Source organism: Serratia sp. NFX21, assembly GCF_048517035.1.
Lineage (GTDB): Bacteria > Pseudomonadota > Gammaproteobacteria > Enterobacterales > Enterobacteriaceae > Serratia > Serratia quinivorans.
The window spans coordinates 3947515-4177339 of the sequence record NZ_CP183196.1 but is presented as its reverse complement, the minus strand read 5'-3'; the positions used below and the strand labels follow the sequence as shown (position 1 = coordinate 4177339).

Annotated in this window: 199 protein-coding genes and 10 tRNA genes (2 of these 209 running past the window's edge); 131 read left to right on the top strand and 78 right to left on the bottom strand. The window is 55.9% G+C overall.

The window, feature by feature from the left end; all coding sequences use genetic code 11:
- On the bottom strand, positions 1-628 hold the 5' portion of the coding sequence (fepG, locus tag ACNT1W_RS19565; protein ID WP_419246037.1) for an iron-enterobactin ABC transporter permease. It extends 398 nt beyond the left edge of the window; only the first 628 of its 1026 coding nucleotides appear in the window; its start codon is at positions 626-628; its stop codon lies beyond the left edge, outside the window.
- Positions 628-1701 (bottom strand): Fe(3+)-siderophore ABC transporter permease, encoded by a 1074-nt coding sequence (gene fepD, locus ACNT1W_RS19560; RefSeq protein ID WP_012146137.1) that lies wholly within the window; start codon positions 1699-1701, stop codon positions 628-630. The genes fepG and fepD overlap by 1 nt, the downstream gene beginning before the upstream one ends.
- A gap of 135 nt (positions 1702-1836) precedes the next feature.
- On the opposite strand from fepD, the gene entS reads away from it, so the two are divergent.
- Complete coding sequence (entS, locus tag ACNT1W_RS19555; protein ID WP_012146136.1) at positions 1837-3105, top strand: enterobactin transporter EntS; 1269 nt, start codon at positions 1837-1839, stop codon at positions 3103-3105.
- Here entS and fepB read toward each other — a convergent pair.
- The gene (gene fepB, locus ACNT1W_RS19550) at positions 3092-4051 is read right to left on the bottom strand and encodes a Fe2+-enterobactin ABC transporter substrate-binding protein (RefSeq protein WP_261277617.1); all 960 of its coding nucleotides are present in this window, start codon (positions 4049-4051) and stop codon (positions 3092-3094) included. The two genes, entS and fepB, sit on opposite strands and share 14 nt — an antisense overlap.
- A gap of 198 nt (positions 4052-4249) precedes the next feature.
- Between fepB and ACNT1W_RS19545 the strand changes: the two genes are divergently transcribed.
- Genes ACNT1W_RS19545 through dhbA form a run of 4 tightly spaced genes read left to right on the top strand, consistent with a single transcriptional unit; the run spans position 4250 to position 8711 of the window.
- Positions 4250-5458 carry an isochorismate synthase gene (locus ACNT1W_RS19545; RefSeq protein WP_419246036.1) on the top strand — a complete coding sequence of 403 codons (1209 nt, stop codon included), beginning with the start codon at positions 4250-4252 and terminating at the stop codon, positions 5456-5458.
- 8 nt (positions 5459-5466) lie between these two features.
- Positions 5467-7095, top strand: a complete 1629-nt coding sequence (locus ACNT1W_RS19540; RefSeq protein WP_419246035.1) for a (2,3-dihydroxybenzoyl)adenylate synthase — start codon at positions 5467-5469, stop codon at positions 7093-7095.
- 3 nt (positions 7096-7098) lie between these two features.
- Positions 7099-7953 carry an isochorismatase gene (locus tag ACNT1W_RS19535; RefSeq protein WP_012146132.1) on the top strand — a complete coding sequence of 285 codons (855 nt, stop codon included), beginning with the start codon at positions 7099-7101 and terminating at the stop codon, positions 7951-7953.
- Positions 7953-8711, top strand: coding sequence for a 2,3-dihydro-2,3-dihydroxybenzoate dehydrogenase (dhbA, locus tag ACNT1W_RS19530; protein WP_012146131.1), 759 nt, complete (start codon positions 7953-7955; stop codon positions 8709-8711). The genes ACNT1W_RS19535 and dhbA overlap by 1 nt, the downstream gene beginning before the upstream one ends.
- A gap of 267 nt (positions 8712-8978) precedes the next feature.
- On the opposite strand, the gene ACNT1W_RS19525 is transcribed toward dhbA, so the two are convergent.
- From ACNT1W_RS19525 to ACNT1W_RS19510, 4 genes are all read right to left on the bottom strand, one after another.
- A tRNA-Lys gene (locus tag ACNT1W_RS19525) sits at positions 8979-9054 on the bottom strand.
- Between the two features lie 7 nt (positions 9055-9061).
- A tRNA-Val gene (locus ACNT1W_RS19520) sits at positions 9062-9137 on the bottom strand.
- Positions 9138-9176: 39 nt separating this feature from the next.
- A tRNA-Val gene (locus ACNT1W_RS19515) sits at positions 9177-9252 on the bottom strand.
- Between the two features lie 40 nt (positions 9253-9292).
- A tRNA-Val gene (locus ACNT1W_RS19510) sits at positions 9293-9368 on the bottom strand.
- Between the two features lie 292 nt (positions 9369-9660).
- On the opposite strand from ACNT1W_RS19510, the gene gltX reads away from it, so the two are divergent.
- The 3 genes from gltX to ACNT1W_RS19495 all read left to right on the top strand — a co-directional run bounded on the left by gltX (position 9661) and on the right by ACNT1W_RS19495 (position 11542).
- Positions 9661-11070 (top strand): glutamate--tRNA ligase, encoded by a 1410-nt coding sequence (gene gltX, locus ACNT1W_RS19505; RefSeq protein WP_017893563.1) that lies wholly within the window; start codon positions 9661-9663, stop codon positions 11068-11070.
- 260 nt (positions 11071-11330) lie between these two features.
- A tRNA-Ala gene (locus tag ACNT1W_RS19500) sits at positions 11331-11406 on the top strand.
- A 60-nt stretch (positions 11407-11466) separates the two neighbouring features.
- A tRNA-Ala gene (locus ACNT1W_RS19495) sits at positions 11467-11542 on the top strand.
- Positions 11543-11686: 144 nt separating this feature from the next.
- Here the strand turns inward: ACNT1W_RS19495 and ACNT1W_RS19490 are convergent.
- Positions 11687-12874: a NupC/NupG family nucleoside CNT transporter gene (locus ACNT1W_RS19490; protein WP_012146129.1), complete on the bottom strand. Its 1188-nt coding sequence runs from the start codon at positions 12872-12874 to the stop codon at positions 11687-11689.
- A 378-nt stretch (positions 12875-13252) separates the two neighbouring features.
- Between ACNT1W_RS19490 and ACNT1W_RS19485 the strand changes: the two genes are divergently transcribed.
- Positions 13253-14485, top strand: a complete 1233-nt coding sequence (locus tag ACNT1W_RS19485; RefSeq protein WP_419246034.1) for an Nramp family divalent metal transporter — start codon at positions 13253-13255, stop codon at positions 14483-14485.
- A 221-nt stretch (positions 14486-14706) separates the two neighbouring features.
- Here the strand turns inward: ACNT1W_RS19485 and ACNT1W_RS19480 are convergent, their stop codons facing one another.
- Together ACNT1W_RS19480 and mgrA are read right to left on the bottom strand one after the other, a co-directional pair.
- Positions 14707-15108 (bottom strand): DUF2502 domain-containing protein, encoded by a 402-nt coding sequence (locus ACNT1W_RS19480; RefSeq protein WP_012146127.1) that lies wholly within the window; start codon positions 15106-15108, stop codon positions 14707-14709.
- Between the two features lie 230 nt (positions 15109-15338).
- Positions 15339-16328 (bottom strand): L-glyceraldehyde 3-phosphate reductase, encoded by a 990-nt coding sequence (mgrA, locus tag ACNT1W_RS19475; RefSeq protein ID WP_012146126.1) that lies wholly within the window; start codon positions 16326-16328, stop codon positions 15339-15341.
- A gap of 248 nt (positions 16329-16576) precedes the next feature.
- Between mgrA and ACNT1W_RS19470 the strand changes: the two genes are divergently transcribed.
- On the top strand, positions 16577-18238 hold the full coding sequence (locus tag ACNT1W_RS19470) for an alpha-keto acid decarboxylase family protein (RefSeq protein ID WP_419246033.1): 1662 nt from the start codon (positions 16577-16579) through the stop codon (positions 18236-18238).
- On the opposite strand, the gene ACNT1W_RS19465 is transcribed toward ACNT1W_RS19470, so the two are convergent.
- On the bottom strand, positions 18214-19104 hold the full coding sequence (locus ACNT1W_RS19465) for a LysR family transcriptional regulator (RefSeq protein ID WP_012146124.1): 891 nt from the start codon (positions 19102-19104) through the stop codon (positions 18214-18216). The genes ACNT1W_RS19470 and ACNT1W_RS19465 overlap by 25 nt on opposite strands.
- A gap of 99 nt (positions 19105-19203) precedes the next feature.
- Here ACNT1W_RS19465 and ACNT1W_RS19460 point away from each other — a divergent pair, with 99 nt between their 5' ends.
- Both ACNT1W_RS19460 and ACNT1W_RS19455 read left to right on the top strand, forming a co-directional pair.
- The gene (locus ACNT1W_RS19460; protein ID WP_012146123.1) at positions 19204-19656 is read left to right on the top strand and encodes a multidrug/biocide efflux PACE transporter; all 453 of its coding nucleotides are present in this window, start codon (positions 19204-19206) and stop codon (positions 19654-19656) included.
- A 66-nt stretch (positions 19657-19722) separates the two neighbouring features.
- A complete protein-coding gene (locus tag ACNT1W_RS19455) occupies positions 19723-20415 on the top strand; it encodes an aspartate/glutamate racemase family protein (RefSeq protein ID WP_017893559.1) in 693 nt (230 codons plus the stop codon).
- Here ACNT1W_RS19455 and ACNT1W_RS19450 read toward each other — a convergent pair.
- Positions 20412-21659, bottom strand: a complete 1248-nt coding sequence (locus ACNT1W_RS19450; RefSeq protein ID WP_012146121.1) for an ion channel protein — start codon at positions 21657-21659, stop codon at positions 20412-20414. The genes ACNT1W_RS19455 and ACNT1W_RS19450 overlap by 4 nt on opposite strands.
- A 340-nt stretch (positions 21660-21999) precedes the next feature.
- On the opposite strand from ACNT1W_RS19450, the gene glk reads away from it, so the two are divergent.
- Positions 22000-22965 carry a glucokinase gene (gene glk / locus ACNT1W_RS19445; RefSeq protein ID WP_112363913.1) on the top strand — a complete coding sequence of 322 codons (966 nt, stop codon included), beginning with the start codon at positions 22000-22002 and terminating at the stop codon, positions 22963-22965.
- Positions 22966-23028: 63 nt separating this feature from the next.
- Here the strand turns inward: glk and ACNT1W_RS19440 are convergent, their stop codons facing one another.
- The 4 genes from ACNT1W_RS19440 to ACNT1W_RS19425 all read right to left on the bottom strand — a co-directional run bounded on the left by ACNT1W_RS19440 (position 23029) and on the right by ACNT1W_RS19425 (position 28359).
- Positions 23029-24255, bottom strand: coding sequence for an OFA family MFS transporter (locus ACNT1W_RS19440; protein ID WP_017893556.1), 1227 nt, complete (start codon positions 24253-24255; stop codon positions 23029-23031).
- Positions 24256-24579: 324 nt separating this feature from the next.
- On the bottom strand, positions 24580-25314 hold the full coding sequence (locus ACNT1W_RS19435; RefSeq protein ID WP_261131571.1) for a LytR/AlgR family response regulator transcription factor: 735 nt from the start codon (positions 25312-25314) through the stop codon (positions 24580-24582).
- Entirely contained in the window at positions 25311-27002 is a 1692-nt protein-coding gene (locus tag ACNT1W_RS19430; protein WP_419246881.1) for a LytS/YhcK type 5TM receptor domain-containing protein, read from the bottom strand. Before ACNT1W_RS19430 ends, ACNT1W_RS19435 begins: the two co-directional genes overlap by 4 nt.
- A gap of 109 nt (positions 27003-27111) precedes the next feature.
- On the bottom strand, positions 27112-28359 hold the full coding sequence (locus ACNT1W_RS19425; protein ID WP_419246032.1) for a DUF1479 domain-containing protein: 1248 nt from the start codon (positions 28357-28359) through the stop codon (positions 27112-27114).
- 188 nt (positions 28360-28547) lie between these two features.
- Here ACNT1W_RS19425 and ACNT1W_RS19420 point away from each other — a divergent pair, with 188 nt between their 5' ends.
- Positions 28548-29087: a GNAT family N-acetyltransferase gene (locus ACNT1W_RS19420; RefSeq protein WP_115184134.1), complete on the top strand. Its 540-nt coding sequence runs from the start codon at positions 28548-28550 to the stop codon at positions 29085-29087.
- 121 nt (positions 29088-29208) lie between these two features.
- Complete coding sequence (gene alaC, locus ACNT1W_RS19415) at positions 29209-30444, top strand: alanine transaminase (protein WP_261131573.1); 1236 nt, start codon at positions 29209-29211, stop codon at positions 30442-30444.
- 234 nt (positions 30445-30678) lie between these two features.
- On the opposite strand, the gene ypdK is transcribed toward alaC, so the two are convergent.
- Positions 30679-30753 (bottom strand): membrane protein YpdK, encoded by a 75-nt coding sequence (gene ypdK / locus ACNT1W_RS19410; protein ID WP_112349011.1) that lies wholly within the window; start codon positions 30751-30753, stop codon positions 30679-30681.
- A 558-nt stretch (positions 30754-31311) separates the two neighbouring features.
- Positions 31312-31752, bottom strand: a complete 441-nt coding sequence (locus ACNT1W_RS19405; RefSeq protein WP_329910910.1) for a hypothetical protein — start codon at positions 31750-31752, stop codon at positions 31312-31314.
- A gap of 289 nt (positions 31753-32041) precedes the next feature.
- Here ACNT1W_RS19405 and mltB point away from each other — a divergent pair, with 289 nt between their 5' ends.
- Positions 32042-33127, top strand: coding sequence for a lytic murein transglycosylase B (gene mltB / locus ACNT1W_RS19400; RefSeq protein WP_026142471.1), 1086 nt, complete (start codon positions 32042-32044; stop codon positions 33125-33127).
- 56 nt (positions 33128-33183) lie between these two features.
- On the opposite strand, the gene ACNT1W_RS19395 is transcribed toward mltB, so the two are convergent.
- On the bottom strand, positions 33184-34335 hold the full coding sequence (locus ACNT1W_RS19395; RefSeq protein WP_419246031.1) for a porin: 1152 nt from the start codon (positions 34333-34335) through the stop codon (positions 33184-33186).
- Between the two features lie 422 nt (positions 34336-34757).
- Here ACNT1W_RS19395 and ACNT1W_RS19390 point away from each other — a divergent pair, with 422 nt between their 5' ends.
- Together ACNT1W_RS19390 and ACNT1W_RS19385 are read left to right on the top strand one after the other, a co-directional pair.
- Entirely contained in the window at positions 34758-35048 is a 291-nt protein-coding gene (locus ACNT1W_RS19390; protein ID WP_261131578.1) for a hypothetical protein, read from the top strand.
- A gap of 89 nt (positions 35049-35137) precedes the next feature.
- Positions 35138-36061 (top strand): DMT family transporter, encoded by a 924-nt coding sequence (locus ACNT1W_RS19385; protein WP_419246030.1) that lies wholly within the window; start codon positions 35138-35140, stop codon positions 36059-36061.
- Positions 36062-36398: 337 nt separating this feature from the next.
- On the opposite strand, the gene dsdC is transcribed toward ACNT1W_RS19385, so the two are convergent.
- The 4 genes from dsdC to ACNT1W_RS19365 all read right to left on the bottom strand — a co-directional run bounded on the left by dsdC (position 36399) and on the right by ACNT1W_RS19365 (position 39373).
- On the bottom strand, positions 36399-37328 hold the full coding sequence (gene dsdC, locus ACNT1W_RS19380; protein WP_017893544.1) for a DNA-binding transcriptional regulator DsdC: 930 nt from the start codon (positions 37326-37328) through the stop codon (positions 36399-36401).
- Positions 37329-37513: 185 nt separating this feature from the next.
- Entirely contained in the window at positions 37514-38053 is a 540-nt protein-coding gene (locus ACNT1W_RS19375) for a DUF2058 domain-containing protein (RefSeq protein ID WP_041419001.1), read from the bottom strand.
- 185 nt (positions 38054-38238) lie between these two features.
- Positions 38239-38313, bottom strand: a tRNA-Arg gene (locus ACNT1W_RS19370).
- A gap of 130 nt (positions 38314-38443) precedes the next feature.
- On the bottom strand, positions 38444-39373 hold the full coding sequence (locus ACNT1W_RS19365) for a formate/nitrite transporter family protein (RefSeq protein WP_419246029.1): 930 nt from the start codon (positions 39371-39373) through the stop codon (positions 38444-38446).
- A gap of 251 nt (positions 39374-39624) precedes the next feature.
- On the opposite strand from ACNT1W_RS19365, the gene ccmA reads away from it, so the two are divergent.
- The 10 genes from ccmA (at position 39625) to mlaA (ending at position 47486) form a co-directional block, all read left to right on the top strand.
- Complete coding sequence (ccmA, locus tag ACNT1W_RS19360) at positions 39625-40257, top strand: cytochrome c biogenesis heme-transporting ATPase CcmA (protein ID WP_419246880.1); 633 nt, start codon at positions 39625-39627, stop codon at positions 40255-40257.
- Positions 40257-40916, top strand: coding sequence for a heme exporter protein CcmB (gene ccmB, locus ACNT1W_RS19355; RefSeq protein ID WP_012146103.1), 660 nt, complete (start codon positions 40257-40259; stop codon positions 40914-40916). Before ccmA ends, ccmB begins: the two co-directional genes overlap by 1 nt.
- 118 nt (positions 40917-41034) lie before the next feature.
- Positions 41035-41772: a heme ABC transporter permease gene (locus tag ACNT1W_RS19350; RefSeq protein WP_012146102.1), complete on the top strand. Its 738-nt coding sequence runs from the start codon at positions 41035-41037 to the stop codon at positions 41770-41772.
- Positions 41769-42005, top strand: a complete 237-nt coding sequence (gene ccmD / locus ACNT1W_RS19345) for a heme exporter protein CcmD (protein ID WP_419246028.1) — start codon at positions 41769-41771, stop codon at positions 42003-42005. The genes ACNT1W_RS19350 and ccmD overlap by 4 nt, the downstream gene beginning before the upstream one ends.
- Positions 42002-42496: a cytochrome c maturation protein CcmE gene (gene ccmE / locus ACNT1W_RS19340; protein ID WP_419246027.1), complete on the top strand. Its 495-nt coding sequence runs from the start codon at positions 42002-42004 to the stop codon at positions 42494-42496. The genes ccmD and ccmE overlap by 4 nt, the downstream gene beginning before the upstream one ends.
- Positions 42493-44463, top strand: coding sequence for a heme lyase CcmF/NrfE family subunit (locus tag ACNT1W_RS19335; RefSeq protein WP_012146099.1), 1971 nt, complete (start codon positions 42493-42495; stop codon positions 44461-44463). The genes ccmE and ACNT1W_RS19335 overlap by 4 nt, the downstream gene beginning before the upstream one ends.
- Complete coding sequence (locus tag ACNT1W_RS19330) at positions 44460-45011, top strand: DsbE family thiol:disulfide interchange protein (protein WP_012146098.1); 552 nt, start codon at positions 44460-44462, stop codon at positions 45009-45011. The genes ACNT1W_RS19335 and ACNT1W_RS19330 overlap by 4 nt, the downstream gene beginning before the upstream one ends.
- Positions 45008-45481: a cytochrome c-type biogenesis protein gene (locus tag ACNT1W_RS19325; RefSeq protein ID WP_012146097.1), complete on the top strand. Its 474-nt coding sequence runs from the start codon at positions 45008-45010 to the stop codon at positions 45479-45481. Before ACNT1W_RS19330 ends, ACNT1W_RS19325 begins: the two co-directional genes overlap by 4 nt.
- Positions 45481-46692 (top strand): c-type cytochrome biogenesis protein CcmI, encoded by a 1212-nt coding sequence (gene ccmI, locus ACNT1W_RS19320; protein WP_012146096.1) that lies wholly within the window; start codon positions 45481-45483, stop codon positions 46690-46692. The genes ACNT1W_RS19325 and ccmI overlap by 1 nt, the downstream gene beginning before the upstream one ends.
- Positions 46693-46727: 35 nt before the next feature.
- Positions 46728-47486 carry a phospholipid-binding lipoprotein MlaA gene (gene mlaA / locus ACNT1W_RS19315; RefSeq protein WP_012146095.1) on the top strand — a complete coding sequence of 253 codons (759 nt, stop codon included), beginning with the start codon at positions 46728-46730 and terminating at the stop codon, positions 47484-47486.
- Positions 47487-47599: 113 nt separating this feature from the next.
- Here mlaA and fadL read toward each other — a convergent pair whose 3' ends face one another.
- Positions 47600-48922 (bottom strand): long-chain fatty acid transporter FadL, encoded by a 1323-nt coding sequence (fadL, locus tag ACNT1W_RS19310; RefSeq protein WP_115184143.1) that lies wholly within the window; start codon positions 48920-48922, stop codon positions 47600-47602.
- 405 nt (positions 48923-49327) lie between these two features.
- On the opposite strand from fadL, the gene ACNT1W_RS19305 reads away from it, so the two are divergent.
- The 4 genes from ACNT1W_RS19305 to sixA all read left to right on the top strand — a co-directional run bounded on the left by ACNT1W_RS19305 (position 49328) and on the right by sixA (position 54179).
- Entirely contained in the window at positions 49328-49624 is a 297-nt protein-coding gene (locus ACNT1W_RS19305) for a YfcZ/YiiS family protein (RefSeq protein WP_012146093.1), read from the top strand.
- Between the two features lie 191 nt (positions 49625-49815).
- A complete protein-coding gene (gene fadI, locus ACNT1W_RS19300) occupies positions 49816-51126 on the top strand; it encodes an acetyl-CoA C-acyltransferase FadI (RefSeq protein ID WP_419246026.1) in 1311 nt (436 codons plus the stop codon).
- Complete coding sequence (fadJ, locus tag ACNT1W_RS19295; protein WP_017893535.1) at positions 51126-53291, top strand: fatty acid oxidation complex subunit alpha FadJ; 2166 nt, start codon at positions 51126-51128, stop codon at positions 53289-53291. Before fadI ends, fadJ begins: the two co-directional genes overlap by 1 nt.
- Positions 53292-53696: 405 nt before the next feature.
- Positions 53697-54179 carry a phosphohistidine phosphatase SixA gene (sixA, locus tag ACNT1W_RS19290; RefSeq protein WP_012146090.1) on the top strand — a complete coding sequence of 161 codons (483 nt, stop codon included), beginning with the start codon at positions 53697-53699 and terminating at the stop codon, positions 54177-54179.
- 65 nt (positions 54180-54244) lie between these two features.
- Here the strand turns inward: sixA and smrB are convergent, their stop codons facing one another.
- Positions 54245-54775 carry an endonuclease SmrB gene (gene smrB, locus ACNT1W_RS19285; RefSeq protein WP_012146089.1) on the bottom strand — a complete coding sequence of 177 codons (531 nt, stop codon included), beginning with the start codon at positions 54773-54775 and terminating at the stop codon, positions 54245-54247.
- 170 nt (positions 54776-54945) lie between these two features.
- Between smrB and prmB the strand changes: the two genes are divergently transcribed.
- From prmB to ACNT1W_RS19255, 6 genes are all read left to right on the top strand, one after another.
- Positions 54946-55878, top strand: coding sequence for a 50S ribosomal protein L3 N(5)-glutamine methyltransferase (gene prmB / locus ACNT1W_RS19280; protein ID WP_037410747.1), 933 nt, complete (start codon positions 54946-54948; stop codon positions 55876-55878).
- Positions 55879-55940: 62 nt separating this feature from the next.
- The gene (gene aroC / locus ACNT1W_RS19275) at positions 55941-57026 is read left to right on the top strand and encodes a chorismate synthase (protein ID WP_012146087.1); all 1086 of its coding nucleotides are present in this window, start codon (positions 55941-55943) and stop codon (positions 57024-57026) included.
- Positions 57027-57031: 5 nt separating this feature from the next.
- Positions 57032-57859: a penicillin-insensitive murein endopeptidase gene (gene mepA, locus ACNT1W_RS19270; RefSeq protein ID WP_012146086.1), complete on the top strand. Its 828-nt coding sequence runs from the start codon at positions 57032-57034 to the stop codon at positions 57857-57859.
- Positions 57860-57862: 3 nt separating this feature from the next.
- Positions 57863-58663 (top strand): sulfite exporter TauE/SafE family protein, encoded by an 801-nt coding sequence (locus ACNT1W_RS19265; RefSeq protein WP_012146085.1) that lies wholly within the window; start codon positions 57863-57865, stop codon positions 58661-58663.
- Between the two features lie 64 nt (positions 58664-58727).
- Positions 58728-59285 (top strand): elongation factor P hydroxylase, encoded by a 558-nt coding sequence (locus tag ACNT1W_RS19260; protein WP_012146084.1) that lies wholly within the window; start codon positions 58728-58730, stop codon positions 59283-59285.
- 31 nt (positions 59286-59316) lie between these two features.
- Positions 59317-59598, top strand: coding sequence for a YfcL family protein (locus ACNT1W_RS19255; protein WP_012146083.1), 282 nt, complete (start codon positions 59317-59319; stop codon positions 59596-59598).
- 44 nt (positions 59599-59642) lie between these two features.
- Here ACNT1W_RS19255 and mnmC read toward each other — a convergent pair whose 3' ends face one another.
- Complete coding sequence (gene mnmC / locus ACNT1W_RS19250) at positions 59643-61664, bottom strand: bifunctional tRNA (5-methylaminomethyl-2-thiouridine)(34)-methyltransferase MnmD/FAD-dependent 5-carboxymethylaminomethyl-2-thiouridine(34) oxidoreductase MnmC (RefSeq protein WP_419246025.1); 2022 nt, start codon at positions 61662-61664, stop codon at positions 59643-59645.
- Between the two features lie 170 nt (positions 61665-61834).
- On the opposite strand from mnmC, the gene fabB reads away from it, so the two are divergent.
- The 7 genes from fabB (at position 61835) to ACNT1W_RS19215 (ending at position 70334) form a co-directional block, all read left to right on the top strand.
- Positions 61835-63049 carry a beta-ketoacyl-ACP synthase I gene (gene fabB / locus ACNT1W_RS19245; RefSeq protein WP_012146081.1) on the top strand — a complete coding sequence of 405 codons (1215 nt, stop codon included), beginning with the start codon at positions 61835-61837 and terminating at the stop codon, positions 63047-63049.
- A 210-nt stretch (positions 63050-63259) separates the two neighbouring features.
- Positions 63260-63481, top strand: coding sequence for a hypothetical protein (locus tag ACNT1W_RS19240; protein ID WP_004947462.1), 222 nt, complete (start codon positions 63260-63262; stop codon positions 63479-63481).
- Between the two features lie 204 nt (positions 63482-63685).
- On the top strand, positions 63686-64108 hold the full coding sequence (locus tag ACNT1W_RS19235; RefSeq protein WP_419246024.1) for a hypothetical protein: 423 nt from the start codon (positions 63686-63688) through the stop codon (positions 64106-64108).
- 68 nt (positions 64109-64176) lie between these two features.
- Positions 64177-64500 carry a copper-binding protein gene (locus ACNT1W_RS19230; protein WP_419246023.1) on the top strand — a complete coding sequence of 108 codons (324 nt, stop codon included), beginning with the start codon at positions 64177-64179 and terminating at the stop codon, positions 64498-64500.
- Between the two features lie 10 nt (positions 64501-64510).
- Positions 64511-65770, top strand: coding sequence for a TolC family protein (locus ACNT1W_RS19225; protein ID WP_419246022.1), 1260 nt, complete (start codon positions 64511-64513; stop codon positions 65768-65770).
- Complete coding sequence (locus ACNT1W_RS19220; RefSeq protein WP_419246021.1) at positions 65767-67218, top strand: efflux RND transporter periplasmic adaptor subunit; 1452 nt, start codon at positions 65767-65769, stop codon at positions 67216-67218. The genes ACNT1W_RS19225 and ACNT1W_RS19220 overlap by 4 nt, the downstream gene beginning before the upstream one ends.
- Positions 67215-70334 (top strand): efflux RND transporter permease subunit, encoded by a 3120-nt coding sequence (locus ACNT1W_RS19215; RefSeq protein ID WP_419246020.1) that lies wholly within the window; start codon positions 67215-67217, stop codon positions 70332-70334. Before ACNT1W_RS19220 ends, ACNT1W_RS19215 begins: the two co-directional genes overlap by 4 nt.
- 47 nt (positions 70335-70381) lie before the next feature.
- Here the strand turns inward: ACNT1W_RS19215 and apbE are convergent, their stop codons facing one another.
- Complete coding sequence (apbE, locus tag ACNT1W_RS19210) at positions 70382-71413, bottom strand: FAD:protein FMN transferase ApbE (RefSeq protein WP_112363892.1); 1032 nt, start codon at positions 71411-71413, stop codon at positions 70382-70384.
- Between the two features lie 157 nt (positions 71414-71570).
- Between apbE and ACNT1W_RS19205 the strand changes: the two genes are divergently transcribed.
- Positions 71571-72683 (top strand): SLC13 family permease, encoded by a 1113-nt coding sequence (locus ACNT1W_RS19205; protein WP_419246019.1) that lies wholly within the window; start codon positions 71571-71573, stop codon positions 72681-72683.
- A 45-nt stretch (positions 72684-72728) separates the two neighbouring features.
- On the opposite strand, the gene pepT is transcribed toward ACNT1W_RS19205, so the two are convergent.
- On the bottom strand, positions 72729-73961 hold the full coding sequence (gene pepT, locus ACNT1W_RS19200; RefSeq protein ID WP_218216848.1) for a peptidase T: 1233 nt from the start codon (positions 73959-73961) through the stop codon (positions 72729-72731).
- 214 nt (positions 73962-74175) lie between these two features.
- On the opposite strand from pepT, the gene ACNT1W_RS19195 reads away from it, so the two are divergent.
- A complete protein-coding gene (locus ACNT1W_RS19195; protein WP_012146072.1) occupies positions 74176-75072 on the top strand; it encodes an endonuclease/exonuclease/phosphatase family protein in 897 nt (298 codons plus the stop codon).
- Between the two features lie 25 nt (positions 75073-75097).
- Here the strand turns inward: ACNT1W_RS19195 and ACNT1W_RS19190 are convergent, their stop codons facing one another.
- Positions 75098-76531: a PLP-dependent aminotransferase family protein gene (locus ACNT1W_RS19190; RefSeq protein WP_419246018.1), complete on the bottom strand. Its 1434-nt coding sequence runs from the start codon at positions 76529-76531 to the stop codon at positions 75098-75100.
- A 93-nt stretch (positions 76532-76624) separates the two neighbouring features.
- Here ACNT1W_RS19190 and ACNT1W_RS19185 point away from each other — a divergent pair, with 93 nt between their 5' ends.
- Complete coding sequence (locus ACNT1W_RS19185; RefSeq protein WP_017893521.1) at positions 76625-77080, top strand: rhodanese-like domain-containing protein; 456 nt, start codon at positions 76625-76627, stop codon at positions 77078-77080.
- A gap of 4 nt (positions 77081-77084) precedes the next feature.
- Here the strand turns inward: ACNT1W_RS19185 and flk are convergent, their stop codons facing one another.
- Positions 77085-78113 carry a flagella biosynthesis regulator Flk gene (flk, locus tag ACNT1W_RS19180; RefSeq protein WP_419246017.1) on the bottom strand — a complete coding sequence of 343 codons (1029 nt, stop codon included), beginning with the start codon at positions 78111-78113 and terminating at the stop codon, positions 77085-77087.
- A gap of 178 nt (positions 78114-78291) precedes the next feature.
- Between flk and ACNT1W_RS19175 the strand changes: the two genes are divergently transcribed.
- From ACNT1W_RS19175 to ACNT1W_RS19160, 4 genes are read left to right on the top strand one after another with little or no spacing between them, the layout of a single operon-like run.
- On the top strand, positions 78292-78657 hold the full coding sequence (locus ACNT1W_RS19175) for a hypothetical protein (RefSeq protein ID WP_012146065.1): 366 nt from the start codon (positions 78292-78294) through the stop codon (positions 78655-78657).
- A gap of 49 nt (positions 78658-78706) precedes the next feature.
- Positions 78707-80743, top strand: coding sequence for a protein-disulfide reductase DsbD family protein (locus ACNT1W_RS19170; RefSeq protein ID WP_419246016.1), 2037 nt, complete (start codon positions 78707-78709; stop codon positions 80741-80743).
- Positions 80740-81456, top strand: coding sequence for a DsbA family protein (locus ACNT1W_RS19165; protein WP_012146063.1), 717 nt, complete (start codon positions 80740-80742; stop codon positions 81454-81456). Before ACNT1W_RS19170 ends, ACNT1W_RS19165 begins: the two co-directional genes overlap by 4 nt.
- Positions 81449-81949, top strand: coding sequence for a protein disulfide oxidoreductase (locus ACNT1W_RS19160; RefSeq protein WP_259190963.1), 501 nt, complete (start codon positions 81449-81451; stop codon positions 81947-81949). Before ACNT1W_RS19165 ends, ACNT1W_RS19160 begins: the two co-directional genes overlap by 8 nt.
- An 8-nt stretch (positions 81950-81957) precedes the next feature.
- Here ACNT1W_RS19160 and ACNT1W_RS19155 read toward each other — a convergent pair whose 3' ends face one another.
- Positions 81958-83415 (bottom strand): PLP-dependent aminotransferase family protein, encoded by a 1458-nt coding sequence (locus tag ACNT1W_RS19155; protein WP_419246015.1) that lies wholly within the window; start codon positions 83413-83415, stop codon positions 81958-81960.
- A 171-nt stretch (positions 83416-83586) separates the two neighbouring features.
- On the opposite strand from ACNT1W_RS19155, the gene ACNT1W_RS19150 reads away from it, so the two are divergent.
- Entirely contained in the window at positions 83587-84582 is a 996-nt protein-coding gene (locus ACNT1W_RS19150) for a DMT family transporter (RefSeq protein WP_012146060.1), read from the top strand.
- Between the two features lie 155 nt (positions 84583-84737).
- On the top strand, positions 84738-85367 hold the full coding sequence (locus ACNT1W_RS19145) for a CatB-related O-acetyltransferase (RefSeq protein WP_012146059.1): 630 nt from the start codon (positions 84738-84740) through the stop codon (positions 85365-85367).
- Positions 85368-85400: 33 nt separating this feature from the next.
- Here the strand turns inward: ACNT1W_RS19145 and ACNT1W_RS19140 are convergent, their stop codons facing one another.
- From ACNT1W_RS19140 to ACNT1W_RS19130, 3 genes are read right to left on the bottom strand one after another with little or no spacing between them, the layout of a single operon-like run.
- Positions 85401-86918, bottom strand: coding sequence for a tripartite tricarboxylate transporter permease (locus ACNT1W_RS19140; RefSeq protein WP_012146058.1), 1518 nt, complete (start codon positions 86916-86918; stop codon positions 85401-85403).
- Between the two features lie 11 nt (positions 86919-86929).
- A complete protein-coding gene (locus tag ACNT1W_RS19135) occupies positions 86930-87361 on the bottom strand; it encodes a tripartite tricarboxylate transporter TctB family protein (protein WP_419246014.1) in 432 nt (143 codons plus the stop codon).
- 12 nt (positions 87362-87373) lie between these two features.
- Complete coding sequence (locus tag ACNT1W_RS19130) at positions 87374-88354, bottom strand: Bug family tripartite tricarboxylate transporter substrate binding protein (RefSeq protein ID WP_012146056.1); 981 nt, start codon at positions 88352-88354, stop codon at positions 87374-87376.
- 299 nt (positions 88355-88653) lie between these two features.
- Between ACNT1W_RS19130 and ACNT1W_RS19125 the strand changes: the two genes are divergently transcribed.
- The 3 genes from ACNT1W_RS19125 (at position 88654) to ACNT1W_RS19115 (ending at position 91270) form a co-directional block, all read left to right on the top strand.
- Positions 88654-88974 (top strand): hypothetical protein, encoded by a 321-nt coding sequence (locus tag ACNT1W_RS19125; protein WP_012146055.1) that lies wholly within the window; start codon positions 88654-88656, stop codon positions 88972-88974.
- Positions 88975-89190: 216 nt separating this feature from the next.
- Positions 89191-89865: a transcriptional regulator TctD gene (gene tctD, locus ACNT1W_RS19120; RefSeq protein WP_419246013.1), complete on the top strand. Its 675-nt coding sequence runs from the start codon at positions 89191-89193 to the stop codon at positions 89863-89865.
- On the top strand, positions 89852-91270 hold the full coding sequence (locus ACNT1W_RS19115) for a sensor histidine kinase (RefSeq protein ID WP_012146053.1): 1419 nt from the start codon (positions 89852-89854) through the stop codon (positions 91268-91270). The genes tctD and ACNT1W_RS19115 overlap by 14 nt, the downstream gene beginning before the upstream one ends.
- Here the strand turns inward: ACNT1W_RS19115 and ACNT1W_RS19110 are convergent.
- Positions 91267-92169 carry a DMT family transporter gene (locus tag ACNT1W_RS19110; RefSeq protein ID WP_017893508.1) on the bottom strand — a complete coding sequence of 301 codons (903 nt, stop codon included), beginning with the start codon at positions 92167-92169 and terminating at the stop codon, positions 91267-91269. The two genes, ACNT1W_RS19115 and ACNT1W_RS19110, sit on opposite strands and share 4 nt — an antisense overlap.
- A 117-nt stretch (positions 92170-92286) precedes the next feature.
- On the opposite strand from ACNT1W_RS19110, the gene ACNT1W_RS19105 reads away from it, so the two are divergent.
- From ACNT1W_RS19105 to hisP, 15 genes are all read left to right on the top strand, one after another.
- Positions 92287-93060, top strand: a complete 774-nt coding sequence (locus ACNT1W_RS19105) for an AraC family transcriptional regulator (RefSeq protein WP_012146051.1) — start codon at positions 92287-92289, stop codon at positions 93058-93060.
- A gap of 53 nt (positions 93061-93113) precedes the next feature.
- Positions 93114-94235, top strand: coding sequence for a 4-phosphoerythronate dehydrogenase PdxB (gene pdxB / locus ACNT1W_RS19100; RefSeq protein ID WP_012146050.1), 1122 nt, complete (start codon positions 93114-93116; stop codon positions 94233-94235).
- A gap of 90 nt (positions 94236-94325) precedes the next feature.
- Positions 94326-95336 (top strand): aspartate-semialdehyde dehydrogenase, encoded by a 1011-nt coding sequence (locus tag ACNT1W_RS19095; protein WP_017893505.1) that lies wholly within the window; start codon positions 94326-94328, stop codon positions 95334-95336.
- Positions 95336-96157 carry a tRNA pseudouridine(38-40) synthase TruA gene (gene truA, locus ACNT1W_RS19090; protein WP_419246012.1) on the top strand — a complete coding sequence of 274 codons (822 nt, stop codon included), beginning with the start codon at positions 95336-95338 and terminating at the stop codon, positions 96155-96157. Before ACNT1W_RS19095 ends, truA begins: the two co-directional genes overlap by 1 nt.
- Positions 96158-96232: 75 nt before the next feature.
- Entirely contained in the window at positions 96233-96895 is a 663-nt protein-coding gene (locus ACNT1W_RS19085; protein WP_012146047.1) for a DedA family protein, read from the top strand.
- 230 nt (positions 96896-97125) lie between these two features.
- Positions 97126-98034 carry an acetyl-CoA carboxylase, carboxyltransferase subunit beta gene (accD, locus tag ACNT1W_RS19080; protein ID WP_012146046.1) on the top strand — a complete coding sequence of 303 codons (909 nt, stop codon included), beginning with the start codon at positions 97126-97128 and terminating at the stop codon, positions 98032-98034.
- A 152-nt stretch (positions 98035-98186) separates the two neighbouring features.
- Positions 98187-99449, top strand: a complete 1263-nt coding sequence (folC, locus tag ACNT1W_RS19075; RefSeq protein ID WP_012146045.1) for a bifunctional tetrahydrofolate synthase/dihydrofolate synthase — start codon at positions 98187-98189, stop codon at positions 99447-99449.
- Entirely contained in the window at positions 99450-100199 is a 750-nt protein-coding gene (dedD, locus tag ACNT1W_RS19070) for a cell division protein DedD (RefSeq protein ID WP_115184156.1), read from the top strand.
- Between the two features lie 232 nt (positions 100200-100431).
- Positions 100432-100932: a colicin V production protein gene (cvpA, locus tag ACNT1W_RS19065; RefSeq protein WP_012146043.1), complete on the top strand. Its 501-nt coding sequence runs from the start codon at positions 100432-100434 to the stop codon at positions 100930-100932.
- 21 nt (positions 100933-100953) lie between these two features.
- Positions 100954-102471: an amidophosphoribosyltransferase gene (gene purF / locus ACNT1W_RS19060; RefSeq protein ID WP_012146042.1), complete on the top strand. Its 1518-nt coding sequence runs from the start codon at positions 100954-100956 to the stop codon at positions 102469-102471.
- Between the two features lie 130 nt (positions 102472-102601).
- Entirely contained in the window at positions 102602-103174 is a 573-nt protein-coding gene (locus tag ACNT1W_RS19055) for a UbiX family flavin prenyltransferase (protein WP_419246011.1), read from the top strand.
- Between the two features lie 301 nt (positions 103175-103475).
- The gene (gene hisJ / locus ACNT1W_RS19050) at positions 103476-104258 is read left to right on the top strand and encodes a histidine ABC transporter substrate-binding protein HisJ (RefSeq protein WP_012146040.1); all 783 of its coding nucleotides are present in this window, start codon (positions 103476-103478) and stop codon (positions 104256-104258) included.
- Positions 104259-104343: 85 nt separating this feature from the next.
- Positions 104344-105030, top strand: coding sequence for a histidine ABC transporter permease HisQ (hisQ, locus tag ACNT1W_RS19045; RefSeq protein ID WP_012146039.1), 687 nt, complete (start codon positions 104344-104346; stop codon positions 105028-105030).
- Positions 105027-105731 carry an ABC transporter permease gene (locus tag ACNT1W_RS19040; protein ID WP_012146038.1) on the top strand — a complete coding sequence of 235 codons (705 nt, stop codon included), beginning with the start codon at positions 105027-105029 and terminating at the stop codon, positions 105729-105731. Before hisQ ends, ACNT1W_RS19040 begins: the two co-directional genes overlap by 4 nt.
- A gap of 18 nt (positions 105732-105749) precedes the next feature.
- Positions 105750-106523, top strand: a complete 774-nt coding sequence (hisP, locus tag ACNT1W_RS19035) for a histidine ABC transporter ATP-binding protein HisP (protein WP_012146037.1) — start codon at positions 105750-105752, stop codon at positions 106521-106523.
- A 41-nt stretch (positions 106524-106564) separates the two neighbouring features.
- Here the strand turns inward: hisP and ACNT1W_RS19030 are convergent, their stop codons facing one another.
- The 3 genes from ACNT1W_RS19030 to yfcG all read right to left on the bottom strand — a co-directional run bounded on the left by ACNT1W_RS19030 (position 106565) and on the right by yfcG (position 108612).
- The gene (locus ACNT1W_RS19030; protein WP_259190957.1) at positions 106565-107479 is read right to left on the bottom strand and encodes a TIGR01777 family oxidoreductase; all 915 of its coding nucleotides are present in this window, start codon (positions 107477-107479) and stop codon (positions 106565-106567) included.
- A gap of 27 nt (positions 107480-107506) precedes the next feature.
- On the bottom strand, positions 107507-107878 hold the full coding sequence (folX, locus tag ACNT1W_RS19025) for a dihydroneopterin triphosphate 2'-epimerase (protein WP_012146035.1): 372 nt from the start codon (positions 107876-107878) through the stop codon (positions 107507-107509).
- 104 nt (positions 107879-107982) lie between these two features.
- On the bottom strand, positions 107983-108612 hold the full coding sequence (yfcG, locus tag ACNT1W_RS19020) for a GSH-dependent disulfide bond oxidoreductase (protein WP_012146034.1): 630 nt from the start codon (positions 108610-108612) through the stop codon (positions 107983-107985).
- Between the two features lie 248 nt (positions 108613-108860).
- Here yfcG and yfcE point away from each other — a divergent pair, with 248 nt between their 5' ends.
- Together yfcE and yfcD are read left to right on the top strand one after the other, a co-directional pair.
- Positions 108861-109412 carry a phosphodiesterase gene (gene yfcE, locus ACNT1W_RS19015; protein WP_012146033.1) on the top strand — a complete coding sequence of 184 codons (552 nt, stop codon included), beginning with the start codon at positions 108861-108863 and terminating at the stop codon, positions 109410-109412.
- 90 nt (positions 109413-109502) lie between these two features.
- Positions 109503-110060 (top strand): NUDIX hydrolase YfcD, encoded by a 558-nt coding sequence (gene yfcD, locus ACNT1W_RS19010; RefSeq protein ID WP_012146032.1) that lies wholly within the window; start codon positions 109503-109505, stop codon positions 110058-110060.
- A gap of 67 nt (positions 110061-110127) precedes the next feature.
- Here yfcD and pta read toward each other — a convergent pair whose 3' ends face one another.
- The gene (gene pta, locus ACNT1W_RS19005) at positions 110128-112290 is read right to left on the bottom strand and encodes a phosphate acetyltransferase (RefSeq protein ID WP_026142463.1); all 2163 of its coding nucleotides are present in this window, start codon (positions 112288-112290) and stop codon (positions 110128-110130) included.
- A 74-nt stretch (positions 112291-112364) separates the two neighbouring features.
- Positions 112365-113567 carry an acetate kinase gene (gene ackA, locus ACNT1W_RS19000; RefSeq protein ID WP_012146030.1) on the bottom strand — a complete coding sequence of 401 codons (1203 nt, stop codon included), beginning with the start codon at positions 113565-113567 and terminating at the stop codon, positions 112365-112367.
- A 354-nt stretch (positions 113568-113921) separates the two neighbouring features.
- Between ackA and yfbV the strand changes: the two genes are divergently transcribed.
- The 4 genes from yfbV (at position 113922) to ACNT1W_RS18980 (ending at position 117623) form a co-directional block, all read left to right on the top strand.
- Positions 113922-114377, top strand: a complete 456-nt coding sequence (gene yfbV / locus ACNT1W_RS18995) for a terminus macrodomain insulation protein YfbV (RefSeq protein WP_012146029.1) — start codon at positions 113922-113924, stop codon at positions 114375-114377.
- 147 nt (positions 114378-114524) lie between these two features.
- The gene (locus tag ACNT1W_RS18990) at positions 114525-115019 is read left to right on the top strand and encodes a YfbU family protein (protein ID WP_017893495.1); all 495 of its coding nucleotides are present in this window, start codon (positions 114525-114527) and stop codon (positions 115017-115019) included.
- A gap of 16 nt (positions 115020-115035) precedes the next feature.
- The gene (locus ACNT1W_RS18985) at positions 115036-115692 is read left to right on the top strand and encodes a sugar phosphatase (RefSeq protein ID WP_012146027.1); all 657 of its coding nucleotides are present in this window, start codon (positions 115036-115038) and stop codon (positions 115690-115692) included.
- Positions 115693-115790: 98 nt separating this feature from the next.
- Complete coding sequence (locus ACNT1W_RS18980; protein ID WP_012146026.1) at positions 115791-117623, top strand: SLC13 family permease; 1833 nt, start codon at positions 115791-115793, stop codon at positions 117621-117623.
- Positions 117624-117653: 30 nt separating this feature from the next.
- Here ACNT1W_RS18980 and yfbR read toward each other — a convergent pair whose 3' ends face one another.
- Positions 117654-118253: a 5'-deoxynucleotidase gene (gene yfbR / locus ACNT1W_RS18975; RefSeq protein WP_017893493.1), complete on the bottom strand. Its 600-nt coding sequence runs from the start codon at positions 118251-118253 to the stop codon at positions 117654-117656.
- 126 nt (positions 118254-118379) lie between these two features.
- Complete coding sequence (locus ACNT1W_RS18970; RefSeq protein ID WP_099061610.1) at positions 118380-119594, bottom strand: pyridoxal phosphate-dependent aminotransferase; 1215 nt, start codon at positions 119592-119594, stop codon at positions 118380-118382.
- 863 nt (positions 119595-120457) lie between these two features.
- Between ACNT1W_RS18970 and lrhA the strand changes: the two genes are divergently transcribed.
- From lrhA to nuoN, 14 genes are all read left to right on the top strand, one after another.
- Positions 120458-121393 (top strand): transcriptional regulator LrhA, encoded by a 936-nt coding sequence (gene lrhA / locus ACNT1W_RS18965; protein WP_026142461.1) that lies wholly within the window; start codon positions 120458-120460, stop codon positions 121391-121393.
- A gap of 712 nt (positions 121394-122105) precedes the next feature.
- A complete protein-coding gene (locus ACNT1W_RS18960; protein ID WP_012146022.1) occupies positions 122106-122546 on the top strand; it encodes an NADH-quinone oxidoreductase subunit A in 441 nt (146 codons plus the stop codon).
- Between the two features lie 23 nt (positions 122547-122569).
- Positions 122570-123244, top strand: a complete 675-nt coding sequence (locus ACNT1W_RS18955) for a NuoB/complex I 20 kDa subunit family protein (RefSeq protein ID WP_012146021.1) — start codon at positions 122570-122572, stop codon at positions 123242-123244.
- Between the two features lie 95 nt (positions 123245-123339).
- Positions 123340-125136 (top strand): NADH-quinone oxidoreductase subunit C/D, encoded by a 1797-nt coding sequence (gene nuoC / locus ACNT1W_RS18950; protein ID WP_012146020.1) that lies wholly within the window; start codon positions 123340-123342, stop codon positions 125134-125136.
- A gap of 2 nt (positions 125137-125138) precedes the next feature.
- Positions 125139-125690, top strand: a complete 552-nt coding sequence (nuoE, locus tag ACNT1W_RS18945; RefSeq protein ID WP_012146019.1) for an NADH-quinone oxidoreductase subunit NuoE — start codon at positions 125139-125141, stop codon at positions 125688-125690.
- Positions 125687-127039: an NADH-quinone oxidoreductase subunit NuoF gene (nuoF, locus tag ACNT1W_RS18940; protein ID WP_012146018.1), complete on the top strand. Its 1353-nt coding sequence runs from the start codon at positions 125687-125689 to the stop codon at positions 127037-127039. Before nuoE ends, nuoF begins: the two co-directional genes overlap by 4 nt.
- A gap of 79 nt (positions 127040-127118) precedes the next feature.
- Positions 127119-129857, top strand: a complete 2739-nt coding sequence (nuoG, locus tag ACNT1W_RS18935) for an NADH-quinone oxidoreductase subunit NuoG (RefSeq protein ID WP_218216838.1) — start codon at positions 127119-127121, stop codon at positions 129855-129857.
- Positions 129854-130831: an NADH-quinone oxidoreductase subunit NuoH gene (gene nuoH, locus ACNT1W_RS18930; RefSeq protein WP_012146016.1), complete on the top strand. Its 978-nt coding sequence runs from the start codon at positions 129854-129856 to the stop codon at positions 130829-130831. Before nuoG ends, nuoH begins: the two co-directional genes overlap by 4 nt.
- 14 nt (positions 130832-130845) lie before the next feature.
- A complete protein-coding gene (nuoI, locus tag ACNT1W_RS18925) occupies positions 130846-131388 on the top strand; it encodes an NADH-quinone oxidoreductase subunit NuoI (RefSeq protein ID WP_004947256.1) in 543 nt (180 codons plus the stop codon).
- Between the two features lie 13 nt (positions 131389-131401).
- Positions 131402-131962 carry an NADH-quinone oxidoreductase subunit J gene (nuoJ, locus tag ACNT1W_RS18920; protein ID WP_012146015.1) on the top strand — a complete coding sequence of 187 codons (561 nt, stop codon included), beginning with the start codon at positions 131402-131404 and terminating at the stop codon, positions 131960-131962.
- Complete coding sequence (nuoK, locus tag ACNT1W_RS18915) at positions 131959-132261, top strand: NADH-quinone oxidoreductase subunit NuoK (protein WP_012146014.1); 303 nt, start codon at positions 131959-131961, stop codon at positions 132259-132261. The genes nuoJ and nuoK overlap by 4 nt, the downstream gene beginning before the upstream one ends.
- Complete coding sequence (nuoL, locus tag ACNT1W_RS18910) at positions 132258-134105, top strand: NADH-quinone oxidoreductase subunit L (RefSeq protein WP_012146013.1); 1848 nt, start codon at positions 132258-132260, stop codon at positions 134103-134105. The genes nuoK and nuoL overlap by 4 nt, the downstream gene beginning before the upstream one ends.
- A gap of 100 nt (positions 134106-134205) precedes the next feature.
- On the top strand, positions 134206-135735 hold the full coding sequence (gene nuoM / locus ACNT1W_RS18905; RefSeq protein WP_012146012.1) for an NADH-quinone oxidoreductase subunit M: 1530 nt from the start codon (positions 134206-134208) through the stop codon (positions 135733-135735).
- Between the two features lie 6 nt (positions 135736-135741).
- On the top strand, positions 135742-137199 hold the full coding sequence (gene nuoN / locus ACNT1W_RS18900) for an NADH-quinone oxidoreductase subunit NuoN (protein ID WP_012146011.1): 1458 nt from the start codon (positions 135742-135744) through the stop codon (positions 137197-137199).
- 79 nt (positions 137200-137278) lie between these two features.
- Here nuoN and ACNT1W_RS18895 read toward each other — a convergent pair whose 3' ends face one another.
- Positions 137279-138154: a LysR family transcriptional regulator gene (locus ACNT1W_RS18895; RefSeq protein WP_115184160.1), complete on the bottom strand. Its 876-nt coding sequence runs from the start codon at positions 138152-138154 to the stop codon at positions 137279-137281.
- Between the two features lie 336 nt (positions 138155-138490).
- Between ACNT1W_RS18895 and ACNT1W_RS18890 the strand changes: the two genes are divergently transcribed.
- The 5 genes from ACNT1W_RS18890 (at position 138491) to ACNT1W_RS18870 (ending at position 143948) form a co-directional block, all read left to right on the top strand.
- Positions 138491-140320, top strand: a complete 1830-nt coding sequence (locus ACNT1W_RS18890) for a thiamine pyrophosphate-binding protein (protein ID WP_115184161.1) — start codon at positions 138491-138493, stop codon at positions 140318-140320.
- A 90-nt stretch (positions 140321-140410) separates the two neighbouring features.
- Positions 140411-140836 carry a cupin domain-containing protein gene (locus ACNT1W_RS18885; RefSeq protein ID WP_012146008.1) on the top strand — a complete coding sequence of 142 codons (426 nt, stop codon included), beginning with the start codon at positions 140411-140413 and terminating at the stop codon, positions 140834-140836.
- A gap of 100 nt (positions 140837-140936) precedes the next feature.
- Complete coding sequence (locus tag ACNT1W_RS18880) at positions 140937-141800, top strand: DMT family transporter (RefSeq protein WP_419246010.1); 864 nt, start codon at positions 140937-140939, stop codon at positions 141798-141800.
- A gap of 148 nt (positions 141801-141948) precedes the next feature.
- Entirely contained in the window at positions 141949-143193 is a 1245-nt protein-coding gene (locus ACNT1W_RS18875) for an MFS transporter (RefSeq protein ID WP_419246009.1), read from the top strand.
- 260 nt (positions 143194-143453) lie between these two features.
- Positions 143454-143948 (top strand): DUF1097 domain-containing protein, encoded by a 495-nt coding sequence (locus ACNT1W_RS18870; protein WP_419246008.1) that lies wholly within the window; start codon positions 143454-143456, stop codon positions 143946-143948.
- 1 nt (position 143949) lies between these two features.
- On the opposite strand, the gene ACNT1W_RS18865 is transcribed toward ACNT1W_RS18870, so the two are convergent.
- Positions 143950-144933, bottom strand: a complete 984-nt coding sequence (locus tag ACNT1W_RS18865) for a substrate-binding domain-containing protein (protein WP_012146004.1) — start codon at positions 144931-144933, stop codon at positions 143950-143952.
- A gap of 270 nt (positions 144934-145203) precedes the next feature.
- Here ACNT1W_RS18865 and idnO point away from each other — a divergent pair, with 270 nt between their 5' ends.
- From idnO to elaB, 3 genes are all read left to right on the top strand, one after another.
- Positions 145204-145968 carry a gluconate 5-dehydrogenase gene (gene idnO / locus ACNT1W_RS18860; RefSeq protein WP_135345123.1) on the top strand — a complete coding sequence of 255 codons (765 nt, stop codon included), beginning with the start codon at positions 145204-145206 and terminating at the stop codon, positions 145966-145968.
- A gap of 23 nt (positions 145969-145991) precedes the next feature.
- Positions 145992-147023: an L-idonate 5-dehydrogenase gene (idnD, locus tag ACNT1W_RS18855; RefSeq protein ID WP_026142459.1), complete on the top strand. Its 1032-nt coding sequence runs from the start codon at positions 145992-145994 to the stop codon at positions 147021-147023.
- An 85-nt stretch (positions 147024-147108) separates the two neighbouring features.
- The gene (gene elaB / locus ACNT1W_RS18850) at positions 147109-147420 is read left to right on the top strand and encodes a stress response protein ElaB (RefSeq protein ID WP_012146001.1); all 312 of its coding nucleotides are present in this window, start codon (positions 147109-147111) and stop codon (positions 147418-147420) included.
- Between the two features lie 42 nt (positions 147421-147462).
- On the opposite strand, the gene ACNT1W_RS18845 is transcribed toward elaB, so the two are convergent.
- Positions 147463-156105 carry a GH36-type glycosyl hydrolase domain-containing protein gene (locus ACNT1W_RS18845; RefSeq protein ID WP_419246007.1) on the bottom strand — a complete coding sequence of 2881 codons (8643 nt, stop codon included), beginning with the start codon at positions 156103-156105 and terminating at the stop codon, positions 147463-147465.
- 286 nt (positions 156106-156391) lie between these two features.
- Between ACNT1W_RS18845 and menF the strand changes: the two genes are divergently transcribed.
- The 6 genes from menF (at position 156392) to menE (ending at position 163602) form a co-directional block, all read left to right on the top strand.
- Positions 156392-157684 (top strand): isochorismate synthase MenF, encoded by a 1293-nt coding sequence (menF, locus tag ACNT1W_RS18840; protein WP_419246006.1) that lies wholly within the window; start codon positions 156392-156394, stop codon positions 157682-157684.
- Positions 157685-157936: 252 nt separating this feature from the next.
- Positions 157937-159610, top strand: a complete 1674-nt coding sequence (gene menD / locus ACNT1W_RS18835; RefSeq protein ID WP_419246005.1) for a 2-succinyl-5-enolpyruvyl-6-hydroxy-3-cyclohexene-1-carboxylic-acid synthase — start codon at positions 157937-157939, stop codon at positions 159608-159610.
- On the top strand, positions 159607-160377 hold the full coding sequence (gene menH, locus ACNT1W_RS18830; protein ID WP_261277578.1) for a 2-succinyl-6-hydroxy-2,4-cyclohexadiene-1-carboxylate synthase: 771 nt from the start codon (positions 159607-159609) through the stop codon (positions 160375-160377). The genes menD and menH overlap by 4 nt, the downstream gene beginning before the upstream one ends.
- Before the next feature lie 11 nt (positions 160378-160388).
- On the top strand, positions 160389-161246 hold the full coding sequence (gene menB / locus ACNT1W_RS18825; RefSeq protein ID WP_012145996.1) for a 1,4-dihydroxy-2-naphthoyl-CoA synthase: 858 nt from the start codon (positions 160389-160391) through the stop codon (positions 161244-161246).
- Positions 161246-162229 carry an o-succinylbenzoate synthase gene (gene menC, locus ACNT1W_RS18820; protein ID WP_419246004.1) on the top strand — a complete coding sequence of 328 codons (984 nt, stop codon included), beginning with the start codon at positions 161246-161248 and terminating at the stop codon, positions 162227-162229. Before menB ends, menC begins: the two co-directional genes overlap by 1 nt.
- Positions 162217-163602: an o-succinylbenzoate--CoA ligase gene (gene menE / locus ACNT1W_RS18815; RefSeq protein WP_419246003.1), complete on the top strand. Its 1386-nt coding sequence runs from the start codon at positions 162217-162219 to the stop codon at positions 163600-163602. The genes menC and menE overlap by 13 nt, the downstream gene beginning before the upstream one ends.
- Before the next feature lie 38 nt (positions 163603-163640).
- On the opposite strand, the gene katA is transcribed toward menE, so the two are convergent.
- A complete protein-coding gene (gene katA, locus ACNT1W_RS18810; protein ID WP_112364082.1) occupies positions 163641-165077 on the bottom strand; it encodes a catalase KatA in 1437 nt (478 codons plus the stop codon).
- 327 nt (positions 165078-165404) lie between these two features.
- Here katA and ACNT1W_RS18805 point away from each other — a divergent pair, with 327 nt between their 5' ends.
- On the top strand, positions 165405-165947 hold the full coding sequence (locus ACNT1W_RS18805; protein ID WP_012145992.1) for a YfaZ family outer membrane protein: 543 nt from the start codon (positions 165405-165407) through the stop codon (positions 165945-165947).
- A 50-nt stretch (positions 165948-165997) separates the two neighbouring features.
- Here ACNT1W_RS18805 and tyrP read toward each other — a convergent pair whose 3' ends face one another.
- Positions 165998-167206: a tyrosine transporter TyrP gene (gene tyrP / locus ACNT1W_RS18800; protein ID WP_012145991.1), complete on the bottom strand. Its 1209-nt coding sequence runs from the start codon at positions 167204-167206 to the stop codon at positions 165998-166000.
- Positions 167207-167450: 244 nt separating this feature from the next.
- Between tyrP and ACNT1W_RS18795 the strand changes: the two genes are divergently transcribed.
- On the top strand, positions 167451-168647 hold the full coding sequence (locus ACNT1W_RS18795) for a nicotinamide mononucleotide deamidase-related protein YfaY (protein ID WP_218216827.1): 1197 nt from the start codon (positions 167451-167453) through the stop codon (positions 168645-168647).
- A 227-nt stretch (positions 168648-168874) separates the two neighbouring features.
- Entirely contained in the window at positions 168875-169027 is a 153-nt protein-coding gene (locus ACNT1W_RS18790; RefSeq protein WP_012145989.1) for a Hok/Gef family protein, read from the top strand.
- 60 nt (positions 169028-169087) lie between these two features.
- On the opposite strand, the gene yfaE is transcribed toward ACNT1W_RS18790, so the two are convergent.
- The 4 genes from yfaE to ubiG form a co-directional block, all read right to left on the bottom strand.
- Entirely contained in the window at positions 169088-169348 is a 261-nt protein-coding gene (yfaE, locus tag ACNT1W_RS18785) for a class I ribonucleotide reductase maintenance protein YfaE (protein ID WP_012145988.1), read from the bottom strand.
- Positions 169349-169351: 3 nt separating this feature from the next.
- Positions 169352-170482: a class Ia ribonucleoside-diphosphate reductase subunit beta gene (gene nrdB / locus ACNT1W_RS18780; protein WP_012145987.1), complete on the bottom strand. Its 1131-nt coding sequence runs from the start codon at positions 170480-170482 to the stop codon at positions 169352-169354.
- Positions 170483-170552: 70 nt separating this feature from the next.
- On the bottom strand, positions 170553-172841 hold the full coding sequence (gene nrdA / locus ACNT1W_RS18775; RefSeq protein ID WP_012145986.1) for a class 1a ribonucleoside-diphosphate reductase subunit alpha: 2289 nt from the start codon (positions 172839-172841) through the stop codon (positions 170553-170555).
- A gap of 437 nt (positions 172842-173278) precedes the next feature.
- Positions 173279-174004 carry a bifunctional 2-polyprenyl-6-hydroxyphenol methylase/3-demethylubiquinol 3-O-methyltransferase UbiG gene (ubiG, locus tag ACNT1W_RS18770; RefSeq protein WP_012145985.1) on the bottom strand — a complete coding sequence of 242 codons (726 nt, stop codon included), beginning with the start codon at positions 174002-174004 and terminating at the stop codon, positions 173279-173281.
- 212 nt (positions 174005-174216) lie between these two features.
- Between ubiG and gyrA the strand changes: the two genes are divergently transcribed.
- Positions 174217-176865, top strand: a complete 2649-nt coding sequence (gene gyrA / locus ACNT1W_RS18765) for a DNA topoisomerase (ATP-hydrolyzing) subunit A (protein WP_153859691.1) — start codon at positions 174217-174219, stop codon at positions 176863-176865.
- 163 nt (positions 176866-177028) lie between these two features.
- Positions 177029-179902 (top strand): two-component system sensor histidine kinase RcsC, encoded by a 2874-nt coding sequence (gene rcsC, locus ACNT1W_RS18760; protein WP_012145983.1) that lies wholly within the window; start codon positions 177029-177031, stop codon positions 179900-179902.
- A gap of 51 nt (positions 179903-179953) precedes the next feature.
- Here the strand turns inward: rcsC and rcsB are convergent, their stop codons facing one another.
- From rcsB to ACNT1W_RS18745, 3 genes are read right to left on the bottom strand one after another with little or no spacing between them, the layout of a single operon-like run.
- Entirely contained in the window at positions 179954-180604 is a 651-nt protein-coding gene (rcsB, locus tag ACNT1W_RS18755; protein ID WP_004947156.1) for a response regulator transcription factor RcsB, read from the bottom strand.
- The gene (rcsD, locus tag ACNT1W_RS18750) at positions 180597-183299 is read right to left on the bottom strand and encodes a phosphotransferase RcsD (RefSeq protein WP_012145982.1); all 2703 of its coding nucleotides are present in this window, start codon (positions 183297-183299) and stop codon (positions 180597-180599) included. The genes rcsB and rcsD overlap by 8 nt, the downstream gene beginning before the upstream one ends.
- A gap of 21 nt (positions 183300-183320) precedes the next feature.
- On the bottom strand, positions 183321-184475 hold the full coding sequence (locus ACNT1W_RS18745; RefSeq protein ID WP_115184173.1) for an MFS transporter: 1155 nt from the start codon (positions 184473-184475) through the stop codon (positions 183321-183323).
- Positions 184476-185306: 831 nt separating this feature from the next.
- Between ACNT1W_RS18745 and ACNT1W_RS18740 the strand changes: the two genes are divergently transcribed.
- Positions 185307-186419, top strand: coding sequence for a porin OmpC (locus ACNT1W_RS18740; protein WP_218216824.1), 1113 nt, complete (start codon positions 185307-185309; stop codon positions 186417-186419).
- Positions 186420-186698: 279 nt separating this feature from the next.
- Positions 186699-187115 (top strand): VOC family protein, encoded by a 417-nt coding sequence (locus ACNT1W_RS18735; RefSeq protein ID WP_017893463.1) that lies wholly within the window; start codon positions 186699-186701, stop codon positions 187113-187115.
- On the opposite strand, the gene ACNT1W_RS18730 is transcribed toward ACNT1W_RS18735, so the two are convergent.
- Positions 187109-187687 (bottom strand): TetR/AcrR family transcriptional regulator, encoded by a 579-nt coding sequence (locus ACNT1W_RS18730; RefSeq protein ID WP_419246002.1) that lies wholly within the window; start codon positions 187685-187687, stop codon positions 187109-187111. The two genes, ACNT1W_RS18735 and ACNT1W_RS18730, sit on opposite strands and share 7 nt — an antisense overlap.
- A 115-nt stretch (positions 187688-187802) precedes the next feature.
- Between ACNT1W_RS18730 and ACNT1W_RS18725 the strand changes: the two genes are divergently transcribed.
- On the top strand, positions 187803-188270 hold the full coding sequence (locus ACNT1W_RS18725) for a DUF1348 family protein (RefSeq protein ID WP_012145977.1): 468 nt from the start codon (positions 187803-187805) through the stop codon (positions 188268-188270).
- A gap of 6 nt (positions 188271-188276) precedes the next feature.
- Here ACNT1W_RS18725 and ACNT1W_RS18720 read toward each other — a convergent pair whose 3' ends face one another.
- Positions 188277-189206: a LysR family transcriptional regulator gene (locus ACNT1W_RS18720; RefSeq protein WP_419246001.1), complete on the bottom strand. Its 930-nt coding sequence runs from the start codon at positions 189204-189206 to the stop codon at positions 188277-188279.
- A 79-nt stretch (positions 189207-189285) separates the two neighbouring features.
- Between ACNT1W_RS18720 and blaSPR the strand changes: the two genes are divergently transcribed.
- From blaSPR to ACNT1W_RS18695, 5 genes are all read left to right on the top strand, one after another.
- Complete coding sequence (blaSPR, locus tag ACNT1W_RS18715; RefSeq protein ID WP_112364091.1) at positions 189286-190182, top strand: SPR family subclass B3 metallo-beta-lactamase; 897 nt, start codon at positions 189286-189288, stop codon at positions 190180-190182.
- 134 nt (positions 190183-190316) lie between these two features.
- Positions 190317-190646 carry an osmotically-inducible lipoprotein OsmE gene (gene osmE / locus ACNT1W_RS18710; protein WP_012145974.1) on the top strand — a complete coding sequence of 110 codons (330 nt, stop codon included), beginning with the start codon at positions 190317-190319 and terminating at the stop codon, positions 190644-190646.
- A gap of 156 nt (positions 190647-190802) precedes the next feature.
- A tRNA-Ser gene (locus ACNT1W_RS18705) sits at positions 190803-190890 on the top strand.
- A gap of 6 nt (positions 190891-190896) precedes the next feature.
- Positions 190897-190972: transfer RNA gene (locus tag ACNT1W_RS18700), tRNA-Thr, on the top strand.
- A gap of 158 nt (positions 190973-191130) precedes the next feature.
- The gene (locus ACNT1W_RS18695; protein ID WP_017893457.1) at positions 191131-191337 is read left to right on the top strand and encodes a DUF2767 family protein; all 207 of its coding nucleotides are present in this window, start codon (positions 191131-191133) and stop codon (positions 191335-191337) included.
- Positions 191338-191636: 299 nt separating this feature from the next.
- Here the strand turns inward: ACNT1W_RS18695 and ACNT1W_RS18690 are convergent.
- The 3 genes from ACNT1W_RS18690 to ACNT1W_RS18680 all read right to left on the bottom strand — a co-directional run bounded on the left by ACNT1W_RS18690 (position 191637) and on the right by ACNT1W_RS18680 (position 193810).
- Positions 191637-191713 (bottom strand) — tRNA-Pro (locus ACNT1W_RS18690).
- 78 nt (positions 191714-191791) lie between these two features.
- Complete coding sequence (yejM, locus tag ACNT1W_RS18685; RefSeq protein ID WP_259190884.1) at positions 191792-193573, bottom strand: LPS biosynthesis-modulating metalloenzyme YejM; 1782 nt, start codon at positions 193571-193573, stop codon at positions 191792-191794.
- Positions 193574-193582: 9 nt separating this feature from the next.
- Positions 193583-193810: a YejL family protein gene (locus tag ACNT1W_RS18680; RefSeq protein ID WP_017893455.1), complete on the bottom strand. Its 228-nt coding sequence runs from the start codon at positions 193808-193810 to the stop codon at positions 193583-193585.
- 293 nt (positions 193811-194103) lie between these two features.
- Here ACNT1W_RS18680 and yejK point away from each other — a divergent pair, with 293 nt between their 5' ends.
- A complete protein-coding gene (gene yejK, locus ACNT1W_RS18675) occupies positions 194104-195114 on the top strand; it encodes a nucleoid-associated protein YejK (RefSeq protein WP_419246000.1) in 1011 nt (336 codons plus the stop codon).
- Between the two features lie 84 nt (positions 195115-195198).
- On the opposite strand, the gene rplY is transcribed toward yejK, so the two are convergent.
- Positions 195199-195483 carry a 50S ribosomal protein L25 gene (rplY, locus tag ACNT1W_RS18670; RefSeq protein WP_012145970.1) on the bottom strand — a complete coding sequence of 95 codons (285 nt, stop codon included), beginning with the start codon at positions 195481-195483 and terminating at the stop codon, positions 195199-195201.
- A gap of 206 nt (positions 195484-195689) precedes the next feature.
- Positions 195690-197447, bottom strand: coding sequence for a DEAD/DEAH box helicase (locus ACNT1W_RS18665; protein WP_419245999.1), 1758 nt, complete (start codon positions 197445-197447; stop codon positions 195690-195692).
- A 309-nt stretch (positions 197448-197756) separates the two neighbouring features.
- On the opposite strand from ACNT1W_RS18665, the gene rsuA reads away from it, so the two are divergent.
- The 3 genes from rsuA to ACNT1W_RS18650 all read left to right on the top strand — a co-directional run bounded on the left by rsuA (position 197757) and on the right by ACNT1W_RS18650 (position 200670).
- Positions 197757-198470 carry a 16S rRNA pseudouridine(516) synthase RsuA gene (gene rsuA, locus ACNT1W_RS18660; RefSeq protein ID WP_017893452.1) on the top strand — a complete coding sequence of 238 codons (714 nt, stop codon included), beginning with the start codon at positions 197757-197759 and terminating at the stop codon, positions 198468-198470.
- A 39-nt stretch (positions 198471-198509) separates the two neighbouring features.
- Positions 198510-199718, top strand: a complete 1209-nt coding sequence (locus ACNT1W_RS18655) for a Bcr/CflA family multidrug efflux MFS transporter (RefSeq protein WP_129939562.1) — start codon at positions 198510-198512, stop codon at positions 199716-199718.
- A gap of 607 nt (positions 199719-200325) precedes the next feature.
- On the top strand, positions 200326-200670 hold the full coding sequence (locus ACNT1W_RS18650; protein WP_012145966.1) for a YejG family protein: 345 nt from the start codon (positions 200326-200328) through the stop codon (positions 200668-200670).
- A gap of 9 nt (positions 200671-200679) precedes the next feature.
- Here ACNT1W_RS18650 and yejF read toward each other — a convergent pair whose 3' ends face one another.
- The 8 genes from yejF to ACNT1W_RS18610 all read right to left on the bottom strand — a co-directional run bounded on the left by yejF (position 200680) and on the right by ACNT1W_RS18610 (position 210953).
- Positions 200680-202272 carry a microcin C ABC transporter ATP-binding protein YejF gene (yejF, locus tag ACNT1W_RS18645; RefSeq protein WP_129939563.1) on the bottom strand — a complete coding sequence of 531 codons (1593 nt, stop codon included), beginning with the start codon at positions 202270-202272 and terminating at the stop codon, positions 200680-200682.
- A 1-nt stretch (position 202273) separates the two neighbouring features.
- Positions 202274-203299: an ABC transporter permease gene (locus ACNT1W_RS18640; protein ID WP_419245998.1), complete on the bottom strand. Its 1026-nt coding sequence runs from the start codon at positions 203297-203299 to the stop codon at positions 202274-202276.
- The gene (locus tag ACNT1W_RS18635; protein WP_012145963.1) at positions 203296-204390 is read right to left on the bottom strand and encodes a microcin C ABC transporter permease YejB; all 1095 of its coding nucleotides are present in this window, start codon (positions 204388-204390) and stop codon (positions 203296-203298) included. Before ACNT1W_RS18635 ends, ACNT1W_RS18640 begins: the two co-directional genes overlap by 4 nt.
- 10 nt (positions 204391-204400) lie before the next feature.
- Positions 204401-206209, bottom strand: a complete 1809-nt coding sequence (locus ACNT1W_RS18630; protein ID WP_012145962.1) for an extracellular solute-binding protein — start codon at positions 206207-206209, stop codon at positions 204401-204403.
- 89 nt (positions 206210-206298) lie between these two features.
- Positions 206299-207885: a cyclic di-GMP phosphodiesterase gene (locus ACNT1W_RS18625; RefSeq protein ID WP_419245997.1), complete on the bottom strand. Its 1587-nt coding sequence runs from the start codon at positions 207883-207885 to the stop codon at positions 206299-206301.
- A gap of 347 nt (positions 207886-208232) precedes the next feature.
- Positions 208233-208808 (bottom strand): bifunctional murein DD-endopeptidase/murein LD-carboxypeptidase, encoded by a 576-nt coding sequence (mepS, locus tag ACNT1W_RS18620; RefSeq protein ID WP_012145960.1) that lies wholly within the window; start codon positions 208806-208808, stop codon positions 208233-208235.
- Positions 208809-209222: 414 nt separating this feature from the next.
- Positions 209223-209927, bottom strand: a complete 705-nt coding sequence (locus ACNT1W_RS18615; protein WP_419245996.1) for a phosphatase PAP2 family protein — start codon at positions 209925-209927, stop codon at positions 209223-209225.
- A gap of 51 nt (positions 209928-209978) precedes the next feature.
- The gene (locus ACNT1W_RS18610; protein WP_261131687.1) at positions 209979-210953 is read right to left on the bottom strand and encodes a CobW family GTP-binding protein; all 975 of its coding nucleotides are present in this window, start codon (positions 210951-210953) and stop codon (positions 209979-209981) included.
- Positions 210954-211269: 316 nt separating this feature from the next.
- On the opposite strand from ACNT1W_RS18610, the gene ACNT1W_RS18605 reads away from it, so the two are divergent.
- The gene (locus tag ACNT1W_RS18605; RefSeq protein ID WP_017893444.1) at positions 211270-211578 is read left to right on the top strand and encodes a type 1 fimbrial protein; all 309 of its coding nucleotides are present in this window, start codon (positions 211270-211272) and stop codon (positions 211576-211578) included.
- Positions 211579-211656: 78 nt separating this feature from the next.
- On the opposite strand, the gene ACNT1W_RS18600 is transcribed toward ACNT1W_RS18605, so the two are convergent.
- Positions 211657-213138 carry a mannitol dehydrogenase family protein gene (locus ACNT1W_RS18600; RefSeq protein WP_419245995.1) on the bottom strand — a complete coding sequence of 494 codons (1482 nt, stop codon included), beginning with the start codon at positions 213136-213138 and terminating at the stop codon, positions 211657-211659.
- Between the two features lie 337 nt (positions 213139-213475).
- On the opposite strand from ACNT1W_RS18600, the gene uxuA reads away from it, so the two are divergent.
- On the top strand, positions 213476-214666 hold the full coding sequence (uxuA, locus tag ACNT1W_RS18595) for a mannonate dehydratase (RefSeq protein WP_112364100.1): 1191 nt from the start codon (positions 213476-213478) through the stop codon (positions 214664-214666).
- A gap of 180 nt (positions 214667-214846) precedes the next feature.
- Here the strand turns inward: uxuA and yeiP are convergent, their stop codons facing one another.
- Complete coding sequence (gene yeiP, locus ACNT1W_RS18590) at positions 214847-215419, bottom strand: elongation factor P-like protein YeiP (RefSeq protein ID WP_012145953.1); 573 nt, start codon at positions 215417-215419, stop codon at positions 214847-214849.
- A 128-nt stretch (positions 215420-215547) separates the two neighbouring features.
- A complete protein-coding gene (mtr, locus tag ACNT1W_RS18585) occupies positions 215548-216792 on the bottom strand; it encodes a tryptophan permease (RefSeq protein WP_017893441.1) in 1245 nt (414 codons plus the stop codon).
- Between the two features lie 283 nt (positions 216793-217075).
- On the opposite strand from mtr, the gene ACNT1W_RS18580 reads away from it, so the two are divergent.
- Complete coding sequence (locus tag ACNT1W_RS18580) at positions 217076-217330, top strand: YkgJ family cysteine cluster protein (RefSeq protein ID WP_017893440.1); 255 nt, start codon at positions 217076-217078, stop codon at positions 217328-217330.
- 7 nt (positions 217331-217337) lie between these two features.
- Here ACNT1W_RS18580 and setB read toward each other — a convergent pair whose 3' ends face one another.
- The 4 genes from setB to ACNT1W_RS18560 all read right to left on the bottom strand — a co-directional run bounded on the left by setB (position 217338) and on the right by ACNT1W_RS18560 (position 223026).
- Positions 217338-218516, bottom strand: a complete 1179-nt coding sequence (gene setB, locus ACNT1W_RS18575; RefSeq protein ID WP_419245994.1) for a sugar efflux transporter SetB — start codon at positions 218514-218516, stop codon at positions 217338-217340.
- 176 nt (positions 218517-218692) lie between these two features.
- A complete protein-coding gene (torA, locus tag ACNT1W_RS18570) occupies positions 218693-221173 on the bottom strand; it encodes a trimethylamine-N-oxide reductase TorA (RefSeq protein WP_419245993.1) in 2481 nt (826 codons plus the stop codon).
- A gap of 12 nt (positions 221174-221185) precedes the next feature.
- Positions 221186-222346, bottom strand: a complete 1161-nt coding sequence (locus ACNT1W_RS18565; RefSeq protein ID WP_218216805.1) for a NapC/NirT family cytochrome c — start codon at positions 222344-222346, stop codon at positions 221186-221188.
- Between the two features lie 257 nt (positions 222347-222603).
- Positions 222604-223026, bottom strand: a complete 423-nt coding sequence (locus tag ACNT1W_RS18560) for a nucleotide triphosphate diphosphatase NUDT15 (protein ID WP_012145947.1) — start codon at positions 223024-223026, stop codon at positions 222604-222606.
- A 247-nt stretch (positions 223027-223273) separates the two neighbouring features.
- Here ACNT1W_RS18560 and fruB point away from each other — a divergent pair, with 247 nt between their 5' ends.
- The 5 genes from fruB to ACNT1W_RS18535 all read left to right on the top strand — a co-directional run bounded on the left by fruB (position 223274) and on the right by ACNT1W_RS18535 (position 227784).
- Positions 223274-224407 (top strand): fused PTS fructose transporter subunit IIA/HPr protein, encoded by a 1134-nt coding sequence (fruB, locus tag ACNT1W_RS18555; protein WP_017893436.1) that lies wholly within the window; start codon positions 223274-223276, stop codon positions 224405-224407.
- Positions 224404-225345 (top strand): 1-phosphofructokinase, encoded by a 942-nt coding sequence (gene fruK / locus ACNT1W_RS18550; RefSeq protein ID WP_012145945.1) that lies wholly within the window; start codon positions 224404-224406, stop codon positions 225343-225345. Before fruB ends, fruK begins: the two co-directional genes overlap by 4 nt.
- 11 nt (positions 225346-225356) lie before the next feature.
- Positions 225357-227042 (top strand): PTS fructose transporter subunit IIBC, encoded by a 1686-nt coding sequence (fruA, locus tag ACNT1W_RS18545; protein WP_115184220.1) that lies wholly within the window; start codon positions 225357-225359, stop codon positions 227040-227042.
- A gap of 126 nt (positions 227043-227168) precedes the next feature.
- Positions 227169-227504: a type II toxin-antitoxin system RelB/DinJ family antitoxin gene (locus ACNT1W_RS18540; protein ID WP_261413440.1), complete on the top strand. Its 336-nt coding sequence runs from the start codon at positions 227169-227171 to the stop codon at positions 227502-227504.
- 10 nt (positions 227505-227514) lie between these two features.
- Positions 227515-227784: a type II toxin-antitoxin system YafQ family toxin gene (locus tag ACNT1W_RS18535; RefSeq protein WP_261413441.1), complete on the top strand. Its 270-nt coding sequence runs from the start codon at positions 227515-227517 to the stop codon at positions 227782-227784.
- 77 nt (positions 227785-227861) lie between these two features.
- Here ACNT1W_RS18535 and nfo read toward each other — a convergent pair whose 3' ends face one another.
- Together nfo and ACNT1W_RS18525 are read right to left on the bottom strand one after the other, a co-directional pair.
- A complete protein-coding gene (gene nfo / locus ACNT1W_RS18530; RefSeq protein ID WP_012145943.1) occupies positions 227862-228701 on the bottom strand; it encodes a deoxyribonuclease IV in 840 nt (279 codons plus the stop codon).
- Between the two features lie 117 nt (positions 228702-228818).
- Positions 228819-229825 carry the 3' portion of a YeiH family putative sulfate export transporter gene (locus ACNT1W_RS18525; protein ID WP_012145942.1) on the bottom strand. The gene runs 82 nt beyond the window's last position, so 1007 of the gene's 1089 nt are visible here — the last part of the coding sequence; its start codon lies beyond the right edge, outside the window; the stop codon is at positions 228819-228821.

Sequence of the window (229825 nt, the reverse complement as noted above, 5' to 3'; positions counted from 1 at the left end):
CCAATACCGGCAGGCTTTTCGCCCAGTTGATGCCATTAAGTGAACCGGCGCTCCACAACCCGGCGGTCATGGCCGACTCCAGCGAGGCGCTGATAATAAGCCAGGTATTGCCGGCCACCAGCAGGGCGCGCACGGCGATGCCGACGATAATCAAACGGAATGACTCGACGCCGTTGCGCCATGCCAGCAGATAAATCAGCGCGGCGGTTAACAGGCCGCCGGCCAGCGCCCCGGCGGTAATGCCGATAACGCCACCGTTAAACAGCACTATGGCCACCAGCACGCCGCTGTAGGCACCGGTATTAAAGCCAATCACGTCCGGGCTGCCGAGCGGGTTGCGCAGTATCGACTGGAAAATGGCCCCGCTGAGGCCCAGTGCTGCCCCCAGTAACAGCGCCATCACCACGCGTGGCAAACGCCACTGGGTGACGATCACCGCCAGATTGGCCGGGCCTTCGCCGCGCAAGGCGTCGATCACCTGGGTAGCCGTCAGTGACAAGGCACCTGAAGCCAGAGCGTAAATCGCCAGTGCCAAAGCAGCCAACAGCAGCAGCAGGGCGGTTAGCGTCGGGCGCGACAGGGCGCGCATTTTGTGAATGGTCATCAGACGGGCCGCGGACGTCGACATTAGCGCTGCCTCCTGAACATATGACGTTGTCGCACCAGCATGATCAGCAGTGGGGCGCCAATCAGGGCGGTGACGATGGACACACGCAGTTCACCGGCCACCAGGAAGCGGCCGATCAAATCGGCGCTCAACAGCAGGATAGGGGTCAGTACCAGCGTCCATGGCAGCATCCAATGCAGTTCGGAACCGCCCAGCCGCCGGGCGATGTGCGGCATCATCAGGCCGACAAAGGCTATCGGGCCGACGGCCGCGGTAGCCCCGCCGCACAGCAGAGTAATCGCCAGCAGGCCCAGCAACTGAGTACGAACAATGCCGGTACCCAGCGCGGTAGCCAATTCATTACCCATGCTCAGGCTGTTCAGCGACTTGCTCATCCACAGCGTAATCAGCGTGCCCAACAGGATCGGCAGGGCGACGGTGCGCACCACCTGCATATTTTGAATATCCAGCGAACCGGCCTGCCAAAAACGGAGCTGGTCGAAAACCAGTGGATTCAACAGGGAAATCCCAGAGGTCATGCCTTCCAGCACCGCCGCCAGCGCGACACCGGCCAGCGTCAGACGCACCGGGTTGAGGCTGCTGCCACCCAGAGCGCCAATCAGCGCGACCAGCAGTGCGGCGAACATCGCACCGGCAAAGGCGAACCACAGATATTGGCTGACGTCGACGGCACCAAAGAAAGTGATCCCCAGCACCACGGCAAAGCCTGCACCGGCGTTAACCCCGAGAATACCCGGATCGGCCAGCGGGTTGCGGGTGAGGGTTTGCATCAGCACGCCGGACAGGCCCAGCGCGATGCCAGCCAGAATGCCAACCAGCGTACGCGGCAGCCGGGCGTTGGTGATGATGGTGCAGTCAGCACCGCTGCACTGGCCTTTCAGCGCCTGGATCACCGTGTCGAAGGGAATAGATTTAGCGCCGAGTGACAGGCTGAGCAGCATAACGATCAGCAGCGCACCAACGGCAATCAGCAGGCCAAAAAGCCTGCGACGAAATGAACGGGAAGTGCCGCCAATAAGACGCTCTTGGGGAGCGGGGACGGGCTGTGTGCCTGGGCGTGTAATCCGTAACATACCAATCCATTATTCAATTGAATATAAATGAGTTTTATTATCATTATTGATTGCTTTCATCTATGGTACCATGAGTCCCTTCGCTATTGCAGCCCAGACGCTGCCCCTTTTTCTTTAGTTTTGGTGAGAAAGCTCATGAGTAAGCCCTCTATTTTGCTTGATTTTGGCCTGCTTAAGACCAATGGCGCTTTTCGTGCCGTTTTTTGCGCGCGCTTTATTTCCATTTTAGCGCTGGGGTTGATGGCCATTGCGATCCCGGTGCAGATCCAGGCCTTGACCGGGTCGACGTTGCTGGTCGGGCTATCCGTAACGCTGGCGGGTAGCGGCATGTTTGCCGGTTTGCTGATGGGGGGCGTGCTGGCCGACCGCTATGAACGCCGTCGCCTGATATTGTTTGCCCGCTCCACCTGCGGCATTGGCTTTGTCGGCCTGTGCCTGAACGCCGCACTGCCTACGCCTTCATTAACGCTGATTTACCTGCTGGCAGTCTGGGACGGCTTTTTCGGTGCGGTTGGCGTCACGGCACTGCTGGCGGCGACACCGGCGTTGGTGGGGCGTGAAAATATTGTGCAGGCCGGGGCCATCAGCATGCTGACGGTGCGCTTTGGTTCGATCCTCTCTCCGGCGATCGGCGGGTTGGTGATTGCCAACGCGGGTGTGGCATGGAACTACGGTCTGGCCGCATTTGGCACCTTGCTGACGCTGATCCCGTTACTGCGTCTGCCACAGTTGCTGCCGCCGCCGCAGCCGCGTGAGCACCCGCTACGTGCGCTGGCCGGTGGCTTTGGTTTCCTGTTTCGCAACCGGGTGATTGGCATGGTGGCGCTGATCGGCGCGCTGTTGACCATGGCCAGTGCGGTGCGGGTGCTGTATCCGGCCATGTCCGGTATGTGGCAGGTCAGTGCGGCTCAACTGGGCTTTATGTATTCCGCGGTGCCACTGGGAGCAGCCATCGGTGCCTTTACCAGCGGCCGGGTGGCTCATGTCGCGCGTCCGGGCTGGATGATGCTGATGACGGCGATTGGCGCTTTCGTCGCTATCGGCCTGTTCGGTCTGATGCCGTGGTACGGCCTGGCGCTGTTTTTCCTGGTGGTTTTCGGCTACCTGAGCGCGCTGAACTCACTGCTGCAGTATGGATTGATCCAGAACCTGACGCCGGATGCGTTCCTCGGCCGTATCAATGGTCTGTGGACGGCGCAAAACGTGGTGGGTGATGCACTGGGCGCGCTGCTGCTGGGGGCGATGGGGGCGTTTATGCTGCCGGCGATGACCTCCACCAGCTTTGGTTTTGGCGTGGCGCTACTCGGTGTAGTGCTGGCATTTGCGATGCGCGGTTTGCGTCAGGTGGGCAGTGGCGGGCAAGAAAGCGATCTCCAGCCCGCCGCGGGATCTACTGAGAAGTAAACTGCTTTTCCAACAGCGTCAGCAGGTTGCTGGCGCTGTAGTAATCGAGTCGGAAGGTGTCGCTGCCCAATGCGTAAACCCGCTTGTGCTGCACCGCCGGCAGGTCCGCCAGAAAAGGATTGGCCATCAGCCGCTCGACGTCGCTGTCATTGTTGGCGAACAGCATTAGCGTCTGGCCGTTCAGCCCTTCCGCCAGGTTCTCTCCAGCCAGTTGAATAATGTCCTTACGCATCCCCATGCTGCGGCTGTTGTTCAGCTTGGCCGGTAACGTCGCCAGTGTAAAACCCAACTGTTTGAGCATTTGCCCCTGGGAGGATGCGGCGGTCCACAGGTTGGCGGATTTGCCATCGGCGTTGAAGACCAGGGCGGAAATCGGTTGTTCCGGAAGTTTCATACGCTGCTTCAGCGATTGTTCACGTGCGTCGAAATCACTGACGACTTTCTGCGCCTGGGCTTCGTGGCCGGTGGCCTGGCCCAGTTCGAGTGCCAGTGCCTGCCAGCTTTTGTCGTCGTAATTGACCACCAGCACCGGGGCAATGGCGGAGAGCTGATCGTACAGACGCAGAGCGGAATCGGCACCGGTCGCCGAGATGATAATCAGATCGGGCGCCTCACCGGCAATGGTTTCTGCGTTGGGCTCGCCGATATACAGGCGTTTAACGCCGCGCTGCGTCGCGACAGCGCTCCATTGATGGAAGAACCCTTGTGAGTCTGCCACCCGGTTGTTGGGGGTAGTTGCGCCACTGGCGATCACCGGGGCATCAATCGCCAGCAGGGTTCCGGTAACGGTAACGCTGGTAGAAACGATGCGGGCAGGGGCTTGCGTGAGGGTTACGACGCCGTGTGAGGTTTCGATTTTACGCGGCCAACCGGCGTCTGCGGCATGGGCCGTGCCAATCAGCATCAGCCCAAACAGCATCAGGCTGAAGACGGGGTTCTTCTTCATAAAGCATTCCTTAGAAGTTAAATAGTAATACTTATCATTTATATAATTAAAACTGCTGGTTTTATATCACGATTATGAATGGAAGAACTGTTTACATTTATTGACATAGCATATTCACGAGGGTAATTTAACGCGATTCAATACAAATGATAATCATTATTATACAGGTTATTGTTCATGATACGAAAGGGAGCACCGATGAGCGTTACACTAAACAGTACCGGGCAGAAGAAGCCGCAAAGCAAGGATAGCGAACAAGCTGCTGCAAATGTGTCGCCGACCTCCGGCTTTTTCTTTACCTCTCCTTTCCGTAGCCTGAGCACCCAAGGCTGCTTTGCCAAAATCACGATGCCGGCCCATAACGGGGACCAGCTTAACGGTGAGTTCCAGCAGGCGGTACAACATGCTTTTGCCGAAGCGAAACTGGCGGGGGTTAAAAACCCGGTTCTGTGCGGCGCGATCCCGTTTGATACTCATCAGCCCTCAGCGCTGTTTATTCCCCAGCAAACCCAATGGTTTGAGCGCGATGCCTTTCTGGCCGGCGTAACTTCCCCGCAGGACGCGTTGCCGGAAATTATCCGCCAAAATGAAGTGCCTGCCCAACAACCCTTTATGCAAATGGTGGCGGATGCGGTGGAAGCGACCCGCGGCGACCAGTTGGATAAAGTGGTGTTGTCGCGCCTGCTGGAGATTGAAACGCGTGAGCCGGTAGACCGCCAGGCGTTGATGGCGCGGATCATCGCCCAGAATCCTCATGGTTTCCACTTCCATGTCCCGCTGGAACAGGGGGCATTGCTGGGGGCCAGCCCGGAATTGCTGCTACGTAAATCCGGCGCGCAGTTCTACTCCAATCCGCTGGCCGGTTCTGCTCGCCGTGATGCCGATCCGCAGCGGGATCTGGAAGTCAGCCAGCAGCTGTTGGTGTCCGAAAAAGATCGCTATGAGCACCAGTTTGTCACCGAAGGCATGCGGCAGGTGTTAGCCGAGCGCTGTCGCTATCTGAATATTCCCACCGTTCCTGAATTATTGAGCACCACCACGCTGTGGCACCTGTCCACGCCTATCGACGGTGAAGCCGCCAACCGCGCTGAAAATGCGCTGTCGCTGGCCTGCCTGCTGCACCCAACACCGGCGCTGTGCGGTACCCCAACCGCGCTGGCGCATCAGGTGATTAAGCAGTTGGAGCCGTTCGATCGCGGCCTGTTTGGCGGCATCGTCGGCTGGTGTGACGCCGAAGGCAACGGTGAGTGGGTAGTGACCATCCGCTGCGGCACGGTGCAGGGCAATCAGGTGCGACTGTTTGCCGGTGCCGGCATTGTGCAAGACTCTTCGCCGGAATCCGAATGGCATGAAACCGGCACCAAACTCAGTACCATTTCGCGGGCGTTTGGCCTGAACCAAGGATAGACATTCTGATGACCATTGCTTTTACCCCCTGGCCTGAGGCGTTAGCCCATCGCTATCGCGAACGCGGCTATTGGACCGACCGGCCCCTGACCGACATCATCACTCGCCAGGCCAAAAATGACGCTATCGCGCTGATCGACCCGGAGCGCAGCCTGAGTTACCGCCGGCTTAATCAGCTCTCCGATCGGTTGGCTGCCGCCCTGCAGCGCCGCGGCATTCAGAGCGGAGATACTGCTCTGGTGCAGTTGGGCAACGTGGTCGAGTTCTATGTGACCTTTTTCGCGTTGTTGAAAATTGGCGTAGTGCCGGTGAACGCGCTGTTCAGCCATCAACGCAACGAGCTGAACGCCTACGCCGTACAGATCAAACCAGCATTGCTGATTGCCGACCGTCAGCATGGCCTGTTTGGCAACGACGAATTTCTGACGGCGTTTCGCGCCGAGCATCCTTCATTGCGCGTGGTGGCATTGCGCAATCAGGACGGGGGCGAGCAGTCGCTGGCGGCCTGGCTGGAAGAGGACAGCAGTGGTTTTGTTGCGACGCCAAGCCCGGCCGACCAGGTGGCGTTTTTCCAGCTTTCCGGTGGCAGCACCGGAACGCCAAAGCTGATCCCGCGGACTCACAACGATTACTACTACAGCATTCGCCGCAGCGTGGAAATTTGCCATTTCGACGTCGATACCCGCTACCTGTGCGCGCTGCCGGTGGCCCATAACTATCCGATGAGTTCTCCGGGCATCCTGGGCGTGTTTTATGGCGCCGGGCTGGTGGTGTTTGCCAGCGACCCGGATGCCGGACAATGTTTCCGTTTGATCGAGCAGCATCAGATTAACGTGACGGCGCTGGTGCCACCGGCGGTGACGCTGTGGCTGCAGGCGATTGAAGAGTGGGGCGGTTGCCAGCAACTGGCCAGCCTTAAGCTGTTGCAGGTGGGCGGCGCCAAGCTGGGCGAAACCCTGGCGGCACGTATTCCGGCCGAGATCGGCTGCCAGTTGCAGCAGGTGTTCGGCATGGCGGAAGGCCTGGTGAACTACACCCGTCTGGACGATGACGACCAGCATATTCTGACCACTCAGGGCTGCCCGATGTCGCCGGATGACGAGCTGTGGGTGGCTGACGAAGATGGCAACCCGCTGCCGGTGGGGGAAACCGGGCGTCTGATGACCCGTGGCCCTTATACCTTCCGCGGCTATTACCAAAGTCCGGAGCACAACGCCGCCGCCTTTGATAAGGACGGTTTCTACTGTTCCGGCGATTTGATCAGCCTGACCGAAGATGGCTATGTGAAAGTTGAAGGGCGACAAAAAGATCAGATTAACCGTGGTGGGGAAAAGATCGCTGCGGAAGAAATCGAAAACCTGTTATTGCGCCATCCGGAAGTGATCAATGCGGCGTTGGTGTCGATGCCGGACGAACTGATGGGTGAAAAAAGCTGCGCCTATATCATCGCGACCAGCGCGTTGAAGCCGGTAGTGTTGCGCCGCCATTTACGCGGCGAGGGCGTGGCCGAATTTAAATTACCCGACCGTTTTATACAGGTTGATACGCTGCCGCTCACCCCGGTTGGCAAAGTGGATAAAAAACTGTTGCGCCAACGCCTGGAGGCGCAACAACTGACTCTGGTCCAGGGAGAATAAGTCATGGCCATTCCAAAACTGAATGATTACGCGTTGCCGACTCAGGCTGAACTGCCGACCAACAAAGTGAGCTGGACGGTGGAACCGCAGCGCGCTGCACTGTTGATCCATGATATGCAGCAGTATTTCCTGAATTTCTGGGGTGAAGACAGCCCGTTGATCAAGCAGGTGGTGGAGAATATTGCCAACCTGCGTCGTTACTGCAAATCACAGGGGATCCCGGTGTTTTACACCGCGCAGCCAAATCAGCAGAGCGATGAAGACCGTGCATTACTCAATGACATGTGGGGGCCGGGCCTGAATAAGCACCCGGAACAGCAGGCGGTGGTCGCCGCTCTGGCCCCGGAAGAAGACGATACGGTGTTGGTGAAGTGGCGCTACAGTGCCTTCCACCGCTCACCGCTGCAGGAAATTCTGCAGGAGTCGGGGCGCGATCAGTTGATCATCTGTGGTGTCTACGCCCATATCGGCTGTATGACTACGGCGATCGACGCCTTCATGCGCAATATTCAGCCGTTTATGGTGGCTGACGGCCTGGCCGATTTCTCCCGCGAAGAGCATCTGATGGCGCTGCGTTATACCGCCGGCCGTTGTGGCCGCGTGGTGACGACTGCCGAACTGTTGCCGGGTATTGCCAGCAAGGCTGCCTTACGCCAGCAAATCATGCCTTTCCTCGATGAAGACAGTGAGGATATGGGCGACGATGAAAACCTGATCGACTACGGTCTGGATTCAGTGCGCATCATGGAGTTGGCGGCACGTTGGCGTAAAATTCGTGGCGATATTGATTTTATCGCACTGGCCAAGAACCCGACCATCGATGGTTGGTGGACGTTGCTGTCGGAGGGAAAAGCCTGATGGAACAACGGGGCGATTTCGCCGGTAAGCGAGTCTGGGTCACTGGTGCTGGGGCCGGGATTGGTCTGGCAACGGCATTGGCGTTTGTGCAGGCCGGTGCCGAAGTGATTGGCTTTGATAAACATTTTGGCGAGCCGGAATACGCATTCCGCACCGAAGTGCTGGATATTGCCGACAGTGATGCGGTAGATCGGGTTTGCGGACGTTTGCTGGCGGAGCAGGGGGCGTTGGACGTGCTGGTCAACGGCGCCGGTATTCTGCGTATGGGGCTGGCGGATGAAACCAGCACCGCAGATTGGCTGGCTTGCCTGGCCGTCAATGCCGGTGGGGCATTTAATATGTTCCGCCACGCTTTGCCGGTATTCCGTCGCCAACGACGCGGTGCGATTGTCAGCGTGGCATCTAACGCCGCGCATGTGCCGCGCGTCGGTATGGCGGCCTATTGTGCTTCCAAGGCGGCATTACGCAGCCTGTGCAACACCGTAGGGCTGGAGATGGCCCCTTATGGCGTACGTTGCAACCTGGTTTCGCCAGGATCGACCAATACGCCAATGCAGCGCGGCATGTGGCAGGATGAAACCGGTGAGCAGAACACTATTAACGGTTTCCCGGAACAGTTCAAATTGGGCATTCCGCTGGGTAAAATTGCTCAGCCGCAGGAAATCGCCGATGCCATTTTGTTCCTGGCTTCCGATCGCGCCAGCCATATCACCATGCAGGATATTGTGATTGACGGCGGGGCGACGCTGGCGGCCTGATAATCAGGTTCTATCTTCGCGATAGCCGTAAGGCGCTGCAAGCAGCGCCTTTATTTTGTAGTGAAATAGTTGTCTTTAATCCCGAGATACTCGGGCCTAGCGCACCGAGGGGCGCTCCGGCGGGCAAGCCGCTACGACCCCTTCGGCACGCTCTCCCTAATAACGAGTATTGTTAGTTGTATGGAGATACTGGGAGGATTACTGAAGTTTTGAGCGCTTCCGGACGTCAGATGCGAAAAAAGCGCCAAAAGGCGCTTTTTTCTGTAGTGGTGGGTCGTGCGGGATTCGAACCTGCGACCAATTGATTAAAAGTCAACTGCTCTACCAACTGAGCTAACGACCCGCAGAAGTGGTGGGTGATGACGGGCTCGAACCGCCGACCCCCTCCGTGTAAAGGAGATGCTCTACCAACTGAGCTAATCACCCACTTCAGAACTTCCGGGTACTGCCAAACAAGAGAATGAGTGGTGGGTGATGACGGGCTCGAACCGCCGACCCCCTCCGTGTAAAGGAGATGCTCTACCAACTGAGCTAATCACCCTCATTCTTCTCATTTCTTACTGCTTTACTACTCAACAAGATGGTGGGCGATGACGGGCTCGAACCGCCGACCCCCTCCGTGTAAAGGAGATGCTCTACCAACTGAGCTAATCGCCCCGTCTTGTTGGAGTCGCATTATAGGGATAGTTGAAAGTGAGTCAACGGTTTTTAAAATGATTTCAATCGTTCGCCGCAAATTTAAACAGGATGCGATATTTATCGCCTGCAATGTCGAATCTTTGCACATTGTTATGCGTAAAGCGCCGCAGAGATGATGAAATCAGCCTTGGCAATATCGTGTCAGCGTTGAGGAATTAGCGCGTGGTGGTACAATGTTGCCCACTTTTTTAAATTCCGAGCAATCGTCGGCAACCGCCGACACGCGTTGCGTAATAAGGCAGTGAAACCAATGAAAATCAAAACCCGTTTTGCACCGAGCCCAACCGGCTATCTTCACGTCGGTGGCGCCCGTACTGCGCTTTACTCCTGGTTGTTCAGCCGCCATGCGGGCGGTGAGTTCGTTCTGCGTATCGAAGATACCGATCTGGAACGCTCAACCCAGGACGCGATCGACGCAATTATGGATGGCATGAACTGGTTAAACCTGGATTGGAATGAAGGCCCGTACTTCCAGACCAAACGTTTTGACCGCTATAACGCGGTGATTGACGACATGCTGGTGCAGGATACCGCCTATAAATGCTATTGCTCGAAGGAACGTCTGGAAGCGCTGCGTGAAAAGCAGATGGAAAACGGCGAAAAACCGCGTTACGACGGCCACTGCCGCGACAGCCAGTGCAGCCATACCGATGACGAGCCACACGTGGTGCGTTTCCGTAACCCGCAGGAAGGCTCGGTGATTTTCGACGACAAGATCCGCGGCCCGATCGAATTTAGCAACCAGGAGCTGGATGACCTGATCATCCGCCGCACCGACGGTTCACCAACCTATAACTTCTGCGTAGTGGTAGATGACTGGGATATGGAAATCAGCCACGTGATCCGCGGCGAAGACCACATCAACAACACCCCGCGCCAGATCAACATCCTGAAAGCGCTGGGTGCGCCGGTGCCGGAATACGCGCACGTTTCGATGATCCTTGGTGACGACGGTAAAAAACTGTCGAAACGCCACGGTGCGGTAGGGGTGATGCAGTACCGTGACGACGGCTACCTGCCGCAGGCGCTGCTGAACTATCTGGTGCGTTTGGGCTGGTCTCATGGTGACCAGGAAATCTTCTCTATTGATGAGATGAAAGAGTTCTTTACCCTGGAAGCGATCAACAAATCCGCCAGTGCCTTCAATACCGAGAAGTTGCAGTGGCTGAACCACCATTACATTAACCATATGCCGGCTGAAGAAGTGGCAGTGCACCTGGCGTGGCATGTTGAGCAACTGGGTATCGAGACCCGCAATGGCCCTGAGCTGAAAGATATCGTTAAGCTGCTGGGCGAGCGCTGCAAAACGCTCAAGGAAATGGCCGAGTCTTGCCGTTACTTCTACGAAGACTTCAGCGAGTTCGACGCTGACGCTGCCAAGAAACACCTGCGTCCGGTCGCTCGTCAGCCACTGGAAGCGGTGCGCGCCAAGCTGGCCGCTATCACTGCCTGGACGCCGGAAAACGTGCATGACGCCATTCAGGGCACGGCAGATGAGCTGGGCGTAGGTATGGGCAAGGTAGGTATGCCGCTGCGCGTGGCGGTTACCGGTGCCGGTCAGTCACCGGGTATGGATGTCACCGTTCATGCCATCGGTCAGAGCCGTTCTCTGCAGCGTATCGACCTGGCGCTGGCTTATATTGCCGGGCGTGAAGCTTAAGGCTGAGCGTTTCCCTGCCAGTTAATGACAAAGCCCCGTGGAGCAATCCCGGGGCTTTTTTGTATCTGCTACTTGATGGCGAATTCCTGGTACGCCGCGGCAGGGTCATGATTTGGGTCATAATGCTCAATTTTTAGCAGCAAACGCGCTGATTTGGCGGCTTTTTCAGCGCTTGAAGCAGGAATGCAATTTAGCCGTTGACAGCTTAGAGTGGGTTTCATATTATGCGCCCCGTTCACAGGATTTTGTGATTGTGGATTGGGGCTATAGCTCAGCTGGGAGAGCGCTTGCATGGCATGCAAGAGGTCGACGGTTCGATCCCGTCTAGCTCCACCAACCTTTATCTCAGAAGGGTTGGGGAATACCGTAACGCCGGTTAAAGCGTACCACTTTTGTGGGGCTATAGCTCAGCTGGGAGAGCGCTTGCATGGCATGCAAGAGGTCGACGGTTCGATCCCGTCTAGCTCCACCACCATTTAAAAAGCCGACCTTAGGGTCGGCTTTTTGCTTTCTGTCTTTCCTTACTGCCTTCCCTTTCCCATGCACCGAATTGCTGGCATTAAAAAAGGCCGCCGAAGCGACCTTTATCTTACTGATATCTTACTGACGTTTCGGCTTAGCCCAGAACCAGGCCTGCGATGGACGCAGACAGGATGCTGACCAGCGTTGAACCGTAAACCAGCTTCAGACCAAAGCGAGAAACCACGTTGCCCTGATGCTCGTTCAGCCCTTTAATCGCACCGGCAACGATGCCGATGGAAGAGAAGTTGGCGAAGGAAACCAGGAACACCGACAGAATACCCATGCTGCGAGGAGAGAGTTCAGCAGAGATTTTCTGCAGTTCCATCATCGCCACGAATTCGTTGGATACCAGTTTGGTTGCCATGATGCTACCCACCTGCAACGCTTCGTGCTTAGGAATACCCATAATCCAGGCGAATGGATAGAAGAAGTAGCCCAGAATTTCCTGGAAGCTCAGGCCGAAGATGGCGCTGAACAGGCCGTTGAGCGCGGCGATCAGGGCGATAAAGCCGATCAGCATCGCAGCAACGATAATAGCTACTTTAAAACCAGCCAGAATGTATTCGCCCAGCATTTCGAAGAAGCTCTGGCCTTCGTGCAGATTGCCCAGGTGCAGTTCTTCTTCTTTACTGGTGTCATACGGGTTGACCAATGACAGCACGATAAAGGTGCTGAACATGTTCAGTACCAGTGCCGCGACCACAAATTTGGCGTCCAGCATGGTCATGTAAGCGCCGACGATGGACATGGAAACCGTAGACATCGCGGTCGCCGCCATGGTGTACATGCGCTTTTCAGACATCTTGCCCAGAATATCTTTATAGGCAATGAAGTTTTCAGACTGGCCCAGGATCAGCGAGCTGACGGCGTTGAACGATTCCAGCTTGCCCATACCGTTAACTTTTGACAGCACGGTACCAATGATGCGGATGACAAACGGCAGTACTTTAATGTATTGCAGAATACCGATCAGCGCGGAGATGAAGACGATCGGGCACAGTACCTTCAGGAAGAAGAAGGCCAAACCTTTGTCGCCCATACCGCCGAATACAAACTCAGTCCCTTGCCCAGCAAACCCGAGCAGCTTGTCAAACAGCGCTGCGAATCCTTTTACAAAGCCTAAACCCGCTTCCGAATGCAGGAAAAAATAGGCCAGCAGTACTTCAATAACCAACAGTTGAATAACGTAGCGAATGCGGATGCTTTTACGATCGCGGCATACTAAAAGTGCCAGGATCGTGACCACCACCAACGCTAACGCGAAGTGCGCAATATGGGACATGTTTGCTCCAAACTTGAGGCAGGCTGAATTTCGGATGTCATTTTATGTAACGCCACGTTTAAAAACGAGAGGTCTATTGCAAATATGGAAATTCATACTGGGAAACGTCTTAAATTATTACGGTAAAGCATAAAAAATCAATAGCTTAATGAAGTCATATGAAATTCCTATTCCTCCACTAATTTGATTATAAGACGGATTGTGCTCTGAATCTGGCCCGGAAGAGTGCGGAAAATGTTCATCTACCTGCTAAACCTTTCGTTAAATCCGTGGTTTTTATCTATTGCAGAGATAAGTATTACCGCCACAAATGCACTTGATAATTATTATCATTTACATAAGATAACCCCAGGCTTATTAGAAGTAAGGGTTCAGAACATGCTGAACAGTCGCGTGGTTGAGACCACCCCGCGCTCATCCAGGAAGATCAAACTTTCCCTGATGGGCCCCGCATTTATCGCGGCTATCGGCTACATTGACCCCGGTAATTTCGCTACCAATATCCAGTCCGGTGCCTCTTTTGGTTATACCCTGTTGTGGGTGGTGGTGTGGGCCAATGTAATGGCGATGCTGATCCAACTGTTGTCCGCCAAACTGGGCATTGCCACGGGTAAAAACCTGGCGGAGCATATTCGCGATCGTTTCCCGCGTCCGGCGGTGTGGGCTTATTGGGTTCAGGCAGAAATTATTGCCATGGCCACAGATCTGGCCGAATTTATCGGCGCGGCTATAGGTTTCAAACTGCTGTTGGGCGTGACTTTGCTGGAGGGAGCGATCCTGACCGGCATCGCGACTTTCCTGATCCTGATGTTGCAACAACGTGGGCAAAAATCTTTGGAATGGGTGATTGGCAGCCTGCTGCTGTTTGTCGCTTTGGCTTATATGGTGGAACTGGTGTTTTCCCAACCGCAGTTAGGCCCGCTGTTAACGGGCATGGCGCTGCCGGATTTGCCGAACGGTGATGCGGTGTTTCTGGCCGCCGGGGTGCTTGGTGCCACTATTATGCCGCACGTGATTTATCTGCATTCGTCGTTAACTCAGGCAGCAGGGGAAAACTCAAAGGCCGACAGGTATGCTGCCACCAAGGTCGATGTGGCCATTGCCATGACCATTGCCGGGTTTGTTAACCTGGCGATGATGGCTACCGCCGCCGCGGCCTTTCACTTTAATGGTCACAGCGGTATTACCGATCTCGACCAGGCCTATCTGACGCTACAGCCCTTGTTGGGGCAGGCGGCGGCCACGATCTTCGGGCTGAGCCTGGTGGCCGCCGGGTTATCTTCTACCGTGGTGGGCACGCTGGCGGGGCAGGTGGTGATGCAGGGGTTTGTGCGTTTTTACATTCCGCTGTGGGTGCGCCGTGTGGTCACCATGCTGCCATCGTTTATCGTCATTATGTTGGGGATGGACGCCACGCGCATTCTGGTACTGAGCCAGGTATTGCTGAGTTTCGGTATTGCACTGGCATTGGTGCCGTTGCTGTCGTTCACCGGGAATCGTGAGTTGATGGGCGAGATGGTGAACAGCCGCACCATACAGACGATAGGTAAGTTGATCGTGGTGGTAGTGGTGGGGTTGAACAGTTATCTCCTGGTCAGTAGCCTGCTGTGAGCGCCTATTAAATGAAAGGCCGGCAGTGCCTAATGCCGGTCAGCTAAGCAAAGTTCTGAATAATAATGTACGACTTTGCTAAAGCGATAGTCCCCCTCTCCAGAGGGAGAGGGCCGGGGTGAGGGGCTTTCGCGTAAGTATGTATCCCCTCACCCTAACCCTCTCCCAAAGGAGAGGGAACAATTTCACCTTAGCTGGCAGGCATTACGGCATGATGCCTGTCAGTCGTCGTGATCATGGTGACGATGATCACGGTCATCATGATGTTTTTTCTTCCAGTGGTGCTTTTCATGATGCTTGTAGTAGTGCTTATCGTATTTGCGATAGCGGCCTTCATGATAGTAATAATTTTTGCGCCAGTAGTCGTTGTCGCGCCAGCGATAACCGTCCCAGTTGTAGCCCCGGCGGTTGCGGTCACCCAGGTAGCGCCCCTGATGGCCCTGCCACCAGTCACGGTCACGCCAGTCATAACCGTCCCAGTAACGGCCGCGGTTGTCTTGTTCGCCGATGCGTAATGAAACGCCTGGCATCAGATCGATACTGAGGCCGTCAGCCTGGGCTTGCTGCATGGCTGGCAGTGTCGACGCCACCAACAGGGCGGCCAATAACAGAGGTTTAAACATGAATTCTCCTTTCCGCCGCAGCGGCCCGGCCCTTTTTATAAGTAATGAAGCGCGTTCATCAGTTTATAAAATGGCCTTATAGTTTTACCTGCAATAGCGGCATCTTAGCCTTTGCGGATAGGGTTGAATCTTAGAGAGAATCTGAAAAGCGATCGGAGGCGAGTGATTTAAGATTTGTCTGGCCGAAATAGGGTATCGCCGGTGGGGAAACCGGCGAGAATTGTAAGCGATTACATTAGTATTTGTTCGATCTGAGTTATTTCGTCATCGCTGAAGCTGCGATTAGCCAACATGCCGACGGCATCTTCAATCTGGCCGGTCTTGCTGGCACCGATCAGTACCGAAGTGACGCGGTCGCCACGTAATACCCAGGCCAATGCCATTTGCGACAGCTTCTGCCCGCGCTGTTGCGCCAGCGCATCGAGCCGACGCACCTTATCCAACTTATCGTCGGTGAGTTGGCCGGGTTGCAGGAATTGGCTGCTGCTGGCGGCGCGTGAATCTTGCGGGATCCCCTGCAGATAGCGATCGGTCAGCAGGCCACCGGCCAGCGGTGAGAAGGCGATGGAACCCACGCCGTGTTCTTCCAGCGTGTCCAGTAATTCTGGCTCAACCCAACGTTCGAACATTGAGTATTTCGGCTGATGGATCACGCACGGCGTGCCAAGTTTTTGCAGAATAGCAAACGCCTGGCGCGCGCGGTCGGCCGGGTAGTTGGACAGCCCGACGTACAGCGCCTTGCCCTGACGCACCAGCAAATCCAGCGTTGCCATGGTTTCTTCCAGCGGCGTATCCGGATCCGGGCGATGGTGGTAGAAGATATCCACGTACTCCAGCCCCATGCGCTGCAGGCTTTGATCCAGGCTGGCAACCAGATATTTTTTCGATCCCCAGTCGCCATAAGGGCCTGGCCACATGGTGTAACCGGCTTTTGAGGCGATGATCAGCTCATCGCGCCAGGGCTTCAGGTCCGCGCTGAGAATACGGCCGAAGTTTTCCTCGGCGGAACCGGGGGGCGGGCCATAGTTGTTGGCCAAGTCAAAATGAGTGATCCCACGGTCGAACGCGCAGTGGATCAGTTTACGCGCATTGTCATACAGCGTGGTGTCGCCAAAGTTATGCCATAGGCCGAGTGAAATGGCTGGCAGTTTCAGGCCGCTACGGCCGCAGCGGCGATATTCCATATTTTGGTAACGTGAAGAATCAGCCTGGTAGAGCATAGGAACCCTTTTCAGCAGAGGTGAAATGAATTTTAGTGTATGCGTTTTCACAAGGGTTGTCAGAGTCCCCGATCACGCTTAATCGCCATAACGGGACAAATACGGCGGGTGAGGTATTCCCCATGCCTGCCAATAGGGCGTAGATGTAACGCTGGGTTGCCAGTCGTTTTTTATACGCAAAGCTCGAAATTCATACCACATCTTCGATACTTAATACTGACAATCTCAAGTGTTGGCAGGTGATGATCATGAATACGACCTATAGAGTGGCTGATTACCTACTCGATCGTTTGGCTCAGATCGGCATCCGACATTTCTTTGGCGTGCCGGGTGACTACAACCTGCAGTTTCTCGATCATGTCATCAGTCATCCGCAAATTACCTGGGTAGGCTGCGCTAATGAACTCAATGCCGCCTATGCCGCAGATGGTTACGCACGCTGTAAACCGGCCGCCGCTTTATTGACCACCTTTGGCGTGGGTGAACTGAGCGCGCTCAACGGTATTGCCGGCAGCTACGCCGAATATCTGCCGGTGATCCACGTGGTGGGTGCGCCAACGTTACGCGCGCAGCAGGCCGGTGATTTGCTGCACCATTCGCTGGGGGACGGTGACTTTGGCCACTTTGCCCGTATGGCGAAAGAGGTAACCGTCGCGCAGGCCAGCCTAACCCCCGACAACGCCGAGGCGGAAATCGACCGCCTGCTGACCATCGCGCTGTTTGAGCACCGCCCGGTCTATATAGTGTTACCCAGTGAGGTGGCGGAAGCACCGTTGGCATCCCGGCCTGCGCCGCTGGTGTTACGGCAGGCGCATCTTTCCCAGGCGTCGCTGCAAGCTTTTATCGCCTCCGCGCGGCAAATGCTGTTACCGGCCAGGCGGGTTTCCCTCCTGGCGGATTTTTTGGCGGAACGTTTTGGGGCGGAAAAAGTGCTGGAACAGTGGATGAATGAGGTTGAGATACCGCATTCAACCATGCTGCTGGGCAAGAGTGTATTGGATGAAACCCATGCCTGTTTTACCGGCACTTACGCCGGTGCCGCCAGCGATCCACAGGTGAAGCAACTGATTGAAGGGGCCGATGTGGTGATTAACGTCGGCGTGCGCTTTACCGATACCATTACCGCCGGTTTCAGCCACCATCTGCCTGCGGAAAAATGCATTGATCTTCAGCCGTTTGAAGCACGGGTAGGGCAACAGGTATTTAGCCACATCCCGCTGCGTGATGCGGTAATAGCACTGCACCAGTTGACGCTATCGTTGGCAAAACAATGGCCAGTACCGGCCATTAAACGCCCGACGTTGCCCGATCCGAACGGCAGCGGCCTGGATCAGCACGGCTTTTGGCAACAGATACAGGACTTTCTGCGCCCGGGCGATATTTTGATCGCCGAACAGGGCACCGCCTGCTTTGGTGCTGCGGCTCTTGGCCTGCCGCAAGGCTGCCGGTTTATAGTCCAGTCGCTGTGGGGTTCTATCGGTTACACCCTGCCGGCGGCGTTCGGTGCACAAACGGCGGAGCCGGATCGGCGGGTGGTATTGTTGATCGGCGATGGTTCGGCTCAGCTCACGGCGCAGGAACTGGGTTCGATGCTGCGTGATGGACAAAAGCCGGTGATCTTCCTGCTCAATAATGAGGGGTATACCGTTGAACGTGCCATTCACGGCCCGCAACAGCGTTACAACGACATCGCCCAGTGGAACTGGACGCAGTTACCGCAGGCGCTGGCGGGCGAGCATCAGGTGAAAACGCTGCGGGTCGCCGATCCGCAGCAGTTGCGCCAGGCGCTGAAAGAAGTTGGCGACAGCCCACAACTGGCCTTTGTGGAAGTGATGCTGCCGAAGATGGATATTCCCGAACTGCTCGATAGCGTTTCACGCGCCATTCACTCGCGTAACGCGGCCGCCTGATCCGCCGCGTTCTCCAGCAAGCGTTCCAGCAACCAATACCCCGCCGGCCCCGGCGGGGTCAGTTTCGACCATACCGCATCCACTGAAATCAGCTTCGGCCAGCCGCGGGGTTTGAGCTCGGTCAACTTGTCATGGCCGTATTGTTTTACCAACCAGTTCGGCAGTACGGCCCAGCCAAACCCTTGTTCCGCCATTTCCAGCAATAGCAGGTAGCTGGGAGCTGACCACACCAGACCGCCGGAGCGGGCGGCTTCAGCGCCGCTATAGGTATTGAGGATGAGTTGGCGCGTGCTGGACAGTTGTTCGGGCGTGGGGGAGGCCGTTTGCGCCAGCGGGTGCGAGTGGGTGACGAACAGCCCCATTTCCGTTTGTTCCGGCAGCCGCGCAAACCCGATGTCCGGCGGGTAACTGGCCTGAACCTCCACCATGCCGAGATGCGCGCGGCCGCTTTGCAACAGGTCAAGCACGTCGCCGTCTTCGGCGATCATCCACTCCAGTTCGATATCCTGATAGCGCTGTTCGAAAAGTTGCATCAGTCGATCATGGTGTTTCGGCTGATAGGTATCGGAGAACACCAGGCTGAGGCGCGGCTCGATATTGTCCGCCAGCCGAATGCTTAGTGCGTCCAGCCGTTCGCTGGCGGCAAGGATCTCCTGCACATGGCCCAGCACCTTATGGCCGGCGGCGGTCAACACCGGCTGGCGCGCCTGGCGATCGAACAGGAGCAGCCCGAGATCGGCCTCCAGGTTGGCGATCGCCGTACTGATGGTGGACTGGCTTTTGCGCAATTTGCGTGCGGCGGCAGAGAACGAGCCGAGGGCGGCGGCTTCAACAAACGCCTGCAGGGCTTCGGGTGAATAGCGCATGATGTATCTACTTTATCGATGGAACCTATTTTTAATCTACCCAAAAAATCGATGATAATCACCTGACTTTAGCAATAACAGTAAAAAAACAGGTGATGTATGCAACTGCAAAACAAGTCTTTCATTGAACGTATCGTCCACGCCGTCGGTTTTGAAGCCATCGCAGTGATGATCTGCGCCCCGCTGGGCGCGTGGTTGCTAAACCGTTCGATGGTACAGGTCGGTGCGTTGGCGGTGATGTTGTCCACCGTCGCCATGGTATGGAACATGGTTTATAACACCGTTTTTGACCGCCTGTGGCCAGTGGGCCGCGTGGTGCGTAATCTTAAGGTACGGGTGTTTCATGCCCTGGGTTTTGAGGCCGGGTTTGTGTTGATCGGCGTACCGATTGCCGCCTGGATGCTGAGCATCTCTTTTGTGCAGGCGTTTATGCTGGAACTTGGTTTCTTCCTGTTCTTCCTGCCGTACACCATGTTCTATAACTGGGCGTACGATACCCTGCGTCAGCGCTGGTTCGAGGCGCGCCAGCCGGTCAATTCCTCGGCTAAATAAGGCGTCGTCATCACTGCGATTCTCAGGTAATGTCGGATCATTGCAGCAATGACGGAGGAGCAAACGATGAAAGTGTTGGGCCTGCTGGGCGGCATGAGTTGGGAATCAACCATACCTTATTACCGCATGATCAATGAACAGGTGAAAGAGCGCCTCGGTGGCCTGCATTCGGCGAAAATTGTGCTCTACAGCGTCGATTTTCACGAGGTTGAACGCCTGCAGCATCAGGGCGACTGGGACGGCGCGGGGCGTTTATTGGCTGCCGCTGCGGCCTCGCTGCGTGCCGCCGGTGCGCAGGCCATCGTCATTTGTACCAACACCATGCACAAGGTGGCGGATGCGGTTGAACAGGCCAGCGGCTTGCCGTTGATTCATATCGCCGACGCCACGGCATTGCAGGTGCGCCAACAGGACATTCGCCGCGTCGGGCTACTCGGCACGCGTTTTACCATGGAGCAGGAGTTTTACCGTGGACGCTTGCAGGAAAAATACGGCATCGAAGTGGTGACCCCGGTGGCGGCCGATCGCGACATTGTGCACCGTATCATTTATGAAGAGCTGTGCCTGGGGAAAATCCGTGATGCGTCGCGCGATGAGTACCGCCGCATTATCGGCGACCTGGAACAGCAGGGGGCGCAAGGCATCATTTTTGGCTGCACCGAGATTGGCCTGCTGGTCAGCGCGCAGGATGCGTCAGTGCCGGTCTTCGACACCACCGCCATCCATGCGCGCGCCGCAGCGGAATTCGCGCTCGCTTAATCGTCCTGCGCAGAGTGGCGCTTGCCCACCAGCATCAGCGGTTTGCCCGCCAGCACCAGCCAGGCGGGCAACATCACCACACAGAGTATGGGCAACAGGTGCAGTTCCGGCACCACGGCAACGGCCATAAACAGGCTGAGCCAGCCGTCACGCGTGACCACCAATACCAACCCCATAATGGCGCAGGAAACGGTAATCGCCGCCGGTACCGCCGGAACATGCTGATGCAGCATCAGGCCCAGCGCTACCCCGACAAACACCGCCGGGAAGATACGTCCACCACGAAAGCCGCTGGCGGCAGCAATCACCAGAGCCGCCAATTTGCTCAGTGTAATCAGCAGTAGCTCCGTGACAGAATAATTCTCTCCGATCGCCAGCCGCTTCATTTCATCGAGCCCTTTAAACAGGGTGATGTCGCCACCGATTAACGCCAGCAACCCAAGCACAAAACCGCCCAATCCCAGCATCAGCACCGGATTTTTTATCGAGTGGAACAGACGGTGGGCGTGTGGGAAGCTCCATAGCGCCACCATGCCCAGTGCGATGGCGATCAGGGCGACGATGGAACCACTGAAAATATCCGTCAGTCGGGTGACGGTGTAGGGATCAAGCTGCAGGGCAAAGTTCGGCGTGAAAAATAACTGTGTAGTGACCGCACCGGCCGCTGCCGCCATTAACGGGGCAAATAGCCGATCCCACAGCGGCACGTCATTATTGCCTGCCAGCGTTTGCGAAAAAATCAGCGCAGCGGCAACCGGGGTACCGAACAGTGCGCCGATGGTGCCGGCCGCGGCCAGAATAATCCAGTCCATGCGGGGGACTTTCGGTAGCAGGCGCGAACCTATTGCCACCACCAGCGCAATATTGATGGCGGTGATCGGGTTTTCCGGCCCCAGACTGACGCCACCCACCAGGCCAACGATCAGTGCCAGCGTAAGACCGGGCAGCGCCGAAAGCGGCAGCGGCATCCCGATCAAAGATTCAGTGGCCGGATCAGGCCCTGCATGGCCAGGCATATAGCGGATTATCAGCCCAACGGCGACGCCGGTCAGCGTCAGAATGCCGATCAGCCACCAGGGCGAATGAGTATCGATATTCATAGCCGCAGGAATATTCACCCACAGCAACCGCTGCAGCGCATCGGCGAACTTCATCACCAGAATGAGCACCAGGCTTGAGGCCGAACCGATAACGAGAGCGGGCAGAGCGAAAGCCAACATGGCATTGGCGCGCGGGTGCAGCATGCAGGGATCCCTTTTCAATGGCGCTGGATGGCAGGCCGAACGGGTGATGGTTATGGCCACAGCTTGCCAGACAATCGGCACTCTGGCACGCAATGTTATTTCCGGCCGGGCGTGAAGGCCGCGGCCGGTTAATAGTGCCTTTCTGTCATGACGGTTAACAGCGACTATGGCGCGTTTTTTGCCGCAATTTGTTTCAGATGGGGCTGAAAAGGGTTGGCTGAAACGTTTTTTGTGATCCGGATCGCTAATGGATGGCCGCGCAGCGGATGGTGATTGTTGTTTTTGCAGCGGGATTTTACAGTGTGGGCAGCTTTCTATTATTCATTTCGCGGAGAAGATACTGATGACTTATGCCCTCGTAGGTGATGTAGGCGGCACCAATGCCCGCCTGGCGTTGTGCACTGTGGCGACGGGTGAAATTACCCAGGCGAAAACCTATTCCGGCCTGGAGTTTGACAGCCTGGAGGCGGTAATCCGCCAATACTTAAAAGATCAGGATATCCAGGTACAGGACGCCTGTATTGCCATTGCCTGTCCGGTCACTGAAGACTGGGTGGCGATGACCAATCATACCTGGGCGTTTTCGATTAAACAGATGAAGGCCAGTCTGGGGCTGAGCCATCTGGAAGTGATCAACGACTTTACCGCCGTTTCGATGGCGATCCCGATGCTGTCGCCAGAGGATGTATTGCAGTTCGGCGGTGGTAGCGCGCAGAAAGACAAACCTATTGCGGTGTATGGTGCCGGGACGGGTTTGGGGGTGGCACATCTGGTGCACGTTAATCGTCGCTGGGTGAGCCTGCCGGGCGAGGGTGGCCACGTTGATTTCGCACCGAACAGTGAAGAGGAAGATATCATTCTGGAGGTGTTACGCGCTGAAGTGGGCCATGTGTCTGCCGAGCGAGTGCTGTCCGGGCCGGGGCTGGTCAATCTTTACCGCGCTATCGTCAAGTCCGATAACCGCCTGCCGGAAAAGCTGGAGCCGAAGGACATTACCGAGCGCGCACTGGCTGACAGTTGTATCGACTGTCGCCGCGCCCTGTCGCTGTTCTGCGTTATTTTGGGGCGTTTCGGCGGCAATCTGGCGCTGAACCTCGGCACCTTTGGCGGCGTTTACATTGCCGGTGGCATCGTGCCGCGCTTTATGGAGTTCTTCAAAGCCTCCGGTTTCCGTGCGGCGTTCGAGGATAAGGGGCGTTTCAAGGATTACGTGCACGACATTCCGGTCTTTATGATCACCCATGGACAACCCGGTTTGCTGGGTGCCGGCGCTCACCTGCGCCAGACGCTGGGTATGCATCTGTAATAATCGCAGCAATTAAAAAAGGGGCGCAACCGTTAAGTTGCGCCCCTTTTATCGTTTTAGGCGTTAGGCTTTTGCCAGCTGCGCCTGTGAGAAGTGTTCTTCTTCCTGCGCGACCGCTTTCGGTGCCTTGATGAACAGGGTGATTATCAGAGAAGCCACTGACAGCACGCCAATCACGATGAAGGTCGCATGGAAACCGCCGAAGTATTTGGCGACAAACGAACCGGCCAGTGCGCCCAGACCGAAGCCCTGATAGATAATGCCGTAGTTTTTGCTGTGGTTTTTCAGGCCGAAGAAGTCACCGACAATCGCTGGGAATACGGTGATGTTGCCACCGAAGCAGAAGGCGACGGCACCGACGCAGATGAAGAACAGGGTGTGGTTCAGCGTCAGGAAGCTCAGCGCCACAATCGCCAGAACGGTGACCAGCATGGTAAAGCTGATGACGCGCATGCGGCCCACTTTATCGGACAGCGTACCCAGAATAATACGGCCTGCGGTGTTAAAGATGGCGACGGCGGAAACGGTGTTGGCGGCGGTAGCCAGGTCCATCCCAGCCAGTTGTACGCCCATGTCTTTCACGATACCAATCAGATACAGACCACTCATACAAGCCGCGAAGAAGATGATGAACAGCAGGTAAGCTTCTTTGGTCGCCAGCATTTGGCGGACGCTGAAGTCATTGCCCAGGCCGTTGGTCCCTTGCTGTGCAGACTGGCTCACCAGTACCGGCTCTTTCAACAGCAGGGAGCCCAGAACAATCAGCGCCATCACAATGGCACCCCAGTAGAAGAAGGCAGAGGACACACCAACGTCGGCAATCAACGCGGCGTTAACGTATTTGAACAGCAGGCTACCGCTACCGAAAGCCCCCACCGAAATACCGGAGATCAGCCCTTTGTTGGCCGGGAACCATTTAATCAGGTTGGACAGGGTAGAGATATAAGCGATACCTACCGCGAAACCGACCACCACCCCGGCCAGCAGATAAACCATATTCAGTGAGCTGACGTAGGCGCTGGCAATCAGACCCAGACCCACCAGGATGCCAGAGCACAGGGTCAGGTTACGGATCCCGAAGCGTTCCTGCAGTTTGCCGGCAAATAAAGTGGCGAAGGCCAGGAAGAAGCTGGTGATGGAGAAGGTGGTGGCGACGTCAGCGAGGCCCCAGTGGAACTTGTCGACCAACGGCTGGTTGAACAGACTCCAGGTATAGATAGTACCGAGACCCATCTGGCAGATGATGGTACCCAGAACGATTAAGCTGCGATTTGCCGGTTTGGTGTTCATGGCCGGGCTCCTTCCTGTGTGTGCATTGCCGGGCGTTAGCCGTTGGCTGAAATTTGCGGGCGCTGTCTTGAACCCCGCGGTATGGGCATATTATATGGCTGGTAGTACCAGCCGGCGGCGGATCGGGAATGAGTTGCACAAGGGAAGGAATGAAATGCATCTACCGCGGCATGAGTTGCCGTTTTAAGGCTTAAAAGGGGATGAAATGCAGCGGGTGGCGCGTGATCTAAATCAAGAATGTTAGCGATATATCGCCGATCACCCGCAGGCGATCGCGATAATCACGGTCATTATTGGACGGTAGCCGCTGGTAACGGCCGGCGATTATAAACGCATCAGTTTGCGAAACTCTTTCACCTTGCTGCGGCTGACCGGCACTTCAAAATCCAGATCGCTCAACCGCAGAATATAAGTGTTGTTGAACCAGGGCACGATCTCGCGGATTTTAGACAGATTGACGCAGTAGGAACGGTGGCAGCGGAAGAAATGCTCTTCAGGCAGGCGCCCGTAAAACTCGGTCAGGTTCATCGGCATCACAAACTCTTCACGCCGGGTATAAACCCGCGTCACTTTCTCATCGGCGGCGGCATAGTAAATGTCGTTGATGTCGGTAACGATAATGCGCTCGTCTTTGATCAGGTTAATGCTGTGGCTGCTGCGATTCGGTGCGCTGGCCTGCTCCGGTAAAGTGGCGGGGCGGCTATGCAGCGCTTCCAGCTTCTGCAGCATGGTGACGATACGCGCTTCGTGATAGGGCTTGAGGATATAGTCAAAGGCCTCGATTTCGAATGCTTCCACCGCATGCTCTTTATAGGCGGTGATAAACACAATAGAAGGACGGTGTGCGAATTTGCTGATGTTCTGCGCCAGCAGTACCCCGTCCAGCGACGGGATATTGATATCGAGAAAAATGGCGTCAACCTGATGGGTCTGCAGGTATTTCAGCACGTCCAGCCCGTCCTCGAAGGTGGCTTCGATAACGATATTGCTGTGTTTTTTAATCAGGTAACTGAGTTCTTCCTGCGCGAGGAACTCGTCTTCAACGATGATGGCTTTCATGAGAGCTCCCCGGCCGGCAGTATATTGTTCTCTACCGGCAGTTTGCCGCCATTTTTGCTGATGTAAAAGGCAATTTCGGTGCCGGGTTCCAGGCGACGGATGCGAAGCCCTTCGCCGTACAGCAGGGACACCCGGTGATGCACGTTCAGCAGACCGATGTTGTGCCCTGGCATCTCGTTGCGGGCCACCCGTTCGATGACCAGTGGGTCGATGCCGTGGCCGGTATCTTTGACTGAAATCTTGACCCGGTCACCCTGATCTTTCACCGCAATCACCACCACGCCTTTGCCTTTACAGGGTTGGATACCGTGCACGATGGCGTTTTCCACCAGTGGCTGGATCAGCAGGCTGGGGATGCGTACCGAAATATCGTCATCGATGTCATAAATCACCGTCAGTTTGGCGCCGAAGCGCGCCTGTTCGATGGCAATATAATCCTGGATTTGGTGCAACTCTTTGCGGATGTCGATTAACTCGTCATTCAGCTCCAGGTTATAGCGCAGGTAGCGTGACAGGTTGATAATCAGTTGGCGCGCGGTGTCCGGATTGGTGCGGATCGAGGACGAAATGGCGTTAAGCGCGTTGAAAAGGAAGTGCGGGTTGATCTTGCTTTGCAGGGCGCGCATTTCCGCTTTGTCCGCCATCTGGCGCAGATGCTCAATACGCGAGACTTCCATTTGGGTGGAGATAATCTGCGACAGGCCGACCGCCATCACTTTCAGCGTATTGGTGATCTGATGGGCGTGGCAGTAGTAAATTTTCAGCGCGCCGGTCACTTCGCCTTTCTCCCACAGCGGGATCACCAATTGCGAGTGGATCTGCGGCGTGGCCGGGTTTTCCAGATTATTTTTGATAATGATCTTGCCGTGCCGGATGCTTTCACGGGTCACGCGACTCAGGCCTTCACGGCCAATCGGGTAGGCTTCTTCCCCCACCCCGACATAGGCCAGCACCTGATGGGTATCGGTGATGGCAACCGCGTCGGCCTGAATGTCGTGGCGAATGATGTCGCAGATGGTGGCCAGCGTTTCACTGTTGATATTGCGAAAATACGGCAGCGTTTTGCGGGCAATATCCAGCGCCAGCTTGGCCTGGCGGGCAGCGATCACTTCTTTTTCGTCTTCCACGCTCTGCACCAGCAGCACGATCAGGCCAATGCACACCGTGCCGAGGATCATCGGCAGGGCAATTTTGGAGACGATATCCAGCCCCAGTTCGGTCGGCCTGGCCCACAGTACGATCAGCAGCATGGTCAGGCATTCACACAGCATGCCGCCGATGATCCCGGCGCGCCAGCGCTGTTCTTTCTTCACCTTCAGGTTGATATACCCGGCACCGATCCCGGCAATGATACTGGTGATCAGGCAGGGAACCGAGGTAATGCCATCGATATCTATCAGGTAGCGATGCACCCCGGCAATGATGCCGGTAATGATCCCCACCCAGGGGCCGAACAGAATGCCGCCGGCCATGATGGCGATCACCCGTACGTTGACCAGCGAACCTTCAACGTTAACACCGGAATAGGTGCTGAACAGGGCAAACAGCGAGAAGATGGCGGTGACCATGGCCAACTCCAGCGGCGTATGGTCCTCTTTTTGCAGCAACTGGCGGAACAACCGGGTGCGAGTGAGGAAAAACAGGCAGATCAACATCAACGCGGCGCGATCAAATACCGCTAACAGCATTTCAAAAAAGGGGTGCACGGCGGGCTCTCGCTGCGGCGGAAAGATACCGGGAGTATATCACAGCGAATTGACCCCGTGACGGCCGGGCGGCGCGCCACGGGGCAGCGTATTATTTATTAATGCCCAACTGTTCCTTGCCGAGCGCTGTCAGCAGGTCAACCGTGGCCCGGCCGACGAAGTCCACTTCGAAATCATCAGGGGCGAAATCCGGCGGGGTTTTGCCGGCGATAAAGCTGGGCAACTGACGTTGCAGGTAGGCATCATTTTTCTCGCAGCCCGGCGCGGCAGCGATGTACATTACGTTGCTGTCGAATTCGCCGTTATGCTCATTTTCCACCGCGTGGATCACGTCGCAGTGCCAGAAAACCGTATCACCCGGCTCTAAATCGGGAATAGGGGAAATCCCACTGATTAAAAGGGGATGCCATTTTTCGGAGATCGAAAGTGCCCGTCCTGGGGCGGCATCGCACAGATCATCGTCGGCGACGTCATCCTGCAGCGCACGCAGCAACACATAAGCCATGGCGTTGGCCACCGGCACCAGATTCAGCGTGCCGGCATTGGTGCGCTGCGGCGTCAGGGCCGTCCAGCCCTGGAAGGTGCGGAACATCGAGCACACTGCCGGTGAAGCGATTTCACGCACTTCGGTGCGGCCGTCGGCGGCGAACGGATCATAATCCTGCCAGTTGCCGGAGAACACGTGGCGATAGACGTAACGGAAGTTTTCATCCAGCCAGCGCTCAATGGTGCCGCTGTCTACGTGCGGCGACAGGCCCAGCGAAGAGGAGTTCGGCGGACGGCGACGGGTGCGATCGGCGTAGGTGGCGACGCGCGTCGGGTCAAAATGCTGTTTTCCGTTGCTTTCGGTTTCCCACAGGCTGTTAAGGAATACCTGTACCGCGTGCATTCTGGCGTCCTGGCGGGCTTCCACCTGCGGTTTTGACCAGTAAATGCCGTAGATTTGGGGCTTGCTGGCGGCCAGTTTGCCGAAGTAGTTGTCTTCGGCGGCCCCTTTCAGACGTTCGACGAAGTTGTTGCGGTCGAGGTAGTCGCCGATTTCCCGGTTCCAGGCCGTAGCCTTATCACGGGGAAAAACGCCGCGAATGGCGCAGGCACCGCGCTGTTTAATCAGCGCTTTTTGCTGCTCGCTGACGCGCTGTTGAAGGATATCTTCGGCGTCGATTTGCGGCACCGGGTTTTGACCGGCGGCCAGCTCCTGGCGGATTTGTTCGACCTGCTGACGGATATTGTCTTCCAGTACCAGGAAGGTCTCACGGTAATTCGGTAATGCCTGGCGCAGTTGTTGTTTGATGGTTTTAATTGCGCCTGGAATATCGTCAATCTGTAAGGAAGCCATGGTGTTCTCCTCGTGTTGCGGATGAGCAACGACGGACGGTTGTAGGGGACCGGGTAAGGCGTTATGGTTTTGTTGTTTTGACGTTAATGATTATCTGGATTTAATAGGGGAAAATAAAGGGATATCTTTCATTCGTAACTTCCTCATTTTCGTTTTTCGGAGATCTTTGTTTTTAGGAGACAGAAGCAATGAAGTTGGTAACTGAGCGTTTGACCCTGGAGTCGTTGACTGCCGATGACTGGCCGCTGTTTTTAAGCCTGTATAAGGATCCTGATGTGATCCGTTACATCTCCGACCCGTACAGCGATGAGGGCATCCTCAGTCGTTTCGAGGCCCGTTTACCAACCTGGGACAAGCATTTGGATCAATGGTTGTGCCTGGTGTTGCGAGAGAAAGAGAGCGGCGAAGTGGCTGGCATGACCGGTTTTCGTCCGATGTGGCAGCCTAATCAACAGGCGGAAGTGGGGTACGCCTTGCTGCCGTCCGCGCAAGGTAAGGGCTATGGCAAGGAATCACTGCGTGCGGTGCTGGACTTTGGTTTTAATGGCTGCGGTTTCCATAAGCTGACCGCGACGGTGACCGCAGGCAATATTGCCTCGCGCCGGTTGCTGGAGTCCTGTGGCTTTCTGCTGGAAGGTACGCTGCGCGATAATTACCGGCTGGCGGGGCAGTGGCGTGATGACTGGCACTTCGGGCTGCTGGCGAGGGAATTTAAGGCCGGGGAATAAAAAAGTTGTACTGGGTCTCGACAAGCCTGTCGAGGCTGGGATATGTTCAATATCCGGTCAATCTTTAGGTTGGCCAGCGTCGCTCGGATGGTCCGGGCGCTAACGTCTCTTCGAGGTATCTATGGCTGATAATAGTCCGCAACGCCGTTTCACGCGTATTGAACGTCTTCCCCCTTACGTATTCAACATCACCGCCGAACTCAAGATGGCTGCGCGCCGTCGTGGCGAGGATATCATCGATTTCAGCATGGGCAACCCCGACGGGCCAACCCCGCCGCACATCGTGGAAAAGCTCTGTACCGTTGCCCAGCGTGACGATACCCATGGCTACTCCACTTCGCGGGGGATCCCGCGTTTGCGCCGTGCCATTTCACGCTGGTATGCCGATCGCTACCAGGTGGAGATCGATCCCGAAAGCGAAGCCATTGTTACCATAGGTTCAAAAGAAGGGCTGGCACACCTGATGCTGGCGACGCTCGACCACGGTGATACCGTGTTGGTGCCGAATCCGAGCTACCCGATCCACATTTACGGTGCGGTGATTGCCGGTGCTCAGGTGCGTTCGGTGCCGCTGGTGGAGGGAGTGGATTTCTTTGGCGAGCTGGAGCGCGCCATTCGTGAAACCATTCCACGTCCGAAAATGATGATCCTCGGCTTCCCGTCAAACCCGACCGCCCAGTGCGTAGAGCTGGACTTCTTTGAACGCGTGGTCGCGTTGGCCAAACAGTACAACGTGCTGGTAGTCCACGATCTGGCCTATGCCGACATCGTTTATGACGGTTGGAAAGCGCCCTCGATTATGCAGGTGCCCGGCGCCAAGGATATCGCGGTGGAGTTTTTCACCCTGTCGAAAAGTTACAACATGGCGGGCTGGCGCATCGGCTTTATGGTCGGTAACCCGGAGCTGGTCAACGCGCTGGCGCGGATTAAGAGTTATCACGACTACGGGACCTTCACTCCGTTGCAGGTGGCTGCCATCGCCGCGTTGGAAGGCGATCAGCAGTGCGTGCGGGATATTGCGGAACAGTACCGTCAGCGCCGCAATGTGCTGGTGAAAGGGCTGCATGAAGCGGGCTGGATGGTGGAAAACCCGAAAGCGGCGATGTATGTCTGGGCCAAAATCCCCGAGCCTTATGCGCATCTCGGTTCACTGGAGTTTGCCAAACGTCTGTTGGCGGAAGCCAAGGTGTGCGTATCGCCGGGCATTGGCTTTGGTGACTACGGTGACACCCACGTGCGTTTCGCGCTGATAGAAAATCAGGATCGTATCCGTCAGGCCGTTCGCGGCATCAAAGCCATGTTCCGGGCTGATGGGCTGATCAAACCGGCCAAGAGCAGCCCGGCAACCACCAAATAATCACTTCAGGCCGGCGTATTCACGCCGGTTTTTTACTGATGTTGGTTCGGTTGGGATTGCGTCGGCGGCATGGCACACCGGCTACCACTCGCCGCTCGAAGAGTGGCAGGTACCGCAGTCGATAACACTCTGCGCCGCATGATGCCGGGGAAATAGCCCCATTCAGAAACAACAAAGGGGCGCTGTGCGCCCCTTTATCTATATTCCCGATCTTTATTCCCGGTTATGCCTTGGTTATGCAACCATCAGCATAAAGGTGCCAATCCATGTAACCAACATGAATGAAACGCCAAATACGAAATATTTCACTGAACAACTCCCTTCTGGAGTCCCTCGCAAGCCAATGATCCCGATTGTTGTGCTGAGTATTTTGTGGATAGTCGGTGATGGAGAGGCGGATCCTTCAAGAGGAAGAACAACGTCCTTGACCACAGATTACCCGGTTGTCGTGCTTCAAAGTCCGTGAGGTAAAACATGAACCACGACAGGATCGGCGTTAATGTACTCCCAATCTCAGCCTGATTACAATACTGTGTTTTTGATCACACTTTTTGACGGTTTTTTAACCAGGCGTGACTGTTTCTAAACGATTTTTATTTACCTTTTTCATCAGGCAAAAAAGGATTAGCCCGCTGAAGCGGGCTTTATAATTATGCTTGCTGTGATGTTATGAAAAGGGATTAGGCGACGGCGTTGGCACCGGTCAGCAGGATGGCCCAGAAGACAAGGCAACACAGCAGAATTACGGCCCAGATATTGCGGCGGCTCCACTCCATTTTTAGCCTTCACTTTTTGCTCTTGATGATTCGGTAATGAACACATCGGCGAAAAATGGAGAAAATTTAGCCCCCGAATAAAATATTTTTCTTATTGCTGGCGGATCTCTGCTACCGAGGTTTGTACTTCATATCCCAACAGGTAAAGAGCCTGTTCCAACGCTTCTACCTTGGAGGCATAGGCCACATCCAACAGGCGGTCCATTTGGCCGGCGTTAAAGCCCAGTTTACGCGCCAGGCTGGCTTTGGAAGTGGTATCGGCCAGCATAATGTTATGCAACTCGAGCTTGAGTTTAACCAGCACCGGCAGGTGGATCGCCAGCTCATCCGGCAAGGCACGAGAAGGGGGCGGTACCGGGCGGCCTTCTTCCATTTCCAGCGCGATGGCAATCAGCAGGCTTTCCTGTGCTTCCAGTTCGATGTCTTCACGCTTATAGCAGGCAGCCTGTTGCTGAGGAAAATCACGAAACTGAATCTGCCAGGCGTCGCTGTCGTTATCAAAGGTGTATTGGGCGGGGTAGTGGCAAGACATGGTATTTCCTGTTTGGACCGGGAGTGATGCGGCATTGTGACTGCTTGGCCTGCAGATAGCCAGTGTTGTACCGGGTGGAGATGATAGTTGTTCTCATTGGCTGCAGGTATTGGTTGCCGTTGGTGCAGCTACTTACCCTAAGTCTTTCGTTGTTTCTGTGCTGCTCGTCACGTTTTCTTGAGTTTTGGCTTGTGGCGGTGTGATCGGCGACATAATCCGGTTTGTTCGCACCTGACAATGGATTAACATAACCCACACTTATCACTGGCCTGGCTTATATGGATATCCGATGCGTCATTTAGTTGTTCTTCTCCCTCTGCTTACCTTACTCACTGCCTGTAGCAGCGGGCCGAAGTCGACCCCAGCCACGCCTCAGGACAACACCGTGAAAGGCGGTTTTCTACTGACACCAGCGCATTCCGGTCAGCCGTTGGGGGGCGATTTTGCCAACAATCCGAACACCGCCCGTTTTATCGATAAAATGGTGCAGGAACACGGTTTCGATCGGCAGCAGTTGCATGACGTTCTGGCCCAGGCCAGGCGGTTAGACTCTGTACTGCGGCTGATGGATCGTCAGGCGCCGACGCCAACGACCCAGGCACCGTCCGGCCCTAATGGCTCCTGGCTGCGTTACCGCAATAAATTTATTACGCCGGATAACGTGCAAAACGGTGTGCAGTTCTGGAATCAGTATCAGGACGCGCTGCAGCGTGCTTATCAGACCTATGGCGTGCCACCAGAGATCATTGTCGGCATTATCGGCGTTGAAACCCGCTGGGGCCGCGTGATGGGTAAAACCCGCATTATCGATGCGCTGTCTACCCTGGCGTTCGACTATCCTCGCCGTGCCGATTACTTTGCCGGCGAGCTGGAAACCTTCCTGTTGATGTCACGTACCGAAGGGGATGATCCGCTGGAGCTACGCGGCTCCTTCGCCGGCGCCATGGGTTACGGTCAGTTTATGCCGTCCTCGTTCAAGAGTTACGCGGTTGATTTCAACGGTGACGGCCACGTTAACCTGTGGGATCCGGTGGATGCCATCGGCAGCGTCGCCAACTACTTTAAAGCGCACGGCTGGACCAAGGGTGAACCTGTGGCCGTGCCGGCCAGCGGCCAGGCACCGGGGTTGGAAAATGGCTTTAAAACCCGCTATTCGGTGGCCAGTTTGTCGGAAGCTGGGCTGACGCCGCAAGGGTCGCTTGGTGGCAATCAGGAAGCCAGCCTGCTGCGCCTGGATATGGGGACCAGCTACCAGTATTGGTACGGTTTACCCAACTTCTACACCATTACCCGCTACAACCACAGTACCCATTATGCGATGGCGGTGTGGCAGTTGGGCGAAGCGGTGGGCCGTTCGGCGCGCGGCGGATTCTGATTGGGTTCCAAAACTGAAAAAGGCCGCGGAAGCGGCCTTTTTTACGTCGGTAGCGATTAGAAATCGTAACGCAGACGCACCAGCGTCATATCGCCCAGGTTGTCGGTGCTTGACGTCAGCACGTGTTCCACATCGACGCGGAAACCGTAATCAAACTGCACGGTCACGCCCAGGCCGTTATCAATACGCTGATAATCGCGGCCGCTGACGTACTGCAAACGGTCACCCATAAAGTACGGCATCACGGATTTCACCGCATATTGCCCTACCGGCACGGTGTAACCGGCCAGATATTCAATACCCCAGGCGTCACCGGCAAAGTAGTCGTTAACGTCGGCTTTTTTGGTGGTCAGGAAGTTGTTGTACCAGCCGCCGCCAAAGGTCAGCGTCCAGTTATCCGGTTTCCAGCTCAGCGCGGTACCCAGGATGTTCTGGTCATAATCTTTCGTAGCGTGGGTGGCAGGGTCACGCATCTCGGCGCGGGTATAGTTCCACGCGGTGCCCCAGGTCAGGTCCGGCGTCAGGTGGTAATCCACACCCAATGAACCGCCTCCCTCGCGCTTGTAGCGCAGGCCATTACCCGGCAGGTACTCGTTATCGCTGAACAGGTAAGAGGCATACACATCCGCATCGCCGAAGGTATTTTTATACTTCAGCATTTTACGTGAACGGTAAGATCCGTCGTAATCCCCGTTGATGCCGTTCCCCGGAGCCTGGGCCAGCATGTCGTAATCCCAGATATCGGTTTTGGCGCCAACCACGTCGTAGTACACGCTGTTTTGTTGACCAAAGGTCAATTGTCCCCAGGTTTTGCTTTTCAAACCGGTGTACAACATGCGGCGGCTGGTGTTGTTGGCGCCCTCTGCATAGTGGTTATCCCAGTTGAACAGCGCAGGGATATTCACCCCCAGCTCGTAGTAGCTGATCCAGCTTATGTCGTCGAACAGGTAGTAATCGGCGGCGAAGCGGAAGCGGGTTCCGCCGTCAAAACCGTTACGTTTGTAAGAGCCTTTATCACCATCGCCGGTCATATTGTTGAACTGCGGACGGATGCTGCCGCCGACGGTAAAATTAAGACGGCTCAGCGGATCGCCCGCCTGTTGATCCTGCTTTAGCAGGGTAATTTCAGCCTGGGCGGCGAAAGAAGCACTGCCAACGACCAGTCCCAGAGCAATTGCCTGGGTTAATGCGCGCAATTTGTATGTCATTTTTTATCCCTGTGTGTACTTGCCGACCTCACTGAACCTTCTGGCATCAGTGATTTGCTCAGGAAATTTTCTGAGCGTTTTCATTGCTTTTAGCGTGGGTGAAGCGAAATGCATATGTAACACAATGTGCGTCACAAAAAGTTACTTTTCCTGCTAATTATTGGTTTTTTCTGTAACTGTCAGCAGTGAAGTGCCGCGATGCCGTCAGGCGGTGTAAAAACCTAACTTAATGGCGCAGCAATGACGATGATGTTCGGATGAATTCAGCTAACACGAAGGTTTATATTTTTCACTTGTCAGTGAATGGTATATATCGTGTAATTTCATCGCGCAGAAAGATATTTAAATAAGCGGATATAACGTAATTGACCAAAGTGATATCTGCAAAATGGATAAGGTTAATAAGAGGCATGGAGAGGGCTATGAAAAAGTGTTTAATGTTGATTGTCGGTCTGTTGCCATTACCCTTGATGGCGGCTGAGTCGCACGTTTGCCAGTCACAAGCTTATGATTATGCAAGTATTGGTAATCTCAGGCTGAGTGATGACACCCTCTTTACCTGTCGTGATATTGGGCGCGTCACCATCCCTGAGTTGGCCAAGCGGGGCTGGAAGGTGACCCACGTGGCGCAACAAACGGAATATACCGGTGAAGTCGATAGTGATAATGAAGTCATTAAGATGTACCAGGAAATAGTGGTTTATAAAGACTAACCTTTTATATTTTTCTCGGATTTATCCATCACCATTTTATTAGCGGTGAGGGAAGGGTGTGTTTTTATTTAAGCGGCTGAGGTGGTGTGATGAGTGCCAGAAAAAACATAGATAGCAGAGCTGCCGCCGCCATGATGATGATATGCGCCATATGGGGGCTGCAGCAGGTAGCGATCAAGGCCGCCGAGCCGGACATTTCTGCCGTACTGCAAATCCCCATTCGGTCGGGCATTGCCGCTTTGGCGGTTTATCTCCTGGCGCGTTACCGTCGCGAAAAGTTCGTATTTGATCGCCCCACGCTGTTAGCAGGTCTGTGCGTCGGTTTTTTATTCGCGTTGGAATTCTTCTTCGTTTCCGAAGGGTTGCGCTATACCAGCGCATCGCATATGGCGGTCTTTTTGTATACTGCCCCCTTGTTTTCCGCCATCGGTCTGCATTTTGTTATCCGCCATGAGCGGCTGTCGTTGATACAATGGGTCGGTATTGCCATCGCTTTTGGCGGCGTGGTGCTCGCCATCTCCGGGATGAGTGACAGTTCGGGCGCAGAGAACTCATTGCGTGGCGATATTTACGGGCTGTTGGCGGGAATGTCATGGGGCGGCTCAACCATTGTCATTCGCACTACCGGGTTGGCAAACTGCTCATCAAAACAAACATTATTGTTTCAGCTCTCGGGAGCCTGCATTTTGTTATCTCTGCTGGCGATAACCACGCAGAGCGTTCATTTCAACCTGACGGCATTAGCCTGGACCAGCCTGATATTCCAAACGCTGGTGGTTTCTTTTATCAGCTATTTGATCTGGTTTTCTCTGCTGCGTGATTATCAGGCGTCCTCGTTGGGCATTCTGACCTTTATGACGCCCATTTTTGGTATTTTAGCCGGGGTAGTGATATTGGGGGAGCCGTTGCAGATTGAGTTTGTATTGGGTTCTATCCTGATCGTTTTAGGTTTGATTGTCGTGAGCTGTTCTTATTTATTTTATCTCAACAGAGGGATTGTACCTAAAATATAAACTATGGATGTTGATGTTAATACCTATCAAATAAGTTGTGAAAGCCAATTCACCATCACTATGCAAATATCGAAATATGCCTGGGGCTATCCTTTGATCACGCTCAGTGATAATGGCGATTTTTTTGTGGTGAAAAGTACTAAGCGCGGTCGGTTATCTAACCAGACGCCGGTCGAGATAATAAAATTTTCCAATAACTATACTGTGGTATGGGATAACAGCCGCAAACATATTTATTACTCAAAGGCCGGGCAGTTATACAGCTGCGCACTCGATTTTTCTTATACTCCCAAGACTTGGTAATCCTTTTTAAACCACCGGCCAATGCCTCTGGCAATCAGACCAGAGGCTCTATTTTCATCATCCACTGTTTGAACGCGATAATTTTCGGCCACTGACGTTCGGATATGGTCGACACAAAATAGCAGTGTTCGCAGGGCAGGGTCATGTTGGTAAAGGGGATAATCAGCTCACCGCTTTTGATCCAGTCTTGCACCAGATTGAGTCGGCCCATGGCGACGCCAAGATGCTGTGTCGCCGCCAGCACCGCCAAATCTGAGCGATCGAACTCCATGCTTTTGCTGTCGGTATCCAGCCCTAAATCAAAATGTTGTGCCCAGGTCAGCCACTCGTCTTCACCCGAATTATATCGGTCATGCAACAGGGTGCAGTGCGCCAGGTTTTCAGGAGCATTGTAGAGGTCATGCGTTTTGGCGTATTGCGCAGTGCAGATCGGCACCATGGACTCCGACATAAAGGTTTCGTCCAGCTGTTTACCTGACGGCAGAAGCCCAAAGTACAGTGCTAAATCAACGCCGCGGTTGGCCAGGTTGATATTCTCCTGCCCGGTGAGAATGTTCAAATGAATGGTGGGGTACTGGGCAATAAATTCGCCGATCCGCGGAATCAGCAAGCATTGGACGATGGAGGGGTGGGAATAAATGGTCAGGGTGCCCGTCAGCTCTCGGTTTTTAATATCAAGAATTTCCTGAGTCAGGGCATCGAAGGAGTTGCTTAACGACCATTGCATCCGCTCTCCTTCCGGTGTGAGCGTAATTCTGCGGTGAAAACGTTGAAATAAAAGAAAGCCCAGCTCTTTTTCCAGCAGGTTGATTCTGTGACTTACAGCGCTGGGGGTAATTGACAGTTCTTCCGCCGCCAATGAAAAGGAGAGGTGACGAGCGACGCATTCAAAAGTATGCAACCGTGAAAATTGATAGCTGGTTAACGGATTGGCCCGTTGTGAATATTTCTTGTTGGGGAACATGCTATTACTCCATTCGCGACACAGAGCAATATTAACATTTTAATCAGTGGAACTAAAATACGATTTATTCTTGGATGACTGTGAGAATAGGGGCTTTTGAGGTAAGGCAATGGTCACAGCCCATTGCCCTAAACTAACATGCCGAAATATATGACAGCTATGTGATAGCAGTACGTGCTTTTTTCCTACCACATCAAATCATCAGGAACAACAAAGTCGGCATAAGGATCTTCTTCGTCCTGTGCTTCCTGGCTAAGCGCTGCATTTAACACAATACTGCTCGCATCACGTTGCGCAATTTTATCGGCCACGATCGCGGGTATAATTGCGTATTCGCTATCAACGCCATTCTCCGCAAGCAGACGCGCAATGGCGAGACGACCATTAATTAGCTGAGTTTGAGTCGTTTTATCCACATTGATATTTTTAATTAAATTATTGTCTGTGAAGTTATAGCTGATATTTCCTTTTGAAATAACGATCCTGTTCATTTCAATTAACTGTTTTACCTGAGCCTTATACTCTTTAGACAGGGCAGCTTGCTTTTGTTGCTCACTCAGCTGTTTATCACGTTCGATTTGTGCCTTTTTATTGACTTCCACCGCCTCTCTGGCCTCACGAGCCTGAACGCGTGATTTTTTAGCGGTTTTTTGCACTTTCGCCAGTTTCTTACTGTTGACCAATCCGGCTTTAAGCATCTGCTCTTGTAATGTTAGTTTTGTCATGTTCGTTTCTAAAATCGAGTAAATAGTATCTGCGATTATACCTTTAATCCTGGAATCTGTGCCAGATTGTGGGAAGTGCTCACGCATCATGCTGATAACAGCGAAGTATTTAGACGACGAAAATGGCTTAAGGCCTTGTGTGGCGCGGTTTTTGCGGATTTCGATAGTGGGGGGCAATAGGCTTATGGTGTCCCCGACTGGAATCGAACCAGTAACTAGCCCTTAGGAGGGGCTTGTTATATCCGTTTAACTACGGGGACGCTGCGGGCTGGCAACCTGAGGCTGCCGGGGCAGTATACCTTTTTTTACCCGCAGAATAAGCGCTTAGCGGTGCGTTTGCTCATTCCATCGCCAATATGCACTGATTTTCGCGTGCTGCGCTGACCGCGATCACGGTTTTCTCGCCCTGGCAGTCTGTTTTTCTGCCTCCAGCCGCGCCGCTTTGTTTTTATCGCTCATATCATTGCGGATCTGCGCATGGCTGATTAACGCAAAGATAAAGGTGCCGCCGATAATGTTGCCGGCCAGCGTCGGAATGGCGAATGGGTAGATAAAATCTTGCCAGGGGATGACACCGCTAAACACCAGATAAAGGATCTCTACCGATCCGACCACGATATGGGTCAGATCGCAGATCGCCACCAGATAGGTCATCAGGACGATCACCCAAATCTTGGCGGCCCCGGCGGAAGGGAACATCCACACCATGGTGGCGATGATCCAGCCGGCCAAAATACCGTTGGCGAACATTTCTGACGGTGAGTTTTGCATCACTTCTTCCGACAGGCTAACGAAGGCGCTGCGAGTGTTTTCATCAAAAATCGGCATGTGAATAAACGCCAGTGACACCAGCCCGGTGCCAATCAGGTTGCCGAGCAACACCACGCCCCACAGGCGGAACAGGATGACGAAATTTCTCGGCGTCGGTTTGTGCATGATCGGCAGTACGGCGGTCACGGTGTTTTCGGTAAACAGCTGCTGGCGGGCCATAATCACGATGATAAAGCCAAAGGTGTAGCCAATATTCTCGATAAAGAAACGGCTGGGGTCGTCCGGCAACCGGGCGTGAAAAATACCCTTGGCCATCAGGGAGGCCCCCATCGACAGCCCGGCGGCCACCGCTGACCACAGCAAGGCCAGCCAGTCACGCTCCAGTTCTTTCTCACCCTCCATGCGGATCTGTTCATGCACCGCCGCCGCGCGTGAGGGCAGGTTCTGTTCCTTTACCTCGATTTCGCTCTTGCCCTGTTCATGCTCTTTGCTCTCCACCTGCAGAGGATCGTCGCTGTCCGTCTTCGGGCGCTGTAGTGAGTCGCTCATTATCTGCTCTCTCCTTAAACTGCTGCCGGGGTCACGGATTAAGCATAGCTGGCCCACCGATAGGCCGAAAGCCAGGTCGCAAATTGCAGAAAAAAGTAACAAGAGTTTAACGCCGCCGGTTTTTTCTTCGCATTATTGATCTGGGGCGCAATATTACCCCTATTGGAGTAGCTGAGTGCCCTGCGGCGGGCTACGTGCCGCAGATGGCTTATGCTATGATCGCTATCCCAAAGAAAAATATGAGTTCTCCGATGCTGGAAGCTAAAAATCTGAGTTGCGTCCGCGATGAACGCACCCTGTTTAGCGCGTTAAGCTTTACGGTGAAACCGGGCGATATTATTCAGGTGGAAGGGCCGAACGGTGCGGGCAAAACCAGCCTGCTGCGCATTTTGGCCGGCCTGGCGCGCCCGGAGGGCGGTGAAGTCCACTGGCACGGGCAAAATACGTTGCGCCATCGTGAACGTTACCATCAGGATTTGTTGTTCCTTGGCCATCAGCCGGGGATTAAAACTATGTTAACGCCCTTTGAGAACCTGCAGTTTTACCAGGCGATGAGTAGCGTTCCCGATCGTCAGGCCATTTGGCAGGCGCTGGAGCAGGTAGGGTTAGTGGGTTATGAGGATTTACCGGTGGCGCAGCTTTCCGCCGGGCAGCAACGCCGGGTTGCCCTGGCGCGTTTGTGGCTCAGCGACAGCCCGTTGTGGATCCTGGATGAGCCGCTGACGGCCATCGACAAGCAGGGCGTGGCTGAATTAATTAGCCTTTTTGAGCAACATGCGCAGCAGGGCGGCATGGTATTGTTGACCACCCATCAGGATTTGGCCGGCGTAACGCAGGCGGTAGGTAAAATCAGCCTGACGGAAAACCGCATGGAGACTGTTTGATGTTTTTGACCGTATTGCGCCGCGAGCTGAAGATTGCCTTTCGCAAAGGGTCGGAAATCGTTAATCCGCTGTGGTTCTTTCTGATTGTTATCACGCTGTTTCCGTTAGGGATTGGGCCGGAGCCGCAGTTACTGGCGCGTATATCTCCGGGGATTATTTGGGTCGCTGCGCTGCTGGCGGCGCTGTTGTCGCTGGAACGCTTGTTTCGCGATGACTTTCTTGATGGCTCGCTGGAGCAACTGCTGTTACTGCCGACGCCGCTGCCAATGACGGTGTTAGGCAAAGTATGTGCTCACTGGGTGGTAACAGGCCTACCCCTGTTAATCCTGTCGCCGCTGGTGGCGTTGCTGCTGTCGTTGGATATCAATACCTGGCTGGCGGTGGCATTTACGCTGCTGCTGGGTACGCCGACGCTGAGTCTGATTGGTGCTATCGGCGTGGCGCTGACCGTCGGGCTGCGCAAGGGCGGCGTGCTGCTTAGCCTGCTGGTGCTGCCGCTGTATATCCCGGTGTTGATATTTTCCACCGCGGCCATCGATGCCGCCTCTATGGGGATGCCAATAGACGGTTACCTGGCGATTCTGGGTGCCATGCTGGCGGGCAGTATCACGCTGGCACCGTTCGCTACCGCAGCAGCGCTGCGAGTGAGCGTGCACTAGCTAACATATTGAAATGCGGGTTAACGCCATCAAGAGCGTGTTGCACCGCACCAGTAATTTTCGTCGCCTTGGTCAACAGGGCGGCCACCGTATAAATTTACCGTGAGCAATGACGACAATGTGGAAATGGTTACATCAGTTTGCCCAGCCTGAACGGCTGTATCGTGTCTGTGGCCGCTTTATCCCCTGGCTGGGGCTGGCCGGAGCGGCCTGCCTGCTGCTGGGTTGGGTATGGGGCTTTGGTTTCGCACCCAAGGATTATCAGCAGGGCGACAGCTTCCGTATCATGTATATCCATGTGCCGGCCGCCATGTGGTCGATGGGGATCTATGGCTCCATGGCGGTAGCGGCATTTATCGGCCTGGTGTGGCAGATGAAAATGTCCGATACGGTGGTCGCGGCGATGGCGCCGGTCGGCGCGGTATTTACCTTTATTGCCCTGGTCACCGGTTCTGCCTGGGGCAAGCCGATGTGGGGCACCTGGTGGGTATGGGACGCACGCCTGACCTCCGAGTTGGTGTTGCTGTTCTTGTATATCGGCATTATCGCGTTGTATAACGCCTTTGAGGATCGCCGCCTGGCGGGCCGCGCCGCCGGTATTTTGGTGCTGGTGGGGGTGGTGAACATCCCGATTATTCATTTCTCGGTCGAATGGTGGAACACGTTGCATCAGGGGTCGACCAATATGCAACAGAGCATCGCGCCAAGCATGCGCACCCCGCTGCGCTGGGCGATCCTCGGCTACCTGCTGTTCTTCATTACTCTTACTTTGATGCGCCTGCGCAATTTGATTTTGTCTCAGGAAAGTCAGCGTCCGTGGGTCGCCGGGCTGGTCAATAAGGAGCGCCAACCATGAATGCCGCATTTACTTCCTGGCAGGCGTTTTTCGCCATGGGGGGCTACGCCTTCTACGTCTGGCTGGCGGTGGCCGTTACGCTGCTCTCGCTGCTGGGCCTGGTGGCGCATACTTTCTGGCAGCGCCGGCAATTGCTCGCTGAGATCGGCCGCCGTCAGGCGCGTGAGCGACGCATTCGTCAGTCGCAGCAGTCGAAACAAAAATCCGCCAACCCGCGGGAGAAATCATTGTGAATCCACGTCGTAAAAGTCGCCTGTATCTGGCGATCGTAGTGCTGATCGGTGTTGCGCTTACCGCGACCCTGATGCTGTATGCGCTGCGCTCCAACATCGATCTGTTTTATACCCCGAGCGAAATTCTGCAGGGCAAGGGCGAAAATCATGAGAAGCCGGAAGTGGGCCAACGCCTGCGTATCGGCGGCATGGTGATGCCCGGCTCGGTAAAACGCGATCAGAAAACGCTGCAGGTCAGCTTCAAGGTCTACGATGCGCGCGGCGCGATCGATGTCACCTACACCGGTATTTTGCCGGACTTGTTCCGTGAGGGGCAGGGTGTGGTAGCGCAGGGCGTATTGGGCGAAGGCAACGTGGTCAATGCGCGTGAAGTGCTGGCGAAACACGATGAAAAATACACTCCGCCGGAGGTGGCCGACGCAATGAAAGAAAACCATAAGGGGCCGGCTTCGGCTTACGCCACCCCGCGGAACGAGGGCGCTAAATCATGATGCCGGAAACGGGAAGTTTTCTGCTGTGTCTGGCGCTGGCGATTTCGCTGCTGCTGAGCATTTACCCGCAGTGGGGCGCAGCGCGTCAGGATCGCCGCATGATGGCGGTGGCGCGTCCGCTGACCTATGGCATGTTTGCCGCTATCGCGCTGGCGTTCATTTGCCTGGTGCATGCCTTTGTGGTCAATGATTTTACCGTGGCTTATGTGGCCGCCAACTCCAACACGCAACTGCCGGTGTATTACCGCATCGCCGCCACCTGGGGCGCCCATGAAGGGTCACTGCTGCTGTGGGTGTTGCTGCTCAGCTGTTGGTCACTGGCGGTGGCGTTGTGCAGCCGTGCGATGCCGCAAGACGCGGTGGCGCGCGTGCTGTCGGTGATGGGCATGATTACCGCGGGTTTCCTGCTGTTCATTATCATGACCTCCAACCCGTTCACCCGCACCTTGCCGAATTTCCCGATCGACGGCAGTGACCTCAATCCGCTGCTGCAGGATATCGGCCTGATTTTCCATCCGCCACTGCTGTACATGGGCTATGTCGGCTTCTCGGTGGCCTTTGCTTTTGCTATTGCCTCACTGATGGCCGGCCGGCTGGATACCGCCTGGGCACGCTGGTCGCGGCCCTGGACTACCGCGGCCTGGGTGTTCCTCACCATGGGTATCGTGCTGGGCTCAGCCTGGGCTTATTACGAACTGGGCTGGGGCGGCTGGTGGTTCTGGGATCCGGTAGAGAACGCTTCATTTATGCCGTGGCTGGCCGGTACGGCGCTGATGCACTCGCTGGCGGTGACCGAAAAACGCGGAACTTTCAAGGCCTGGACGGTGCTGCTGGCGATTACCGCCTTCTCGCTGTGCTTGCTGGGCACCTTCCTGGTGCGTTCCGGCGTGCTGGTGTCGGTACACTCCTTTGCCTCCGATCCGGCGCGTGGCATGTTTATCCTCGCCTATCTGGTGATTGTGATCGGCGGTTCTTTGCTGCTGTACGCGGTCAAAGGCGGCCAGGTGCGCAGCCGGGTGCAGCATGAAACCTTCTCGCGTGAAACCTTCCTGTTGGGCAACAACGTACTGTTGATTGCCGCGACGCTGGTGGTGTTGCTGGGCACGCTGTTGCCGCTGGTGCATAAACAGCTTGGCCTGGGCAGTATTTCTATCGGCGAGCCGTTCTTCAATACCATGTTTACCTGGCTGATGGCCCCGATGGCCTTGCTGATGGGCATCGGCCCGTTGGTGCGCTGGCGCCGTGATGAACCGACCAAGCTGTGGCGTCGCCTGAGCGTGGCGCTGGTGATTACGCTGGTGCTGTCAGTCCTGTTGCCGTGGCTGCTGCAAGACAGCATCGCCGGTATGACGGTGGTGGGGCTGATTATGGCGGTCTGGGTCATTATCCTGACGCTGATGGAACTGCACGAACGTGCTACTCATCGCCACGGTTTTTGGCGTGGCCTGAGCCATCTTTCCCGCAGTCACTGGGGCATGGTGCTGGGTCACCTTGGCGTCGCGGTGACGGTAATCGGTATTGCCTTTAGCCAGAACTACAGCGTGGAACGCGACGTCCGCATGAAGGCTGGCGACAGCGTGGATATCCATAACTATCACTTTGTGTTCCGTGATGTGCACGATATCCGTGGGCCGAACTATACCGGCGGCGTCGGTATCATCGACGTCACGCGTAACGGCAAGCCGGAAGCGACGCTGCACGCGGAGAAACGCTACTACAGCGTGGCGCGCAGCATGATGACCGAAGCGGCCATCGACGGTGGCTTCAGCCGTGACCTGTATGCGGCACTGGGCGAAGAGCTGGACGACGGCTCCTGGGCCGTGCGGTTGTACTATAAACCCTTTGTACGCTGGATCTGGTTCGGTGGGGTATTTATGGCGGTCGGCGGCATCCTGTGTATTCTCGACCCGCGCTACCGGATGAGCAAAAAACTCAAGCGTGAAGGCAAGCTGGAGGAGCAGGCATGAACCGTAAGCTGCTGTTTATCCCGTTAATCCTGTTCCTGCTGCTGGTGGCGGCGTTTATGGTGCAACTGACGCGCAATGCCGGTGGCGAGGATCCGACCATGCTGGAGTCGGCGTTGATCGGCAAACCGGTACCGGCCTTCAAACTGGAATCGCTCGAAAGCCCCGGCAAGACTTACGATCAGGCGGTGCTGCGCAATGGCAAACCCATGCTGCTGAACGTCTGGGCCACCTGGTGCCCGACCTGCCGTGCCGAACATCAATATCTCAATACGTTGGCCGCGCGCGGTATCCGCGTAGTGGGGCTGAACTATAAAGACGATCGTAGTAAGGCGGTGACCTGGCTAAATTCGCTGGGTAACCCTTATGCGCTCAGCCTGTATGACGGCGACGGCATGCTGGGGCTGGATCTGGGCGTGTATGGCGCGCCGGAAACCTTCCTCATCGACGGACAAGGCATTATTCGCTATCGCCACGCCGGGGATATGAATGAGCGCGTCTGGCAGCAGGAAGTGTTGCCGCTGTACAAAAAATACGGGGGTGAGGCATGAGGCTGATGACCCTGGTCTTCGCTCTGCTGCTGAGCTGGAGCGCGGCTGCGGCTATTGATACCTATCAGTTCAAATCGGTGGAGCAGGAACAGCAATACCGTGAGCTGACCGAGCAGCTGCGCTGCCCGAAATGCCAGAACAACAGCATTGCCGACTCTAACGCCATCATTGCGGCGGACATGCGCACCAAGGTGTATGAGCTGATGATGCAGGGGCAGAGTAAGCCGCAGATCATCGATTACATGGTGGCGCGCTACGGCAATTTCGTCACCTACGAACCGCCGGTGACGCCGGCGACGCTGATCCTGTGGCTTGGCCCGTTGCTGTTTGTGCTGATCGGCGGGGCGGTAGTGATACTGCGCACTCGCCGTCGCCGCGCCGGTGCTGCTAACGCTAACGATGAATTCTCCGAGCAGGAGCAACAGCGTTTGGCAGCGCTGCTGAAAGAGACTGACAGGAAGAAACCCTAATGGCTTTTTGGCTGATTATTATTGTATTGCTGGTCGGCGCTGCGGCGTTACTGGTGGTGCCGGCGATGCGCCAAAGCGACAAAAGCACTGCCGCTAGCCGCGATACGCTGAATAAAGCATTTTATCAGGATCGTCTGCACGAACTGGAGCAGGACGAAGATCAGGGCGTGGTTACCGAGCGTCCGGAGATGGTGAAGGAACTGCAGCAAAATCTGCTCAATGATATCCCCGGTCAGCAGGACGTGCAGGCGAAGCCGATCAACCGTTGGGCGCTGGTGCCCGGCGTAGCGTTACTGGTGGTGGTCACCCTGGGGTTCTATCTGAAAACCGGTGGGTTGGCGCAGGTGCTGGACTGGCAGCAGGTGGAAGCTCAAATGCCGGAACTACGCGCTCGGGTTAGCAATGAGCGCGCCCAACCGCTGAGCATGGAAGAGATTGCTCGTCTCGGCCTGGGGCTGCGTACTGCGTTGCAACAGGACGACCGCAATATCAACGACTGGATGATGCTGGGCCGGGTCGGCATGGCATTGAATAACGCCACCACCGCCACTCAGGCATTCGCCCATGCTTATCAGCTCGATCCGAATAGTCTGGAAGTGCGCCTCGGTTATGCGGAAGTCTTGACGCGCTCCAACGATCCAGAGGATAACAAGCAGGCCACCCAGATGCTGCGCAAGATGATCGCCGAAGATCATACCAATCTGCGCGTGTTGAGCCTGTTGGCGTTTAATTCCTTTGAGCAGGGCGATTTCAAGCAGGCTATTGGTGCCTGGCAGGTCATGCTGAAACTGTTGCCGGCCAATGATCAACGCGCCGAAGTGATAAAGCGCAGTATTGCACAAGCAAAAACACAGGCAGGCGGAGAAACTGTTAAACTTGGCGTTAACGTGACGTTATCGCCGCAGGCGACTAACGCTTTGCCGCCGCAGGGGACGCTGGTAATCTCGGTGACCGATGGTGCCAATCCGGTGCCGGTGGCGGTAAAACAACTGCCTTTAAGCCGTTTCCCCCTGTCATTCTCTCTGGATGACAGCAATGCCATGATGCCTGAGCGGCTGCTTTCGGCCCAGCATCAGGTCAAGGTGCGGGTGCGGATTTCTCAGGACGGTCTGGCCACGCCGCAGGCGGGTGACTGGTTCGGTGAGAGTGCGCTGCAGAATTTCAGCGGTAAAGAGCAGATTGACGTTCAGATAAACAAACAGGTCCCCTGAATAAAAAGACCGAACGTGTTTTCATGGAGAAGAATATGAACTTTCGCCTGACTGGGCTGGCTTTCACAACGGTGTTATTGGTGGGCTGTGCCAGCACGCCACAAGATGAACCACAAGGGCGATCCGATCCTCTGGAAGGATTTAACCGGACGATGTTCAACTTTAACTATAACGTCCTGGATCCGTATGTCCTGCGCCCGGTGGCCGTGGCCTGGCGTGACTACCTGCCGATGCCGGCGCGTAATGGCATCAGCAACTTCACCTCCAACCTGGAAGAGCCGGCCAGCATGGTCAACTCCTTCCTGAAAGGTGATCCGTACAAGGGGATGATCCACTTTAACCGTTTCTTCCTCAACACCCTGTTGGGGATGGGCGGCCTGATCGACGTGGCTGGCATGGCTAACCCGAAACTGGCACGCGAAGAGCCGAACCGTTTCGGCAGCACTCTGGGGCACTACGGTGTCGGCTATGGTCCTTATGTGATGTTGCCGGGCTATGGCAGTTTCACCCTGCGTGAAGAGGGCGGTGACTGGGCAGATGACCTTTATCCGGTGCTGAGCTACCTGACCTTCTGGATGTCGGCAGGCAAGTGGGTGGTTGAGGGGATTGAAACCCGTGCCGAGCTGCTCGATTCCGACGGCCTGTTGCGTAACTCTTCCGATCCATACCTGATGGTGCGTGAGGCTTACTTCCAGCGCAACGATTTCCTGGCGAACGGCGGTTCACTGAAACCGGAAGTTAACCCGAACGCCCAGGCGATCCAAGGTGATTTGGACGAGATCGACTCGCAATAACCTCGGTTAGCGAACAGAAACAACCCGTCGACTGGCGGGTTTTTTTTCGCCCGGCAAATAGTAGGCAATAAAAAAGCGCCCCGCAGGGCGCTTTGGCTTCATCGTCGAAAGGATTAGAAGCGGTAGTTGAAGTTGGCGCCGTACAGCCAGGCCTTGCCCACGGATTCGAAGGTGTATGGACCTTCTTTGATGGTGACTTTCTGGCCGTGCATGTAGGAAACACCGACGTCAACAGAGGCGTCTTTGTTGAATGCGTAGCTGGTACCTGCGCTCAGCCAGAAGCGGTCCTGATCCGGGATAGAGATAGAACGGTTCTGGGCCGGCACCGGGCTGTCATCGAAGGCGATACCGGTACGGAAGGTCCAGTTATCGTCATAGAAGTAGGTGGTACCCAGCGCGATGCGGTAAGCGTCTTTGAAGCCTTCATGCTTCTCAAACAGCGTTTGACCGTTGTTGCCGGTAGCTTTCAGCTCCTGGAACTGGCTCCAGCTGGTGTAAGCCAGGCTGTAGTGGATGGCCCACTGCGGTGCAACCTTGTTGTAACCCGAGATTTCCCACATTTCCGGCAGGTTCAGGTCCAGAGAACCTGGGATGGTGGTGCCGTCGGTGCCCATAGGCAGACCGAGAGCGCCCAGCAGCGGGTTATAGGCGGATGGCAGGCTGCTCTTGTAGTCGCCGTCAAACTTGATTTTGACTTCGGAACGGTAGGTGAAACCGTAACGGTTGTTTTCATCCACTTCATACAGAATGCCGGCGTTCCAGCCAAAGCCCCATTTGTCACCCTTCAGGTGAGAAATTTGGGTATCCGCCGGGATCTGTGATACCGGGCCCGCCAATTGCGGAGGCAACTGGCCAGAGCCTGCGATCAATTTCGGCAATTCGCCAGCATAACGCTCGAGCTTGGCTTTGGCATAAACCGCATCAAAACCCAGACCGAAGCTGAAGTTTTGGTTCAGACGATAAGCACCGCTCAGATTGAGGTTCACGGTGGTCAGGTCGGTTTTACCACCGTAAGCCCCGGCGGTGTAACCGTCGTTGAATTCGGTCGCCAGGCCATAGTTGCTGGTGACCGAGCCACCCACGGCAAATTGATCGTTAATTGGCTGAACATAATGCAGGTTTGGCACCCAGGCGGTAGGGGCGATGTTCTTGGAGTCCAGGCTGGCACCGGAAGGTGACTTGCCGGTAATGTCCACGTCCGGATCGATAAATACCGCGCCAAGGGAGAGTTCCGGGCGGGTGTACATCATCAACAGGGCCGGGTTACGGCTGGCGGAAGCCGCGGTATCTGCCATGGCGCCTTCGCCAGAATACGAACGTCCTAAACCAGCTGATGAAAACTCATTCAGCTGGAATCCTGCGGCAGACACGTTTGAAGAAATAATTGCCACTGCAGCTGCGAGAGCTGATTTAGTAAATAGGTTTTTCTGGCTCATGACCAAAACCTCATTATGTGTTTATTATTTAAACATGTTACATAAGGTAACAAGGAAGCGCGCGATTGTAGGGTCCGATCTCATTCAGACAAATCAGACCAGTGGCTGAATTATAGGTCCGACCTGTGAGAATGTTGCAACATTGTTTTTGAAATATTTCCAAATTGATATCAAAAGAGAGATCTGGCTAACAAAAAACCAGTGGTACATAACAAAATTCTTACCATTCCTTAGCAGACAACGATTTTCATTTGTGATTTCCATCACTTAAAACACCTATAAAAAGTAAGTGCTAGTGATCGGTTTCGCCGCAGAGTAAAATAGGCGCAGAATCTTGTATCTTTGCGCCAGCGTTTAAATGGCAATTTGGATGCGCGTAATGGCGGTCCCTGAGGAGAATTAACCATGTCAAATTCACTTAATAAATGTAGCGCCCAGGAAACTGCCGCTTGTTGCTGTGTTGACGTTGGCACCGTCATGGACAATACCGATTGCACCGCGTCCTACAGCCAGGTGTTTACCAATCAGCAGGATGCAGAGAAAATGTTGGCCGCGTTGACTGAAAAAGCCCGGGGTGTGGAATCTGACCCTTGCGACATCAGCAGTAGCATTAAACCGGTTGACGGTGGTGTAGAACTGGTGGCTGATTTCACCTTTGCCTGCCAGGCAGAAACCTTTATTTTCCAGCTCGGCCTGCGTTAATTGCTGCTTTAAAAGGGTGCGGGGCTTACCCGCACCTTCACCTGTCCGATAATCCCTCCCTGGAAAGTTGCTCCTGCTCTCAGTTTTCGCTTCTGACGGTTTGCCAAATGTAAACATTTGGTTAACAATGGCCCCATCAGGTCAGACCTCTTTTGGCCGTTGTGCTGACGTTATTCTCTTCAGGAGCGTTTATGAGTAAGGCACTGCCGTTGGTGACCCGTCACGGTGACCGTATTGCGATTGTAAATGGACTGCGCACCCCCTTTGCCAAACAGGCGACCGCTTATCACGGTATTCCGGCGGTAGATTTGGGTAAAACGGCGGTGAGTGAACTGTTGGCCCGCACTGGCATCGATCCGGCGTTGATCGAGCAACTGGTGTTCGGCCAGGTGGTGCAAATGCCTGAAGCGCCGAATATTGCGCGTGAAATCGTGCTCGGTACCGGCATGAGCGTGCATACCGATGCCTACAGCGTGTCGCGTGCCTGCGCCACCAGCTTCCAGGCGATTGCCAACGTGGCAGAGAGCATTATGGCCGGTAGCATCAGCATCGGTATTGCCGGCGGCGCTGACTCTTCTTCCGTTTTGCCTATTGGCGTCAGCAAAGCGCTGGCGCGCACGCTGGTGGACGTTAACAAGGCCCGAACCCTGTCACAGCGCCTCAAATTGTTCAGCCGACTGAAGTTCCGTGATCTGATGCCGGTTCCCCCGGCGGTAGCGGAATACTCTACGGGTCTGCGAATGGGCGATACCGCCGAACAAATGGCGAAAAGCCACGGCATCACCCGTGAAGAGCAGGATGCGTTGGCGCACCGCTCACATCAGTTAGCGGCCAAAGCCTGGGAACAGGGGCTGCTGCACGATGAGGTGATGACCGCCTACGTGCCGCCGTATCGCACCCAAATTAGCGAAGACAACAACGTCCGCAAAGACTCCAGCCTGGCTTCGTACGCGAAGCTGAAACCGGCATTTGACCGCAAGCATGGCAGCGTTACCGCAGCCAACAGCACCCCCCTGACCGACGGTGCGGCGGCGGTACTGATGATGAGTGAATCGCGGGCGAAAGAGCTGGGCTTACAACCGCTGGGCTACCTGCGCAGCTTTGCCTTCTCCGCCATCGACGTGTGGGAAGATATGTTGCTTGGGCCGTCCTACGCCACGCCGCTGGCGTTGGATCGCGCCGGTATCGGCCTGGCGGATCTGACGCTTATCGACATGCATGAAGCTTTCGCCGCACAAACCCTGGCCAACCTGAAGATGTTTGCCAGTGACGAGTTTGCCCAGCAAAAATTGGGTCGCAGCCGGGCGATTGGTCAAGTGGATATGGATAAATTCAACGTATTGGGCGGCTCGATCGCCTATGGCCACCCGTTTGCCGCTACCGGCGCGCGCATGATCACCCAAACGCTGCACGAGCTGAAACGCCGTGGTGGCGGGCTGGGGTTGACCACTGCCTGCGCGGCCGGAGGGTTAGGGGCCGCAATGATCGTAGAGGTGGAATAATGAGTTTTGAAAACGCATTGCACGAACAGCGAGCCAAACCCTCAGCCTTTCAGCTGACGATACGTCCGGACAACATAGGCGTGATCACCATTGATGTCCCCGGCGAGAAGGTCAATACGCTGAAGGCCGAGTTTGTCGAACAGGTCAACGACGTACTGATCCGCGCGCAGCAGCATCCAGCGCTGGAAGGGCTGGTGATCGTTTCCGGCAAGCCGGACTCGTTTATTGCCGGTGCGGATATCACCATGATTGCCGCCTGTACCACAGCCAAAGAAGCCGAAACGCTGGCGAAAAAAGGCCAAAGCACCCTGGCACAGATTGCGGCATTCCAGGTTCCGGTCGTGGCAGCCATTCACGGTGCCTGCCTGGGTGGCGGCCTGGAGCTGGCTTTGGCCTGCCACGGCCGCGTCTGCTCACTGGATGATAAAACCGCACTCGGCCTGCCGGAAGTTCAGTTGGGTTTGCTGCCGGGTTCCGGCGGCACTCAGCGCTTGCCGCGGTTGATTGGTGCCAGCAAGGCGCTGGACATGATCCTGACCGGCAAACACATTCGGGCGCGCCAGGCGCTGCGTCTGGGGCTGGTGGACGACGCGGTGCCACAATCGATCTTGCTGCAGACCGCCATCGAACGAGTCAAACAGGGCTGGCAGAGCCGACGCGAATTGCCATGGCAGGAGCGCTTGCTCAACGGCCCCTTGGGTAAAAGCCTGCTGTTCAGCATTGTACGCAAGAAAACGCTGGCGAAAACGCACGGTAACTATCCGGCGGCGGAGCGCATTATTCAGGTGGTGCGTACCGGCCTGGATAGTGGTAGCGCCAGCGGTTATGAAGCCGAGGCCAGAGCCTTCGGCGAGTTGGCTATGACCCCGCAGTCAGCGGCGTTACGCAGCCTGTTCTTTGCCTCTACCGCGTTGAAGAAAGAGCGCGGTGGCAATGCACAACCTCACGCATTGCATCGTATCGGTATCCTCGGTGGCGGCTTGATGGGCGGTGGGATTGCCTGCGTGACCGCTACGCGCGGCGGCCTGCCGGTACGAATTAAAGACGTTAACGAAACGGGCATTAACCACGCGTTAAAATACAGTTGGGATGTGCTCAGCAAAAGGGTTCGCAGTAAACGCATGCGTCCGGCAGAGCGACAAAAACAGATGATGCTGATCTCCGGTTCGACCGATTACAGCGGTTTTGACCAGGTGGATGTAGTGATTGAGGCGGTGTTTGAAGATTTGTCGCTCAAGCAGCAGATGGTGGCCGAAATCGAACAACACGCGGCCCCGCACACTATTTTTGCCTCCAATACCTCATCGCTGCCGATTGGCCAGATTGCCGCCAAGGCGCAGCGGCCGGAGCAGGTGATTGGCCTGCATTATTTCAGCCCGGTCGATAAAATGCCGCTGGTGGAGGTGATCCCCCATGCCACGACCAGCGAAGAAACCATTGCCACCACCGTGGCGTTGGCGCACAAGCAGGGCAAGACGGCGATTGTGGTTGCCGATCGCGCTGGTTTCTACGTTAACCGCATTTTGGCTCCTTATATAAATGAAGCAGCGCGTTGTCTGTTGGAAGGTGAGCCGATCGAATCTCTGGACAAGGCGCTGGTCGATTTCGGCTTCCCGGTCGGGCCAATAACCCTGCTCGATGAAGTGGGTATTGACGTCGGTACCAAGATAAGTCCGGTACTGGTGGAGCAGTTGGGGCCGCGCTTTGCCGCCCCGGCGGCCTTCGATGCGGTGCTGAAAGACGGACGTAAAGGGCGCAAGAACGGCCGTGGCTTCTATCTGTATCCGAGCGAAGGCCAGCAACGTCAGCGGCACAAACGTGCCGATACCTCGGTATATATTCTGCTTGGCATTACACCGAAGTCGCATTTGCAGCAGGCGGTTATTGCCCAGCGCTGCGTGATGATGATGCTGAACGAAGCGGCGCGCTGTCTGGATGAAGGTGTGATCCGTAGCGCACGCGACGGTGACATCGGCGCAGTGTTCGGCATTGGCTTCCCACCGTTCCTTGGCGGGCCATTCCGTTATATGGATCAGCTGGGCGTCGAGAAGGTGGTTAAAACGCTGGAGTACCTGCAGCGCCAGCACGGGGAATATTTTGCGCCCTGTGAACGTTTGCAGCGCATGGCCCAGCAGGGCGAGCGCTTCTATCCGCAGGGGTCTTGAGCAGCGCGGTGACGTGATTTGTACTAGAGTAGGATCAAGGGGCTTTGTGATCGTTATCACTCCTTGCACTACCGGCAATTCCACTCTCTGTACAGGGGGATAGGGACGAGGTAACGTAGCCCGATGGCGGTGTAAAACTGGCCGCCATCAATAAAATTCATGTTGAGAAGGTTAAAATTTAACCTGTTGAATTGGTTGTTATGTGAGCATTGAATTCGTGTCGAGACGCCTTTGATGTAAAAAACAGCGTTTTCTTTACGTGAACTTTCAGGCAAAATGCCCGGCCGCCATAGAGAGACGGCGCGTTATCGTTTCAAAGCTTTTGCTTTGGGGTTGTAAAACTCGGCGATACAGCACGCTCGGCGTTTCTGTATAGCGTTATTTTGTCAACAACAGCGGTGCAATATGCAAGTTTTGATTATGCGTCACGGAGAGGCGGCACTCGATGCGGCCAGCGATTCGGTAAGACCTCTTACTGTTTGTGGCCGTGATGAGTCACGTCAGATGGCGGCCTGGTTAAATACCAAGTCTGTGGATATTGAACGAGTGCTGGTCAGCCCCTATCTGCGGGCCGAGCAGACGCTGGCCACGGTGCGCGAAGCCTTGACCTTGCCGGCGAGCGAAGAGGTGCTGCCTGAGTTGACGCCGGGCGGGGATGCCAGCCTGGTGGGCAGTTATTTGCAGGTGCTGGCACAGCAGGGGATCAGCTCGGTGCTGATTGTCTCTCACTTGCCGCTGGTGGGTTACCTGGTGGCAGAGCTTTGCCCGGGTGAATGTCCGCCGATGTTTGCCACCTCGGCAATCGCCAACGTTGATTTGGCGGCAGACGGTAGCTACGGTAAATTTGAATGGCAGGTCAGTCCGTCGCAGGTGATGGCTAAAGTGTAGGGGCCGCAGGCCGGTTCCAAACAAAAGGGCGATGTTAAATATCGCCCTTTTGTCATTTCTGCAGTTTACTCGGCCAGTTCGACCAGCAGCAAGATGGCCGCGGTCCCGCCCCATTCCTTGGGCGCCTGGTGGAACACCAGTACGTCGGGATGCTGCGCCAGCCACAGCGGTGTTTGCTGTTTAAGGATATGCTTGCCGTGGCCGTGCATCACACAGGCACAGTGCACGTGTTCGCGGCGGCAAGCGGCGATTAGTGCGCCCAGTTCCTGCTTGGCCTGCATTTGGGTCAGGCCGTGCAAATCGAGAAACAGCTCCGGTGAATAGTCACCGCGGCGCAGTTTTTTCAGCTCAAAAGCACTGTAACCGGGGCGAACATAGCGCGTCGGGCCTTCCTCTTCCAACTGCGGTTGGTATTCATCCGAGAAATAATGACTGGCGTCCACCTGTTCCTGCAGCAGGCGCTGCGGGGCAATCTGTTTGGTTTTTGGCTTGGGTTTACGGTGGACAATGGTGTCCTGACGCAGCTTTTTTGCGTCTACTACCGACTCTCTGAAGAGCTGCAATTCATCTTTGCTCAGAGGGTGCTTGTTCTTCATTTTTCATTCACCGGAAATCATTTATCGCGGTAGTTTACCGTGTCGCGGGTATCTGTCGACGCAAAATTCGCGCCAAAATGAAAAGCGCAAGGGGTTAGCGTGATTTGTCGCGGGCTTCATGGCAAACTATGCGGCTAAATCATGAATCACAGTGCCTGCCGGAGGGCAAATTGGACAAAATTTTCGTCGAGGAAGCAGTGAATGAACTGCACACCATTCAAGATATGCTGCGTTGGACAGTAAGCCGTTTTAACGCCGCCGATATCTACTATGGTCACGGAACCGATAATCCGTGGGACGAAGCGGTGCAATTGGTGCTGCCAAGCCTGTTCCTGCCGCTGGATATTCCAGAGGACATGCACACTGCACGTTTGACCTCCAGCGAACGCCACCGCATCGTTGAACGCGTGATCCGCCGCGTCAATGAGCGTATTCCGGTAGCCTACCTGACCAACAAAGCCTGGTTCTGCGACCTGGAGTTTTATGTCGATGAGCGCGTGCTGGTACCGCGTTCCCCGATTGGCGAATTGATCAACGATCGCTTCAGCGCACTGATCCCTCATTCGCCGAGCCATATTCTCGACATGTGTACCGGCAGCGGCTGTATTGCCATTGCCTGCGGCTATGCTTTCCCGGATGCGGAAGTGGACGCGGTAGACATCTCCGCCGACGTGCTGGCGGTGACCGAGCGCAATATTCAGGCGCTGGGCGTTGAACAGCAGGTGACTCCGATCCGTTCCGATCTGTTCCGCGATCTTCCGGCGATCCAGTACGATCTGATTGTCACCAACCCACCGTACGTTGATGCAGAAGACATGTCTGATCTGCCGGAAGAGTTCCGCTTTGAACCTGAACTGGGTCTGGCGGCGGGTAGCGACGGTCTGAAGCTGGTGCGTCGCATTCTGGCCTGTGCGCCGGATTACCTGAGCGACGACGGCGTGCTGATTTGTGAAGTGGGTAACAGCATGGTACATCTGATGGAACAGTATCCGGATATTCCGTTCAGCTGGCTGGAGTTTGAAAACGGCGGTGACGGGGTGTTCATGCTGACCAAACAGCAACTGGTAGATTGCAAAGAGCATTTCAGCCTCTACCGCAGCTAAGCATTCTCCGGGCCTGTCCTCGCGGGCCCAACAAAGATAATAATTAAGGGTAAGGATCCGCGATGGCAGGAAACAGTATTGGGCAGATTTTCCGCGTCACCACATTTGGTGAATCTCACGGTGTGGCGCTGGGCTGTATCGTAGACGGTGTGCCGCCTGGCATTCCGCTTACCGAAGCTGATTTGCAGCACGATCTGGACCGCCGTCGTCCAGGCACCTCGCGTTATACCACCCAACGCCGCGAGCCGGATCAGGTCCGTATTCTTTCCGGCGTGTTTGAAGGTGTGACTACCGGTACCAGCATCGGGCTGATAATCGAAAACACCGACCAGCGCTCGCAGGACTACGGTGCGATTAAAGACGTGTTCCGTCCGGGGCATGCAGACTACACCTACGAACAAAAATACGGCGTGCGCGACTATCGTGGCGGCGGCCGTTCTTCGGCGCGTGAAACCGCCATGCGTGTTGCCGCGGGGGCGATTGCCAAGAAATACCTGCAGCAGAAATTTGGCGTACAGGTGCGTGGCTATCTGGCGCAGATCGGCGACGTGGTCTGCGAGCTGAAAGACTGGGAGCAGGTCGAACAGAACCCGTTCTTCTGTCCGGATCCGGACAAGCTGGAAGCCCTGGACGAACTGATGCGCGCATTGAAGAAAGAAGGCGACTCCATTGGCGCCAAGGTCAGCGTAGTGGCAGAAAACGTGCCGGTAGGCCTTGGTGAACCGGTGTTTGACCGCCTTGACGCGGATTTGGCACATGCGCTGATGAGCATCAATGCGGTAAAAGGCGTGGAAATTGGCGACGGCTTTAGCGTTGTGACCAAGCGCGGCAGCGAAAACCGCGATGAAATCACCCCGGAAGGTTTCCAGAGCAACCATGCGGGCGGCATTCTCGGCGGTATCAGCAGTGGGCAGGCGGTGATCGCCCATCTGGCGCTGAAACCGACCTCCAGCATTATGGTGCCGGGCAGAACCATCAATCGCCAGGGCGAAGCCGTGGAAATGGTCACCCGTGGTCGCCATGACCCTTGCGTAGGCATTCGTGCGGTACCGATTGCCGAAGCGATGATGGCGATTGTGCTGATGGATCACCTGTTGCGCCAACGTGCGCAGAACGGTGATGTAGTTTCTAACGTCCCACGCTGGTAATCACCATGAAAAACTGGATGTTGGGCATCCTTGCCCTGATGGCTTCGGGCTCTGCCATGGCGTTGACGCCGTGGCAGAAAATCGAGAACCCGGTGGCCGGTTCGCCGCAGGCGGTGGGCGGTTTTGCCAATGGTTGCATTATCGGTGCCCAGCCGCTGCCGTTGAACTCGCCGGATTATCAGGTGATGCGCCCCGATCAACGCCGCTACTTCGGCCATCCGGATCTGCTGGCGTTTATCCAGCGCCTGAGCAGTAAGGCGAACCAAAAAAACCTCGGTACGGTACTGATCGGCGATATGGCGATGCCGGCCGGTGGGCGCTTCAGCAGTGGCCATGCCAGCCATCAGTCAGGGCTTGATGTCGACATCTGGTTACAGTTGCCGCGTCAACGCTGGAGTGCACAGCAATTACTGAAGCCGCAACCGATCGATTTGGTTTCCAGTGACGGTAAGCAGGTGGTTGCGCGCCAGTGGCAGCCGCAGATTGAAACCTTGATCAAAGCGGCGGCGCAGGATCAGGAAGTGACGCGTATTTTCGTCAACCCGGCGATCAAGCAGCGCCTGTGCCTGGATGCCGGTGCCGATCGTGACTGGTTGCACAAGGTGCGGCCGTGGTTTGGCCATCGTGCGCACATGCATGTGCGCCTGCGTTGTCCGGCCGGTAGCCTGGAGTGTAAAGAACAGGATACCCCACCGCCGGGCGACGGCTGTGGCGCCGAACTGGCAAGTTGGTTCATTCCGCATCAGCCGAGTGCCAAGCCGGGTAAACCGGTACCGCCGCCATTACCGCCTACCTGTCAGGCTTTGCTGAATAACCATTTCGCTGCGGAATAATAAATGGATTGGTTCGTCGTTGGCCCCGAGATGCTCGGGGTTTTGTTTGTGGTGGCATTGCTGGCGGGCTTTATCGACTCCATTGCCGGTGGGGGTGGGTTGTTGACCGTACCGGCGCTGCTGGCGGTGGGAGTGTCTCCCGCGCAGGCGCTGGCGACTAACAAACTGCAGTCGGTGGGCGGTTCCTTATCCGCCAGCCTGTACTTCATTCGCCGACGAGCCGTTGATCTCAACGATCAAAAACTGACAATTCTGTTGGCGCTGATCGGTTCTGTCGCCGGGGCGATCCTGGTGCAGCACATGCGTGCCGATCTGCTACGGCAAATGTTGCCGTTGCTGGTGATCGGCATCGGCCTGTACTTTCTGCTGACCCCGCGTCTGGGGGAAAGTGACCGACAGCGTCGTTTGAGTGCCTTGCCGTTCGGGCTGGTGGCCGGGGGCTGCGTGGGCTTTTATGACGGCTTCTTTGGCCCTGGCGCCGGTTCCTTCTACGCGCTGGCCTATGTGACGCTGTGCGGCTTTAACCTGGCCAAATCCACCGCTCACGCCAAGGTGCTGAACTTCACTTCCAATTTTGGCAGCCTGGTGTTGTTTATCATCGGCGGCAAGGTGGTGTGGAGTATCGGTCTGGTGATGTTGGTAGGGCAGGTGCTGGGGGCGCGCCTCGGGGCGCATATGGTGATGACCCGTGGGCAAAAGCTGATCCGCCCGATGATCGTCATCGTTTCTCTGGTGATGAGCTGCAAGCTGTTGTACGACAATCACGGTACGGAAATTCAGCAGTGGCTGGCGCTGCATTTTTAGCATGCCAAGCGAGCGGTAACATGAAATAATTGCCGCTTTATTTTTGTGGTTATTGGATTTGTTTATGTCAGACACACAGGCTACCCATCAATACGAACAGCTGATTGATATCTTTAATCAGTGCTTCAGTGATGATTACAACACCCGGCTGGTTAAAGGCGACGATGAGCCGATTTATTTACCGGCCGACGACCAACTGCCGTACCACCGCATTGTCTTCGCTCACGGCTATTACGCCAGCGGCATGCATGAGATTTCTCACTGGTGCATTGCCGGTGAGCAGCGCCGTAAACTGGTCGATTTCGGTTACTGGTACTGCCCGGACGGGCGCGACGCACAGACGCAAAGCGAATTTGAAGCGGTAGAAATTAAACCGCAGTCGCTGGAGTGGATGTTCTGCGTGGCGGCGGGATTCCCGTTCAACGTCAGTTGCGACAACCTGAACGGTGACTGCGAACCGGACCGCATCGCCTTCCAGCGTAAGGTACGCGAACGGGTACTGTTGCTGTTGGAACAGGGAATACCCACAAGACCTGCGCGCTTTATTCAGGCGTTACAATCGTTTTACAATACGCCACCGCTGACGGCTGAGCTTTTCCCCTATCCGGAAGATCTCAACTGACCGTCAGGTTGTTATTTAATGAGGAAATTTGATGATCGCAGAATTTGAAGCGCGCATTTTGGCGCTGATTGATGACATGGTAGAGCACGCCAGCGATGATGAACTGTTTGCCGGTGGCTACCTGCGCGGTCATCTGACGCTGGCGGTTGCCGAAGTGGAAGAACTGGGCGAACACAGCGCCGAAGCGCTGAAAACGCAGGTGGAAAGCAGCCTGCATAAAGCCATTGCTGCCGGTGAGCTGTCGCCGCCGGACCAGGTGTTGGTGTATGGCATGTGGGAAAATCTGTACCAAACCGCACTGCCGACCGCCTGATCCGTTTTACGAGGCGCTGAAAACAGCGCCTCGTAACACCGTCATTAAACCGCACGTCCCTTCAGTAGTTTCCTTACCCACATCCGATTAGGATTCAATGCCGCCAGCATGTCTGCGTCGCCCGGCAAGGGTTCGCCGAACAGCTGCGCCGCCAAAATTTCCGCCGCCAGCGGTGCCGAGCACAGCCCACGTGAACCCAACGCGCCAATCACAAACAGATTGGGATAGCTCGGTGCATTGGCGATAGCCTCGCCGCGTTGATGCTGGCGCTGCAGATGCTGATACTGCGTCAGCGTGGCCTGATAGTCCGGTACTGCGCCGATCATCGGCAGATGATCGCGGGTGGCGCTGCGCACGCCGCAGCGGGCCTGCTGACCGCTGACATCAACCTGTGCTGGCCAGGTCTGTTCCGGCAGGCAGCGCAGCAGGCGAGCACGGTTGTCCTGCTGTTCTTCCTCGCGGTATTCGGTGGCGGTTTCGCCGCGCTGGTAGCTGGCACCGATGCAGTGCTGTTGGTTGTTGACATTGACCGGCGTCAGATAGCCGTCGTAACACAGCACCTGTTTCAATTCGCTCAGCGCTGGGGTGGTGGGAATATGGGAGACTTGACCGCGCACCGAATAAACCGGCAGCGCTTCGCTGGGTGCCAGTTCGCCAAGCCGGTGGCCGTTGGCCAGGATCACCGTCGCATGCTGTCGGGTTTCTCCCTGGTTGAAACTGAGCTGCCAGCCGCTGTCGGTGGCGGTCAGGGCTTGGACGTCAGACTCATAGTGACAGCTTAACCCCTGATGTTGCGCCAGGGCTATCGCATTGCGCGTCAGCTCGGCCGGGCACAGCCAGCCACCCTGTGGGTAGTTAATGCCGCCAAAACCACTGTCGATACCGCACAGGGCGCTGAGCGTGGTGCGATCGGCCGCCACGGCCAGTTGTTGTGGCCATTCAACTGCCAGCATGTTGGCAATCTTTCCGGCACTTTTTTCATCATAGGCCAATTGGCTGACGCCACACCACTGGTGGTCAAACGTCACTCCCTGTTTTACCAGCGCATCGTACTGGCGGCGGGCAAAAAGGAAAGCGGCGCTGAAGAAATTTTCCAGTGCATCTCCCCGACCGTTCAGCAACGGGTAGAGCGCCCCCTGACGGTTGCCCGATGCCCCTTCGGCCGCCTGAGGATCGGCACAGTACAGCGTGACCTTCGCACCACGGCGCAGCAAGGCGAGGGCAGTCAAGGCGCTGGCAACGCCGCCGCCAATGATAGCAATATCGTCGGTATTGTCGGCTGCCGGGCGCAGTAACCAGGGCGTGGGGTGGGCCACCGCTGGTGCATCGGCAGGCAGCTCGCCAATCAGCATTTCACGTTTCTGGCCGAAACCTTTGCTTTTTATGACTTCAAATCCGGCCTGCTGCAGCCCGCGCCGCACAAAACCTGCGGCGGTGAAGGTGGCCAGGCTGCCCCCCGGCCGGGCAAAGCGCGCCATGGCGGCGAACAATTGCTCGGTCCACATATCCGGATTTTTCGACGGGGCGAAGCCGTCGAGGAACCAGGCATCGATTTGGCGGTGCATGCTGGCGTCGAAGTGCGGTAGCAATTCGTTCACGTCACCGAACCACAGATCCAGCGTAATGCGGCCTTCCGCCAGCAACAGGCGGTGGCAGCCCGGCAGCGGCAACGGCCATTGGGCGCGTAACTCGTCGGCATAGGGAGCCAGCTCTGGCCAACGGGCATGTGCCGCCGCCAGATCGGCCTGCAGCAGCGGGAATTTTTCAAAGCTGATAAAGTGCAGCCGCTGCAGCGTGGCATCCGGCGTTGTGGCATGAAAATCGGCAAAGGCCTGCCACAGGGTTAAAAAATTAAGTCCGGTGCCGAAGCCGGTTTCCGCCACGATAAACAGCGGGCGAGGGTGTTCGGCAAAACGTGACGGCAGCCGGTTGCCCTTGAGAAACACGTAGCGGGTTTCTTCCAGCCCATCCTGATTAGAAAAGTAGACGTCATCAAACTGTTTCGAAACAGGTGTACCCTGTTCATTCCAGGATAACGCTGCGGTTTGGATCGGGGCGTGGCTCACGGTTGGTTGCTCGTAACTCAAGGGGTGACGGGATTCTAACGGCGCTGGCGCTATGGCGCAAACTGGATAAGAATAAAGCTGAAAAACGCTGATCGGACTTGTTCGGCGTACATCTGTACGCTAAAGTGCGATGCAAAATCCCGAATGTAAAAATGTGGAAGAGGTACTGAATGAAACGTGCAGTGATTACTGGCCTGGGAATCGTCTCCAGCATTGGTAACAACCAGCAGGAGGTCCTGGCGAGCCTGCAGGAAGGACGTTCTGGGATCACTTTCTCCCAGGAACTGAAAGATTCCGGCATGCGTAGTCACGTATGGGGCGATGTTAAACTGGACACCACAGGTCTGATCGACCGTAAAGTGATGCGCTTTATGAGCGATGCGTCCGTTTATGCCTATCTTTCCATGGAAGAAGCCATCAAAGACTCAGGTCTGGCTGCCGATCAGGTTTCCAACGATCGCACCGGTCTGGTAGTTGGCTCAGGTGGCGGCTCTCCGCGCAACCAGGTTGCCGGATCCGACGGCATGCGTGCCAAAGGCCTGCGCGGCGTTGGCCCGTACATGGTGACCAAAGCCATGGCTTCAGGCGTTTCCGCCTGCCTGGCAACCCCGTTCAAAATTCGTGGCGTTAACTATTCCATCAGCTCTGCCTGCGCAACCTCTGCACACTGCATTGGCCACGCGGTTGAACTGATCCAACTGGGCAAGCAGGACGTAGTCTTTGCCGGCGGCGGTGAAGAACTGTGCTGGGAAATGGCCTGTGAATTCGATGCGATGGGCGCTCTGTCCACCAGCTACAACGACACCCCGGAAAAAGCTTCCCGTACCTATGACGCAGCGCGTGACGGTTTCGTCATCGCCGGCGGCGGCGGTATGGTGGTAGTAGAAGAGCTGGAACATGCTCTGGCGCGTGGCGCACACATCTATGCCGAGATCATCGGCTACGGTGCGACCTCCGACGGTGCCGATATGGTTGCGCCATCAGGCGAAGGCGCAGTGCGCTGCATGAAGATGGCAATGCAGGGCGTTGACACCCCAATCGACTACATGAACGTGCACGGGACTTCTACGCCGGTTGGCGATGTGAAGGAACTGGGCGCTATTCGTGAAGTGTTTGGCGACAACACCCCGGCAATCTCCTCCACCAAGGCCATGACCGGTCACTCACTGGGCGCTGCCGGCGTGCAGGAAGCGATCTACAGCCTGTTGATGGTTGAGCACGGCTTTATTGCGCCGAGCATCAACATCGAAAACCTGGATGAGAAAGCCGCAGGCATGAACATCGTGACTCAGCCGACTCAACGCGAGCTGACTACCGTGATGTCCAACAGCTTCGGTTTCGGCGGCACTAACGCCACGCTGGTAATGCGTAAGCTGCAGAAGTAATACCGGCTCAAGGTTTTAGAATAAAGCCTGCGTTTTCGCGGGCTTTTTAATGCCTGTCGATCCTGCCGGTTGGCCGCTCGGAGTTATCTCAAATTACATCTTCTGACGGATCATTAACGCTTCGTTCAGCCTTTTGCGCATACAATGGCTCAATAGCGCGAATATCACTCGGCGTAGCATTTCAGAGTGACCGAACATTGAGGCAATAGTATGAAAAAGTTAATTGCAGTTGGGCTGCTGTCGGTATTTTTGGCTGGGTGCGCGACTGAATCACCTTGTGTCCCGGTCTATGACGATCAGGGGCGTTTGGTGCACACCAACACCTGTATGAAAGGCACCACTCAGGATAACTGGGAAACCGCAGGCGCTATCGCCGGTGGTGCAGCGGCGGTTGCCGGTCTGACGCTGGGTATTATCGCGTTAACCAAATAACCTTCCGTCGGTGAGTTTCCCCGTATAAAACCCAGCCTCCGCGCTGGGTTTTTCTTTGTCTGAGACACCGCCGGTTGATTGATATCAAAGTATTTTTATTCCCAGTCAGTTGGCAAACACGGCTTTGTCAGCGGGTGTAAATTCCATTCCTGCGCAGGCGCTTGGCCGATATACTCCGGCTATCCCACACTCTGGAATCACCTGATGTCGGCTTTGGCGTCCATCTCTTTATTCATGCACCGTTTGCGCTTCGCTAGAAAGCGGGCCTGTGCATGGCTATTGGTCGTCAGTTGGCTGTTGTTGAATACCCAATTGGCGTTGGCCAGCCATAATTGCAACCTGCAGTTCAGCGGTGAAGCCCCCATGGCCCAGCATATGATGCATATGCAAAACAGCCTGCCTTCGTCAGACCAGATGCAAACCCAGGGGCCGCTGTGCGAGAAGCATTGTGTCCCTGAGTCCGCTCAACAGGATCATGCCAGCCTGACGTTAGCCGCCTTGCCGGTCAGCAGCGAGTTGGCCGTTATTGCTCCTTCCCCGTCACTTTCTATCCCACTTAACACCTGGCAAACGCCACCGATAACAGGCCCGCCGGCGGAGATTGTTTTCTGCCGGTTCCGTGAATAGCTCTGACAACCGCTTTGCCGTCCCTGACGGCCACCCGCGTTTGTTAACTATTTAATGGAGTACCCGTTATGCGTAATTTATTTGCCGCTGTACTGATCACCCTGTTTTTCTCCTCTGCCGTCAGCGCCGCCGATATGGCGATGCAGCATTCTGCCGTAAAACCTACCGTCGAAATCCATAGCCAGGGCGTCATCAAGGCCTGGGATGAGCGCAAGGTGTCCATCGCCCACCAGGCCATTCCGGCGCTCAACTGGCCGCCCATGACCATGAGTTTCCAGCTCCCCTCATCGCCATCGCTCACCGTACTGCCTGTGGGAACGGCGGTTCATTTCAGCTTCCTGCCGATTGATGGCGGTTACCGGCTGATTGCTATCGCAACCGCTCGGCAATAACGGAGGCGTCATGACCATTATCCTTTCTCACCCTTTACGGGTGGGCTGGCTGCTGCTTGCCTGTTGGGCACCGGCCAGCCTGGCAGCGGAATTGACGCTGCAACAATCGTTGACGGCGGCGGAACGCTATTCGGCGGAACTTTCGGCCAATCGGCATCAGGTGAATGCTCTGGAGAACATGGCGGATTCGGCGATGCAATTGCCCGATCCCAAACTGAAGTTCGGGATTGAAAACGTGCCGGTGCAGGGTGGCAACGCCCGGCGACTCACCCGTGAAGGTATGACGATGGGGCGGGTCGGCATCATGCAGGATTACGTCAGCAGCACCAAACGCCAGCGCAAGGCGGATACCCTGCGTGCCGAAGCCAGCCAGACGGATGCCGGCAGCGCTACCATCCGTGCCCGTTTGCAGCAGCAAACTGCGCAGGCGTGGCTGGAACTGGCGCTGAGCCGGCAAACCTTGCGTGACGCCACCGCACTGGTTACGGAGAGTGAACGCCAAATAGCCACTCAGCATGCCGGTGTGGCCGGTGGCGGCACTCCTGCCAGCGGCGTGCTGGACGCCAGACTGACGCTGCTGGCCATGCAGGACCGCATCAGTGAGGCGCAGCGCGACGTTGCGGTAGCGCAGGCACGCCTGACGCAACTGACCGGTCAGGCAACCACGGACACTGCCGGGGCAATGCCACGCTTTGAACGTTTGCCGGCCGACAGCGACGTCTTGCGCCAGGCGATCAAACAACATCCTGAGGTGCAGCAGGCCAGTCGCGAGGCCGACGTGGCCAGGGCGCGATCGGCACAGTCAGAGGTGGCGGCCATACCGGACGTGGGGGTTGAGGTGTATTACGGCAAGCGCGCCGACGATTATGAGGATCTGGCCGGGGTGATGTTTACCGTTGATCTGCCGCTGTTCCGTTCGCAGCGGCAGGATAAAGACTATGCCGCTGACGTGTCCCGCAACATGGAGGCCAACGATCGGCTGACGTTGCTGATCCGCGATCATCAGGCGCAGCTCGACACGCTGTTGGCACAGTACCAGGCGGCGCAGGCGCAATGGCAGCGACAGCAGCAACAGGCGATCCCCCTGCAGCAACAGCGAGTGACTTTGCTGTTGGCGCAATATCGCAGTGGAAAAAGCGACTTGTCTGCGCTGCTGGAGGCACGGCGGGCGCTGCTCGACAGCCGCCTCAGCGCCGGTAAAGCCGCCCGTGGACTGGCGCAGTTTTGGGCCGCCATCCGCTATCTCACCCCTCAGGAGGCAATGCAATGAGAATGCCATTTAAGCTGGCGCTGTTAGCGGCGTTAATCGGCGGTGGGCTGGCCGGGTATGGGTTGGGTTCGGCGGGGGAGGCCGCGCCGCAGGCAGACAAAACGGAACGACAGGTACTGTATTGGTACGATCCGATGATGCCTGCCCAGCGCTTTGATAAGCCGGGGAAATCCCCCTTTATGGATATGCAACTGGTGCCGCGCTATGCCGATGAGGCCGAGACGCAGGGCGGTGTGACCATCAGTGCGCGCCAGCAGCAGAATCTGGGGGTACGTATTGAGACCGCTCAGTTGCGCGCGTTGGAGCAGCAGCTTGACGCTTTTGGCAGCGTAGCGACGGATGAGCGTGGGGTGCAGATTATTGCCGCCCGTGCCAATGGGCTGGTGGAAAAACTCTATGTCCGTGCCAGCCAGCAGCAGGTGAAAAAAGGCCAGCCGCTGGCACAGTTGTGGATCCCGGAGTGGAGTGCGGCACAGCAGGAGTATTTGGCGATACGGCAACTGGGCGATCGCGCATTGACCGCTGCCGCCCGCCAGCGGTTGCAGCTGTTATTTATACCCGAGGCGGTGATACGGCAGGTTGAGCGCACGGGCAAGCCCGAGCCACGTATTAAAATAGTGGCGCCGGAGAGCGGATATGTGAACAAGCTAAGCGTGCTTGAGGGCGCTCAGGTGACCGCGGCGCAGGGGTTGTTTGAGCTGGCGAGGCTGGATCCGGTGTGGATCGTGGCTGACTATCCGCAGGCGCAGGCCGGGTTACTCAAGGTGGGCGACAAGGTGCAGGCCGCCTCTGCCAGCTGGCCGGGGGAAAGGTTTGCAGGCGAGGTGAGTGAACTGCTGGCCAATGTCGATCCGCTAACCCGCACCTTCAAAGCGCGCATTCTGTTAAAAAATCCTCAGCAAAAGCTGCGGCCAGGCATGTACCTGCAACTGACGCTATCGCAGAACGCCGTCGGCAAACCGGTGCTGGCAATCCCGCAGGAGGCGCTGATAGATAACGGCGATCGTAACCGGGTATTGGTTGCCGAAGGTAACGGCCATTTCACGCCGGTGGAGGTGGTGGCCGGGCGCGTACAGGATGGCTGGGTGGAGATCAAACGTGGGCTGAGCGCCGGGCAACAGGTGGTGACCTCCGGTCAGTTCCTGATCGACTCCGAGGCCAGTATGCGCAGTGCCTTGCCGCAGATGGCGGCACAAACCGAAGTTAATCAGTATCAGGCCGAAGGGGTGATTGAGGCACTCAATGGCGACACCATGACGTTGTCCCACGGACCAGTGCCGGAATTGCAGTGGCCGGCGATGACCATGGATTTTGCTCTGCCGCCGGGGGGATTACCGGCAGGCATCAAGCCTGGCGACCGGGTAAAAATTCACTTTAGCGTCGACGACAGCGGTTCACATATCAGCCAGGTTCTGCCGATCAATGCCGGGCACGGAGGCCACTTATGATTGCATTCGTGATCCGCTGGTCGCTGCGCAACCGGCTGCTGGTGTTATTGGCCTCGGTGTTGTTGGCCTGTTGGGGTGTGTGGGCACTGCAGAAAGCGCCGCTGGATGCGCTGCCGGACCTGTCCGACGTTCAGGTCATCGTCCGTGCCACTTACCCTGGCAAGGCACCGCAGGTGATTGAAGATCAGGTCACTTATCCGCTGACCACCACGTTGTTGACGGTGCCGGGGGCCAAAACGGTGCGTGGTTTTTCCATGTTTGGCGATGCCTACGTCTATGTGCTGTTTGAGGACGGCACCGATCTTTACTGGGCGCGTTCGCGGGTGCTGGAATCGCTCAGTCAGGTGCAATCCTCATTGCCTGAGCAGGTGAAGGTGGCGCTGGGGCCGGATGCCACCGGTGTGGGCTGGGTTTACGAATATGCCCTGGTGGATAAAACCGGCAAGCACAGCCTGGCCGACCTGCGTGCATTACAGGACTGGACGTTGAAGTTTGAGCTTAAAACCGTCCCTAACGTGGCAGAGGTGGCCAGCGTGGGCGGTATGGTGCGCCAATATCAGGTGGTGTTGGACCCACAAAGCCTGCGTGCGTTGAATATCACCCATCAACAGGTGGTGACGGCCATTCAGGACGCCAACCAGGAAGGTGGCGGAGCGCTGCTGGAAATGGGCGAGGCGGAATACATGGTGCGCACCTCGGGCTACCTGAAAAAACTGAGTGATTTTGCCAATGTGGTGATCACCGTGCGCGATGGCGTGCCGATCCTGCTGTCGCAGGTAGCGACGCTGCGTGAAGGGCCGGAGATCCGTCGGGGCGTGGCGGAACTGAACGGGGAAGGGGAAGTGGCGGGCGGCATTGTGGTGATGCGCTACGGTAAAAATGCGCTGGAAACCATTAACGCGCTGAAGGTGAAACTGCAGGAGGTTCAGCGGACGCTGCCGCCGGGAGTGGAAATCGTTACGGTTTACGATCGCTCTCAGCTGATTGAACACGCCATCGAAACCCTGTCCCACAAGCTGCTGGAAGAGTTTATCGTGGTGGCGCTGGTCTGTACCTTGTTCCTGTTCCATTTCCGTTCGGCGCTGGTGGCGATGATCACGTTGCCGCTGGGTATTCTCGGTGCCTTTGTGGTGATGCATTATCAGGGAGTGAACGCCAATATCATGTCACTGGGAGGGATCGCCATTGCGATAGGCGCGATGGTGGATGCGGCGATCGTGATGATCGAGAACATGCATAAGGTGCTGGAACAGTGGCGACAGCGTCATCCAGGACAACAGCCGACGTCAACGGATTACTGGCGCATTTCGGAGCAGGCGGCGGTGGAAGTGGGGCCGGCGCTGTTTTGCAGTTTGCTGATTATCACGTTGTCCTTCATTCCGGTCTTCACCCTGCAGGCGCAGGAAGGGCGGATGTTCTCTCCGCTGGCCTACACCAAGACCTACGCCATGGCGGTGGCGGCCGGGCTGGGCATTACGTTGGTGCCGGTGTTGATGGGTTACTTCATCCGTGGCCGCATTCCCGATGAGCATGCCAACCCGATCAATCGCTGGCTGATCCGTTGCTATCAGCCGGTACTGGCGGCGGTGTTGGCTCGTCCGAAAACCACGCTCGGGGTTTCGTTACTGTTGCTGTTGTTGACCCTGTATCCGCTTAGCCGGTTGGGCAGCGAATTTATGCCGCAGCTCGATGAAGGCGATCTGTTGTATATGCCATCGTCATTGCCGGGCATGTCGGCACGCGAGGCCAGCAGGCTGTTGCAACTGACCGACCGGTTGATCAAAACCGTGCCGGAGGTGGCGACGGTATTCGGCAAGGCAGGGCGGGCGGAAACCGCTACCGACCCGGCGCCGCTGACCATGCTGGAAACCACCATTCGTTTCAAGCCGCGTGACCAATGGCGGCCAGGCATGACCATGGACAAATTGGTGGCGGAATTGGACAGCGTGGTCAAGGTGCCGGGCATCGCCAACGTCTGGGTTCCACCCATTCGCAATCGGCTGGATATGTTGGCCACCGGCATAAAAAGCCCGGTCGGCATCAAGGTCAACGGCAATAACATGGCCGATATCGAACGGATTTCCGGGCAGATTGAACAAGTGGTGAAACGGGTGCCGGGCGTCACCTCGGCATTGGCAGAGCGCATCACCGGTGGGCGCTATGTGGATATTGATATCGACCGTCAGCGGGCTGCGCGCTATGGCGTCTCGGTGAAGGAACTGCAATCGATGGTGGCGACGCTGGTGGGGGGTGAAAACATTGGCGAAACCATTGAGGGGCGGGCGCGCTATCCGATCAATGTGCGTTACCCACGCGAAATCCGTGATTCGGTGCAACAACTGCAGGCATTGCCGGTACTCACGGCCAGTGGAGGTCAGGTGCCGTTGTCGATGTTGGCGGATATTCGGGTGACCGAAGGGCCGCCAATGCTGAAAAGTGAAAACGCACGGCTCTCCAATTGGATTTATGTCGATCTGCGCGGACGCGATCTTAAATCGGCGGTGGAAGAAATGCAGCAGGCGGTCGCGCAGCAGGTCAGGTTACCGGCCGGTGTCTCTTTGAGCTGGTCCGGACAGTTTGAATATCTGGAACGCGCCAGCGCCCAGTTGAAAATCGTGCTGCCGGTGACGCTGGCGATCATTTTCGTGCTGCTGTTTGTCACCTTCAGCAACGTGCGCGATGCGCTGTTGATCATGGCGACGCTGCCTTTTGCGCTGATCGGCGGCGTGTGGCTGCTGTACCTGCTGAACTACAACCTTTCGGTGGCCGGGGCCGTCGGCTTTATTGCCCTGTCGGGCGTGGCGGCGGAGTTTGGCGTGATTATGGTGCTGTATTTGAACCATGCGCTGGAAAAACACCGTCAGCCGGGGCAACCGTTAACCCAACAACAGCTGATGGCGGCCATCAGCGAGGGGGCGGTACTGCGCGTGCGGCCGAAAGTAATGACCGTCGCCACCATTATGGCCGGGTTATTACCGATCATGTGGGGCGATGGTGCCGGCTCGGAGGTGATGCGGCGCATTGCGGCACCGATGATTGGCGGCATGGTCAGTGCACCGCTGCTGTCGATGCTGGTGGTGCCGGTGGTGTATTTGTTGTTGCACCGTAAGGGATGATGGAGCGGGGGCGCGGTATGCTGCGCCCCTTAATACCGAACCAGAAATTACTTTACCAGGAAGGCTTTAAACTGGGGCGTCATCACGGCGCTGAATCCCTCGTCGGTTTTGCTGATCAGATAGACCGCCAGCCCTTTATCTTCCGCCAGTTTCAGGGCCTTTTCCGTCCCCAGCACCATCAGTCCGGTATCCCAACCGTCGGCTTCCAGCGCGGTCGGGGCGATCACCGTGGCGGACACCAGACGGTGGGTTATCGGCCGGCCGGTGGTGGGATCGATCACGTGCGAATAGCGCTGGCCATCCTGTTCGAAATAGTTGCGGTAACTACCGGCGGTACTGATGCCATAACCCTGTAAATCCACCAAAGCCTGTACTGCATTTTCGCGGTCGGTAGGCTTTTGGATCGCCACCCGCCAGGCTTTGCCCTGGCCGTTAACGCCGCGGGAGGAAACCGCACCGCCAACCGAGACCAGATAGTTGGTGATGCCGTTGCGCGCCATCAATTGCACCAACTGGTCAACGCCATAGCCTTCACCCAGCGTTGAGAGATCAACATACATTTCAGGCAAGTCTTTTTGCAGCCATTCGCCGTGGTTGTCACCGATCAGTTTGAGGTGCTGCAAGCCGACGTTCTTTTGCGCCGCTTCTATTTGTTGTTGGCTCGGTACCTTGACCACTCGCTTATCCGGGCCGAAGCCCCACAAATTGACCAGCGGGCCGACGGTAATATCCATTGCGCCCTGAGTGTCGCGGCCGATGCGTTGGGCCATCAGGATAATGTCCGCCATGCCGCGCGGGATCGGCTGTGGCTCTGTGCTGCTGCTCTGATTAAAGCGCGACAGCACCGAATCATTGCGGTAGGTGGAGATATCGTCGTTGGCGCGTTCCAGTACGGCGTCGATCTGCTGCTGTAACTGTTGTTTATCGACTGCCACATCACCGCTGACCTTGACGCTGTAGAAGGTGCCCATGGTTTTGCCGTCGATGTCCATTTGCGGGCGGGTATTCTGGTCATTACAGGCGGTCAGCAAGCCGAGCGTCATGCTCAGTAACAGCCCTTTGGCGAAAACGTTAGCCATAAAGAAATCCTTCAAATCTGGGAAAGGCGCTACAAATAAAGCAAAGTGCGGCGAATGAAAAGCAGATAAAGGTAAAAGAGCATTTTACTGGCGTTGCCGTCGCGCTTGGGCTAACTTCTGGCTCCTGATCCCCGGTTGTTTTTTAGAAGCGCTCAACATGAGTTCAAATTCCCTGGTCCGGCTGTTCCAGCCGTTCCTGAAAGATCGTTTTTTACATATTCTGCTGGTGGCCGGCGTGTTGATGCTGGCTATTAATCCGCAACAACTGCCTGCGCTCAGCGGTTTTATCGACTGGCGCACCATTATTACCCTGCTGGGGCTGATGCTGCTGACCAAGGGGGTTGAGGTCAGCGGCTATTTTGACTTTATTGGCCGCAAGATAGTCAATACGCTGCATAGCGAACGGCGGCTGGCGCTGTTTCTGGTGTTTTCAGCCGCGCTGTTGTCGTCATTCCTGACCAACGACGTGGCGCTGTTTATCGTTATTCCGCTGACCATCACGCTGAAAAAACTGTCTTCGCTGCCGATTAGCCGGCTGATTATCTTTCAGGCGCTGGCGGTCAATGCCGGTTCGCTGCTGACGCCGATTGGTAACCCGCAGAATATTTTGCTGTGGAGTAAATCCTCGCTGTCGTTTCTGGCCTTTATTGCCCAGATGGCGCCCTTTGGCGCAGCGATGCTGGCCAGCCTGCTGCTGTTGACCTGGTTCAGTTTCCCGGCGCGGGAGATCGTTAAAGCTCCACATACCGAAGGTTATCCTTACCAGCGACGCCTGTTGCTGAGCTGCGTGGCACTGTACGTGATTTTTCTGCTGTGTCTGGATATCGACCAGCCGCTGTACGGCCTGTTGGCGGTGTTCGCCGGTTTTTTACTGTTGGCACGCCGGGTGTTGTTGCAGATTGACTGGAGCCTGATTTTTGTCTTTATCGCCATGTTTATCGATGTGGGGCTGTTCACCCGACTTGAGGCGGTTCAGCCCTGGTTCGCGGACATTACCAGACTAGGCGAGGGCGGTATTTATGCCCTGGGAATCGCTCTGTCGCAGGTGATCAGCAACGTGCCGGCGACCATTTTACTGCTTAACTACGTGCCTTCCAGCCAACTGCTGGCCTATGCGGTCAACGCCGGTGGCTTTGGCTTGGCGATCGGTTCACTGGCTAACCTGATTGCACTGCGGATGGCGGGGGAGCGAAAAATCTGGCTGAAATTCCATTACTACTCGCTGCCACTGCTGGCATGGAGTGGTTTGCTCGGCTGGCTGCTGGCTTAAGAGCGATATTTCTACTTGAAATACCGCTCTCCTCTGGCGCGTCTGTTAGCCGCGTGCGGCCAGCAAACAGATGCTGCGGGTGACCTGATAGGACTTCACAAAGGCGCTGACCGGTAGAAATTCAAAGCGCGAATGGAAATTGTGCGCACCGGTGAAGTAATTGGGGGTCACCAGCCCGCGGCTGGATAACGCAGCGCCGTCGGTACCCCCGCGCATCGGGATCACTTTTGGTGGAATACCATGGGCGGCGAGGGCGCCGAAAATCAGTTCGATGGCGCGTTTATCTTCACCGATCGAGTTGCTGATATTGCTGTAGATATCCGTGACGCTACAGCTTACCTTGGCACGCGGATAGTTTGCCGCCACCTGCCGCACCACTTCCTGAATACGCTCTTTACGCGCATTGAAACTCGCCAGATCAAAATCACGGATCGACGCTTTTAGCGTGGCGAGGTTGGCGTTGGCCGTCAGGTCGTTGAACCAGAAATAGCCTTCTCGGCCCTCGGTATGCTCCGGCGTATCCCGGCTGTCGAACTGATTGATGATGTCGTTGGCGATAAGAATCGGGTTGATCAGCACATTCTTGGCCGACATCGGGTGAGCGGTCACCCCCTCGATGCGGATTTCCGCTGCCGCGGCGTTGAAGTTTTCATACACCACTTCGCCCAGTTCGCAGCAGTCGATGGTATAGGCGAAGTCTGCGTCAAAGCGCGCCAGATCCAGCGCCTTGGCACCGCGCAGGCCAATCTCTTCATCCGGCACAAAGGCCACCAGGATATCGCCGTGACGGTCGGTGGCACTCAGGTTAGCCAGCAGGGTCATCACTACCGTCACCGCCGCCTTGTTATCGGCGCCGAGTACGCTGGTACCGTCGCTGAAAATAATCTCTTCATTCGGGTAGGCCAGGATCTCCGGGTGCTCGGCGGTGCGCAACCAGATGTCATGCTCTGCGTTCAGGCACAGATCCTGGCCGCTAAAGCGCAGGCGCTGTGGGTGAATATCTGCCGACAGGCCGACGTCCACGGTATCGATATGGGTAATAAAACCGATGCGCGGCGCACCGGGCTGGTTGCCGGGTTTACGTGCGGTAACGGTGGCGTGCTCATCAATTTGCACATCAGTCATCCCCAATTCGCGCAGTTCGGCTGCCAGCAGTTTGGCCATATCGTGCTGACCCGGAGTACTGGGCAGGGCCGTGGCGGCGGCATCGCTCTGGCTGGTTACCGCCAGATAACGGAAGAAACGTTCGGTGAGCTGTTCGGCTATGGCGCTGGTCATGCGGGATCCTCTCGGTAAGCGGTCTATCGGTTTTAATGGTAAATCAGCCGGTTGTCCAATGGTGCAATGCTTTAGCCGTCGGAATGCGAGACACCGCGCAGAATAAAAAAATAGCGGGGCAACTAGGAAATAGTCGCGGGTAACTACGGCAAAATCGTTGTTAGCTCTGGGGTGCGGATGCCCCAACAACAATCTGAATGCTAAAGGAGAATTCATGCGCTCACGTCACGCTTTGCTTATTTCTTTGTTATCCCTGGGAATATCTCAGACTGCCTGGTCTTCCACCGACGGTGGCCATGCCAACAGCAACGCCAATAGCCGCGAAGTGGCCAGCGCGCTTGGCGGCCTGAAGAACAAAACCTATAGCCTGGAGCAGGCACCGAAGATCCGCGTAGCCAGCTTCAATATTGCCGCCGGTAAAGTCAGTGATATGACCGCCATCGCCAAGGCGATCAAGGCGATGAACGCTGACGTGGTGGCGCTGCAGGAAGTAGACAAGCTGACCGGCCGCAGCGGCAAGCTGGATCAGGCTGAGGAACTGGCCAAACTGACCGGTATGCACGTGGTTTTTGGCCGCGCGATTGATTATGACGGCGGTGAATATGGCCTGGCGTTCCTGTCAAAATATCCGCTGCATGACAGCAAGATTTACCCGCTGCCCTCCGGTCAGCGTGAACAGCGCATTGCCTTCAGCGCCCAGACCGACGTGCCCGAGTTTCCGGCGCCGATTACGCTGATCAACACTCATTTGGATACTAAAGAAGATCCGGCCATGCGTTTGGATCAGGTGCGCGAGTTGAACGATCGCACCATCGAAATGCGCGGTATCAAACTGTTGTTCGGCGATATGAACGACGTTCCGGGCAGCGTTACCTGGACCGAACTCAGCCGCTACTGGAACGACATTATGCCTGCCGCGCAAGATGGCCGCAGTTGGCCGGCGGAAAATGCCGAAATCAAGGTCGACTACATCTTTAGCGGCAATGCCCAGCGCTGGCATCTGGACAGCCTGACGGTGCCGAACGCCAGCGGCGACTGGAACGGCATTCACTGGCCGGCGGTCAGCGATCACCTGCCGGTGGTTGCCGAACTGCGGCTGACCGAGCAGTAATTTAATCAAAAGCAGTATTGTCAGCTTAAACGGGTGAGATCCGTGCCAGTCGTTCGATGGCGGCGCGGATTTCACCGGGTGTCAGGGCCGAAAAGCCCAACAGCCAACCGTCGCGCCGCCCGGCTGACGTGAGATATTGGGCTGCCAGCCCTGGCGTCACGACACCCAGGCCTTGCGCCTGACGAGAGAGAGCCACTTCCTGACCGGGTGGCAGCCAAACGCTGAGTTGCAATCCGCCACTTGCCGGTTGTGGGGTGGCAAAATGCCCCAGTTTTTCCTGCACCTCCTCCAATAACCGGTCACGACGACTGCGGTACAACTGACGCATATAGCGGATATGAGCGGCAAAATGCCCTTGTTGGATAAACTCGGCGGTTACCGCCTGCGTCAGTTGGGCGCTGTGGCCGTCGTAAACCGTGCGTGCGGTGGTAAAGGGTTCCGCCAACGCAGGGGGCACCACCAAATAGGCCAGCCTCAGTGAGGGAAACAACACCTTGGAAAAGGTGCCCATATAAAGCACGTTGCCGTGCCGGTCCAGCCCTTGCATCGCTGGCATGGGCTGGCCGTCGTAGTGAAATTCGCTGTCATAATCGTCTTCAATAATCCAGGCCCGCTGGCGTTGCGCCAGTGCCAACAGTTCGAGACGGCGTGCCAGACTGAGCGCCACGCCGGTGGGGTATTGATGCGAAGGTGTCAGATAAATCAGCCGCGGTGTCGGAAGTTGTTCATCCTGCTGTATCCCGGCCTTATCAACGCTGACCGGTACCAGCTCGGCGCCAGCGCTGGTAAAGGCGTTCCTGGCTCCGCGATAACCGGGCTCTTCCATCCAAACCTTATCACCGTGATCCAACAGCAGGGTGGCAATCAACTGCAGGGCCTGCTGTGAGCTGGTCAGTACCAGCACTTGTTGTGCATCACAATTAACGCCACGCGCTTGGCTGATATAACCGGCTATGGCCTCGCGTAACGGCAGATAACCTTGTGGATCGCCATAGCGCATCAGGGTTTCGCCCCGCAGGCTTAACTGCCGGGCGGTGAGCTGTTTCCACAGTTTTAGCGGGAAGGCGCGGAGATCCGGCGAACCGGCGGCAAAGGGCAAGGGCTGTTGGGGATCGCGACAGCCCCCGGTTTGTACGATCTGTCGGCCGCGCAGTGACAGACGCGGCTCGCCGCTGACTTTGGCTACAGGCACTGATTTGACGATGCCAGCCGCCACGAAGGTGCCTTGACCCACCCGGCGCTGTAGATAGCCCTCGGCCTCCAGTTGGCCGTAGGCCGCCTCGGCGGTCACGCGTGAGATCGCTAAATCTGCCGCCAGTACTCTGGATGAGGGCAAACGTTGCCCGCTGATCAACGTCCCGTTATGGATAGCCCGGCGCAGCGTGCTGCATACGCGCTCACGTAAGGTCCCGTTGGCGTGTTCCGGCAGGTGAAAAAGAGTGAGTAGCGTGCTGGCCATAATGGGACTTATCAATGGGCGAAAATGGGTATCAATCATAAGACCAAAATCAGGCAATATTGTCATCAGTGTTTATCAACAGGAGTGAATTACATGGCGGTATCTTCATTGGTTTTGGCCTTTCCACCGGGGACGGCGGCGCAGAGTCTGGATTATCTGGCCGCGAAGCTGAGTTATTACGCAGATGCGTGGGACGTGGCGGAAGATCTGCGCAACGGCGTCAGTGAGATCCTGGTGATTGATACCCGTGCGGAAGCCCTATACGCGGCCGGACATATTCCTGGTGCCATCAGTTTGCCCCATCGCCTGATTGACGAGGCCGGTACGGCGCATCTGGCGCGCGATAAAGTCTATGTCACTTATTGCGATGGCATTGGCTGTAACGGCTCCACCAAGGGGGCGTACAAGCTGGCGCTGCAAGGATTTCGGGTGAAGGAGTTGATTGGTGGTTTGGACTTCTGGCTACGCGATGGCCATCCATTGGCCACCGGTGAACAGCCGGGCTCGCTGCAGGGAAGTGCTATTGGCGAAGACTGCGGCTGTGCCTGAGGGGTTAAAACACCAGCGCCAATACCAGAGCCAGCACCAGAATAAACAGGATCAACACCACGGCCGGTTTGCTCAGCGCTTTTTGCAGCGGTTGGGGCAGGGCGGCAATCAGTGGGTTGAGCAACGGCTGCGGTTCGGCGTGGCTGCCGGACAGCGGCTGTGCCGGGCCAGTCTTTTCCAGACGACGCGCAAACAGCTGGTTGATCAGGTCGCTCATCTGCGGATGGGTCAGCGGTGCGCCGGCATTGCAGTGAAAACGTGACTGACAGTAGTCATTCAACTGTTGCTGCTCCTGCGGATCCGCAGGATGTTTCAGTGCGGCCAACAGGTTGTTCAGCGTCGGTGCGGTTTGTGGACTCAGCGCTACCTTCACCTGCAAAAACTGATTCAGCAGTTGGAAATGACGAGCCGGCAGCGGATCGTTGGTTTTGACCCCGCTGAGATCAAACAGCGTCTGCCAAATTTTGACCGGTGATTCGCCGGTGGCGGCGCTCAGCTTGGTCACCTGCAGTTGCAAGCTCTGATGTTCGGCAGGCAACAGCGGACGATCGCTGGTGGTGGTTTGTTGCGGGAGCGGGATGGTCAGGCTGCCGGTCTGCAACAGGTTCAGTACCTGCTGCAACTGCGGGTGGCTCAATTGACTCAGCACCGTATGGCCAAACTGCTGGCGAATAAAGTCGCTGACGGCCTGGCGGTTATTGCCCTGCGGCAGCAGATCGGTGAGTTGCTGCAACAGTTGGCGGTTGGCATGGCTCTGCTGCACCTGCGCCAGACGGTTTTGCAACAGTTGCTCGGCCGGTTGGAAATGGCGTGCCAGTAGCTCACTGTTGTTGTCCGTTTGCAGGTCATGACGCAGCGTGACCCAGATCTCTGCGGACTTGGCCGGGCTGAGCGCCATGATCTTGACGACCAGCTTCTCCAGCGTCGTGCGTTGTGCCGGGGAGAGCGGGCTACCGTCAGTGGTGGTGGTTTTGTCCGGGCTAGGGGAACGATCGCTGGCGATCGGGGTGCCCGGTCCACTCAAAGGTTGCATATCACCTGTCCTTCGCTGTGTAGAAAATCGTCGTACCCGGCGAAAAGCGCAGGATTGTTCTTATGATACCTGTAAACGGCCGCGACCAATACCGTCCTCAGACATTTCTTTACAGGCAAAACATTGCTAAAAGCGTCTGCGCCGCTAAGATAAGCGCAGACTTGGAATTGAGGACGGCATGGTTAAACAGCAGCGGATTGCGAAATGGTTTTTATGCCTGGCTTGCCTGGTGGTGCTGACCTGCATGACTCAGCGCATGGCGAGCCTGCATGCGTTGCAGCAAGTGATGGGCCTGCCTGCCGTCAGCACTCTCACCTCTGCCACCGATGACGCCGCTGAACTGCAACCCACTCCCTGCGAATTGAGTGCAAAATCCCTGTTGGCCTCGCCGCCGGTAATGTTCGAAACCCTGCTGTTCGGCCTGGGTATGTTGCTGGTGCTGTTGGCCCCGACCGTGGCCGCGCGTCTGCGCATTCCCCCTCCCAGAGTTATTTCCCCCACCACCCTCAGGGTACATCTGCGATTATGCGTATTCCGTGAATGAGTTCATCGCCCGTCTGTTTTGGTGATTGATTCATTTATGGAGAAAAAACATGTTAAATATCATCAGGTCGGCATTAGCCTGCCTGTTACTGCTGTGGCTACCTGCTTTGCAGGCGGCGGACAGCGGCTGGCTACAAAGCCCGACTAACGATCACGCCAAGGTGCGGCTGCGCGCCGATACCTCGCACAGCGGGGAAACCCGTTTGCTGCTGGGCATAGAGCTGCAAAAAGGCTGGAAAACCTACTGGCGTTCGCCGGGGGAAGGCGGTATTGCGCCGACCATCGCCTGGCAGGGTAATCCACCGCCGGCAACCTGGTACTGGCCAACGCCGCAGCGTTTTGACGTTGCCGGCATCTCCACCCAGGGTTATCACGACCGGGTTGAGCTGCCGATGGTGATGAAAGGCGCGGTGCCACGTCAGTTGGCGGGCACCTTGACGCTGTCTACCTGCAGCAACGTCTGCATTTTGACCGACTATCCGTTCAGTCTGGATCTGGACGCGCCGTCCGACGCGCAGTTTACCCATGACTTTGCCCAGGCAATGGGGCAGGTACCTATTGCCGATGGGTTGGTGGAGAGTATTAAAGCCGGTTATCAGAACGGGGAACTGCAGATCAGCGCCGAGCGAGCCGCCGGTTGGCAGCAGCCTGAGCTGTTCTTCGATACGCTGGAGGATGCTGACCTCGGCAAGCCGAATGTCAGCAGTGACGGAACCCGGATGTTCGCGCGGGTGCCGGTTAGTGATGGCTGGGGCGATAGCGCACCGGATCTGCGTGGCAAAACCCTGACGTTGGTGATCGGTGACGGCGGCGTGGCGCAGCAGGTGACGTTACCTATTGAAGGGCCACTGGCCTCTCCCGTTGCGGCAAGCTTCTCACTTTGGCAGGCGGTGCTGATGGCGCTGGCCGGTGGCCTGATCCTCAACCTGATGCCGTGCGTGTTGCCGGTATTAGGCATCAAACTGGGCTCGATTTTGCAGGTCGAACAGCGTGATCGGCACAGTATTCGGCTACAGTTCCTGGCCTCGTCGTTCGGCATTGTGGCGTCATTTATGGCGCTGGCGTTGCTGATGACGCTGCTGCGACTGAGCAACCAGGCGCTTGGCTGGGGCATTCAGTTCCAAAACCCGTGGTTTATCGGTTTTATGGTGCTGGTGACGCTGTTATTCAGCGCTAACCTGTTCGGCCTGTTCCATCTGCAACTTTCCTCTTCGCTGAACACCAAACTGGCGACCCATAACGGCCGTGGCCTGAGTGGGCATTTCTGGCAGGGCGCTTTCGCTACCTTACTGGCGACGCCATGTTCCGCGCCTTTCCTGGGTACCGCGGTGGCCTTTGCTCTGGCAGCACCGCTGCCGGTGCTGTGGGGCATGTTTGTCGCGCTGGGCATCGGGATGAGCCTGCCCTGGCTGTTGATTGCCGCCTGGCCGGCGCTGGCACTGCGTTTACCTCGTCCGGGGCGTTGGATGAACAGCCTGCGGCTGGTGATGGGGTTGCTGATGCTGGCTTCTTCGTTGTGGCTGCTAAGCCTGATGGCCAACCATATCGGTGGCGTCCCAACGCTGGTGGTGGGTGTTATCGCGCTGCTGGCCCTGTTGCTGGCGGTCGGTTGGCAACACGGGGTTCGCCTGGCGGCCAAGCTGGCAGCCGCTACCCTGGTGCTGGTTGGGGTGGTGCTATTGGCCGGTTCGCTGACCGCCGGGCTGTGGCGTCAGCCGCTGCACGACAATGTGGCCTGGCAACCGCTGAGCGAGGAGGCGATCACCCAGGCGCTGGCCCAGAACAAACGGGTGTTTGTCGACGTCACCGCTGACTGGTGCGTGACCTGTAAAGCCAACAAATTCAACGTACTGCTGCGCGATGACGTGCAAAAAGCGCTGAGCGCCGAGGACGTTGTCGCCCTGCGGGGGGACTGGAGCCGTCCATCGGCCGAAATTAGCGCCTTCCTGCAACAACGCGGCAGCGTCGCCGTGCCTTTTAATCAAATTTATGGCCCCGGCAGCCGCGACGGCGTGGTGTTGTCCCCACTGTTGACCCGCGATGCCGTATTGCAAACCCTGTCCGCCGCCAAAGGAAATTCACAATGAAAAAATTAATGATTTTACTGATGCTGATCGCCACCCCTGTCTGGGCCGCTGCCCCATTTACTCCGGAACAGGAAGTCCGCATTAAAGAGCTGATCCGCGAAACGCTGGTGTCGAACCCGGATATTCTGGCGCAGGCGGTCGATGCCTGGCAGCAGCAAACCGCCGGCCAGCAAATCAGCCAGGCGATCAAGCAAAACGCCAAAGCCCTGTATGAAGACCCGGCCAGCCCGCGTCTGGGGGCGGCCAACGCCAAACTGACGCTGGTGACCTTTACCGATTACAACTGCCCGTACTGCAAGCGTTTTGATCCGATGCTGGAGAAGATCGTCAAACAATACCCGGACGTCGCGTTGGTGGTGAAATTATTGCCGTTCAAGGGCGAAAGCTCGGTCAGTTCGGCACGGGTGGCATTGACTGCCTGGCAGCAGCATCCGGACCAGTTTTGGGCGTTACACCAGCGGCTGATGGCGAAAAAAGGTTTCCACGACACCGCCAGCATTGCCGCTGCCCAGCAGAAAACCGGAGTGAAAGAAGTGGCGCCCAGTGAGCTGAGCATGACCACGCTGCGCACTAACATGGAGCTGGCAGAAAAATTGGGCGTGCAGGGGACGCCGGCAACGCTGATCGGCGATCAGATGTTGCCGGGGGCAGTGTCTTACGAGGAGCTGGAGGCGATGGTGAAACAGCAATTGGCGAAGGTCAAAAATGGCTAGGCTGCGGCGTTGGGCGCGGGAACTGCTGATCCTGCTGTTGATTGTCCTGGTGGCGGCGTTCGGCATGGACTGGCTGCGTGCACCGCAGGCTCCGCCAGCCTTCGATTCGCAGCTCCTGACGACGCTGAGTGGTGAGCAGGTGTCACTGGCACAGCTCAGTCAGGATAAACCCTTGCTGGTCTATTTCTGGGCCAGCTGGTGCGGTGTTTGCCGCTTCACCACGCCCTATGTTGCCAGACTGGTCGGCGAGGGCGACAACGTGCTGACCGTAGCGCTGCGCTCCGGTGACGATGCTCAGGTGGCGAGGTGGCTGGCAGGTAAGAGGGTGACCTTGCCGGTGGTTAACGACCCGCGTGGCGAGCTGTCGGCGCAGTGGCAAATCGGCGTTACCCCGACGCTGGTGATTATCTCCAAAGGCCAGGTGGTGCAGAGCACCACCGGCTGGACCAGCTATTGGGGCATGAAGCTGCGGCTGTGGTGGGCCGGGCTGTAATCACCGGTTTATTCTGCTGCTATCACCTGACTAATCGCCCGGCATAGCCGGGCGATACCTTCTTCAATCAGCGGCGGCGTGTTGGCGGCGAAATTCAATCGCAGGCCGTGCGCGCCACGCTGTTCCTCGGCATAAAAACACTCTCCGCGTGCAAAAGTCACGCCTTGTCGCCAGGCCACCGGCATCAGTACTTCGGTGCTGACGGCGGCGGGCAGCGTCAGCCAGATAAACAGTCCGCCCTCCGGCGTTTCAAACCGGCAGCCTGGCGGCAGTTGCTGCTGTAATGCGGCGACCATCACATCCCGGTGCTGGCGATAGACTCGTCCGGCACGCCGCAGTTGCTTGTCGTAGCGCCCGATGGTGACGAAGGCGTCCAGCGCGCGCTGGATCAGATTGGAACTGGTAAAACTGTCGACGTGTTTCAACCGGGCGATGCGTTGATAGTGTTCGCTGTCCGCCACCAGATAGCCGATGCGCATGCTGGGCAACAGCATTTTGGAAAATGTGCTGACATAAATCACCGCCCCCGGCTGCGCAAGGGCCCGCAGCGAGGGCAATTGCTTGCCGTTGTAGCGCAAATCGCCGACAAAATCGTCCTCGAGGATCACCACCCCGGCATGCTGAGCCAGTGCCAACAGGCGACGCCGCCGGGCTTCACTCATGCAGCGCCCGGTAGGGTTATGGAAATTGGGTATGGTGTAAATCAGCTTCGGCCGGTGTTTTTCCAGCAGGGCGGGCAGTTGGTCAACCAGCATGCCGTGCCGATCGCTGGGAATGGTGACAATATTGATGCGGTGCAGGCGCAGTAGCCCCAGGGCTTCGGCGTAGGTCGGCTGTTCGACGATCACCGTATCGCCCGGCTCCAGCAGGCTTTGCACAATCAGGCTGATGGCGTGTTGTGAACCGTTGGTGATCAGCAATTGTTCCGCATGGGTCGGAATGCCCTGCGCGGTGAGGATCCTTCCCAGCGTATCGCGCAGCGGGTAGTAGCCACAGTATTCGCCATAGCTGAAAGCCTCTTCCGCATGGCGGCTGAGCACCGACAGCAAGATCTTGCGGAACTCTTCCTGTGGGAAAACTTTCGGACTGCCGACACCGGCAGCAAAGTTGATGATGCTGTCCGGCAGCGGGATATCGGGGTAACCATCCAGCCGTGAGGTCAGGGTGGTAAAACGCTCCGCCGGGAAAGGGACATCGGTTGCCGGTTGTGGCTGTGCGGGCTGTGCCAGCGGGTGCTGGACATAGGCACCGCTGCCGCGTCGCTGGCGTAAAAAGCCTTTGGCTGCCAATTCGGCATAGGCGTTGTCCACCGTCAACCGGCTGACGGCCAATTCGCCGGCAAGCTGGCGCGTGGAGGGCAGTTTGTCACCATCAACAAATACGCCGCTCAGGATTGCCCGCCGCAACGCCTCCTCAATTTGCAGATACAGCGGAACATCCTGCTGACGGTCTAACGGAATATGCATGCAAAATTGGCTCGGTAGTTGGTGGCACTTTTTACTATACCCCATAGCAGCAGGCCTTCAAGCGGATAAAAGTGGCCTGTATAACATCGGGGGAAAGTGGCTCTGGCGGCAAAATCGCGCGGCGTTAGAATCTCTGCCTGAGTCTATTACCGCCGTTTTTTTGAGGGTGTCATGTCATTACCATCGGGTGTTTCAGTCAGGCCGGTTTTCCCCGGCGCGCGCATTTTACAGGGCAGCAGTCAGGGTTATGTGATTGCCATTATCAGCGCCATGTTGCTGGCTTTTACCGCCATTATTATCCGCGTGCTGACGCAGTATTATCACCTGCCGACCTTTGTGCTGGCCTTTTGGCGAGCGGCATTGGTGGCGCTGGTTTTATTACCGGCGTTGTTGCTGTTCAAGCCTGAGTGGGCACGCTTACGGCGTTCCCAGATCCCGTTTTATGCCTGTTATGGCCTGCTGTTGGCGGTATTCAACAGCCTGTGGACGCTGTCGGTGGCGCTGAACGGCGCGTCGGTGGCGACCATCCTGACTTACTGCTCGGTGGGTTTTACCGTTTTCCTCGGCTGGATGATCTACAGCGAACGCCTGAACCTGCGCCAGTTGGTGGTGATTGTGGTCAGCCTGGGCGGCTGTTTTCTGGTCAGCAACGGTGACAGCATGGGCAACAGCCATTTCAACCTGCTGGGGTTGTTGGTCGGTATGCTGTCCGGCATCGGTTATACCCTCTACACGCTGGGCGGACGGGTGGCGACTGAACGCCATTATCCGGTGTGGAATACCATTTTGTACGTGTTCGGTTTTTCCGCCGTCTATCAGTGGCTGTTCAACATTGCGCTGACGTTATACCCGCTGGCGGCATTCCACGGCATGACCGGTTCTTTGTGGTTCCTTTCAGAGGGCGTTCAGGGCATCGAGTGGCGCGGTTGGTTGTTGCTGTTGACGCTGGCCGCAGGCCCGACGCTGTTGGGGTTTGGTTTGTACAACATCAGCCTGAAAACCCTGCCGCTGGCGGTAGCGAACCTGATTTTGTCGCTGGAGTTGGTGTTCACGGCGGTGATCGCCTATTTCCTGCTGGGGGAAAACATGAACTCGTTACAACTGCTCGGCAGCGCCCTGGTGATGGGCGGGGTGCTGATGTTGAAAAACAAGACGGCCGAGGCCTGATTTGTTAGCATTATGCCGAGATTTGGAGGCAATAATGACCAATAACCCAAGATTAAAACGGGCATTAATCGCTTAGTCCGGCAGTGTTTTGCGACCAAAAAACACTGCCACAGACTTTAGGCTGTGGCTCTTGCAATGAATATAGAGAAAGCGCCATGACTGAAAAACACTGGTCAAAAACAGAACTGCTGCACCAAACGGTGACCAACCCCAATATTATCGTCAAAGGGACCCACAGCTATTACAGCGACTACCTGGATGACGGCTTTGAACGCTCCGTGGTGCGTTATTTGCACGGGGACGAGGTCAGCCAACAGTGGCAGCCGCTAGGGGCGATAGACCAATTGCTGATCGGCGATTATGTCTGCATTGCCGCCGAGGCCGTGATCCTGATGGGGGGTAATCATACTCACCGTGCCGATTGGTTCTGCCTGTATCCGATGATGGAAAGCATTCTGGCTTCCTATCAGCCGAGGGGCGACACCCGGTTAGGGGACGGTTGTTGGATCGGGATGCGGGCGATGCTGATGCCGGGTGTGAGCATTGGGGAAGGGGCGATAGTGGCTGCAGGCAGTATTGTGACCAAGGATGTTGAACCTTACGCTATCGTGGGCGGCAATCCGGCACGGCCAATCAAGCTGCGGTTTAGCCCGCAGACCATCGCCCGGTTATTGGCTTTGCGTATTTATGATTTGTCGGCGGAAGATTTTGCCCGCGTGCAGCCCTTGCTGGCCGATGATGATATTGCGGCCCTGGAACGGGCGATAGCTGAAATTAAGCGTTAACTGAAAAGGGCGGGAATAACCCCGCCCTTTGACTTATTCGGCCTTGGCCGCTTCCACCGTTTGGCGACGTTTGCGCACTATGCGCAACACCAGCGGCAGTACCAGCACGGCTACCGCCAACACCAGCAAGGTTTGCGCGATGCTGCTGCTCCACAGGATGCCAAACTGTCCGTTGCTGATAGACAGCGCACGGCGCAGGTTCTGCTCCAGCATCTCTCCCAACACGAAGCCCAGGATCAACGGCGACATCGGGAAGTGCATTTTCCTCAGGATGTAGCCAAACACCCCCAGTCCGACCATCAACAGCAGGTCAAAGGTGGTGCTGTGCACCGCATAAACACCGACCGCCGACACTGCGGCAATCGCCGGTACCAGGAACCACAGCGGAATGGTCAGCATGCGGGTGAACAGACCAACCAACGGCAGGTTCATAATCAACAAAATGACGTTGGCAATCAGCAGTGCGGCGATCAGCCCCCAGACAATATCTGGCTGCTCGGTGAACATCGCCGGGCCGGGTGTGATGTTGTACAGCGTCAGGGCGCCCATCATCACCGCCGTGGTACCGGAACCCGGTACGCCCAACGTCAGCATCGGAATGAACGAGCCGCAGGCCGAAGCGTTATTGGCCGCCTCAGGAGCCGCCACGCCACGGATATCTCCTTTACCGAAGGTGTCGCTGTTGCCGCTGATTTTCTTTTCGGTCATATAGGTAAGCGCACTGGCGATGGTGGCACCCGCGCCCGGCAAAATGCCGACGAAGAAACCGATCACCGAAGAGCGCAGCGTGGGGCCAACGCATTCGGCAGCCTCTTTGCGATTAAACAGTAAGCGACCGGTTTTGCGCACCAGCTTCTGCCCGGTGCTGGTGCTTTCCAGCATCAGCAGGATTTCACTGACCGAGAACAGGCCGATCACCACCACGATAAACTGCACGCCGTCGGAGAGATGAACGCTGTCGAAGGTGAAGCGATAAACGCCGGTGTTAGCATCGACCCCGACCGTCGCCAGCCCCAGGCCAATCAGCGCCGCCAGCAGCGACTTCAGCGGGTTCTGGCTCATCATGCTGCCCAGGCAGGCGATGGCGAACACCATCAGGGCAAAATATTCCGCCGGGCCGAACGCCAGCGACCAGCGTGCCAGCAGCGGGGCGAACAGGATAATGCCGCCGATGGCGATCATCGAACCGACGAAAGAGCTGACCGCCGAGATCGACAGTGCCACACCGGCGCGCCCCTGTTGCGCCATCGGATAGCCGTCCAGGGCCGTCATGATCGCCGCCGCGTCACCCGGCACGTTGAGCAGTATCGAGGAGATGCGACCGCCGTATTCGCAGCCGATATACACCGTCGCCAGCAGGATCAACGCGGACTCGGCCGGCAGTTTGAGAGCGAACGCCAATGGCAACAAAATAGCCACGCCGTTGATTGGCCCCAACCCCGGCAGCAGGCCGACAATGGTGCCAACGAAGCAGCCGATCAGGGCGATAATCAGGTTCTGTGGCACCAATGCCACCTCGAACCCTTGAGACAAATACATCCAGGTTTCCATCATCGCCCCCGTTAGCTCAGCCAAACGCCGAGTGGCAGTGTCACATCAAGTAAGCGGTCAAAGGCGTAATACAGCGCCACGCCCATCACCACGCCGGACACCAATGCCGCTTTCAGGCTGGCCTGGAACAGCAGGCCAATGCTGAAGGTCAGCAGTGCGGTTGCCAGTGGGAAGCCCAGCCATTCGAAGCCCCAGGCGTACAGCACCAGCGAAATGACCAGCACCAGCAGGCGTTGCATCACCTTGTTATGCGGCCATTCAACCACCTGCGGCTTGTTCAGCAGCAGTAACGCCGCGCACAGCGCCATCAGGCTGAGAATCGCCAGCGGGAAGGGACGGGGGCCCAGCGGTTCGTAGCTGTATTCGCTCTGAATACCCCAGCCGATAAACAGGCCGCCAATGCACAGCAGCAGCCAGAAACCGGCGAAAATGCGATCGCTCATGGTAGCCTCCGGTTACTTGGCCAGACCGAAAACTTTGGCCTGTTCGCGGTACTGATTGACCTGGTTTTTCACGTAGGCATCCAGTTCCTTGCCGGCCAGGTTGAATTCAAACAGACCACGCAGATCGCGCTGTTTTTTGAACTCGTCGGTTGCCATCATTTTTTGGAAGGTGTCGAGCCACCACTGGTACTCCTCTTCGCTGACCTTCGGGCCAACGTAGAAACCGCGGATAATCGGCCATACCAGATTGAAGCCTTGCTCTTTGGCGGTCGGCACATTGGCTAACTGGCCCGGCAGGCGTTGATCCGAGTACACCGCCAGCACGCGAATTTTGTCGCCCTGCAGGTAAGGCACCATTTCGCTCAGATCGCCGGAAACTGCCTGAATGTGGTTGCCGAGCAATGCGGTAACCGGCTCGCCGCCGCCTTCGAATGCCACGTAACGCATCTTGTGAGGATCGACCCCGACCTCACGCGCCAGCAGGGCGGTTTTCATCCAGTCCTGGCTACCGATCGAGGCACCCGCGCCGAACACCACGCTGTTCGGATCTTTTTGGAAGGCGTCCATCAGGTCTTTCAGGGTTTTGTATGGCGAGTCGGCACGGACCGCGATCATGCCGTAGTCGGTACCGACGGCGGCCAGCCATTTCACGTCGTCCACGTTGTAGCGGCCGAATTTCCCTTGTGACAGGTTCAGCAACGAGCCACCGGAGAAGGCGACAACCGTGCCGAACTCTGCCGGACGTTGGGCAACGATGGCGTTGTAGGCTACTGCGCCAACGCCGCCGGGCATGTAGGTAACGCGCATCGGTTTATCGATGGCTTTGGTTTCCTGCAGCGAAACCTGAATCAGCTTGCAGGTCAGGTCAAATCCGCCGCCGGGCTTGGCAGGGGCGATACATTCGGTGCGTTTCGGTGCTTCGACGGCAAAGGCCTGATTGGCTGCCAGCAGCAGGGCGGTGGCGGTCAGAGTGCGGGTGATTATTTTTTTCATTGCTTTCCCCAAGGTATTTTTCAGTCGGTGCGGATCCCCGCCGATACGGGTTGCTGGATTGTTAAATCAACAACCTTTCATTTACCTTTCAACCGACGGAAAAGTTTCCGGGATGTGATACGCATCTCCTGCCTGGAGTTATAATGTCGTACTGAGTGGCCAAATTGACTGTTGCGCTAACACATGCCACGGGGCAATAACAGCCCGTAAACCTTGCTTAAAGTCTGCGTAATATCATTTTTGCCTTTTCGACCTTGGGATAAAATGTCTAAAAATAAAATCATGACAGGTGTGCGTTTATGTTTTCATTAGGGAAGTTATTCGGTGGCAGGGACAGCAATAAAGTTAAAGCTATCAAGATGTTGCCGTCGGCGTATGCCGACATTTATGGCGATGAAGGTGAGTGCCGGCTGAAACGTCTGCGCCCGGAGCTCGGCGTTTTTGAGCTGCATTTCGCCGATCCCAAAGGCGATAAATACGTTTGCCATATGACTGCCTGTATTACCGGCATTGATATTGTTTTTGCTGCCAATAATCGCTCGGTCTTGGTTTCCCCTCCGTTCACGCCAGCCAAATTGCAGCCGGTGTTGGATATCGCCCTGGCCGATAGAAAAAAATAACGGCGAACCAACGCAATAAACCGCAGTTGCTGGCCGACTGTGGTTTATTCCATGTTGCAATTGTGCCCCAGCTCCCAAAACTGGCCCGGCGTAACCCTTCTTTCCCCGCGTTTTCCATGCCATCCTGCTGTTATAAATATGTTAATTGGCCGTCATCCTGGCCTGGTGGTTATTTCACCTAGGGCATAGGCATAGATAAATCAATGGAATGGAAACATGCGTCTGTTATTGGTTGAAGACCATCCCGAGTTATCCCACTGGCTGCAAAAGGCGCTGACCGGCGTCGGTTTTGCTGTCGACGTCGCGCCGGACGGGCTGGCGGCCGACCACATGTTGTTAAACGAAACCTATGCGCTGGTGGTGCTGGACGTGGCGTTGCCGCGGCTGAACGGTCTGGAACTGCTGGCTCGGCTGCGTAAACGCGGGCAGGATTTGCCGGTGCTGTTGCTGACGGCCAGAACCGACGTTGCCGATCGCGTCAAAGGGCTGAATCTGGGGGCCGATGACTACCTGACCAAGCCGTTTGAACTCGATGAATTGGAAGCGCGTATTCGGGCGTTGCTGCGCCGCAGCGTCGGCGTTACCCAGCAGGCGCTGCAGTATGGTGCGCTGACCTATCACGATGAAGGTTATTTCCAGCTCGACGACAAACCGCTGCAGTTGACGCCCCGAGAGTTGGCGGTGCTGACCGCCTTGATCCACCGGCGTGGCCGCCCGGTTGCCAAACAGCAGCTGTTTGAACAGGTATTTACCCTGTCTGATGAAGCCAACCCGGAAAGCATCGAACTGTACGTTCATCGGCTGCGGAAAAAGCTGCAGGGCAGCAATGTGGCGATCATCACCCTGCGTGGTCTGGGCTACAGCCTGGAGCTTTGCAATGAGGTGGTTTAACGCGCCACGCTCACTGTTTTATCAACTGTTGTTGTTCTTTGGCCTGCCGCTGCTGGTGCTGGGCGGCATCTCGATATATACCCACTACTTTAGCGCGATGAATGCTGCCACGCTGGCCTACGATCGCACGCTGCTGGCTTCGGCGCGCACCGTGGCGGAGCGGCTGGTGGTGCGCAATGGTCGGCTGGAAGCGGACGTGCCCTATGTGGTACTCGACAGTTTCGAGCGCAACATGAACGATCAGCTTTATTACGAAGTGATCTCCCCGCAGGGCGACAGTATTTCAGGCTATAACGATTTGCCGCCGATGCCGCCCCATATCCTGCGTTCCAGTCTGTATCCGGCGCTGGTGCATTTTTATGATGCCCAATATCGTGGCCGGCCGATCCGCGTAGCCGCGCTGTATCAGCCGGTCAACGAGTCGGGTGTGATGGGCATGGCGACCATTCTGGTGGCGGAGACGCTGGAATCGCGCCGCTATCTGGCGCGGCAAATGATGCTTTCCGCCTTGCTCAGCCAGGGAACGGTGGTGGTGTTGACCATGATCCTGGCCTTTGCGCTACTCAAACGGGTGCTTAAGCCGATGCGCAAACTTTCCGGCATTATGCTGCGACGCGATCCGGGCGAACTGACGCCGTTGCCGATGGTGTTGCCCTGGTCGGAAATGCAGCCGCTGTTGCTGGCATTCAACCGTTATATTGAACGACTGCGGCTGATGGTGGCGCGTCAGGAACGTTTCAGCGCCGACGCTTCGCACCAGTTACGCACCCCGTTAACCGTGCTGAAAACCCAGGTGGGGGTAGCGCTGGCCAGTGATAAACCGGAGCAGTGGCGGGAAAGTCTGTTGGCGATGAGCACCACGCTGGATAACACCGTGGCGCTGACCGATCGTCTGCTCTATCTCTCCAGGCTCAAAGCCCATGAACATCTTGCCGACCACAAGTTGCAGCCGGTGAATCTGGCGCAGGTACTGCGCGATGCCTGTTTTTCGCGGTTACCGCAGGCACGCAGCAAACGTATTGATCTGGGATATGAGGGGGAATCTGTCTGTTGGGTTGGAGGGGAGGCACTGCTGCTGACCGAACTCTGTGCCAACCTGCTGGACAATGCGCTGAAATACACCCCGAATCAGGGCACGGTCACGGCCCGGTTAAGCATCGATAAGCTGGCTGGGGAGTGCGTACTGGAAATTGAAGACAGCGGCCCAGGCATTGCCGAACAGGATACGGCGCAGGCGCTGCAGCCGTTTCATCGGCTGGATAACGTGGGCAATCAGCCCGGTGCCGGTTTGGGGCTGGCGCTGGTCAGCGACATCACCCGTTATCACGGCACCCGCCCGGAGCTCCTGACCTCGGCCACCCTGGGAGGCCTATTGGTGCGGGTGCGTTTTCAACTGCTGCCTTAACTTTCACACTCTGCGGTTTGCTTGGCCTTACGGCCCAACGGCGTGCGCAGACGCTGCGACAGGATCACACCCAACAGGGTGATGCCGCCGCCGATCAAGTGGTAGCTATGCAGATGTTCATGCAGGAACACCACCGCAATGATGGCGGTAAATACCGGGGCCAGATTCATAAAGATCGACGCGGTATTGGCACCCAGACGCATCACGCCGTGGATCCACAGATATGGCGCGACGATCGAGGCCGGGATACCTGCGAACAGCACCAGCGGAATATTTTGGCTGGTCAGCGCAACGTCCTGCGCCATCAGGAAGTTCGGCAGCAGCAGCACCACGCCGAACACAATCTGTACATACAATGACTGCCAGTTCGGCAGCGCAATCGCCCAGCGCTTGGTCAGTACGCCGTACAGCGCATAGGCGGCGGTGGCGGCAAACATCATCAACTCGCCTTTGCCGATGCCATGTTGCAATAACTCACCTGGATTGCCGGCGCTCACCAGCCAGATCAAACCGGCCAGCGACAGCAGGCTGCCGATCGCGATGCCCACCGTAGGAGCCACTCGCAGCAGCACTATGCTGATCAGAATAGTCAGTAACGGGATCAGGGAAACAATAATGCCCATAAACAGCGCGCTGACGCTGTGCGCCGCGTAATAAGCCAGACTCTGATACAACACCATACCCAGCATGCCGAGAACCATTAATTTCCACCAGTTAGCGCGTATTGCCGCCCAGTGACGGATCACGCCGGGCAGCACGAAAGGCGTCAGCGTGATCAGCGCCAGTAACCAGCGATAGAAGGAGATGGCGGCCGGATCGATGGCGGTAGCGGAGAGTTTGCTGACCACGGCATTAATTGACCAAATCAACACCGCCAGCAGAGGGAACAGCATATTCATGATAATTATTCTCATTAACAACGGACATGCTGGCTAGTTTACCTGTGTCCGGTTTATTATATATAGTGATATCCAGACAATATTTGCCCTAAACAAGACAAGTCACGGGACGAAACCATGCCAGAAATCCGTCATTACCCCGAAGCGCTGATCCCGGCACCACGACCGGTGCAGTTCCGCTGCGAGGAGTTCAATGCCCGCACGGAGTTCCAGCCGCATCGGCACAGTTGGGGGCAACTGATGTGGGTCAAGGCCGGTGTTATGGTGCTGCGCATCGGCGGTCAGCGTTTTCTGGCACCGCCGGAGTTTGTGCTGTGGGCGCCGGCAGAAATTGAACACTCTTGTTATAACCAGCGCCTGGCGCAGTGCCGCATGGTCGATATTGCGTTGCCGCTGTGCGCCGGGATGCCGGTCGATCCCTGTCTGGTCAGCGTGACGCCCATTTTCCGCGCCATTGCCGAAGATTTTTACGCACGCAAACAATATATCCCGCAGAGCAAACAGGACCTGAGGCTGTGCCGGGCGCTGATCGACCAACTGCATCTGTCGCCGGTTCAACAAACCTACCTGCCGTCATCCGAAGACAAATTCCTGGCACCGGTGCTGGAGGCGCTGGAACACTGTCCTTCAGACAATACGTCGCTCGCCGCCTGGGCTGCCCGGGTCTATACCACCGAGCGTACGCTGTCGCGGCGTTGCCAACAGGATCTAGGCATGTCATTTAGCGAATGGCGCCAGCGTTTGCGTTTCCTGCATGCCGTGTCCCTGCTGGAACAGGGAAAAACCGTGCAGGAGGTGGCGCTGGAGGTAGGGTACAGCTCGGCCTCGGCGTTTATTGTCATGTTTCAGCAAATCGCCGGTACCACCCCCGAGCGCTTTCGTCGGGCATGATTCAGTGGCACACTATTTCCCAGCGAAATAGCCGTAAACCGTCGGAGCAATAAGTGAAAATCCTGGTTGATGAAAATATGCCGTACGCGACTGAGTTGTTCAGTCGTTTGGGGAATGTGCAGGCGGTGCCTGGCCGTCCGATCCCGAGTGATGCGCTGGCCGATGCCGATGCGCTGATGGTGCGTTCGGTGACTAAAGTGAATGAAGCCTTGCTGGCCGGTACCCGCATTGGTTTTGTCGGCACCGCGACCGCCGGTACCGACCACGTAGACGACGTTTGGCTGCAACAGCAGGGCATCGGTTTTTCTGCCGCTCCGGGCTGCAACGCCATTGCGGTAGTGGAATATGTGTTCTCCGCGCTGATGCTGCTGGCCGAACGCGATGGTTTCCAACTGCGGGATAAAACCGTCGGTATTATCGGTGTTGGCAATGTAGGCTCACGCCTGGATGCCCGCCTGAAAGCCTTGGGCGTCCGTACCTTGTTATGCGATCCGCCGCGGGCTGAACGCGGTGATGCCGGTGAGTTTTGGCCGTTGGAAAAGCTGGTGGCGGAAGCCGATGTGCTCACTTTCCATACGCCATTGAATAAATCCGGCCCTTACAACTCGCTGCATCTGGTGGACGCGGAACTGCTGGCGGCGTTGCCGGACAATCGCATTCTGATCAACGCCTGTCGCGGTGCGGTGGTGGACAATGCTGCGCTGTTGCAGGCACTGGAGAAAGGCAAAAAACTGAGTACCGTGCTGGACGTGTGGGAGCCGGAACCGGAGCTTTCGCTGCCGTTGCTGGCGCGGGTGGATATTGGCACCGCGCATATTGCCGGTTACACGCTGGAAGGCAAGGCACGCGGCACCACTCAGGTGTTTGAGGCCTTCAGCCGCCACCTGGGCCAGCCGCAACAGATAGAGCTGGCCTCGCTGCTGCCGGTGCCCGAATTCAGCCAGATCCAACTCAATGGGCCGCTGGATGAAGGCAAATTAAAACGATTGATGCACTTGGTGTATGATGTGCGCCGCGATGATGCGCCGCTGCGCAAAGTGGCCGGGCAACCGGGCGAGTTTGATCGTCTGCGCAAGCATTACCAGGAACGCCGCGAATGGTCTTCATTACGCGTCCAGTGCGATGACAGCGCCAGTGCGGAGCTGTTGCACAAGCTGGGTTTCCTGACGGCATAAGGCTTTCTTAAGCCACGGCGACTAATTTTGTTATCAGGGCGGTGCAGTAGCCGCCCATCTGCATTTGAATAAATACTCTGGAGAAACCCAATGTCTGACGGCTGGAATATCGCTCTGCTTGGCGCCACTGGCGCGGTAGGTGAAGCGTTGCTGGAATTATTACAGGAACGCCAGTTCCCGGTGGGCGAACTCTATCCATTGGCAAGTGAACGCAGTGCCGGTGCCACGGTGCGCTTCAATGGCAAATCGGTACTGGTGCAAAACGCGGAAGAATTTGACTGGTCACAGGCGCAGTTGGCGTTCTTCGTTGCCGGAACCGAGGCTTCGGCCCGCTACGCGGAAGAAGCCGGCAACATGGGCTGCCTGGTGATCGACACCAGCGGCCTGTTTGCGCTGGAGCCGGACGTGCCGCTGGTGGTTCCAGGGGTGAACCCACAGGTGCTGGCGGATTACCGTAACCGCAATATCGTTGCCGTGGCCGACAGCATGGTTAGCCAACTGCTGACCGCGATCAAACCGCTGACCGAACAGGCCGGGCTTTCCCGTCTGCACGTCACCACCCTGATGTCGGTATCGGCACGCGGCAAAGTGGCGGTCGACGATCTGGCCGGTCAAAGTGCGCGCCTGTTGAACGGCATTCCGGCTGAAGCGGGCGTTTTCGCCAAGCAGTTGGCGTTCAACCTGCTGCCGTTGCTGGCCGACGAACAGGGCAGCGTGCGCGAAGAGCGTTTGATTGTCGATCAGGTGCGTAAAGTGCTGCAGGACGAAGGGCTGCCGATTTCCGTTAGCTGTGTGCAGTCACCGGTATTCTACGGCCATGCGCAGGTGGTTCACCTGGAGGCGTTGCGCCCGATGTCTGCGGAAGAAGCACGCAGCGAGCTGGAGCAGGTGGATGATATCCAACTGAGCGAAGAAGACGACTACCCGACCCAGGTGACGGAAGCCTCTGGCAGCGATGCGCTGAGCGTCGGCTGTTTGCGTAATGACTATGGTATTCCGGAAATCCTGCAGTTCTGGTCGGTGGCAGACAACGTGCGTTTCGGCGGCGCGCTGATGGCGATCGAAACCGCAGAACGTCTGGTGCAGGAGCAGATGTACTGATGTCTGAAGTTGTCTTGCCCATCCAGCCGACGTTGAAAATCGCGCTGGGGATTGAATATGACGGCAGCCAGTATTACGGCTGGCAGCGTCAGCAGGAAGTCGCCAGCGTGCAGGCCTGTCTGGAACAGGCGTTGAGCAAGGTAGCGGATGCGCCGATCAACGTGTTGTGCGCCGGACGTACCGACGCCGGAGTGCATGCCACCGGTCAGGTGGTGCATTTCGAAACTACCGCGCAACGCAAGGACGCGGCCTGGACGATGGGCGTCAACACCCATCTGCCGCCGGATATCGCCGTGCGTTGGGTGACTGGCGTGAATGAAGATTTTCATGCCCGTTTCAGCGCGACTGCGCGTCGGTATCGCTACATTATTTATAACCATCGCTATCGTCCGGCGGTATTGCAGAAGGGAATGACCCACTTTTATCACCCGCTGGATGCCGAACGGATGGAAAGGGCGGCGCAGGCGCTGCTGGGCGAGAACGACTTTACTTCGTTCCGCGCCGTGCAATGTCAGTCACGCACGCCGTGGCGTAACGTAAAACACGTTAAGGTTACGCGCTATGGCGAATATATTGTGGTAGATATCAAGGCGAATGCCTTTGTGCATCATATGGTTCGCAACATTGTCGGTAGCCTGATGGAAATTGGCTGCGGCAATCAGGATGAGAACTGGATGGCCGAATTACTGGCGCTGAAGGATCGTAATCTGGCTGCGGCGACGGCGCGGGCCGACGGGTTATACCTGGTTAGCGTTGATTACCCTGAGCACTTTGCCATACCCCGGCCGCCAATGGGGCCACTGTTTTTACCCGACGACTAAATACTGGCGCGCCCGACGCGTTACTCCCTTGTGTAGCTGCCGGGTGGGTGAGACACCCGGTAAAAGAGAGAACCTATGGACATCATCAAGTTTGTAATTGATTTTATTTTGCATATTGACGTGCATCTGGCCGAACTGGTGGCGCAATACGGTATGTGGGTGTACGCCATTTTGTTCCTGATCCTGTTTTGCGAAACCGGGCTGGTGGTGACGCCGTTCCTGCCGGGTGATTCTCTGTTGTTTGTTGCCGGTGCGCTGGCGGCCTTGCCGACCAACGATCTGAATGTACATACCATGGTTGCGTTGATGATAGGCGCGGCGATACTGGGTGACGCGGTGAACTACACCATTGGCCGGCTGTTCGGGGAAAAGCTGTTCAGTAACCCGAATTCGAAAATTTTCCGCCGCAGCTACCTGGATAAAACCCACCAGTTTTATGAAAAACACGGCGGGAAAACGATTATTCTGGCGCGATTTGTGCCGATCGTGCGTACTTTTGCGCCGTTCGTCGCCGGTATGGGGCATATGTCCTATCGCCATTTTGCAGCCTACAACGTGATTGGTGCACTGGTTTGGGTGCTGCTCTTCACTTATGCTGGCTACCTCTTCGGCGATCTGCCGATCGTGCAGGAAAACCTGAAACTGTTGATCGTGGCTATCATCATTGTTTCAATTCTGCCGGGCATCATTGAAATTTGGCGCCATAAACGCGCGGCTGCCCGCCAGCAAAAACAGTAAAAACATCGCTTAACCTGTCGGTTCGACCAGTTTTTTATCCACAGTGTCGGGCCGATATGGTTTAATGAGCGACATTTATGGTCTGTTCCTGTTAACAACCTTGAAACCAGTGCCTCGCGCGCGCTAGCCGCGTTTTGCTCAGGCATTTTTCATTAGGGGTGTTTTCGGGGGGATTGTTAAAGCATGAACAGCGGACTGGCATTTGCCAGGTTCAAACAGAAAGGTCATCGATGAGCTGGATTGAACGAATTCTTAACAAGAGCAACATCACCCAAACCCGCAAGGCAAGTATTCCTGAAGGGGTCTGGACTAAATGCGATAGCTGCGGCCAGGTTCTCTACCGCGCCGAGCTGGAGCGTAATCTGGAAGTATGCCCAAAATGCGACCACCACATGCGCATGACTGCGCGTATGCGTCTGCATACTCTGCTGGATGAAGGCAGTGAAGTGGAGCTGGGCAGCGAACTGGAGCCGAAAGACGTTCTGAAGTTCAAGGATTCCAAAAAGTATAAAGACCGCCTGGTTGCCGCACAGAAAGCGACCGGTGAAAAAGACGCGCTGGTAGTAATGAAAGGCACGCTGTACGGTATGCCGATTGTCGCTGCTTCGTTCGAATTCGCCTTTATCGGCGGTTCCATGTCGTCCGTGGTCGGTGCGCGTTTTGTGCGTGCGGTTGAGCAGGCGCTGGAAGACAACTGTCCGCTGGTGTGTTTCTCAGCCAGTGGCGGTGCCCGTATGCAGGAAGCGCTGATGTCGCTGATGCAGATGGCGAAAACCAGTGCCGCACTGGCGAAACTGCAGGAGCGTGGTCTGCCGTACATTTCGGTACTGACCGACCCGACCATGGGTGGCGTTTCCGCCAGTCTGGCGATGCTGGGTGATATCAATATCGCCGAGCCGAAAGCGCTGATCGGCTTTGCCGGCCCACGCGTTATCGAACAGACGGTGCGTGAAAAACTGCCGCCGGGCTTCCAGCGCAGTGAGTTCCTGATTGAAAAAGGCGCGATCGACATGATCGTACGCCGTCCGGAAATGCGTCAGACCCTGGCGAGTATCCTTTCCAAGCTGACCAACCAGCCGCAGCCGCATTTCGATGAGGCCGCGCCGGTGTCCGAGCAGGAAAATCAGGCCGACGCCTGAGATCAATAGGTTCCCCGCGCCGGTAGCCATCGGCGCGGGGTTCAGCCGCCATTTTGTGGCTAAATGACGGCTGATAACGGAGAGCATCGCCTTTACCGCGGTGAGGGTGGTGCCCTGATGGATTAATGAACCCAAGTTCAGTGACGGGACTCATGCAAAACCACCAAATTCCCCAAGCCACGTCGCCATTGAGCTCGTGGCTTTTCTATCTGGAACGTCTGCACAGCCAGGCGATCGAACTCGGCCTGGAACGCGTACAGCGCGTTGCGGCGCATCTTGATTTACTCACTCCTGCACCGACGGTATTTACCGTAGCCGGGACCAATGGCAAAGGCACCACCTGTCGTACCCTGGAAACCATCCTGATGGCGGCCGGTTTGCGCGTTGGCGTCTACAGCTCGCCGCACCTGGTGCGTTATACCGAGCGGGTGCGCATTCAGGGCGATGAACTGAGTGAGGCCGAACACTGCCGCTCGTTCGCCGCCATTGAAGCGGGCCGGGGCGAAACTTCACTGACCTACTTCGAATTTGGCACCCTGTCGGCGCTGCAACTGTTCAAACAGGCTAAGCTTGACGTGGTGATCCTGGAAGTCGGGCTGGGTGGCCGCCTGGATGCGACCAATATCGTCGATCCGAGCGTGGCAGTGGTGACCAGCATTGCGCTGGATCATACCGACTGGCTGGGCAACGATCGCGAAAGCATTGGCCGCGAAAAGGCCGGGATCTTCCGCAGCGGCAAACCGGCGGTGGTGGGGGAACCGGATATGCCGGCCACCATTGGGCAGGTGGCGGAAACGCTGGGTGCCCAACTGTATCGCCGCGGCGATGCCTGGAGCTTCAGTGAACAGGGCGAACGCTGGCAGTGGCAAGGCGGCGGTACCTTGCTGACCGATTTGCCGATGCCCAACGTACCGTTAGCCAATGCGGCGACGGCACTGGCGGCGCTGCATTTTTCTGCGTTGGAAATTGATGAGCGGGCGATCTTCACCGGCTTGCAGCAGGCGACATTGCCTGGACGTTTCCAGATTGTGCGACGCGATCCGATGCTGATCCTCGACGTGGCGCATAATCCCCACGCGGCAGGTTACCTGGCCGGGCGTCTGGCGACCTTACCGCGCAATGGCGGCAAGGTGCGAGCGGTGGTGGGGATGTTGTCGGATAAAGACATCGCCGGCACCCTGGCCTGTTTGAGTGAGCAGGTCGATGAGTGGTATTGCGCGCCGCTGGACGGACCGCGCGGGGCCAGCGTCGAACTGTTGGCGCAATATTTGACGGAACCGCGGCAGTTTGCCGATGTCGAAACTGCCTGGCGTCAGGCTATGCAGGACGCAGATATTCAGGATATTGTGATCGTCTGTGGATCGTTCCACACCGTTGCACAGGTTATGGCGGCGTTAGACGAGCGGGGAGTGTGAGTGGCAAGTAAATTTCAAAACCGATTGGTCGGTACCGTGATTTTGGTCGCGCTGGGGGTGATTATCCTGCCAGGGCTGCTGGACGGTAAAAAGAAACATTATGAAGACGAATTCGCCGCCATTCCGTTGGTGCCGAAGGCCGGTGATGTGGAAGAAAACGACGTGGTGCCACCGGTAAGCCAACCGCTACCGGCACAGCCGCCGGAAGGCGCGGGCGCACTGGTTGAGCAGCAGGCGGCCAATGAGGCAGCAGCGCAGCAGGCAGTTCGCCAACCGACGCAGCAGCCGACGCTGGTGACCCCGCCGGTCGAATCCCGTCCACAACCGACGCCGCAGCCGCAGGTGAAGCCTAAACCGGTAGAAACCAAGCCGGTGGAAGTGAAACCAAAACCGGTACCGCAACCGAAACCGGTGGAGACGAAGCCGGTGGTGAAACCTGAGCCAACGCCAGTACCCAAGCCTGAGCCTGCACCCGTGCAGAAACCGGCGGAAGAGAAAGCGCCGGCAGGGCAGGCTTATGTGGTGCAGCTCGGTGCGCTGAAGAACGCTGCCAAGGTGAACGAGGTGGTGGCATCGCTCAGGCTGTCCGGTTACCGCGCCTTTACCGTGCCATCAACGCCGGTACAGGGCCAGATCACCCGGATCTACGTCGGCCCGGATGCCTCAAAACAGAAGCTGCAGTCTTCTCTGTCCGCGTTGAACTCGATCAGTGGTTTGAGCGGTCAGGTGAAGCCATACGGCGTACGTTAAGTTTATGGGGCGCAGCATGCTGTGCCCCATAATCGAGTCATGCCGATATAATCATTAAAAATAATGTGCCTTTCGTAGCTGAAATGGCCTATATAGGCGCGGCGATTGGGAATTTTTTTATCGCCGCTTTTTATTTGTAACGGGGCAGGAAAACCCCTACGCAAACGTTTACGTTTTCTGTTAGAATTCGCCGCGAAATGGATGCAGGGGCGATTCATCATTGGAATAGTTCATGGTCTGGATTGATTACGTCATTATAGCGGTGATTGGATTTTCGGCTCTGGTGAGCCTGATCCGAGGGTTTGTTCGCGAAGCATTGTCACTTGTGACATGGGGATGTGCGTTTTTTGTTGCCAGCCATTTCTACTCTTACCTTGCGGTCTACTTCACTCGTTTTGAAGATGAACTGGTGCGAAACGGCATCGCGATTGCCATCTTGTTTATCGCGACCCTGATCGTAGGCGCTATTGTTAACTATGTGATTAGCTCACTGGTAGAGAAAACCGGGTTATCAGGCACCGACCGGGTGCTGGGCGTCTGTTTTGGCGCACTGCGCGGCGTGTTGATCGTTTCGGCGATACTGTTTTTCCTGGATACCTTTACCGGCTTCTCACAAAGTACCGACTGGAAACAGTCGCAGCTGATCCCCCAGTTCAGTTACATCATCAGGTGGTTCTTTGACTACCTGCAGAGCACGTCGAGTTTCTTGCCGACCCATTTACCGGGGCGGTAGCGCTGATGAGGAAAAGACAACATGTGCGGTATTGTCGGTATCGCCGGTTTTATGCCGGTAAACCAGTCGATTTATGATGCGTTGATGGTGCTTCAGCACCGTGGCCAGGATGCCGCAGGCATCGTCACCATAGATGCCCACAATGGGTTCCGTCTGCGTAAGGCCAACGGTCTGGTGAAGGATGTGTTTGAGGCACGCCATATGCAGCGCTTGCAGGGCAACATGGGTATTGGCCATGTGCGCTACCCAACGGCTGGCAGCTCCAGTGCCTCAGAGGCTCAACCCTTTTATGTAAACTCGCCGTTCGGCTTGACGCTGGCACACAACGGCAACCTGACCAACGCCCATGAGCTGCGCCAAAAGCTGTTTGAAAGCGGCCGCCGCCATATCAACACCACCTCCGATTCCGAGATCCTGCTGAACGTACTGGCCAGTGAGCTGGATCGTTTCCAACATTATCCGCTGGAATCCGACAACATTTTCACCGCCGTTGCCGCCATGCATCAGCAACTGCGTGGCGCTTACGCCTGCGTAGCGATGATCATCGGTCACGGTCTGCTGGCATTCCGTGACCCTAACGGTATCCGCCCGTTGGTGATCGGCAAGCGTCAGCTTGAAGATGGCCGCAATGAATATATGGTGGCTTCCGAGAGCGTCGCACTGGACACGCTGGGCTTCGAATTCCTGCGCGACGTAGCGCCGGGCGAAGCGGTGTATATCACCGAGAAGGGCCAACTGTTCACTCGTCAGTGTGCAGAGAACCCGAAAACCAACCCGTGCCTGTTCGAATACGTCTATTTCGCTCGCCCCGACTCCTTTATGGACAAGATTTCGGTCTACAGCGCACGCGTGCGCATGGGGCAGAAGTTGGGTGAGAAGATTGCCCGCGAGTGGGAAGATTTGGACATCGACGTGGTGATCCCAATCCCGGAAACGTCCTGTGATATCGCGTTGGAAATCGCGCGCATCCTGGATAAGCCATACCGTCAGGGCTTTGTGAAGAACCGCTATGTTGGCCGTACCTTTATTATGCCGGGCCAACAGGCGCGCCGTAAGTCGGTACGTCGTAAGTTGAACGCCAACCGTGCCGAGTTCCGCGACAAGAATGTGCTGTTGGTGGATGATTCCATCGTGCGCGGCACCACTTCAGAGCAGATCGTTGAGATGGCGCGTGACGCCGGGGCGAAACGAGTTTACCTGGCTTCCGCTGCGCCGGAAATTCGCTTCCCTAACGTCTACGGCATCGATATGCCGAGTGCCAACGAACTGATCGCCCACGGCCGTGAAGTGGACGAAATCCGCCAGATCATCGGTGCCGATGGTTTGATCTTCCAGGACCTGGACGATCTGATTGAAGCGGTACGCGAAGAGAACCCGGACATCACCCAGTTCGAATGCTCGGTATTCAACGGTATCTACGTCACCAAAGACGTCGACCAGAGCTACCTCGAGTATCTGGAATCGCTGCGCAATGACGACGCCAAAGAAATACGTGGTCAGACCGAAGCCGAAAATCTGGAAATGCACAACGAAGGTTAAGTTTCATTCTTGACCAAAACAGTGCACCGCGGCGTTCGCTGCGGTGCATTATTCCTCCCTGACTTGCTTATGTAGCCCCATTGCGGCAAAGTCTGCCTGATCCTATTTTTCCTTGGCAGAGGCCAGCTTTATGAAACGACTCATCATCGGTATTTCCGGCGCCAGCGGCGCAATCTATGGCGTGCGCCTGCTACAGGTATTGCGCGACGTCGCAGAGGTGGAAACCCATTTGGTGATGAGTAATGCGGCGCGACAGACGCTGTCGCTGGAAACCGATCTCAGCCTGCGTGAAGTGCAGGCGCTGGCCGATGTGGTGCATGACTCGCGCGATATTGGTGCCAGCATTTCTTCCGGCTCGTTCAAAACGGCCGGTATGGTGATTTTTCCCTGTTCAATCAAAACCTTATCCGGTATTGCCAATAGCTACAGTGACGGCCTGCTGACGCGTGCCGCCGACGTGGTGCTGAAAGAACGCCGCCGGCTGGTGCTGTGCGTACGCGAAACCCCGTTGCATATCGGCCATCTGCGTCTGATGACCCAGGCGGCGGAAATGGGCGCGGTGATTATGCCGCCGGTACCGGCGTTTTATCATCGTCCTGCCAGCGTAGAAGACATCATCGATCAAACGGTAAACCGGGTGGTCGATCAGTTTGACATTGAATTACCGCAAGATTTATTTGCCCGCTGGCAAGGTGCCAATTAACAAATTTCTCCCCAATTTAGCACATTTGTGCAACACCGCACTGAATTAGGGCGGCGCATGCACCATAATGATCCCACTTCATCACGCTCACTGTTTCAAGGCTCTGGTATTTATCCACTGCCCGTGGCGCGGCCAACACTGGCCGATTTAATTTTGCGGTTATCGTCCCAGGAAACAGTTTTGTGAAGGCCGGAGCCGTTCCCTCCGCCTACAGCAACAAATGTGGCACGATTACTGCAAATTGATTTGGTGGAAAAGTAATGCCCGCAGTGGCATCAAAAAATCAATTTGAGGGTGATTTATGAAAAAGCTGGTTAAGGTTCTTCCTTTAGTCTTGGCTTTAAGCGCGGCAAGCAGCGCATTTGCCGCAGTACCATCAACGCTGAAGATCGGCACCGATCCGACCTATGCACCCTTTGAATCCAAAAATGCCAAGGGCGAGTTGGTCGGTTTTGATATCGATCTGGCCAAAGAGCTGTGCAAACGCATAAATACTAAATGTACCTTTGTGGAAAGCGATTTTGACGCGCTGATCCCGTCCCTGAAGGCGAAGAAAATTGACGCCATCATCTCTTCTCTGTCGATCACCGAAAAACGCCAGCAGGAAATTGCCTTCACCGACAAGCTGTATGCCGCTAACGCCCGCCTGATCGCGCCGAAAGGTTCCAAGCTGCTGCCTACCGTAGACGCGTTGAAAGGCAAGAGCGTCGGCGTGCTGCAGGGGACTACCCAGGAAGCCTATGCCAATGCCATGTGGCAGCCTAAGGGCATCACCGTCGTGCCTTATCAGAACCAGGATCTGGTGTATGCCGACCTGGCATCCGGCCGTATCGATGCGGCTTTCCAGGACGAAGTGGCAGGCAGCGATGGCTTCCTGAAACAGCCTCCAGGCAAGGATTATGCTTTTGCCGGTGAATCGGTGAAGGATGATAAATTCTTCGGCGTGGGGACCGGCATGGGCCTGCGCAAGACCGATACCGAGCTGAAGGCGGCGCTGGATAAAGCCTTTGCCGAAATGCGCAAAGACGGCACTTACGACAAGTATGCGAAGAAATATTTCGACTTTGACGTCTACGGCGGTTAATGCCGCTTACCGTTCCATGTTGTGACTACGGGGCTGGCCCGCCGGCCCCGATGGTTCGGGATCCAATGACGACAGGGTGAAGTAAATGCTGCAAGGCTATTCCCAATTGATATTAGAGGGGGCTCTGGTGACGCTGGAGCTGGCCCTCAGTTCCGTACTGCTGGCGCTGGTCATCGGTTTGATCGGTGCCGGCGGCAAGCTTTCCCAAAATCGCCTGCTTTCTACCGTGTTTGGCGCTTATACCACGCTGATCCGTGGCGTACCCGATCTGGTGCTGATGCTGCTGATTTTCTACGGCCTGCAAATTGCGCTCAACAACCTCACCGAACTGCTTGGCTTCGCGCAAATCGATATTGATCCGCTCAGCGCGGGCATTATCACCCTCGGGTTTATCTACGGCGCTTATTTCACCGAAACCTTTCGCGGTGCCTATATGGCGGTGTCGAAGGGGCAGATTGAAGCGGCAACGGCCTACGGCTTCACCGGTTCACAAATTTTCCGCCGCATTCTGTTCCCTGCGATGATGCGTTTTGCCCTGCCGGGCATTGGCAACAACTGGCAGGTGATCCTGAAGGCTACGGCGCTGGTGTCTATTCTGGGCCTCAATGACGTGGTGAAAGCCACTCAGTTGGCCGGTAAAGGCACCTATCAGCCGTTCTTCTTTGCGATCGTGGCCGGTGTGGTTTATCTGGTTTTCACTACCGTTTCCAATGGTGTGCTGCTGTGGCTTGAACGGCGTTATTCCCTGGGCGTCCGGAGGGCTGAGCTATGATCGAGATTTTACAACAGTACTGGCAATCGCTGCTGTGGAGCGACGGTTACCGTTTCACCGGGGTCGCCGTTACCCTGTGGCTGCTGATTTCCTCGGTAGTGATGGGCGGTTTGCTGGCGATCCCGATGGCGGTGGCACGCGTTTCCTCCATCACCTGGGTGCGTTTCCCGGTTTGGCTCTACACCTATATATTCCGTGGTACGCCGCTGTACGTGCAGCTGCTGGTGTTTTACTCCGGTATGTACAGCCTGGAAATCGTGCGTGGGACGGACTTCCTCAACGCTTTCTTCCGCAGCGGGCTAAATTGCACCATTTTGGCGCTAACGCTGAACACCTGTGCCTACACCACCGAGATCTTCGCCGGGGCGATACGCTCGGTGTCGCACGGTGAAATCGAAGCGGCCAATGCTTACGGTTTCTCACGCTTCAAAATGTACCGCTGTATCATTTTGCCTTCGGCACTGCGCACCGCGCTGCCGGCCTACAGCAATGAAGTGATCCTGATGCTGCACTCGACCGCGCTGGCGTTCACCGCCACCGTGCCGGACCTGCTGAAGATAGCGCGAGATATCAATGCGGCGACCTACCAGCCGTTCTATGCCTTTGGCATTGCAGCGGTGCTATATCTGATCATCTCTTACGGATTAATCAGCCTGTTCCGCAAGGCGGAAAAGCGCTGGATGGCACACGTTAATCACTGATAATGACGGGAACCTACTATGTCTGAGAATAAATTAGCCGTCACCGAACTGCATAAACGCTATGGCGAACACGAAGTGCTGAAAGGCGTCTCGCTGGCGGCCAACGCAGGGGATGTGATTAGCATCATCGGGTCTTCCGGCTCCGGTAAAAGTACCTTTTTGCGCTGCATTAACTTCCTGGAGAAGCCAAGTGAAGGCGCCATTAGCCTGAACAATGAAGATATTCGCATGGTGCGCGACAAGGACGGCCAGCTTAAGGTCTTCGATAAGAAACAGCTGCAGTTGCTGCGTACTCGCCTGACCATGGTGTTCCAGCATTTTAACCTGTGGAGCCACATGACGGTGCTGGAGAACGTGATGGAGGCGCCGGTGCAGGTTCTGGGGCTGAGCAAGACCGAGGCGCGTGAGCGCGCGATACGTTACCTGGACAAGGTGGGGATCGACGAGCGTGCCCGTGGCAAATACCCGGTGCACCTGTCTGGCGGCCAGCAACAGCGCGTGTCTATCGCACGGGCGTTGGCGATGGAGCCGGAGGTGTTACTGTTTGACGAACCGACCTCGGCACTGGATCCGGAACTGGTGGGCGAAGTGCTGCGCATCATGCAGAAGCTGGCGGAAGAGGGCAAAACCATGGTGGTGGTGACGCACGAAATGGAGTTTGCACGCCATGTTTCCAGCCACGTGATCTTCCTGCACAAAGGGCTGATCGAAGAGCAAGGGCCACCGGCTGAGCTGTTCGGCAATCCGAAAAGTCCTCGCTTGCAGCAGTTTCTTTCCGGCGCGTTAAAATAACGGGCTTTTGGGGCCAGATCTTTCTGGCCCCGATCGGATCCTCAGCGGGCTGCGCCCCGCTGATTAATCACATCATCCAACGCCTGTTCCAACTCCAAAAAGCGGAAGCTGAAACCGGCTTCTTCCAGCCTTTTCGGTACCGCTCGCTGTCCACCCAGCACCAATACCGCCGCTTCCCCCATCAATAAACGCATGGCAAAGGCCGGCACGCGTAAAAACGCAGGTCGGTCGAGCACGTTGGCGAGCTGAGCGGCAAACTGTTCGTTGTGAACCGGGTAAGGGGCCACCATATTAAATGGCCCTTGCAGGGTTTGGTGATCCAGTAAATAAACGATGCCATCAACCATGTCTTCCAGGTGGATCCACGGCAGATATTGGCGGCCGTCACCTATCGGCCCACCCAGCCCAAGGCGGAATGGCGGTAACATTTTAGCCAACGCGCCGCCTTTGGCCGCCAGCACCACGCCGGTACGCAGCAGGCAGACGCGAGTGGCGTCGCTTTGCGCTTGCAGAGCCAGAGACTCCCAGCGTTGGCACAGTTGATGGGTGAATTCGTCATGCGGGGCTTCGTCTTCGGTGACTACCGCCTGGCCCTGATCGCCATAATAGCCGGTTGCGGAACCGGAAATCAGCACGCCGGGCGGGGTGCTGCCGGCATTAATCAGTTTGACCAACTGTTCGGTCAGATCCCAGCGGCTGTGGCACAGGCGTTCTTTCTGCGCTTTGCTCCAGCGCTTGTCGGCGATAGGCTCACCGGCCAGGTTGATTACGGCGTCAAAACCGTCCAGCGAGGGCTTGTCCTGCAGCGTTGACCAATAGCTGACCTGCTCGCCAAAGCGCTCACGTGCGCGTTGCACGTTGCGGCTCAGCACCGTAATTTGATGAGAAAGGCCCAGCAGCCGTTGCGTCAGGCTGCTCCCTATCAATCCTGTGGCGCCGGTTATCAGGACTCGCATGGTCGATTCTCCCTGAAACGGTGGTTTTCAGGCCCGGCGATAGCTCATGGTCATCGAAACCGAGTCGGCGTAGCGCAGGGCCAATAGTTTATCTATCTCCACTTCAGCATAGGTTACCCAGGCGTGTTGTTTCACGATATCGAGCACATCCTGAGTTAATTTTTCCAGCAGGGCGAAGCGGTTATCTTCCACGTGACGAATGATGGCCTTGGTGATGGTGCGGTAGTTGAGCGCGTCGTCGATGTTTTCACTGTCGCGCGCCTTATCCGCCGGGTAGTGGATCACCACGTTAATCAGGATGTCCTGACGGTTGTTGATTTCTTCTTCCTTGATACCGATGAATGTACGCAACCGCAGATTTTTTATACGAATAATGGCGTCGGGTTGACTGAATGACATCAGAGAATCTCCACAGGTCTGATTATTGGTGCTCAGAATACACGGAAAGCAGGGAAATGATAACGAGCCGGGGGAAACTCCCCGGAGGCCGGGGAGTCGGAAAATTAACCCTGCTCAGCCAGCTTGTAGGCACGCTCGGTGGCCGGGCGGTTGCTGATGCGTTCGAACCAGTTGCGTACCGCCGGATAATCCGCCAGATCGATGCGCTGACGCGGGTGTGACACTACCCAGGGATAGGTGGCGATATCGGCAATGCTGTAGTTGTCACCGCCCAGATAAGGGTGCTTTTGCAGCTCGGCTTCCAGCACCGCATACAGACGTTTGGTTTCCAGGTGATAACGTTCGATGGCGTAGGGCACCGGCTGCGGCGCGTAGTGATTGAAGTGGTGGTTTTGCCCCAGCATCGGCCCAAAGCCCGCCACCTGCCAAAACAGCCACTGTAGCGTGGCTGCACGCTCGCGTAGCCCTTTGCTCAGCAACTTGCCGGTTTTCTCCGCCAGATACAGCAGAATTTCGCCGGATTCGAACAGACTGATTGGCGCACCGCCATCAACCGGCTGCTGATCGACGATGGCCGGGATTTTGTTGTTGGGGGAAATGCTCAGAAAATCCGGCTTGAACTGATCGCCGGCGCTGATATTTACGCGGTGGATACGGTAGGGTAAGCCAACCTCCTCCAGAAACAGGGTAATTTTGTGACCATTGGGAGTAGGCGCGTAATACAGGTCAATCATGTTGCCTCCTGCGGTAAGGTGATCTGTAAGCCATTACACGTTGTTGCGGTCTTCGCCGCGCACAAAGGTATATCAGAGATCTTTCTATAGGGTTACCAACAATAGCAGCTAAGAATAGCAGGCTATGTGAGATTCGTCCGATGCTATCACCACAAGATGCATTACAATTTTCCGCAGGCACATCTGTGGGTTGTCGCGCAGCGATGGCGCGCTAAAATAGGGCCTATTTGCTTATCAGGGACAAGGTTATGAAGCTGATATTTGCCTCGGATATACATGGTTCGCTTCCCGCCACCGAAAGCCTGTTGGCGCATTTTGAACAAAGCGGTGCCGACTGGCTGATCCTGTTGGGTGATTTGCTGAATCACGGGCCACGCAATGCGCTGCCGGTGGGGTATCAGCCGGCGCAGGTTGCCGAACAATTGAATCGCTATAGCGACAAGATCATCGCCGTTCGCGGCAACTGCGACAGTGAAGTCGATCAGATGTTACTGTCCTTCCCTATCACCGCGTCCTGGCAGCAGGTGCTATTACAAAAAAGACGATTGTTTTTAACCCACGGTCACCTTTATCATCCTTCGGCACTGCCGCCGTTATCTGCCGGAGATGTGCTGGTCTATGGACACAGCCATTTGCCGCAGGCGGAACGGCAGGGGGATATTTACTGCTTTAATCCAGGCTCGGTCAGCATTCCGAAGGGGGGCTTTCCTGCCAGCTATGGCATACTGGAGGACGGCGTTTTAAGTGTGGTCACTTTGCTCGGCGGCAAGGCTGTTGCAGAGGTGGCATTAACGCACTAATTTATACACACACAATAAAAATCTTTGAAAAACACTCATTGATTAACCAGTGCGCGGGATGCATCGCGCCAAAATAGAAGGTTTTAGAGGATGGCGGAACAGGATCAGGCTGCAGATACCGAGTGGGTTGATATCGTCAACGAGCAAAACGAAGTGATTGCTCAATCCAGTCGCCAACAGATGCGTGCCCAACGGCTGCGTCATCGTGCTACCTATATTGTGGTGCATGATGGAATGGGAAAAATTCTGGTGCAGCGTCGCACCGATATTAAAGATTTTTATCCGGGCTGGCTGGACGCCACTGCGGGTGGGGTGGTGCAGAGCGGGGAGAACGTGCTGGATTCCGCCCGTCGCGAAGCGGAAGAGGAGCTGGGCATTGCCGGCGTGCCTTTCGCCGAACACGGCCTGTTCTACTTCGAAGAAGATCAGTGCCGGGTGTGGGGCGCATTATTCAGTTGCGTATCGCACGGCCCGTTTGCGCTGCAGGAAGAGGAAGTGGTTGAGGTGAGCTGGCTAACACCGGAAGAGATCACCGCCCGCTGCGACGAATTCACGCCGGACTCGCTAAAAGCGTTGTCGCTGTGGTTGACGCGTAACAACGAGCAGGCTTATGGCAAGCCGCTACGCGATAGCGATGAAAATGCCTGATGTGTTCGCGCAAATAAAAAAACCGGTCAATTGACCGGTTTTTTTTTATCTGATAATTCAGGAATTATCAGGCTTTGACTGCTGCAGCATCAGCCTGGGAAGACTGGATGGCGGTCAGCGCCACGGTGTAAACGATGTCGTCTACCAGTGCGCCACGCGACAGGTCGTTCACCGGCTTGCGCATGCCTTGCAGCATTGGCCCGATGGACACCAGGTCAGCAGAACGCTGTACCGCTTTGTAGGTGGTGTTACCGGTGTTCAGATCCGGGAAGATGAACACGGTAGCCTGGCCTGCAACCGGCGAGTTCGGTGCCTTGGACTTGGCTACGTCGGCCATGATCGCGGCGTCATACTGCAACGGACCGTCGATGATCAGGTCAGGACGTTTTTCCTGCGCCAGACGGGTTGCTTCGCGCACTTTCTCAACGTCGCTGCCCGCACCTGAGTTGCCGGTGGAGTAGGAGATCATCGCTACGCGTGGTTCGATACCGAAGGCGGCAGCAGAGTCGGCTGACTGAATGGCGATCTCGGACAACTGCTCGGCGGTTGGATCCGGGTTGATTGCACAGTCGCCGTACACCAGAACCTGGTCAGGCAGCAGCATGAAGAACACGGAGGACACCAGTGAGCTGCCCGGTGCGGTTTTGATCAGCTGCAGCGGTGGACGGATGGTGTTGGCGGTGGTGTGAACCGCGCCGGAAACCAGCCCGTCAACTTCGCCTTTCTCCAGCATCAGGGTGCCGAGAACCACGTTGTCTTCCAGTTGCTCACGCGCAACCACTTCGGTCATGCCCTTGCTCTTGCGCAGCTCAACCAGACGCGGCACATACTGTTCGCGGACGGCGACCGGATCAACAATCTCGATGCCTTTGCCCAGTTCAACGCCCTGAGCGGCAGCAACGCGCTGGATCTCTTCCGGATTACCCAACAGCACGCATTCAGCGATACCACGTTCGGCACAGATAGCCGCCGCTTTCACGGTACGTGGTTCGTCGCCTTCAGGCAGTACGATGCGTTTGCCGGCTTTACGTGCCAGTTCGGTCAGCTCGTAACGGAACGCTGGTGGCGACAGGCGACGTGAACGCTCGGAGGTGGCGGTCAGAGACTCGATCCACTCGGCGTTGATGTGGCTGGCCACGTAGTTCTGCACTTTCTCGATGCGCTGGTGGTCATCCGCCGGCACTTCGAGGTTAAAGCTTTGCAGGCTGAGCGAGGTCTGCCAGGTGTTGGTTTCAACCATAAATACCGGCAGGCCGGTCTGGAAGGCACGTTCACACAGTTTTCTGATAGGTTCGTCGATGGCGTAGCCACCGGTCAGCAGGATGGCGCCGATCTCTACGCCATTCATCGCTGCCAGACAGGCAGAAACCAGCACGTCAGGACGGTCTGCCGAAGTTACCAGCAGTGAACCCGGACGGAAGTGTTCCAGCATGTGCGGGATGCTGCGCGCACAGAAAGTCACGGACTTCACGCGGCGGGTCATGATGTCGCCTTCATTGACCACGGAGGCCTTCAGGTGACGGGCCATGTCGATAGCGCGGGTGGCGATCAGATCGAAGCTCCACGGCACGCAGCCCAGCACCGGCAACGGGCTGTTGGCGAACAGTTGCGCCGGGTCAACGTTGGTCACGCTGGCCTTGGTGGAATCGTCGAAGATTTCGGACAGGTCAGGACGGGTGCGGCCCTGCTCGTCAACCGGGGCGTTCAGCTTGTTGATGATCACGCCGGTGATGTTTTTGTTTTTGCTGCCGCCGAAGCTGCTGCGCGCCAGTTCGATACGCTCTTTCAACTGTGCCGGGGAATCGTTGCCCAGTGCCAGCACGAAGACGATTTCTGCATTCAGCGTTTTGGCGATTTCATAGTTCAGCGCGTTGGCGAACTGGTGCTTACGGGTCGGCACCAGGCCTTCGATCAGCACCACTTCTGCGTCTTTGGTGTTCTCGTGGTAGCGAGCCACGATCTCTTCCATCAGCACGTCTTGCTGGTTGGAGCTCAGCAGGCCTTCAACGTAGCTCATGCGCAGTGGTTCTGCCGCCGTGATGGTGGAGTTGCTGCTGCGGATGATGGTGGTGGTTTGGTCGAGCGAATCGCCGCCAGTACGTGGCTGTGCGATAGGTTTGAATACGCTCAGGCTAACGCCTTTTTGCTCCATGGAGCGAATGACACCCAGGCTGACGCTGGTCAGGCCGACGCTGGTGCCAGTGGGGATCAACATAATAGTACGTGACACAGAATAGTCCTCTTCACGATTTAACATGAGGCTAAAACAGCACCGTCAGCCTGGGCTGACGGTGTCGGAGAGCGTTACGCGGTCAGACGGGATGCGTCTTGCGCGATGACCAACTCTTCGTTGGTCGGGATTACCAGCGCCAGGCGGCTGCCGTCTTTGGTGATGGCACCGGATTTACCGAAGCGAGCAGCCATGTTGCGCTCGTGGTCAATCTCGAAGCCCAGCAGGCCCAGTTTGTTCAGGGTCAGCTCACGCACCATACCGGCGTTTTCACCGATACCGCCGGTGAAGATAACCGCGTCCAGACGGCCGTCCATCAGTGCGCTGTAGGCACCGATGTATTTGGCCAGGCGGTGGCAGAATACGTCCATCGCACGCTTGGCGTCGGCTTTGCTTTCGTAGTTGTCTTCAACATAACGGCAGTCGCTGGTGACTTCGGTCAGGCCCAGCAGGCCGGACTCTTTGGTCAGCATTTTGTTGATTTGATCAACGCTCATGCCCAGGGAGTCGTGCAGGTGGAAGATGATGGCCGGATCGATGTCACCGCTGCGGGTGCCCATGACCAGACCTTCCAGTGGGGTCAGACCCATGGAGGTGTCAACGCATTTGCCGTTGCGCACTGCGGTAACGGAACCGCCGTTGCCCAGGTGGCAGGTGATCAGGTTGACTTCTTCAACCGGCTTGTTCAGGGCCTTGGCCGCTTCCTGGGTTACATAGAAGTGGCTGGTGCCGTGTGCGCCATAACGACGAACGCTGTGGTCGCGGTACAGGCTGTACGGCAGGGCGTACAGGTAGGATTCTTCAGGCATGGTCTGGTGGAATGCGGTGTCGAACACGGCAACGTTTTTATCCGCCAGTTTAGGGAAGGATTTCAATGCTTCAGCGATACCGATCAGGTGCGCCGGGTTATGCAGTGGTGCAAAAGGCACCGAATCTTTGATACCCTGCAGAACTTCGTCGTTGATCACGGCAGAGGCGGTAAACTTCTCGCCGCCGTGCACAATGCGGTGACCGATAGCGGTCAGCTGTGCAGAAAGCTCCGGTTTTTGTGCCAGAATAGTATTAACAATGTAGTTCAGTGCTTCGCTGTGCGCAGCGCCGGCACCCAGAGCCGCTTCGTGTTTGGCGCCGTCCATCTTCCATTTGAGGCGAGCCTCAGGCAGGTGGAAACATTCGGCCAGGCCGGAGAGGTGTTCTTCACCGTTGACAGCATCGATGATAGCGAACTTCAGGGAAGAACTGCCGCAGTTCAGGACCAGTACTAGCTTACTCGACATGGAAGTACCTACTTAAATAGTTCGTGTTGTTAAAGGAAAGACCAAAACACGTGGTGAATTAATCGTCAATCAGACAACAAGCGTAGCGCATAATGCCGTTGACATTTATGATTAACATCATGTGAATTGAACAAACCACATGACGATGAAAAAACCGATGATTTCTCTGCGGTTTAAATAATCTTGATTTTTATAGGGCTAAAAGTTGACAGAATTCTTGTCATCTTCTACCGGCCAAAAGGCCGGCTTAGGATACCGATAGCCTGAGGCAAACACAAAATAAATTTAAAGCTTCAACTTTTTTAGTATTGTGTTGGCTGTGTCCTTATTTTCTTTGTGACGTTGAGGTACGCGATGACGAGCAAACCGTCCGGTTCCGTAAGCTGGTTTCAGGTGTTCCAGCGCGGGCAGCATTATATGAAAACCTGGCCGTCAGACAAACGTCTGGCTCCGGTCTTTCCGGAGAATCGCGTTGCGAGTGCCACCCGTTTTGCCGTCCGCTTTATGCCGCCGCTGGCGGTGTTTACCCTGACCTGGCAGATTGCCCTGGGCGGCCAGCTTGGCCCGGCGATCGCCACCGCACTGTTCGCCTGCAGCATGCCGATGCAGGGGTTGTGGTGGTTGGGCCGTCGTTCGGTCACCCCGTTGCCGCCAACGCTGCTGCAATGGTTCCATGAAGTGCGCAACAAGCTGGCGGAAGCCGGCCAGGCTGTCGCGCCGGTAGAAGGTACGCCGACCTATCAGGCGTTGGCGGATCTGCTGAAACGCGCTTTCAAGCAGTTGGATAAAACCTTCCTGGATGACCTGTAACTGCAAAAATGGCCGCATTGATTGCGGCCTTGTTACCTGTTCCGGCCAATAACCCCGGTTTAAATCAAAGAACCGGTGAGTTGTGATTTCCTGCGATATTGCGCTGTGCGATGCTTCCGCCATAAGTAATTTATCGAGGAAACTATGATGGAAATGACCCACGCCCAACGGCTGATCCTGTCGAACCAATACAAGATGATGACCCTGCTGGATCCGGATAACGCCGAGCGTTATCGCCGCCTGCAGACCATTATCGAACGCGGTTTCGGTTTGCAGATGCGCGAGCTGGATCGCGACTTTGGCGAAATGAGCGAAGACGTGTGCCGCAGCATTATCAACGTGATGGAAATGCACCATGCGTTGCAGGTTTCCTGGGACAACCTGAAGGAAAAACAGGGGATTGAGGCGCGCCGCCTGGCGTTTCTCGGCTTTGATGCCGCGACTGAAGCGCGTCATCTGAGCTACGTGCGTTTCCTGGTGACCACGGAAGGGCGCTATACTCATTTCGATTCCGGCAGCCACGGCTTTAATGCCCAAACCAAAATGTGGGAAAAGTACCAGCGGATGCTGGCCATCTGGCTGTCATGCCCACGCCAGTATCATCTGAGCGCCGTAGAGATAGCGCAAATTATCAATGCCTGATTAAAAGAGGTTTCCTGTGGAGTGTAAGGGTTTTCTGTTCGATCTTGATGGGACGTTGGTTGATTCACTGCCGGCGGTAGAGCGCGCCTGGATTAACTGGGCCAAACGCCGCGGCATTAATCCGCAGGACGTACTGGATTTTATCCACGGTAAACAGGCCATTACCTCGTTGCGTCACTTTATGCCGGGAGAAAGTGAGGCGGCCATTCAGCAGGAATTTCTGCTGCTGGAGCAGGTAGAAGCTCAGGACACCGACGGCGTCACGGCATTACCGGGGGCCGCTGCCTTGCTCGATTGTCTGAATCGTCTCGACATCCCATGGGCGATCGTTACCTCAGGGTCGATCCCGGTTGCCAGCGCCCGTCGTAACGCCGGTGGTTTGCCGCAGCCGGAGGTGTTCATTACCGCCGAGCAGGTGAAGCATGGCAAGCCACAGCCGGACGCGTATTTGCTGGGCGCCGAGCGCCTGGGGTTGGCACCACAGGATTGTGTGGTGGTGGAAGACGCCGCCGCAGGCATTCTTTCCGGGCTGGCCGCGGGCTGCCAGGTGATTGCGGTCAATGCACCGGCCGATGCACCCAAGCTGGAGCAGGTTGATCTACTGTTAACCTCGCTTGAACAGATTGCGGTAAGTAAAACCGAGCAGGGTGCGACGATTAGCCTGGTGGCATAACCGGCCTATCTTCACCCGAATTGATTAGACCCCGCATCGGCGGGGTTTTTTTATGCTAATTTTTAAGCCCTTGAATATCTCTGTCGGATGAGGCCGTTTTGAACAGCGAATTACTGTGGGTGCTAAGTTTACTGTTGATTGCCATCGTGCTGTTCACCACCAACAAACTGCGTATGGACGTAGTGGCGTTGCTGGTGATCATTGCCTTTGTGCTGAGCGGCACGCTGACCCTGTCGGAGGCCACGGTGGGCTTCAGCGATCCCAACGTGATCCTGATCGCCGCGCTGTTCGTGATTGGTGAAGGGTTGGTGCGTACCGGCGTGGCATATCAGGTCGGTGACTGGCTGGTGAAGGTGGCCGGCAGCAGCGAAACCAGGATGCTGATGTTGTTGATGGTCACGGTGGCCGGCCTGGGGGCTTTTATGAGTTCGACCGGCGTGGTGGCGATCTTTATCCCGGTGGTGCTCAGCGTGGCGGCGCGGATGAAAATTCCCCCCGGCAGGTTGATGATGCCGCTGAGTTTTGCCGGTTTAATTAGCGGCATGATGACGCTGGTGGCGACGCCGCCGAACATGGTGGTGAACAGTGAACTGGTGCGCGAGGGCATTGGCGGCTTTGGCTTCTTTGCCGTGACGCCGGTCGGCCTGGCGGTGCTGGTGCTGGGCGTGGGTTATATGCTGGTGGCCCGGCGCTGGCTGGGCAATGACGACGGTGATAAAACGCGTGAAACCTGGCAGCGACGTACCTTCCGCGATCTGATCCGCGACTATAAGTTGACCGGTCGTGCCCGTCGACTGGCGTTACGCAGCGGCTCGCCGCTGGTAGGGCATTCACTGGACGAATTGCATCTGCGCGCCCGTTACGGTGCCAACGTGGTGGGGATTGAACGCTGGAAGCGCTTCCGGCGGGTGATGGTTAGCGCGTCCGGCAGCACCGAACTGCGCGAAGGGGATGTGCTGCTGCTCGACATGTCGGACAGCCAGGTCGATTTGCGCGAGTTTTGCAGCGAGCAGCAGCTGGAGCCGATGGTTCTGCGCGGCGATTATTTCTCCGAACAGTCGCGCAATGTCGGCATGGCGGAAGTCTCGCTGATCCCCGATTCAACGTTATTGGGTAAAAGCCTGCGCGAATCCACTTTCCGCAGCCGTTATGATTTGAACGTGGTCGGTATTCGCCGCAATGGCGAAACCCTGGCAGGCAAGCTGGTGGATGAGCCCCTGGCGTTGGGCGATATTCTGTTGGTGATCGGCGACTGGAAGGCGATCCGCCAACTGCAGGCGAAAACCCATGATTTTATAGTGCTCAATCTGCCAGCCGAGGTTGACGAGGTGGCACCGGCCATCACTCAGGCACCGCACGCCTTGTTCTGCCTGGCACTGATGGTGGCGATGATGCTGACCGATGAAATCCCTAACCCGATCGCCGCGCTGATTGCCTGCCTGTTGATGGGCAAGTTCCGCTGCATCGACATGGAAAGCGCTTATAAGTCGATTCACTGGCCGAGCATTATCTTGATTGTCGGCATGATGCCGTTCGCTCAGGCGCTGCAAAAAACCGGTGGGGTGGATTTGATCGTGCGCGGGTTAATGGACGTCGCCGGAGATGCCGGGCCGCGGGTGATGCTGGTGTGCCTGTTTGCGCTGTGCGCGACTATTGGCCTGTTTATCTCCAATACCGCCACCGCCGTGTTAATGGCACCGATCGCCATTGCCGCTGCGCGTGAAATGGGCGTTTCGCCGTATCCCTTCGCCATGATTATTGCCATCGCTGCTTCGGCGGCGTTTATGACGCCAGTTTCTTCGCCGGTGAACACGCTGGTGCTGGGGCCGGGGAATTATAAGTTCGGGGATTTCGTGCGTATCGGCGTGCCGTTCACGCTGTTGGTGATGTTGGTCAGCGTGATTATTGTGCCCTGGCTATATGCATTTTGATTAACGGCGCAGCGCGCTGCGCCATGAAAATTACAGGGAAGAGTCCAGGCTGATTTCATCCAGCGACAGGCTGAAGCTGGGGATAAACACCTTCATGAAATAATCCATCTCCGGGCTGCTGCGCTGTTGCAGGGTCTTTTCCAGTCGCGCTTTTGCCAGTTTGAATTCGTTATTGCCGGCAGATAATTCCTCCAGACATTTCAGGTAGGCGCACAGCGCATCGGCCTGTTTAACCACCAACTTTTCGTCTTCGGTGTAATAGTGTTCATCGAGGATCGAGCGAAAATCGTTACGTAATTCTTCCGGGATCATATCCAGCAGTTTCTGTTGGGCGATCTTTTCGATCTTCTTATACTCGTGGGCGATCTGCGGATTGTAGTATTTGATTGGCGTCGGCATGTCGCCGGTAATCACTTCGCTGGCATCATGGTACATCGCCAGCAGGGCGACGCGATCGGCGCTCAGGTTACCATTGAATTTGCGGTTTTTGATCACCGCCAGCGCATGGGCAACGAATGCCACCTGCAGGCTGTGCTCGGAAACGTTCTCGGTGCGGACATTGCGCATCAGCGGCCAGCGGTTTATCAGTTTCAAGCGGGACAGATGGGCAAAAAAGTGGCTCTGGCTCATGGTGCTCTCTTTTACAACGGCAAGTGAGGACTCCATTGTGAGCAGTGATGGCGGGTTATGCAACTCGGGCCGTGCGGTTAGGATTCGGCGGAGGGGAAGGGGCGCAGCACGCTGCGCCCACGGAGACTACTGGCGATAACCTTCCAGGAAACGACCCAGTTTGCCCACCGCCATTTCCAGTTCATCCACACGCGGCAGCGTTACTATGCGCACGTGGTCCGGGTACGGCCAGTTGAACGCGCTGCCCTGCACCAGCAGCACTTTTTCCTGCAGCAGCAGATCCAGCACCAGTTTCTGGTCATCATGAATATTAAAGCGTTTGGCATCGATGCGCGGGAACATATACAGCGCGCCCTGAGGTTTCACGCAGGAAACGCCTGGGATCTGGTTCAACAGCTCCCAGGTGCGGTTACGCTGTTCATACAGACGGCCGCCAGGTTGAATAAATTCATTGATACTCTGGTAACCGCCCAACGCCGTTTGGATCGCGTGCTGCATCGGCACGTTGGCGCACAGACGCATCGACGCCAGCATTTCCAACCCTTCGATATAGCCCTTGGCATGCTTCTTCGGCCCGTTCAGTACCATCCACCCCTGGCGGAAACCGGCCACGCGGTAAGTTTTGGACAGCCCGTTGAAGGTGACGGTCAGCAGATCCGGCGCCAGCGCCGCGATCGAATGGTGCTCGGCTTCGTCATACAGGATCTTGTCGTAGATCTCATCGGAGAAGATGATCAGGTTGTGCTGCCGGGCGATCTCAACAATCTGCTCCAGCAGTGCTTTGCTATAGACCGCGCCGGTCGGGTTATTCGGGTTGATGATCACAATGCCACGGGTGCGTGGGGTGATCTTGCTGATGATATCATCCAGATCCGGGAACCAGCCGGCTTCTTCGTCACACAGGTAGTGCACGGCTTTGCCGCCGGACAGCGAAACCGCCGCGGTCCACAGCGGATAATCTGGTGCCGGTACCAGCATTTCGTCGCCGCTGTTGAGCAGCGCCTGCATGGATTGCACGATAAGCTCGGAAACCCCATTGCCGATGTAGATATCCTCAACTGTCACGTCACGTATGTTGCGCGCCTGGTAGTGCTGCATGATCGCTTTACGTGCCGAGAAGAGCCCTTTGGAGTCGGAATAGCCTTGCGCCGTGGGCAGATTGCGGATCACGTCGACCAGGATTTCGTCAGGGGCGTCAAAACCAAACGGGGCAGGGTTACCAATGTTCAGTTTGAGGACTTTATGGCCTTCTTCTTCAAGACGTTTAGCTTCTTTGAGCACCGGGCCGCGAATGTCATAGCAGACGTTGTCCAGTTTGCTGGATTTCTCAATGGGGGACATAGAAAGTTGAGCCTTTTGCTGGGATGGGGGCGTTCCTACCGTGGAACACCGCAACCTGCCCAATGTACTCCTGGCGCTGACGCTTTTGAAGGGTTGTGCACGCCTTTGGTGCAAACGAAGGGCTCAGAGGTTGATTTCAGGGATGATAAACAATGTTAAAGTGTTTTTCTGGTATTTAATTCTTGTTTTTGTTTTATTTGTAGTTATTTAATCTGATTTGATGAGGGCGAGCAGAGCTATAAAGGCCCATGCCATTGACGCTGAGCTAACTGAAGGGGCTTTACTGTTAAGCCACAGAGGGGATTTAACGGAGTTAAAATGTAAAGAAATGATAATGCCAGAGTCGTCTGATGGCCGCTTGTCCATCGGCGATCCAAACTGAATCATAAGAAAATTCACATTAGCGCTATTTTAGTTTCTCTGTTAAGCCGCATTTAAGTAGTTATTCCTTAGTTATTGACGGGATAAATGTTACTGATTGAATTTATTAAAATCATTAAAAAATGTACCGGCCGTTACAACAGAAACTTCTTACTCTTTCGCGTATAGGAAGACGCTCAGGCCAGTCTGGCTGCGGAGGTTGTGCAGCACAATTGGTGTGGTAATCCCGCTATCTGAGTGAGTAAAATATATTGTTCGGTAAAAATGAAACAATTGCACCACTTATAACGTCAGTCGTTGTATAAGCATTCTCGATAGATCACATTTTAAAAGGCGATAGAGGTAACGAAATAAAAGTAATTTTTTTGCCCTCCACTAATGAGTGGGGTACTGTCATGTCTGACATCGTCCCTTTTAAACGATGTCTTAGAAACACACCAGGGTAGTTTGTAAATTAGAATTTAAAAAGTGAAGAAAACACTATGACAACTGCAAATCGTCCGATACTCAATCTCGACCTCGATCTGCTAAGAACCTTTGTAGCTGTTGCTGATTTGAATACTTTTGCGGCGGCGGCAGTCGCCGTTTGTCGTACTCAATCAGCCGTCAGCCAACAAATGCAGCGGTTAGAGCAACTGGTTGGCAAAGAGTTGTTTGCCCGTCATGGGCGCAACAAATTACTGACCGAACACGGTATTCAGCTTCTCGGCTACGCCAGGAAAATCCTGCGCTTCAACGACGAAGCCTGTACTTCTCTGATGTACAACAATATTAAAGGTGTTCTGACTATTGGCGCTTCTGATGATACCGCCGATACCATCCTGCCTTTCCTGCTTAACCGCGTCACTTCGGTGTATCCAAAACTGGCGATTGATGTCCGGGTGAAACCCAGCTCGTTCATGATCGACATGCTGGAAAACGGTGAGGTCGATCTGGCTATTACCACTATGGCTACCGCGGATCGCCCGCACATTGTGCTGCGTACTTCGCCAACCCTGTGGTATTGCGCGGCAGATTACCATTTCCAGGCCGGCGAACCGATCCCGTTGGTGGTGATGGACGAACCCAGTCCGTTCCGCTCGATGGCGATCAAACATCTGGATGAAGCCGGGATCCCATGGCGGATTGCTTATGTGGCTTCGACGTTGTCCGCCGTTCGCGCAGCCTGCAAGGCCGGATTGGGCATCACCGTTCGGCCGATTGAAATGATGAGCCCGGACCTGCGGGTGCTCGGTGCAATGGAAGGGCTACCGGCACTGCCAGATACTCAATATAGCCTGTGCCAGGATACCCAGTGCGGCAATGAGCTGGCGATGGCGATATTCAGCACCATGCAGAACGGCAACGACAACTACAGTTTCAGTGGGCCGAGTCCCTCGCTGGAAGATGACACCTGTCTGGTTGACGATGAGGAATAACGCCCAAAAGCGTTAAACCCGGTAATAAAACCTCTGCTTCGGCGGAGGTTTTTTTTGCCCTGAATTCGATCAAAGTTAGATTTATGAGGCTTTCGATTGGTTTTAAAAGTGAAGGCGTTATTTGTCGGACTTCAAGATTGTTAATGAGAACGGTTATCAGACGAAAAAATAGTCTTTTGGTCATTTATTGAACGAATAATTATAAAGGTAAAGGCCTGGAATCAATATGGTTATTTTGGTAGTTTGTGGCGGGCCGATTTGACCGGCGGGATTGACAAAAATTATTAAAGGGCCACACTTTTTTTGAGGGTTTATGCTGAAAACGTGTCCTGGATCAAAAAAATACCCCTAGGTAGTGAGTGGAAGAACAGGAGATTCCTGAGACAATGGTATAGTAAAACTGAAATGAGCATGTTGGTTTATATCTATCTGTTTCTACACATCAATTAACTGACACGATTTAGCCTAAGCCGGTCGCATCAAATGTTAATTAAATGATGAGTATGTAAACTAGTGTGTAGATACTTTTGTCAAAGTTGACAAAAGGTTATAGAAAGGAGTAAAAAGCCCACAGTAAAACGCTGGCTAACTTGCTGTAATAGCAGTTTGTTTGTGTGGTTTATTTATCCTTCCCTTAAATCGATGTGGTGCACTAACTGCCAGAAACAAGAGCAGAGCGATCGACGCCACTTTTGATGAGTAAGCATAGAGTATGTCAACAACCACTGAAGTTATCGCTCATCACTGGGCGTTCGCCGTATTTTTTGTCGTGGCAATCGGGCTTTGCTGTTTAATGCTGATGGGCGCGTTCTTCCTGGGTGGGAGAGCCCGTGCGCGCGCCAAACATACCCCGTTTGAATCAGGCATCGACTCGGTCGGCACGGCGCGCATGCGTCTGTCCGCCAAGTTCTACCTGGTCGCCATGTTCTTCGTTATTTTCGATGTTGAAGCCTTGTACCTTTACGCCTGGTCGGTCTCCATACGTGAGAGCGGTTGGGTAGGCTTCATCGAAGCCGCCATTTTCATTTTGGTGTTATTGGCTGGGCTGGTTTATCTGGTGCGTATTGGCGCATTGGATTGGACTCCGGTGCGCTCCAGGCGCCAGAGCAAGCCAGGCACAATCAAAAACGCCACCAACAGTCACCCGCAGTAGTCGGTTAAAAACGAGGCATTAAGATGGACTATACGCTCACCCGCATAGACCCGAACGGTGAGAACGACCGTTACCCCCTGCAAAAACAGGAGGTCGTCGCCGATCCCCTGGATCAACAGGTTCACCGCACGGTTTACATGGGTAAACTCGAACATGCATTGCATGACATGGTGAACTGGGGGCGTAAAAACTCTATTTGGCCGTATAACTTCGGTCTTTCGTGCTGCTACGTGGAGATGGTGACGTCGTTTACCGCCGTTCACGACGTGGCCCGCTTTGGTGCCGAAGTTCTGCGTGCATCGCCACGTCAGGCAGACCTGATGGTGGTGGCCGGTACCTGCTTTACCAAGATGGCCCCGGTTATTCAGCGTCTGTACGAACAGATGCTGGAGCCAAAATGGGTGATCTCCATGGGTGCCTGCGCCAACTCCGGCGGCATGTACGATATTTATTCCGTGGTACAGGGCGTGGACAAGTTCCTGCCGGTCGACGTGTACATTCCTGGCTGCCCACCGCGCCCGGAAGCTTACATGCAGGCACTGATGCTGTTGCAGGAATCTATTGGCAAAGAACGCCGCCCTCTGTCCTGGGTTGTCGGCGATCAGGGTGTTTACCGCGCCAACATGCAGTCTGAAAGAGAGCGTAAACACGGCGAGCGTATCGCGGTGACCAACCTTCGGACGCCTGACGAGATTTAAGACGTTCATTTAACGTCCATCTTAGTGCGCTATTGGTTAACACAGCGAAAAGTGAACTTGCGGCGAAATAACCCTTCAGTGTGGTGAAAAAAATTATGACAGATTCAACGACGCACGACGCATTGCCGGCCTGGCAAACCAGAGATCACCTTGACGACCCGGTGATTGGCGAACTGCGCAACCGTTTTGGGCCGGAAGCCTTTACTGTTCAGCCCACCCGTACCGGAATGCCCGTGGTATGGGTCAAACCTGACCAGTTACTGGAAGTAATGACGTTTTTGAGAAAACAGCCGAAGCCTTACGTCATGCTGTTCGATCTGCATGGCGTGGACGAGCGTCTTCGCACCCACCGCGACGGTTTGCCGGCTGCGGATTTTTCTGTTTTCTATCATCTGATTTCTATCGAACGCAACCGCGACATCATGCTGAAAGTGGCGCTGTCTGAAAAAGACCTGCACGTGCCCACAGCGACCAAGGTTTTCCCTAATGCCAACTGGTATGAGCGTGAAACCTGGGAAATGTTCGGTATTACCTTCGACGGCCACCCGCACCTGTCGCGCATCATGATGCCGCAAACCTGGGAAGGCCACCCGCTGCGTAAAGACTACCCGGCACGCGCCACCGAGTTCGATCCCTTTGTGTTGACCAAACAGAAAGAAGATCTGGAAATGGAAGCGCTGACCTTCAAACCGGAAGACTGGGGCATGAAGCGCGGCACCGAGAACGAGGACTTCATGTTCCTTAACCTTGGCCCGAACCACCCGTCTGCGCACGGTGCATTCCGTATCATTCTGCAGCTGGATGGCGAAGAGATTGTCGACTGCGTACCGGATATCGGTTACCACCACCGTGGCGCCGAGAAGATGGGCGAGCGTCAGTCCTGGCACAGCTACATTCCGTACACCGACCGTATCGAGTACCTCGGCGGCTGCGTGAACGAAATGCCTTACGTGCTGGCGGTTGAGAAACTGGCCGGTATCAAGGTGCCGGATCGCGTTGATACCATCCGCGTGATGCTGTCCGAACTGTTCCGTATCAACAGCCACCTGCTGTACATCAGTACGTTCATTCAGGACGTCGGCGCCATGACCCCGGTGTTCTTCGCCTTTACCGACCGTCAGAAAATCTACGATCTGGTTGAAGCGATCACCGGCTTCCGTATGCACCCGGCCTGGTTCCGTATTGGCGGTGTCGCACACGACCTGCCGCGCGGTTGGGACCGTCTGTTGCGCGAGTTCCTTGAGTGGATGCCAAAACGTCTGGATTCCTACGTCAAGGCTGCGTTGAAGAATAGCATCCTGAAGGGCCGTTCCGTCGGCGTGGCATCCTACAATGCTAAAGAAGCGTTGGAGTGGGGCGTCACTGGTGCAGGCCTGCGCGCCACCGGTATCGAGTTCGATGTGCGTAAATGGCGTCCGTATTCCGGCTATGAGAATTTCGACTTCGAAGTTCCGGTCGGTGACGGCAACAGCGACTGCTACACCCGCGTAATGCTGAAGGTGGAAGAGCTGCGTCAGAGCCTGCGCATTCTCGAACAGTGCCTGAACAACATGCCGGAAGGCCCGTTCAAGGCCGATCACCCGCTGACCACGCCGCCGCCGAAAGAGCGCACGCTGCAGCACATTGAAACGCTGATCACCCACTTCCTGCAGGTTTCCTGGGGCCCGGTGATGCCAGCCAACGAATCATTCCAGATGATTGAAGCCACAAAAGGGATCAACAGCTACTACCTGACCAGCGACGGCAGCACCATGAGCTACCGCACCCGGGTACGTACGCCAAGCTTTGCGCACCTGCAGCAAATCCCAGCGGTAATCCGTGGCAGCCTGGTCTCCGACCTGATCGTCTATCTGGGTAGTATCGATTTTGTAATGTCAGATGTGGACCGCTAACTATGCATGATCAAAAAGACAATCACGCGAATAACCAAGCGCTTGAACCTATCAATGCGGCCGCTCCCCAGAGCGGCGTTGATGCATTTGAGCTGAGTGCGGAAGAACGTGATGCGATCGAGCACGAAAAGCACCATTACGAGGATCCACGCGCTGCCTCCATTGAAGCACTGAAAATTGTGCAGAAGCAGCGTGGCTGGGTTCCGGATGGGGCGATTCATGCCATCGCGGAGCTGCTGGGCATTCCTGCCAGCGACGTAGAAGGCGTGGCCACGTTCTACAGCCAGATTTTCCGTCAGCCAGTAGGGCGCCACGTGATCCGTTATTGTGACAGTGTTGTTTGTCACATCACCGGTTATCAGGGCATTCAGGCCGCCATTGAGAAGAAGCTGAGCATCAAACCGGGTCAAACCACCTTTGATGGCCGTTTCACTCTGCTGCCAACCTGCTGCCTGGGCAACTGCGATAAAGGGCCAACCATGATGATTGATGAGGACACTCACAGTCAGCTGAAGCCTGAAGATATCGAGACGCTACTGGAGCAGTATCAATGATTAAAGACATTGTACGCACTCCCGAAATGCACCCGCTGACCTGGCGGCTGCGCGATGACAAACAGCCGGTCTGGCTGGATGAATATCGCAGCAAGAACGGCTATGCCGGTGCTGAAAAGGCGATTAAAGGCCTGGCTCCGGACGAGATCGTCACCCTGGTGAAAGACGCCGGGCTGAAAGGTCGCGGCGGTGCAGGTTTCTCCACCGGTCTGAAGTGGAGCCTGATGCCGAAAGACGAATCCATGAACATCCGTTACCTGCTGTGTAACGCCGATGAAATGGAGCCGGGCACCTATAAAGACCGCTTGCTGATGGAGCAACTGCCGCACCTGTTGGTGGAAGGCATGCTGATTTCGGCGTTCGCGCTGAAGGCTTATCGTGGCTACATCTTCCTGCGCGGTGAGTACATCGAAGCTGCGGTGCATTTGCGCCGAGCGATCGCCGAAGCCACCGAAGCCGGTTATTTGGGCAAGAACATCATGGGCAGCGGCTTCGACTTCGAGCTGATTGTTCATACCGGTGCCGGTCGTTACATCTGTGGCGAAGAAACCGCCCTGATCAACTCGCTGGAAGGCCGCCGTGCCAACCCGCGTTCCAAGCCACCTTTCCCGGCTTCCTCCGGCGTTTGGGGCAAACCGACCTGCGTCAATAACGTAGAAACCCTGTGTAACGTTCCGGCGATCCTGGCGAACGGCGTTGAGTGGTACAAGGGGATCTCCGCCGGCAAGAGTAACGATGCCGGTACCAAACTGATGGGCTTCTCCGGCCGGGTGAAAAACCCAGGCGTTTGGGAGCTGCCGTTTGGTACCACCGCACGTGAAATTCTGGAAGATTACGCCGGTGGTATGCGTGACGGTCTGCGTTTCAAAGCCTGGCAGCCAGGCGGCGCGGGCACCGACTTCCTGACCGCCGATCACCTCGATCTGCCGATGGACTTCGAGAGCATCGGTAAAGCCGGTAGCCGTCTCGGTACTGCACTGGCGATGGCAGTAGACCACGAGATTGGCATGGTTCCGCTGGTGCGCAACCTGGAAGAGTTTTTCTCTCGCGAGTCCTGCGGCTGGTGTACGCCATGCCGTGACGGTCTGCCGTGGAGCGTGAAGATCCTGCGTGCGCTGGAAAACGGCGAAGGGCAGCCGGGGGATATCGAAACCCTTGAGCAGCTGTGCCGTTCTCTCGGCCCGGGCAAAACCTTCTGCGCCCACGCGCCAGGTGCCGTAGAGCCACTGCAAAGCGCAATTAAATATTTCCGTGAAGAGTTCGAAGCGGGCATCAAAGTGAAGCACTTCAGCAACGCGCATGCGATTGGCGGTATTCAGGCCAATAATCTGCTGAAGCAACGCTGGTAAGCCGACTCGCCCCGACGACACGGCCAGAATTTTTGATTAACGCCTGCCGCAAGGCAGGCCACTTGGAAGCATGCTGACTATGGCTACGATTCATGTAGACGGCAAAGAATACGACGTAGATGGGGCCGACAACCTGCTGCAGGCTTGTCTCTCCCTCGGGCTCGATATTCCTTACTTTTGCTGGCATCCGGCGCTGGGAAGCGTCGGCGCTTGCCGCCAATGTGCGGTAAAGCAATACCAAAACGCGGAAGATACGCGTGGCCGTTTGGTGATGTCTTGTATGACACCGGCATCCGATGGAACCTTTATTTCCATCGACGATGGCGAAGCCAAACAGTTCCGCGAAAGCGTGGTTGAGTGGTTGATGACCAACCACCCGCACGACTGTCCGGTATGTGAAGAAGGCGGTAACTGTCACCTGCAGGATATGACAGTAATGACCGGCCACAGCTTCCGTAAATACCGTTTCAGTAAGCGTACTCACAACAACCAGGAGCTGGGGCCGTTTATCTCGCATGAGATGAACCGCTGTATCGCCTGCTACCGTTGCGTGCGCTACTACAAGGATTATGCGGACGGCACCGACTTCGGTGTTTACGGCGCGCACGACAACGTCTACTTCGGACGCGTCGAGAGCGGCACGCTGGAAAGTGAGTTCTCCGGTAACCTGGTGGAAGTGTGCCCGACCGGCGTGTTCACCGACAAAACCCACTCCGAGCGCTATAACCGTAAGTGGGACATGCAGTTTGCGCCAAGCATCTGCCAGCAGTGCAGCATCGGCTGTAACACCAGCCCGGGCGAGCGCTATGGCGAACTGCGTCGTATCGAAAACCGTTATAACGGCAGCGTGAACCACTACTTCCTGTGTGATCGCGGCCGCTTCGGTTATGGCTACGTGAACCAGAAAGATCGTCCACGTCAGCCACAGCAACTGCGTGGCGACGACTGGATCACCCTGAACGCCGAGCAGGCGATGCAGGGCGCGGCGGACATCCTGCGTCAGGCGAAGAAAACCATCGGCATTGGCTCACCACGCGCCAGCCTGGAAAGTAACTTCGCACTGCGTGACTTGGTGGGTGCCGAGAACTTCTATACCGGTATCTCGCAGGCCGAACAGGGCCGTCTGGACCTGATGCTGAACGTGCTGCAAAACAGCGGCGTTCACACGCCTGCGCTGCGCGAAATCGAAGGCTATGACGCAGTGCTGGTGTTGGGTGAAGACTTGACCCAGACCGGCGCGCGTATTGCCCTGTCTGTACGTCAGGCAGTGAAGGGCAAGGCTCGTGCCATGGCTGCGGCCCAACGCGTTGCCGACTGGCAGATTGCTGCGGTGCAGAACATTGGCCAGCACGCCAAACACCCGCTGTTCGTTACCAACGTGGATAACACCCGTCTGGACGATATCGCGGCATGGAACTACCGTGCACCGGTGGATGAGCAGGCGCGCTTCGGTTTCGCCATCGCCCATGCGCTGGACAACGCGGCTCCGGCGGTCAACGATTTGGCTGACGGCCTGAACAAGAAAGTCGATATTATCGTGCAGGCGCTGACCGACGCGCGTAAACCGCTGATCGTCACCGGCAGCAACGCTGGTAGCGAAGCCATCATCGAAGCGGCGGCCAACATCGCCAAGGCGCTGAAGGATCGCGGTTCTGACGTCGGCATCACCTTCGTAGCCAGCGCCGCCAACAGCATCGGTTTGTCGATGATCGGCGGCGGTTCGCTCGATCAGGCGCTGATCCAGTTGGAAAGCGGCGAAGCCGACACGGCCATCGTGATGGAAAACGATCTCTACCGGCATGCGCCGGCGGCGAAAGTGGACGCTGCACTGGCCAAGGTCAGTAACCTGATCGTGGTCGATCATCAGCGTACCGCCATCATGGATAAAGCTAATCTGATCCTGTCGGCGGCCAGCTTCGCGGAAAGCGACGGGACTCTGGTCAATCAGGAAGGCCGCGCTCAGCGTTTCTTCCAGGTTTACGATCCGGCGTACTACGACGACGCGAAGAAAGACGTTTACACCGTAATGCTGGAAAGCTGGCGTTGGATGCACTCGCTGCATTCCACCTATACCAGCCGCCACGTGGACTGGACGCAGCTTGATCATGTGATCGAAGCTTGTGTTACCGCGTTGCCGCAGTTGCAGGGCATTGTCGAGGCTGCACCGGACGCGAGTTTCCGTATCCGCGGTCAGAAACTGGCGCGTTCTCCGATTCGCTCCAGTGGCCGTACGGCGATGCGTGCCAATATCAGCGTGCACGAACCGCGTCAGCCGCAGGATAAAGACACCATGTTCGCCTTCTCAATGGAAGGGAACAACAGCCCGTTCGCCGACCGCCAGCAGATCCCATTTGCCTGGGCACCAGGTTGGAACTCACCGCAAGCATGGAACAAATTCCAGGCCGAAGTGGGCGGCAAGCTGCGTCATGGCGATCCGGGCGTGCGTTTGATCGAAGCGGGGGAGGGCAAACTGGGTTACTTCGACCGCGTGCCTGCCGCGTTTGGTCAACAGCAAGGCTGGCGTGTTGCGCCTTATTACCACCTGTTCGGCAGTGATGAAATGTCACAGCGTTCCGGGGTGATTCAGCAGCGCATGCCGGATGCCTATGTGATGGTCAATCCGACCGATGCGGCTGCGCTGGGCGTCAATGCCGGTGCGCTGGTGGAGTTCAGCTGTGCGGGCCAGACCCTGCGTCTGCCGGTGCGTCTGAGTGAAACCCTGACCCAGGGCCAACTGGGCTTACCGCTCGGCTTGCCAGGGATCCCGCCGGTACTGGTGGGTGCAACGGTTGAAAATCTGCGGGAGGCGACACGATGAGCTGGTTTACCCCTGAGGTGATCGACATTCTGATCTCCATTGTTAAAGCGGTAGTGATCCTGCTGGTCGTAGTCACCTGTGGGGCATTCATGAGCTTCGGCGAACGCCGTTTGCTCGGTCTGTTCCAGAACCGTTATGGACCAAACCGTGTCGGCTGGGGTGGCTCGCTGCAGCTGGTCGCCGACATGATCAAAATGTTCTTCAAGGAAGACTGGGTACCGAAATTCTCCGACCGGGTGATCTTTACCCTGGCGCCGATGATCGCCTTTACTTCCCTGTTGCTGGCATTTGCCATCGTCCCGGTCAGCCCGACCTGGGCGGTGTCCGACCTCAACATCGGTATTTTGTTCTTCCTGATGATGGCCGGCCTGGCGGTATACGCCGTGCTGTTCGCCGGCTGGTCGAGCAACAACAAATACTCGCTGTTGGGGGCGATGCGTGCTTCTGCGCAAACCCTGAGCTACGAAGTGTTCATCGGCCTGTCGCTGATGGGCGTGGTGGCACAGGCGGACTCCTTCAACATGCAGGCGATCGTTGAATCTCAGGCGCATATGTGGAACGTCATCCCGCAATTCTTTGGTTTCATTACCTTTGCGATTGCCGGTGTGGCGGTGTGTCACCGTCACCCGTTTGACCAACCGGAAGCCGAGCAGGAACTGGCTGACGGTTACCACATTGAATATTCCGGCATGAAGTTCGGGCTGTTCTTTGTGGGTGAATACATAGGTATCGTCACCGTTTCTGCCCTGATTGTGACGTTGTTCTTCGGTGGCTGGCAGGGTCCATTCCTGCCGCCATTCGTCTGGTTCGCGCTGAAAACGGCTTTCTTCATGATGATGTTCATTCTGATTCGTGCTGCTCTGCCACGTCCGCGCTATGACCAGGTGATGTCCTTCGGCTGGAAAGTGTGTCTGCCGTTGACGCTGCTGAACCTGCTGGCGACTGCCGCCGTCATTTTGTACAACGCTCAATAAGGGGTGAATAAACCATGACATTGAAAGAGTTATTGGTTGGTTTCGGCACCCAGGTGCGCAGCATTTGGATGATAGGCCTGCACGCCTTCGCCAAGCGCGAAACCCAGATGTATCCGGAAGAACCGGTTTACCTGCCGCCGCGCTACCGTGGCCGCATCGTGCTGACGCGCGATCCGGACGGCGAAGAGCGCTGCGTGGCTTGTAACCTGTGTGCGGTTGCCTGCCCGGTGGGCTGTATCTCGCTGCAAAAAGCAGAACAGAAAGATGGCCGTTGGTACCCGGAGTTCTTCCGCATCAACTTCTCGCGCTGCATTTTCTGCGGCCTGTGCGAAGAAGCTTGCCCAACGACCGCGATCCAGCTGACGCCGGATTTCGAAATGGGTGAGTTCAAGCGCCAGGATCTGGTGTACGAAAAAGAAGATCTGTTGATCTCGGGGCCGGGTAAATATCCGGAATATAACTTCTACCGGATGGCCGGTATGGCGATTGACGGCAAAGCCAAGGGCGAAGCCGAAAACGAAGCCAAACCGATCGACGTCAAAGGTCTGTTGCCTTAAGGAGCCAGCAAGCATGGAAATTGCCTTTTATCTGGCAGGTTTTATTGCGGTGATCGCGACAATTCGCGTGATCTCGCATACCAATCCTGTGCATGCGTTGCTGTATCTGATCGTCTCGTTACTGGCGATCTCTGCAGTCTTTTTCTCACTCGGCGCTTACTTCGCCGCGGCACTGGAAATCATTGTCTACGCCGGTGCCATCATGGTGCTGTTCGTGTTCGTGGTGATGATGTTGAACCTCGGCAACGCGGTGCAGCAACAAGAGCGCGATTGGCTCAAACCGTCGGTGTGGATCGGCCCTGGCATCTTGTCGCTGGCGCTGTTGGTGGTGCTGATTGTCGCTATCCGCAGCGTGTCCGATCAGGGCATCAGCGGTGAGATGGTTGACGCTAAAGCGGTGGGGATCAGCCTGTTTGGTCCTTACGTTCTGGCGGTTGAGCTGGCTTCAATGCTGCTGTTGGCAGGTCTGGTTGTTGCCTTCCACATTGGCCGTGAGCACAAACCGGGTGAGGTGTTGAGCAACGCCCCGGCCGGTAGCGAAATGGCGAGAAGAAAATCGGAGGAGCAAGCATGATCCCTCTTCAACATGGCCTGATCCTGGCGGCAATTCTGTTCGTCCTGGGTCTGACCGGGTTGCTGGTGCGTCGCAATCTGCTGTTTATGCTGATCAGCCTGGAAGTGATGATCAACGCCGCGGCACTGGCGTTTATCGTGGCGGGCAGCTACTGGGGCCAACCGGACGGGCAGGTGATGTATATCCTGGCGATCAGCCTGGCAGCCGCCGAGGCCAGTATTGGTCTGGCATTGCTGCTGCAGCTTTACCGTCGTCGTCATACCCTGAATATTGATACTGTCAGTGAGATGCGCGGATGAACCTATTATATTTAACTATTCTGCTACCGCTGATCGGGTTCCTGCTGTTGGCCTTCTCCCGAGGCCGCTGGTCTGAGAACACCTCGGCAATCGTCGGCGTAGGCTCTATCGGCCTGGCTGCTCTGGTCACGGTCCACGTGGGTATGGACTTCTTCGCCCAGAAAGCCACGGGTGTGCAGCTGTTTGAGCAAAACCTGTGGAACTGGATGAGCGTCGGTAATTTCAATATCGGCGTGACCCTGACGCTGGACGGCCTGTCGCTGACCATGCTGTCAGTGGTGACCGGCGTGGGCTTCTTCATCCACATGTTCGCTTCCTGGTACATGCGCGGTGAAGAGGGCTACTCACGCTTCTTCGCGTACACTAACCTGTTTATCGCCAGCATGGTGGTATTGGTACTTGCAGACAACCTGTTGCTGCTGTACCTGGGTTGGGAAGGCGTGGGCCTGTGCAGCTACCTGTTGATCGGTTTCTATTACAAGGATCCGGCCAACGGTGCGGCGGCAATGAAAGCCTTCATCGTGACCCGCGTCGGTGACGTGTTCCTGGCATTTGCGCTGTTCATCCTCTACAACGAGCTGGGCACGCTGAACATCCGCGAACTGATGATCCTGGCACCGCAAAAACTGGCGGTCGGCGATACGGCGATCACCTGGGCTACGTTGATGTTGCTGGGTGGTGCAGTAGGTAAATCGGCGCAGTTGCCGTTGCAGACCTGGCTGGCAGACGCGATGGCGGGTCCAACCCCGGTTTCTGCACTGATCCACGCAGCAACCATGGTGACCGCGGGCGTTTACCTGATTGCCCGTACTCACGGCCTGTTCCTGATGGCGCCGGAAGTGCTGCATCTGGTGGGCATTATCGGGGCGGTGACCCTGGTGCTGGCCGGCTTTGCCGCGCTGGTGCAGACCGATATCAAGCGCGTGCTTGCCTACTCCACCATGAGCCAGATTGGCTACATGTTCCTGGCGTTGGGCGTGCAGGCGTGGGATGCGGCTATCTTCCACCTGATGACCCATGCGTTCTTCAAGGCGCTGCTGTTCCTCTCCTCCGGTTCGGTGATCCTGGCCTGCCACCACGAGCAGAACATCTTCAAGATGGGCGGCCTGCGCAAGAGCATTCCGCTGGTTTACGTCTGCTTCCTGGTGGGTGGCGCTGCGCTGTCGGCATTGCCGCTGATCACCGCAGGCTTCTTCAGTAAGGATGAGATCCTGGCCGGTGCGATGGCTAACGGTCACATCAACCTGATGATTGCCGGTCTGGTCGGTGCGTTCATGACCTCGCTGTACACCTTCCGTATGATTTTCATCGTGTTCCATGGCGAAGAGAAAATCAAAGCGCATGCCGGTAAAGGCATCACTCACCACCTGCCGCTGTTGGTTCTGCTGGTGCTGTCCACCTTCGTTGGCGCGATGATCGTTCCGCCATTGCAGGGCGTACTGCCAGACACCACCGAGCTGGCGCACGGTAGCGTGCTGCAACTGGAGATTACCTCCGGCGTAGTGGCTATTGTCGGCATCCTGCTGGCGGCGGCGCTGTGGCTGGGCAAACGTAGCCTGGTTACCCGCATTGCCAATAGCGCACCGGGGCGTTTCTTCTCGACCTGGTGGTTCCATGCCTGGGGCTTCGACTGGCTGTACGACAAAGTGTTCGTCAAGCCGTACCTGGGTATTGCGAAGTTGCTGCAGCGTGATCCGCTGAACTCGATGATGAACCTGCCGGCCATCTTCTCCCGCTGGGGGAACCGAGGTCTGACAGTGAGCGAGAACGGTCAGGTGCGTTGGTATATAGCGTCTATGGGTGTGGGTGCAGTGGTCGTATTGGCTCTGTTGATTCTGGTTTAATTGAATAATTTAAACAGACGCATTTTTCGGGCGTAGCGCCCTGCAGGGCAGGCGCTACGTACAAAGTTTGAAATTATTCGTATAAGGGACACAAAACGCCATGCTATTACCTTGGCTAATTCTTATCCCCTTTATTGGCGGTCTGCTGTGCTGGCAGTTTGAGCGCTTCGGTACTAAGGTGCCGCGCTGGATTGCGTTGATCGCAATGGGGCTGACATTGGCGCTTTCTCTGTATCTGTGGATGCAGGGTGGCTACACATTGACTACGCCGAAAGGCATTCCGCAGTGGCAGTCTGAATTCCTGCTGCCGTGGATCCCACGCTTTGGTATTTCCATCCACCTGGCGCTGGACGGCCTGTCACTGCTGATGGTGGTGCTGACCGGCCTGCTGGGCGTGCTGGCCATTCTCTGTTCCTGGCGTGAAATCCAGAAATACCAGGGCTTCTTCCACCTGAACCTGCTGTGGATCCTGGGTGGGGTAATCGGCGTGTTCCTCGCCATCGACATGTTCCTGTTCTTCTTCTTCTGGGAAATGATGTTGGTGCCGATGTACTTCCTGATTGCACTCTGGGGTCACAAGGCGTCGGACGGGAAGACCCGTATCACTGCGGCTACCAAGTTCTTCATCTATACCCAGGCCAGTGGTCTGGTGATGTTGATTGCCATCATGGGCCTGGTGTTCGTGCACTATAACGCGACCGGCGTGTGGACCTTCGATTACGAAGACCTGCTGCAGACGCCAATGTCCCATAACGTGCAATACCTGTTGATGCTGGGCTTCTTCATCGCCTTTGCGGTGAAAATGCCGGTGGTGCCATTGCACGGCTGGTTGCCTGATGCGCATAGCCAGGCACCCACCGCAGGTTCTGTTGACCTGGCGGGGATCTTGCTGAAAACGGCGGCCTACGGCATGTTGCGTTTCAGCCTGCCGCTGTTCCCGGAAGCGTCGCACGAGTTTGCGCCAATCGCCATGTGGCTGGGCGTGGTCGGTATCTTCTACGGTGCCTGGATGGCATTTGCGCAGACCGATATCAAGCGTCTGATTGCTTATACCTCGGTTTCCCATATGGGCTTCGTGCTGATTGCCATCTACACCGGCAGCCAACTGGCTTACCAGGGTGCGGTAATCCAGATGATTGCGCACGGCCTGTCTGCGGCCGGTATGTTCATCATCTGTGGCCAGCTGTACGAACGTCTGCATACCCGCGACATGCGTGAAATGGGCGGCCTGTGGGGGCGTATCAAATACATCCCGGCGCTGTCGCTGTTCTTCGCAGTGGCGACCCTGGGGATGCCGGGTACCGGTAACTTCGTCGGTGAATTCATGATCCTGTTCGGCAGCTATCAGGTTGTGCCGGTGATCACCGTGATTTCTACCTTCGGTCTGGTGTTTGCTTCGGTTTACTCGTTGATCATGATGCAGCGCGCCTATTACGGCAAAGCCAAGTCTGACCAACCGTTACCGGGCATGACCGCGCGTGAGCTGTTCATCATTCTGCTGCTGGTGGTGTTGCTGGTTCTGCTGGGGGTTTACCCGCAGCCGATTCTGGATACTTCCAATGCGGCGATGAGCAACGTGCAACACTGGTTTGGTTCGTCAGTTTCAGCAATTTCAACAACAAGGCCGTAATTCGCCATGACAATAACTCCTCAACAACTGATCGCATTGCTACCACTGTTGATCGTCGGATTGACGGTGGTGGTTGTGATGCTAGGCATTGCGTGGCGACGCGACCACTTTATCAACGCCACCCTGACCGTGATCGGTCTAAACCTGGCGCTGCTTTCGCTGTACTTTGTTGGCCAGGCAGGCCCAATGGACGTCACCCCGCTGCTGCGGGTTGACGGCTACTCGATGTTCTATACCGGGCTGGTGATTCTGGCGAGTCTGGCGACCTGTACCTTTGCCTATCCTTGGCTGGTCGGTTACCCGGACAACCGCGAAGAGTTCTACCTGCTGGTGCTGATTGCTACCCTGGGTGGCATTCTGCTGGCGAGCGCCAACCACCTGGCGTCGCTGTTCCTCGGTATTGAACTGATCTCGCTGCCGCTGTTCGGTCTGGTGGGTTATGCCTACCGCCAGAAGCGTCCGCTGGAAGCGGCCATCAAGTACATGTTGCTGTCCGCTGCCGCGTCGTCATTCCTGCTGTTTGGTATGGCGCTGCTGTATGCAGAGTCCGGCGACCTGTCACTGGCTGGCCTGGGCAAAAGCCTGCAAGAAAACATGATGCACCAGCCGCTGGTCCTGGCGGGTATGGGCATGATGATTGTCGGTCTGGGCTTCAAGCTGTCGCTGGTGCCGTTCCAACTGTGGACGCCGGATGTGTATCAGGGGGCGCCTGCGCCGGTTTCAACCTTCCTGGCGACCGCCAGCAAGATTGCGATCTTCGCCGTGGTGATGCGTTTGTTCCTGTATGCGCCGGCCGCCGACAACGAAGCGTTGCGCATGGTGCTGTCAATCATTGCCGTCTGCTCTATTTTGTTCGGCAACCTGATGGCTATCAGCCAGACCAATATCAAGCGTCTGCTGGGTTACTCGTCGATCGCCCACCTGGGTTATCTGCTGGTGGCGTTGATTGCGGTGCAAACCCATCAGCTGTCGTTGGAAACCGCCGGGGTTTACCTGGCCGGTTACCTGTTCAGCAGCCTGGGCGCGTTTGGCGTCGTCAGCCTGATGTCCAGCCCGTACCGTGGCCCGGATGCCGATTCACTGTTCTCCTACCGTGGTCTGTTCTGGCATAAGCCAATTCTGTCTGCGGTAATGACGGTGATGATGCTGTCACTGGCCGGTATCCCGATGACTCTGGGCTTTATCGGTAAGTTCTTTGTTATCGCGATGGGCGTCAGTGCTCACCTGTGGTGGTTGACCGGCGCAGTGGTGCTGGGTAGTGCCATCGGTTTGTACTACTACCTGCGCGTGACCGTCAGCCTGTTCCTCAGCGCGCCGGAAGCGCTGCAGCGCGATACCCCGAACAACTGGGCGTTGACCGCAGGCGGTGTGGTGGTGTTGATCTCCGCCGCGTTGGTGTTGCTGCTGGGGGTTTATCCGCAGCCGCTGATTACGCTGGTGCAGATGGCACAGCCGATGTTCTGATTGGCATCAAGGCAGTAAAAAAGGTCGCTTCGGCGACCTTTTTTTATGGGGACGGGGAAGTGATGCAGTACTGGAACGATCAACCGGGATTGTTTTTAAACGAGGTTTCCAACGCCTGCACTACGGCACGTACCCGCGCGGCGCGCTGCAGGTCGGGGTGCAGTACCAGCCAGATATCTACCCAGTCTTTATTCTCCGGGAAGATACGCACCAGATCCGGGTCCTTGTCCGCCAGGAAGGAGGACAGCAGGCCGATGCCCAATCCGTTACGCGTTGCCGAGCGCAACAGCAACTGTGAATTGCACTGCAAAACTACATTGGGGTCGATCAGCGCTTCGCCACAAAAGTCGTTCCAGTGGCGCGGCACCAGCTCGCGTGGAAACATCAGCAGGTCATGGCCACTCAGGTGGTCGCCCTTGGTCGGCAGTCCGTGTTTGTCGAGATAGTCCTGAGTGGCATACAGCCCCATTTCGATGGTTGCCATACGTTTGATAATCAGTTCATCGGACTCGGGCCGGGCGCCACGGATCGCCAAATCCGCTCCTCGGTAGGAAATATCAGAGATATTCACCGCCGTTAGCAGGGTGACGGTGATTAACGGATGTTGCTCCCGCAGCGCTTTCAAGGCCGGTATGACAAAGGCCTCGGCCATGGTGTCGGTGGTGGCGATGCGCACGTTACCGCACAGGCTGTCGTCGCCGCTGGTGGCCTTGCGGCCAATCGCCTGCACGGCATTTTCCATATTCATCACGTCTGCCAGCATTTCCTCACCCAAAGGGCTGAGGGAGAATGATTTCGGCGTGCGGATAAACAGCTTGGAGCCCAGGCTCTCTTCAAAAGCGGTAATACGCCGTCCGACGGTGGCCTGGTCAACGTGTAGTTCATTGGCGGCCTTTCGTAAAGTGCCGCAGCGGGCTACTGCCAGGAAGAAGCGTGCGTCATCCCAATTCATCATGCCATTTCCTTTATGCTGGCTTATCGGCCTTGTTGGTGTTCATTCTTGCGCAACCTTACGGGCACGGGTTTAGGCGACAAGTCAGGGCTGGTATCATAATTATTTATTATGTTTCAGGATATGAATAAATGCATTAACGTGAAGCGATTTTGCATCTTTATTTTTACCCGACAATCTTTATCCTTATCAACGTTTATGCTGTGATCTGGCGCACGTTTTGTGCCAATGTTACCCTAAACGCGAAAGCAGATGCGCATGAGAGCCTGTCTCTGTTGGCTAACAGCCTGGTGGGATCGACTCTGAATCAGGTTGGCCAACCACGACTGGACATTAAAAATGGAGTCTCACGCAGAGAAGTTATACACCCCCGTAGCACTGGCAACTGCGGATGGTGTCAGGGTTATTGCCACGCCCGGCACGAAAGCGGCGGAGCAAACAAACGCTGATGTGATTATCCAGGGTCTTGAAGCACGCGGTATTCAGCACATATTCCTGGTACCCGGCAAGCTGGTGTACCCACTGATTAAATCCATTGAACATTCAGCCATTAGCGGCATCGTCGGCGCTCATGAAACCGCCTGCGGCTTTATGGCCGACGGCTACGCCCGCGCCAGCCGCAAGTTTGGCGTTTGTCTGGGCATCTCCGGCCCCGGCACCATGAATTTCCTGCCAGCGATGGCCGCGGCCCAGGCCGATAAAATCCCGGTGCTGTATCTGGCCGGCGGTATCGCCACTTATCATGAAGCGCAGGGCGCTTTCCAGGACGGCAGCAATAGCGGCATTGATGAGCTGACTATCGTCAAACCGCTGCTGTCCGCCGCGATAGAAGTGAAAAATAATCTTACGTTGCAGCACGAGCTGCGGCGCAGTTTGTCCTGCCTGAACACCCAGCGTAAAGGCCGCGCTTATTTAAGCGTACCGGTCGATATGCAAAAGAAAACGGTAGCCGGCAATTATGAAGCCAGCCCACAGCGTACGCCACAGTGCCGTGAAGCGGCGATCGACCAACAGGCGCTGGAGCAGGTGTTGGATGATTATCTGCTGCGCGGGCTGAACGTTGCCTGCCTGGTGGGTAACCGCATGAATAATCCGTTGGATGCCGCGCTGCTGCTGCGCCTGGCGGAGAAATACCGCTTGCCGGTTGCCACTACGCTGTCCGGCAAGGGCGCTTTTCCCGAAGGGCACGAGCTGGCGCTGGGGCTGTATGGTTTCGCCGGTCATACCCGGGCTGTGGAAACCATCAATGGCGACGAGGTCGACGTGCTGCTGGTGCTGGGCTGCGATCTCAGCCAGCGCGACAGCCTGAACTGGAATTCACGGCTGCATGGCACCAAAACGCTGGTGGTGATCGATGAGGATTTCGACAAGGTCAGCTCGCATTATCAGCCGGACATGCAGATTTTCTCCAGCCTGACCGATACGCTGCGGCACCTGCTGGATGCGGTCAGCGATGAAGATCAGCATCTGGTCGCCATCAAGAGCCTGCGCAATGGCTGGCTTGAACAGGTGCGCCAACTGCCGTTGGAGCAACAGCAGCCCGATTTGCAGGCGCGCCTGGCCTTGGGTGAAGCCAATATGTACCCCGGCGACGCCATCAAACGCATTCGCAGCCGGATGGGCCCGGACACCAACGTAGTGGTCGACTCCGGCGCGCACCGCATCTTTATGGCGCACCATTGGCTGGCCAGCGGGCGTGGTGATTACCATACCTCAAGCTCCCTGGCACCGATGGGCTGGGCGATTTGTGCCGGCATTGGCATCAAGCTGGCGGCACCGCACCGCGACTGCGTGGTGGTCACCGGCGACGGATGCATGTTGATGCACGGTATGGAGATCCAGACCGCGGCCCGTTATCAGGTCAAAATGACCTTTGTGGTGATGAACAACTGCGCCCACGGGGCGATGCATATCGACACCTTGCAGAACCGCGGCGTCTCGGCGGACTACACGGCGTTGCCAAACCACGACTGGAAGGCCTTCGCCAACAGTCTGGGGGTTTCTTCTGCCAGGGCGTCAACGCTGGAAGAGCTGGATGAGGCACTGGTCGCGGCGGCTGAGCACGAAGGCCCGTTCCTGATAGAAGTGTTGGTAGGAAATCATGTGGCACCTAATCGCTACTATGCCGAGAGCATCGTAGAATACGAGCAGCGTATCAAAGGCTTGTAACGACGTAGCCCTGTTATTGCGGGAGTCGTCATTATTGTCCTTTGTATCACGCCATTCTATTTTACTTACAGTAGTCATGGAGCGATAACGATGTATAAACTGACACTTCTGGCATTAATGATGGCATTTCAGGGCTATGCACAGGCCGCTGAGGATCACGGCGAAGGCATTACCAAAGAAACCCTGCTGAAAACCGAGACGTCGTGGGAAGGTTCGCCGTACCAGCACTATCCGGCCGGTGCTCCGCAGATCACCATGCTGAAAGTCACCGTGGAACCGAACAAGGTGCTGGCCTGGCATACCCATCCGTGCATCAGCGCGGTGTATATGACCGGCGGCAGCGTTTCGCTGACGGTAAAGAAAACCGGTGTGAAGCACACCTTTAAGCAGGGCGACTCCTTTACCGATACGGTAGATATCGTGCATCAGGGCGTTTCCGGCGATAAAGGGGCCGAAATGCTGGTGTTCTTCGCCTGTGCCGATAACAAGCCGTTGACGGTGAAAGCCGCCGAATAATAGCCGTCGTCTTTCACACCGCGATGCTGTTGCCGTAGGGGCGAATAGGTTCGCCCCGTTTTATTTTTGTCGCCCATTGGGGCGGCACTCCGAGGAAATCATGGTTGCTTTGTGGATGGTTGTCGCCAGCGGGTTCTTTGCGCTGATGGGGGCCAGCATCAAACTGGCTTCGGCCAAAGTCGGCTTTTTCGACATCATTTTTTATCGCTCTGTGATTAACGTGCTGATCGTTGCCGCGTTAATTCAGGTTAAAAACCTCGGTTTTCGCACCCGCCATCTGGGTCTGCATATGAAGCGCGCCGCCATCGGCAATGCGGCGATGTACTGTGGCTTCTACTCGCTGATCCATTTGCCGATCGCCACTGCCACCACGCTGGGCTACACCAACCCGATCTTTCAGTCGGCGATCGCCTTTGTCACCTCCAAAGGCCAGTTGACCGGCAAACTGCTGTTCTCGGTGCTGCTGGGGTTTATTGGCATTCTGGTGCTGCTGCGGCCCGATACGCCGAACGGTGAGTATGCCGCCACGCTGATTGGCCTGCTTTCCGGCCTGCTGACGGCGCTGGCCTATTTTAACGTCGGTAAGCTGGTGCGCACGGGCGAGCCGGAGCTGCGGGTGGTGTTTTACTTCTCGCTGGTGGGCACGATAGTGGGCGCTGTGATGACCACGGTGGTGGGGTTCAGTACGCTGGATAGCGCCATGATACTGTGCGTCTGCGCTATCGGCGTGTTCGGCAGCCTGGGGCAAATCACCATGACCCGTGCCTATGGCAGCGGTAATGCGGTGATAGTCAGCATTCTGTCCTACAGCACCATCATTTTCTCCACGCTGCTCGGTTATCTGCTGTTTGGCGAGAAACTGTCTTATATTGCCGCGGGCGGCATGGTGTTGATTATTCTTTCCGGTGCGCTGGCTATTTTGAAACGCGCCCCGGCGAAGGTCACCAAGGCTGAGGCCGTGTAATTTTGCATTCAACAGAATGCATTAATGAATCACTATGATGCATTCTTGGCTATTTTGACGGTTATACCCGAAAGGTATGATAAACGCGTTTCCTGATGAATTTGGTTTCAGGGCTTGGTGTTTATCCAGATTGTTTCGGGAGAGAAAAATGTCTGAAGGTGTGGCTGTTGATGAAGCGGCTAAAGCGAATTCGGGCACGTCGCATTTTGCCATTCTGCTGTTTTTAGCGCTGGCATTAATGTCTGCATTGCTCAACAGCAGTGCGCCGACGCCGCTTTATCCGCTTTATCAACATGAGTTGGCGCTAAGCTCGGTCAGCCTGACGGTCATTTATGGCGCCTATGCCGCTGGCGTACTGATCTCACTGTTCGGCGTGGGCAACATGGCCGGCAAGGTCAAAGACTTGCGCAGCATGATTGTGCCGGCGTTGCTGGTGGTGCTGGCCGGGGCTTTGCTGTTCTCGATGGCCGATTCGTTTTTGATGATGTTTATGGCGCGTTTGCTGGCCGGGATCGGCACCGGGGCATTAACCGGTGCGGCCAATATTGCGCTGGTGCGTTTTGGGCCGAAAGACGGCGGTAAAAATGCGGCGCTGATTGCCACGCTGTCGTTTACCACCGGCCTGGCGTTGGGGCCGATTTTCAGCGGTGTGGCGCTGCAAACCGGGTTCCATACCACTTCGCTGCCGTTCATTATCATTATGGCGGTGGCGGCAGTGGCCGCGCTGGGCGTGATGCTGAAATGGCCGGTTGAAGTGGTGGTCGCGCCGTTAAGCGGGGCGGCGGCGGTTGATGGCGCAGCGGAAAAAAGCTCATTGGCTGACGGCCTGCGTGCGACCGGTGGCAAGTTCTACCTGTGTGCCGGTGCACTGTTTATCTGTTGGGCGGTGGCTGCCAGCATTTTGGCGATTGGCCCGAGCGTGTCGGAAAAGCTGCTTGGCATGCATAGCCGCGGTATTTATGGTTACGTGATCGCGGTTTACCTGGTGATTGCCGGTATCAGCCAGATCCTCAGCCGTCGTGTTAATGCACGTCACTCGCTGATGTTTGGCTGCTTGGCGCAGGCGTTGTCGGTGGTGGTGTTCACCGAAGCGATTCAAATTCACTCGCTGGCCCTGGCCAGTGCCGGTATGGTGATTGCGGGTTACGCCTACGGGGCAATTTTTGTCGGCAGCGCCACGTTGGTGAACCTGATTTCGCCGAAGGCCAGCCATGCAAGACTGATTTCGCTGTTTTATGTTATTGCTTATATCGCCAACTGGGTACCCATTCTGTTGGGAGTAGTGATTGACCATGCCAGCCTGCATCTGGCGGTCAACCTGTTATTTATGGTCAGTGCCGTGGTGTGCTTGGTTTTGAGCTTCATGGTGACCCGTGCGGGCTTCCCGCGTTGAAACATTCTTGTTCTTTTAAGCGGAAGTCTTGCTGACTGAAACTTGAAATAAATATGTTCTCGCTGCGCAATGTGGCGAGCCGATTTCCCTGGTGTTGTTGTGTGTCATTTCCAGCGTGCTTGCCACGCTGGTTTTTTTTGTGACAAATTCCACATACCTGTAATTCTCTTGTTTCTCATTACATATTTTATGTGAAATACATCACATGAAAATGCCGATTTTCGAGTAAACTGCGCGCTTTCTCTGCTGCGGGTCGGTTTATGAACGTTATTTTTGCCATTGCTGTGACAACCGGGATCCTCTCCGGCGTTTGGGGCTGGGTGGCCGTCAGCCTGGGGTTGATTAGCTGGGCCGGTTTCCTCGGCTGCACGGCCTACTTTGCTTGCCCGCAGGGTGGGCTGAAAGGCTTGTTGATAAGCTTGCTAACCTGTGGCAGCGGGGTATTTTGGGCAATGGTGATTATTCACGGTAGCGAATTGGCCCCAGGCTTGAGCATCATCGGCTACCTGCTGACCGGCGCCGTGGCTTTCCTGATGTGTATCCAGGCAAAACAGCAGTGGTTGGGGTTTGTGCCCGGCACCTTTATTGGCGCCTGCGCCACCTTCGCCGGTGGCGGCGACTGGCCGCTGGTGAGCCTGTCCCTACTGGTGGGATTGGTGTTCGGCTACGCGATGAAAAACAGCGGTCTTTGGCTGGCGGCCCGCAATGAGAAACCCAAACCGGTAACGGCTGTTACCGAGCATGTTAACCGCTGATTTAAATGGTGCCGCCGAGTGAAATGCGGTAGTGCAGGTCAACGCGCTCGATGCACGGCACCCCTTTGATGCGTTTGAGTAAAATCTCTGTGGCGACTTTGCCCATATCAAACCTTGGGGTGATCACGCTGGCGATGCCCGGCGTGGTGGCCTTGCCAATATCCAGACCGTGAAAACCTGACAGCGCAATGTCCTGCGGAACCTTTAGTCCGAGCCGCAGACACGCCTGCAACACGCCAACCGCCAGATCGTCATTGGTGCACAAAATGCCGTCCAGACTGGGGTAGAGCTGGCGGGCCATGGCCAGCATGTCAGAACCGACCGAGACCGACGAGACCCGATGCGGCGTGATTTGCCGTGGCGTCAGTCCCTGATTTTCCATCGCCCGACAATAGCCCTGGAAACGCTTGGTGTCGCGTGCGTCGGACATGGCGCCAAAGTAAACCACCTGGCGTTTCCCGCTGGCGAGCAGCGCTTCGGTCATGTCAAAACCCGCCTGATAGTTATCAAACCCCACGGCGATCCGCCCCTCGGGCCCTTCAAGACTCATCACCTGCGCCACCGGGATTTTGGTTGCCGCCAGATATTTTTCCGCCCGCAGAGTGTGCTCCGAATCGGTGAGGATCAACCCGGCGATGGGGTAGGCCAGCAGTTGGATAATCTGTTCCTCTTCCCGCTGCCGGCTGTAGTCATAGTTAACCACCAGAGTTTGATAGCCGTGCTCGAGGGTGATGGATTCGATGCCGGCCAGCAGATCGGCAAAGATCTGGTTGTTGAAGGAGGGGATCAGCACGCCGATGCGCGGCTTTTGGGACGATCGCGCCTCATCGCTGTCGGTAAAGTTAACTTCTTTCATCACCTGGGCAATTTTCGCAGCCGTTTCGGCAGCCACCTTGTCCGGCGTGCGCAGATAGCGGCTGACGGTCATTTTGGTCACACCGGCGAGCAGTGCAATATCCTGCAGCGTGACGCGTTGGTTCTTCATTTAGGGGCCTTAACAGCGTGGGGCGCAAAGATCGCGAATTCTGCCATGTTAACAAATCGATCTGGTGATAACAATCGGCGTTATAAAGTGTAAAATCCCTATTTTTCAATGAAATGAATTAATTATTGGGCGCACTGGAATGCGTGGCTTCACGTTAAAGGTAACAGCTTTTAGTAACACGATTTTAAGTGATCTTTATCACGTTTTTACCGGCGATGATCCGCTGAGATAGGCGTCAGTCCTATCCAAATGACATCGCCGGGGAACGTTATGAACAATTTATTTTCACTGGATAACAAAAAAATACTGATTACCGGCGCTTCTCGCGGCATTGGTTTTTTGCTGGCTCGTGGGCTGGCGCAGTATGGCGCCCATATTCTGGTTAATGCCACCACGCAGGAAAACGCCCAGCGCGCCGTTGAAACACTGCGACGTGAAGGTTTTCGCGCCGATGCTGCGGCTTTTGACGTCACCGATTCGCAGGCTATCCATGCCGCCATTGAACGGATTGAGGCGGAAAGTGGCGGCATTGACGTGCTGATCAATAACGCCGGGATCCAGCGGCGTCATCCCTTTACCGAGTTCCCGGAAAAAGACTGGGATGACATTATCGCCGTCAACCAGAAGGCGGTATTTATAGTGTCGCAAACCGTAGCTCGCCATATGGTACAACGCCAAAGCGGCAAAATTATCAATATTGGCTCGATGCAGAGCGAACTGGGCCGCGACACTATCACCCCGTATGCCGCCTCCAAGGGCGCGGTAAAAATGCTGACGCGGGGCATGTGCGTTGAACTGGCGCGTTACAACATTCAGGTCAATGGCATCGCGCCGGGCTACTTCAAAACCGAAATGACTCAGGTGCTGGTGGACAACCCGGAGTTTACCGCCTGGCTGACCAAGCGCACCCCGGCCGCCCGCTGGGGTGACCCGCAAGAGCTGATTGGTGCGGCGGTGTTCCTGTCGTCCCAGGCTTCCGATTTTGTTAATGGTCAGCTGCTGTTTGTCGATGGCGGCATGTCCGCGGCGGTATAGCCGCTTGCCCAGGAGAAATCATGATGAGAATTCAAACCCAATCCTGCGTGGTGAACGGCAAATATGACGTGGCGGTGGTGGAGCAGGAAGTGGATTATCAGGGGATCGGTACACTGGTGAAAATCACCCGTGGCGGTATCTGCGGTTCCGACCTGCATTATTACCAGGAAGGCAAAGTCGGCAGTTTCCAGGTGCGTCAGCCGATGGTGCTCGGCCATGAGGTGATCGGTGAAGTGGTGGCCAGTGATACTGCCCGCCTGCCGGTGGGGCAGAAAGTGGCGTTAAACCCCAGCAAGCCCTGTGGGCAGTGCAAGTATTGTCTGGCAAGTCAGCAAAACCAGTGTACTCAGATGCGTTTCTTCGGCAGCGCGATGTATTTCCCGCATGTTGACGGTGCCTTCACCCAGTACAAAGTGGTCGATAGCGCGCAGTGTATTGCCTTTGACGCCGATCGTGATGAAAAGGTGATGGTGTTTGCCGAACCGCTGGCGGTGGCGATACACGCGGCGAAGCAGCCCGGCGAAGTGACAGGGAAAAAGGTGTTTGTCTCCGGCGTTGGCCCAATTGGCTGCCTGCTGGTGGCGGCATTGAAGGCGCTGGGCGCCGGCGAAATTGTATGTGCCGATCTCAGCCCACGTTGCCTGGATATTGCCCAGAAAATGGGGGCAACCCGTTGTCTGCATGCCGGCAATGACGACTTTAGCCTCTATCAGCAGGAAAAGGGGTACTTTGATATCGCTTTTGAAGTCTCTGGCCATCCGTCGTCGTTGCAGCGCTGCCTGGAAGTCACCCGGGCCAAAGGCACGGTAGTACAGGTAGGGATGGGGGGCAGTTTCCCGGATTTCCCGCTGATGTTGCTGATCGCCAAAGAGTTAAACCTGCTGGGTTCGTTCCGTTTTGTTGAAGAATTTGATTTGGCGGTAGCCTGGTTGGCCGAGGGGACAGTCAATCCATTGCCGCTGCTGTCTGCCGAGTTTGATAACCAGCAACTGGCGCAGGCGTTGGCCTTTGCCGGTGACAAGAGTCAGGCAGCCAAAGTACAGCTGGTGTTCTGATTTTAGCCAATAGTCTGATGGCGAAGAGCGGCGATCCTTGTCTATAGTTAAGGACCGTATCATTTTTAATCACGGAGAACTTAACATGGCGAGAAATACGGATAGGGATCAAACCACGCTCGATGACGATCTTAGAATGCTGAGCGACACGCTGGAAGAAGTGTTGAGATACTCTGGCGATCGCGCCGATCAGGCCTATATCGACATCAAGTCACATGCCGAAGAGGCATTGAGCGAGGTTAAGTCGCGACTGGCTGATACTACCGAGTCCTACTATGCGCGAGCCAAGGACGCGGTTTGCCGCACCGACGGTTACGTGCGTGAAAATCCATGGCACAGCGTGGGGATTGGTGCGACGGTCGGTCTGGTACTGGGCTTGCTGCTGTCACGTAAATAAGCTCCCTGGAAGTTGGGCGCGGCCACCGCCGCGCCCCGATGTTTATTGCCCCAGCGTCACCTCTACCTGATGGTTTTTGCCATCGTCTACCAGCGTTATCACCGCCTCCGGCTGTATTTCACCGTCGACAGTTACCTGTGCCGCCCCCTGACCCTGACGAACGGTCAATTGATACTCGCTGCCGCCTTCCCGATAGTTAAGCGTCACCTGTGGCCAGTCCGCCGGCAGACGGGTGTTGACGGTCAGCCGATCCCCATGGCGTTTCAGCCCCAGCAGTGACTCGACGATCAACCGGTACATCCAGCCGGCAGATCCGGTATACCAACTCCAGCCGCCGCGGCCAACATGGGGTGCTACCGCGTAAATATCGGCGGTAACCACGTAAGGCTCGACCTTGTAGCGTTCGGCTGCGGTGCTGTCCAGGCTGTGGTTGATCGGGTTGATCAGTGCCATCAACTCCCAGGCGCGTTCAATATTGCCCATTTCGGCAAAGGCCATCACGGCCCATACCGCGCCGTGGGTATACTGGCCGCCGTTCTCGCGCACGCCGGGCAGATAGCCGCGGATATAGCCCGGATTCGGGCCGTTGCCGTCAAACGGCGGCGTCAGCAGTTTGATCAGTCCGGCCTGGTCGTCGACCAGATGTTTATCCAGCGATTGCATCGCCTGCAGGCTGCGTGGCTCATCACCGGCTCCGGACAGCACCGACCAACTCTGGGCGATGGCATCGATGCGGCACTCTGTCGATTCATGGGAACCCAGCGGTTCCCCGCTGTCGAAATAGCCCCGGCGATACCACTCGCCATCCCAGGCGTGATCGCGCAGGTTATCGCGCAGGGTGGCGGCTTGTTGACGGCACTGCGCGGCCAGTTCGGCGTCGTTACGACGCTGCGCCAGTGCGCCGTAGCGCTGCAAAATATGGAACAGGAAGAAGCCGAGCCACACGCTCTCGCCGCGGCCCTCCAGACCCACCATATTCATACCGTCGTTCCAGTCACCGGCCCCCATCAGCGGCAGGCCATGCTCACCAAAGGTCAGCCCGTGTTTCAACGCCCGCACGCCATGTTGGTACAGCGTCTCCTGTATCGCACTAGGCGCCGGTTGTTCGTAAGAGGATTCCTCGCCCGGCGCCAGTTTGCGCGCCTCCAGATAGCCCACTTGTTCCTCCAAAATGGCTTGATCGTCGGTGGCGTCCAGGTAGTGGCAAATCGCCAGCGGCAACCACAGATAGTCATCCGAACAGCGCGTGCGTACGCCATTGCCCTGCGGCGGATGCCACCAGTGCTGTACGTCGCCTTCGACAAACTGGCGTGAGGCGCACAGCAGGATCTGTTCCCGCAGGCGCTCAGGCGCGGCATGGGTCAGCGCCAGCGTATCCTGCAATTGATCGCGGAAGCCAAAGGCCCCGCCGGATTGATAGTAACCGCTGCGTGCCTGAATGCGGCACGAGAGGGTCTGGTACAGCAACCAGCCGTTGGCCAGCAGGTTGACGGCCGGCTGTGGCGTGGTTATTTGCACCTTGTTGAGAATAGCGTCCCAATGTGCCGCGACCTGCTGCAGTTCATCCTGCAGGCTGTCTTCCCGCAGGTATTTTTGCAACAGCGCTTCGGCCTCATCGGCGTTTTGTCCAAGGCCCAGAGCGAAGACAAAGCTGCGCTGATCGCCATCGATCAGACTGATGGCCGACTGGACCGCACCGCAGGGATCCATGCCCGCGCCGGTCTTGCCGGACAGCCGCCGCAGCTTCAGCACTGCCGGACTGGTCAGCGATCCGTTGCGGCCAACGAATTCACGCCGATCGCCACTGACAGAACAGTGCGCACCGGTCACGCCGAAGAAAGCCGTTCGTTCCGAACCACTGCCGCCGTAATGGTTGGTGGCCAGGATGCCGCAGCCGCTATCGAGCGTAGCCTCCTGGGTGACGATGTGCATAGCCGATTTTTGCCGCAGATCGCCGAGGATAAATTCCACGTAGCCGGTGGCCGACAGCTTTCGGGTACGCCCGGAGGTATTGGTCAGCGTCAGCAGGAACAGTTTTACCGGCGCTTCTTTGGCCACCAGCACGGTGAGCTGGCTGTCGATGCCGCTTTCGCGGTGATCGAACACGCTATAGCCGAAACCGTGACGGGTCAGATAGTGACCACGGCCGCGGGCAGGCAGCGGTGTCGGTGACCAGAAATGTCCATTCTCTTCATCGCGCAGATAGAAGGCTTCCCCACTGCGGTCACAGACTGGATCGTTATCCCACGGCGTCAGGCGGTATTCATGGGCGTTTTCGTACCAGGTGTAGGCCTGGCCGCTTTCCGAGATCACCGAGCCGAACATCGGGTTGGCGATCACGTTTGACCAGGGCGCAGGGGTGATCTTGCTTTCATTCATCGCAATGACATATTCGCGACCATCCTCCGAGAAACCGCCGAGGCCGTTATAGAACTGCAGCGCGTCGATGGCGGGCAGCTGCGGTGAATGCAGGTTGCGCGGCAGATTATCCACCGTTGCCAGTTTCGACGAGGCGGTGACCGGCGACAGCGGTTGCTGCAGGACCTGCGGCAGTTGCAGGCGCTGGTTGAGCTGTTCGGTCAGGCCACCGCGTCGATCGTCGAGATAAATTCGTGCCACGCTAAGCAGTAGCCGGTGATCTTCCGGTGACATATGCTCGCTGGTGCGCACGAAGATGCCGCCGGGCTTATCGGTCTGGGTGGATTCCATACCGGCGGCGATCAGGCTCATGATCTGATTTTGCAGCTCCTGGCGGTAGCCGCCGACGTCTTCGTTGAGGATCACCAGATCCACCTGCAGGCCTTTCAGACGCCAGTAGTTGTGCGCCTGGATCAGTTGCTGCACCAGTTCGATATTTTCACCGTCGGTGACGGTCAGCAGGACAATAGGCAGATCGCCGGAGATCGAATGTCCCCACAGCCCTGACTGGCCGCGTCGGTTCTGGATGATTTCGTTGCTGGCGGCGCGCATTTCCTGCGCCGGGAACACCACCGCGCTGGCCAGGCGGTTGAACAGATTGGCGTCCTCCTCATTGGCGTTGAGTTGGCGCAGCACCACCTGGCTGTGCGACCAGGCCAGTTCAAACACGCGATCCGCCAGATGACGGTCGCGGTATTTCTCCAGCATTGCCAGGCTGCTGACGCGGTCTTCACAGACGCCATAGAAAATATCCAGCGTCAGCGGTACGTTCGGTTCCAATACCACGCGCTGGCGAATAGCGATGATCGGGTCAATGACCGGACCGGCGCTGTTGCTCAGCGGCGCATTTTGATACAGCGCCTGCGGGTTGGCCGGGGTACGGCCACGGCCGATAAACCTGGCGCGATCGGTTTCAAACGACGTTTGGCTGGAACGCCCCTGTACCGTCATCATGTGTAGTAGCCACGGGCATTTCTCCTGGGGTTCGCGCGGGCGACGGTGGCACAAAATAGCCTCCTGATCCGGCAGCAGTTCGGTCTGTACGAACAGATTGCTGAAGGCCGGGTGAGCCAGATCGTTACCGGCGGGTGCCAGCACCACTTCCGCATAGCTGGTGATTTCGATAGTGCGCGGCTGTTTCCCGCGGTTTACCAGCGTCACACGGCGTAGCTCGATATCGTCTTCCGGTGACACCACGATCTGCGTTTTGACCGACAGCGACCCCTGTTGGCGCTGGAACTCGGCACCGGCATCATTGAACACGGCGCTGTAGCCCTTGGCAGCCCCGCCGATCGGTTGCCAGGTATTACTCCATACCTCACCGGTTTGCGGATCGCGCAGGTAGCAGAAGGCGCCCCAGTTATCGCAGGTCGCATCTTCGCGCCAGCGGGTTAGCGCCAGGTTTTGCCAGCGGCTGTAGCTGCCGCCTGCCTGGGTCAGCATCAGGTGATAATTGACGTTGGACAGCAACTGCACTTCCGGGATCGGCGTGTCCACCCGGTTAAATTCGCGTGCGGCGAAGCTGGCCGGGGTAATGGTGCCTTCGTGCGTTTCGAAGTGGCGGCGGGTGCTGTAAAGCTCAACGGCATCCGGCACCCGTTCCTGCAACAGCAGCCGCGTCGACTGGAATGCCGGATAGTTGGCGAAGCGCGCCACCATCGGCGCATCCAGCAGCAGGTGCGACAGGGCCAGGAAGCTCATGCCCTGATGGTGCGCCATATAAGAACGGATAATCACGTACAGTTGGCCACGGCTGAGGCGAGCGGTGGTGTAATCCAGCGCTTCGTAGAAACCGTAACGGCCTTTGGCGCCATTTTGTTCCAGCGTGACCAGGTTATTGCAGGCGGCGTCCGGGTCAACAATCAGCGCCATCACCGTAGCGTAAGGCGCAACCACCATATCGTCACCCAGCCCGCGCCTCAGGCCCAGCCCTGGCACGCCAAAGGCGTGGTATTGATAGTTTTGATCGGCATCGAAGCCAAAATAGCCGGATTCGGAAATGCCCCAGGGCACGCCGCGCTCCTTGCCCCAGGCAATCTGTCGCTCCACCGCCGCCCGGCACATTTGCACCAGCAGAGAGTCAGGATAGGCGGGCATCACCAACTGGGGCATCAGGTATTCAAACATCGACCCACTCCACGACATCAATGCCGCTTTATGGTCGATCAGGGTGAACAGGCGGCCAAGCGCAAACCAACTGCGTTGGGGTACCTGGTTAGTGGCGATGGCGACATAGTTGGTCAGACGGATTTCCGACGCCAGCAAATCGTACTTACTGCCGTCCATGCGGTTTTGATCGCAGTTAAAGCCGACGGTCAGTAAATGGGTCGATTCGTCATACAGGAAGTTGAAGTCCATCTGCGCCATTTTTTCCAGCCGCTGCTGCAGGCTGTACAACTGGGTCAGTCGCTCCTGTGCCAGGGCGCTGGCCTCGTCGAACGGGCTTTGTTGCTCTGGCGACAGCCTCAATGTTTCCGGTGGGTTTGCCAGCCAGTGCAGGCTGGGCACCTGCTCCAGTTCGGACAGGCCGTCGCTCAGCCAACCGAACCACAGCGCCCATTCGGCACAAAGCTCGTTGAGCTGTTGATGCAGCGCACCGGCCCAGCGCTTGGTTTCTTCATCGTGATTCAGCGCCGGTTCCTGCAGCCCATTGCTGTAATTTCGCATGGCATTCAGCTCCGCCAGCAGGGCGGCGGGATGGCAGTGGTGCGCCTGCTCAAAATGGTTGCGCAGTTTTGGCAGGTTCTTCGGTGCGGCGTCACCCCAGTGTTGCTCCAGCAGTTGCAGGCTGTCGCCCAGCCCGGTCAGCACCCGTAGCGGATCAATGACCGGCTGGTGGGCCAGAGCAGGCAGGCCGGCGCTGAGCGTCAGCAGATGACCGGCCAGGTTGCCGCTGTCGACGCTGGAGATATAACGTGGGTTCAGCGGCTCCAGCGTGCGAGTGTTGTACCAGTTGTACAGGTGGCCGCGGTAGTGTTCCATGCGATCCAGAGTATTGAGCGTCAACTCGATACGCCGTAGTGCTTCACTGAGCGTCAGATAGCCGAAGTCATAGGCAGTGAGATTCGCCAGCAGCGACAGTCCGATATTGGTCGGTGAAGTGCGGTGCGCGACGACCGGCTCCGGTATTTCCTGGTAGTTATCCGGCGGCAGCCAGTTTTCCTGCTGGTTGACGAAGGTATTGAAGAAATCCCAGGTCTGGCGGCTGGTATGGCGCAGGAAGCGCCGCTGCTCTTCGTTAATGGCAGTCTTGCTGCGCTGCGGTTCGTGGCTGAGATAGCACAGCAGCCAGGGGGCCAGGATCCACAGGGCGGCGAAGGGCAGTGTGATAAGCAGCGCCATCGGGTTATGCAGTACGGTGAAGAACAGTAACGTCAGGCCCGTCACCGGGTTGATCCACATAGCGCGGTAGAAGTTTTCCAGCGTGACCTGTTGGCGGTTTTTGGATTGATCGTAACTGGTCCACTCCTGCAGGTTACGATGAGTGATCAGCAGCCGCCAGAGGGTGACGGCAATCGCTTTCAGGCTGTACAGCGCTTCATGCGGTAGCGTCGCCAACCGCAGCCCAACCTGTGCCAGGCGGTGCAGCGAGCCGTTCAGCGCCAGCCGCAGGTGCTGCAGGAAAGGTCTGCGCGGTGGTTTATGCACAATATCCTGAGCCAGCGCCAGCAGGGTAGGGAGCAGCAGAATAATGGCGAACACTGCCAGCCAATAACGGGTATTCGGCAGCCAGACGAAACCGCAAAACAGCAACAGTAGCAGGCTGGACGCCGTCAGGCTGCGGCGCAGGTTATCGAACAGTTTCCAGCGCGACAGGGTGCTCAGTGGGTTGGCGGTGCGGGTGCCGCCTTCTGTTTTCACCCGTGGCAGCAGCCAGTTGAGCAGTTGCCAGTCCCCACGGATCCAGCGGGTACGGCGCGCGACGTCCACCAGATAGTTGCTGGGATACTGCTCGTACAGCAGCACGTCGCTCAGCAGGCCGGAACGGGCATAACAGCCTTCGAGCAGATCGTGACTCAGTACCAGATTCGGCGGGCAGGTTCCCTTCAGACTGTGCGAGAACACGTCCACGTCGTAGATGCCCTTGCCAATAAACGAGCCTTCGCCAAACAGATCCTGATAGATATCCGAGGCCATTAGCGTATAGGGGTCATTGCCCGGCGTGCTGCTGCACAGTGCGGCATAGCGGCCTTGCCCATAGCTCGGGATCTCTTCGGCCATGCGCGGTTGCAGGATGGCATAACCTTCCACCACCCGCTGTTGACGGGCGTCATACTGCGGCTGGTTGAGCGGATGCGCCATGGCGGCGATTAACTGGTGAGCGCTTTCACGCGGCAGGACGGTATCGCTGTCCAGGGTGATGACGTATTTGACGTTTTTCAGCACCTCCAGCCCGTCGCCAATCTGAGTACAGAAGGCGTTACCGCGGTTGCGCAGCCAGTCGTTCAGCGCGTTCAGTTTGCCGCGTTTACGCTCCAGCCCCATCCACACGCCCTGTTTTTCGTTCCATTCGCGGTTGCGGTGAAACAGGAAAAAGTGGCTGGGGCCTTCGCAAGGATAGCGCCCGTTCAGCGCCTCCATCTGTCGGCTGGCATAGGCCAGCAGTTCGGCATCGTCCGTATGCTGCTGCTGGGGCGCATCGATAAAGTCGGTAAGCAGGGCAAAGTGCAGATGTTTCATCGCGTTGCCCAGGTAACAAACCTCAAGGGCATTGATCAACTTATCAATGCCGCTTTTGCTGTCGATTAACGTCGGTATGGCCACCAGAGTCCGGAATTCGGCGGGAATACCGCAGGAGAAGTCGAGCCTGGGCAACGGCTGCGGCGTGCGGCTGCGGGTGGTGACCTCGCTGAGCAGGTTAAGCACGAATTGACTGATGACGATCGCCATCGGGAAAAACAACAGCGCCAGCCCCCAACTGATGCCGGTACTGTAAGCGTGGCGCAGCAGTTCGGCGCAGCAGGCGGTGGTGATCAGGCTCAGGCTACCGAGCCAGGAAAGCAACGGTGCCTGATTCAACGCATGGCGCAGCCGGGTAATACGGCCCAGGCGTACGTCAAGCTGCTGCTCCAGTTCCGGGCGGCCATCGTCAATCAGGTAGTAACCGATGTGATTGCAACGGGGATCGCTGGACGGAATTTCTGACGCCACGCGCGCCATATTCAGTACCTGTTGGGCAACCTGCACCTCATTGTGCGGGCAGTGCCGCGCCAGCATCTCAATCACGTGGCGATAATTGTCGCGGGTGTTGAAGTGCATCAGAGGGTAAACGCCGGCCGGATCCTCTCGCAGGGTTTGTTCGACCTGACTCATTGTTTCGACAAATTCGGCCCAGTCCATTTCGCTGAGCTGGCGCAGGCCGGAAATGCTGTTGCTGACCGACAGTTGGCTGACGGCGAGCTGTTGGTTAAAACGGTGGATCAATTCATCAGATGTCAGGCTGACCTCGGCCAGACGTTGCTCGACCCAGGTGAGCGGCAGCGCCAGCATGGTGCCGTGCCCTTGCAGGCGACGAACCAGCTCGGCGACAAAGGCGCTGGTGCGTGGGGGATTGGAGCGCGCCATATCGGCAATCACCACGATCAGGTTGGCCGGATCGTTTTCCGCTGACTCCAGCATTTTAGTCACCCAGCTGTCGGCCAGGTTACGTTCTTGCTGGGCCTGGGCCACCTCAATGCTGACGCGCCGCAGGTTTTCGATCAACGCCAGGCGTAGCATGCCGGGCAGCGCCCAAAGCTCGCCCAGCGTCAAATTGACTTCTTTTTGATAGGCGGCGATATAGCGCGTAAGGCTTTCGGCGTCCCAGCGGCCATCTCCGTGTGCAATGGCTTCGGCAGCAATGTCATAGATGCGCGGGCAGTTATGCGGCGCCCCCAGTTGGGGCAGGCCACGGCCGAAGGTTTTCGGCAGATGGTGGCGTACAACGCGGATTTGTTCTTCGATCAGATAGTAGTTGTCCAGCAGCCATTCGCCGGCCGGGGTCATGCTGGCTTTCTTGCCGTTGCTGAGTTGGTGACAGCTTTCAGCCAGAACGCGTTCGTTATCGTCCAGCCGCTTCAGCAAATAGTAGGGAGTTTTGCGTGTCGCCAGCTTGTGGGAGCGCGCCAGACGCTGGCCATAACGCTCCATTTGGTCGACAGAAAACAGCTCGGCCTTGATGGTGCCACCTGTCGGTTCCGGCTCACCTTTGGCACGCCGGACAGGCAACGAATTTACTTTGGTTGTTTTGCGTTTCTTTTTTAACCAATTGATTAGTATTTCTTTCACACAAAAGCTCCTTACATCTGACCCAAAGGACAGCCGGTGAAACCGCTGGGAGATCGTGAATATCCTGTTTTTTGCGCCGGGTATATCTGGCTTGGGTTCACAGCAGGCAGGAACATGCTTTCTCAGTATAGCTGCATAATCCCACGCTGGCCGTTTTTTGAACTAATTGTTTAATTTTAATAAACAATTGGCCGCTACTGACGTTGACTCCCAACGCTATTTTTCCGCCGTTCTGGCTTGATTTGCCGTATAATTCCCTACATTAAGCTTGGTTATTGAGGTGGTCGTGGAACAACTTTCGGGATTGCTGAGGCGGTTACGCCAGCAGCTTGAGCAACATTTGCCTTCTGATGGCGGTTTCCGGCAGTTTGCACTGCCGGTACCGGCGCCGTTGGCCACCCGGTTGCTGGAATGGCTGGCGGTGCAACCGGCATTCCCGCAGTTTTACTGGCGTCATCGCGACGGGCATGAGGAAGCGGCGGTCTGCGGCTCTGTGCGTCAGTTTACCCAGCCACGACAGGCACAGGCGTTTCTCAGGACGCATGAGGGAGCGCGAGTCTGGGGACTGAATGCTTTTGACGGCGTGGCGCATTTATTTTTGCCCCGTCTGGAAATTCTGAGCCGTGACGGTGAAACACAATTAACGCTGAATCTGTTTTCTGAAAGCTCGCTGCGTGAAGATGCGGCGTTTGCCGGCCGCTGGCTGGAGCAGGTATCGGCTGCAAGGCCCATCACGCCATTAAAGGCGCAGGTGGCAAAGGTGCAGCATCGACCGGAACGGGCTGGATGGGAAATCATGCTGCAAGACGCGCTGAAAGCGATAGGCCGGCAACAGATGGAGAAGGTGGTGTTGGCGCGCAGTACGTTACTGACGCTGGATTGTCCGCTGTCTGCACCGGCGATGATGGATGCCAGCCGCAGCGTGAACCACCGATGCTACCACTTTATGCTGCGCTTTGATGCACATTCCGCATTTCTCGGCTCCAGCCCGGAAAGACTGTATCTGCGAAACGGCCGCCATCTGCTGACCGAAGCGCTGGCAGGCACCGTCGCCAATCACCCCGATCGGCTGCAAGCCCAGGCGCTGGCGCAGTGGTTACTGCAGGACGGCAAGAACCAGCATGAGAATCTGCTGGTGGTGGATGATATCTGCCAGCGTCTGCAAGGCGGTGCCGACGCGGTGGATGTGTTGCCGCCCGAAGTGGTGCGCTTGCGTAAGGTGCAGCATTTGCGGCGGCGTATTGAAGGCCGGCTCAACGATAACGACGATGCCGATTGCCTGCAGCGGTTACAGCCCACGGCGGCGGTAGCCGGGTTGCCGCGTCAGGCGGCACGAGAGTTTATTTTGCAACATGAGCCTTTCCCCCGTGGTTGGTATGCCGGATCTGCCGGCTATCTTTCCTCCTCCCGCAGTGAGTTTTGCGTAGCGCTGCGCTGCGCGCAAATTGACGACCAGGAATTACGACTCTATGCCGGTGCCGGCATTGTGGCCGGTTCTGACGCCGAGGCAGAGTGGCAGGAAATCGAAAACAAGGCCGCCGGGCTGCTGACTTTACTGCTGCCAGAGCCATTGCGTTGAATTTCCCTGCTTATGCTCCGGATTTATTGAGCGAATGGCGCGGTGAGTGTAAACTGCTTGTGATTTTTATGTTTATTTTTTGTTCTAAATCAATTAATTGTCTACCATAAAGTCACCGGGATATACGGCGTTTTTGCGCTGGCGCAAAAGTCGTAAAGATAACTACTCATATAATGCAGAACATCATTTTTGGCATGCCGTCGATTGGCGGGCGCCAGGGGACGATTCTGTTAACCGACTTGTGAGCGAATTATGTCGACAAGTGTTTTTAATCGCCGGTGGGCGGCGTTGCTGTTGGAAGCGCTGGCCCGCCATGGAGTGCGACATGTCTGTATCGCTCCGGGATCGCGCTCTACGCCGTTGACGCTGGCCGCGGCGGCCAACAAGTCTTTTATCTGCCATACCCATTTTGATGAGCGCGGGCTGGGCCATTTGGCGCTTGGCCTGGCGAAGGCGTCGCGCGAACCTGTGGCGGTGATCGTCACTTCCGGCACCGCCGCCGCTAACCTTTATCCCTCTTTGATCGAAGCCGGGCTGACCGGTGAACGGCTGGTGTTTCTCACCGCCGACCGGCCGCCTGAACTGATCAACTGCGGTGCCAATCAGGCGATCCGCCAAAACGGCCTGTATGCCAGCCATCCGGCGCTGAGTATTGATCTGCCGCGGCCGACGACGGACATCCCCGCTCGCTGGTTGGTGTCCACCGTCGACAGCGCGATGGCACGCCTGCAGCATGGGGCGTTGCATATTAACTGTCCTTTTGCCGAACCCTTGTACGGCGGTGATGAGCAACAGTATGCCGACTGGTCGGCGACGCTCGGCGACTGGTGGCAAGGCAACCACCCCTGGCTGCGGGAAGTGGATCCGCACCAGGTGCTCAAGCAACCGGACTGGTTCTTCTGGCGGCAAAAGCGCGGCGTGATAGTGGCGGGGCGGATGAGCGCGGAAGAGGGCGAGCAACTGGCCCAATGGGCCGAGATGCTTGGCTGGCCGCTGATTGGTGATGTGCTGTCCCAGACCGGGCAGCCGCTGCCTTGTGCCGATTTATGGCTGGCCCAGCCGCAGGCGCAAAAACGGCTGGCCGAGGCACAATTGGTGGTGCAGTTCGGCAGCAGCCTGACCGGCAAGCGCCTGCTGCAGTGGCAAGAGCAGTGTCAGCCGCAAGAGTATTGGCTAATCGACGATTTACCGGGGCGTCTCGATCCGGCGCACCATCGCGGGCGGCGGATCCGTTCCAGCGTGGCGCAGTGGCTCGAACTGCATCCGGCTCAGCCGCGAACCCCGTGGGCGGATGAGCTGACGATGTTGGCGGACAACGCGCTGGATGCGGTTTCCGGCCATTTGGTTAACCGCTTTGGCGAGGCGCAGTTGGCGCATCGCCTGCCGGAACTGCTGCCGGAAAACGGCCAACTGTTCCTCGGCAACAGCCTGATCGTACGGTTGATTGATGCGTTGACCCGCTTGCCGGCCGGTTACCCGGTATTCAGCAACCGCGGTGCCAGCGGCATCGACGGTCTGATTTCCACTGCCGCAGGCGTACAGCGGGCCACCGCCAAACCGACGCTGGCGGTGGTGGGAGATTTATCGGCACTGTATGACCTGAACGCGCTGGCGCTGCTGCGCCAATGTTCTGCGCCGACGGTGCTGATTGTGGTTAATAATAACGGCGGCCAGATTTTCTCACTGTTGCCGACGCCGGAAGAAGACCGGCAACGGTTCTACTGCATGCCGCAGAACGTAGAGTTCAGCCATGCGGCGGCGATGTTCCAGCTGGCTTATGCCCGCCCGGAAAACTGGGGGCAATTGCTGCAGGCGGTGGAACAGGGCTGGCGTCACGGTGGCGCTACGCTGATTGAGCTGCAGGTGCCGCCGAGCGATGGTGCGCAGACGCTGCAGCATCTGGTGCAACAGATGACGGAGCAATGATGCTGGCGACAAAAGTATTGCAACAGGGCGAAGCCGATCGCCCATGGCTAATCTGGTTACACGGCCTGTTGGGCAATAATAATGAATGGCGAGTGATCGCTTCGCGTTGTCCTGAATGGCCGTCGTTGGCCATAGATCTGCCCGGCCACGGCGATTCCGTTGCGGTCGTCTGCACGAGTTTTGACGATATCAGCGCGCAGATCAGCGCTACTTTGCAGATGCATGGCATCGAACGCTATTGGCTGGTGGGGTATTCGCTGGGCGGACGTATTGCCATGTATCACGCCTGTCACGGTGAACCCCGGGGCCTGCAGGGCGTGATTATCGAAGGTGGCAATCCAGGGCTGGCCGATGCCGCACAGCGCGAACAGCGCTTGGCGCATGATACGGCCTGGGCTGAGCGTTTCCGCCGAGAACCCCTCGCTCAGGTGCTGGCGGACTGGTATCAACAGCCGGTGTTCGCCAATCTCAGTGCGGTGCACCGTGATGCGCTGATCGATGCCCGTTCTGACAACGCTGGCGCGGCAGTGGCGGACATGCTCGAAGCCACTTCGCTGGGCACGCAACCCTGTCTGGCGCCGCAGCTGCAACAACTGGCGGTGCCGCTGGTGGTGTTATGCGGCGCCGACGATCACAAATTTCAGCAGCTGACGCGCGACGCCGGGTTGCCGTTGCGCATCGTGCCGCAGGCCGGGCATAACTCGCACCTGGCCAATCCGCAGGCGTTCGCCGCCGAGCTGCGCAATTTTCTCGTTAACCCTGGTTAAAGGAACCGAACATGCTCTATCCAAATGAAGAACAGCTGTATGCCGCTATCGAATGGCAGGATTGCTCCGGCGATTTCGAAGATATTCTGTATCACAAGTCCAGCGACGGCATCGCTAAAATCACTATCAACCGTCCACAGGTACGTAATGCCTTCCGCCCGCATACGGTAAAAGAGATGATCGAGGCGTTGTCCAATGCCCGTTACGACGACGGCATTGGCACCATTATCCTCACCGGTGCCGGTGACAAAGCCTTCTGCTCCGGCGGCGATCAGAAAGTCCGCGGCGACTACGGCGGCTATCAGGATGACAGCGGTGTACATCACCTGAACGTGCTCGACTTCCAGCGCCAGATCCGTACCTGTCCAAAGCCGATAGTGGCGATGGTGGCAGGCTATTCAATCGGTGGCGGCCACGTACTGCACATGATGTGTGACCTGACCATTGCGGCGGACAACGCTATTTTCGGCCAGACTGGCCCGAAAGTGGGCTCTTTCGACGGCGGCTGGGGCGCTTCCTACATGGCGCGCATCGTGGGTCAGAAGAAGGCTCGCGAAATCTGGTTCCTGTGTCGTCAGTATGACGCCGCTGCGGCTTTGGACATGGGCCTGGTCAATACCGTGGTGCCTTTGGCCGATCTGGAGAAAGAAACCGTGCGCTGGTGCCGCGAAATGCTGCAGAACAGCCCGATGGCGCTGCGCTGTCTGAAAGCGGCCCTGAATGCCGACTGTGACGGTCAGGCCGGTCTGCAGGAGCTGGCGGGTAACGCCACCATGCTGTTCTACATGACTGACGAAGGCCAGGAAGGGCGCAACGCGTTTAACGAAAAGCGCCAGCCGGACTTCAGCAAATTCAAGCGTAACCCGTAATGAACACAACCCCCCGTAACGCGGCCCTTTACCGTTACAGCCTGCCAATGGACGCGGGCGTTGTGTTGCGCAATCAGCGGCTAAAAACCCGCGATGGTTTGCTGATCCATCTGCAGCAGGGTGAGCAAGAAGGCTGGGGCGAGATCGCGCCGTTGCCTGAATTCAGCCAGGAAACGCTGGCGCAGGCTGAACAGGCCGCGCTGAACTGGCTGCAGAACTGGCAAAGTGGGGTATTACCACCCGAAAGCCCGTTACCCTCGGTGGCGTTCGGCACCAGTTGCGCGGTGGCGGAGCTGGAACAGCGGCTGCCGCAGCAGGCTGATTACCGTAAAGCGCCGTTGTGCACCGGCGACCCTGATGAGCTGTTCGAGGTATTGACTGCTTTGCCGGGTGAGAAGGTCGCCAAGGTGAAGGTTGGGCTGTATGAAGCGGTGCGTGACGGCATGGTTGTCAACGTGCTGCTGGAGGCACTGCCGGATCTCAGGCTGCGGCTGGACGCTAACCGCAGTTGGACGCGCGCCAAAGCGGATGGGTTTGCCAAATACGTCAATCCGGCTGTGCGCGATCGCATTGCTTTCCTTGAAGAGCCTTGCAAAACCCGCGATGAATCACGGGATTTCGCTCGGGCGACCGGCATTGCCATTGCCTGGGACGAAAGCGTGCGCGAGGCGGATTTTGTGGTGCAGGCGGAGCCGGGCGTGGCAGCGATAGTGATTAAGCCGACGCTGGTCGGCAGCCTGGCCCGTTGCCGTTCGTTGGTGGAGCAGGCCCATGCGGTGGGATTAACGGCGGTGATCAGTTCCAGCATTGAGTCCAGCCTGGGATTGACGCAGTTGGCGCGCATCGCGCACTGGCTGACGCCGACGACCGTCCCTGGGCTAGACACGCTGGATTTGATGCAGGCGCAATTACTGCGACGCTGGCCGGATAGCCGGCTGCCGTTATTGGAGACGCAAGAGTTGGAGTGTTTATGGCGCAGTTGAATGACTGGCCGTGGCGACATTGGGCGCAGCGGCGTCCGCAGGCGGCGGCGCTGGTTGTCGGCCATCAGCCGGTGAGTTGGCTGGTGTTACGCCGTCAGGTGGATAAGCTGGCGGCGGATTTTCAGCACCAGGGGGTGGAGCCAGGCTGTGGCGTGGCGTTGTTCGGCAAGAACAGTTATCCCTTGTTGCTGGCCTATCTGGCGCTGTTGCAATGCGGTGCGCGGCTGCTGCCGTTGAATCCGACGCTCCCCGTTTCCTTACTGGGGACGCTGTTGCCCGAGCTGGATATCGACTTTGCCTTCAGCCCGGATCAACTGCCAGCCTTGCCGACCAGGATCATCCGTTTAAATCCCCCGTCTACCGAATCCCGCTGGCTGAATCCGCCGCGTTGGGATCCTCAGCGGTTGGCGACCCTGACCCTGACTTCCGGTTCCAGCGGCAGACCGAAAGCGGCCGCGCACAGTTACGCCGGCCATTTGGCCAGTGCCGAAGGCGTACTGCAGTTGATGGATTTCCAGGCGCAGGATCGCTGGTTGCTGTCGTTACCCTTATTTCACGTTTCCGGACAGGGCATTGTCTGGCGCTGGTTGCTGGCAGGGGCCACGCTGGTGGTCCGTGATATGCATCCGTTGGCCGATGCTCTGGCGGGCTGTACTCATGCATCCCTGGTGCCGACTCAGCTCTGGCGCCTGCTGGCACAGCCGCTGGCAGCCCTGACGCTGAAAAAAGTGCTGCTGGGGGGCGCGATGATCCCGGTAGAACTGACCAAACAGGCAGAGGCTGCGGGTATCCGCTGCTGGTGCGGCTATGGGCTGACCGAACTGGCTTCCACGGTGTGTGCCAAACGCGCCGATGCACGGCCGGGCGTTGGGCTGCCGCTGGCTGGCCGGGAAATTAAACTGGTGAATGAAGAGGTGTGGATCCACGGGCGGAGTCTGGCGCTGGGATACTGGCTGCAGGGTTGCTTGCTGCCGATTGTCGATGAGCAAGGCTGGTTCCATACTCGCGATCGTGGCGTCATGGAGCAGGGTGAGCTGCGAATTATCGGTCGGTTGGACAACCTGTTTTTCAGCGGTGGGGAAGGTGTTCAGCCAGAAGATATTGAGCGCGTATTGGCGGCCCATCCGCAAATTTCACAAGTAGTGGTGGTGCCGGTGGATGACGCCGAGTTTGGCCAACGGCCGGTGGCGGTGATCGACAGTGAGGAGCCTCTCTCGCTAGAGGAACTGCTGGCCTGGTCGCAGGATCGGCTGGTGAACTTCCAGCGGCCAATGGCGCTGTTGGCGATGCCGAATGAGTTGAAAGCCGGGGGCATCAAGATTTCGCGCCGTCAGTTGCAGCAATGGGCGGCGGAGCAGATCTCGGCTCAATAAAAATGGCCGCCTGAAGGCGGCCTTGAGGGTAACGCGGGTTATTTCAGACCTAACGCCTTGGCTACGCCGGCACCGTAATTCGGGTGCACTTTGGTAAACAATTCAACCTGACGACGCTGGATCTGTTCCGGCACCTGCGACAGTTCGCCGGCGATGCGGGTGAACATGCGTTGGTGTTCTTCGGCACTCAGCAGGTTGAACAGCGCGCGCGGCTGGCTGTAGTAATCATCGTCTTCACGGTGATTCCAGTGGTCAGCGGCACCTTCAATGCTCAGCGGCGGTTCGCTGAAGTCCGGTTGCTCCTGGAACAGGCCGAAACTGTTTGGCTCGTAGGTGGCTCCGTTGCCGCTGTTACCGTCCACGCGCATCGCACCGTCACGATGATAGTTGTGGAACGGGCATTTTGGGCTGTTCACCGGGATTTGATGGTGATTTACGCCCAGACGATAACGGTGCGTATCCCCGTAGGAGAACAGACGCCCCTGCAGCATCTTGTCCGGCGAGAAACTCACGCCGGGTACCACGTTGGCCGGGTTCATCGCCACCTGCTCCACTTCTGAGAAGTAGTTTTCCGGGTTGCGGTGCAGCTCGAAGAAACCCACGTCGATCAGCGGATAGTCGCCATGCGGCCATACCTTGGTCAGATCGAATGGGTTGTATGGCGTCTGAGAGGCTTCGTGTTCTGGCATGATCTGGATTTGCAGCTTCCAGCGCGGGAAATCACCCCGTTCGATGGCCTCATACAGATCGCGTTGTGAGCTTTCACGGTCTTTGGCGATAATCGCTTCTGCTTCATCATCCATCAGGTTTTCAATGCCCTGTTCGCAACGGAAGTGGAACTTCACCCAGAAGCGTTCATTGTTGGCATTGATAAAACTGAAGGTATGGCTGCCGAAACCATGCATATGGCGATAGGATTTAGGAATACCGCGGTCACTGAAGTCGATGGTCAACTGATGCAGGCTTTCCGGTGACAGCGAGAAGAAGTCCCACTTGTAGGTTGGGTTACGCAGATTGGTGCGCGGATCGCGTTTGACTACGTGGTTAAGGTCGGGGAATTTCAGCGGATCGCGCAGATAGAATACCGGCGTGTCGTTACCCACCAGATCCCAATTGCCTTCCTCGGTATAAAACTTCATGGCGAAACCACGAATGTCACGCTCGGCGTCGGCGGCCCCGCGCTCACCGGCTACGGTGGAGAAGCGGATGAACATGTCAGTTTGCTTGCCGATTTCAGAGAAGATTTTTGCGCGGGTGTATTGGCTAATGTCGTGGGTGACGGTGAAAGTGCCGTAGGCGCCGGAACCTTTGGCGTGCATGCGGCGCTCGGGGATCACTTCACGGTCGAAATGGGCCAGTTTTTCCAGAAACCACACGTCCTGTAACAACATCGGGCCGCGTTTGCCGGCGGTGATCACGTTATTATTATCGACAACCGGGGCGCCGGCTGCGGTGGTCAGTCCTTTCTTGCTCATCACTTGCTCCTTATTGTAGTGCAATCGAGTTAAGATTCTGGCGGCGTAAGCGTTCATCATCATAATCTGGCAGGGCGTGGTTACCCTGACTTGGGTCAATGCCACTACTAGTTGTAGACCTATTGAACGGCTGCGGCAAATAGGTCTGAGTTATCGTTGCCATTACCTCAGTGAATGAGACCTTTGCTTGCAGAACTTTACATTTCTTTGATTAATTAGGGATTTATCCCTTAAAGACCGATTGCGCTTTGGTATAGACTTGTGACGGTATTATTACGGGTTAATTCATATCATTCGTAATGGATGAAGCAGCAAGAGGGATAGATGATGAAAAAGACTTTGGTCGCCTGCGCAGCAAGTATGCTGTTTGTGACCGGTGCGGCGAGCGCACTCAGCCTGTCGGGCGAGGCCGGGCAGCATTACACCAATCTTGGTTTCGGCCAGGATACCGGCAATTCCGGCTTGGGAATAACCGGCAACTGGGCGCGCAGCGATCATGACGGCAACGTCGGTAGCCTGGGGCTGAGTTTCGGTGTGCCGCTGGGGCCGTTGACCGCCACTGTGGGTGGCAAGGCGTTGTATCTAAGCCCGAAAGACGGCAGTGACGGCGGAGCATTGGCGTTGGGCGGCGGCCTGGACTGGGCTATCTCCCGTTACTTCAGCCTGCATGGCGAAGGTTATTTTGCCCCGGATTCGCTGACCAGCGGCGTGAAGGCGTATAACGAGGCCAGCGGCGGCCTGCGTTGGAATATTTTCCGCCCGCTCAGCGTAGATGTGGGTTATCGCTACATGAAGATGGAAGGGAAGGACGGACGTCGTGACAACACCCTGGCCGATGGCCCGTATATTGGTGTCGGTCTGAGTTTCTGATGCAAATAACAAAGGGGCCAAGCGGCCCCTTAGTTTTATCGTTCAATCTATTACCCAACCGCCGGCAGAATGCCGCTGGCAATGCCCAACTGAATGGCAATCACCGTTATTCCGCAAACAAACACCAGTGCCAGTGCCGGTGTGCCGCCCCAGACGCGGTATTTTGCCTGATGCTGCTGACGTGTTTTCCACACCAATAATGATGGCAGCAACAGCGCCAGCACCGCCAGCGCAATGGCGGCAAAACCCAGAGCCAACACAAAGCCACGTGGGTAGAACAGAGCGAAAGCCAACGGCGGCAAGAAAGTGATGGCACCGGTCTGCAGACGACCTCGCACGTTGTCCTGGCGTTTAAACAGATCGGCCAGGAAATCAAACAGCCCGAGCGCGACACCAAGGAACGAGGTTGCCAGCGCCAGATCGGCAAACAGGTGTACCGCCAGTTCGACGTGTGGGGACGCCACGACGTCTCGTACCGCCTGCAACAGGCCGTTCAGACCGGCTTGCTGTGCCAGAATGCCGACGAAAGTGGTGGAGCTGATGCTGCCTAGCGTCGCCAACTGCCAGAAAATATAGGCCACCAGTGGAATGGCGCTGCCGATAATGAACACCCAGCGCAGTTTACGGATATTGCCGCCCATGTAGTTAACAATGCTGGGCACGCTGCCGTGGAAGCCGAACGAAGTGAAAATCACCGGAATGGCCGATAGCGCCAGCCCTTGCTCCAGCGGTAGGGTCATCAGGTTGGTCTGGTGGATATTGGGCAACATCAGCCCCAGCATGACAATCAGGAACACCACTTTGGCGCTGAACAGGATACGGTTAAACAGATCGACCGAATGGGTGCCGATGCAGACGACGCCGCCGGCCACCAGAGTAAACAGCAGCACGCCGAGCGTGGTGGGGAAATCCTGCGAGGTCCATTGGCTGATGCTGGCCGCCAGTAATTCGCCGGCACCGCTAATATAGGCCGCAGTCAGGGCATACATCAGGAACATCATGCTGAAACTGGTCAGCCATTGGCCGCCGCCGCCAAGATAGCGTTTTGCCAGAGTCCCGAGGCCGGTATCCGCCTGTTCATGCTGATAAACCTCGACCAACAGCAGCGCGGTATAACACATCAACAGCCACAGTCCGACCAACAGACCCAGCGTGACGCCAAAGCCGACACCGGCCGCCGCCAGTGGCATCGCCAACATCCCTGCGCCAATGGTGGTTCCTGCCACGATAAAAACACTGCCAAGCGTGCGATTCTTCACGTTTTTCTCTACCAGCCAAAGATTTTGGAAAATTATAGGTAACTCATTCTAAGTGCGGCAGGATAGTTGATGGATTATTTTGTGTCAAACAGGCGTTACGGGTGGTGTTAACTTAAGTTTACGCATTGGTGGGCCGCGTGATGTCGCAAAAAAGTGCCTTCGACAGAAATTAACCGGCAATGCGTAGTGAAAACTTATTTACAGGCTTCTATAGTGGAATGATCAGAAAATGTGGGAGAGATCAATGTTAAGGGTGGAGATGCTCAGCACCGGTGATGAGGTGCTGCACGGGCAAATTATAGATACCAACGCCGCCTGGCTGGCTGATTATCTGTTCCAGCAGGGTATGCCGATGAGCGGCCGTGAAACGGTGGGGGACAGCCTCTCCTCTTTGATTGAAACATTACTGGAGCGTAGCCACATCGCCGATGTGCTGATCGTGAACGGCGGTCTGGGGCCGACCAGTGACGATCTCAGCGCGCTGGCGGCGGCTAGCGCTTGTGGTGTTGAGCTGGTGGAACATGCTGAATGGTTGGCGCGTATGGAGGCTTATTTTGCCGAACGTGGTCGGCCGATGGCGGCTTCAAACCGTAAACAGGCGCAGATCCCGGCAAACGCCGAGATGCTCGATAACCCGGTGGGTACCGCCTGTGGCTTTGCGTTGAAGCTGAACCGGTGCACGATGTTTTTCACCCCCGGTGTCCCTTCTGAATTTAAAGTGATGGTCGAGCAGCAAATTGTCCCGCGCCTGCGCGAGCGCTTTACCTTGCCGGCTGCGCCGCTGTGTTTGCGTTTAACCACCTTTGGTACCTCCGAGAGCGATCTGGCCGCCGAACTCGATGGCATGCCGCTACCGCCGGAAGTGGTGCTCGGTTACCGCTCTTCCAGCCCGATCATTGAGCTGAAGCTGACCGGCCCGGTCAGCCAGCGTGCGGCGATGGAGCAGGCCTGGGAACGGGTACGCCAGGTGGCGGGTGACAACACCCTGTTTGAGGGCACTATTGGCCTGCCGGCAGCACTGACGCAACGCTTGAACCAGCAAGGGTTAAAGCTGGCGCTGAGCGAACAGTTCAGCGCCGGATTGATCAATCTGCAGTTGCAGACCGAAGGCGCACCGCTGGCCGGTGGCGAGCTGCTACCGTCGCACTGTGTGGAAACACTGGAAACCACGCTGGCCCGCGCTCGTTCTCTGGCGGAACTGACCGGGGCACAGCTGGCGCTGGCGGTCAGTGCCATGAGCGGTGACCAGGTGAGCGTGGTGCTGCACACGCCGAAAGGCGGTATCGGGCAGACGGTTCGTTACCGGGCAGCGCGTCATGGTTTACGGTTACGGCAAGAGTCGGTAGCAATGCTGGCATTGGACATGCTGCGGCGCTGGCTGAACGGTGGGCCAGTGTGTGGGAAAAACGGCTGGCTGGAGATCGTCGAGATTATCGAGTAGAGAATGCTTGATGGTAGTGATATATCCCTTATTAATCATAACATTATAAGGGGTTATCGCGTTGAAGATAGGCTGTTACAATCGCTGCGGGTGCTTGAGACTATTCGTCTTGGGCATTGTGTGGCAAGGCGGATAGATGAAAGCCCCAAACTGACTATCAATCAGAATGGGGCTGCCCTAACGCCTAGACACCGTTATGGTAGCCCCTTCACAGCAAGGAGGCAAGCATGCGGTTAAAGCATGTGTTTCACTCGTTAACTGTTGTATGTATTACTATTTTGATATTCATTTGGATGATAAGAGACTCACTGTGTGAGCTGACAATCTATCAGGAAAATATCACTATATTGATCAGGTTAGCTTGTGATGTGAAGCGGTAATCATAGGGCGGGGGAAACCCCGCCTTCTGGTCTTCAGGCGTGGTTCAGGCACCCAACTCTTCAAATTTCCAGCTCGATATCGGTCAGTGGCATACAGCAGCAGGGCAGGATTTCACCGTCGTTGATAAATGCCAATGGCGGCTGTCGGTAAACCACATCACCTTTCACCAACTTCAGGCGGCAGGCGCCGCAATAGCCGGAACGGCACTGGTATTCCACCTCAACGTCGTGCAATTCCAGCACGTCGAGCAGACAGTTTTCACTTTTGGGGCAGGATAGCTGCGTACCACTGGCACGCAGCGTGACGATTGATGATGCCATCGCTTAGAGTTCGAAGTCGCTCAGGTCGTCGGCATGCACTTCCGAGTCGATCTGGCCGACCAGGTAGGAGCTGACTTCCACTTCCTGCGGCGCAACCTGCACGTTGTCTGACACTAACCAGGCGTTGATCCATGGGATCGGGTTAGAGCGGGTGGCGAACGGCAGGCCGAGACCCACCGCCTGCATGCGGATATTGGTGATGTATTCCACATACTGGCACAGAATGTCTTTGTTCAGGCCGATCATCGAGCCGTCACGGAACAGGTATTCCGCCCACTCTTTTTCCTGCTCGGCAGCCAGCACAAACAGGTCATAGCACTGCTGCTGACACTCAACGGCGATTTCCGCCATCTCCGGGTCATCTGCACCGGAACGCATCAGGTTCAGCATGTGCTGGGTACCGGTCAGGTGCAGCGCTTCGTCACGGGCAATCAGCTTGATGATTTTGGCATTGCCTTCCATCAGTTCACGTTCCGCGAAGGCAAATGAACAGGCGAAGCTGACGTAGAAGCGGATGGCTTCGAGTGCGTTAACGCTCATCAGGCACAGATAGAGCTGTTTCTTCAGCGCGCGCAGGGTAACGGTTACTGTCTTGCCGTTGACCTGATGGGTGCCTTCACCCAACAGATGATAGTAGCCGGTCATCTCGATCAGATCGTCGTAGTAGCCGGAGATGTCTTTCGCGCGCTTGAGGATCTCTTCGTTAGTGACGATGTCGTCAAACACGATCGCCGGATCGTTGACGATGTTACGGATAATATGGGTGTAAGAACGGGAGTGGATGGTCTCAGAGAAGGACCAGGTTTCTATCCAGGTTTCCAGCTCCGGGATCGAGATCAGCGGCAACAGCGCGACGTTCGGGCTACGTCCCTGGATTGAATCGAGCAGCGTCTGATATTTCAGGTTGCTGATGAAAATGTGTTTTTCATGTTCCGGCAGCGCCTGGTAGTCGATACGGTCGCGGGAAACGTCCACTTCTTCCGGACGCCAGAAGAACGACAGTTGCTTCTCAATCAGTTTTTCGAAAATTTCATGTTTTTGCTGATCGAAACGCGCAACGTTAACCGACTGACCGAAGAACATCGGCTCCAGCAACTGGTTGTTTTTATTCTGAGAAAATGTGGTGTAAGCCATAAGCCTGAATCCATTAGTGCCGTGCTGAATTAGAAGGGGCCGGAAGAGTTCCGGCCCGCTGTGTCAAACTTTAGATCTTGCAGGCGCCGCTTTCGCAGTCATCATCGCCGCCCTTTGCCGGCAGCAAATCTTCCTGAATATCATCGGCACCGTCGCGGGTGTTCTGATAGTACAGCGTCTTGACACCAAACTTGTAGGTAGTCAGCAGGTCTTTCAACAGCTGCTTCATTGGCACCTTGCCGCCCGGGAAGCGGGTTGGGTCATAGTTGGTGTTGGCAGAGATCGACTGGTCGATAAACTTCTGCATCAGACCGACCAGTTGCAGGTAGCCGTCGTTGTTCGGCATTTCCCACAGCAGTTCGTAGTCGTTTTTCAGACGCTCATACTCTGGCACCACCTGGCGCAGAATGCCGTCTTTCGACGCTTTGATACTGATGTGGCCACGTGGTGGCTCAATGCCGTTGGTAGCATTGGAAATCTGCGAAGAGGTTTCCGAAGGCATCAGCGCCGACAGGGTAGAGTTGCGCAGACCGGTTTCCTTGATCTCTTTACGCAGGGTTTCCCAGTCGTAGTGCAGAGGCTCCTGGCAGATGACATCCAGATCTTTCTTGTAGGTGTCGATCGGCAGAATGCCCTGTGAATAAGTGGTTTCATTGAACCACGGGCAGGCACCCTGTTCCTGAGCCAGACGGTTCGAGGCTTTCAGCAGGTAATACTGAATGGCTTCGAAAGTCTTGTGGGTCAGGGCATTAGCGCTGCCGTCGGAGTAGCGTACGCCGTTCTTCGCCAGGTAATAAGCGTAGTTGATCACGCCGATACCCAGGGTGCGACGGCCCATGGCGCCGCGATGAGCGGCTTTGATTGGGTAGTCCTGGTAATCCAGCAGGGCATCCAATGCACGTACCGCCAGGGTAGCCAACTCTTCCAGATCGTCCAGGCTTTCGATGGCGCCGAGGTTAAAGGCGGACAGCGTACACAGGGCGATTTCGCCGTTTTCGTCGTTGACGTCATCGAGTGGCTTGGTCGGCAGGGCGATTTCCAGGCACAGGTTGGATTGACGTACCGGCGCGATCTGCGGATCAAACGGACTGTGAGTGTTGCAGTGGTCAACGTTCTGGATGTAGATACGGCCGGTAGAGGCGCGTTCCTGCATCATCAGCGAGAACAGCTCAACCGCTTTCACGCGTTTCTGGCGAATGCTGTCGTCTTGTTCGTACTGGGTGTACAGACGTTCGAATTCGTCCTGATCGGCGAAGAACGCGTCATACAGGCCTGGGACGTCAGACGGGCTGAACAGGGTGATGTCCTGGCCCTTGATCAGGCGCTGGTACATCAGGCGGTTCAATTGCACGCCGTAGTCCATGTGACGTACGCGGTTGCCTTCAACGCCGCGGTTGTTTTTCAGCACCAGCAGGCTTTCAACTTCCAGATGCCACATTGGGTAGAACAGAGTGGCCGCACCGCCACGCACGCCGCCCTGGGAACAGGACTTCACCGCGGTCTGGAAATGTTTGTAGAACGGGATACAACCGGTATGGAAGGCTTCACCGCCACGGATCGGGCTGCCCAGCGCACGGATGCGGCCGGCGTTGATACCGATACCGGCACGTTGCGAAACGTATTTCACAATGGCGCTGGAGGTGGCGTTAATTGAATCCAGGCTGTCGCCGCACTCGATCAGCACGCAAGAGCTGAACTGGCGGGTTGGGGTGCGCACGCCGGACATGATTGGCGTAGGCAGTGAAATCTTGAAGGTGGAGATCGCGTCGTAGAAACGTTTAACGTAGTCCAGACGGGTATCACGCGGGTAGTTGGAGAACAGGCACGCGGCAACCAGGATATACAGGAACTGAGCGCTCTCGTAGATCTCGCCGCTCACGCGGTTCTGCACCAGATACTTCCCTTCCAGCTGTTTAACGGCTGCGTAGGAGAAGTTCATATCACGCCAGTGATCGATAAAGGAGTCCATCTGCTCGAACTCTTCAGTGGTGTAGTCTTCCAGCAGATGCTTATCGTACTTGCCCATTTCTACCATGCGCGTTACGTGAGCGAGCAGCTTCGGCGGTTCGAATTGACCGTAAGCTTTTTTGCGCAGATGGAAGATGGCCAGGCGTGCTGCCAGATACTGGTAGTCCGGCGCGTCGCGGGAGATCAGATCGGCTGCAGCTTTGATAATGGTTTCATGAATATCAGCAGTTTTGATGCCGTCATAAAACTGAATATGAGAACGCAACTCTACTTGAGAAACCGAGACGTTGTTTAACCCTTCCGCGGCCCAGTCGATGACACGGTGGATTTTGTCGAGGTTGATGCGCTCTTTACGGCCATCGCGTTTAGTTACAAGCAGACTTTGGTTCATGTGGTGTTTTACCTGTCCGTATGGTGCCCCTAAGCAGAAGTGTAGTAGCTCTGCTCAGTATGTAAACACTATATATAGGGGTTGTATGTCGGTGAGGTAACAAGATAGTGAGAAAACAGGGCGTTTGCAAGTGAACAAAAGTGGCCTAATTTGTGGATAACTTGGGGGTGAAATGTGACTTGTCTTTCGCAGTGCGCGCTGTGACTGGCGCGACAAGCTTGTCAATAAGCGGGATAAGAATTTCCCTAGAATCAGAAAAACGTGATCGTTTGCCGCTTTATTAAACGTTAGAAAAAAACGGCATATTGATCTGATTTAATATTCTTAAAAACTGTTTACAACGACGATTTTGATCGAAAGCGGAAGAATTAGGTATTTATCTTAATGTTATCGGCGCACCGGGCCTGACAGGCCAGTCCCGGCGCACTCGGGGAGCCTCAGCCTTCGTGCTGAGTATGTACCATATAGTTCACATCAACGTTGCGGCCAAGCTTGAAATGGTCGGTGATTGGGTTGTAATGCAGGCCGATCATATGCTTTTCGCGCAGTGGCGTGCCATCAACCCAGCCAATCAATTCAGAAGGGCGGATGAACTTCTTATGGTCATGGGTGCCCTGTGGCACCATCTTCAGAATATATTCCGCACCGACCACGGCCATCAGCCAGGCTTTGGTATTGCGGTTAATGGTGGAGAAAAACACGTGGCCACCCGGTTTGACCAGGTGAGCGCAGGCGCGTACCACCGAGGCCGGGTCGGGAACGTGCTCCAGCATTTCCATGCAGGTCACTACGTCATAGCGCTGCGGGTTGGCCTGTGCATGGCTTTCTACCGTTTCCTGGATGTAAGCCACATTCACGCCGCTTTCCAGCGCGTGCAACCGGGCAACCTGCAGCGGCTCGGCGCCCATGTCCAGCCCGGTGACCTGTGCGCCTTCGCGCGCCATGCTTTCCGCCAAAATGCCGCCGCCGCAGCCCACGTCGAGGACGGTTTTGTCAAAAATGCCGCCGGCACGCTGCAGGATGTAGTTCAGACGCAGCGGGTTGATACGGTGCAGCGGCTTGAATTCACCTTCCAAATCCCACCAGCGTGAGGCCACGGCCTCGAACTTGGCGATTTCATGATGGTCTACGTTTTGCGCTTGGCTGGATGATTCTGCATTCATGGGCGTATTTGGCTCCTGGTTCTCGTTGCGCGGATTATACATGTTCCGGCGCAGCACCGTCTGCGCCGATGCATTTTTACTGCACATATATGCACAATTTAAGTTAAACAGCGGCGGTTATTTTCCCGTAAAGCGTGCTTTGTGATATAGTTTTACACCTTTGCCACTATGGCAGCGGGCAGATGAATCATTAGTAGAGGGATAGCAGCTCCATGAGCGACCTTGCCAGAGAAATCACACCGGTAAACATCGAAGACGAGTTGAAAAACTCGTATCTGGACTACGCGATGTCCGTAATTGTCGGACGTGCGCTGCCAGATGTTCGTGATGGACTGAAGCCGGTGCACCGTCGCGTTTTGTTCGCGATGAGTGTATTGGGTAACGACTGGAATAAACCATACAAGAAATCGGCCCGTGTCGTTGGGGACGTAATCGGTAAATATCACCCACACGGTGACAGCGCGGTTTACGACACCATCGTGCGTATGGCCCAACCGTTTTCACTGCGCTATATGCTGGTGGACGGTCAGGGTAACTTCGGTTCTGTCGATGGCGACTCCGCCGCGGCGATGCGTTATACCGAAGTGCGCATGTCCAAAATTGCTCACGAACTGCTGGCGGATCTGGAAAAAGAAACCGTCGACTTCGTGCCTAACTACGATGGCACCGAGCAGATCCCGGCCGTCATGCCAACCAAGATCCCTAACCTGCTGGTAAACGGCTCGTCGGGCATCGCCGTGGGTATGGCCACCAACATTCCGCCGCATAACCTGTCAGAGGTTATCAACGGTTGCCTGGCCTATATCGATGATGAAAACATCAGCATCGAAGGCCTGATGGAACACATCCCGGGGCCGGACTTCCCGACTGCGGCGATCATCAACGGCCGTCGCGGCATTGAAGAGGCTTACCGCACCGGGCGCGGCAAAATCTACTTACGCGCACGCGCCGAAGTAGAAGCCGATGCCAAAACCGGTCGCGAAACCATCATTGTTCACGAGATCCCGTATCAGGTGAACAAGGCGCGTCTGATCGAGAAGATCGCCGAGCTGGTCAAAGAAAAACGCGTGGAAGGCATCAGCGCGCTGCGTGACGAGTCCGACAAAGACGGCATGCGCATCGTAGTTGAAATCAAACGCGACGCGGTCGGCGAAGTGGTGCTGAACAACCTGTACTCGCTGACGCAACTGCAGGTCACCTTCGGCATCAACATGGTGGCATTGCATCAGGGCCAGCCGAAACTGCTGAACCTGAAAGACATTCTGCAGGCGTTTGTTCGCCACCGCCGTGAAGTGGTGACCCGCCGTACCATCTTCGAACTGCGTAAAGCCCGCGATCGCGCCCATATCCTGGAAGCGCTGGCCATCGCACTGGCGAACATCGATCCGATTATCGAGATGATCCGCCGTGCGCCAACCCCTGCGGAAGCGAAAGCCGCGTTGGTTGCTCAAGCCTGGGATCTGGGTAATGTGGCAGCCATGCTGGAGCGCGCCGGTGACGACGCCGCTCGCCCTGAGTGGCTGGAGCCGGAGTTCGGCATCCGTGACGGTAAATACCATCTGACCGAGCAGCAGGCTCAGGCGATCCTGGATCTGCGCCTGCAGAAACTGACCGGCCTGGAGCATGAAAAGCTGCTGGACGAGTATAAAGAGCTGCTGACGGCGATTGCCGCGCTGATCTTTATTCTGGAAAACCCAGACCGTCTGATGGAAGTGATCCGCGAAGAGCTGGTGGCAATCAAAGAGCAGTACAACGATGGCCGCCGCACCGAGATCACCGCCAATACTTCAGATATCAATATCGAAGACCTGATCAACCAGGAAGACGTGGTCGTTACGCTGTCGCACCAGGGCTATGTGAAGTATCAGCCTCTGACCGACTATGAAGCGCAACGCCGCGGCGGTAAAGGCAAGTCAGCGGCGCGTATTAAAGAAGAAGACTTTATCGATCGTCTGTTGGTGGCCAACACCCACGACACGATCCTGTGCTTCTCCAGCCGTGGCCGTCTGTACTGGATGAAGGTGTATCAACTGCCTGAAGCCAGCCGTGGCGCGCGCGGTCGTCCAATCGTCAACCTGCTGCCGCTGGAAGCCAATGAGCGTATTACCGCCATTCTGCCGGTACGCGAGTATGAAGAAGGGCGTCACGTGTTTATGGCTACTGCCAGCGGCACCGTGAAGAAAACCGCATTGACCGATTTCAGCCGCCCACGCAGCGCCGGCATCATCGCCGTTAACCTCAACGAGGGTGACGAGCTGATTGGTGTTGACCTGACCGACGGCAGCAATGAAGTCATGTTGTTCTCCGCCAATGGTAAAGTAGTGCGCTTCCCGGAAACGCAGGTGCGTTCTATGGGTCGTACTGCCACCGGCGTACGCGGTATCAACCTGGGCGAAGGCGACAGCGTTATTTCCCTGATTGTGCCACGCGGTGAAGGCGACATTCTGACCGTTACCCAGAATGGCTACGGTAAACGTACCGCAGTCACCGAATATCCGACCAAGTCACGCGCTACCCAAGGGGTTATCTCCATTAAGGTGAGCGAGCGTAATGGTCAGGTAGTGGGTGCGGTTCAGGTGGATACCACCGACCAGATCATGATGATTACCGATGCCGGCACGCTGGTGCGTACCCGCGTATCGGAAGTTAGCGTGGTGGGTCGTAATACCCAGGGTGTTACGCTGATCCGTACTGCGGAAGACGAGAACGTCGTCGGTCTGCAGCGTGTAGCCGAGCCGGTGGAAGACGAAGAGCTGGACAGCCTCGAACCGGGTGCGGAAGTTGCAGAAGAAGACGCTGCACCGCTGGATGAAGGCGATGATTCTGAAGCGCCAGACGACGCGGAAGAAGACAACGCCTAAGCCATAGGGGCCGGCACATGCCCCTATCGCACTGAGGTAACAAGGGCCTGGCAGCGATGCTAGGCCCTTTTTCAGTTCTATGGTTTAATTGCCGGACCCAAGCCTGAGCTCCCGGCTTTGCTATGAACGCGCTGGTCGCCACTGATATTCGTATGGTATCCGATTGAAATATTTAGCTTCTTTTCGCACCACGTTAAAGATATCCCGCTATTTGTTCCGGGTGCTGGCGATCATGTTGTGGTCGTTGGGGGCGCTGCTCACCACCTTCTATATCCTGAATATCCTGCATCAGAAAGAGTCTGATATTCGGCAGGACTACAATCTGAACTTCGATCAGGCTCAGGGTTATATCCGCCATTCGGCCGATATCATGCGTGATATCAAATATATGGCGGAAAACCGTCTCAACGGTTCAGTCAGTAGCATGGACATGTTTAGCGGCATCTTTCCCGGCAAAAACAGTCCGCTGGAGTTTGTACCGCTGTATCCAGAGTCCAGTTGTTCACTTAACACCACCTACCGCAGCTCACTCAATTCTCTGAGTGGGTTGATCCAGTATTGGAAAGAGAACTTCGTTGCGGCCTACGATCTCAACCGGGTGTTTTTCATCGACGGCGATACGCTGTGCATGGCGGAGTTTGGCGGCAGCGGCAGCGGCGTAGCTAATCGAGCCGACGCGCTGAAAACTCTGCATGAGCGTATCCTTAAATACCGTAATGCCAAGAATCAGGACAAAGACAATAATCTGTACTGGATCAGCCCAAGCCAGCAACGGCCGGATGTCGGTTATCTGTATGTACTGACGCCAATTTATATTGGTAACAAGCTGGAGGCGTTGCTGGGTATTGAGCAAACCATTCGCCTGGAGGACTTTGTTTCCGCCGGCAGCTTGCCGACCGGCGTAACCCTGTTGGATGAGAATAACCAACCGATACTGCGGCTGGCCGATGATGGGCGAGATGCGAACGCTCCCAGCAGCTATCCGGACGAGCCGGCTTACTTCGGCTATGTAGATAATTACCGCGACCTGATCATGAAAAAAGCGCTGCCGCCGTCATCGCTCAGTATTGTTTATTCTGTACCTGTGAAGACGGTGGTTGAACGCTTCAGGATGCTAATCCTCAATGCGGTGCTGTTGAATATGTTGTCTGCCATTGTGTTGTTCAGCCTGGCCTGGCTGTTTGAGCGCAAAATGTTCCTGCCGGCAGAAGACAACGCCTTCCGGCTGGAGGAGCATGAACAGTTCAACCGCAAGATTGTCGCCTCGGCACCGGTGGGTATTTGTATTTTACGTATCAGTGACGGCACCAACATTCTGAGTAATGAATTGGCGCATAACTACATCAACCTGCTGACCCACGAAGACCGTGACCGCATTACGCGCATCATCTGCGAACAGCAGGTGAACTTTGTGGATGTGATGACCAGTAATAACAACAACCTGCAAATCAGCTTTGTTCATTCCCGTTACCGTAACGAGGATGTGGCGATCTGTGTGCTGGTGGACGTCAGCGCCCGCGTGAAAATGGAAGAGTCGCTGCAGGAGATGGCGGCGGCGGCAGAACAGGCCAGCCAATCCAAGTCGATGTTCCTGGCGACCGTCAGTCACGAATTACGTACGCCGCTGTACGGCATCATCGGTAACCTCGATTTGTTGCAAACCAAGGCGTTACCGCAGGGTGTTGACCGACTGGTCAATGCGATGAACAACTCGTCCGGGCTATTGCTGAAGATCATCAGCGACATACTGGATTTCTCCAAAATCGAATCCGAGCAACTGAAGATTGAACCGCGCGAGTTCTCCTGCCTGGAGGTGATCACCCACATCGCCGGCAACTATTTGCCGCTGGTGGTGAAGAAGCGGTTGGGGTTGTACTGCTTTATCGAACAGAACGTCCCGGAGCGCATTTCCGGCGATCCGGTACGGCTGCAGCAGGTGCTGTCCAACTTGTTGAACAACGCGATTAAGTTTACCGATACCGGCTGCATCATTCTGCAGGTGTGTACGCGCGGCAGCTATTTGGAGTTTAGCGTTCGTGATACCGGGGTCGGCATCCCGGAGAAAGAAATTACCCGCCTGTTTGATCCGTTCTTCCAGGTGGGTAGCGGCGTGCAACGCCATTTCCAGGGCACCGGGCTGGGGTTGGCGATATGCGAAAAACTGATCAACATGATGGATGGCGACATTGCCGTTGAGTCTGAGCCGGGATTAGGCAGCCTGTTCACCATCCGCATTCCGCTGTTTAACGCTCAGTTCCCGATCCCGCAGCCCAGCGATACCTGGCAAGGTAAAACTCTGTGGCTGGCTATCCGCAACCAGCGGTTGGAAAGTTATCTGATGGAGGTTCTTGGCGGCTATGGCGCGACGGTACTGCGTCATCAGGGGCAAGAGACTGCGGCAGGGGATGTGATGCTCAGCGATCACCCGCTGATGATCAATACACCGCTGCTGGCGCAGATCCAGTTCTCTATTGAGCATATCGGCCCGTCGCAGGAAACCCGGCCGGGCTATTGGATGCACAGCACCTCGACGCCGCGTGAAACCCTGGCGCTGCTCAACCGCTTGTTTGGTACCCGTGATGAAAGCGGCAATACTTTGATGCAATTGCCGTTGCCGGCCAAGGCCAACAGGGTAGACAACGGGGATATTCATTTGCTGGTGGTGGATGACCACCCGATTAACCGCCGGTTGCTGTCCGACCAGCTTGGCTCACTGGGTTATCAGGTAGTGACTGCCAATGATGGGGTTGATGCGCTCGACGTGTTGAATCGCAATACCGTCGACATCGTGCTGACCGACGTCAACATGCCTAATATGGATGGCTACCGTTTGACCCAGCGCCTGCGCCAGTTGCACTTTACCGCTCCGGTAATCGGCGTGACGGCGAATGCCCTGGCGGAAGAAAAACAGCGCTGTATTGAGGCCGGGATGGATAACTGCCTGTCTAAGCCGGTGACCCTGGAAACGCTGGAACAGACATTAGGGTATTACAGCCAACAGGTTCGCCGCATGCGCGCCGAGTCTGAAGATGCCTGAAAGCAAAAGGGCGCGGCATTATGCCGCGCCCTCTGTTAACTACCGGGGATTTTATTCTTTGTCCAGCGGTGCCATGCTGACAGAAGAGAGGTAGTTGAGCAGCGCAATATCGTTCTCAACACCCAACTTCATCATCGCCGATTTCTTCTGGCTACTGATGGTTTTGATGCTGCGATTGAGCTTCTTGGCGATCTCGGTCACCAGGAAACCCTCGGCGAACAGGCGCAGTACTTCGCTCTCTTTTGGTGACAGACGCTTGTCACCGTAACCACTGGCGCTGATCCTCTCCAACAGTTTGGAAACGCTTTCCGGCGTGAATTTCTTGCCTTTTTGCAATGCGGCCAGCGCTTTCGGCAGGTCGGTTGGCGCACCCTGTTTCAGTACTATGCCTTCGATATCCAGATCCAACACGGCGCTGAGAATGGCCGGGTTGTTGTTCATGGTCAGAACGATGATCGACAACTGCGGATAATGGCGTTTGATGTATTTGATCAGCGTAATGCCGTCGCCATACTTATCACCCGGCATCGAAAGGTCGGTGATCAGGACGTTTGCATCCAGTTTGGACAGATTGTTGATCAGTGCTGTTGAGTCTTCAAACTCCCCAACGACATTCACCCATTCAATTTGCTCAAGTGACTTCCGGATGCCAAACAGTACGATAGGATGGTCATCAGCAATAATTACGTTCAGGTTATTCATGTTGTTGGCTACCTTGCTGCAGCAGTCTACTGACGAAAAAATCAATCTGACTGATGTTATTCTCGATCTTGAGCGCATCACCGTCTGCGATGTGCTGTTCTAACGATTCACACAGTTGCTTGCCGGGAAGCAGATTTAACATGGCAAACACGCCTTTCAGGCGGTGTGCTGTCTGTGACAGAGCATTGAAATCACTGCTGCCCGCCTCAGTATACAGTTTTTTGACATCGTCGGGTACTGTATCAATAAATAGGCCATAGTAATCACTTGATTTCAATTGTTTTTCATAGAGTTGGATGTCATCTGCGGTCAGTGATAAGGCACTTTCCTGCTGTTCCAACGCGGCCATTTGCTGCTCAATCAGCATCAATACGGCGTCGATCATGGCACCACTCAGGTTATAGTTTACCCGAATATATCGTTTTTCAAGCTGTTGCCATCCGGCCTCATCGCTGGTCAGCAGCAGGGTATAATCATCAGCTCTTTGCGGGTTATCGGTCAACAATACGTCGTAGTCGCGATTAATCTGACGTTCGTCAGCAACGATGCAACTTGCGCCATAGGCATGCAGCAGGCGGGTGACAATGCTCCGTATTTCCTCAGAGGTAATGTCCAGCAATGCGGTCACACCGTCGAGCAGTTTTTCTTGCGCTTCCGCCTCTTTTTTCTCCATCTCCATAGGGACGCGGATGGTGTAGCGGGTACCAATATCTATCTTGCTGCGGATATCCAACTGGCCGTTAAGCTTTTTGCACAGTTGATTACACAGGAAGAAGGTGAGGCCGGAGCCATGATCAAAGCGGTCCACCAGCGTTTGGCTGAGGAACGGGTAATTCAGGTTGCTGATTTCTTCGTTGGAAATGCCCGAACCGGTGTCATTGATATGGAATACCAGGCGATCGGGGTGATCCGGTTCATGATCGACAACCAGCGAAATCTTGCCACAGGCAGTAGTGATAATGGCGTAATGCACCAGCAGTGAGATCACCTTGCGCAGTGCATTGGCATCGCCGATATATTGCTGTTCAACGTCAAGATGGAAATGGTTGAACAGCGACAGGCCTTTTTGATTGATGGACGGCAGGGCTTCCTGCAGCAATTCATCTATCAGGGTCGATGGGCTGAAGGGATGACGCGAAGGCTGCCAGTCCTGGGTTTCCAACCGGGTGAGCAGGGTGATATTTTCAATCAGCCCCAACACCGTTGACGACTGCACCGCCAGTTGCTTTTGCAGCGCTTGCTGTTGTTCCTCATCCGCTTGTGTGCGCAGACGATCGACCAAATCGTGCATTTGCCGGACCGGTTGATTCAGCTCAATGCCCAGATTATGCAACATCAGTTTGCGTGCCTGTACGTTCTTGTCGTACTCGCGCTGTGCCTGCTGCAAACGTTTATTGACCATCACTTCCTTGTCCTGATCGTTAAGCAGGAACAGGTAGGTTTCCGGCGACAGCTGGCTGCGGAAGATGCGGATCTCATACACTTCATTGTTTACCGTCGCCTGAATTACCCCGTGATGCTGTTCGGCCATGTGGGCGATTTTCTGCAGGCTGAGGTGCGGCAGCAGGTGCTGGGCAATCTTGTTACTGGCGATTACCGTATTGCTGGCGAAATTGTACACCAGCAGGCCTGAAGGCAGGCTGGCGATGATTTCCTGATTCAGTGCTCGTTCGGCTTCCAGCTCAACCGCCATGTTTTCGCTCGGGCGGATATATTGGCGACGGATAAAGTAAATGCCCACCAATGACAGCGCCAACAGCAACAGATTGATGGCGATCAGCCAGATATTGTTTCGCAGCAGGTCAATTGCCAGGCTGATAGCCGAGACGCGGTAAACCACTTTCAGTGGCGCGTTAGGCAGCGGGGCGCTGAACTCCACCCAACTACCGCTCATCGAAATACCGGTGCTGGTTGTGGCATCCAACGGCAAGGTACCGTCGTCCATGCTGCTATCGTCAGGCTGCAGCATAAAGTTGGATCGCGCCATATTAATGGGGATGATGTCGTTAATCGGCAGATCGAAGGCGATCACCGTAGCCAAATGCCCCGGTTGGTTAAAAGTGGTGCGGATAGAAAACGAATAGGTGTTCTGGAAGCGCTGTTTGCGTAAGGCAGAGAAGCTTTCACGCTCATCGAGCATATTGGCCTGTTGCAGCATTTCGGCCCGGCGATCCTCTGCCGAGGTCGTCAGATAGCTTTCCTTGAACCTCGAGGCCAGCTCTTTTAACGGCTGGGTGGTGATTAGGCTCAGGCTGTTATCCTGACCGTTGAGGTAATACATGGCGTAATTTTCAGTCTTGGCTCCCCAGCGGGTATCCAGATAGTCTGAAATATTGGCGATCATCGCCAGGGTGCCTTCTTCATGACTGCCAAAAATAACCGCGTCGGTTTTTTTATGCGGCTTCTCCAGGTAGTAAACGTCCGGGCGCAGTCGGGTTTCCTGCAGGCTGGGATCGACATTCAATGAAGGTGCATTACCGAACTTGTCGTAAATCTGATAGGTGACGTAACGGTAGTTGTCGATGCGCTTTTGCAGGCCGTTGGCGATGCTGTTCAGGGCGTATTTTTTTTCCGCCAGCCAGGCGTTGGTATAGTTGTAGCCGTACAGGCCGATAGCAATCGTCAGCAGCACGGAAAACAGCAGGAAGCAGCGAGTAATATTGCTTGAGCTGATGGTCAGTTGTTTATTTTGCATAGTTGACTGCGCATTCCTGAATCAACGGGTTATCGCCCGGGCGCTGGCGGTGACCACCAGGAGTAAAACTGCAACGCAGGCAAATGCCGCCGTCAGGCTGGAGAACTGAGCGATAAAGCCAATCAGCGCCGGTCCGGCGAGGATGCCGGCGTAGCCGACGGTGGTCACTGAGGCGATGGCCAGATTGGCCGGCATATCCTGCTGGTTGCCGGCAGCACTGAACAGGATCGGTACCACGTTGGAAGCGCCGAGGCCCACCAGCATGAAACCAATCAGCGAAACCATGGCGTTGTTGAAGATAATAGCCAGACTCAGGCCAATGGCCGCACACAGGCTACCCAGTAACAACACCTTATATCTGCCCAGCGTATTCACCACCCGATCGCCGTTTAGCCGGCCAAGGGTCATGGTGATGGAGAACAGCGCATAGCCCAATCCGGCCTGGCTGTGGTCAACGCCTCGCAGGGTGGTGAGAAACAGGGCGCTCCAGTCGAGCATCGAGCCTTCTGCCAGGAACATAATGAAGCACAGGATGCCAATGAACATCACCCAACCGCGTGGCAGCACAAACATCGGGCCACCTTCGTCACCGCCGCTTTCACGCAGCAAATTGCGACTGGCCAGCATCAGCAATGCGGCAATGGTCAATACGGCGACCCATGTTGCCAGCAAAGGAGACAGCCCCAGCCACAGCATCACACTAACACCGCCGGCACCGGCAATGCCGCCAACGCTGAAGAAACCGTGAAAACCGGACATCATTGCCTTGCCGCTGGCGCGCTCGACCACTACCGCCTGTATGTTCATCGCCACATCGATCATGCCGATTGCCGCACCAAACAACAGCAGGGCAAGTGCCATACCGGTGGTGGTGTCCATCAGGACCAGCAGGGGTAAATCAATACACAGTGCCAGCCCGGCAAGCAGGATCACCGGGCGACAGCCCAACCTGCCGGTCAGGAAGCCGGTAAGCGGCATCGCCAACATCGAACCTGCGCCAATACACAGCAGCAGCAGACCCAGGGAGCCGTCATCAATGCCGATACGCGCTTTGGCGAAAGGGACCAGGGGAGCCCAGGCAGCCATGCCGAAGCCGGCGACAAAAAAGGCCAAACGCGTTGCGATCTGTGCCGGGACGCCGGGTTTCTGCTGTTCATTACACAAGGTGGATGTCATGTGGGAATCAGGATCTATTGTGGAAATGCGGGCTGAAAGTTATGGAGTGTTTTTATCACAATCCGCGATCCGGGTCGAAAGGATTTGCGCTCGCCCGCGCTTCTGGTCACAAGGCAATGACCTGAGCAAGGGATTTTGGATATTTTTCCAGACTATCAAAATAGAAGGGGCGACCAATATTGCCACACCGAACAGAATGTCGGCCCAGGTAATAGCTACTTAAACAATAGAATGCTTTTCTAATTAATGCGATTAATCCGTAGACTGATATCGGTTAATAAATTAGCAATTAGTGCGAAAATCAATTATTGAGATAATATCGTGGCGTGACTATTTTTTGGCAAAAAGTGCGCATTATGGTGAATGGTGGGGAAGCTTTCAGGCAATAAAAAACCGGCCAGAAGCCGGTCGAAGTGTACAAAAATTATCTTACAGATAATGAAGGTAATAATGAAAATAATGATGATAGCGGGATTATTATAACGTCAGCGTTATGAGAATATTTTGGCACAATGTGCTTATTGAGCGTGACTTTTGTATGGCTGTCTTTTTTTTCTTAAAGATTTGTATAACTTAATGATTTTGTATCTATAAATGTATTTTTTGTCATTGCGTGCCTTATTTTGTCTGTCTGTAATGTTTTGTGGAAGTTCGCGCAAATTTACATTTTGAAACCTTTATTAATCATGGTGAAACACTATCGGATACTTGGTATCATTTTCTTTCTGGATTAATATAACCCTTGTTACCAGAATGGTAATGCACAGTCGTGCTAATAATGCTCAAAAGGGCAGTGGCCATAGCTCGACATAATTAATGAGGATAATAACGATGAAACTTCGAGTACTCTCCCTGATAGTACCCGCACTGCTGGTTGCAGGCACAGCAGGCGCGGCGGAAATCTACAACAAAGACGGTAATAAACTGGATTTGTTCGGTAAAATCGATGGTCTTCACTATTTTTCCGATGATAAAGGTTCCGATGGCGACCAGTCTTATATGCGTTTTGGTCTGCGTGGCGAAACACAAATCAGTGACCAACTGACCGGCTACGGTGAGTGGGAATATCAGGCAAACCTCAACCATGCGGAAAGCCAGGACAACAAAAACTTCACCCGTGTTGGCTTTGCAGGTTTGAAATTCAGTGATTACGGTTCATTGGATTACGGCCGTAACTACGGCGTGCTGTACGACATCGGCGCATGGACCGACGTGCTGCCAGAGTTCGGTGGCGATACCTACGGTGCGGACAACTTCATGTTCCAGCGTACCAACGGCGTGCTGACTTACCGTAACTCAGACTTCTTTGGTCTGGTTGACGGCCTGAACTTTGCTCTGCAATACCAGGGCAAAAACGACAGCGCTACCGAATCCAACAACGGTCGTGACGTGTTGGCGCAGAACGGTGACGGTTACGGCATGTCCGCGTCTTACGATCTGGGCTACGGTATCAGCGCTGCAGCGGCGTACTTCTCTTCCGACCGTACCAACGATCAGAACGGCAATAACAACGCCGGCATTCTGGGCCGTGGTGACAAGGCAGAGGCTTACAGCGGCGGTCTGAAATATGACGCCAACAACGTCTACCTGGCAGCGATGTATACTCAGTCTTACAACGCAACCCGTTTCGGCAGCAGCAACAGCAGCACTTACGGTTACGCCAACAAAGCGCAAAACATGGAAATCGTTGCCCAGTACCAGTTCGATTTCGGTCTGCGTCCTTCCGTGGCTTACCTGCAGTCTAAAGGCAAAGACATCGAACGCGGTTACGGCGATCAGGATCTGATGAAGTATGTTGATGTGGGCGCGACCTACTACTTCAACAAAAACATGTCTACCTACGTTGATTACAAAATCAACCTGATGGATGAAAATGACTTCACCAAGTCTGCCGGTATCAACACCGACGACGTGGTTGCCGTGGGCCTGGTTTACCAGTTCTAAGCAACAGAGTGTGAATCTGATCACGCGGCCTTCGGGCCGCGTTTTTTTTGCCTGCGGTTTGGCACAAATTGGCATTTTCGCGGCACGGATTGCCATTCTGATGTGCCGGGGTTTAACTAAACTTTCGCCGTATATACCCGTCATCTTTCAAGTTGCAGCGTTGTTACCTGCACTTGCTCACCCCAGTTACTTAACTTTTGTAAGCGCCTGGGGATGAGCAAGCTGGCCGCCTAGCTGCAACTTGAAAGCTATAGGGTATAGAGAAATCCGGAGGTGAATATGGAGCTCAAGATAGATCGGGTGATTGAAACGGTACTGTACGTCAAGGATATCGAGCGGGCCGCGGCTTTTTACCAGCAGGTATTAAAACTGCCGGTGATGGTGGCCAATGAGCGTTTTCGCGCCTATGACGTGAGCCAGCAAAGCGTCTTGCTGCTGTTTATTGAAGGCGACTCGGTCAAAGGAGCACATTACCCGGAAGGCTATATCCCCCCGCATGACGGCAGCGGACCGCTGCATATCGGGCTGGCCGTCACGAAAGAACAGCTGCCGCATTGGGAACAGCATCTGGCGGCACATGGCATAGAGATAGAAGGGCGCATGAGCTGGGAGCACGGTGGCGAGAGTATTTATTTCCGCGATCCCGATAATCATCTGCTCGAACTGGTAACTCCGGGGATTTGGGCCAATTACTGATGCTTCCAGGCGGCAGCCAGTGTCTTCAGCATTTCACTTAGCAGCAGCAGCGCGTTCTGGGGTTGCTGCTCAATTTGTACCTTGACGATGGCTCCGTCAATCAGCATCGACAGCATCTCCGCTCGCTGTTCCCGCTCAGGGCTTGTGGGCAGGTGGCTGGCAATGACTTCGGCCATCTGCTTCTTATGCCGGCGTGCGATTTTTAGGCTCTCCGGTAACATATCCGCCAGCTCCACCGCCGTATTGATAAAAGCACAACCGCGGTAATGCGGGTTGCTGAACCATTCCTCAAGGCAGGGCACCAAAGCGAGCATCACATCTCCTCGTCGGGTGGCATGCTGCTCCAAAGACCGACTGAACCAGCTCAGCCACTGATCATGACGGTAGGCAAGAAACGCCTCAATCAGCTCATTTTTACTGGGGAAATGACGATAAAACGTGACCTTGGCTACGCCTGACTCGTTGATGATGCGATCAATGCCGGTCGCGCGTATGCCATCGCGGTAAAACAAATCATGCGCTGTCAGCAGGATGCGCTGACGTGGTGGCAAAGTGCTGGGGGCAACAGACATTAAAACATCTCCTGAAATATCGTTTGGAATGATTGTAGACAAGTCTGTCTACATGCGCTAGCTTAATTGTGTAGACAACTCTGTCTACCTAATGACAACCCAGCAGAGGTGAGCTATGAGCATTAAACCCCCGTTACCGCCGTTTACCCGAGAGTCGGCGATTGAGAAAGTCCGTCTGGCGGAAGATGCCTGGAACAGCCGCGATCCTGAACGCGTCTCGCAGGTCTATTCCGTCGATACCCACTGGCGTAACCGGGCGGAGTTTGTTGATGGTCGCGAGGCCGTTTGCGCATTCTTGCAGCGTAAATGGGCGAAAGAGCTGGAGTATCGGCTGATTAAGGAGTTATGGGCGTTTGATGGGGCGCGTATTGCGGTGCGTTTTGCCTATGAATGGCGTGATGATTCGGGCAACTGGTACCGTAGTTTTGGCAATGAGAATTGGGAGTTTAACCCAGACGGTTTGATGATCAACAGACACGCCTGCATCAACGATATGCCGATCCGCGAGCAGGATCGTCAGTTCCATTGGCCGCTTGGCCGTCGTCCGGATGATATTGCGGCACTGAGTGAATTCGGCTTCTGATTGTCGTTACTGATAATAAGGCCGCAGTTCCGCATGAAGCGCGGAAATAAGACGCTTTTTCCACTCAACTTCTCCCTGCCGATAGTGTGAAAACAGATGGCCAATTGCCAGGTTGTCCAGGTTGTCCAGGTTGTCCAGGTTGTCCAGGATGGGCAGGGTGAATAACCCTCGTTTATCGGGTTGTGCACTGAACCAGGGCTGCGGAACTACCGCCATCAGCGGGGCCGCCCGCAGCACTGGTGGCAACTGGGCATAATCGGCACAGCTGAGCTGGATCCTGCGTTGTAAACCCTGGCGTTCCAACTGACGATCCAGCTCATTTTCCGCCTGTGGCCAAGGGTGACAGTAATAGTGCGCATAGTTTGCCAGTTCGCTGAAGGCCAGACTGCTCTTGTGCTGCAACCTCTGCTGCAAGGGGGCCCCAAATACTGCGACCAGGCGAGTGCTGCCAATCAGTGCATAACGCAGTGCGCTGGTACGCTGTTGATGATCGCCCACTGCGATCACCATATCGATGCTGCCTTCCAGCAGATCGTTCCGCCATGAGCGCCGCTCAAAGTTCTGACAACGGATATCCACATTGGCGAGTGTGCTTTTCTGTGCCAGCAGCGGCAGCAATATCGGATGCAGTGCCGGCGGTGCAACCAGGTTGAAATGTCGTGGTGCATCCTGCAAATGGCCGAACAGTTCACCGTCCAGCGAAGAGAACAATGGCGTTAGTTTCTCTTTAAGCGACAGGGCAAACAGCGTCGGCACCTGGCGATGCCCCTCCCGACGAAATAAAGGCTCATTGAGCACTTCACGCAGGCGGGCCAATGCATGGCTGACGGCCGAAGTGCTGATGCCCAACTTGTCCGCCGTTTTCTGGCTGGAGCCGGTGCTGGTCAACAGATAGAGCACTTTCAGCAGGTTCATGTCCATTTGCAGGATGTTCATTAATGGCCTTCTTAATTGAATACGTTTCAATATTGGGCTGAGTATACTTCAGCCCCGTTTACCTCCATAGAATTGGAACATGAAAAAAAACCTTGGTTATCTGACGGCTATGACGGTTGCTCTGTGTTTCGGCGCTCAGGCGCAGCTTAATCCGGCACAGCCGTTGTCCAGTGCGCCGCCCTATTCGCTTTTTGAACAGTGGGCGCAGCCGGTCGCGCCATTTCAGATGTTCCCGCATGTTTATTACGTGGGTACCCGCAACCTATCGTCCGTGCTGCTGAGCACGCCGGAAGGACTGATTCTTATCGACGCCGCGCTGGACGCCAGCGCTCCGGCGATAAGAGCGCACATAGAGGCTTTGGGTTTTAACATCAAGGATCTGCGCTATATCCTCAATAGCCACGCGCGTCTCGATCAGGCGGGTGGCATTGCGCGTCTGCAAGCCTGGAGCGGGGCAAAAGTTGTCGCCAGCGCTGCCAATGCCCAACAGTTGGCGCTTGGCGGCAAACAGGATTTTGCTCTGGGAGATGCGCTGAGCTTCCCGCCGGTGAAGGTCGATATTATCGTCGGGGAGGGGGACAGCATTACCTTGGGCGACCTGAAATTAACGGCATTGATGACGCCAGGCCATTTGCCGGGGGCCACCTCGTGGCTGACCACGCTACATCAGGGAGGGCAAAGCTACCGACTGGTCTATGCCGACAGCCTGGCAACGCCGGACTACTATCTGATCGACAACAAAAACTACCCCAGTCTGGTGCAGGATATCCGTGGCAGTTTTGCTCGGTTGGCTCAGCAGCAGGCGGATATTTTTATCGCCAATAAGGGAACGCGCTTCGATCTGGATAATAAAATGCAACGCCTGCAGGCTGGCGATCTGGATGCGTTTGTCGATCGTCAGGGGTTGCAGCAATATGTGCAACAGTCACAACAGACATTTGAGGCGCAGTTAAAACAGCAACAAAGTAAAATGTGAATTGCGCTGGTTGGCTACCGTGGCCTGCTGAGGATATTGGCGCGAACCGCACCTATCGACAAAGTGAAATTTGTAGAAAAGCCTTCTCTCTTCTAGACTTAGAGGACAATAAACGTACTCAAAGAGGACAAACCATGACGAATAAGCTGGTTTTAGCCATTTGCACCGCAGCGACTTTCACCCTTCTTGCCGGTTGTACGGCTTATGACAGGGCCGCCAGTTATGTTCAGGAGCCTGTGGTCAGTGATGTAAAAGTAGGAATGACCAAACAGCAGGTACGAGCCATTGCAGGTCCACCGTCAACTACAGCTACTCTGGTTCATGCACAGGGTACCTGCGACACCTACGCGGTGGCGCCACGTGACGGGAAAGTACAAACCTATTTTGTTAGCTACAGCGATACAGGTCATGTGATGAACAAAGGTTATCAGACTTGTTCAGACTACGACTCCCAGCCTAAATAACGGCTGTTATGTTGAGCAATCTGGCCCCGCTTCGGCGGGGTTTTTCATTTTTTAACCGCCAGTGGCATGAAGTTTAACCAAACGCACTTTTTCCTGCTTTTTTTTGCATGAAACGATAGACATTTCATAACGGTAGCGCTAATATCTGCGCCCATTGGAAGGATGGCCGAGTGGTTTAAGGCAACGGTCTTGAAAACCGTCGAGTGTAACAGCTCCCAGAGTTCGAATCTCTGTCCTTCCGCCAAATTTAGCCGGCTTAGCTCAGTAGGTAGAGCAACTGACTTGTAATCAGTAGGTCACCAGTTCGACTCCGGTAGCCGGCACCATATATATATAGTTGTACAGACGGTTAATCCCGTCTACGAACCCCAGCAATCTTAATGATCGCTGGGGTTTTTCGTTTTCCGCCCGCGCCGACCGGGTCCTTAAAGGGCATTGTCAGGCGCAAGATGTTAATCTGTATAAATTGCAACCGGAGGTAGTTATGGGCAGCGGCTTCGAAGATTCAAAAGCTTTGTATATCGGCATATGCACAGTGATAGGCGATGCGGTTTTGGTGTTAATTAATGAAGAACGCGCCACGGAAAAGGCCGATATCATTGATGTGTTGAAAACGGCAATCACCAGAGAAGGCAGGGATGTCAGTCTGGATGAGGCTCGTATACTGGCCGTTGAATGGCTGGAGCGTTAAGCGCTAAAAGCCTATGCTCGCCGGCATTTTCACGAAAAGTGACAGTTTGTTGAAAGACAGTGAGCCATGAATAAGATATAACCAGATAGCGAAAAGATAAGGAGTGTTGGATGAAAAGGGCATTGTTTCTTTTGGTTATTTTAACCCTATCTGGGTGTACAGGCTCTTTGGGCTCAATATTGGGTGTTATTCCGCAAAGTTCCGACGTTTGCCCCCAGGGGAAAAACTCAATCACGGGTGAATGCCGAGTTTAATCATAAAAAAACCAACCGCTAAGGGTTGGTTTTTAAAGGGATTATTGGTCGGCATGAGAGGATTCGAACCTCCGACCCCCGACACCCCATGACGGTGCGCTACCAAGCTGCGCTACATGCCGACGCTGTAACAAATTATACTACCCGTTCCCAATTTCAAATCAAGAGTTCCCCCAACTGACTGATTGTATTTTAAGCAGTTAGTTGGCGATAAAGCGTTTCACATCGGTCAACACCTGCAACAGCAGGGCCAACTGCGGCTTCTCGTCTTTGATTTCTTTGTCGTTCTTATCGTATGCACGGTAGTTACCGCTGCTATCCAATACCAAGGTTTGCGTAGGAGTGGTGATCACTAACAGGCTGTTGTCGCCGGTCGCGACCCAGTTATTCCTGCGCTGGGCGGTAAACAGATCTTCACCCTGCGAATAATCATTAGGGTTAGTTTTCACGTGTAGCAAACGCTGCATCAGCGTACGCATCACGTCGTTATGACCGGTCAGTTTACTGATGGTCTGTGCCGGGGTGCCCGGCCAGTGGATAACCAAGGGGACCTGCAACTGTTGCTGGTTGAAACTGGTACCCGCACCCCAGTAGCCTTTGCCGGTGTCATTAAATTCAACGCCGTGCTCTGCGGTTATCACCACTACGGTTTTATCCAGAACACCACGTTCTTTCAGCGTGCTGAGCACCTGAGCAATTTGCGCATCCACATCCTGCGCACCTGCGCGGTAACGCTGAATAAAATCGGCCGGGGCTGGTGTTTTCTCATTGGCCGCAGGTTCAGTACCACGGTAATTGATATAGGAGAACCACGGACCGTTACTGTTTTGGTCAGCCAGCCAGCGTTGCCATTGTTGCGTGGTCGCCGCATCATTTTGCTGTTTTGCTGCCGGCAGCGTGAAGTCGGTCAACAGGGCCTGGCGATACAGGCTGGCGTTAAAACCGTCAGACGAGAACAAACCAAACTGATAACCCTGGGCGCTGAGAGCACTGACCAGAGCGGAAGGTTTGCGCGCGGCGAGAACGCTGTCCAGATAGGTAGGCGAAATACCGTAGAACAGGCCAAACAGGCCGGTATCCGCATGATTACCAGAACTGTAGTGATCGCTGAAGCGAACATTTTCCTGCGCGAAACGGGTCAGGGCAGGCATATCCTGTTTCATATCCTGCTCACGAACGCCATCCACCACGATCATCAGCAGGTTATAGCCGCTGCCTTTGTCGCTGTAGCTAAGATCGTTCAGCGGATATTCCACCGCAACGGCTTCCGGATTCCCTTGCTGCACCAGGCGGCGTTCATATTCCTGCGAATCGAGCAGGCCGTGTTTTTCAAGGAATTTACGTGCGGTCATCGGGTACGACAACGGCAGGTTGGCCCGCTGCATGGTGATCGGACGGTAGAAGTTGGCGTCGGCCCAGATATAAATCAGGTGCGAGGCGAAAAAGGCACTGATGAACAGTGCGGCCAGCGGCTTGCCGAATCGTTGACGGTTCAGACTGCGCAGCTTTTGCCAGCTCCAGGTACCAAACAGCATCTCCACCAGGAAGATAACCGGCACGCAAATGAACATCAGCTGCCAGTCGCGCGCCAGTTCACTTTGATCCGGGTTGATCACCAGTTCCCACACCACCGGGTTAAGGTGAAGATGGAAATGCGTGAACACTTCACTGTCTACCAGCAATAGCGTTAACCCGGCGGTAGCCAGGGCGGCGGAAATAAATCGCAACAGCCGCTGCGACATCACCACAAAGGTGAGCGGGAAAATTACCAGCAGGTAGCCGGCGAAAACGATAAAGCTGAAATGCCCCAGCAGGCTGACCAGCGCATAAACCCGACCCAACAGGGAAGAGGGCCAGTCGGTGACAAACAGGTAGCGGCTACCCAGCCCGAGGGCAAGCAGGATATTGAATAAGGCGAACCAGTGCCCCCAGCTAATCATCTGGGAGACTTTTTCACGATAACGCTGACGGTTTGTCACCATAATTAATTATTAATGCGCTTTATCTTCACGAATAGAAGCTTGCAGAGCTTCTGCAAACGATTTTGCCAATGTTTTCCGCTGCGCGGGAGCCACACTGGTATTGATCAGATTAGTTACCATGTTGCCCAGCACCATCAGAGAAAGATCGGTGGGAGTATGGTGTTTTTCCAGAACATTAACCAGCTCGGAGAGCAGCTGTTCAACGTGTTCGTCACTGTAACGGGATGATTGTGGCATAAAAATTGCGCTCAAAGCCTGACAAAGTCCCATATCTTACCGTATAGGACAGTGATTTTCCGCTCTTTTATCGATTCCCTTTGTCTTTCAAACCGCAGCGTAGCGGGGCTCCCTTTACGGCGGCTGGGCAACTCTCGTTGTGTCACCTGAAATCCATCGGTTCTGCCAGCCATTTACGACCTGAATGGGCGCTGGAAATTTATTGATGTCTGGTGATGAGATCACTGCTTTAAAGTTGCAGCACGGTAGCCTTCAGTGTTTGAATACGCGCCTAAAGAACAGGAGGATTTACCATGAGTCTGGATATCGACCAGATCGCTCTGCACCAGTTGGTCAAACGCGACGAACAAACGCTGGATGTGGTGCTGCGCGATTCTCTGCTGCCCACCAATGCGGCGGTGGAAGAGATGATGGAAGAGCTGCATCGTGTCTACAGTGCCAAGAGTAAGGCTTACGGCCTGTTCAATGAAGGCAGTGAGCTGGCGGACGCGTTGCGTACCTGCCGCAAGGAAGATAAGGACTTTCTGGCCTTCAGCCGTGCGGCGACTGGTCGCCTGCGCGATGAGCTGGCCAAGTATCCCTTTGCCGAAGGCGGCGTGGTGCTGTTTGGTCAGTACCGCTATCTGGCGGTGGAGTATTTGCTGATTGCGGTGCTGAACAGCCGCAACAGTTCGCGCGTTAACGAAGAGCTGGATATCAATACCACTCATTATCTGGATATCAACCACGCCGATATCGTGGCACGCATCGATCTGACCGAGTGGGAAACCAATCCGGAGTCGACCCGTTACCTGACTTTCCTGAAAGGGCGGGTGGGCCGCAAGGTGTCCGATTTCTTTATGGATTTCCTGGCGGCGGCCGAAGGTCTGGATACCAAGGCGCAAAACCGGGGCTTGCTGCAGGCGGTTGACGATTACTGCGCCGATGCCCAACTGGACAAGAATGAGCGCCAGTCGGTACGTCAGCAGGTTTACAGCTATTGCAACGAACAGCTGCAGGCCGGTGAAGAAATTGAACTGCAGGAACTGTCGAAAGAGATTGCGCCCGTAGGCGAGAAAGATTTTCTGCAGTTTTCCAGCGAACAAGGTTATCAACTGGAAGACAGTTTCCCGGCCGATCGTGGCACGCTGCGTCAGTTGACCAAGTTTGCCGGCAGCGGCGGTGGTATCAGCATGAACTTTGATGCCATGCTGTTGGGGGAGCGAGTTTTCTGGGATGCGGCTACCGATACGCTAACCATCAGAGGGACGCCACCGAACCTGCGTGACCAGTTACAACGTCGCCAGAACAGCGGCAACAAGTAATTTCACCGGATCGCAGACAATAAAAAACGCCGCAATTGCGGCGTTTTCTACTTCGGCGTCCCGAAAGGTTCGATTTCGTTGCGATTAAACGCGACGGAAGTCGATGTGAGCCAGTTTCGGCTTGAACGGGTGACGCTGTACAGCCTGAACTTTCACTTTGGTTTCTTTACCGTCGATAACCAGAGTTACTGCTTCGCTGTAGAATTCTGGTTTGGATTCCATGTTCTTAACAGAATCATGGTCCAGTTCGATGGAAACTGGAGCTTCTTCGCCACCGTAAACGATAGCTGGGAATTTGTTGGCAATACGCAGGCGGCGGCTCGCACCCTTACCCTGGTCTTTACGTACTTCTACATTGATAGTGAACATTGTTTTTTCTCTAAAAAGAAAATTTACCCTGCTACAGGCGACCCAGTAGCAAGTTCGATTTACCCGTCGCCTTCCAGACCGCAGCCTGTCATGCGTAGGGTATAACCTGCTTTAGCACCGGGCGAACCCAGGCAAAGCGGGCGGCAGTTTAACGGAAAGCCGTCCGCAGGGCAATGGAAACCTGCCCGATTTGCCGGCCGTCAGGATCAAGACAGCTCGTTGGCACGGCGGAAGCGGCCTTGATAATCGAACACTTTTTCCCGTATCTGCCAGAACTGCCCGCGTTTGCGTGCCACTACAAAATCCGGATGGCGCAAGGCCGCTTGCTGGGCCAGCACGTCGGCAGCGGTTTGCCAGGCAAAAGGGACTCCTGGCGCACGCTGATGCGGGCGCAGGAACAGCATTTCGAAGGCTTTGCGCTGCGCCGGGGTCTGTAGCCGGAAACGTTCACTGGTGCTGGTGCCGTCTTCGTCGTAATAAGTGGCTTTCAACCATTCGCCTTTTTCATCACGGCCGCTTTGCAGCTCCATGCCGCCACAGCGCAATACCAAAGCGTCTTTCAACTTCAGCGCAGCCTTCAGCATATCGTCAGGATCGACCAAGACTTCCTGACACTGGTGGCAGCGGCGGGCGGCAATGTCATTCTCAGCGCCGCAATGCGGGCAAATCTTGAAGCGGAAGCGGTAATCGCACTGCTCGCGATGGCCTTCATCATCCTCCAGCCAGCCCTGACAACGGCGACCATAGTGTTCGATGATATCGCCGTTCTCGGTGCATTTGCCCCAAAACAGGTTGGCGAAGCCGCAGCCGGGGCAGAACACCTGTACCGGCTGACTGTCGCCGTGTGGCTTACTGACCCCGACCTCTGGGGTAAACAGATCGTGCGGGTTACCGGCGTAGTCGAGGATCAGGCAATCTTCCTTGCCGGGGGCCAGCCGCAGCCCACGCCCGACGATTTGCTGATACAGGCTGACGGATTCGGTTGGGCGCAGAATAGCGATCAGATCGACATGCGGTGCATCAAAACCGGTGGTCAGTACCGCCACGTTGACCAGGTAGCGCAATTGCTGTTGTTTGAAAGCCTCAATCAGCGCATCGCGCTCGGCTGCGGGCGTTTCGGCGCTGACCAGCGCGGCTTCACCCTGGGGCAGCAGGCCGTGAATTTCACGGGCGTGCTCAACGGTGGAGGCGAAAATCATTACCCCTTTACGCGTTTCGGCATATTCAACGATCTGGCTGATGATGTGCGGCGTAATGCGATTTTGCTGCTTCAGCTCACGGTTCAGGTCGATCTCACTGAACAGGCCGTTGCTTCTGGCCTCCAGACGGCTGAAATCATACTGCACAATAGGCATGTCCAGCCTTTCCGGCGGCACCAGGAAGCCGTTTTTGATCATGTAGCGCAGCGGCAGTTCATAGATGCAGTCACGAAACAGACTGTTGGCATCGCCACGGGTAAAACCGTGATAGTGATACTGATAAATCCAGCCTTTACCCAGCCGGTAGGGCGTGGCGGTCAGGCCCAGCAGCCGCAACTGCGGATTGGTTTTTTGCAGATGCTGAATAATCTGCTGGTACTGACTGTCGTCATCGTCGCTGATGCGGTGGCATTCGTCGATAATCAACAGCGAAAACGCACCGTCAAACAATGGCAGATTACGCGCCACGGATTGTACGCTGCCGAATACCACCTTGCCGGCGCTGTCTTTTTGCTGCAGCCCGGCGGCAAAAATATCGGCTTCCAACCCGTAGGCGCGGTATTTGGCGTGGTTTTGCGCCACCAGTTCTTTCACATGAGCCAGCACCAATACCCGGCCACGCGCGCGCTTCGCCAACTCGGCGATCACCAGGCTTTTACCGGCCCCGGTCGGCAGCACGATCAGCGCCGGTTGTGGGTGCTGACGGAAATGTTTGATGGTGGCTTCGACCGCTTCCAGTTGGTAGGGGCGTAGAGTAAAGGCCATAAATTAACGCCGTGGGTTGAGAAGGGCCGTCAGGAACAGGTTTTGTAACATCTGATCCCACAAAAACAGTGACATTTTACTCCCCTGACGGCTAAAAAATTTCTATTATTATGCCTTCTGAGCGCCGATGGTGCGAGAAGCGTGGAAATTACCTCTGTCAGGGGGCCGTTTCCACCGCTATACTTGCGTGACAGTAATCGCTGTTTCCCCCTCTTCGAACCTGCCCTGTTGCACCTGGTGCAACGGTGGGTGTCATATTTTAGCAATACGATCAATGCGATCATAACAACGACAGGCAAAGCAGATTCAATGCGACTGGACAAGTTTTTATCTCAGCAGTTAGGTGTTAGCCGTGCGCTGGTAGCGCGTGAACTTCGGGCAAAACGCGTCACCGTAGACGGTGAAGTGGTGAAGAGCGGGGCACTGAAACTGACTCCGGAGCAGGAGGTGACGTTTGACGGCAACCCACTGCAACGCCAAAACGGCCCGCGCTATTTTATGCTCAATAAACCGCAGGGTTACGTTTGCTCCACGGACGATCCCGATCATCCGACGGTGCTGTATTTCCTCGATGAGCCGGTGGCCTACAAGCTACATGCCGCCGGTCGCCTGGATATCGATACCACCGGCCTGGTGCTGATGACCGACGACGGTCAATGGTCGCACCGCATCACTTCACCCAAGCATCACTGTGAGAAAACCTATCTGGTGACGCTGGAGCATCCGCTGGCGGAAGATACCGCGCAGCAATTTGCCGAAGGCGTGCAGTTGCATAACGAAAAAGATCTGACCCGACCTGCGCAACTGGAACAAATTGAAGACAAGCTGGTACGCCTGACCATCAGCGAAGGGCGTTATCACCAGGTGAAACGCATGTTCGCAGCGGTCGGCAACCGGGTTCTCGAGCTGCATCGCGAACGTATTGGTGCCATCGTGATGGATGAGGATCTGGCAGAGGGCGAATACCGTCCGCTGACAGAAGAAGAAATCGCCAGCGTTGGTGCTCCGCACCTGCAAGATTAATTCATTACAAGACTACGGCTAATGAAGGAGTCGTCGAACGTGTTACAGAACCGGTCATCTCACCTCGGTTTGATTTTTATTCTGGGCCTGCTTTCCATGCTGATGCCGCTGGCTATCGACATGTACCTGCCCAGTATGCCGGTGATTGCCAAACAGTTCGGCGTCGAGTCGGGCAGCGTGCAGATGACGCTCAGCGCCTATATGCTCGGCTTTGCCCTGGGGCAGTTGTTCTACGGGCCGATGTCTGACAGCATTGGCCGCAAGCCGGTGATCCTGTGGGGAACGCTGATCTTCGCCATTGCCGGTGGTGCCTGTGCGATGGCGCAGTCGATTGACCAATTGATCAATCTGCGTTTCCTGCATGGGCTGTCGGCGGCGGCGGCCAGCGTAGTGATTAATGCCCTGATGCGCGATATGTTCACCAAGGACGAGTTCTCGCGCATGATGTCGTTTGTCATCCTGGTGATGACCATTGCGCCCTTGCTGGCACCGATGATTGGTGGCGCGCTGCTGCTGTGGTTCAGTTGGCATGCGATTTTCTGGACCATGGGAGCCGCGGCGCTGATCGGTTCATTGCTGGTGGCGTTCTTTATTAAAGAGACGCTGCCGAAAGAGCGGCGGCAAAAATTCCATCTGCGTACCACGCTGGGTAACTTCGCTTCCTTGTTCCGCCATAAGCGCGTGTTGAGCTATATGCTGGCCAGCGCCTTCTCCTTCGCCGGTATGTTCTCGTTCCTCAGCGCCGGGCCGTTCGTATATATCGAACTGAATCATGTTTCACCGCAGCACTTTGGTTACTATTTTGCGCTGAATATTGTTTTCCTGTTCCTGACCACGCTGGTTAACAGTCGTAATGTACGGCGGTTGGGCGCGATCAAAATGTTCCGTCTGGGGCTGTTTGTGCAGTTGGCGATGGGGCTGTGGTTACTGGCGGTGAGCGCTATTGGCCTGGGGTTCTGGGCGTTGGTGTTGGGCGTGGCCGTTTATCTGGGGTGTATCGCCATGATTTCCTCAAACGCCATGGCCGTGATCCTGGACGACTTCCCGCATATGGCAGGTACGGCATCCTCTCTGGCAGGTACCTTGCGTTTCAGCATCGGTGCGTTGGTGGGGGCGATACTGGCAATGGCGCCCGGCAAAAGTGCCTGGCCGATGGTTTCCTCAATGGCGCTGTGTAGCATTGTTGCGGTGTTGTTCTATCTGTATGCCAGTCGGCCACGACAAAAATCCTCGTCTGATACCCCCTAGTCTTTTCTTCCTGATCCAGGCTCAGCGTGATGTTGGGCCTGGGTGAAATATCCCCTCCGGCCCAAGCCCGCTCTGAAACCCAATGGCAATGAAGACTTCGTTGCTAAACATAAGTGTGCTAATTAAATCCCCTGCGCACTATCTGTATTCTTTTTGTTAAAAAAATGCTCTGCCTGCTCAGGCAGATAACCCGCCTATCCGTTATTTTCCTGGACTAATACCGGTGAGTAATTTGTTTTAAGGCCATTTATAGTCAATGAGTTAGCTTGTAAGTCACCGTTGTGGTGCGAGACTAAATGTTTCCTCAATGTAAAATTATGCCGAGCAATAAGTAACCGTATTGCAAGAAAAAAGAGTTGAGATCGCGGCGGGAAAGGGTTACATATAACGCAAAAATGCGAGCTGAGTCGCAAAATGCTGTGAAATGACCCCGCAGGGCGTCACTAAAACCGCAGGACATCAGCAAGCGCAGGGAGCGAGTTAACCGCTTGTGATGTTTTTTACATTTAAATAACATTCATAAGGGGCAGAGTCGAGCGTCAACGGCTATAACTTAGTTACCCTGTCAGGTAAAAAGCGTTTCATTTTTTCAAACTAGGGATTTCATGTGGAAAGTATCCAACTTTCGGTAGTGCATCGCTTGCCGCAAAGTTATCGTTGGCTATCAGGTTTTACCGGCGTCAAGGTTGAACCGATTCCGCTCAGCGGAATAGACGAAGATAACAACCTGATTGGTCTGAAACTGCTCAGTCATGAGGGTGCTGACGCCTGGCAGGTGATGCAACAGCTTAAATTGTCGTTGCAGGAGATCCAGGTCGACTGCGCCATCGTAGAGTGGGAAGGGGAACCTTGCCTGTTTGTGCATCGCTGCGATGAAAGCGCCACCATGTGTCGGCTAAAAAACGTGGGTGCCGCTATTGCCGAGCCGATGAGCGCTCAATATCCTTTCTGAATCCCGTCGCTAATCCGCCAGCTGTAACAACTGCTGGGTATAAGCGGCGGCCGGTGAGTTAAAGACTGTCTGGCAGTCACCTTGTTCAACCACTTCCCCCTGTCGCAGCACAATCACCTGATGACACAGTGAACGCACCACCTGCAAATCATGGCTGATAAACAGATAGGCCAGCCGGTGGCGCTGTTGCAGTGATTTAAGCAGCGTCAGGATTTGCGCCTGTACCGATTTATCCAGTGACGAGGTCGGCTCATCGAGGATCAGCAACTGAGGTTGTAAAATCAGCGCACGTGCGATGGCGATGCGTTGGCGCTGACCGCCGGAAAACTCGGTAGGGTAACGGTGGCGCAGGGCGGGATCCAGCCCCACCTCCTGTAGTACTTCGATCACCCGCTGTTCTCGCTGCTCAGCGCTCAGTTTTTGGTGAACCTCCAGCCCCTCGGCGATGATTTGCAGCACATTGAGCCGGGGATTAAGCGCGGAGTAAGGGTCCTGAAACACAATCTGCATCTGGCTGCGGTATGGCAGCATCTGCTTCATGCTGAACTGGTGCAACGGCTGGCCTTTAAACCACATCGCCCCCCTGGCGCTAAGCAAGCGCAGTAACGCCAGCCCGGTGGTGCTCTTACCGGAGCCGGACTCGCCCACCAATCCGACGCTTTCCCCGGCCTTCAGCTCAAAGCTCAAATCTTTCAGCGCATAATGCTGACCCACGGTGCGGCGCAGTAAACCGCGCCTGATCGGGAAACTGACCTGCAGGTTTTCCACCTTCAGCAACGGGGCGGCGTCAGCAGGTAGCGGCAGCGGATCGCCTACGTTCTCTGCCGCCAGTAATTGTTGGGTATAGGGGTGTTGCGGCCGGCTAAACAGGTTGCTCCGGCTGCTTTGCTCAACGCATTGCCCCTGGCGCATGACCGCTACGTTATCCGCCAGGCGGCGTACAATATTCAGGTTATGGGTGATAAACAGCAGCCCCATGCCCATTTCTTGCTTCAGTTCTTTCAGCAACAGCAGAATTTGCGCCTGAATGGTGACATCGAGCGCCGTCGTGGGTTCATCGGCAATCAGTAGCTTGGGCTGGGTTAACACCGCCATGGCGATCATCACCCGCTGGCGTTCGCCGCCGGAGAGCTGGTGTGGGTAGTCTTTCAACCGGCCCTTGGCGTTACGAATACCTACGCGATCCAGACACTGAATAATCTCACTGCGTGCCGCGTCGCGCCGCATACCGCGATGCAGCGCCAGGACTTCCGCCAGCTGCTTCTCGATGGTATGCAAGGGATTGAGTGACACCATCGGCTCCTGGAAGATCATCGAAATCTGGTTGCCGCGCACCTTGCGCAGCTCAGCCTCAGGCGCATGCAGCAACGAATTGCCGTTGAACTGGATATCACCGCCGGTATAGACCACCGGTGGTGAAGGCAGCAGGCGCAACACCGACAGTGCAGTGACGCTTTTTCCCGAACCGGACTCGCCCACCAGTGCCAGCGTTTCTGCCTTTTCTATCTGCAGCGAAAGCCCACTGACGACCTGATTCAGTTGGTCACCCTGGCGGAAAGCAACGCCGAGATCCTGAATTGAAAGCAAAGGAGTGCTAGCCATATCAATGCGCCTTGCTGGGGTCAAAGGCGTCGCGTACCGCTTCGCCAATAAAAATAAGTAAAGACAGCAACACCGCCAACACCAGGAACGCGGTAATGCCAAGCCACGGCGCCTGCAGGTTGTTTTTGCCCTGCAGCAGCAGCTCGCCGAGCGACGGAGAACCGATCGGCAGGCCAAAGCCCAGGAAATCGAGGGAGGTCAGGGTGGTGATGGATCCGCACAGGATAAACGGCAAGAAGGTCAGCATCGCCACCATGGCATTGGGCAGCATATGCCGGTACATAATGACCCGGTCCTGCACCCCCATGGCACGTGCGGCGCGGATGTAATCGTAGTTACGGGTGCGCAGGAACTCGGCGCGTACCACGCCCACCAGGCTCATCCAGCCAAATAAAATGGTGATGCCGAGCAGCCACCAAAAATTGGGTTGTACGATGCTCGACAGCAGAATAATCAAAAACAGCGTCGGCATCCCTGACCACACTTCAATAAAGCGCTGGCCCCATAGATCCACGCGCCCGCCGTAGTAGCCCTGCATGGCGCCGGCGCAGACGCCAATCACGCTGGAAAACAGCGTTAGCGCCAGCCCGAACAGCATCGAAATACGAAAGCCGTACAGCACGCGGGCCAGCACGTCGCTGCCGTTACTGTCGGTACCTAATAAATTTTGCTGTGAAGGGGCCGAAGGGAAGGGCACCTCGGTGGCGAAGTTGATGGTGTTATAACTAAAGCGGATCGGTGGCCAAACTGCCCAGCCGTGGCTGTCGATCTGCTTTTTAACAAACGGATCCTGATAGTCGGTGGCGGTATTGAGCTCACCGCCGAAGGTGGTCTCGCTGTAGTCGATAATAAACGGCAGGTACAGGTGGCCCTCGTAGCGCACCAGTAGCGGCTTGTCGTTAGCGATCAGGTTGGCCCCCAGGCTGAGGATAAACAGCACCAGAAAAATCCACAGCGACCAATAGCCACGGCGGTTGCTGCAAAAACGTGCCCAACGAGCCTGATTAATCGGGCTTAAGCGATTCATTGGCGGGCCTCGAAATCAATGCGCGGATCGACCAGGGTATAGGTGATATCGCTAAGGATATTCAACAGCAGGCCAATCAGGGTGAAGATATACAGCGTGCCGAACATCACCGGGTAATCGCGCTGCAGGGTGGCGTCATAACCCAGCAAGCCCAGCCCGTTGAGCGAGAACATCACCTCGATCAGCAATGAGCCGGTGAAAAACATGCTGACAAAGGTCGCCGGAAAGCCGGCTATCACCAGCAGCATGGCGTTGCGGAACACGTGGCGGTAAAGGATCTTGTTCTCGTCCAGCCCTTTGGCACGTGCGGTGACCACATATTGTTTGCGGATCTCATCGAGGAATGAGTTTTTGGTCAGCATGGTCAGGGTGGCGAAGCCACCAATCACCGTCGCCAGCACCGGCAGCGTGATATGCCACAGGTAATCGGTGATTTTGCCATACCACGGCAGGGTATCGAAATTGCTGGAAACCAGACCGCGCAACGGGAACCAGTCGAGGTAGCTGCCACCGGCGAACAGCACAATCATCAAAATCGCGAACAGGAAGGCCGGAATGGCATAACCAATGATAATCAGAGTGCTGCTCCAGGTATCGAAGGCGCTGCCGTTATGCACCGCTTTGCGGATCCCCAACGGGATCGACACCAGGTAGATAATCAGCGTGCTCCACAGCCCCAGCGTGACTGATACCGGCAGACTATGACCCACCAGTTGCATCACCGATGCGCCACGGAACAGACTGTCACCGAAGTCGAGGCGCATGTAGTTCCACAACATGGTGAAATAGCGCTCATGCAGCGGTTTGTCGAAGCCATAGCGTTTGGTGATCTCGGCGATCACCTCGGGATCCAGCCCGCGTGAGCCACGGTATTGGCTATCTGTCGCACTGCCAACACCAATACGTGCGTGCCCCAGGCCTTCACCGGCACCGCCACCGCCGAAGCCGCTGCTCTGGCCCATTTCGATAGTGGCAATCGCCTGGTCGACCGGGCCACCGGGAGCGATCTGCACAATAAAAAAGTTAATGGTGATGATCGCCCACAGGGTGGGGATAATCAGCAACAGTCTGCGAATCAAATAAGCCGCCATCGCAAACCCCTTATTGTTGTTGAGCCGGCAAACGCGCCGCCTTGTTGACGTCAAACCACCAGTTATCGAAACCAATCACGTAGGCCGGACGGATCGACGGCGTAGAGAATTTGTCCCAGTAGGCATAGCGGTCGTGGTTGGAATACCACATCGGCAACATATACCTGTTCCAGGTCAGTACCCGATCAAGAGCGCGGCCCAGCGGCAGCAGGGCTTTTTCGTCGCCCTGATGCGCGGCGATCTGCCTGACCAGGCTATCGACGGCCGGATCGGTGACGCCGGGAGTATTCCAGCTGGAGTTAATGTATTTGGAGTCCCAGAGCGTCTCAAGACTTGAACCAGGGAAAGGCATTGCCATATAAACCGTCGGCATCATATCGAAATCGCCGTCGCGCATGCGCTTGGTGAATTGGGATATGTCGATTTCACGGATCTGCATATCAATGCCCAGTCGTTTCAGGTTGTGCTGAAACGGCAAGACGTACTGGAAGTTGCTGCCGCTCAGCAACATCAGTTCGAAGCTGAATGGCTGGCCGGTTTTACTGTTTACCAACTTTTGGTTTTTGACCTCCCAGCCGGCCTGTTTCAGCAACTGAGTCGCTTTCAGCAGATTTTGCCGATCGTTACCGCTGCCATCGGAGGACGGCGGCTGGTAGATACTGGTGAATACCTCCGCCGGTACCTTGCCCTTTAGTGGGCCCAGCAGCGCCAGTTCGGCCGCATCCGGGTAGCCGCTGGCTGCGTAGGGGGTGTTCTGGAAATAGCTATTGGTTCGTTGGTAGGCGTTGTAATACAGCGCCTTATTCATCCAGTCGAAATCGAAAGCCAGCGTGAGCGCTTCGCGCACCCGAGGATCGGCGAACAGAGGGCGCCGCATATTGAAGGCCATCCAGCGGGTATTTTGCGCCGACTGATTGGTTTCATCCTGTTTGATAATGTAATTGCGAGCGAAATTGCCGCCCTGGTACTGAGTCGCCCAGCTTTTTGGCGAACCTTCGATGCGGAAGTCATAGGCACCGGCCTTGAAGGCCTCCAGTGCCACTTTGTCGTCCAGATAGTAGTCGTAGCGGATGCTGTCGAAGTTAAAGCGGCCGCGGTTGACCGGCAGGTTGGCGGCCCAATAATCGCGTACCCGTTGATAGGTAATGTATTGGCCCAGTCGATAACTGGCGATCTTATAGGGGCCACTGCTCAGCGGTGGGGTGCTCAGTGGCTCGTTCAACTTGTGATCTTTCCAGAAGCTCTGCGGCAAAATGGGCAGGCTGAACAACCCGAGCAACTTGTCTTTATCCGGCTGTGGAAATTCAATGCGCACCGTCAGGCGTGAAATGGCCTTGACCGATATGCCCTTATACGCCACGCGAAACTGCGGTACGCCTTCGGTCATAAACTTGGTAAAGGTAAAGGCCACGTCGGCGGCGGTAATGGGCGTACCATCGTGGAAGCGGGCGCGCGCGTTAATATCCACTTCTACCCAGCGCATGTCGGCCGGGAAGCGGGCAGACTCGGCAATCAGTGGATAGTAGCTGCCGATTTCATCGTCTGAGGTGGTGAACAGGGTATCGTACAGCGCATCGGTACGCTCGCCGGGAACGCCACGTTGTGCATAGCGGTTAAAGTTATCGTAGGTGCCAATGGCTGCCAGGCGCACATCGCCGCCCTTTGGGGCCGCCGGGTTGACGTAGTCATAATGGCTGAAATCGGTGGCGTATTTCGGCTCACCGAGCTGGGCGAAAGCGTAACTTTCATTGAGGGTTTCGGCCTGCAGGCCAAAACTCAGTGCCGAGAGCACCAGGGCAGCAAAAACGCGCACGGACATCTTGACGGTAAGCTCCTGCTGTTAAGTCGATTAAATCTGGGTCAGCATAACATTTACTGCCGCGCCGCAGAGTAAAGAAGTTAAAAGATTCAGTCCGTTAGCGCCTGATGGTCCATGACCGTATGGGCGTTGCAGAAGGCGACAAAATTGTCGATGCTCAACGGTTTGCTGTAATAGTACCCCTGCATAAAATTAACGTCCTGTTCCTGCAGGAAGCTCACCTGTTCTGCGGTTTCCACGCCCTCCGCCACGGTTTGCATTTTGAGTTTTTTGGCCAGTGAAATGACCGCGTCCAGTACCGGGGCGGTGACCGTATCCCGGCCGATGGAGTTGACGAAACCGCGGTCTATTTTCAGATAGTCCATGCTAAAGCGTTGCAGATAGATCAGTGCGCTGTGGCCGGTACCGAAGTCATCGATGGCAATTTCAATGCCTTGTTTATGCAACCAGTCGAACTCCGCCAGCGCGTTGCCTTCCTCCACCATGCCGCGCTCGGTAATTTCAAATACCAACGTGAAGTAGTTGCCCGGCAATTGCGCCAGCAGTTCGTACACGTCCTGATGGAAAGAGGGCGCACTGAGATGAGAAGGGGAGATATTCAGACCGAGCTTGGCGCCCTGCGGCAGCGCCGTCGCCAGCCTGGGGGCGTCTTCGGCAATCAGGCGGAACAGGTGACGCGTCAGCGGCACTATCAGCCCTTCGCTTTCGGCGTAGGGAATAAACAGATCCGGCGGAATACGTCCTTCGATCGGGTGCTGCCAGCGGATCAGCGCTTCCAACCCACCGATGGTGCCGGTTTTGGTATGAAATACCGGTTGATACTCGATAAAGAACTCGTTGCGTTTGATGCCGCGCATCAGGGCGCGCTCCGGGCTTTGGCGCAGCAACAGCATGTAGTAGCACAGCACGCCGATCATTAAGGACAGCACCAGACTACCCAGCAGAGTCAGGCGGATATCGTTGGGCGTCAGTTTTTGGTTATAAAACATAATAATCATCGGGGTGCCGGCGATGGAAATGCGGTCGGCCTTTTCGTCCGGCAACTGGTTGACCGGCATCAGGTTCGGGCTAAAGCTGGTCAGGGCGCGATCGCTCAGAATAATGGCAATACCCGGCGCACGTTCGGGGCTGGTGCCAAACATCTGTTGGGGCATCAGGCCGATATCCAGCGTCGCCAGTATGCCGGTATCTTCCTTGCCTGCCTGACGCAGCCAAACCGCGAACGCCGGTTTTCCCGGCACCAGAGGCGTACCCTGCTGCAATTTGAGATCCAACCGCTGGCGTTGATCAATCTCCGGATAAATATTTTTCAGCGCCAACATCATGTCGCCGGTGGCGGAAGAGCAATAGGCAAAGCCGTTTTTCACCAACATAAAGGTACGCACGCCGGCATGAAAAGCCGCCTGATAGGTAATTTCCGGTTGGCTGCTGCTACAGGGTTGTTCGGTTAGCGGCATCAACCGCTGCATGATTTGAGTCAGGTTATTAAAGGTATCGAGGGTGAATTTCTGCGTACGTTGTTCTACCGCGCGTTGATATTGCGTGCGCTGGTGGTTAATCAGCGAAAGCGTAATCCCCATAAACAGGATAAAAAATACCAGGGCCACGACACTGCTTTTAACCAAACTGCGTCGTCTGTGTGAAACGTGGCGTGCAAAAGCCCTTTTCAAGCCCATAAACCTGCCCCCTGAACACGGCGTATCAATTTGTTTTTGTTATAGAGTGACTGCCTAATATATCGCAATGACGGTGTCTCAGTCATTATTCATCGTTTATCCAACGGCTGATAATCATTTAAATCCGGCATTATCACTGTTATCCCCATTTGACGATAATAGGTGAGTTTTTCCACGTCGGCGTAGTTTCCCGCCAATAATGACGTGAAATTAAGAGGGCCATGTTGAGAATACCGCGAACCGATAATGAGGGAAGGTTGCAAGGTGTTGCGCAGCGCAAAAAAAACGCTGCCCGGAGGCAGCGTTCTATCGCTCGTTTGGTCTTCAGGACAATCAAGGTTGCGCCGTCAGCTGCTGGTTAGCACCCGGCGGGCTTCGCGATAACGTTTATTCCAGTAGTTATCGCTCAGTTTCGAAATCATCACGCCGCTGCTGGTAGAGGCATGAACGAATTGATCGTTACCTAAATAGATGCCGACGTGGCGTCCGGTAGAACCGGCGCGGAACAGCACCAGATCGCCAGGACGCAGTTTGGTACGCAAGATTTTCTTGCCCATGTCTTCCTGTTCATAGGTTGAACGAGGTAAGTCCATGCCAAACTGTTCGCGGAAGGTGCGCTGTACAAACGCTGAGCAATCGATGCCGCGCTTGGTTTCACCGCCTAAACGGTAGCGAACGCCTTTCCAGTCTGCATACTGATCCATAATTTTTGACTTAACGTCAACGTTACGGACCATTGCTTCGAATTCATCCTGAGAGGCTTGCAGTAAAAGACCATCTTTGTCATTAACTGCACGCATCTCAGTTTGTGCGTTATTCAAGTTCGAAGTGTGAGTCGTGCTACATGCGGAGAGCATTACCGCTGCGGCAATTGCAGGTACTACCCGCAAAAAATATCTCAGAAACGGTTGAGATTTGACCATTGTTATTGTTTTCCCTTGAAGTCCTTAACGACGTCAGTCGCTACCTGAAAAATGCCAAACGGAACGAGACTAATCTGCAGCTGTTTCATCGACAATCAGTTACCGCCGAAAACGTGCTGGAACGCACATTTTTAGCTGATTTGATGCTGAGTCGAGTTAAACCAGGCACAAACGCATCCGAGATTACCGTAACGGATTGGGGATTGCGAGCCTTTTTCCAGCCTTTTATATATGAATTTGTGATGTAACATAATGTAAATCTTCATATAAAAAACGCTGATGGCCCGTTGTGTTGGTTTTGCGTGAAATTAGGTGACAGAAGCGTTAACGCGGTGATGTGGGAATAAACAGCAAGCGGCGAGGAAATTATCAGGAGGCCAGCGGCCTCCTGCAGGTCATAACTGTGGGTTATAGCTACGTTGGGCGGTGCTTGCCGGGCAGCATACGGTTCAGGCGCAGGATCAGCCTATCGCTGAGTGGGGTCATCAGGCACCAACTGGCACCGACCAGCACCACCGACAGCGAACCTACGGCGATATCCGTAAACCAGTGGGCGCCAATCATCACCCGCGGTAATGAAAACACCACGGTGATCAGCAGCGCGACGGCAAACGCGCGGCGGTTAAAGTAGCGCAGCATAAAACAGGAGAAAATCATCAGCATCATGCCATGGTCGCCAGGGAAACTGTCGCTGGAGGCGTCTTTGGTCGGAATGCCGGTCAGTTCACTGACACGGTTAACATTCTCAAAGCTCAGCGACGGGCTGGGGTGCTTGACCGGAAGCAGGTGCCCAAGCTGGTTCAGCACCACGCCGGTCAGCAGCATGACCACGCCGGTTACCAGTAAACGACGACGGCCGGCGGCGTCCTGTTGCAGATAAAAGCACAGGTACAGCAGCCCCATGGCAATCAGTGAAATCACGTCAAATGCCCGGTTATTGGTGATGGCCACCAGATGCAAAAAACCGGGGTCAGTCGCCAGATGACGATTAAAAAAGAAGAAAATCGATGAGTCCAGAGTAAACCAATAGCTGTGGTTAACCGGCAGGTACCAGGACAGAAACAGCACAATGCCCAATAAATTGAAGAAAATGATGAAGGGTAAATTGCGGCGAGTCATGGCATAACCTGTTTTAAGTCTAAAAATAAAAAGAGGCTAACGGTAAAGTTCTCAACTTAAACGAATGTTAAACAGCTTGGATTGCAGCGCGTTCCAATCCGCGTTCCCGCTGTGAATCAGTTCAATTCGGCTGTCCAGCGGCGCGACAGGACGCGTTTCGATATTGAGATCCTGCCCCTGACGGTTGATCAACAGAGTGCCTTCAGCAATGCGCACTACGCCTTTGGCGCGTTCGACCGGTGCCAGCCGTATCCACTCCATGATGCCAACGGTATCGAATACCGTGTCGGCGTCAAAGATCCAGCCACAGCTGGTAAATCCCTGGCCCTGATTGAGCGCTCGCCGCCAGCGCGAAGTTTCCGGCAGCCGCAATGCGGCCAAGCCCTGTGTTTTGCTGTGGCTATGATGATGCTGGGCATTCGGTAATTCTGTGCGATTCGTGCGAGGCAGGTCCAGCAAGGTGACATCCGCCTGGCCCTGTTGAATGTGATAAAGCGGCCGCTGCAGGGAGTCCTGCTGCGCCCATTGCTGCAGGGCCAGCAGATCCTGCGGCTGATAGGTGTCGCTTTTGCTGGCCAGAATAACGTCGGCCGCCGCCAGTTGATCGCGGAAGTTTTCGTTTTCTACATAGCGCGGTTCGCTGAGCTGACGTGCGTCCAACAGGCACAGGGTGGCCTGTAGATCGATCCAGCCGGCGTAGCTGTCCTGCATCAGCAATGACAGGATCTGTTTCGGGTGGCCCAGGCCGGTAGGTTCGATCAACAGACGGTCGGGTTTACTCTGTTGCAGCAGCATATTCAGCCCGACCTGCATCGGCAAGCCGTTCACACAACACATACAACCGCCAGGGATCTCCTTTAACACCGCACCGCTGTCTGCCAGCAATGCGCCATCAATACCAATTTCACCAAACTCGTTTACCAGCACTGCCCAACGCTCATGTTCCGGTTTGTTAGCCAGCAAGTGACGAATGGTGGTGGTTTTACCGCTGCCGAGAAAACCGGTGATCAGGTTAGTTTTGGTCATAAATTATTCCTGATGTTAATAATGTCTATTGGTCAATAAATAAGCAACCCTGCTTTGCCTTAGCACTTGAGGTTGCTCAACCTGCGTCAGGTCACAAATTTTGCAGGTTAAGATGCGGCATTTAATCGGACAAATCCACGCCAAACGGTCAGAAAATTCTTATATAAAACCATGAATTAACCAGGGTGGTGATCTTTAGTAGCTTGTTTTCCTTTGTTAATTGCCAGATTAACCGCCAAATAATTCCCCTGACCTTGCGATTATTCTTAAGAAAATCCTCTATGGTTAAATTGGCTTAACAAAAAATGAGGTTGCCATGAATGTCTTCCGGTTATTTTTGATCGCAGGAATGTTGTTTTCATGGACGGCAGCAAGCTATGCAGGAACCACTGGCGGGGTAATTCGTTTTGTTGGCTCTATTGTGGAAAGCCCCTGTACGGTGAACATCGCTGATTCAACGGCCAATACCCAATGTTACCGTAATGGGCGGCACTATCAAGACCAACAGACGCTGTCAAAATTTGATGCTACACGCAAAGAATTGCCACTGAATTTAGGTTCGACCGAGATGAAGTGGGTAGATCAGCAGAAAAAACTTGCAGTAATGACGGTAGTTTATCGTTAAGTCGTTCGGCCATGCCGGACATCCGGCATGGCCATTTTCCCCCTGGCCTTTCAAGTCAGGGTCTGGTTTAACCGGGTATCAAGCCAACTGAGTCGAAACCCAATTCTGCACCGTTTGGCGCGCCCCGCGATCGCGCAGGGAAATATAGGCGCGGGTAACCGCCGCCACAAACGCCTCATTTGCCGGCAGTTGTTCACCAAAAACGGCTTTCAACGCCAACAGGGCTTTTACGCGTTGTTCATCGTCCGGCGTTGCGGCCACCGTCTGTTGCAGCGTTGTCAGCAGCGGATCGCGGATATCAATCGGCTGACCGGCATCATCCACGCCGCCGACATAGCGCATCCAGGCTGCCACACCCAGCGCCAAACCGGCATAGCTGCCGCCATGCTGCAGATGCCAACGAACCGAATCCAGCATCCGCTGTGGCAATTTTTGTGTGCCATCCATGGCGATTTGCCAGGTGCGATGTTGCAGCGCCGGATTGCTGTAGCGTTCAATCAACTGCGCGGCATAGGCGGCCAGATCGATACCGCTGACGCTGAGCGTCGGTGCCTGCTCGGCCAGCATCAGGTGGTGTGCCGCTTGGCGATAAGACTCGTCGGCCATACAGTCGTTTATATACTGATACCCCCCCAGATAACCCAGGTAGGCCAGGAAGGAATGACTGCCGTTCAGCATACGCAGCTTCATTTGTTCAAAAGGCAGTACGTCATTTACCAACTGCGCACCGGCCAGTTCCCAGGCCGGACGGCCTGCGACAAAATTATCTTCCACCACCCATTGGATAAAGGGCTCGCAGGCGATGGCGCATTCATCACGTACGCCGCCCAATGCGGCAGCCACTTCATCGAGCGTTTCCGCGGTGGCGGCTGGAACAATGCGGTCGACCATAGTACTGGGGAAACTGACCTTCTGGGCAATCCAATCTGCCAGGGCACCGTCACGCGCCTGCGCCAGGCCGATGATGGCGTTGCGCAGTACATGGCCGTTTTCGGGAATATTATCGCAAGAGAGCAGGGTAAAGGCGGGCAGACCGCGTTCCAGGCGCAGGCGCAGGGCTTCGACCAGAATGCCGGGTACCGTAATGGGTTGCGCGGGGTTGGCAAGATCGGCGCGGATCCCCTGGTGTTGCAGATCCAGTTTCCCGCTACCGGGTTCGATGCAGTAGCCTTTTTCGGTGATGGTCATTGAGACGATGGCTACCTGCGGTTCCGCCAGTTTTTCCAGCACGGCACCGATCCCTTCCAGTTTGCGGTGTACGCTTTCATGCACGGCCCCGATCACTATCGCCTGATCCCCATCAGCGCCTTTTTCCAGCACGCTATAAAGATGGTCTTGCTGACGCAGCGTCTGGAACAGAATGTCGCCACCGAACAGGCTGATCTCACAAATCCCCCAGTCCCCCCCCTGGCGGTTCAATACCCGGTCGGTCAGCAGTGCCTGATGGGCGCGGTGAAAGGCCCCGAATCCAATGTGCACCATGCGGCTTTGTAATGTGCTGCGGTCATAGCGCGGTTGCTGGACGGCGTCGGGAAGCGGTGAGTTGGCGATAGTCTTCATGCATGGCTCCAAGCTGGGTAAAAGGTGCTGGCCGGGAACTTTTAAAAAGTTAGCAGACCAGTTTTGCGAATAGAAAACGGCACGGCGCTTACCTTTTTCGCATCAGTTCTCTGCCGCCAGTGTAAGGCTGGAAGGGGGCTAATAATATTGCCAAACCCAAAATAAGCCAGAACCGTGAAGTGGATCAACCAATCAGGGTTTCGCTTTTGACAGTCAGGTGCGAAAGAGTAAGGTGAAAGATAACCGATATCTATTTAAATTTGGTATAACAAGATTGTCGAAACGGTGCAATCTTGATCACCACCACAATACTGGGCGATTTTTACAAGGATAAATAATGGAACAAACATGGCGTTGGTATGGGCCGAACGATCCTGTCTCTCTTGACGATGTGCGCCAGGCCGGCGCCACTGGCGTAGTCACCGCCTTGCACCATATCCCGAATGGCGAGGTGTGGCCGATCGAAGAGATCAAGGCTCGTCAGGCGTTGTTGGCGGAGAAAGGGTTGGTGTGGTCGGTGGTGGAAAGCATCCCGGTACATGAAGAGATCAAAACCCACAGCGGTAATTACCAACAGCACATCGCCCATTACCAGCAATCGTTGCGTAACCTGGCGGCCTGCGGTATCGACACCGTGTGCTACAACTTTATGCCGATCCTCGACTGGACGCGTACCGATCTGGAGTATTTGCTGCCCGACGGGTCAAAGGCGTTACGTTTTGATCAAATCGCCTTTGCGGCCTTTGATTTGCATATTTTGCAACGTGCAGGGGCAGAGCAGGATTACACGCAGGAAGAGCAACAGCAGGCCGCCGCGCGCTTTGCTGCCATGAGCGAGGCGGATATCGCCAAATTGACCGGTAATATCATCGCCGGGCTGCCGGGGGCTGAAGAGGGGTATACGCTTGATCAGTTCCGCGCCCGTCTGGCTGAGTACGACGCCATCGACAAGGCGCAACTGCGTGAGAATATGGCGGTGTTTCTGCGCGCCATTGTGCCGGTAGCGGAAGAGGTCGGCGTGCGGCTGGCGGTACATCCGGACGATCCACCACGGCCGCTCCTGGGTCTGCCACGCATTGTTTCGACCATTGAGGATATGCAGTGGTTCAAGCAGACGGTCGACAGCCTGCATAACGGTTTCACCATGTGTACCGGCTCCTATGGGGTACGTGAGGATAACGATCTGGTGCGGATGATTGAAACCTTCGGCGATCGCATCCATTTCACCCATCTGCGCGCAACCTGCCGTGAAGATAACCCAAAAAGTTTCCATGAGGGCGCGCACCTGCAAGGTGATGTCGACATGGTGGCGGTGATTGAGGCGATCCTCAGCGAGGAGCAGCGCCGTCATCAGGCGGGTGATACCCGGCCGATACCAATGCGTCCCGATCATGGGCATCAGATGCTGGATGACTTGAAGAAAAAAACCAATCCGGGTTATTCGGCAATTGGTCGTTTGAAAGGGCTGGCGGAACTGCGCGGTGTCGAGCTGGCGCTCAAACGCCGTTTCTTCCCTGAATTGCCGTAGCGTTAAAATCAACAGGGGCCATAATCGGCCCCTGAATTTGATGACAAAGTTGTCTTTGAATCCGAGATACCCGGGCCTAGCGCACCGAGGGGCGCTCCGGCGGGCAAGCCGCTACGACCCCTTCGGCACGCTCTCCCTAATAACGGGCTTTGTCAGCAGTCTGAAGGGCCATAATTTCAACTAGTCGGCGCGGCTCATATAGCGGCGTTCGGCAATATGAATGCGGATTTTGTCACCGGCGCTGAGGTATTCCGGCACCTGAATGGTCAGGCCGGTCGCCATGGTAGCCGGCTTGTTACGGGCACTGGCGGAGGCACCTTTGATGCCCGGCGCGGTGTCGACAATTTCCATATCCACGGTTTGTGGCAATTCCAGCGCCAGCACCTGGCCTTCCAGCGTCAGCACCTGCATGCCTGGCAGACCGGCTTCAGGAATGAACAGCAGTTCGTCTTCGATCTGGTCTTTCTTGAAGATGTAAGGGGTGTAATCCTCGTCATCCATAAACACGTATTCTTCGCCGTCGATGTAAGAGAAATTCACCTTACGGCGGGACAGGCTAATGGTGTCCAGAATATCGTCGCCCTTGAAACGCTCTTCTACCTTCAGCCCGGTGCGGACGTCAGAGAAACGCATTTTGTATAAGGTGCTGGCACCGCGTGCGCTTGGGCTTTGTACATCAATGTCTCTCACCAGCAGCAGTTTGCCGTTGTAGCTGATCGCCATGCCACGCTTAATTTCGTTAGCCTTTGCCATATAAAATAACCTGCAATAAAGAGTTTTTGGGAAGTTGCGACAAGTTACTCGCGCCGATGATTTCAGGCAAGCAGATCAAGTAAAAACAGTGGCGGAAAAAGGGATGGCGAGCGCCATCCCCTGCGGTATTACTTGAAGACCGGCAACAGACCCAGCAATGCCAGCACGTGTGCGACGGCGTTGATCACCCCGAACAGAATGATAAACAGGATCATCCCCCGGCCACCGGGAGCGCGATATTGCGCCTGGGCAAAGCGACGGCGACTGGCGCGTGCCATCATGGCCGGTACGATCACCGCCCACACGGTGGCCGCCAGCCCGGCGAAGCCGATGGCGTACAGGAAGCCGTTCGGGAACAGCAGGGCGGCTATGGTCGGTGGTGCAAAGGTCACCAACGCGGTTTTACTGCGTCCGGTGGTGTCATCACTGAATTTGAAGAAGTCAGCCAAATAATCAAACAGGCCCAGCGAAACCCCGAGGAACGAACTGGCCAGTGCCATATAAGAGAAGGCGTTCAGCAGTTGGCCAACGGTCTGGCTGCTGGAAACGTTGCCCATTTGTTTCAGCAGGCTGCCGATATTGCCGCCTTCGGCAATCACCTGGCGGAAGGCATCGCGGGCGATATTGCCCTGAATCACATACTGCCACAGGATATAGATCGCCAGCGCCAGCAGCGTGCCGTATACCAGGCTGCGCACCACGGCACCGCTGTCCTTGTGATAATACTTCACCAGTCCCGGCACATTGCCGTGATAGCCGAACGAGGTCAGCAGATAAGGCAGCGCCGCCAGGGCGTAAGGCAGATAGCTGGCCTGGCTGTCGCCCCGGTTGAACAGCACTGCCGGTTGCACATGAGTGAACATATCGCCCACCGACATCACAAAGGTGATCACCATACCGCCGATCAAAATGGTGCTCAGACGATCGACCGCGCGGGTGGACAACCAAACTATAAACGCCACCACGATGGCAAACACCAGCCCGGCGGTGGTCTGCCCGACGCCGACGATGCCTTCCAGCGTGTGGGCGATAATTGAGCCACCGGCGGAAATATAGGCATAGGTCAGAATGTACAGCACAAAGGCGATGGAAATGCCGTTAATGGCGTTCCAGCTTTTACCCAGCAGATCCTTGACGATGGTATTGAAGCTGGCACCGCTTGGGTAATGCAGTGCAGCTTCGAGGATCATCAGGCCAGAGATCAGCATACAGGCCCAGGTATAAATCAGCAGCGCGACCGAGCCGCTGAACCACACGCCAGAAGTCACAATAGGAATGGAGAACATACCGGCGCCGACGGCGGTGCCTGCAATGATCATCGCGCCGCCAAGGACCGAAGGGCGGGAAAGCTTCTGGATAGTGTCCGCGGACATTTTTGCTCCTGAGTGGCCATGGCGGCCGTAAGTTCTTTTGTACTAGCTCAATGGTACAGGTGCGGTCGACGCATGTAAAGCCGTGAAGGTGCTTGTTTCATGCATTAATCGGTGTGAATAGGGCGATTTGAGGCGTGTTTTAGCCCGGCATGAATGCAAACGTTTAGCGGTTATAAGGGCGCGATGTAAAGATTGTTGGGCAAACCCGGATTCTGCTGGCGGCGGATGAGCGCTACTGATATTGTCGCGCTTCACTTCTGCCAGCCCACCGAGAGACTCGCTGATGGACTGCCGTGCCGACTGTGGCGCCTGTTGTATTGCGCCTTCAATATCCAGCCCGATCCCCGGCATGCCCAATGGCAAGCCTGCCAATACCCGCTGCATTCATCTGAGCGAGCAGCTACGCTGTGGTTTGTTTCACTCGCCATTGCGGCCCAAAGTCTGTGGCAGCCTGCAGGCCAGCCGCGAAATGTGCCACGACCACCGTGACGACGCGCTAATCTATTTGGCCAAGCTGGAAGCGGATACGGCACCCTAAGCCGGTTTTACGCGTCTTTAAGCTTCCACAAGCACAGCACTGCGCCAACAACCATCGCCAGAGCGGAATAAAACACCGCGTGATAATTCCAGACTTCCGCCACTACGCCAGCGATGGAACCGGCTAAAATCCAACCCACGCGAGTGGTGTTGGTAAACAGGGTGGTTGCGGCACCGGCCTGTCCAGGCATCAAATCCTGAAAATAGAGCATACCGATCCCCGCCAGTACGCCGATAAACGCCGCGTTAAGCAGTTGCAGGGCGATCAGTGGCCAGGTGCCGGTGATAAACAGCAGACCGAAGTAAAACAGCAGGCCCGCCACCACCGCCCAACGCATTAAAAAGCGCTTGCCGAAGCGTTTCGCCACCATGCCGGCAAGCAGCATGGTCGGTATCTCCAGCCCGGCCGCCGTACCCATTAATATCCCGGCCAGCCTTTCCGGCAGATGCAGCTCATGCACCATATACAGCGGCATATTGATCAGATACATGCTGTTGGCCGTCCACATAAAGGTGCAGGCCATAAACAGCAGCAGCGTATCGCGACGGTTGTGTCGTGGGGCCTCCAGTGTGGTGCTGGCCGCCATCGGTGTTTTGCGCATCGAGGGCAGCATTTTCCACACCAGCACGCCACACAGGATGAACGCCGCCGCGGCGGCCAGATACATCACTTTAAAACCGAACCCCAGGGCCAGTGCAAAGGCGATGGGCGGCCCTATGACCCAGGCGAGGGAAACCTGCGCCCGCAGGATTGAACTGAACATGACGGCTTCGCGACCGGTGCGATCGGCATGTTCGCGCGCCAGGGCGAACATCTGCGGGTTAGCGGTGGAACCGAAGCTGGTCAACATCACGCCGACCGCCAGTAACAGGTAATAATTGCGGTTCCAGGCGAACAGCACGCAGCCCAGCGCGCCCAGCATGCAGCAGAGGAAAATCAGCGTTTTGCGATCGCCTTTTTGATCCGAACGGCGAGCGAGAAACTGGCTGACCAGAATGCCAATCACCGCGCTACCGGTGAAAAACAGCCCAACCATCGAGGGGCGCACCTTCACTTCCGTCGCCAGAAACAGGCTCAACGTAGGGGTCTGTAGCGCCCCGGCAATACCGGTGAGAAACGCCACCACTAAAAAAGCCAGTGAAGTGAGGTCGGGCGAGCGTCGCGTTGCCGCAGATGATGTAGACATAGAGGTCAGAAAATAGCCGTCAATGAGGGATCCGGCGCATAATACGCCCATTTATTTGTAAAAAAAAGAAATGAACCGAAACCGGTTTCATTCCTTTTACTGGTAAAGTTTTTTTCCGGTATAAGGGCATAAAAAAGGGCGATGTCACCATCGCCCCGGTATTACGCTATAACCCGTTACGCGCCGGCAGGCACGTCGTGCGCGGTGTTTTTCAGCACTTCACCCTGATACTTCTCGATCTGCAACTGGGCCATCTGGCCACAGTTCCCCTGCGCCAGGCTGGAGGAGCCGACGTCGAAGGTCAGGCAGTTGACGTTGCCGTTCTTGCACAGCGAGCCAGGTTGTGACGGATCGGCCGGATCGAACCACGCCCCTTCGCTGATCCGTACCACGCCAGGGCGCACGTCTTCACTGACGACTGCACCGACCAGGATCTGGCCGCGATCGTTAAAGGCGCGCACCAGATCGCCGCTGGCGATATCGCGTGACTTGGCGTCCTGCGGATGGATCACAATCGCTTCCCGATCGGCTACCGCATACTTTTTACGCAGCGGCGTATTGTCGAGCTGCGAGTGCAGACGGTTGATCGGGTGCGCGGTGTTCAGCGACAGCGGATATTTAACCGCCTCCGGCCCGCGATACCATTCATGCGGCGGCATCCAGGTCGGAATGCCCGGGCAATCCTGATACTTCATTTTGGCAATGGCGTCGGAGTAGATCTCGATCTTACCGGATGGCGTACCCAACGGATTGAGCAGCGGGTTTTCGCGATAGTCGGCGAAACGTACCCATTGGGTATTGGCCTCGGGCACCGGGAAACGCACATAGTTGTTGGATGCCCAGAACATATCGAACGGCGGCAGGGCCACCCGGGCGGCGCGCGCCTGGGTTTTCATGTCGTCGTACATGCCTTTGAGCCACTGAGTCTCATCTTTGCCTTCGGTAAAGGCATCCTGCACACCCAGCTTGGCCGCCATGGCCGCGAAGATATCGAAATCGCTGCGCGACTCATGCTGCGGCTCCACGCACTGATGCATTGGGAACACATACAGTTGCGAGTAGTCGCCGCCCATTTCCAGATCGTTACGTTCATAGCTGGTGGTGGCCGGCAGCACGATATCGGCGTGTTTGGCGGTGGCGGTCCAGTAAGGTTCGTTCACCACGATGGTGTCCGGCCGTTGCCAGGCCTTGACCAGATTGTTGGTGTCCTGGTGCTGGTGGAAGGTGTTGCCACCGGCCACATACACCATTTTCACTTCGGGGTAGGTGACCTGTGTGCCGTTGAAATTAATGGTCTTGCCCGGATTGCTCAGACATTCGGCGATGCGTGCCACCGGGATCGGAGCCGGTGAGTTCTTCGGCGCATTACCGGCAGAAATACCGGAAATGATGCCGCCTTTCGCCGTCGGGCTACCGCCGGAAGAGTAGTGATAGCTGAAGCCGAAGCCGCCGCCCGGCAGGCCAATTTGGCCGAGCATCGCCGCCACGGTGACCAACAGCCAGTGCTGCTGCTCGCCATGATGCTGACGTTGAATACCCCAACCGCCCATGATCATGGTGCGATTTTTCGCCATGTCGCGTGCCAGTTGGCGCAATACGTCGGCATCGACGCCGCAAACGTCAGCGGCCCATTCGGCAGTTTTCGGCGTGCCATCTGTTTCGCCCAGCAGATAAGCCTGGAACTTGTCGAAGCCGGCGGTGTAGGTTTTCAGGAAGTCCGGGTTATGCAGTTTCTCTGTCAGCAGCGTGTGAGCGATGCCGATCAACATGGCGCCATCGGTATAAGGGCGTGGAGCGATCCACTGCGCATCGATAAATTTGGCGCTGTCGTTATGCACCGGGTCGATGCTGATCACGCGGGTGCCTTTCTTCTTCAGCGCCTCAAAGCCGGTCTGGCCGTAGTGGTCCGGCACGTTCCAACTGTTTTTTAGCGTGATCATCGGGTTACAGCCCCACAATACCACCAGTTGGCTGTTTTCGATCACGTTCGGCCAAGCGGTTTGCTGCTCGTAAACCTCCATGGAGCCGACCACGTGTGACATGATCACCTGTGCGGCACCGGTGGAATAGTCACCGGCATAACCGAGGAAGCCACCGGTCAGGTTCATCAGGCGTTGCAGCAGCGTGCGGCTGTTATGCAGCATGCCGACGCTTTTCCAGCCATAGGAACCGGCATAGATTGACTGCGGGCCGTGATCTTTTTGCAGACGGGTGATCTCGCCACAAACCAGTTCAATCGCCTTGTCCCAGCTGACGCGTACCCATTCGTCGCGGCCGCGCAGCTCGGTATGGCTGCCGGGGCCGCCTTCCAGCCAGCTTTTACGCACCATCGGATATTTGATGCGGTTTTCGGCATGTACCTGGTAGGGCGCCATGGTGATCAGTTCGTTCGGGTAAGGATCGTCCTTGACCGGCTGCACGCCGACCATTTTGCCGTCCTGCACTATGGCTTCAAAAGCGCCCCAGTGTGCGCCGGTCAGAATGCCTTTTTGCGCCTGACGCAGCACCACAAATTGCGGCAGCGCCTGGCTGATGGCCTGCGCCAGCGCTGACTTGGGCCACAGGCCTGCCAGCAACGGGGCGGCGGCCAATGCGGTAGCACCGGTCAGGAAGCGGCGGCGGCTCATTTTTAACGCTTGTTGTTGATATTTGCTCATTTCGCTTCTCCCTTAAAGCTTGGCAGGTTTGGTTGGCTGCATGTCACTGGCGTGTTTCTGCACGTATTGTGTCAGAACGCGCAGTTGTTCCTGCGTCAGCGAGGTGCGTGGAGCCATGCCTTTAATTACGCCGATCCACTGGTTGGCGTTGAAGCGATCTAGGGCGGTCAGGCCGTGACAGCCGGTGCAGTTGGCCGACATCATATCTGCGGTGTAACGCCAGATTTTTTGCTGATCGTCGATCAGTTGTTTGCGCGGCAGCCAGACCTGCAGGGAAACCTGGTGCCACACCAGGCCGGTTTCGGCATCGGTCATGGTGGTGCCGGTTTTCAGCAGTTTGCGAGCGTCTTCACCCAGCAGCACGCTAAGGATACGTTTGCCCTGTGCGGCATAGAACACTTCACTGACGCCGTCCTGCTGCCAGCCGGTGACGTTGGCCAGCACCTTGTCGCCTTCCTGTTTCACCACCTGAACTTCGGTGGATGGCATCAGGTTGCCGGCGTTGTGGCTGTCGTCCGGTTTCAGGAAGAAGGGTTCAGTGGCAATGGTGTACAGCGTGGTGGCGGTAGGTGAGGTTTCAGCCGCGGCCTTCGCCAGTTCGGCTGCACCGGCCTGGGCGGCACCGCTCATGTCCGGCAGAATGTGCGCGACTCCTTTATGGCAATCGATACAGGTTTCGCCCTGCTTGATAGCCACCGGATGCTGAATGCGTGCTTCAGGCCGTTGGGCGGTGATGTCCATGGCATCAAAGCTGTGGCATGAACGGCAGGTGGCGGAATCGCTTTCTTTCAGCGTTTTCCAGACCGACTGGGCCATGGCCAGCTTATGCGCCTCATATTTTTCTGGCGTATCGATAGTGCCCACCATCTCGCCATAAATATCTTTTACCGCGCGGATCTTGGTCCACAGGTAATCGAGCGGTTCGTGTGGGACGTGGCAGTCAGCGCATTCAGCGCGGATGCCCTTGGTATTCTGGAAGTGAATGCTGCCCTGATATTCGGCCAGCGGTTGTTGCATGGTATGACAGGACACACAGAAGGCGGTGTCGCTGGTTTTGTGGAATACCGTGGCGGTACCCGCCAATAATGCTGCTCCGAGGATAATCCCCAACAGCAAAAGCCACAGCCATCCCCAGCGGTGCTTTCTTATCAAGCCAGTGAATTTATTGGTCATATTGAACCCACTTATAATTATGAAATACCAAGGAAAACCTTGCCAAAAAAAGTGCCGGCCGAGCGCCGACATACTTGAGGAAGTATAGGTAACATTAGCAATGACATCTAATACTATAGGGTTATTTTTAGCAGAAAAATGGCCATTTGAGGGATTTTACAGCGTTATATTCTGGGTTATATAACGTATTTTTTATGTGTCTTTATCAGCCCATGATTCAGATCACGGACAGAAATAAAAAATACTGAACGAAAAGGCTATTTCGTCGGCTGGTAGGCCTGGCCTGTTTGCCAGAGGTTAATGGCGTTACGGCTGGCTTCGAAGTGGGGTTCCGGTAACTTATTCGGAGAGCACCAACGCCATTCTGCACATTTTTCCGGTTCTTTGAGTTCTGGGGTGCCACCGGGATGCTGCGTCAATAAACAGACGGATATTGTATGCTTTCCCTCGGCGCGCCAGGTTTGCAGATTATTGCTGATGCCGATAAAAGTGGGTGGGGCGATGGTCAGCCCGGTTTCTTCGGCAATCTCACGCTGAGCGCACTGTTCAAAGGTTTCACCGGCATCCAGATGCCCGCCGGGAATCGACCAGAAAGGCGCGTGCTGACCGCAGCGTTTTCCCAGTAATATTTCCCCTTGTGCATTTACGATGATCACCCCTACGCCCGCCACTACAGTCATGCTTGTCTCCGTCAGCAAAATTTCAGCTTAGTATGTCATTTTAGCGCCGCGACGGATAACCCTTCGGGAAAAGTGTGCGTGAGGTCAAAAATCTATCACATCAATTTTGAGAAAACTTGCTTTCAGCCGGTGCTGCTCACACACTCCTTGAAACGTTTCAGCGTTATGGGCGCGATGATTCCGTACCGATAACGCTCCTTTTTCCCAATAAAGCTGAAACGATTCAATTCAGCAGGAGAGGAAAATCATGTTCCAGTTGTCACCGCAAGATATTCACCTGGGCGCAACTGCCGGCAGCAAGCAGGCAGCCATCCAGCAGGTTGCCGCCGCACTGACCGAAGCCGGCTGCGTCAGCGCCGCCTACGTGGACGGCATGCTGCAGCGCGAGCTGCAAACCTCCACCTATTTGGGTAACGGCATCGCCATCCCGCACGGCACTACCGATACCCGTGAACTGGTGCTGAATACCGGCGTACAGGTATTCCAGTTCCCGCAGGGCATTGAGTGGGGCGAAGGCCAAACCGCCTTTGTGGTGATCGGCATTGCCGCCCGCTCCGACGAACACCTTGCGCTGTTACGCCAGCTGACACACGTGCTGAGCGACGACAGCGTAGCCGAACAGTTGGCGAAAACCACCTCGACAGAAGAGCTGCGCAGCCTGCTGATGGGCGAAAAGCTGACGGCAGAATTCAAATTTGACGCTTCTCTGATCGCGCTCGATGTGGCCGCCGACAGCCTGATGACGCTGCAGGCACTGAATGCCGGCCGTTTGCAGAAGATCGGTGCGGTCAACGCCCAGTTCGTCAGCGACGTCATTACCCGCAAGCCGCTGAATTTGGGGCAGGGTATTTGGCTGAGCGACAGCACCGAAGGCAATCTGACCAGCGCGGCCACTCTGAGCCGTCCGGTGCAGGCGTTTGACGAAGACGGCGAGAAAGTTGCGCTGCTGCTGACGCTGTCGGTGGCTGACCAGCAACCGCTGGCGGTGCTGAACTACCTGAGTGACCTGCTGTTGGCAAATAAAGCTGAACGCTTGCTGAACGCCGATGCCATCACCGTGCTGGCATTGCTGACCAGTGAGGTCGAAGAAGAAAATACCACCCTGAGTGCCGAGTACGTCATTCGTAACGAACACGGCCTGCATGCCCGTCCGGGTACGGCGCTGGTCAACGTAATCAAGAAGTTCGAGAGCGAAATTACCGTCACCAATCTGGATGGCAGTGGCAAACCGGCCAACGGACGCAGCCTGATGAAGGTCGTGGCGTTGGGCGTAAAAAAAGGACATCACCTGCGCTTTACCGCCAAGGGTGAAGATGCTGAAACGGCGCTGAAGGCGATCGGTGAGGCCATTAACGAAGGACTGGGCGAGGGCGCAGCATGAGCAGAAGAGTAGCAACAATTACCCTGAATCCGGCTTACGATCTGGTGGGTTTTTGCCCGGAGATCGAGCGCGGTGAAGTTAATCTGGTCAAAACCGCCGGTCTGCACGCCGCCGGAAAAGGCATTAACGTCGCCAAGGTGCTGAAAGATTTGGGCATTGATGTCACTGTGGGCGGTTTCCTGGGCAAAGATAACCAGGATGGCTTCCAGCTGCTGTTCAGCGATCTGGGCATTGCCAACCGCTTCCAGGTGGTACCGGGCCGCACCCGCATTAACGTCAAGCTGACGGAAAAAGACGGTGAAGTGACAGATTTCAACTTCTCCGGCTTTGAGGTGAGTGGTCAGGATTGGGAACGTTTCGTGACCGACTCCCTGAGCTGGCTCGGCCAGTTCGATATGGTGGCAGTGAGCGGCAGTCTGCCGGCCGGGGTTGATCCCGATGCCTTTACCGACTGGATGATCCGCCTGCGCGCTCAGTGCCCGTGCATCATTTTCGACAGCAGCCGTGAAGCCCTGGTTGCCGGCTTGAAAGCCGCGCCATGGTTGGTGAAACCCAATCGTCGCGAGCTGGAAATCTGGGCCGGTCGTCCATTGCCACAGTTGGCTGACGTGGTTGAGGCCGCACATGCGCTGCGCGATCAGGGCATTGCTCACGTGGTGATTTCTCTCGGTGCCGAAGGGGCGCTGTGGGTCAATGCTTCCGGCGCCTGGATCGCCAAGCCACCGGCCTGCGAAGTGGTCAGTACCGTCGGTGCCGGCGACTCGATGGTCGGCGGCCTGATTTATGGCCTGCTGATGCGTGAATCCAGTGAACATACTTTGCGTTTGGCTACCGCCGTAGCTGCGCTGGCCGTCAGCCAGAGCAACGTTGGCGTGACCGACCGTCCACAGTTGGCCGCGATGATGGCGCGTGTCGACCTGAAACCTTTTAATCAATAGCGGGAGGCAGAATGAAAACACTGCTGATGATAGACAGTTCGCTGGGGCAGGCGCGTGGTCACCTGGCGAAACGCATGCTCGGCGCTGCTGCAGCGAAGGCCGGCCTGACGCTGGTGGAGTCCCCGGATGAGGCTGAACTGGTGGTGGTGGCGGGGCAATCTGCGCCTGCTGACGCCGCGCTGAACGGCAAGCGGGTTTATGTGGGCGATGTGGAACACGCGGTGCGTGAGCCAGAAGCCTTCCTGACGCAGGCTATCGCCGAGGCAAAAACCTGGCAGGCACCGGCAACGGCTGAACCGGTCAAAGCGGCGGGTCAAAAACGCATTGTGGCGATCACCGCTTGTCCAACCGGTGTGGCGCATACCTTTATGGCGGCCGAGGCGATTGAGAGCGAAGCCAAAAAACGCGGCTGGTGGGTGAAGGTTGAAACCCGCGGTTCCGTGGGTGCCGGTAATGCCATTACGCCAGAAGAAGTGGCGGCGGCGGATCTGGTGATTGTGGCGGCCGATATCGAAGTGGATCTGGAGAAATTTGCCGGCAAGCCAATGTATCGCACCTCTACCGGGCTGGCGCTGAAGAAAACCGCGCAGGAACTGGACAAGGCGCAGGCCGAAGCCGAGATTTTCCAGCCGCAAAAAAGCGGTGCTCCGGCCGCGGCCGGCAAGAAGAAAGAGAGTGCCGGGCCTTATCGCCACCTGTTGACCGGTGTGTCTTATATGCTGCCAATGGTGGTGGCGGGCGGTCTGTGTATCGCACTGTCGTTCGTATTCGGTATCAAGGCGTTCGAAGTCAAAGGCACGCTGGCGGCGGCACTGATGCAGATCGGTGGCGGATCGGCCTTTGCACTGATGGTGCCGGTGCTGGCTGGTTTTATCGCTTTCTCGATTGCTGACCGTCCGGGCCTGACGCCGGGGTTGATTGGCGGCATGTTGGCAGTAAGCACCGGAGCCGGTTTCCTCGGCGGTATCATTGCCGGTTTCCTGGCGGGTTATGTCGCCAAATTTATCAGCACCAAACTGCGTTTGCCGCAGAGTATGGAAGCGCTGAAGCCGATCCTGATCATTCCGCTGGTTGCCAGCCTGATCGTTGGTCTGATCATGATCTTCATCGTCGGTACGCCGGTGGCGAAAATCATGGAAGGTCTGACCCATTGGTTGCAGTCACTGGGTACCGCTAACGCGGTGCTGCTGGGCGCAATCCTCGGTGCCATGATGTGTACCGATATGGGTGGCCCGGTCAACAAGGCGGCCTATGCTTTTGGCGTGGCGTTGCTGAGTTCTTCGGTGTATGCGCCGATGGCGGCGATTATGGCTGCCGGTATGGTGCCACCGCTGGCGATGGGGTTGGCAACGCTGCTGGCGCGTCGCAAGTTCGACAAGTCACAACAGGAAGGCGGGAAAGCGGCGCTGGTGTTGGGCCTGTGCTTTATCTCCGAAGGCGCGATCCCGTTCGCTGCCCGTGACCCGATGCGCGTGCTGCCATGCTGCATCGCTGGTGGCGCGCTGACCGGTGCGCTGTCCATGGCGTTTGGTGCCAAACTGATGGCGCCGCACGGCGGGTTGTTCGTGCTGCTGATCCCGGGCGCAATCACTCCGGTACTGCTGTATCTGGTGGCGATTATCGCCGGTACGCTCTTGGCGGGCGTGTCTTACGCACTGCTGAAACGTGCTGACGTCCCGGCGGCCAGCGTAGCTTAAGATTAGCGTTGGTAATAAAAACCACCTCAAGGGACCCATTGGGTCCCTTGTTCATTTCTGCATCTTAAGATTGTGATAATAGTTTTGTGTGACTACAATGTGACTACAAACCCGAGGGGGGGGATTATGGAAACTTATGTACGTGCACGCATCGACACTGACCTTAAAGATGCCGCTACCGCTGTTTTGAAAGATTGCGGTCTTACTGTCAGTGCTGCTTTCAGAATCTTTCTGAGTGAAGTCGTTGCAACCAAGGCAATGCCAATAGAAATAAAGGCCCATACGCCTAACGCACGCCTTCGTGCGGCCATTGAAGAAGCTGATGCTTTAGCGGCAGGGAAGCCGGAGCACTTTAACAGTGTTGAATCCATGATGGAGAGCCTGAAAGTTGGTAAAAAAACCACTATCGAAAGCCAAGACCAAGGCAAAAGCAGCGAGGGTGAGACGTCCAACGGGGATTAGGCCGCGAAAATTGGACTACACATCTCGTTTTGACAAAGATTGGGCCCGCTACGATAAAGCCGGCCGCCATGACATGTCACTCATCCAAACCGTCAGTGCTCTCTTGGTCGCGCGGCAAATGATACCTGCAGAATATCTTGATCATCCCTTAACGGGAGAGTGGTCCGATAACAGGGAAATGCACCTGGGAGGGGATTTTCTGCTGGTCTACAAAATTTACGAGGAAAAGAATCTCATCATGCTGGTAGCTTTGGGCACACATGCTGAATTATTCAAATGAACCACCTCGTTAGTTGGGCGGGCTAGAGTCCCCCACTCAGTCAGCCTATTGCTCACAGGGTAGGGTGACTCTCACAACTACTGCTGGGCTTTTAGCCAGGCGATCTCTTCCGCCCAGATATCCGGGTTCACCGTTTCCAGGATCAGCGGGATTTTGTCGAAGCGCGGGTCGCGCATGATGTAGCTGAACACCGTTTTACCGATGTTGCCCTCACCTAGGCTGTGATGACGGTCAACGCGACTGCCGAATTCGCTTTTGGCGTCGTTCAGGTGCATACCGCGCAAATAGTTGAAGCCCACCACCTCACCGAGTTCCTTAAAGGTCTGTTCGCAGGTTTCCTCGGTACGCAGATCGTAACCGGCGGCAAAAGCGTGACAGGTGTCGATGCAGACGCCGACGCGGCTTTTGTCTTCCACGCCGTCGATGATCGCCGCCAAATGTTCAAACTTAAAGCCCAGATTACTGCCCTGACCGGCGGTATTTTCGATCACCGCTGTCACACCGCTGGTTTTATCCAGCACCAGGTTGATGGATTCAGCGATGCGTGCCAGGCATTTGTCTTCGTCAATTTGCATCAGATGGCTGCCAGGGTGGAAGTTCAGCAGCGTCAGCCCCAGTTGCTCACAACGTTGCATCTCATCAAGAAAGGCTTCGCGGGATTTTTCCAATGCCTCGGTCACCGGGTGGCCGAGATTAATCAGGTAGCTGTCGTGCGGCAGGATCTGTCCTGGGCCGTAACCGTACTGCGCGCAGGCGCTCTTGAATTTATCAATCACATCGGCAGGCAGCGGCGCTGCTTTCCATTGACGCTGATTTTTAGTGAACAGGGCGAATGCGGTCGCCTCTAATTCGTGCGCGCGGATAACCGCCTGATCCACGCCGCCTGACGCGCTGACATGTGCACCGACAAACTTCATTTTCATTCTCCTGTGTAATCGGCGTCATTATGGCATTGATAGCGGAAGGATTGAATGGCTGAAAAAGTTCAGGCCCGCGATGGCGGGCCTGAGGTAGTGGAAACATTGCGGGGTGAATCAGAGGAAGTGTTGTACCAGCAGGTTAATCGCACCGCCGCCGACAATCAGCCAGATGAACAACAGGGTGGCCAGCAGAATCGGTTTTACCCCCGCCTGGCGCACTGCGCTGATGTGGGTGGTCAATCCCAGCGCCGCCATGGCCATCGCCAGCATCCAGGTATCCGCAGTAATCAGATGTTTTACCAGCGTAGCCGGGATCAGGTTGAACGAGTTCAGCCCGGCGACGGCGATAAACAGCACGGCAAACCAGGGAATGGTAATGGCAGACTTTTCTGCTTTCTCACCGCTGTTGCCAGTGCTACGGCTGCGGCTGATAAACCCTGAAAGTACGACCAGGAAGGGTGCCAGCATCATTACGCGGATCATTTTGGAGATCACCGCAGCGTTTTCAGCATCCGGCCCGATGGCATGCCCGGCGGCGACGACCTGTGCCACTTCGTGGATGGTCGAACCGGTGAAGATACCGAAGCTTTCCTGATTAAACGGCAGCCATTGGAATTGTTCGTTCAGATGGTACAACCACGGATAAGCGAAGATTGCCAGCGTACCGAACACCACCACGGTGCTCACGGCGACCGCCACCTTATTGGCATCGGCTTTCAGTACCGGTTCGGTAGCCATGACCGCTGCCGCACCGCAGATGCTGCTGCCGGCACCGATCAGCATGGTGGTATGAGTGTCGAGGCCAAACACTTTCTTGCCCAACCAGCAGGCGAGCAGGAAAGTGGTGGTGAGCGTTAACGCATCAATGATGATACCGGTAGTGCCCACGTCGGCAATTTGCTGAAACGTCAGGCGGAAGCCGTAAAGGATAATGCCCAACCGCAGCAGGCGCTGTTTGGCGAACTGAACGCCGCTGTGAGCGCTGGGCTGTAACCAGGGGTACAGCGTATTACCTACCACAATGCCGAGTAAAATCGCCAGCGTCAGCGCTCCCAGCCCCAGTCCGGCCACCCATGGAATATCACCAATCCAGACGGCTAACGCGGTGATAGCCCCGGTCA

What these genes read in the sequence shown, in the direction of transcription:
- fepD (WP_012146137.1), bottom strand. Translation starts at nt 1,701, where the DNA reads ATGTTACGGATTACACGCCCAGGCACACAGCCCGTCCCCGCTCCCCAA.
- entS (WP_012146136.1), top strand. Translation starts at nt 1,837, where the DNA reads ATGAGTAAGCCCTCTATTTTGCTTGATTTTGGCCTGCTTAAGACCAAT.
- fepB (WP_261277617.1), bottom strand. Translation starts at nt 4,051, where the DNA reads ATGAAGAAGAACCCCGTCTTCAGCCTGATGCTGTTTGGGCTGATGCTG.
- ACNT1W_RS19545 (WP_419246036.1), top strand. Translation starts at nt 4,250, where the DNA reads ATGAGCGTTACACTAAACAGTACCGGGCAGAAGAAGCCGCAAAGCAAG.
- ACNT1W_RS19540 (WP_419246035.1), top strand. Translation starts at nt 5,467, where the DNA reads ATGACCATTGCTTTTACCCCCTGGCCTGAGGCGTTAGCCCATCGCTAT.
- ACNT1W_RS19535 (WP_012146132.1), top strand. Translation starts at nt 7,099, where the DNA reads ATGGCCATTCCAAAACTGAATGATTACGCGTTGCCGACTCAGGCTGAA.
- dhbA (WP_012146131.1), top strand. Translation starts at nt 7,953, where the DNA reads ATGGAACAACGGGGCGATTTCGCCGGTAAGCGAGTCTGGGTCACTGGT.
- gltX (WP_017893563.1), top strand. Translation starts at nt 9,661, where the DNA reads ATGAAAATCAAAACCCGTTTTGCACCGAGCCCAACCGGCTATCTTCAC.
- ACNT1W_RS19490 (WP_012146129.1), bottom strand. Translation starts at nt 12,874, where the DNA reads ATGTCCCATATTGCGCACTTCGCGTTAGCGTTGGTGGTGGTCACGATC.
- ACNT1W_RS19485 (WP_419246034.1), top strand. Translation starts at nt 13,253, where the DNA reads ATGCTGAACAGTCGCGTGGTTGAGACCACCCCGCGCTCATCCAGGAAG.
- ACNT1W_RS19480 (WP_012146127.1), bottom strand. Translation starts at nt 15,108, where the DNA reads ATGTTTAAACCTCTGTTATTGGCCGCCCTGTTGGTGGCGTCGACACTG.
- mgrA (WP_012146126.1), bottom strand. Translation starts at nt 16,328, where the DNA reads ATGCTCTACCAGGCTGATTCTTCACGTTACCAAAATATGGAATATCGC.
- ACNT1W_RS19470 (WP_419246033.1), top strand. Translation starts at nt 16,577, where the DNA reads ATGAATACGACCTATAGAGTGGCTGATTACCTACTCGATCGTTTGGCT.
- ACNT1W_RS19465 (WP_012146124.1), bottom strand. Translation starts at nt 19,104, where the DNA reads ATGCGCTATTCACCCGAAGCCCTGCAGGCGTTTGTTGAAGCCGCCGCC.
- ACNT1W_RS19460 (WP_012146123.1), top strand. Translation starts at nt 19,204, where the DNA reads ATGCAACTGCAAAACAAGTCTTTCATTGAACGTATCGTCCACGCCGTC.
- ACNT1W_RS19455 (WP_017893559.1), top strand. Translation starts at nt 19,723, where the DNA reads ATGAAAGTGTTGGGCCTGCTGGGCGGCATGAGTTGGGAATCAACCATA.
- ACNT1W_RS19450 (WP_012146121.1), bottom strand. Translation starts at nt 21,659, where the DNA reads ATGCTGCACCCGCGCGCCAATGCCATGTTGGCTTTCGCTCTGCCCGCT.
- ACNT1W_RS19440 (WP_017893556.1), bottom strand. Translation starts at nt 24,255, where the DNA reads ATGAACACCAAACCGGCAAATCGCAGCTTAATCGTTCTGGGTACCATC.
- ACNT1W_RS19435 (WP_261131571.1), bottom strand. Translation starts at nt 25,314, where the DNA reads ATGAAAGCCATCATCGTTGAAGACGAGTTCCTCGCGCAGGAAGAACTC.
- ACNT1W_RS19430 (WP_419246881.1), bottom strand. Translation starts at nt 27,002, where the DNA reads ATGCTGTTAGCGGTATTTGATCGCGCCGCGTTGATGTTGATCTGCCTG.
- ACNT1W_RS19425 (WP_419246032.1), bottom strand. Translation starts at nt 28,359, where the DNA reads ATGGCTTCCTTACAGATTGACGATATTCCAGGCGCAATTAAAACCATC.
- ACNT1W_RS19420 (WP_115184134.1), top strand. Translation starts at nt 28,548, where the DNA reads ATGAAGTTGGTAACTGAGCGTTTGACCCTGGAGTCGTTGACTGCCGAT.
- alaC (WP_261131573.1), top strand. Translation starts at nt 29,209, where the DNA reads ATGGCTGATAATAGTCCGCAACGCCGTTTCACGCGTATTGAACGTCTT.
- ACNT1W_RS19405 (WP_329910910.1), bottom strand. Translation starts at nt 31,752, where the DNA reads ATGTCTTGCCACTACCCCGCCCAATACACCTTTGATAACGACAGCGAC.
- mltB (WP_026142471.1), top strand. Translation starts at nt 32,042, where the DNA reads ATGCGTCATTTAGTTGTTCTTCTCCCTCTGCTTACCTTACTCACTGCC.
- ACNT1W_RS19395 (WP_419246031.1), bottom strand. Translation starts at nt 34,335, where the DNA reads ATGACATACAAATTGCGCGCATTAACCCAGGCAATTGCTCTGGGACTG.
- ACNT1W_RS19390 (WP_261131578.1), top strand. Translation starts at nt 34,758, where the DNA reads ATGAAAAAGTGTTTAATGTTGATTGTCGGTCTGTTGCCATTACCCTTG.
- ACNT1W_RS19385 (WP_419246030.1), top strand. Translation starts at nt 35,138, where the DNA reads ATGAGTGCCAGAAAAAACATAGATAGCAGAGCTGCCGCCGCCATGATG.
- dsdC (WP_017893544.1), bottom strand. Translation starts at nt 37,328, where the DNA reads ATGTTCCCCAACAAGAAATATTCACAACGGGCCAATCCGTTAACCAGC.
- ACNT1W_RS19375 (WP_041419001.1), bottom strand. Translation starts at nt 38,053, where the DNA reads ATGACAAAACTAACATTACAAGAGCAGATGCTTAAAGCCGGATTGGTC.
- ACNT1W_RS19365 (WP_419246029.1), bottom strand. Translation starts at nt 39,373, where the DNA reads ATGAGCGACTCACTACAGCGCCCGAAGACGGACAGCGACGATCCTCTG.
- ccmA (WP_419246880.1), top strand. Translation starts at nt 39,625, where the DNA reads ATGCTGGAAGCTAAAAATCTGAGTTGCGTCCGCGATGAACGCACCCTG.
- ccmB (WP_012146103.1), top strand. Translation starts at nt 40,257, where the DNA reads ATGTTTTTGACCGTATTGCGCCGCGAGCTGAAGATTGCCTTTCGCAAA.
- ACNT1W_RS19350 (WP_012146102.1), top strand. Translation starts at nt 41,035, where the DNA reads ATGTGGAAATGGTTACATCAGTTTGCCCAGCCTGAACGGCTGTATCGT.
- ccmD (WP_419246028.1), top strand. Translation starts at nt 41,769, where the DNA reads ATGAATGCCGCATTTACTTCCTGGCAGGCGTTTTTCGCCATGGGGGGC.
- ACNT1W_RS19335 (WP_012146099.1), top strand. Translation starts at nt 42,493, where the DNA reads ATGATGCCGGAAACGGGAAGTTTTCTGCTGTGTCTGGCGCTGGCGATT.
- ACNT1W_RS19330 (WP_012146098.1), top strand. Translation starts at nt 44,460, where the DNA reads ATGAACCGTAAGCTGCTGTTTATCCCGTTAATCCTGTTCCTGCTGCTG.
- ACNT1W_RS19325 (WP_012146097.1), top strand. Translation starts at nt 45,008, where the DNA reads ATGAGGCTGATGACCCTGGTCTTCGCTCTGCTGCTGAGCTGGAGCGCG.
- ccmI (WP_012146096.1), top strand. Translation starts at nt 45,481, where the DNA reads ATGGCTTTTTGGCTGATTATTATTGTATTGCTGGTCGGCGCTGCGGCG.
- mlaA (WP_012146095.1), top strand. Translation starts at nt 46,728, where the DNA reads ATGAACTTTCGCCTGACTGGGCTGGCTTTCACAACGGTGTTATTGGTG.
- fadL (WP_115184143.1), bottom strand. Translation starts at nt 48,922, where the DNA reads ATGAGCCAGAAAAACCTATTTACTAAATCAGCTCTCGCAGCTGCAGTG.
- ACNT1W_RS19305 (WP_012146093.1), top strand. Translation starts at nt 49,328, where the DNA reads ATGTCAAATTCACTTAATAAATGTAGCGCCCAGGAAACTGCCGCTTGT.
- fadI (WP_419246026.1), top strand. Translation starts at nt 49,816, where the DNA reads ATGAGTAAGGCACTGCCGTTGGTGACCCGTCACGGTGACCGTATTGCG.
- fadJ (WP_017893535.1), top strand. Translation starts at nt 51,126, where the DNA reads ATGAGTTTTGAAAACGCATTGCACGAACAGCGAGCCAAACCCTCAGCC.
- sixA (WP_012146090.1), top strand. Translation starts at nt 53,697, where the DNA reads ATGCAAGTTTTGATTATGCGTCACGGAGAGGCGGCACTCGATGCGGCC.
- smrB (WP_012146089.1), bottom strand. Translation starts at nt 54,775, where the DNA reads ATGAAGAACAAGCACCCTCTGAGCAAAGATGAATTGCAGCTCTTCAGA.
- aroC (WP_012146087.1), top strand. Translation starts at nt 55,941, where the DNA reads ATGGCAGGAAACAGTATTGGGCAGATTTTCCGCGTCACCACATTTGGT.
- mepA (WP_012146086.1), top strand. Translation starts at nt 57,032, where the DNA reads ATGAAAAACTGGATGTTGGGCATCCTTGCCCTGATGGCTTCGGGCTCT.
- ACNT1W_RS19265 (WP_012146085.1), top strand. Translation starts at nt 57,863, where the DNA reads ATGGATTGGTTCGTCGTTGGCCCCGAGATGCTCGGGGTTTTGTTTGTG.
- ACNT1W_RS19260 (WP_012146084.1), top strand. Translation starts at nt 58,728, where the DNA reads ATGTCAGACACACAGGCTACCCATCAATACGAACAGCTGATTGATATC.
- ACNT1W_RS19255 (WP_012146083.1), top strand. Translation starts at nt 59,317, where the DNA reads ATGATCGCAGAATTTGAAGCGCGCATTTTGGCGCTGATTGATGACATG.
- fabB (WP_012146081.1), top strand. Translation starts at nt 61,835, where the DNA reads ATGAAACGTGCAGTGATTACTGGCCTGGGAATCGTCTCCAGCATTGGT.
- ACNT1W_RS19240 (WP_004947462.1), top strand. Translation starts at nt 63,260, where the DNA reads ATGAAAAAGTTAATTGCAGTTGGGCTGCTGTCGGTATTTTTGGCTGGG.
- ACNT1W_RS19235 (WP_419246024.1), top strand. Translation starts at nt 63,686, where the DNA reads ATGTCGGCTTTGGCGTCCATCTCTTTATTCATGCACCGTTTGCGCTTC.
- ACNT1W_RS19230 (WP_419246023.1), top strand. Translation starts at nt 64,177, where the DNA reads ATGCGTAATTTATTTGCCGCTGTACTGATCACCCTGTTTTTCTCCTCT.
- ACNT1W_RS19225 (WP_419246022.1), top strand. Translation starts at nt 64,511, where the DNA reads ATGACCATTATCCTTTCTCACCCTTTACGGGTGGGCTGGCTGCTGCTT.
- ACNT1W_RS19220 (WP_419246021.1), top strand. Translation starts at nt 65,767, where the DNA reads ATGAGAATGCCATTTAAGCTGGCGCTGTTAGCGGCGTTAATCGGCGGT.
- ACNT1W_RS19215 (WP_419246020.1), top strand. Translation starts at nt 67,215, where the DNA reads ATGATTGCATTCGTGATCCGCTGGTCGCTGCGCAACCGGCTGCTGGTG.
- apbE (WP_112363892.1), bottom strand. Translation starts at nt 71,413, where the DNA reads ATGGCTAACGTTTTCGCCAAAGGGCTGTTACTGAGCATGACGCTCGGC.
- ACNT1W_RS19205 (WP_419246019.1), top strand. Translation starts at nt 71,571, where the DNA reads ATGAGTTCAAATTCCCTGGTCCGGCTGTTCCAGCCGTTCCTGAAAGAT.
- pepT (WP_218216848.1), bottom strand. Translation starts at nt 73,961, where the DNA reads ATGACCAGCGCCATAGCCGAACAGCTCACCGAACGTTTCTTCCGTTAT.
- ACNT1W_RS19195 (WP_012146072.1), top strand. Translation starts at nt 74,176, where the DNA reads ATGCGCTCACGTCACGCTTTGCTTATTTCTTTGTTATCCCTGGGAATA.
- ACNT1W_RS19190 (WP_419246018.1), bottom strand. Translation starts at nt 76,531, where the DNA reads ATGGCCAGCACGCTACTCACTCTTTTTCACCTGCCGGAACACGCCAAC.
- ACNT1W_RS19185 (WP_017893521.1), top strand. Translation starts at nt 76,625, where the DNA reads ATGGCGGTATCTTCATTGGTTTTGGCCTTTCCACCGGGGACGGCGGCG.
- flk (WP_419246017.1), bottom strand. Translation starts at nt 78,113, where the DNA reads ATGCAACCTTTGAGTGGACCGGGCACCCCGATCGCCAGCGATCGTTCC.
- ACNT1W_RS19175 (WP_012146065.1), top strand. Translation starts at nt 78,292, where the DNA reads ATGGTTAAACAGCAGCGGATTGCGAAATGGTTTTTATGCCTGGCTTGC.
- ACNT1W_RS19170 (WP_419246016.1), top strand. Translation starts at nt 78,707, where the DNA reads ATGTTAAATATCATCAGGTCGGCATTAGCCTGCCTGTTACTGCTGTGG.
- ACNT1W_RS19165 (WP_012146063.1), top strand. Translation starts at nt 80,740, where the DNA reads ATGAAAAAATTAATGATTTTACTGATGCTGATCGCCACCCCTGTCTGG.
- ACNT1W_RS19160 (WP_259190963.1), top strand. Translation starts at nt 81,449, where the DNA reads ATGGCTAGGCTGCGGCGTTGGGCGCGGGAACTGCTGATCCTGCTGTTG.
- ACNT1W_RS19155 (WP_419246015.1), bottom strand. Translation starts at nt 83,415, where the DNA reads ATGCATATTCCGTTAGACCGTCAGCAGGATGTTCCGCTGTATCTGCAA.
- ACNT1W_RS19150 (WP_012146060.1), top strand. Translation starts at nt 83,587, where the DNA reads ATGTCATTACCATCGGGTGTTTCAGTCAGGCCGGTTTTCCCCGGCGCG.
- ACNT1W_RS19145 (WP_012146059.1), top strand. Translation starts at nt 84,738, where the DNA reads ATGACTGAAAAACACTGGTCAAAAACAGAACTGCTGCACCAAACGGTG.
- ACNT1W_RS19140 (WP_012146058.1), bottom strand. Translation starts at nt 86,918, where the DNA reads ATGGAAACCTGGATGTATTTGTCTCAAGGGTTCGAGGTGGCATTGGTG.
- ACNT1W_RS19135 (WP_419246014.1), bottom strand. Translation starts at nt 87,361, where the DNA reads ATGAGCGATCGCATTTTCGCCGGTTTCTGGCTGCTGCTGTGCATTGGC.
- ACNT1W_RS19130 (WP_012146056.1), bottom strand. Translation starts at nt 88,354, where the DNA reads ATGAAAAAAATAATCACCCGCACTCTGACCGCCACCGCCCTGCTGCTG.
- ACNT1W_RS19125 (WP_012146055.1), top strand. Translation starts at nt 88,654, where the DNA reads ATGTTTTCATTAGGGAAGTTATTCGGTGGCAGGGACAGCAATAAAGTT.
- tctD (WP_419246013.1), top strand. Translation starts at nt 89,191, where the DNA reads ATGCGTCTGTTATTGGTTGAAGACCATCCCGAGTTATCCCACTGGCTG.
- ACNT1W_RS19115 (WP_012146053.1), top strand. Translation starts at nt 89,852, where the DNA reads ATGAGGTGGTTTAACGCGCCACGCTCACTGTTTTATCAACTGTTGTTG.
- ACNT1W_RS19110 (WP_017893508.1), bottom strand. Translation starts at nt 92,169, where the DNA reads ATGAATATGCTGTTCCCTCTGCTGGCGGTGTTGATTTGGTCAATTAAT.
- ACNT1W_RS19105 (WP_012146051.1), top strand. Translation starts at nt 92,287, where the DNA reads ATGCCAGAAATCCGTCATTACCCCGAAGCGCTGATCCCGGCACCACGA.
- ACNT1W_RS19095 (WP_017893505.1), top strand. Translation starts at nt 94,326, where the DNA reads ATGTCTGACGGCTGGAATATCGCTCTGCTTGGCGCCACTGGCGCGGTA.
- truA (WP_419246012.1), top strand. Translation starts at nt 95,336, where the DNA reads ATGTCTGAAGTTGTCTTGCCCATCCAGCCGACGTTGAAAATCGCGCTG.
- ACNT1W_RS19085 (WP_012146047.1), top strand. Translation starts at nt 96,233, where the DNA reads ATGGACATCATCAAGTTTGTAATTGATTTTATTTTGCATATTGACGTG.
- accD (WP_012146046.1), top strand. Translation starts at nt 97,126, where the DNA reads ATGAGCTGGATTGAACGAATTCTTAACAAGAGCAACATCACCCAAACC.
- folC (WP_012146045.1), top strand. Translation starts at nt 98,187, where the DNA reads ATGCAAAACCACCAAATTCCCCAAGCCACGTCGCCATTGAGCTCGTGG.
- cvpA (WP_012146043.1), top strand. Translation starts at nt 100,432, where the DNA reads ATGGTCTGGATTGATTACGTCATTATAGCGGTGATTGGATTTTCGGCT.
- purF (WP_012146042.1), top strand. Translation starts at nt 100,954, where the DNA reads ATGTGCGGTATTGTCGGTATCGCCGGTTTTATGCCGGTAAACCAGTCG.
- ACNT1W_RS19055 (WP_419246011.1), top strand. Translation starts at nt 102,602, where the DNA reads ATGAAACGACTCATCATCGGTATTTCCGGCGCCAGCGGCGCAATCTAT.
- hisJ (WP_012146040.1), top strand. Translation starts at nt 103,476, where the DNA reads ATGAAAAAGCTGGTTAAGGTTCTTCCTTTAGTCTTGGCTTTAAGCGCG.
- hisQ (WP_012146039.1), top strand. Translation starts at nt 104,344, where the DNA reads ATGCTGCAAGGCTATTCCCAATTGATATTAGAGGGGGCTCTGGTGACG.
- ACNT1W_RS19040 (WP_012146038.1), top strand. Translation starts at nt 105,027, where the DNA reads ATGATCGAGATTTTACAACAGTACTGGCAATCGCTGCTGTGGAGCGAC.
- hisP (WP_012146037.1), top strand. Translation starts at nt 105,750, where the DNA reads ATGTCTGAGAATAAATTAGCCGTCACCGAACTGCATAAACGCTATGGC.
- ACNT1W_RS19030 (WP_259190957.1), bottom strand. Translation starts at nt 107,479, where the DNA reads ATGCGAGTCCTGATAACCGGCGCCACAGGATTGATAGGGAGCAGCCTG.
- folX (WP_012146035.1), bottom strand. Translation starts at nt 107,878, where the DNA reads ATGTCATTCAGTCAACCCGACGCCATTATTCGTATAAAAAATCTGCGG.
- yfcG (WP_012146034.1), bottom strand. Translation starts at nt 108,612, where the DNA reads ATGATTGACCTGTATTACGCGCCTACTCCCAATGGTCACAAAATTACC.
- yfcE (WP_012146033.1), top strand. Translation starts at nt 108,861, where the DNA reads ATGAAGCTGATATTTGCCTCGGATATACATGGTTCGCTTCCCGCCACC.
- yfcD (WP_012146032.1), top strand. Translation starts at nt 109,503, where the DNA reads ATGGCGGAACAGGATCAGGCTGCAGATACCGAGTGGGTTGATATCGTC.
- ackA (WP_012146030.1), bottom strand. Translation starts at nt 113,567, where the DNA reads ATGTCGAGTAAGCTAGTACTGGTCCTGAACTGCGGCAGTTCTTCCCTG.
- yfbV (WP_012146029.1), top strand. Translation starts at nt 113,922, where the DNA reads ATGACGAGCAAACCGTCCGGTTCCGTAAGCTGGTTTCAGGTGTTCCAG.
- ACNT1W_RS18990 (WP_017893495.1), top strand. Translation starts at nt 114,525, where the DNA reads ATGGAAATGACCCACGCCCAACGGCTGATCCTGTCGAACCAATACAAG.
- yfbR (WP_017893493.1), bottom strand. Translation starts at nt 118,253, where the DNA reads ATGAGCCAGAGCCACTTTTTTGCCCATCTGTCCCGCTTGAAACTGATA.
- ACNT1W_RS18970 (WP_099061610.1), bottom strand. Translation starts at nt 119,594, where the DNA reads ATGTCCCCCATTGAGAAATCCAGCAAACTGGACAACGTCTGCTATGAC.
- lrhA (WP_026142461.1), top strand. Translation starts at nt 120,458, where the DNA reads ATGACAACTGCAAATCGTCCGATACTCAATCTCGACCTCGATCTGCTA.
- ACNT1W_RS18960 (WP_012146022.1), top strand. Translation starts at nt 122,106, where the DNA reads ATGTCAACAACCACTGAAGTTATCGCTCATCACTGGGCGTTCGCCGTA.
- ACNT1W_RS18955 (WP_012146021.1), top strand. Translation starts at nt 122,570, where the DNA reads ATGGACTATACGCTCACCCGCATAGACCCGAACGGTGAGAACGACCGT.
- nuoC (WP_012146020.1), top strand. Translation starts at nt 123,340, where the DNA reads ATGACAGATTCAACGACGCACGACGCATTGCCGGCCTGGCAAACCAGA.
- nuoE (WP_012146019.1), top strand. Translation starts at nt 125,139, where the DNA reads ATGCATGATCAAAAAGACAATCACGCGAATAACCAAGCGCTTGAACCT.
- nuoF (WP_012146018.1), top strand. Translation starts at nt 125,687, where the DNA reads ATGATTAAAGACATTGTACGCACTCCCGAAATGCACCCGCTGACCTGG.
- nuoG (WP_218216838.1), top strand. Translation starts at nt 127,119, where the DNA reads ATGGCTACGATTCATGTAGACGGCAAAGAATACGACGTAGATGGGGCC.
- nuoH (WP_012146016.1), top strand. Translation starts at nt 129,854, where the DNA reads ATGAGCTGGTTTACCCCTGAGGTGATCGACATTCTGATCTCCATTGTT.
- nuoI (WP_004947256.1), top strand. Translation starts at nt 130,846, where the DNA reads ATGACATTGAAAGAGTTATTGGTTGGTTTCGGCACCCAGGTGCGCAGC.
- nuoJ (WP_012146015.1), top strand. Translation starts at nt 131,402, where the DNA reads ATGGAAATTGCCTTTTATCTGGCAGGTTTTATTGCGGTGATCGCGACA.
- nuoK (WP_012146014.1), top strand. Translation starts at nt 131,959, where the DNA reads ATGATCCCTCTTCAACATGGCCTGATCCTGGCGGCAATTCTGTTCGTC.
- nuoL (WP_012146013.1), top strand. Translation starts at nt 132,258, where the DNA reads ATGAACCTATTATATTTAACTATTCTGCTACCGCTGATCGGGTTCCTG.
- nuoM (WP_012146012.1), top strand. Translation starts at nt 134,206, where the DNA reads ATGCTATTACCTTGGCTAATTCTTATCCCCTTTATTGGCGGTCTGCTG.
- nuoN (WP_012146011.1), top strand. Translation starts at nt 135,742, where the DNA reads ATGACAATAACTCCTCAACAACTGATCGCATTGCTACCACTGTTGATC.
- ACNT1W_RS18895 (WP_115184160.1), bottom strand. Translation starts at nt 138,154, where the DNA reads ATGATGAATTGGGATGACGCACGCTTCTTCCTGGCAGTAGCCCGCTGC.
- ACNT1W_RS18890 (WP_115184161.1), top strand. Translation starts at nt 138,491, where the DNA reads ATGGAGTCTCACGCAGAGAAGTTATACACCCCCGTAGCACTGGCAACT.
- ACNT1W_RS18885 (WP_012146008.1), top strand. Translation starts at nt 140,411, where the DNA reads ATGTATAAACTGACACTTCTGGCATTAATGATGGCATTTCAGGGCTAT.
- ACNT1W_RS18880 (WP_419246010.1), top strand. Translation starts at nt 140,937, where the DNA reads ATGGTTGCTTTGTGGATGGTTGTCGCCAGCGGGTTCTTTGCGCTGATG.
- ACNT1W_RS18875 (WP_419246009.1), top strand. Translation starts at nt 141,949, where the DNA reads ATGTCTGAAGGTGTGGCTGTTGATGAAGCGGCTAAAGCGAATTCGGGC.
- ACNT1W_RS18870 (WP_419246008.1), top strand. Translation starts at nt 143,454, where the DNA reads ATGAACGTTATTTTTGCCATTGCTGTGACAACCGGGATCCTCTCCGGC.
- ACNT1W_RS18865 (WP_012146004.1), bottom strand. Translation starts at nt 144,933, where the DNA reads ATGAAGAACCAACGCGTCACGCTGCAGGATATTGCACTGCTCGCCGGT.
- idnO (WP_135345123.1), top strand. Translation starts at nt 145,204, where the DNA reads ATGAACAATTTATTTTCACTGGATAACAAAAAAATACTGATTACCGGC.
- idnD (WP_026142459.1), top strand. Translation starts at nt 145,992, where the DNA reads ATGAGAATTCAAACCCAATCCTGCGTGGTGAACGGCAAATATGACGTG.
- elaB (WP_012146001.1), top strand. Translation starts at nt 147,109, where the DNA reads ATGGCGAGAAATACGGATAGGGATCAAACCACGCTCGATGACGATCTT.
- menD (WP_419246005.1), top strand. Translation starts at nt 157,937, where the DNA reads ATGTCGACAAGTGTTTTTAATCGCCGGTGGGCGGCGTTGCTGTTGGAA.
- menH (WP_261277578.1), top strand. Translation starts at nt 159,607, where the DNA reads ATGATGCTGGCGACAAAAGTATTGCAACAGGGCGAAGCCGATCGCCCA.
- menB (WP_012145996.1), top strand. Translation starts at nt 160,389, where the DNA reads ATGCTCTATCCAAATGAAGAACAGCTGTATGCCGCTATCGAATGGCAG.
- menC (WP_419246004.1), top strand. Translation starts at nt 161,246, where the DNA reads ATGAACACAACCCCCCGTAACGCGGCCCTTTACCGTTACAGCCTGCCA.
- menE (WP_419246003.1), top strand. Translation starts at nt 162,217, where the DNA reads ATGGCGCAGTTGAATGACTGGCCGTGGCGACATTGGGCGCAGCGGCGT.
- katA (WP_112364082.1), bottom strand. Translation starts at nt 165,077, where the DNA reads ATGAGCAAGAAAGGACTGACCACCGCAGCCGGCGCCCCGGTTGTCGAT.
- ACNT1W_RS18805 (WP_012145992.1), top strand. Translation starts at nt 165,405, where the DNA reads ATGAAAAAGACTTTGGTCGCCTGCGCAGCAAGTATGCTGTTTGTGACC.
- ACNT1W_RS18795 (WP_218216827.1), top strand. Translation starts at nt 167,451, where the DNA reads ATGTTAAGGGTGGAGATGCTCAGCACCGGTGATGAGGTGCTGCACGGG.
- ACNT1W_RS18790 (WP_012145989.1), top strand. Translation starts at nt 168,875, where the DNA reads ATGCGGTTAAAGCATGTGTTTCACTCGTTAACTGTTGTATGTATTACT.
- yfaE (WP_012145988.1), bottom strand. Translation starts at nt 169,348, where the DNA reads ATGGCATCATCAATCGTCACGCTGCGTGCCAGTGGTACGCAGCTATCC.
- nrdB (WP_012145987.1), bottom strand. Translation starts at nt 170,482, where the DNA reads ATGGCTTACACCACATTTTCTCAGAATAAAAACAACCAGTTGCTGGAG.
- nrdA (WP_012145986.1), bottom strand. Translation starts at nt 172,841, where the DNA reads ATGAACCAAAGTCTGCTTGTAACTAAACGCGATGGCCGTAAAGAGCGC.
- ubiG (WP_012145985.1), bottom strand. Translation starts at nt 174,004, where the DNA reads ATGAATGCAGAATCATCCAGCCAAGCGCAAAACGTAGACCATCATGAA.
- gyrA (WP_153859691.1), top strand. Translation starts at nt 174,217, where the DNA reads ATGAGCGACCTTGCCAGAGAAATCACACCGGTAAACATCGAAGACGAG.
- rcsB (WP_004947156.1), bottom strand. Translation starts at nt 180,604, where the DNA reads ATGAATAACCTGAACGTAATTATTGCTGATGACCATCCTATCGTACTG.
- rcsD (WP_012145982.1), bottom strand. Translation starts at nt 183,299, where the DNA reads ATGCAAAATAAACAACTGACCATCAGCTCAAGCAATATTACTCGCTGC.
- ACNT1W_RS18745 (WP_115184173.1), bottom strand. Translation starts at nt 184,475, where the DNA reads ATGACATCCACCTTGTGTAATGAACAGCAGAAACCCGGCGTCCCGGCA.
- ACNT1W_RS18740 (WP_218216824.1), top strand. Translation starts at nt 185,307, where the DNA reads ATGAAACTTCGAGTACTCTCCCTGATAGTACCCGCACTGCTGGTTGCA.
- ACNT1W_RS18735 (WP_017893463.1), top strand. Translation starts at nt 186,699, where the DNA reads ATGGAGCTCAAGATAGATCGGGTGATTGAAACGGTACTGTACGTCAAG.
- ACNT1W_RS18730 (WP_419246002.1), bottom strand. Translation starts at nt 187,687, where the DNA reads ATGTCTGTTGCCCCCAGCACTTTGCCACCACGTCAGCGCATCCTGCTG.
- ACNT1W_RS18725 (WP_012145977.1), top strand. Translation starts at nt 187,803, where the DNA reads ATGAGCATTAAACCCCCGTTACCGCCGTTTACCCGAGAGTCGGCGATT.
- ACNT1W_RS18720 (WP_419246001.1), bottom strand. Translation starts at nt 189,206, where the DNA reads ATGAACATCCTGCAAATGGACATGAACCTGCTGAAAGTGCTCTATCTG.
- blaSPR (WP_112364091.1), top strand. Translation starts at nt 189,286, where the DNA reads ATGAAAAAAAACCTTGGTTATCTGACGGCTATGACGGTTGCTCTGTGT.
- osmE (WP_012145974.1), top strand. Translation starts at nt 190,317, where the DNA reads ATGACGAATAAGCTGGTTTTAGCCATTTGCACCGCAGCGACTTTCACC.
- ACNT1W_RS18695 (WP_017893457.1), top strand. Translation starts at nt 191,131, where the DNA reads ATGGGCAGCGGCTTCGAAGATTCAAAAGCTTTGTATATCGGCATATGC.
- yejM (WP_259190884.1), bottom strand. Translation starts at nt 193,573, where the DNA reads ATGGTGACAAACCGTCAGCGTTATCGTGAAAAAGTCTCCCAGATGATT.
- ACNT1W_RS18680 (WP_017893455.1), bottom strand. Translation starts at nt 193,810, where the DNA reads ATGCCACAATCATCCCGTTACAGTGACGAACACGTTGAACAGCTGCTC.
- yejK (WP_419246000.1), top strand. Translation starts at nt 194,104, where the DNA reads ATGAGTCTGGATATCGACCAGATCGCTCTGCACCAGTTGGTCAAACGC.
- rplY (WP_012145970.1), bottom strand. Translation starts at nt 195,483, where the DNA reads ATGTTCACTATCAATGTAGAAGTACGTAAAGACCAGGGTAAGGGTGCG.
- ACNT1W_RS18665 (WP_419245999.1), bottom strand. Translation starts at nt 197,447, where the DNA reads ATGGCCTTTACTCTACGCCCCTACCAACTGGAAGCGGTCGAAGCCACC.
- rsuA (WP_017893452.1), top strand. Translation starts at nt 197,757, where the DNA reads ATGCGACTGGACAAGTTTTTATCTCAGCAGTTAGGTGTTAGCCGTGCG.
- yejF (WP_129939563.1), bottom strand. Translation starts at nt 202,272, where the DNA reads ATGGCTAGCACTCCTTTGCTTTCAATTCAGGATCTCGGCGTTGCTTTC.
- ACNT1W_RS18640 (WP_419245998.1), bottom strand. Translation starts at nt 203,299, where the DNA reads ATGAATCGCTTAAGCCCGATTAATCAGGCTCGTTGGGCACGTTTTTGC.
- ACNT1W_RS18635 (WP_012145963.1), bottom strand. Translation starts at nt 204,390, where the DNA reads ATGGCGGCTTATTTGATTCGCAGACTGTTGCTGATTATCCCCACCCTG.
- ACNT1W_RS18630 (WP_012145962.1), bottom strand. Translation starts at nt 206,209, where the DNA reads ATGTCCGTGCGCGTTTTTGCTGCCCTGGTGCTCTCGGCACTGAGTTTT.
- ACNT1W_RS18625 (WP_419245997.1), bottom strand. Translation starts at nt 207,885, where the DNA reads ATGGGCTTGAAAAGGGCTTTTGCACGCCACGTTTCACACAGACGACGC.
- mepS (WP_012145960.1), bottom strand. Translation starts at nt 208,808, where the DNA reads ATGGTCAAATCTCAACCGTTTCTGAGATATTTTTTGCGGGTAGTACCT.
- ACNT1W_RS18615 (WP_419245996.1), bottom strand. Translation starts at nt 209,927, where the DNA reads ATGACTCGCCGCAATTTACCCTTCATCATTTTCTTCAATTTATTGGGC.
- ACNT1W_RS18610 (WP_261131687.1), bottom strand. Translation starts at nt 210,953, where the DNA reads ATGACCAAAACTAACCTGATCACCGGTTTTCTCGGCAGCGGTAAAACC.
- ACNT1W_RS18605 (WP_017893444.1), top strand. Translation starts at nt 211,270, where the DNA reads ATGAATGTCTTCCGGTTATTTTTGATCGCAGGAATGTTGTTTTCATGG.
- ACNT1W_RS18600 (WP_419245995.1), bottom strand. Translation starts at nt 213,138, where the DNA reads ATGAAGACTATCGCCAACTCACCGCTTCCCGACGCCGTCCAGCAACCG.
- uxuA (WP_112364100.1), top strand. Translation starts at nt 213,476, where the DNA reads ATGGAACAAACATGGCGTTGGTATGGGCCGAACGATCCTGTCTCTCTT.
- yeiP (WP_012145953.1), bottom strand. Translation starts at nt 215,419, where the DNA reads ATGGCAAAGGCTAACGAAATTAAGCGTGGCATGGCGATCAGCTACAAC.
- mtr (WP_017893441.1), bottom strand. Translation starts at nt 216,792, where the DNA reads ATGTCCGCGGACACTATCCAGAAGCTTTCCCGCCCTTCGGTCCTTGGC.
- ACNT1W_RS18580 (WP_017893440.1), top strand. Translation starts at nt 217,076, where the DNA reads ATGGACTGCCGTGCCGACTGTGGCGCCTGTTGTATTGCGCCTTCAATA.
- setB (WP_419245994.1), bottom strand. Translation starts at nt 218,516, where the DNA reads ATGTCTACATCATCTGCGGCAACGCGACGCTCGCCCGACCTCACTTCA.
- torA (WP_419245993.1), bottom strand. Translation starts at nt 221,173, where the DNA reads ATGAGCAAATATCAACAACAAGCGTTAAAAATGAGCCGCCGCCGCTTC.
- ACNT1W_RS18565 (WP_218216805.1), bottom strand. Translation starts at nt 222,346, where the DNA reads ATGACCAATAAATTCACTGGCTTGATAAGAAAGCACCGCTGGGGATGG.
- ACNT1W_RS18560 (WP_012145947.1), bottom strand. Translation starts at nt 223,026, where the DNA reads ATGACTGTAGTGGCGGGCGTAGGGGTGATCATCGTAAATGCACAAGGG.
- fruB (WP_017893436.1), top strand. Translation starts at nt 223,274, where the DNA reads ATGTTCCAGTTGTCACCGCAAGATATTCACCTGGGCGCAACTGCCGGC.
- fruK (WP_012145945.1), top strand. Translation starts at nt 224,404, where the DNA reads ATGAGCAGAAGAGTAGCAACAATTACCCTGAATCCGGCTTACGATCTG.
- fruA (WP_115184220.1), top strand. Translation starts at nt 225,357, where the DNA reads ATGAAAACACTGCTGATGATAGACAGTTCGCTGGGGCAGGCGCGTGGT.
- ACNT1W_RS18540 (WP_261413440.1), top strand. Translation starts at nt 227,169, where the DNA reads ATGGAAACTTATGTACGTGCACGCATCGACACTGACCTTAAAGATGCC.
- nfo (WP_012145943.1), bottom strand. Translation starts at nt 228,701, where the DNA reads ATGAAGTTTGTCGGTGCACATGTCAGCGCGTCAGGCGGCGTGGATCAG.